Source organism: Citrobacter sp. UYEF32, from assembly GCF_040546205.1.
GTDB lineage: Bacteria > Pseudomonadota > Gammaproteobacteria > Enterobacterales > Enterobacteriaceae > Phytobacter > Phytobacter diazotrophicus.
Genome location: NZ_JBEPNI010000004.1, coordinates 1 through 230686, shown reverse-complemented (window position 1 = coordinate 230686; position 230686 = coordinate 1). Strand labels below are relative to the sequence as shown.

General features: G+C 52.8%; 195 protein-coding genes, 5 tRNA genes and 4 pseudogenes (1 of these 204 cut by a window edge). 115 read left to right on the top strand and 89 right to left on the bottom strand.

Annotated elements, in window-relative coordinates; genetic code table 11:
* Together ABIB59_RS12470 and ABIB59_RS12465 are read left to right on the top strand one after the other, a co-directional pair.
* Window positions 1–1182, top strand: the 3' portion of a protein-coding gene (locus ABIB59_RS12470; protein ID WP_039077147.1) for an enolase C-terminal domain-like protein. The gene continues 72 nt to the left of window position 1, outside the view; only the last 1182 of its 1254 coding nucleotides appear in the window; its start codon lies off the left edge, out of view; the stop codon is at window positions 1180–1182.
* Window positions 1183–1622: 440 nt separating this feature from the next.
* Window positions 1623–2048, top strand: coding sequence for a hypothetical protein (locus tag ABIB59_RS12465; RefSeq protein ID WP_079498532.1), 426 nt, complete (start codon window positions 1623–1625; stop codon window positions 2046–2048).
* 12 nt (window positions 2049–2060) lie between these two features.
* On the opposite strand, the gene oxyR is transcribed toward ABIB59_RS12465, so the two are convergent.
* From oxyR to ABIB59_RS12420, 9 genes are all read right to left on the bottom strand, one after another.
* Window positions 2061–2975, bottom strand: coding sequence for a DNA-binding transcriptional regulator OxyR (gene oxyR / locus ABIB59_RS12460; RefSeq protein ID WP_039077145.1), 915 nt, complete (start codon window positions 2973–2975; stop codon window positions 2061–2063).
* Window positions 2976–3285: 310 nt separating this feature from the next.
* On the bottom strand, window positions 3286–4296 hold the full coding sequence (locus ABIB59_RS12455) for a family 8 glycosyl hydrolase (RefSeq protein WP_354035638.1): 1011 nt from the start codon (window positions 4294–4296) through the stop codon (window positions 3286–3288).
* Between the two features lie 71 nt (window positions 4297–4367).
* Window positions 4368–5288: a UTP--glucose-1-phosphate uridylyltransferase GalU gene (galU, locus tag ABIB59_RS12450; RefSeq protein WP_354035908.1), complete on the bottom strand. Its 921-nt coding sequence runs from the start codon at window positions 5286–5288 to the stop codon at window positions 4368–4370.
* Window positions 5289–5329: 41 nt separating this feature from the next.
* Window positions 5330–6289, bottom strand: coding sequence for a GGDEF domain-containing protein (locus tag ABIB59_RS12445; protein WP_317078224.1), 960 nt, complete (start codon window positions 6287–6289; stop codon window positions 5330–5332).
* A 48-nt stretch (window positions 6290–6337) separates the two neighbouring features.
* Window positions 6338–6796 carry a cellulose biosynthesis protein BcsD gene (bcsD, locus tag ABIB59_RS12440; RefSeq protein WP_172399068.1) on the bottom strand — a complete coding sequence of 153 codons (459 nt, stop codon included), beginning with the start codon at window positions 6794–6796 and terminating at the stop codon, window positions 6338–6340.
* Window positions 6797–6811: 15 nt separating this feature from the next.
* Entirely contained in the window at window positions 6812–10525 is a 3714-nt protein-coding gene (locus ABIB59_RS12435; RefSeq protein ID WP_354035636.1) for a cellulose biosynthesis protein BcsC, read from the bottom strand.
* Window positions 10518–12851 (bottom strand): cellulose biosynthesis cyclic di-GMP-binding regulatory protein BcsB, encoded by a 2334-nt coding sequence (locus tag ABIB59_RS12430; RefSeq protein WP_354035634.1) that lies wholly within the window; start codon window positions 12849–12851, stop codon window positions 10518–10520. The genes ABIB59_RS12435 and ABIB59_RS12430 overlap by 8 nt, the downstream gene beginning before the upstream one ends.
* A complete protein-coding gene (gene bcsA, locus ABIB59_RS12425) occupies window positions 12841–14958 on the bottom strand; it encodes a UDP-forming cellulose synthase catalytic subunit (RefSeq protein ID WP_107223939.1) in 2118 nt (705 codons plus the stop codon). Before bcsA ends, ABIB59_RS12430 begins: the two co-directional genes overlap by 11 nt.
* Before the next feature lie 188 nt (window positions 14959–15146).
* Window positions 15147–15524, bottom strand: coding sequence for a hypothetical protein (locus ABIB59_RS12420; RefSeq protein ID WP_071193761.1), 378 nt, complete (start codon window positions 15522–15524; stop codon window positions 15147–15149).
* A 588-nt stretch (window positions 15525–16112) separates the two neighbouring features.
* Here ABIB59_RS12420 and ABIB59_RS12415 point away from each other — a divergent pair.
* A complete protein-coding gene (locus ABIB59_RS12415) occupies window positions 16113–17756 on the top strand; it encodes an EAL domain-containing protein (protein WP_071193762.1) in 1644 nt (547 codons plus the stop codon).
* A 635-nt stretch (window positions 17757–18391) separates the two neighbouring features.
* Here the strand turns inward: ABIB59_RS12415 and ABIB59_RS12410 are convergent.
* On the bottom strand, window positions 18392–19393 hold the full coding sequence (locus tag ABIB59_RS12410; RefSeq protein ID WP_052249186.1) for a sensor domain-containing diguanylate cyclase: 1002 nt from the start codon (window positions 19391–19393) through the stop codon (window positions 18392–18394).
* A 180-nt stretch (window positions 19394–19573) separates the two neighbouring features.
* Between ABIB59_RS12410 and ABIB59_RS12405 the strand changes: the two genes are divergently transcribed.
* The gene (locus ABIB59_RS12405) at window positions 19574–20437 is read left to right on the top strand and encodes an aldo/keto reductase family oxidoreductase (RefSeq protein WP_079498518.1); all 864 of its coding nucleotides are present in this window, start codon (window positions 19574–19576) and stop codon (window positions 20435–20437) included.
* 90 nt (window positions 20438–20527) lie between these two features.
* Here the strand turns inward: ABIB59_RS12405 and ABIB59_RS12400 are convergent, their stop codons facing one another.
* Together ABIB59_RS12400 and ABIB59_RS12395 are read right to left on the bottom strand one after the other, a co-directional pair.
* Complete coding sequence (locus ABIB59_RS12400) at window positions 20528–21670, bottom strand: trans-sulfuration enzyme family protein (RefSeq protein ID WP_125123919.1); 1143 nt, start codon at window positions 21668–21670, stop codon at window positions 20528–20530.
* A 10-nt stretch (window positions 21671–21680) separates the two neighbouring features.
* Window positions 21681–23051 carry a pyridoxal-phosphate dependent enzyme gene (locus ABIB59_RS12395; RefSeq protein WP_354035631.1) on the bottom strand — a complete coding sequence of 457 codons (1371 nt, stop codon included), beginning with the start codon at window positions 23049–23051 and terminating at the stop codon, window positions 21681–21683.
* A gap of 395 nt (window positions 23052–23446) precedes the next feature.
* Between ABIB59_RS12395 and ABIB59_RS12390 the strand changes: the two genes are divergently transcribed.
* The 7 genes from ABIB59_RS12390 (at window position 23447) to ABIB59_RS12360 (ending at window position 30392) form a co-directional block, all read left to right on the top strand.
* The gene (locus tag ABIB59_RS12390; RefSeq protein WP_354035629.1) at window positions 23447–24466 is read left to right on the top strand and encodes a methionine ABC transporter ATP-binding protein; all 1020 of its coding nucleotides are present in this window, start codon (window positions 23447–23449) and stop codon (window positions 24464–24466) included.
* Window positions 24459–25127, top strand: a complete 669-nt coding sequence (locus ABIB59_RS12385) for a methionine ABC transporter permease (protein ID WP_354035627.1) — start codon at window positions 24459–24461, stop codon at window positions 25125–25127. Before ABIB59_RS12390 ends, ABIB59_RS12385 begins: the two co-directional genes overlap by 8 nt.
* Window positions 25128–25147: 20 nt before the next feature.
* Entirely contained in the window at window positions 25148–25960 is an 813-nt protein-coding gene (locus ABIB59_RS12380; RefSeq protein WP_039077131.1) for a MetQ/NlpA family ABC transporter substrate-binding protein, read from the top strand.
* A gap of 160 nt (window positions 25961–26120) precedes the next feature.
* Window positions 26121–27302: an acetyl-CoA C-acetyltransferase gene (locus ABIB59_RS12375; RefSeq protein ID WP_039077130.1), complete on the top strand. Its 1182-nt coding sequence runs from the start codon at window positions 26121–26123 to the stop codon at window positions 27300–27302.
* Between the two features lie 622 nt (window positions 27303–27924).
* Entirely contained in the window at window positions 27925–28761 is an 837-nt protein-coding gene (kduI, locus tag ABIB59_RS12370) for a 5-dehydro-4-deoxy-D-glucuronate isomerase (protein WP_039077129.1), read from the top strand.
* A 62-nt stretch (window positions 28762–28823) separates the two neighbouring features.
* Window positions 28824–29585: a 2-dehydro-3-deoxy-D-gluconate 5-dehydrogenase KduD gene (gene kduD, locus ABIB59_RS12365; protein ID WP_039077128.1), complete on the top strand. Its 762-nt coding sequence runs from the start codon at window positions 28824–28826 to the stop codon at window positions 29583–29585.
* Window positions 29586–29699: 114 nt separating this feature from the next.
* Entirely contained in the window at window positions 29700–30392 is a 693-nt protein-coding gene (locus ABIB59_RS12360; protein WP_354035906.1) for an aspartate/glutamate racemase, read from the top strand.
* Here the strand turns inward: ABIB59_RS12360 and ABIB59_RS12355 are convergent.
* Window positions 30389–31315: a LysR family transcriptional regulator gene (locus tag ABIB59_RS12355; RefSeq protein ID WP_039077124.1), complete on the bottom strand. Its 927-nt coding sequence runs from the start codon at window positions 31313–31315 to the stop codon at window positions 30389–30391. The genes ABIB59_RS12360 and ABIB59_RS12355 overlap by 4 nt on opposite strands.
* 116 nt (window positions 31316–31431) lie before the next feature.
* Between ABIB59_RS12355 and lysA the strand changes: the two genes are divergently transcribed.
* Window positions 31432–32694 carry a diaminopimelate decarboxylase gene (gene lysA / locus ABIB59_RS12350; RefSeq protein WP_354035623.1) on the top strand — a complete coding sequence of 421 codons (1263 nt, stop codon included), beginning with the start codon at window positions 31432–31434 and terminating at the stop codon, window positions 32692–32694.
* 103 nt (window positions 32695–32797) lie between these two features.
* Here lysA and ABIB59_RS12345 read toward each other — a convergent pair whose 3' ends face one another.
* Window positions 32798–33850: a LacI family DNA-binding transcriptional regulator gene (locus ABIB59_RS12345; protein ID WP_108700691.1), complete on the bottom strand. Its 1053-nt coding sequence runs from the start codon at window positions 33848–33850 to the stop codon at window positions 32798–32800.
* Between the two features lie 295 nt (window positions 33851–34145).
* Between ABIB59_RS12345 and ABIB59_RS12340 the strand changes: the two genes are divergently transcribed.
* From ABIB59_RS12340 to ABIB59_RS12320, 5 genes are all read left to right on the top strand, one after another.
* Window positions 34146–35483 carry a PTS sugar transporter subunit IIC gene (locus tag ABIB59_RS12340; RefSeq protein WP_039077121.1) on the top strand — a complete coding sequence of 446 codons (1338 nt, stop codon included), beginning with the start codon at window positions 34146–34148 and terminating at the stop codon, window positions 35481–35483.
* An 11-nt stretch (window positions 35484–35494) separates the two neighbouring features.
* On the top strand, window positions 35495–36922 hold the full coding sequence (locus ABIB59_RS12335) for a glycoside hydrolase family 1 protein (protein WP_071193773.1): 1428 nt from the start codon (window positions 35495–35497) through the stop codon (window positions 36920–36922).
* 9 nt (window positions 36923–36931) lie between these two features.
* A complete protein-coding gene (locus tag ABIB59_RS12330; protein WP_071193774.1) occupies window positions 36932–37249 on the top strand; it encodes a PTS sugar transporter subunit IIB in 318 nt (105 codons plus the stop codon).
* 68 nt (window positions 37250–37317) lie between these two features.
* Window positions 37318–38091 (top strand): GntR family transcriptional regulator, encoded by a 774-nt coding sequence (locus tag ABIB59_RS12325; protein ID WP_039077118.1) that lies wholly within the window; start codon window positions 37318–37320, stop codon window positions 38089–38091.
* Window positions 38088–38537, top strand: a complete 450-nt coding sequence (locus ABIB59_RS12320; protein WP_079498509.1) for a GNAT family N-acetyltransferase — start codon at window positions 38088–38090, stop codon at window positions 38535–38537. The genes ABIB59_RS12325 and ABIB59_RS12320 overlap by 4 nt, the downstream gene beginning before the upstream one ends.
* Here the strand turns inward: ABIB59_RS12320 and galR are convergent.
* Window positions 38534–39541 carry an HTH-type transcriptional regulator GalR gene (gene galR / locus ABIB59_RS12315; RefSeq protein ID WP_039077116.1) on the bottom strand — a complete coding sequence of 336 codons (1008 nt, stop codon included), beginning with the start codon at window positions 39539–39541 and terminating at the stop codon, window positions 38534–38536. The genes ABIB59_RS12320 and galR overlap by 4 nt on opposite strands.
* Window positions 39542–40157: 616 nt before the next feature.
* Between galR and aas the strand changes: the two genes are divergently transcribed.
* Window positions 40158–42317 carry a bifunctional acyl-ACP--phospholipid O-acyltransferase/long-chain-fatty-acid--ACP ligase gene (gene aas, locus ABIB59_RS12310; protein ID WP_039077115.1) on the top strand — a complete coding sequence of 720 codons (2160 nt, stop codon included), beginning with the start codon at window positions 40158–40160 and terminating at the stop codon, window positions 42315–42317.
* The gene (lplT, locus tag ABIB59_RS12305; protein ID WP_039077114.1) at window positions 42310–43503 is read left to right on the top strand and encodes a lysophospholipid transporter LplT; all 1194 of its coding nucleotides are present in this window, start codon (window positions 42310–42312) and stop codon (window positions 43501–43503) included. The genes aas and lplT overlap by 8 nt, the downstream gene beginning before the upstream one ends.
* A 32-nt stretch (window positions 43504–43535) precedes the next feature.
* Here lplT and ABIB59_RS12300 read toward each other — a convergent pair whose 3' ends face one another.
* From ABIB59_RS12300 to ABIB59_RS12280, 5 genes and pseudogenes are all read right to left on the bottom strand, one after another.
* Window positions 43536–44576: an NADP(H)-dependent aldo-keto reductase gene (locus ABIB59_RS12300; protein ID WP_039077113.1), complete on the bottom strand. Its 1041-nt coding sequence runs from the start codon at window positions 44574–44576 to the stop codon at window positions 43536–43538.
* Between the two features lie 133 nt (window positions 44577–44709).
* Complete coding sequence (gene ygdR, locus ABIB59_RS12295; RefSeq protein WP_039077112.1) at window positions 44710–44928, bottom strand: lipoprotein YgdR; 219 nt, start codon at window positions 44926–44928, stop codon at window positions 44710–44712.
* A 142-nt stretch (window positions 44929–45070) separates the two neighbouring features.
* Window positions 45071–45784: a TerC family protein gene (locus tag ABIB59_RS12290; RefSeq protein WP_039077111.1), complete on the bottom strand. Its 714-nt coding sequence runs from the start codon at window positions 45782–45784 to the stop codon at window positions 45071–45073.
* Window positions 45785–45845: 61 nt separating this feature from the next.
* A complete protein-coding gene (gene mutH, locus ABIB59_RS12285; protein ID WP_107223957.1) occupies window positions 45846–46541 on the bottom strand; it encodes a DNA mismatch repair endonuclease MutH in 696 nt (231 codons plus the stop codon).
* Between the two features lie 151 nt (window positions 46542–46692).
* Window positions 46693–46767 (bottom strand): annotated as a pseudogene (locus ABIB59_RS12280) (hypothetical protein); the annotation flags it as partial.
* Window positions 46768–47219: 452 nt separating this feature from the next.
* On the opposite strand from ABIB59_RS12280, the gene rppH reads away from it, so the two are divergent.
* The 12 genes from rppH (at window position 47220) to recD (ending at window position 65623) form a co-directional block, all read left to right on the top strand.
* Window positions 47220–47750 (top strand): RNA pyrophosphohydrolase, encoded by a 531-nt coding sequence (gene rppH / locus ABIB59_RS12275; protein WP_039077110.1) that lies wholly within the window; start codon window positions 47220–47222, stop codon window positions 47748–47750.
* A 12-nt stretch (window positions 47751–47762) separates the two neighbouring features.
* Window positions 47763–50009, top strand: coding sequence for a phosphoenolpyruvate--protein phosphotransferase (gene ptsP, locus ABIB59_RS12270; RefSeq protein WP_039077109.1), 2247 nt, complete (start codon window positions 47763–47765; stop codon window positions 50007–50009).
* Window positions 50010–50234: 225 nt separating this feature from the next.
* On the top strand, window positions 50235–51110 hold the full coding sequence (gene lgt, locus ABIB59_RS12265; RefSeq protein WP_039077108.1) for a prolipoprotein diacylglyceryl transferase: 876 nt from the start codon (window positions 50235–50237) through the stop codon (window positions 51108–51110).
* Between the two features lie 6 nt (window positions 51111–51116).
* The gene (gene thyA, locus ABIB59_RS12260) at window positions 51117–51911 is read left to right on the top strand and encodes a thymidylate synthase (protein WP_071193780.1); all 795 of its coding nucleotides are present in this window, start codon (window positions 51117–51119) and stop codon (window positions 51909–51911) included.
* Between the two features lie 184 nt (window positions 51912–52095).
* Window positions 52096–52560, top strand: coding sequence for a prepilin peptidase-dependent protein (locus ABIB59_RS12255; RefSeq protein ID WP_071193791.1), 465 nt, complete (start codon window positions 52096–52098; stop codon window positions 52558–52560).
* Window positions 52554–53117 (top strand): prepilin peptidase-dependent protein, encoded by a 564-nt coding sequence (locus tag ABIB59_RS12250; protein ID WP_071193781.1) that lies wholly within the window; start codon window positions 52554–52556, stop codon window positions 53115–53117. The genes ABIB59_RS12255 and ABIB59_RS12250 overlap by 7 nt, the downstream gene beginning before the upstream one ends.
* A complete protein-coding gene (locus tag ABIB59_RS12245; RefSeq protein ID WP_071193782.1) occupies window positions 53114–53521 on the top strand; it encodes a DUF2509 family protein in 408 nt (135 codons plus the stop codon). Before ABIB59_RS12250 ends, ABIB59_RS12245 begins: the two co-directional genes overlap by 4 nt.
* Window positions 53506–53826 (top strand): prepilin-type N-terminal cleavage/methylation domain-containing protein, encoded by a 321-nt coding sequence (locus ABIB59_RS12240; RefSeq protein WP_039077104.1) that lies wholly within the window; start codon window positions 53506–53508, stop codon window positions 53824–53826. Before ABIB59_RS12245 ends, ABIB59_RS12240 begins: the two co-directional genes overlap by 16 nt.
* Before the next feature lie 12 nt (window positions 53827–53838).
* Entirely contained in the window at window positions 53839–57210 is a 3372-nt protein-coding gene (recC, locus tag ABIB59_RS12235; protein ID WP_354035616.1) for an exodeoxyribonuclease V subunit gamma, read from the top strand.
* 157 nt (window positions 57211–57367) lie between these two features.
* Entirely contained in the window at window positions 57368–60256 is a 2889-nt protein-coding gene (ptrA, locus tag ABIB59_RS12230) for a pitrilysin (RefSeq protein ID WP_354035614.1), read from the top strand.
* Window positions 60249–63794 (top strand): exodeoxyribonuclease V subunit beta, encoded by a 3546-nt coding sequence (gene recB, locus ABIB59_RS12225; RefSeq protein ID WP_354035612.1) that lies wholly within the window; start codon window positions 60249–60251, stop codon window positions 63792–63794. Before ptrA ends, recB begins: the two co-directional genes overlap by 8 nt.
* The gene (gene recD, locus ABIB59_RS12220) at window positions 63791–65623 is read left to right on the top strand and encodes an exodeoxyribonuclease V subunit alpha (RefSeq protein ID WP_107223953.1); all 1833 of its coding nucleotides are present in this window, start codon (window positions 63791–63793) and stop codon (window positions 65621–65623) included. The genes recB and recD overlap by 4 nt, the downstream gene beginning before the upstream one ends.
* Before the next feature lie 39 nt (window positions 65624–65662).
* Here recD and argA read toward each other — a convergent pair whose 3' ends face one another.
* Window positions 65663–66994, bottom strand: a complete 1332-nt coding sequence (gene argA / locus ABIB59_RS12215) for an amino-acid N-acetyltransferase (protein WP_039077099.1) — start codon at window positions 66992–66994, stop codon at window positions 65663–65665.
* 226 nt (window positions 66995–67220) lie between these two features.
* Here argA and amiC point away from each other — a divergent pair, with 226 nt between their 5' ends.
* Window positions 67221–68474 (top strand): N-acetylmuramoyl-L-alanine amidase AmiC, encoded by a 1254-nt coding sequence (gene amiC, locus ABIB59_RS12210; RefSeq protein WP_072039691.1) that lies wholly within the window; start codon window positions 67221–67223, stop codon window positions 68472–68474.
* Between the two features lie 284 nt (window positions 68475–68758).
* Here amiC and ABIB59_RS12205 read toward each other — a convergent pair.
* The 3 genes from ABIB59_RS12205 to ABIB59_RS12195 form a co-directional block, all read right to left on the bottom strand.
* Window positions 68759–68835 (bottom strand) — tRNA-Met (locus tag ABIB59_RS12205).
* A 44-nt stretch (window positions 68836–68879) separates the two neighbouring features.
* A tRNA-Met gene (locus tag ABIB59_RS12200) sits at window positions 68880–68956 on the bottom strand.
* Window positions 68957–69001: 45 nt separating this feature from the next.
* Window positions 69002–69078 (bottom strand) — tRNA-Met (locus ABIB59_RS12195).
* Between the two features lie 204 nt (window positions 69079–69282).
* On the opposite strand from ABIB59_RS12195, the gene mltA reads away from it, so the two are divergent.
* Window positions 69283–70380: a murein transglycosylase A gene (mltA, locus tag ABIB59_RS12190; RefSeq protein WP_271851734.1), complete on the top strand. Its 1098-nt coding sequence runs from the start codon at window positions 69283–69285 to the stop codon at window positions 70378–70380.
* 211 nt (window positions 70381–70591) lie between these two features.
* Complete coding sequence (gene tcdA, locus ABIB59_RS12185) at window positions 70592–71404, top strand: tRNA cyclic N6-threonylcarbamoyladenosine(37) synthase TcdA (RefSeq protein WP_354035609.1); 813 nt, start codon at window positions 70592–70594, stop codon at window positions 71402–71404.
* On the opposite strand, the gene csdE is transcribed toward tcdA, so the two are convergent.
* Window positions 71389–71838, bottom strand: coding sequence for a cysteine desulfurase sulfur acceptor subunit CsdE (gene csdE, locus ABIB59_RS12180; protein WP_039077094.1), 450 nt, complete (start codon window positions 71836–71838; stop codon window positions 71389–71391). The genes tcdA and csdE overlap by 16 nt on opposite strands.
* A complete protein-coding gene (csdA, locus tag ABIB59_RS12175; protein WP_354035904.1) occupies window positions 71838–73043 on the bottom strand; it encodes a cysteine desulfurase CsdA in 1206 nt (401 codons plus the stop codon). Before csdA ends, csdE begins: the two co-directional genes overlap by 1 nt.
* Before the next feature lie 193 nt (window positions 73044–73236).
* Between csdA and ABIB59_RS12170 the strand changes: the two genes are divergently transcribed.
* From ABIB59_RS12170 to rlmM, 4 genes are all read left to right on the top strand, one after another.
* On the top strand, window positions 73237–73467 hold the full coding sequence (locus ABIB59_RS12170; RefSeq protein ID WP_039077092.1) for a YgdI/YgdR family lipoprotein: 231 nt from the start codon (window positions 73237–73239) through the stop codon (window positions 73465–73467).
* Window positions 73468–73817: 350 nt separating this feature from the next.
* Window positions 73818–74732, top strand: coding sequence for a glycine cleavage system transcriptional regulator GcvA (gene gcvA, locus ABIB59_RS12165; RefSeq protein WP_039077091.1), 915 nt, complete (start codon window positions 73818–73820; stop codon window positions 74730–74732).
* Window positions 74733–74770: 38 nt separating this feature from the next.
* A complete protein-coding gene (locus ABIB59_RS12160; protein WP_039077090.1) occupies window positions 74771–75166 on the top strand; it encodes a DUF423 domain-containing protein in 396 nt (131 codons plus the stop codon).
* On the top strand, window positions 75159–76259 hold the full coding sequence (gene rlmM / locus ABIB59_RS12155; protein ID WP_079498499.1) for a 23S rRNA (cytidine(2498)-2'-O)-methyltransferase RlmM: 1101 nt from the start codon (window positions 75159–75161) through the stop codon (window positions 76257–76259). The genes ABIB59_RS12160 and rlmM overlap by 8 nt, the downstream gene beginning before the upstream one ends.
* A 76-nt stretch (window positions 76260–76335) precedes the next feature.
* On the opposite strand, the gene xni is transcribed toward rlmM, so the two are convergent.
* The 5 genes from xni to queF form a co-directional block, all read right to left on the bottom strand.
* Window positions 76336–77091 (bottom strand): flap endonuclease Xni, encoded by a 756-nt coding sequence (xni, locus tag ABIB59_RS12150; protein ID WP_354035606.1) that lies wholly within the window; start codon window positions 77089–77091, stop codon window positions 76336–76338.
* Window positions 77092–77201: 110 nt separating this feature from the next.
* The gene (locus ABIB59_RS12145) at window positions 77202–78569 is read right to left on the bottom strand and encodes an L-serine ammonia-lyase (protein ID WP_354035604.1); all 1368 of its coding nucleotides are present in this window, start codon (window positions 78567–78569) and stop codon (window positions 77202–77204) included.
* 63 nt (window positions 78570–78632) lie between these two features.
* A complete protein-coding gene (locus ABIB59_RS12140; RefSeq protein WP_354035602.1) occupies window positions 78633–79922 on the bottom strand; it encodes an HAAAP family serine/threonine permease in 1290 nt (429 codons plus the stop codon).
* 447 nt (window positions 79923–80369) lie between these two features.
* Complete coding sequence (gene ppnN / locus ABIB59_RS12135) at window positions 80370–81734, bottom strand: nucleotide 5'-monophosphate nucleosidase PpnN (protein WP_039077085.1); 1365 nt, start codon at window positions 81732–81734, stop codon at window positions 80370–80372.
* A gap of 118 nt (window positions 81735–81852) precedes the next feature.
* Window positions 81853–82698, bottom strand: coding sequence for an NADPH-dependent 7-cyano-7-deazaguanine reductase QueF (gene queF / locus ABIB59_RS12130; RefSeq protein ID WP_039077084.1), 846 nt, complete (start codon window positions 82696–82698; stop codon window positions 81853–81855).
* A gap of 70 nt (window positions 82699–82768) precedes the next feature.
* Here queF and syd point away from each other — a divergent pair, with 70 nt between their 5' ends.
* The 8 genes from syd (at window position 82769) to ABIB59_RS12090 (ending at window position 91307) form a co-directional block, all read left to right on the top strand.
* Complete coding sequence (syd, locus tag ABIB59_RS12125; RefSeq protein WP_039077083.1) at window positions 82769–83314, top strand: SecY-interacting protein; 546 nt, start codon at window positions 82769–82771, stop codon at window positions 83312–83314.
* Window positions 83315–83954: 640 nt separating this feature from the next.
* Entirely contained in the window at window positions 83955–84284 is a 330-nt protein-coding gene (locus ABIB59_RS12120; protein ID WP_354035599.1) for a YqcC family protein, read from the top strand.
* Window positions 84284–85066 (top strand): tRNA pseudouridine(65) synthase TruC, encoded by a 783-nt coding sequence (truC, locus tag ABIB59_RS12115; RefSeq protein WP_039077082.1) that lies wholly within the window; start codon window positions 84284–84286, stop codon window positions 85064–85066. The genes ABIB59_RS12120 and truC overlap by 1 nt, the downstream gene beginning before the upstream one ends.
* Before the next feature lie 17 nt (window positions 85067–85083).
* Window positions 85084–85533: a flavodoxin gene (locus ABIB59_RS12110; protein ID WP_039077081.1), complete on the top strand. Its 450-nt coding sequence runs from the start codon at window positions 85084–85086 to the stop codon at window positions 85531–85533.
* A gap of 491 nt (window positions 85534–86024) precedes the next feature.
* Window positions 86025–87377 (top strand): MFS transporter, encoded by a 1353-nt coding sequence (locus ABIB59_RS12105; RefSeq protein ID WP_039077080.1) that lies wholly within the window; start codon window positions 86025–86027, stop codon window positions 87375–87377.
* A gap of 2 nt (window positions 87378–87379) precedes the next feature.
* Entirely contained in the window at window positions 87380–88720 is a 1341-nt protein-coding gene (locus tag ABIB59_RS12100; RefSeq protein ID WP_354035596.1) for an enolase C-terminal domain-like protein, read from the top strand.
* A 19-nt stretch (window positions 88721–88739) separates the two neighbouring features.
* Window positions 88740–90080: a glucarate dehydratase gene (gene gudD / locus ABIB59_RS12095; protein ID WP_354035594.1), complete on the top strand. Its 1341-nt coding sequence runs from the start codon at window positions 88740–88742 to the stop codon at window positions 90078–90080.
* An 87-nt stretch (window positions 90081–90167) separates the two neighbouring features.
* Window positions 90168–91307 carry a glycerate kinase gene (locus ABIB59_RS12090; RefSeq protein ID WP_039077706.1) on the top strand — a complete coding sequence of 380 codons (1140 nt, stop codon included), beginning with the start codon at window positions 90168–90170 and terminating at the stop codon, window positions 91305–91307.
* Between the two features lie 49 nt (window positions 91308–91356).
* Here the strand turns inward: ABIB59_RS12090 and barA are convergent, their stop codons facing one another.
* A complete protein-coding gene (barA, locus tag ABIB59_RS12085; RefSeq protein WP_039077705.1) occupies window positions 91357–94107 on the bottom strand; it encodes a two-component sensor histidine kinase BarA in 2751 nt (916 codons plus the stop codon).
* A 56-nt stretch (window positions 94108–94163) separates the two neighbouring features.
* Between barA and rlmD the strand changes: the two genes are divergently transcribed.
* From rlmD to eno, 5 genes are all read left to right on the top strand, one after another.
* Window positions 94164–95462 carry a 23S rRNA (uracil(1939)-C(5))-methyltransferase RlmD gene (gene rlmD, locus ABIB59_RS12080; RefSeq protein ID WP_071193824.1) on the top strand — a complete coding sequence of 433 codons (1299 nt, stop codon included), beginning with the start codon at window positions 94164–94166 and terminating at the stop codon, window positions 95460–95462.
* Window positions 95463–95514: 52 nt separating this feature from the next.
* Window positions 95515–97755 (top strand): GTP diphosphokinase, encoded by a 2241-nt coding sequence (gene relA / locus ABIB59_RS12075; protein ID WP_039077703.1) that lies wholly within the window; start codon window positions 95515–95517, stop codon window positions 97753–97755.
* A gap of 68 nt (window positions 97756–97823) precedes the next feature.
* On the top strand, window positions 97824–98615 hold the full coding sequence (mazG, locus tag ABIB59_RS12070) for a nucleoside triphosphate pyrophosphohydrolase (RefSeq protein WP_108700705.1): 792 nt from the start codon (window positions 97824–97826) through the stop codon (window positions 98613–98615).
* 223 nt (window positions 98616–98838) lie between these two features.
* Window positions 98839–100476, top strand: a complete 1638-nt coding sequence (gene pyrG / locus ABIB59_RS12065; RefSeq protein ID WP_039077701.1) for a glutamine hydrolyzing CTP synthase — start codon at window positions 98839–98841, stop codon at window positions 100474–100476.
* A 78-nt stretch (window positions 100477–100554) separates the two neighbouring features.
* Window positions 100555–101853, top strand: coding sequence for a phosphopyruvate hydratase (eno, locus tag ABIB59_RS12060; RefSeq protein ID WP_039077700.1), 1299 nt, complete (start codon window positions 100555–100557; stop codon window positions 101851–101853).
* Window positions 101854–101920: 67 nt separating this feature from the next.
* Here the strand turns inward: eno and ABIB59_RS12055 are convergent, their stop codons facing one another.
* Complete coding sequence (locus ABIB59_RS12055; RefSeq protein ID WP_335257854.1) at window positions 101921–103030, bottom strand: SDR family oxidoreductase; 1110 nt, start codon at window positions 103028–103030, stop codon at window positions 101921–101923.
* 417 nt (window positions 103031–103447) lie between these two features.
* On the opposite strand from ABIB59_RS12055, the gene queE reads away from it, so the two are divergent.
* On the top strand, window positions 103448–104119 hold the full coding sequence (queE, locus tag ABIB59_RS12050) for a 7-carboxy-7-deazaguanine synthase QueE (RefSeq protein WP_039077698.1): 672 nt from the start codon (window positions 103448–103450) through the stop codon (window positions 104117–104119).
* A 564-nt stretch (window positions 104120–104683) separates the two neighbouring features.
* Here queE and queD read toward each other — a convergent pair.
* Window positions 104684–105046: a 6-carboxytetrahydropterin synthase QueD gene (gene queD, locus ABIB59_RS12045; protein ID WP_079497739.1), complete on the bottom strand. Its 363-nt coding sequence runs from the start codon at window positions 105044–105046 to the stop codon at window positions 104684–104686.
* Between the two features lie 320 nt (window positions 105047–105366).
* Between queD and cysJ the strand changes: the two genes are divergently transcribed.
* The 4 genes from cysJ (at window position 105367) to ABIB59_RS12025 (ending at window position 110479) form a co-directional block, all read left to right on the top strand.
* Window positions 105367–107175 (top strand): NADPH-dependent assimilatory sulfite reductase flavoprotein subunit, encoded by a 1809-nt coding sequence (gene cysJ / locus ABIB59_RS12040; RefSeq protein ID WP_079497740.1) that lies wholly within the window; start codon window positions 105367–105369, stop codon window positions 107173–107175.
* The gene (gene cysI, locus ABIB59_RS12035) at window positions 107175–108887 is read left to right on the top strand and encodes an assimilatory sulfite reductase (NADPH) hemoprotein subunit (protein ID WP_039077695.1); all 1713 of its coding nucleotides are present in this window, start codon (window positions 107175–107177) and stop codon (window positions 108885–108887) included. The genes cysJ and cysI overlap by 1 nt, the downstream gene beginning before the upstream one ends.
* Before the next feature lie 63 nt (window positions 108888–108950).
* On the top strand, window positions 108951–109685 hold the full coding sequence (gene cysH / locus ABIB59_RS12030) for a phosphoadenosine phosphosulfate reductase (RefSeq protein ID WP_039077694.1): 735 nt from the start codon (window positions 108951–108953) through the stop codon (window positions 109683–109685).
* A 518-nt stretch (window positions 109686–110203) separates the two neighbouring features.
* Window positions 110204–110479 carry a DUF5339 domain-containing protein gene (locus ABIB59_RS12025; protein ID WP_039077693.1) on the top strand — a complete coding sequence of 92 codons (276 nt, stop codon included), beginning with the start codon at window positions 110204–110206 and terminating at the stop codon, window positions 110477–110479.
* A 48-nt stretch (window positions 110480–110527) separates the two neighbouring features.
* Here ABIB59_RS12025 and ABIB59_RS12020 read toward each other — a convergent pair whose 3' ends face one another.
* Window positions 110528–111571: an aminopeptidase gene (locus ABIB59_RS12020; RefSeq protein WP_079497741.1), complete on the bottom strand. Its 1044-nt coding sequence runs from the start codon at window positions 111569–111571 to the stop codon at window positions 110528–110530.
* A 235-nt stretch (window positions 111572–111806) separates the two neighbouring features.
* Here ABIB59_RS12020 and cysG point away from each other — a divergent pair, with 235 nt between their 5' ends.
* The 13 genes from cysG to rpoS all read left to right on the top strand — a co-directional run bounded on the left by cysG (window position 111807) and on the right by rpoS (window position 123041).
* Window positions 111807–113222, top strand: coding sequence for a siroheme synthase CysG (cysG, locus tag ABIB59_RS12015; protein ID WP_354035587.1), 1416 nt, complete (start codon window positions 111807–111809; stop codon window positions 113220–113222).
* Window positions 113223–113231: 9 nt separating this feature from the next.
* Window positions 113232–114140 (top strand): sulfate adenylyltransferase subunit CysD, encoded by a 909-nt coding sequence (gene cysD / locus ABIB59_RS12010; protein ID WP_039077690.1) that lies wholly within the window; start codon window positions 113232–113234, stop codon window positions 114138–114140.
* A gap of 9 nt (window positions 114141–114149) precedes the next feature.
* Window positions 114150–115577, top strand: coding sequence for a sulfate adenylyltransferase subunit CysN (cysN, locus tag ABIB59_RS12005; protein ID WP_039077689.1), 1428 nt, complete (start codon window positions 114150–114152; stop codon window positions 115575–115577).
* A complete protein-coding gene (gene cysC, locus ABIB59_RS12000) occupies window positions 115577–116182 on the top strand; it encodes an adenylyl-sulfate kinase (protein WP_039077688.1) in 606 nt (201 codons plus the stop codon). Before cysN ends, cysC begins: the two co-directional genes overlap by 1 nt.
* Window positions 116183–116253: 71 nt before the next feature.
* The gene (locus ABIB59_RS11995; RefSeq protein WP_039077687.1) at window positions 116254–116577 is read left to right on the top strand and encodes a DUF3561 family protein; all 324 of its coding nucleotides are present in this window, start codon (window positions 116254–116256) and stop codon (window positions 116575–116577) included.
* A gap of 174 nt (window positions 116578–116751) precedes the next feature.
* Window positions 116752–117072 (top strand): cell division protein FtsB, encoded by a 321-nt coding sequence (gene ftsB, locus ABIB59_RS11990; protein ID WP_039077686.1) that lies wholly within the window; start codon window positions 116752–116754, stop codon window positions 117070–117072.
* A 19-nt stretch (window positions 117073–117091) separates the two neighbouring features.
* On the top strand, window positions 117092–117784 hold the full coding sequence (gene ispD, locus ABIB59_RS11985; RefSeq protein ID WP_039077685.1) for a 2-C-methyl-D-erythritol 4-phosphate cytidylyltransferase: 693 nt from the start codon (window positions 117092–117094) through the stop codon (window positions 117782–117784).
* A gap of 17 nt (window positions 117785–117801) precedes the next feature.
* Window positions 117802–118281: a 2-C-methyl-D-erythritol 2,4-cyclodiphosphate synthase gene (gene ispF, locus ABIB59_RS11980; protein WP_039077684.1), complete on the top strand. Its 480-nt coding sequence runs from the start codon at window positions 117802–117804 to the stop codon at window positions 118279–118281.
* Window positions 118278–119327, top strand: a complete 1050-nt coding sequence (gene truD, locus ABIB59_RS11975) for a tRNA pseudouridine(13) synthase TruD (protein WP_039077683.1) — start codon at window positions 118278–118280, stop codon at window positions 119325–119327. The genes ispF and truD overlap by 4 nt, the downstream gene beginning before the upstream one ends.
* Window positions 119308–120069, top strand: coding sequence for a 5'/3'-nucleotidase SurE (gene surE / locus ABIB59_RS11970; RefSeq protein ID WP_039077682.1), 762 nt, complete (start codon window positions 119308–119310; stop codon window positions 120067–120069). Before truD ends, surE begins: the two co-directional genes overlap by 20 nt.
* A complete protein-coding gene (locus ABIB59_RS11965) occupies window positions 120063–120689 on the top strand; it encodes a protein-L-isoaspartate(D-aspartate) O-methyltransferase (RefSeq protein ID WP_039077681.1) in 627 nt (208 codons plus the stop codon). Before surE ends, ABIB59_RS11965 begins: the two co-directional genes overlap by 7 nt.
* A gap of 175 nt (window positions 120690–120864) precedes the next feature.
* On the top strand, window positions 120865–121923 hold the full coding sequence (gene nlpD / locus ABIB59_RS11960) for a murein hydrolase activator NlpD (protein ID WP_223878793.1): 1059 nt from the start codon (window positions 120865–120867) through the stop codon (window positions 121921–121923).
* Between the two features lie 125 nt (window positions 121924–122048).
* On the top strand, window positions 122049–123041 hold the full coding sequence (gene rpoS / locus ABIB59_RS11955) for an RNA polymerase sigma factor RpoS (protein WP_039077679.1): 993 nt from the start codon (window positions 122049–122051) through the stop codon (window positions 123039–123041).
* A gap of 58 nt (window positions 123042–123099) precedes the next feature.
* Here the strand turns inward: rpoS and ABIB59_RS11950 are convergent, their stop codons facing one another.
* From ABIB59_RS11950 to ABIB59_RS11940, 3 genes are read right to left on the bottom strand one after another with little or no spacing between them, the layout of a single operon-like run.
* The gene (locus ABIB59_RS11950; RefSeq protein ID WP_039077678.1) at window positions 123100–123336 is read right to left on the bottom strand and encodes a non-oxidative hydroxyarylic acid decarboxylases subunit D; all 237 of its coding nucleotides are present in this window, start codon (window positions 123334–123336) and stop codon (window positions 123100–123102) included.
* Window positions 123337–123346: 10 nt separating this feature from the next.
* Entirely contained in the window at window positions 123347–124774 is a 1428-nt protein-coding gene (locus ABIB59_RS11945; protein WP_354035582.1) for a non-oxidative hydroxyarylic acid decarboxylases subunit C, read from the bottom strand.
* Window positions 124764–125366: a non-oxidative hydroxyarylic acid decarboxylases subunit B gene (locus tag ABIB59_RS11940; RefSeq protein ID WP_354035580.1), complete on the bottom strand. Its 603-nt coding sequence runs from the start codon at window positions 125364–125366 to the stop codon at window positions 124764–124766. The genes ABIB59_RS11945 and ABIB59_RS11940 overlap by 11 nt, the downstream gene beginning before the upstream one ends.
* Before the next feature lie 171 nt (window positions 125367–125537).
* On the opposite strand from ABIB59_RS11940, the gene ABIB59_RS11935 reads away from it, so the two are divergent.
* Entirely contained in the window at window positions 125538–125942 is a 405-nt protein-coding gene (locus ABIB59_RS11935; protein WP_039077675.1) for a MarR family winged helix-turn-helix transcriptional regulator, read from the top strand.
* Between the two features lie 59 nt (window positions 125943–126001).
* Here the strand turns inward: ABIB59_RS11935 and ABIB59_RS11930 are convergent, their stop codons facing one another.
* Both ABIB59_RS11930 and mutS read right to left on the bottom strand, forming a co-directional pair.
* Window positions 126002–126430: an OsmC family protein gene (locus ABIB59_RS11930; RefSeq protein WP_039077674.1), complete on the bottom strand. Its 429-nt coding sequence runs from the start codon at window positions 126428–126430 to the stop codon at window positions 126002–126004.
* 137 nt (window positions 126431–126567) lie between these two features.
* Window positions 126568–129129, bottom strand: a complete 2562-nt coding sequence (gene mutS / locus ABIB59_RS11925; RefSeq protein WP_354035577.1) for a DNA mismatch repair protein MutS — start codon at window positions 129127–129129, stop codon at window positions 126568–126570.
* Between the two features lie 216 nt (window positions 129130–129345).
* On the opposite strand from mutS, the gene ABIB59_RS11920 reads away from it, so the two are divergent.
* Window positions 129346–130620 (top strand): tyrosine-type recombinase/integrase, encoded by a 1275-nt coding sequence (locus tag ABIB59_RS11920; protein ID WP_354035575.1) that lies wholly within the window; start codon window positions 129346–129348, stop codon window positions 130618–130620.
* 71 nt (window positions 130621–130691) lie between these two features.
* On the opposite strand, the gene ABIB59_RS11915 is transcribed toward ABIB59_RS11920, so the two are convergent.
* From ABIB59_RS11915 to ABIB59_RS11895, 5 genes are read right to left on the bottom strand one after another with little or no spacing between them, the layout of a single operon-like run.
* On the bottom strand, window positions 130692–131549 hold the full coding sequence (locus tag ABIB59_RS11915; RefSeq protein ID WP_354035573.1) for a phospholipase D-like domain-containing protein: 858 nt from the start codon (window positions 131547–131549) through the stop codon (window positions 130692–130694).
* The gene (locus ABIB59_RS11910; RefSeq protein WP_354035571.1) at window positions 131530–133755 is read right to left on the bottom strand and encodes a DUF8724 domain-containing protein; all 2226 of its coding nucleotides are present in this window, start codon (window positions 133753–133755) and stop codon (window positions 131530–131532) included. Before ABIB59_RS11910 ends, ABIB59_RS11915 begins: the two co-directional genes overlap by 20 nt.
* A gap of 1 nt (window position 133756) precedes the next feature.
* Window positions 133757–137968: a DEAD/DEAH box helicase family protein gene (locus ABIB59_RS11905; protein WP_354035569.1), complete on the bottom strand. Its 4212-nt coding sequence runs from the start codon at window positions 137966–137968 to the stop codon at window positions 133757–133759.
* Entirely contained in the window at window positions 137968–140763 is a 2796-nt protein-coding gene (locus ABIB59_RS11900; protein WP_354035567.1) for a hypothetical protein, read from the bottom strand. Before ABIB59_RS11900 ends, ABIB59_RS11905 begins: the two co-directional genes overlap by 1 nt.
* A 40-nt stretch (window positions 140764–140803) precedes the next feature.
* Window positions 140804–142540 carry an HsdM family class I SAM-dependent methyltransferase gene (locus ABIB59_RS11895; RefSeq protein WP_354035565.1) on the bottom strand — a complete coding sequence of 579 codons (1737 nt, stop codon included), beginning with the start codon at window positions 142538–142540 and terminating at the stop codon, window positions 140804–140806.
* A 317-nt stretch (window positions 142541–142857) separates the two neighbouring features.
* Here ABIB59_RS11895 and ABIB59_RS11890 point away from each other — a divergent pair.
* A pseudogene (locus tag ABIB59_RS11890) lies at window positions 142858–143848 on the top strand (integrase core domain-containing protein).
* A gap of 190 nt (window positions 143849–144038) precedes the next feature.
* On the opposite strand, the gene ABIB59_RS11885 reads toward ABIB59_RS11890, so the two are convergent.
* Genes ABIB59_RS11885 through ABIB59_RS11875 form a run of 3 tightly spaced genes read right to left on the bottom strand, consistent with a single transcriptional unit; the run spans window position 144039 to window position 145310 of the window.
* Complete coding sequence (locus tag ABIB59_RS11885; RefSeq protein ID WP_354035563.1) at window positions 144039–144374, bottom strand: hypothetical protein; 336 nt, start codon at window positions 144372–144374, stop codon at window positions 144039–144041.
* Window positions 144375–144408: 34 nt separating this feature from the next.
* Entirely contained in the window at window positions 144409–144768 is a 360-nt protein-coding gene (locus ABIB59_RS11880) for an acyl-CoA dehydrogenase (protein WP_354035902.1), read from the bottom strand.
* A gap of 14 nt (window positions 144769–144782) precedes the next feature.
* A complete protein-coding gene (locus ABIB59_RS11875; RefSeq protein WP_354035561.1) occupies window positions 144783–145310 on the bottom strand; it encodes a hypothetical protein in 528 nt (175 codons plus the stop codon).
* A gap of 180 nt (window positions 145311–145490) precedes the next feature.
* Between ABIB59_RS11875 and ABIB59_RS11870 the strand changes: the two genes are divergently transcribed.
* From ABIB59_RS11870 to ABIB59_RS11850, 5 genes are all read left to right on the top strand, one after another.
* A complete protein-coding gene (locus ABIB59_RS11870; RefSeq protein WP_354035900.1) occupies window positions 145491–145865 on the top strand; it encodes a helix-turn-helix domain-containing protein in 375 nt (124 codons plus the stop codon).
* Window positions 145866–146103: 238 nt separating this feature from the next.
* Complete coding sequence (locus ABIB59_RS11865) at window positions 146104–146523, top strand: DUF2787 family protein (protein ID WP_223807084.1); 420 nt, start codon at window positions 146104–146106, stop codon at window positions 146521–146523.
* 165 nt (window positions 146524–146688) lie between these two features.
* Entirely contained in the window at window positions 146689–147105 is a 417-nt protein-coding gene (locus ABIB59_RS11860; protein WP_354035559.1) for a hypothetical protein, read from the top strand.
* A 2-nt stretch (window positions 147106–147107) separates the two neighbouring features.
* Complete coding sequence (gene radC / locus ABIB59_RS11855) at window positions 147108–147560, top strand: RadC family protein (protein ID WP_048993054.1); 453 nt, start codon at window positions 147108–147110, stop codon at window positions 147558–147560.
* Between the two features lie 46 nt (window positions 147561–147606).
* Window positions 147607–148536, top strand: a complete 930-nt coding sequence (locus ABIB59_RS11850) for a tyrosine-type recombinase/integrase (protein ID WP_085045297.1) — start codon at window positions 147607–147609, stop codon at window positions 148534–148536.
* A gap of 8 nt (window positions 148537–148544) precedes the next feature.
* On the opposite strand, the gene ABIB59_RS11845 is transcribed toward ABIB59_RS11850, so the two are convergent.
* Window positions 148545–149273 carry a hypothetical protein gene (locus tag ABIB59_RS11845; RefSeq protein ID WP_085045296.1) on the bottom strand — a complete coding sequence of 243 codons (729 nt, stop codon included), beginning with the start codon at window positions 149271–149273 and terminating at the stop codon, window positions 148545–148547.
* 17 nt (window positions 149274–149290) lie between these two features.
* On the bottom strand, window positions 149291–149839 hold the full coding sequence (locus ABIB59_RS11840; RefSeq protein WP_335255473.1) for a hypothetical protein: 549 nt from the start codon (window positions 149837–149839) through the stop codon (window positions 149291–149293).
* 184 nt (window positions 149840–150023) lie between these two features.
* Between ABIB59_RS11840 and ABIB59_RS11835 the strand changes: the two genes are divergently transcribed.
* The 7 genes from ABIB59_RS11835 (at window position 150024) to ABIB59_RS11805 (ending at window position 155900) form a co-directional block, all read left to right on the top strand.
* Window positions 150024–150209 carry a helix-turn-helix transcriptional regulator gene (locus tag ABIB59_RS11835; RefSeq protein ID WP_085045320.1) on the top strand — a complete coding sequence of 62 codons (186 nt, stop codon included), beginning with the start codon at window positions 150024–150026 and terminating at the stop codon, window positions 150207–150209.
* 178 nt (window positions 150210–150387) lie between these two features.
* On the top strand, window positions 150388–151602 hold the full coding sequence (locus ABIB59_RS11830) for a hypothetical protein (RefSeq protein ID WP_288448109.1): 1215 nt from the start codon (window positions 150388–150390) through the stop codon (window positions 151600–151602).
* A 301-nt stretch (window positions 151603–151903) separates the two neighbouring features.
* Window positions 151904–152167, top strand: coding sequence for a hypothetical protein (locus tag ABIB59_RS11825; RefSeq protein ID WP_143340529.1), 264 nt, complete (start codon window positions 151904–151906; stop codon window positions 152165–152167).
* Between the two features lie 409 nt (window positions 152168–152576).
* Window positions 152577–152747 (top strand): hypothetical protein, encoded by a 171-nt coding sequence (locus ABIB59_RS11820; RefSeq protein WP_165157997.1) that lies wholly within the window; start codon window positions 152577–152579, stop codon window positions 152745–152747.
* Between the two features lie 11 nt (window positions 152748–152758).
* Window positions 152759–153964: a leucine-rich repeat domain-containing protein gene (locus ABIB59_RS11815; RefSeq protein ID WP_165157998.1), complete on the top strand. Its 1206-nt coding sequence runs from the start codon at window positions 152759–152761 to the stop codon at window positions 153962–153964.
* Window positions 153964–154869: a JmjC domain-containing protein gene (locus tag ABIB59_RS11810; protein WP_165157999.1), complete on the top strand. Its 906-nt coding sequence runs from the start codon at window positions 153964–153966 to the stop codon at window positions 154867–154869. The genes ABIB59_RS11815 and ABIB59_RS11810 overlap by 1 nt, the downstream gene beginning before the upstream one ends.
* A complete protein-coding gene (locus ABIB59_RS11805; protein ID WP_085045291.1) occupies window positions 154866–155900 on the top strand; it encodes a radical SAM/SPASM domain-containing protein in 1035 nt (344 codons plus the stop codon). The genes ABIB59_RS11810 and ABIB59_RS11805 overlap by 4 nt, the downstream gene beginning before the upstream one ends.
* Window positions 155901–155969: 69 nt before the next feature.
* On the opposite strand, the gene ABIB59_RS11800 is transcribed toward ABIB59_RS11805, so the two are convergent.
* The 8 genes and pseudogenes from ABIB59_RS11800 to pdxR form a co-directional block, all read right to left on the bottom strand.
* Window positions 155970–156557 carry a 4Fe-4S single cluster domain-containing protein gene (locus ABIB59_RS11800; protein ID WP_354035554.1) on the bottom strand — a complete coding sequence of 196 codons (588 nt, stop codon included), beginning with the start codon at window positions 156555–156557 and terminating at the stop codon, window positions 155970–155972.
* Between the two features lies 1 nt (window position 156558).
* Window positions 156559–158421 carry an AAA family ATPase gene (locus ABIB59_RS11795; protein WP_279869871.1) on the bottom strand — a complete coding sequence of 621 codons (1863 nt, stop codon included), beginning with the start codon at window positions 158419–158421 and terminating at the stop codon, window positions 156559–156561.
* Window positions 158418–159563: a coiled-coil domain-containing protein gene (locus ABIB59_RS11790; protein WP_085045251.1), complete on the bottom strand. Its 1146-nt coding sequence runs from the start codon at window positions 159561–159563 to the stop codon at window positions 158418–158420. Before ABIB59_RS11790 ends, ABIB59_RS11795 begins: the two co-directional genes overlap by 4 nt.
* Before the next feature lie 3 nt (window positions 159564–159566).
* The gene (locus ABIB59_RS11785) at window positions 159567–161966 is read right to left on the bottom strand and encodes a PIN domain-containing protein (RefSeq protein ID WP_085045252.1); all 2400 of its coding nucleotides are present in this window, start codon (window positions 161964–161966) and stop codon (window positions 159567–159569) included.
* Window positions 161963–165919 carry a DEAD/DEAH box helicase gene (locus ABIB59_RS11780; RefSeq protein ID WP_288448130.1) on the bottom strand — a complete coding sequence of 1319 codons (3957 nt, stop codon included), beginning with the start codon at window positions 165917–165919 and terminating at the stop codon, window positions 161963–161965. Before ABIB59_RS11780 ends, ABIB59_RS11785 begins: the two co-directional genes overlap by 4 nt.
* 187 nt (window positions 165920–166106) lie before the next feature.
* Window positions 166107–167242 (bottom strand): annotated as a pseudogene (locus ABIB59_RS11775) (IS3 family transposase).
* A 1704-nt stretch (window positions 167243–168946) separates the two neighbouring features.
* On the bottom strand, window positions 168947–169873 hold the full coding sequence (locus ABIB59_RS11770) for an AEC family transporter (RefSeq protein WP_110296193.1): 927 nt from the start codon (window positions 169871–169873) through the stop codon (window positions 168947–168949).
* Window positions 169874–170730: 857 nt separating this feature from the next.
* A complete protein-coding gene (gene pdxR / locus ABIB59_RS11760) occupies window positions 170731–172170 on the bottom strand; it encodes a MocR-like pyridoxine biosynthesis transcription factor PdxR (protein WP_354035535.1) in 1440 nt (479 codons plus the stop codon).
* Window positions 172171–172241: 71 nt separating this feature from the next.
* On the opposite strand from pdxR, the gene ABIB59_RS11755 reads away from it, so the two are divergent.
* The 4 genes from ABIB59_RS11755 (at window position 172242) to ABIB59_RS11740 (ending at window position 174401) form a co-directional block, all read left to right on the top strand.
* Window positions 172242–172676: a GNAT family N-acetyltransferase gene (locus tag ABIB59_RS11755; RefSeq protein ID WP_125123946.1), complete on the top strand. Its 435-nt coding sequence runs from the start codon at window positions 172242–172244 to the stop codon at window positions 172674–172676.
* Between the two features lie 28 nt (window positions 172677–172704).
* On the top strand, window positions 172705–173139 hold the full coding sequence (locus ABIB59_RS11750) for a carboxymuconolactone decarboxylase family protein (protein WP_039077671.1): 435 nt from the start codon (window positions 172705–172707) through the stop codon (window positions 173137–173139).
* Window positions 173140–173401: 262 nt separating this feature from the next.
* Window positions 173402–174073 carry a glutathione S-transferase family protein gene (locus ABIB59_RS11745; RefSeq protein WP_354035532.1) on the top strand — a complete coding sequence of 224 codons (672 nt, stop codon included), beginning with the start codon at window positions 173402–173404 and terminating at the stop codon, window positions 174071–174073.
* Window positions 174074–174077: 4 nt separating this feature from the next.
* Window positions 174078–174401, top strand: a complete 324-nt coding sequence (locus tag ABIB59_RS11740; protein ID WP_108700734.1) for a DMT family transporter — start codon at window positions 174078–174080, stop codon at window positions 174399–174401.
* 130 nt (window positions 174402–174531) lie between these two features.
* On the opposite strand, the gene ABIB59_RS11735 is transcribed toward ABIB59_RS11740, so the two are convergent.
* From ABIB59_RS11735 to ABIB59_RS11725, 3 genes are all read right to left on the bottom strand, one after another.
* Window positions 174532–175020 carry a PaaI family thioesterase gene (locus tag ABIB59_RS11735; RefSeq protein WP_232034379.1) on the bottom strand — a complete coding sequence of 163 codons (489 nt, stop codon included), beginning with the start codon at window positions 175018–175020 and terminating at the stop codon, window positions 174532–174534.
* 230 nt (window positions 175021–175250) lie between these two features.
* Window positions 175251–175679: a RidA family protein gene (locus tag ABIB59_RS11730; RefSeq protein ID WP_132438716.1), complete on the bottom strand. Its 429-nt coding sequence runs from the start codon at window positions 175677–175679 to the stop codon at window positions 175251–175253.
* A gap of 315 nt (window positions 175680–175994) precedes the next feature.
* The gene (locus tag ABIB59_RS11725; RefSeq protein ID WP_125123948.1) at window positions 175995–176447 is read right to left on the bottom strand and encodes a MarR family winged helix-turn-helix transcriptional regulator; all 453 of its coding nucleotides are present in this window, start codon (window positions 176445–176447) and stop codon (window positions 175995–175997) included.
* 97 nt (window positions 176448–176544) lie between these two features.
* Here ABIB59_RS11725 and ABIB59_RS11720 point away from each other — a divergent pair.
* From ABIB59_RS11720 to ABIB59_RS11710, 3 genes and pseudogenes are all read left to right on the top strand, one after another.
* A pseudogene (locus ABIB59_RS11720) lies at window positions 176545–176799 on the top strand (hypothetical protein); the annotation flags it as partial.
* Between the two features lie 236 nt (window positions 176800–177035).
* A complete protein-coding gene (locus tag ABIB59_RS11715) occupies window positions 177036–177599 on the top strand; it encodes a helix-turn-helix domain-containing protein (RefSeq protein WP_354035529.1) in 564 nt (187 codons plus the stop codon).
* Window positions 177596–178123, top strand: coding sequence for a GNAT family N-acetyltransferase (locus tag ABIB59_RS11710; RefSeq protein ID WP_354035527.1), 528 nt, complete (start codon window positions 177596–177598; stop codon window positions 178121–178123). The genes ABIB59_RS11715 and ABIB59_RS11710 overlap by 4 nt, the downstream gene beginning before the upstream one ends.
* 43 nt (window positions 178124–178166) lie before the next feature.
* Here ABIB59_RS11710 and ABIB59_RS11705 read toward each other — a convergent pair whose 3' ends face one another.
* The gene (locus ABIB59_RS11705; RefSeq protein ID WP_354035898.1) at window positions 178167–179177 is read right to left on the bottom strand and encodes a helix-turn-helix domain-containing protein; all 1011 of its coding nucleotides are present in this window, start codon (window positions 179175–179177) and stop codon (window positions 178167–178169) included.
* 117 nt (window positions 179178–179294) lie between these two features.
* Between ABIB59_RS11705 and ABIB59_RS11700 the strand changes: the two genes are divergently transcribed.
* Window positions 179295–180773: an MFS transporter gene (locus tag ABIB59_RS11700; protein ID WP_079497788.1), complete on the top strand. Its 1479-nt coding sequence runs from the start codon at window positions 179295–179297 to the stop codon at window positions 180771–180773.
* 100 nt (window positions 180774–180873) lie between these two features.
* Here the strand turns inward: ABIB59_RS11700 and ABIB59_RS11695 are convergent, their stop codons facing one another.
* The gene (locus tag ABIB59_RS11695) at window positions 180874–181356 is read right to left on the bottom strand and encodes a hypothetical protein (RefSeq protein WP_354035525.1); all 483 of its coding nucleotides are present in this window, start codon (window positions 181354–181356) and stop codon (window positions 180874–180876) included.
* Window positions 181357–182028: 672 nt separating this feature from the next.
* On the opposite strand from ABIB59_RS11695, the gene ABIB59_RS11690 reads away from it, so the two are divergent.
* On the top strand, window positions 182029–183468 hold the full coding sequence (locus ABIB59_RS11690) for an MFS transporter (protein WP_162303324.1): 1440 nt from the start codon (window positions 182029–182031) through the stop codon (window positions 183466–183468).
* A gap of 57 nt (window positions 183469–183525) precedes the next feature.
* Window positions 183526–185205 (top strand): glycoside hydrolase family 43 protein, encoded by a 1680-nt coding sequence (locus ABIB59_RS11685; protein WP_354035523.1) that lies wholly within the window; start codon window positions 183526–183528, stop codon window positions 185203–185205.
* Between the two features lie 134 nt (window positions 185206–185339).
* On the opposite strand, the gene ABIB59_RS11680 is transcribed toward ABIB59_RS11685, so the two are convergent.
* A complete protein-coding gene (locus ABIB59_RS11680) occupies window positions 185340–186272 on the bottom strand; it encodes a nucleoside recognition domain-containing protein (RefSeq protein ID WP_039077663.1) in 933 nt (310 codons plus the stop codon).
* Between the two features lie 272 nt (window positions 186273–186544).
* Between ABIB59_RS11680 and ABIB59_RS11675 the strand changes: the two genes are divergently transcribed.
* Both ABIB59_RS11675 and ABIB59_RS11670 read left to right on the top strand, forming a co-directional pair.
* A complete protein-coding gene (locus ABIB59_RS11675; RefSeq protein ID WP_039077662.1) occupies window positions 186545–187336 on the top strand; it encodes an OBAP family protein in 792 nt (263 codons plus the stop codon).
* 18 nt (window positions 187337–187354) lie between these two features.
* Entirely contained in the window at window positions 187355–188188 is an 834-nt protein-coding gene (locus ABIB59_RS11670) for an MBL fold metallo-hydrolase (protein WP_354035520.1), read from the top strand.
* A gap of 56 nt (window positions 188189–188244) precedes the next feature.
* Here the strand turns inward: ABIB59_RS11670 and ABIB59_RS11665 are convergent, their stop codons facing one another.
* The 8 genes from ABIB59_RS11665 to ABIB59_RS11630 form a co-directional block, all read right to left on the bottom strand.
* On the bottom strand, window positions 188245–189162 hold the full coding sequence (locus tag ABIB59_RS11665; RefSeq protein WP_039077660.1) for a bestrophin family protein: 918 nt from the start codon (window positions 189160–189162) through the stop codon (window positions 188245–188247).
* Between the two features lie 179 nt (window positions 189163–189341).
* A complete protein-coding gene (locus ABIB59_RS11660; RefSeq protein WP_039077659.1) occupies window positions 189342–190037 on the bottom strand; it encodes a response regulator in 696 nt (231 codons plus the stop codon).
* Window positions 190038–190122: 85 nt separating this feature from the next.
* Complete coding sequence (locus ABIB59_RS11655; protein ID WP_039077658.1) at window positions 190123–190821, bottom strand: GNAT family N-acetyltransferase; 699 nt, start codon at window positions 190819–190821, stop codon at window positions 190123–190125.
* Window positions 190822–191182: 361 nt separating this feature from the next.
* Entirely contained in the window at window positions 191183–191602 is a 420-nt protein-coding gene (locus ABIB59_RS11650) for a hypothetical protein (protein WP_079497793.1), read from the bottom strand.
* A gap of 36 nt (window positions 191603–191638) precedes the next feature.
* Window positions 191639–192370, bottom strand: coding sequence for a proteasome-type protease (locus ABIB59_RS11645; protein ID WP_071194752.1), 732 nt, complete (start codon window positions 192368–192370; stop codon window positions 191639–191641).
* An 18-nt stretch (window positions 192371–192388) separates the two neighbouring features.
* Window positions 192389–193207, bottom strand: coding sequence for a transglutaminase family protein (locus ABIB59_RS11640; protein ID WP_039077655.1), 819 nt, complete (start codon window positions 193205–193207; stop codon window positions 192389–192391).
* The gene (locus ABIB59_RS11635; RefSeq protein ID WP_039077654.1) at window positions 193204–194133 is read right to left on the bottom strand and encodes an alpha-E domain-containing protein; all 930 of its coding nucleotides are present in this window, start codon (window positions 194131–194133) and stop codon (window positions 193204–193206) included. Before ABIB59_RS11635 ends, ABIB59_RS11640 begins: the two co-directional genes overlap by 4 nt.
* Entirely contained in the window at window positions 194133–195566 is a 1434-nt protein-coding gene (locus ABIB59_RS11630; protein WP_039077653.1) for a circularly permuted type 2 ATP-grasp protein, read from the bottom strand. Before ABIB59_RS11630 ends, ABIB59_RS11635 begins: the two co-directional genes overlap by 1 nt.
* A 277-nt stretch (window positions 195567–195843) precedes the next feature.
* On the opposite strand from ABIB59_RS11630, the gene ABIB59_RS11625 reads away from it, so the two are divergent.
* Window positions 195844–196188 carry a nitrous oxide-stimulated promoter family protein gene (locus tag ABIB59_RS11625; protein WP_039077651.1) on the top strand — a complete coding sequence of 115 codons (345 nt, stop codon included), beginning with the start codon at window positions 195844–195846 and terminating at the stop codon, window positions 196186–196188.
* A 29-nt stretch (window positions 196189–196217) separates the two neighbouring features.
* Here ABIB59_RS11625 and ABIB59_RS11620 read toward each other — a convergent pair whose 3' ends face one another.
* The 6 genes from ABIB59_RS11620 to hypA all read right to left on the bottom strand — a co-directional run bounded on the left by ABIB59_RS11620 (window position 196218) and on the right by hypA (window position 200393).
* On the bottom strand, window positions 196218–196646 hold the full coding sequence (locus ABIB59_RS11620) for a TOBE domain-containing protein (RefSeq protein ID WP_354035516.1): 429 nt from the start codon (window positions 196644–196646) through the stop codon (window positions 196218–196220).
* A 132-nt stretch (window positions 196647–196778) separates the two neighbouring features.
* Window positions 196779–197789, bottom strand: a complete 1011-nt coding sequence (gene hypE / locus ABIB59_RS11615) for a hydrogenase expression/formation protein HypE (RefSeq protein ID WP_039077649.1) — start codon at window positions 197787–197789, stop codon at window positions 196779–196781.
* Window positions 197786–198907: a hydrogenase formation protein HypD gene (hypD, locus tag ABIB59_RS11610; protein WP_039077648.1), complete on the bottom strand. Its 1122-nt coding sequence runs from the start codon at window positions 198905–198907 to the stop codon at window positions 197786–197788. The genes hypE and hypD overlap by 4 nt, the downstream gene beginning before the upstream one ends.
* Window positions 198907–199179 carry a HypC/HybG/HupF family hydrogenase formation chaperone gene (locus tag ABIB59_RS11605; RefSeq protein WP_039077647.1) on the bottom strand — a complete coding sequence of 91 codons (273 nt, stop codon included), beginning with the start codon at window positions 199177–199179 and terminating at the stop codon, window positions 198907–198909. Before ABIB59_RS11605 ends, hypD begins: the two co-directional genes overlap by 1 nt.
* Entirely contained in the window at window positions 199170–200042 is an 873-nt protein-coding gene (gene hypB / locus ABIB59_RS11600) for a hydrogenase nickel incorporation protein HypB (RefSeq protein ID WP_039077646.1), read from the bottom strand. Before hypB ends, ABIB59_RS11605 begins: the two co-directional genes overlap by 10 nt.
* A gap of 3 nt (window positions 200043–200045) precedes the next feature.
* On the bottom strand, window positions 200046–200393 hold the full coding sequence (gene hypA / locus ABIB59_RS11595; RefSeq protein ID WP_071194748.1) for a hydrogenase maturation nickel metallochaperone HypA: 348 nt from the start codon (window positions 200391–200393) through the stop codon (window positions 200046–200048).
* A gap of 236 nt (window positions 200394–200629) precedes the next feature.
* On the opposite strand from hypA, the gene hycI reads away from it, so the two are divergent.
* Both hycI and ABIB59_RS11585 read left to right on the top strand, forming a co-directional pair.
* Complete coding sequence (gene hycI, locus ABIB59_RS11590; protein ID WP_107223860.1) at window positions 200630–201103, top strand: hydrogenase maturation peptidase HycI; 474 nt, start codon at window positions 200630–200632, stop codon at window positions 201101–201103.
* A gap of 93 nt (window positions 201104–201196) precedes the next feature.
* Complete coding sequence (locus ABIB59_RS11585; RefSeq protein ID WP_354035896.1) at window positions 201197–201934, top strand: hypothetical protein; 738 nt, start codon at window positions 201197–201199, stop codon at window positions 201932–201934.
* A 101-nt stretch (window positions 201935–202035) separates the two neighbouring features.
* Here the strand turns inward: ABIB59_RS11585 and ABIB59_RS11580 are convergent, their stop codons facing one another.
* Both ABIB59_RS11580 and ascF read right to left on the bottom strand, forming a co-directional pair.
* Window positions 202036–203460 (bottom strand): 6-phospho-beta-glucosidase, encoded by a 1425-nt coding sequence (locus ABIB59_RS11580; protein WP_039077643.1) that lies wholly within the window; start codon window positions 203458–203460, stop codon window positions 202036–202038.
* A 12-nt stretch (window positions 203461–203472) separates the two neighbouring features.
* Window positions 203473–204921 carry a PTS cellobiose/arbutin/salicin transporter subunit IIBC gene (gene ascF / locus ABIB59_RS11575; protein ID WP_354035512.1) on the bottom strand — a complete coding sequence of 483 codons (1449 nt, stop codon included), beginning with the start codon at window positions 204919–204921 and terminating at the stop codon, window positions 203473–203475.
* Window positions 204922–205174: 253 nt separating this feature from the next.
* Here ascF and ABIB59_RS11570 point away from each other — a divergent pair, with 253 nt between their 5' ends.
* The 4 genes from ABIB59_RS11570 (at window position 205175) to hypF (ending at window position 211290) form a co-directional block, all read left to right on the top strand.
* Window positions 205175–206188, top strand: coding sequence for a LacI family DNA-binding transcriptional regulator (locus ABIB59_RS11570; RefSeq protein WP_354035510.1), 1014 nt, complete (start codon window positions 205175–205177; stop codon window positions 206186–206188).
* Between the two features lie 133 nt (window positions 206189–206321).
* Window positions 206322–206867: an electron transport protein HydN gene (gene hydN, locus ABIB59_RS11565; RefSeq protein WP_039077640.1), complete on the top strand. Its 546-nt coding sequence runs from the start codon at window positions 206322–206324 to the stop codon at window positions 206865–206867.
* Between the two features lie 34 nt (window positions 206868–206901).
* Window positions 206902–209052 (top strand): formate dehydrogenase subunit alpha, encoded by a 2151-nt coding sequence (gene fdhF / locus ABIB59_RS11560; protein WP_071194743.1) that lies wholly within the window; start codon window positions 206902–206904, stop codon window positions 209050–209052.
* A 6-nt stretch (window positions 209053–209058) separates the two neighbouring features.
* Window positions 209059–211290 carry a carbamoyltransferase HypF gene (gene hypF / locus ABIB59_RS11555; RefSeq protein ID WP_354035507.1) on the top strand — a complete coding sequence of 744 codons (2232 nt, stop codon included), beginning with the start codon at window positions 209059–209061 and terminating at the stop codon, window positions 211288–211290.
* 90 nt (window positions 211291–211380) lie between these two features.
* Here the strand turns inward: hypF and norW are convergent, their stop codons facing one another.
* Both norW and norV read right to left on the bottom strand, forming a co-directional pair.
* Window positions 211381–212514, bottom strand: a complete 1134-nt coding sequence (gene norW, locus ABIB59_RS11550) for an NADH:flavorubredoxin reductase NorW (RefSeq protein WP_354035505.1) — start codon at window positions 212512–212514, stop codon at window positions 211381–211383.
* Window positions 212511–213959, bottom strand: coding sequence for an anaerobic nitric oxide reductase flavorubredoxin (norV, locus tag ABIB59_RS11545; RefSeq protein WP_354035503.1), 1449 nt, complete (start codon window positions 213957–213959; stop codon window positions 212511–212513). Before norV ends, norW begins: the two co-directional genes overlap by 4 nt.
* Before the next feature lie 179 nt (window positions 213960–214138).
* Between norV and norR the strand changes: the two genes are divergently transcribed.
* Window positions 214139–215656, top strand: a complete 1518-nt coding sequence (norR, locus tag ABIB59_RS11540; RefSeq protein ID WP_354035502.1) for a nitric oxide reductase transcriptional regulator NorR — start codon at window positions 214139–214141, stop codon at window positions 215654–215656.
* On the opposite strand, the gene gutQ is transcribed toward norR, so the two are convergent.
* From gutQ to srlA, 7 genes are all read right to left on the bottom strand, one after another.
* Window positions 215653–216615, bottom strand: coding sequence for an arabinose-5-phosphate isomerase GutQ (gene gutQ, locus ABIB59_RS11535; RefSeq protein WP_354035501.1), 963 nt, complete (start codon window positions 216613–216615; stop codon window positions 215653–215655). The genes norR and gutQ overlap by 4 nt on opposite strands.
* Entirely contained in the window at window positions 216608–217381 is a 774-nt protein-coding gene (gene srlR / locus ABIB59_RS11530; RefSeq protein WP_354035499.1) for a glucitol operon DNA-binding transcriptional repressor SrlR, read from the bottom strand. The genes gutQ and srlR overlap by 8 nt, the downstream gene beginning before the upstream one ends.
* A gap of 67 nt (window positions 217382–217448) precedes the next feature.
* Window positions 217449–217808, bottom strand: coding sequence for a transcriptional regulator GutM (gene gutM / locus ABIB59_RS11525; protein WP_039077632.1), 360 nt, complete (start codon window positions 217806–217808; stop codon window positions 217449–217451).
* Between the two features lie 125 nt (window positions 217809–217933).
* The gene (srlD, locus tag ABIB59_RS11520) at window positions 217934–218713 is read right to left on the bottom strand and encodes a sorbitol-6-phosphate dehydrogenase (protein WP_039077631.1); all 780 of its coding nucleotides are present in this window, start codon (window positions 218711–218713) and stop codon (window positions 217934–217936) included.
* Window positions 218714–218730: 17 nt separating this feature from the next.
* Window positions 218731–219093 (bottom strand): PTS glucitol/sorbitol transporter subunit IIA, encoded by a 363-nt coding sequence (gene srlB, locus ABIB59_RS11515; protein ID WP_039077630.1) that lies wholly within the window; start codon window positions 219091–219093, stop codon window positions 218731–218733.
* 10 nt (window positions 219094–219103) lie between these two features.
* The gene (gene srlE / locus ABIB59_RS11510) at window positions 219104–220075 is read right to left on the bottom strand and encodes a PTS glucitol/sorbitol transporter subunit IIB (RefSeq protein ID WP_039077629.1); all 972 of its coding nucleotides are present in this window, start codon (window positions 220073–220075) and stop codon (window positions 219104–219106) included.
* Window positions 220072–220635 carry a PTS glucitol/sorbitol transporter subunit IIC gene (srlA, locus tag ABIB59_RS11505; protein WP_039077628.1) on the bottom strand — a complete coding sequence of 188 codons (564 nt, stop codon included), beginning with the start codon at window positions 220633–220635 and terminating at the stop codon, window positions 220072–220074. The genes srlE and srlA overlap by 4 nt, the downstream gene beginning before the upstream one ends.
* 268 nt (window positions 220636–220903) lie before the next feature.
* Here srlA and mltB point away from each other — a divergent pair, with 268 nt between their 5' ends.
* The 11 genes from mltB to ABIB59_RS11450 all read left to right on the top strand — a co-directional run bounded on the left by mltB (window position 220904) and on the right by ABIB59_RS11450 (window position 230669).
* Window positions 220904–222001, top strand: coding sequence for a lytic murein transglycosylase B (gene mltB, locus ABIB59_RS11500; protein ID WP_071194737.1), 1098 nt, complete (start codon window positions 220904–220906; stop codon window positions 221999–222001).
* Between the two features lie 226 nt (window positions 222002–222227).
* Entirely contained in the window at window positions 222228–222905 is a 678-nt protein-coding gene (locus ABIB59_RS11495) for a metal ABC transporter ATP-binding protein (RefSeq protein WP_354035496.1), read from the top strand.
* A complete protein-coding gene (locus tag ABIB59_RS11490) occupies window positions 222902–223765 on the top strand; it encodes a metal ABC transporter permease (protein WP_071194736.1) in 864 nt (287 codons plus the stop codon). The genes ABIB59_RS11495 and ABIB59_RS11490 overlap by 4 nt, the downstream gene beginning before the upstream one ends.
* On the top strand, window positions 223765–224643 hold the full coding sequence (locus ABIB59_RS11485) for a metal ABC transporter substrate-binding protein (RefSeq protein ID WP_071194735.1): 879 nt from the start codon (window positions 223765–223767) through the stop codon (window positions 224641–224643). Before ABIB59_RS11490 ends, ABIB59_RS11485 begins: the two co-directional genes overlap by 1 nt.
* Before the next feature lie 124 nt (window positions 224644–224767).
* On the top strand, window positions 224768–225265 hold the full coding sequence (gene pncC, locus ABIB59_RS11480) for a nicotinamide-nucleotide amidase (RefSeq protein WP_039077623.1): 498 nt from the start codon (window positions 224768–224770) through the stop codon (window positions 225263–225265).
* A gap of 89 nt (window positions 225266–225354) precedes the next feature.
* Window positions 225355–226419, top strand: a complete 1065-nt coding sequence (recA, locus tag ABIB59_RS11475; protein WP_039077622.1) for a recombinase RecA — start codon at window positions 225355–225357, stop codon at window positions 226417–226419.
* Between the two features lie 69 nt (window positions 226420–226488).
* Window positions 226489–226989 carry a recombination regulator RecX gene (gene recX, locus ABIB59_RS11470; protein ID WP_071194734.1) on the top strand — a complete coding sequence of 167 codons (501 nt, stop codon included), beginning with the start codon at window positions 226489–226491 and terminating at the stop codon, window positions 226987–226989.
* A 129-nt stretch (window positions 226990–227118) separates the two neighbouring features.
* Entirely contained in the window at window positions 227119–229746 is a 2628-nt protein-coding gene (gene alaS, locus ABIB59_RS11465; protein ID WP_039077620.1) for an alanine--tRNA ligase, read from the top strand.
* A 243-nt stretch (window positions 229747–229989) separates the two neighbouring features.
* Window positions 229990–230175: a carbon storage regulator CsrA gene (gene csrA / locus ABIB59_RS11460; RefSeq protein ID WP_000906486.1), complete on the top strand. Its 186-nt coding sequence runs from the start codon at window positions 229990–229992 to the stop codon at window positions 230173–230175.
* Window positions 230176–230496: 321 nt separating this feature from the next.
* Window positions 230497–230589 (top strand) — tRNA-Ser (locus tag ABIB59_RS11455).
* A 3-nt stretch (window positions 230590–230592) separates the two neighbouring features.
* Window positions 230593–230669, top strand: a tRNA-Arg gene (locus ABIB59_RS11450).
* The last annotated feature ends 17 nt before the right edge of the window (window positions 230670–230686 follow it).

Below are 230686 nucleotides of genomic sequence, written 5' to 3'. Positions count from 1 at the left end.
AAGGTTGAGACCAACGAGCCGGGGCTATATGGGTTGGGATGTGCAACATTTACCCAACGTATCTTCGCGGTAAAAAGCGCGATCGATGAGTACATGGCGCCATTCCTGATTGGCAAAGATCCAACGCGTATTGAGGATATCTGGCAATCGGGCGCGGTGAGCGGCTACTGGCGTAATGGCCCTGTCATGAACAATGCGTTGTCCGGTGTGGACATGGCGTTGTGGGATATCAAAGGTAAGCTGGCTGGGATGCCGGTTTATGATCTGCTGGGCGGAAAATGCCGTGATGGGATCCCACTGTATTGTCACACCGACGGTGGCGATGAAGTGGAAGTGGAGGATAACATCCGCGCCAGAATGGAAGAGGGCTATCAGTATGTTCGCTGCCAGATGGGGATGTATGGCGGCGCGGGGACCGATGACCTCAAACTGATCGCCACGCAATTGGCTCGCGCGAAGAACATTCAGCCGAAGCGTTCTCCGCGCAGCAAAACGCCCGGTATCTATTTTGATCCGGATGCCTACGCGAAAAGCGTTCCACGTCTGTTCGACCACCTGCGTAACAAGCTCGGTTTTGGTATCGAATTTATTCATGACGTGCATGAGCGCGTGACCCCGGTGACCGCCATTAATCTGGCCAAAACGCTCGAACAGTATCAGCTCTTTTATCTTGAAGATCCGGTGGCGCCGGAAAACATTGACTGGCTGAAAATGCTGCGTCAGCAGTCTTCTACCCCCATTTCCATGGGTGAGTTGTTTGTGAATGTGAATGAGTGGAAGCCGCTTATCGATAACAAACTGATCGATTACATTCGCTGCCACGTGAGCACCATCGGCGGCATTACGCCAGCGAAGAAGCTCGCCGTCTACAGTGAACTGAACGGTGTGCGTACCGCATGGCATGGGCCGGGCGACATTTCTCCGGTCGGGGTTTGCGCCAACATGCACCTTGATTTGAGCTCGCCGAACTTTGGTATTCAGGAATACACCCCCATGAACGACGCGTTGCGTGATGTCTTCCCGGGATGTCCGGAGATCGATCACGGCTATGCCTACCTGAACGACAAGCCGGGTCTGGGTATCGACATTGACGAAGCCAAAGCGGCGAAATATCCATGCGAGGGGGGAATACCTTCCTGGACGATGGCGCGTACCCCTGACGGTACGTCCTCAAGACCGTAAATGACAGCCGCCCGGCACACACTGTCGGGCTTAATACCCTCTCCTGGCTGCTGTCCCTGTCCATCAGTTCTATAAACTGTGCTTGAGGTCCGGCACTTTCTCCATCACATTTCCTTTATCATTATTCCCGACATGGGAATTTTCTTACGCCACCTTTTTAAAATAAGTCCTTCAATCTCCCTTGTTTGCCTATTAAAAACGGAATAATCGCCACTTTAATAAACGCCGTATATAAATAGAAGAAACTTAGATCGATTTTATCAATAATTGATCAGTATTTAAGCTTTTGCTTTTATTGGTTTTTATTCGTGTTTTAGGAAAATGAGCATGGATCATTACGCAATTATTATCTATTTTATATAAAACACTAAAGAAATTCCCGGGCAGGTCGATGAATATAAGAATGACCACGGATAATTACACCCGGTATCGAGGAAACGATGAAAGCTGAACCGCAAAGTCAAGGCCACCCTTTACATCTGGATCCGCTATCCGATGAAAATGTCCTGGTTCCGCCATTTGTAAAAACTATTGCGGTGCGGCTGTCCTGGGTAGCCGCTGGCGATGAGAGCGAGCTCTATCAACTTTTATCACGGCCTTATTATCAGGATGAGGTCAGCACTGAACATTTTGCCCGGCTTAGCGCACGTCTGCCGTTTATCGCTTCGCAGCAGGCACCCTTAGCGGTTGCGGATTACACCATTCTGTTGGTGACGGTCTGGTTAAATATTGAAGAGTTGTACCATCGCGGAGTGGTATTGCCGGAGCAGATTATGCAGGGGCTAATGGAAAAAGCGACAACCATGCGGGCGCATGATTGTCGCGAAGAGAATCGGGAACACGGCGATATGTGTCAGCATCCATAATGCTGAGTTCTGCTACGCCATCACATTGAAATCGATAAAGTAGCGTTCCATATATCGTGCAATTGCGTTGCGCAGTATTTCGTATTTCTTACGCATCGGATCGCTGCGATGAAAAATCAGCACCACTTTGCGTTTTGGTTCCGGCGCGATACAGCGCAGATATTTAATGTTCTCATTATTACCATGCTGGGTGGACAGCAGCGGGAAGAAGGAGACGCCGCGGTTGAATGCCACACCGCGACGTAATGTCTCCAGGTGCATTGCCACGAAGCGCGTATCGGGTTCCAGCTCAAACTGATAGCAATAACGCAGCACCTGGCTGTGCAGGCAGTTGCCATCATCGATCATCAGAATTTTACTGTTTTTCAGATGCCCCATATTAATATCATTAAGACGCGCCCAGGGGTGTTGGTGGCTGACGCCGAGCATTAAAGGCTCATCAAATAAAGGCAGTTCCACGTATTTGCTGGTGTCTTTATTGGACGTCATGATGGCGCATTTTATGGCGTCTGACTCCAGCATATTCAGCAATTGGTTGGTTTGCGCCTCATGAATTTCCAGTTCGATCTCCGGGAAATTCTCGTGGCACACGGCGTTCATGTGGGAAAACATGTAAGGCGCCAGGGTTGGAATAATGCCGATATCCAGCGTTTGCGACAGACTCTGGTGATAGCTGCTGCTGGCCATATTTTTCAGCGCTTCAATTTCCCGGAGTACGACCTGGGTCTGTTCGACCAGGCGCAATCCCGTCTGCGTGAAGCGGATTTTTCGGGTGGTGCGCTCCAGCAGTTGCAGGCCCAGTTCGTTTTCAAGCTTACGCAATTGGGCACTTAACGTCGGCTGGCTGACATTACATGCTTCCGCTGCGCGCTGAAAATGGCGGTATTTTGCCAGTGCGACAAGATATTCAAGGTTACGGATGTTCATTGATTTCCCCGGCCCGCAGATTCCCACTCTGTTGTGGACGTACAAACACCCCTGTGATTTGCATATGACATCTTATTATTTTCAACTTTGCCATTAAGTCTCTCCCTCATGCCTGCACATGAGATGTGATTGTTTTTTATTATTCGTTAGCGGTTGGCCTTTGTCTTGCCACCCGGATCGCCACACAACGCATCGACCAGCACAGGCGCTTTCCTGGTCGATAAGTGTTTATTCTTTGAGGCGTCCTGCCAGAATCTAATGCTGCCCTCGTGCCTGTCGCGAGGGAGTGCGGCAAATTGCCAAAACAGGTTTAATACCCTTTTAATGACGCGGCGAATAACGAAAGCATATGCAGAGCGGATAAATAATAACCTTCTCCCGGATGCAGGGATTTATCCATTCGTTGATAATCGCCCATCGTTAAATCACGCACCGCCAGAATACCACCGGACATGTCATAATTCGCCTGCATGTCGCCGGAAACATCCACCCAGGCGGGGGTAGCGTTGCGGCTGTAATTCGCCCAGAAATGCCGAAAGTTGTCCATTGAGTGCGGCTGTGTCTCGCTCAAACTTAAATAAAGCGGGATACGGATGGCATCATAACTGAATCGGGCGGGCCAGTTATCGGCAGGCTCGACTTCACCACCATTTTTGACAAAAATCCAGTCGCTGGGTAACTGAGTTTTTCCAAAGCGGGCTTTGTCGAGTAATGCAACGCTCGATTTACTGAGTTTTAACCAAATATCATTGTGTCGTTGCTGCCAGAAACTTTCCCACGCCGGAAAGATAAAATATGAAGGATTAATCACGTAACCCTCATCGCGGGTGAACCCTGATAAGCCAGGCAAAAGTAATGTCTGGTTGTCCTGCTCAATAATCAGGCAGTTGATCAGTGCGTCCTGAATATTCTCCGATGCGGTGAGATAACTTTGGTCATGCCATTTTTTCCCGGCCAGTAATAATGCCCATGCGATTAATGTATCGCCATCGCTGGCGTTATTTTCATCGGTCACTCGCTTTTCGATGGGGTCATAGCGCCAGGCGAAAAGCCAAAGCGACGGTCGAAGCAGCGTGTTGCGCGTCCAGCGCCACACTTGTTCGAACGTCGCCGGGTCGTTATTCATTACCGCCAGTAACATGCCATAACCCTGCCCCTCAGAGTGGCTGATATCCCCATTCTCATGATCAACAATGCGGCCATCTTCGTTGAGATAATTATGCTTAAACAGCGTCCAGTTATTATCCTGCGCCTGTGTTGAGAATGACATAATGGCTAATGAAAGGGATAAACAGGTCATTAACCAGGCAGTTCTTAACATGAGATTTCCTGTTATTGAATGAGGCTACCCGTGAAAGAAAAGATCTACGGCGTTACCGGTTGTGGAACGAATTACAGTGCGGCTTCGGCCTCAGCGCGGGCCAGCACAAGCTCATCACGCAGCCAGTGGCGGAAAGTTTCGCCGGTCGCGCCATGTCGCAAACCGTACTCAACAAAGGCTTTCATGTAGCCAATTTTATCGCCACAGTCATGGGATTTACCGGTCAGGCAGTAAGCTTCAACCGGGGATTGCTCAAGCAGCATGGCAATAGCATCGGTTAACTGAATTTCACCGCCTGCCCCGACAGGAGTTTTGTGCAACAGCGGCCAGATAGCCTTCGACAACACATAGCGCCCCACAACGGCCATATCCGACGGCGCATCCGCCACTTTAGGTTTCTCCACCATGCCACGCACAAGGCCAAAGCCACCTTCTGGCAGGTTGTAACCGCCACAGTCGACCACGCCATAACGCGAGACATCTTCATGTGCCACGCGCTCAATCATTAGCTGGCTCGCGCCGGTGCTGGTGAAGCGGTTGATCATCGCGGCAAGATTGTCCTGTGCGATGTTGCACCGGCTGTCGTCAATGAGCACATCCGGCAGGACCACGATAAAATCGTTGTCGCCTACCAGCGATTCAGCACACAGCACGGCGTGACCCAGACCTTTCGAATGCCCCTGACGGACATGCATAATCTTCATACCTGCCGGGCAAATGGTTCTTACTTCTTCCAGCAGTTGGTTTTTCACACGTGATTCCAGAAGAGACTCCAGCTCAAAGGAGGTATCAAAATGGTTTTCGATAGCATTCTTTGAGGAGTGGGTCACCAGCACGATTTCCCGGACACCGCTGGCATAACACTCCTGCACGATATACTGGATCAGTGGCTTATCCACCACGGGTAACATCTCTTTGGGGATAGCTTTGGTGGCGGGCAGCATACGCGTACCGAGGCCTGCGACCGGGATGACAGCCTTTAACATTCTTATTTCCTCTGGAGACAAACTCTGTTTTTGTGTGAACTTAAATATCAGCACTCGAGGGTACTGATAATTCCGCCAGGCTCGGTTACTCCGGTCACCTGATAATTAATAAAATCGTCTCCGCCTTGTGCTTTAACTTTATAAAGCGCGGTGTCGGCGGCTTTTAATACCGATGAAAAATTTGGCCCATGTTCGGGATATCTGGCTACGCCAATACTGACCGATAACCCGACCGGCTGAGCCTGAGAGGTTATGGTCATGGGCTGGCGAGTTTCCTCGACAATGTGCTGTAATAATTGTCGTCCGTCGGGCTCATCAATACCTTCGATAAAGGTCAGGGCAAATTCATCCCCCCCAAGACGACCTAACAGGGTATCTTGCGAAATACAGTTTTTCACCCGGCTAATAAAACAGCGCAGCACCTCATCGCCGGCAGCATGTCCCAGATCGTCATTGATATTTTTGAAGTTATCCAGATCAAGAATCGCCACGAATGTGTGGGCGCCATGCGCTCTGGCAGCACGGATTTTTTTGCGGCTACGGATAAAATAGCCTTGTCGATTCAACGTCCTGGTCAGGGCGTCATTGTGCGCGCGATAGTGTAACTTCTCGCGTATGGTCATATGCCGCGTAATATCAAAGCCCAGCATCACGAAGGCGAACACTTCGCCCTGTTCATCTTTGCGCGGCGTTAATCGGGCATCAATCCACAGTTGTTCGCCATTCTTTGTTGGCTGATAAATTTCACCGTGCCAGGTTTCACCAGTAAGCAGGATAATATTTATCGCCGTGAGTACTGACGAGGATGATGCTTCATCCGTGGCCTGGAATAATACTTTGCCCTTAATTTCATCGCTGCTAAAACCGCTTAACTGGCAGAAATAGCGATTGGCAAAAATAATACGCCCGGCGGTATCAAAGACCAGTGAAACAAAGGCATTTTCCTCCATAAAGTGAACATCTTCGAGCTCGAGTTTTTTTCCAGCAACAATAATTTCATTCAACATAATGGTCACCTGACTGTCTCTGTTCAGGATGGAAATGCCTTTGCGGCGTTATTCGCTGATGGCGTAACGGAAAATCAATACATCTTCGGTGGCGTTATCTTTCCAGCGAACCGGAACATGGTTACCCGCCCCCTGAGAAACCAGCCACTGCGAATAGGCCCCTTCCAGTACGGTAGCACTGGCGCGGCGCCAGCCCGCTTCATCGCGATGCTCCGGCGCGTGCGGCCAGGCGCAATGCATCAGAATAAGTTCACGCTGTGCCGGGGCCATCTTGACGAATCCCCAGTTAAACAGCTCCAGTACGCGGTTGATGCTGCTCTCCAGTTCGCTCACCGTAGTGGCACGATCGATGGGATACCACTGGGCCATCATCTGTCCAATACGTCTCAGTGCTTCCGGGTCTTTGTCCGACTGCCCGTCTGAAAACTCATTGAAAAACAGATACACCAGGTCATGCCAGCCTGCCTGATAGTTGCGTTGCAAATAGGTGTCTTGGTTACTAAACATCATTCATCCCACGGGTTATTTGTTTTGGTCGACAAAATATTTAAAATAAAACAACGCCTTACCTTCGTTATAACTGCCGAAAGTGTCATATCCCAGGTTGGCGCCGAGCGCCACGTTGTCGCTCAGGCGATAGCGTGCGTCGACGCCCAACGTATAGCCCACACCGTTTTTCGCGGAGGCTTTGTACACCGAATCCACGTTGTCGACGGTACTGGCCAGGCTATTCAGTTGTGACTGCAAACTGCTGTGGCCGGGGAAGTAGTCACTCTGATCCTGTCGCCAGGATTGATACCCCACCGCGCCATTCAGCGTCAGGTCCCATTTATCTATCTTGCGTGTCAGGGTGACGGGCAGCGAGACCGCCATATAGTTTTGCGGACTGAAATAGCCGCCCTGACCGAGGCTGTAGTTACTCAGGTTGCGGTCAAAGTCCATGTAATTGACGTTGACGCCCATCTTGAGTTCGCTTTCTGTGGTGCGGAACAGGCGTAAATAGCTGCCTGCCAGCGCGTTGACCGAGTGGTTGGTTGGCACGTTTTCGCCAATCCAGGTATCAAAGCCCAGACGGGCATATAAACCCACAAGATCGTTATCCCACGCGTACTGGGCCGAGACGCCGTTACGGGTGACCGCCCCCCAGCTTTCGCCGGTGGTTTTATCTTTCGCACCGACATACGAGAGCAGGCTATCGGTGACCGCACGGCGCTCAGCTTTCAAATCGAGTGAGCTATTGCGCGACAGTTTCGGCATCCACTCGACACCGCCGACCAGGCGGGTGAACTCACCGCCGGTTGGCGTATTGCCGATATCCAGTTTGTAGCTGTCGCCGGTCAGGCTCAGGTTGGTCTCCATGCCGTTTGCCTGTTGGCCGCTCTGGGCGTCCGCATCGGTTGATGTGGTGGTCGTGGTTGTACTTGCGGCGGCAGCCAGTTTGGTGGCATGCGTGATCTGACCCGAACCAAAGCGGTTTGCCGAGTTGCCGGACATCTCTCCGGCATTCAATGAGACCGGCGAGACGTTCAGGCTCAGACGGGCGCTATCGGTTATCGTGCCGGAAATCGTTAGCGGCGCTTTCACCTCGTCCAGTGCGCCAAGGCCAGACTCACCGCTACGGGTGCGCAGTGACACACCGCCACCTGTCCAGGTCGCGGTCTTGTCCTGCAGATCCTGCATCATGTTATTAATGCTGGTCATTGCGGTCTGTTGTGCCTGCTGCGTGGGGGAGGGGAGGGAGACCACGTCGCTTATCACGTCGCTTTCATCTTCCTCTGTACCCTGTTGCAGACGCCACTGTGCGGTACGCAACAGCGACATTGCCCGTTGATTTTCACCGTTTGCGGCCGCCACTCTCGCGGCCAGCATCATGTAATCCGCATCCTGCGATGGTTCCAGCGCGCTAAACGCACGGCGGGCGGCATCATGGTCATTACGTGCCAGCGCCAGGTTGACGATCCCGGTTAACGCCTGCTTGTCGCGTGGCGATTTGCGCAGCACGAACGTGTAAATCTCATCGGCTTTATCGTCCATATGATCGGACTGATATACCCGCGCCATCGCCAGTAACAAATCGGTATTAGCCGGGTTGGCGCGCAGGGCGGGCATCACCAGGTTCCAGGCGGCATCGGGTTTGCCTTTTTCGCGTAACCGATCGGCGCGGGCAATGACGCTGGCGATACGAATATTGTCGATCTCTTGCTGGCTGGCGCTGTTTTGCAGCACCGGCGAGTTAAGCACGCTTTCTGCTTCCGCAAAGCGTCCGGCCTGGTTCAGCACGCGGATTTGCCCGGCATAGTCGGCCAGGGTTCCATGCAGCCCCTGAGCCTGGTTTTCACGAACCAGTTGCAGGGCAAGCGGCGTATCCCCGGCCTGCATCATCAACTGAGCGTAACGGCCAAGATCGACAGGCGTTTGCGGCGGCGTACGTTCCAGCGATCGCAGGGAGTTGCGGGCGGCCTGTGTATTACCCTGACGCAGATAGTTCTGGGCGATATCCATTTGCAGGTTGCTCTGGACGCGGCTGTTGAGCGCCGTCATGTCAGCGCTGAATGTCGCACGTGGGACCTGCGAAAGCAGGCTCTGGCTTTTCGACCAGTCGTTATCCTCGGCGGCATATACCGCGGCGGCATACAGCGCTTCATTACGCTTGTCGGCACGTTGCGCCACGCTTGCCATCAGCGTGGCGGCCTGCTGTTTCTGCCCGGCTTTACGCAACTGACGGGCATAATCGAGTTGCAGCCAGAGGTTTTGCGGGTATTTGCCGCAGGCAGCCTGCAGGATCTGCATGGCTTTCGACCCATTGCCCGACTGCAATGCAGCCTGCGCGGCTTTACGCTCGTCATCACCGTTATCGCCAAAGGTGGCGTAGCGGGTTCGCAGACTGGCGGGCAGTGTGCGTAGGATCTGCTCGGCTTCGGTCTGTTTGTTTTGCTGACGCAGTACCCACATCAGGCCGGTGCGGACATCGGTATTTTGCGGGTTATCCGCCAGCAACTGGCGATAGACCTGCTCCGATTCCGCCGGTTTACCCTGACGGCGCAAGATGTCGGCGCGTAGCATATCTGCTGCCTGACGCTGGCTGGAGTCGCTGCCGGCGCTGGTGTCCAGGCTGGCGAGTGCGTCGGCATAGCGTCCTTTCTGATTCAGGCTGCGGGCCTCGTTTAGCGAGGCGTAGAACCGCGCATTGTCGGCATCCTTCGCCCACTGCAGGCTGTTCTCGTTGTTGCTATTTTCCTGTGATGCGCGGCGCAGATACTTTTGGGCATCCGCAAAGCGGCTCTGGCGCAGCGCCACATAGCCCATTCCGGCGAGCGCGTTGCCATTGCTGGCCTGCCCCTGCAAAACCTGGGCGAATTTGTCCTTCGCTGAATCGAGATCGCCGCTGTTCAACGCATCAAAACCGGATTTGGTCGCATCCCCTTCCACGCTCTTGCGGTAGTGGTCCATCGGCGCGTTATCTTCCGGGTGTCGCTGAGCATAACTGGTATAAACGGGCAGATCCGATGCTTTAGGTTCCAGCCACAGCAGCGCCTGTTGCAGCGCTTTATCGGCGCTTTTGTCATCTGCGGCGATGGCCGACAGTTGTGCTATCCCTTCGCGACGGGTCTCTTGCTGCCAGGTCAGCGCCATTGCCAGCGCCTGCTTGCTGGCGTTGTCATCCGGCATCATTTTCACGCGCTGACGCAGGGCGGCCACCCCTTCTGGCCAGGTGGCGCTGTCGCCCGCCATCGTCTGGTAATACTCCAGCGCGAGTTCATCCGGCGGGTTGCCTTTAAACAGCGCGCGATAGGCTGCAACCGCCTCTTTGGTTTGCCCGTGCTGTGCCAGGTTACGCGCCGCATTGAGCTGAGAGGGTGAAATGGACTGCATCGAGTTGGCACTGTTCAGCGCCGACAGGCGCGGGTCCTGCGGGGCTATCTCAGCCATTTTTTTGCGCCAGATGTCTGCCTGCTGGGTGTTACCCCGCTGGAGCTGATAAAGCGCCGTCAGGTACATCGCGTCGACGTTGTGCTCATCCACTGCCAGCACTTTTTGCAGCGCTTCGAGCGCCATATCATCATGTGCTTTACTGTGCCAGTAGCTTGCCTGGGTTAGCAGTTTTTTGACCGCCGCATCATTGGCGCTCTGGCTGGCATCCGTTGTGTCGGCGGCAGATGCCGGGTGGCTCGTGCCAATCAGACACAGCAGGTAAAAGGCGTGCGTCAGTGGTTTGCCAATAATACGCTTATTCATGTTCGGTCTTATCCTGCAGGCGTTGCTGAGCGTGTCGCTTCAACGTGCGGTACAACATGGGGCTGGCAATCGCGGCAATCAGGCACGCGAGAAGCGACAGCCAGAAAATGTGTTGGCTGGCGAACCACAAAATCATCAGATAACCCGGCAGGTCGCCGCGGGTAAATTGCTCGCCAACGCGCCAGCTACGCACATCGCCAGCATCTCCGGTCGCCACAAAATCGCCGTTCGCATTGCTTTTAAACGTCGGTTTCGTCATATCATCCGGCAGTTGCTGCAACTGATGATCGTCAGTGCCGGTGGCAATCACCACCACACGCCCGGTGTTCCAGGGCGAACGAACGCTTACCAGGCCACGCCACTGGCTGGTGTCGTTGAGGTAACTTGCGGCATCGATATCTGTCCGTGCCTGCTCGCCGCTGAACAGTGATGTCAGGCGGCTTAAGACGCTGGCGGTACTCACTTCTAGCGTGTTTTCATTAAGTGAGAAGGCGCTGCCCTGTAACAGTGGTTTGAGCAGTTCACCATTACGCAGGCTGCCAATGGCGAGCACGTCGCTACTGGCTAACTGTTGCTGCCCGCTCTCCTGTTGCGGCATTCCGGTGAACAAATGCAGGTAGCTGGCGCTAACACCCGTATCACGACCGGATTTCGCCATCAGGTTCAGCAGCACAGAGGTCTCTTCCAGGTTCGGGTGCGCAGACATCAGAACACTGGTGTTCGCCAGGTCAGCGTTGCGGGTGAATGGGAACATGGCATTGCTGAACCAGTTCAGATTTGGCAACTGCCCAAAGTGCCACGAATGGGAGAAATCCAGCGTTGAGTTGCCATCAATGCGGCTCTGAACGTTGTCATCGCCCAGCGCATTACAGGGGGCATTTTTCTGCGGTTTGATACCAAACCAGAAACCCAGTTGGTTACTACCGAGAATGGCGCGTGGGTCAATATTCACCACCGCGCTTTGCTGGCGCTGGGTCAGACCGAGCATATTCATTACCGGTGCGAAAATGCCGTCTTTGCTCACCGGCAGGCGCTTAAGGAACTCACCGTTCAGGCTGACATTGAGGAACGAGTTACTGTCATCGATCCAGACTTTTTGCGCAAAACTGTAAGTGAGACGCAGCGGTACGGCGCTGCCATCCCACATAAACAGATCCGGCGCTGTGACGAAGGGGAGCTGGTTTTCCCCATGCCAGACACCGTGCGCCACCAGACTGCCGTCATCAGCCTGTAAGCTGCGAAGCGCAACCGGATGGCTGGTGTTGACCCAGCGTGGAGCGTCGTATTCGCCACGTTGCGTCATTTTTACCGCCGTCACTTGCAGAGTGTCGCTGTCTGGCAGAGCCGGTTGGGTAAGACGCCAGGCAGCCTGGCGCAGTTCTGTCTCGTTGTGGCCGCTTATCACCAGCAGCTTGTAAGCCGGGTTCAGCGGGTTATCGATCACCTGCAACGCCGCCCCTGGGTTTTCGCCGAGGGTCACCTCACCGATATGATCGCCAGGTTTGCCCAGTAAAATACCGTTACCCGCAGGCAGCGTGTTGTACTGCACATCGAAACGGCTGGGCTTACCGGCACTCATCACGCCAAAGTGTGAGGCGACAATGGCGGCTGCGGTAAGGACATCCGCGTCGGGGCTGGTGGAAAAGGCGATACTCAGCGCCTGATCTTTAGTCTGCTTCGTATCAAAGAACGGGCGAGGGAAGGTGCTGAGCGTTTTGCGCACGTTCAGCCACAGCCCCTGATAATTGAGCGTCGATGTAGGTGTTAACGTCACGCGGTAATCTTCCGGCAGCGTGCGCTGACAGCTCCAGCCATTATTGATAATGTCGTCGCTGGTTTTTAACTGGAAACTCAGGTTATTACCCGAGGCAATCATTGATGCCGGAACATCCAGATTCCAGAAGCCTTTCTCCTGCTGGACCTGATCGAGCGGAATGGCACCCAGCGGTTGCCCGTTAAGCATCAGTTGCAGGTTTTCGCCTGGCACATCCGTGCGGTTCACCTCCACATTCAGACTGATATGTGCATCGGTAATCACCAGATCGCCCGGCAGCGTAAAACTCACGCCATTCTGCAACTGTTGGCCGGAAAGCGTCAGGCCGCCTGCGGCCCCCATATCGCCAAAGCTCAACGAACTGGAGATGTTCTGATTGCTGGCATTTGGCGCGGCGGCGACAACCGCAGCGGGGGTTGCCTGAGTGCTTTTTACCCCTTGCAGCGGTGGCAGCTCCGGCAGAGCTTCATTGTTGGTCGACAGTGCCGCCCAGGCGATACCGCTGGTGCCACACAGCAAGACCGTGGCTAACAGCAGAGGATTACAGCGCATGTTTAACCTCTTCCTGGTTTTTCGCCACGGTGGCCATTTTGCATTTCACCGTTGCACTGCTTTTTTTACGGCCAAAGAACAGTTCCCATACACACTGCAAAATGCCTGCGAAAGAGGCCAGCGGGCGGTCCGGGGCATGGGGCGGTTTGTACCAGGCATCGGCGCGAGAGAGCACTACGCGTACCAGTTTGCGGCGTTCGTTGAGGGGCAGGTTGTCGAACTCTACGCGAATATCGTTGTTTCCCACGCCAGCGGCACGCAGCGGTACATGGGCAATTTCATTCCCCAGCCCCAGTTCAATCTGTACAGGGACTTTGTAGCGCAGGTCTTCCCCTTTCTGTAGCGCCACGCGCGCACCGCCCATGGAGATATCAAAGGTGCGGGTGAGCATGTGTGAGCCGTCAGAGAAAAGTACTTTTGTCGGCAGACTGGCGTAGATGCGGATCGTTTTGCGGATCTGCTTACTCTCTTTCGCCACGGCGATTGAGGCCAATAAAATGATGGTGCTAAAGCAGCCCCAGGCAATGTTAAAAAGGATGACGCGGGGGTCGATGCCAGCGTAGTCATTCATGTAATAACGCACGCCGACCCAGATCATACTGCCGACCATCAGCAGCACAGTGATAATCAGCGGGCGCACGGTATAGGCATCAAAGTAATCGCGATCGGTCAGATCGCCTTTATCCGTCACGTTAAATTTCCCAAGGCGCGGTGAGATAAGGCTGAGCAGCGTCGGGAGAATCAGATGGAAGGCCATCACCGTCTCATAGATTTCCCCCCAGAACGCGTAGCGATACCTGCCTGTGATGCGCGAGTTCACGAGGGTGGAAAGCACCAGGTGCGGCAACACATAGGAGAAAATCAGCGTCGCGGATGAAGAGATAATGTTCAGGTTAAATAGCATAAAGACCAGCGGTGAGGTAAGGAACACCACTCGCGGCAACCCATACTGAAAGTGCAGCATCGCATTGAGGTAGCACAAACGCTGGGTCAGCTTGAGGCCGCGCCCGAGCAGCGGATTATCGATACGGAAAATCTGCGTCATGCCGCGCGCCCAGCGAATACGCTGGTTCACATGCAGCGCCAGACGTTCGGTCGCCAGGCCTGCCGCCAGAGGGATATCAAGGAACGCCGTATTCCAGCCGCGACGCTGTAGTTTCAGCGCGGTATGAGCATCTTCGGTGACCGTTTCGACCGCAAAACCGCCCACTTCCTCCAGCGCGGAGCGCCGGATAACTGCACAGGAGCCGCAGAAGAAGGTCGCATTCCAGTTGTCGTTCCCCTGCTGAACCGGGCCGTAGAAGAGTGCGCCTTCATGGGGCACTTTCTTTGCTGCCGTCAGGTTACGTTCAAACGGATCCGGGGAATAAAAGTGGTGTGGTGTCTGAATTAGCGCCAGTTTGTCATCACGGAAGAACTCACCGACGGTCGCCTGCAGGAACACGCGGGTCGCCACGTGGTCGCAGTCGAATACGCAGATAAGCTCACCTTCGGTGAGGGTCATCGCGTGGTTGAGGTTACCGGCCTTCGCATGGCTGTTATCCGGACGAGTCAGATAGCCTACACCTGCTTGCGCAGCGAAATCCCGGAACTCATCCCGCTTGCCGTCGTCCAGAATATAGACCTTCACTTTATCCTGTGGATATTCGATGCACTGCGCCGCCAGCACCGTATCGCGAACCACGTCGAGGCTTTCATTATATGAAGGCACATAGATATCGACGGTCGGCCAGGTATTGTGATCTTTCGGCATCGGGGCAATGGGGCGCTCCAGCGGCCAGGCCATTTGTACATAGCCGAGCACCAGAATAGTCCAGGAATAGATTTCAGCCGCAAAAAGCAGACCGCCGAGTACCATCTCCAGCGTGGAGTCGAAATGCAGCGTCGTCGTTGCGCGCCACCAGATATAACGTGTGGACATCAGCAGCGAAAATACCAGCATAGCCAGGACCGATTTTTTGCTTTTAAATCGACCAAGAATAAAAACGGCCACAATCACTGACAGGCCGAAAAGGTATTGTTTATCGCTGCTCATTGGGGTGACTACCACCAACAACGATAATAAAAGCAGCGTCAGCGTGAGAATAATTCCGATGATTTTTTGCATGTTTAATAATCTGTACGGAAAACAGTAAGGCCGACCGGTCTGTTTCCGTTCCGGTAACCCTGTTAAAAATCATGACTTGTCAGACTGAATAGCCCCTGTCGAAAAGCACAACGAGCGGCTAATTTCCTCACCTGAGTCAGGACACGCTTATGAGAAAAACTGGGCGCCAACCCGGTAATTGGGCGGGGTTATCTGCCAATGACGGTAAATAATACGTCCAGACGTACCGGGTTGCGTTCGCGAATTTCCGGTTCGGACGTCTGGCGGGACAGGGCCGCAACACTTTCCAGAATGCCACCGGTCGGAGAGGAAAACGCGTTTTGTACCAGCGCAGGTTTTGCTTTCGGCCAGGAGAGGGTATTGACGTTGGGTGCTGGTTGAGAGCTTTCCAGGTGAATATCCGCAGGCACGGTTTCAACAATGGTTTCTTTAACATCACCATTAACATCGGGCGTTGTGACTGTTACTGCTGTTTGCATCGTTGCACCATCTTCGTCGTTTATTTTCTGGAAAGAGACACCGGACATCTTCAGTTTTGCAGTCAAAGAACTTAAATCGTCATACATAGTATTTGCCTGTCCTCGATGTGTTAAACACGCACTAAATTTAAGCAATGTTATCTGCCTCTTTCTCTATTACCGCTGGCTCCTTATTGCTGCGGAACGTATTACCATCAATCATTGAATACGTTAAGTGGATCATCATTTATTGTTGATGTCCGCTTTAATTGAGAATTTCCTTATATACTGAGGTGGGCAAAGTGGCAGGTCAAGTGACGCTATCAATAAATAGAAATTCACTTATTTAAGATGTCTATTAATCTATCTGTTGTTCATTGCGTTGTATGGCGGGAGACCGCGCGGCGTCAGGCTTGCGTGGTAGCGAGATGAAAAGATGATGTATTTAGCGTAGACGATAGTTTTCAATAATAATTGTAGTAAACCTCAATCTCCTCAATTTCTTCATATTTGATTCATGTTTTTATTATTTACCCTATCGGCATCTTTTGCTAAAACTTTATCAATAAATAATTATCCATTTATTTAATTTCTCTATAAATGCAGTTTCCTGCAAATATCGCTATTGGCTGATATTGAACCGATGGCTGCTTTCTATTAGTATTGCCCCGACCTCCCTGGTATAGAAAAACTATCATGCCTTTTGACAATGATATTTTCGGCTCGCAGTCAATGCTTGCCGCGCTGGAATATGTTCATGATGCTGTTGTTCTTATCGACGGCGCGGAAAATGTTTTTTTCTTTAATAAAGCGGCCGAGACGCTATGGCGTTATTCGCGAAGCCAGGTGCTGGGCAGAAAAGCAGCGGATATTCCCCTGTTCACCTCCCCGGAGGCGCCCGGCGAGGAAACGTCGCTTACGATTGTGTCGGCAACCGGGGAAGAAACCACGCTTTCTGCCACAGTGCGCTATGACGGGGCGGCGCGTGCGGGCGCACCCTGCATGGTGGTCGTGCATATCGATCAGCAAAAGATTACGCAACTGTCGACCTTTAATCTGCTGACCGGTCTGCCAAAGCGTAGCGCGCTGCATCGTCATATTGATGCGCTTTTTCAGCAGGGCGCCTGTGCGTGTGCCGCGCTCTTTTTCCTTGACCTCGACCATTTTAAAGATGTTAACGATGCTCTGGGCTATGCCGCCGGGGACAGCGTACTGGCCGCCATTGCCCAGCGGCTGACGGCGGAATTTTCCCGCCAGGCGTTTGTCAGCCATCCTGACAGCGACACCTTTGTTCTGGTCTTCCCGGATTGCGATGCCGCGAAGGCAACCACAATTGCGCAGCGTATTCAGGCGTTATTCCGTCTGCCGTTTAATGTGGCTGATCTTGCACTGAACGTGACGGTAAGTACCGGCATCAGCCTCTATCCCGATCACGGGATATCCCGCGATCTATTGCTTAAGCAGGCTAATCACGCCTCGCATCTGGCAAAAGGGGCGGCGTCGGGCGGCTATCTTTTTTTCAGTAGTGAAATGAACCAGGTGGATCAGGAGCGGTTAAAGCTGGCGGCGGCACTGAAACTCGCTATTGCCAGCAACCATTTACATCTGCACTACCAGCCGCAGATTTGGCTCAAAAATGGCGAGCTTTATGGGGTTGAGGCGCTGGCGCGCTGGTCCGACCCGGTATTGGGCGATATTCCCCCAGGTAAATTTATCGCACTTGCTGAGGAGACCGGTGAAATCGAAGGCATTGGTCGCTGGACGCTCCATGAAGCTTGCCGCCAGATGGCGGAATGGCGTAGTAATGACATTCATGTGCCCGTGGTGTCGGTAAATCTTTCGCCGATTAACTTTTATAACAGCAGCTTGCCGCAGTATATCTCTTATCTGCTACGCCAATACCGCATCCCCGCACACTGCCTGACCATTGAGATTACCGAAGGCGTCATGATGGATAAGCGACCGGAAACCATGGAAGTCATTTGTGCGGTACGTGAGTTGGGGGTGGGGCTGTCGATGGATGATTTTGGTACCGGGTTTTCCTGCTTGTCCCGGCTGGCGCATTTGCCAATGACCGAGCTGAAAATCGATCAAAGCTTTATGCGCGACCTGCGGGAAGGTAGCAAGATGAAAGCCATTGCCACAACGGTGGTGAGGATTGGACAGAGCCTGCATCAAACTGTTGTGGCTGAAGGCGTCGAAACGGAACAGCAGCGTAATGAACTGCGGGAATTGCAGTGTGATATTGCTCAGGGGTATCTCTATTCACGGGCGTTAAATGCCTCGGCACTAGCAGGATGGGTGAAAAATCGTCTGCGTAGCGAAATTGTGCTTGAGTAATAGCTTGCGTTTACGCTCAGTCTGTTTCGTCTGTGAATAAACACCATCAGGATATATCACCTGGTGGTGTTTATTTTTATGCCGGTATTAAAAGCAAGATCAACTGATGTATTTCAGTATCAGTAATAGCAAACAAAATCCCAGCACACCCCAGGACATATGACGACCAGAACGATATACAGGATTCGTGCTGGTGGTTTTACTTTGACTATTCTCGATACCCATTAGAATTTACTTTCAGATTAGCGTTAATAAATCGTAACCACCGCAAGGGTTTGCGGTGAGCAAAAAGAACGGATAGGAATATAAATCCGTTGTGGATGCCGGGTGGGTTAATCAACAAAACGTCTTTCTCAGAATGTTCGACGGTCTAAATACAGAATGTTGACTAAACCTAAACTGGATAATAACCGTTGAAATCGAAAAACCCATGAGAAAAAAGAATGTGCTTTAAATTTATTTATGTAAATAGATGCTATCTATCATAAATAAAGAGGTGGGTAGGTTTGTATAAATAAATTGATGGCTGAATAAGAGAGGCCATAAAATAATAGTTGAATTGGTGGTGGTATTCATTCAAAAAAAGAGGGTAAATTTTCATTTACCCTCGTGATAAGAGCTTATACTCCGGCGAGCTATGAGTTTTCGCTGGATTTATGCGCCTGCGTCGGGTTTAGCGGCGGTTTTTTTCTTTCCAGATACATCACGTGCTCGCTGTTGTTCATCATCTCCAGCAGGTTGCCGTGTCTGTCCGGATCGTACTCCACGATGCCGTAAGAATAGTGTAGCCGGAACTTTTTCATTGATTTTTCATTGAGATCATCAATTTTTGACTGCAAGCTGAACAGGAAGGTGTCCACATCCCGATCATCGTCATGGCCCAGCAGGATGACAAATTTGCCTCCTTCCAGACGTGCGGCAACGTCATTCTTTTTCAGGCAGCGCAGAAGCACCGAGGCAAATTTTTTGAGCGTATTGTCGCCTTCGTTATGTCCGAAGAATTCATTAATAGCGGTGATGTTTTCAACATCTAAGTAAATGAGGCTAAACGATCGTTTATTATCAGTTAACCATGAGAAGCGTTTATCACCCAGTTTGTAAAAACCACGCTTATTGGGTAATTCGGTCAATGTGTCCGTCATCGCCATGCTGATGATATGAAATTCGTCCTCGACAATGGCACCCAGATCGAGCAACGCGTTGATATTTTCCGGGGTAAAGTCGCGCGGTTTGTCATCAATAATACATATTGTTCCGGCGATCGAGCCATCTGGCAGGCGGACCGGGCAGCCCGCGTAAAAACGTATATGCGGCTCACCAATAACAAATGGGTTATCGTGAAAACGCTCATCCACGCTGGTATCTTTCACAATAAAAATCCCCTGTGCCAGGATCGCATGTGCACAGAAGGATATATTGCGAGATGTCTCACGGACTTTCACTTCGCCGCTGCAGGAAACCAGCCATTGCCGATCGCGATCTAACAAGCTGATTATGCCTATTGGAACGTCAAATGCCGTTTTTGCCAGACGAGTCAGGCGATCTAAGCGCTCGTCATCCTTTTTATCGAGCAGGTCCATCATATAAAGAGATTTAAGACGCTCGGTTTCGTTTTCTGGTATTTCAGGAAATTTCATAGTGAGGCCTCATTAGCTATAGATTTACTATATCAGAGGTTTCTTATTTAGGTAGCGCCTCAAGACTCACCTTTACGTTGTATGAGAAATATTCTCCTCGTGTAGCATGGCACAGATTACGCTGTTGCCTCTGTCGGCGCCGTCCTACAATGTGTTCACTTATCACCCAGGAGGTATTCCATGTCTCAACCCACGCTTACTTATCGTCTTGGCGACCGCGAAGTTGGTCGTCTTGGCTATGGCGCAATGCAACTGGCCGGCCCCGGCGTGTTCGGGCCGCCGGCTGACGAAGCGAAGGCGATTCAGGTGCTTCGTGACGCCGTGTCGGCTGGTGTTAATCATATCGACACCAGCGACTTCTATGGTCCGCATATCACTAACCAGATAATCAAAAAAGCGCTGCACCCGTATCCGGCCGATCTGTGCATCGTGACTAAAGTTGGGGCGCGTCGGGATGACAAAGCCAACTGGCTGCCTGCGTTTAGCGCCGAAGAACTGACGCGCGCGGTAGAAGATAACCTGCGTAATCTTGGCCTCGACGCTATAGAAGTGGTCAACTTGCGCAGTATGCATGGTGTGCACGGGCCTGCGGAAGGTTCGCTGGAAGCTGAACTGGAAACACTGATTACCCTTAAAGAGCGCGGACTGATCCGGCATATCGGGCTGAGTAATGTGACGGCGAAGCAGGTCGCCGATGCGCAGGCGATGACGCCGATTGTCTGCGTTCAGAATATGTATAACGTGGCAAACCGTGAAGATGATGCGCTGATTGATGTGCTGAACGCACAGGGCATTGCCTATGTGCCGTTCTTCCCGCTGGGTGGCTTTACGCCGCTGCAATCCGGGGAACTGAACGCGGTGGCGCAACGTTTAAATGCCACACCGATGCAGGTTGCGCTGGCATGGCTGCTGCAACGTTCGCCCAATATCCTGCTGATTCCGGGCACCTCGTCGCCTGCGCATCTGCAGGAAAACCTGGCCAGCGCGCAACTGACACTGCCAGATGATGTGCTGGATATCCTCAACGGTATCGATAAGCGCTAAGTCGTATTGCCTCTCACCCTGAGCCTCTCCCTCAAGGGAGAGGCGTTGTAGCCCCGGTTAGCGCAGCGCCACCGGGGAAGGTCAATGCCGTTACGCCAGCGCCTGCTGCCAGTCGGCAATCAAATCATCCGCCCCTTCGATGCCCACTGATAACCGAATCAACTGCGGCGTAATGCCATTCGCCAGCCGCTGCTCAAGCGGAATAGAGGCGTGCGTCATACTGTAGGGCTGGCTCACAAGACTCTCCACACCGCCCAGACTCTCGGCGAGCGTAAACAGTTTTAGCTTACTGATAATCTCAGTGGCGTACTGGTCATTGCCTTTCACTACCACCGAAATCATCCCGCCGGGCAGCGCCATCTGCTTACGCGCCAGCGCATGATGCGGATGCGACGGCAACCACGGGAACCACACTTTTTCCACCTGCGGCTGCTGCTCCAGCCACTGGGCGAGGGCCAGCGCGTTACTGCTGTGGCGCTCAATACGTAGCGACAGCGTGCGGATCCCGCGTAGCGTCAGGAAACTGCTGAACGGGTCAAGTACGCCGCCTACGGCATTTTGCAAATAGCCCAGTTTTTCTGCCAGCGCCGGGTTATCACCCACCACCGCCAGCCCGGCCACCACGTCAGAGTGTCCGTTCAGGTATTTGGTGGCGGAGTGCACCACAATATCGAAACCCAGTTCAATCGGGCGATGAATCACCGGCGAGGCAAAGGTGTTATCCGCCACGCTCAGGATCTTATGCCGTTGCGCGATGGTCGCAATCGCTTCCAGATCTGCCAGCTTAAGCAATGGGTTTGTCGGTGTTTCAACCCAAATCATCCGCGTGTCCGGGCGGATGGCGGCTTCCAGCCCTGCCAGATCGTCGGGCTTCACCCAGCTCACCCGCAGGCCGGTGCTTCGCTTACGCACATTTTCGATAAGCCGGTAAGTGCCGCCGTATACATCATCAACCGCGACAATATGGCTATCCTTATCCAGCAATTCCAGCACCGTGGAAATCGCCGCCAGCCCGGAGGCAAAGGCATAACCACGTGTGCCGCCTTCGAGTTCGGCAATCGCGGTTTCCAGCGCGTGACGAGTCGGGTTACCGCTACGGGAATATTCATAACCGGTATGCTGACCGGGCGCAGGCTGTGCAAAGGTGGACGTGGCATAAATCGGCGGCATCACCGCGCCGTGCTGGTCGGTAAAGGTGCCACTGTGCACGCTCAACGTATTCAACGTTTTCATCTGTACTCCTTTATTGTTCCAGGCGGTTACGCCAGGTGGTCAGAACATCGCTGCGGGTAATCAGGCCAAGAAAGCGGTCATTGTCGGCAATCACAGCCACCAGGCCCCGGTCAAAAATGGCTTTCAGCGCGCTTTCCGGCGCGTGCTTGTCGAGGGTTTCCACGTTGCGGGTCATCGCCTCTTTCACCGGTGATGAAAAACGCGCGCTATCACCCTGTACGTGGCTTATCAGATCCCACTCATCGACAATGCCGACGACCCGGCCGTTTTCCAGCACGGGAAGCTGCGAGAAATCATACAGACGCATGCGTGCCAGCACGGCGGCCAGGGTGTCATCCGGCGCGGCGGTGACGGTGGCCCCTTCGTCGTGGCGCAGGGCAATGAAATCGGTCAGGTCGCCGCGCGTCGGGCGGCTTAACAAGCCTTGCTGGCGCATCCAGTCATCATTAAACATTTTGGAGAGGTACTTATTGCCGCTGTCGCAGGCGAGCGTTACCACTCGTTTGGTGGTCGTCTGCGCCTGGCAATAACGCAGCGCGGCGCTGAGCAGCGTACCGGTTGAAGAACCGGCCAGCACGCCTTCGGTTTGTAGCAGAGCTCGCGCGGCGGCAAACGCTTCAGCATCGGTAACCCGGTAGGCCTTATGTACGCCGTCGATATGCGCCAGCGGTGGGATAAAATCCTCACCGATGCCTTCGACCAGCCAGGAGCCGGGCTCACCGTATTGCCCGGTTTCAACCTGATCGGCCAGAATGGAACCTGCCGGGTCGGCGAGGATAAATTCGGTTTTTGGCGAGTGTTCGGCAAACCATGCCTGCAACCCCCCCAGCGTGCCGCCGGAACCGACGCCAACGACAATCGCGTCGATATCACCGTCAAGCTGGGCGTAAATTTCCGGCGCGGTGGTATTAAAGTGCGCCAGCGGATTGGCTTCGTTATTAAACTGGTCAATGTAAAACGCACCCGGCGTCTCTTGCGCCAGGCGGCGGGCATAATCCTGATAATAGGCCGGGTGCCCTTTGTTGACATCAGAGCGCGTTAAAACCACTTTCGCCCCCAACGCCCGCAGGTGGAAGATCTTCTCCCGGCTCATTTTGTCCGGCACCACCAGAATCAATGAATAGCCTTTTTGCGCGGCAATCAGCGCCAGACCAAGGCCAGTATTGCCCGCCGTCGCCTCTATGATCGTTCCGCCTGGCTGTAAATGGCCCAGCCGTTCGGCTTCGTTAATCATCGACAGCGCAACGCGGTCTTTGATAGAACCGCCAGGGTTCTGGTTTTCCAGCTTCAGAAACAGGCTGCAGGGGCCCGTCTCCAGTTTATGCAACTGGAGGAGCGGAGTCTGGCCGATAAGTTCACTAATCGAATGCAATACTGACATGGTTAATCACCCACAGATAAACGTGATGAGCGGATGATAGGTCTGTCAATTTGCCTGTTTAAAGAACGTTTATCCGGCGATTAGAACAAAAAGAAATATGAAGTGCTATTTAGACATCAGGAGGGAAAGGCGGTTAGCCGTCCGGATGTGTCGATTGCCAGAATTTGGCATTTTTGCTGTGTTTTTAGCCACTTTGCCAGCAATCTTCCTGCGTATTATGCGTTTAGCAGATAACCATTGCTGAATTTAGTCATTAGACAGAATAGCGAGAATCGCCGCCTCTTAGCGCCGAAAGTTATATCTAATGTCTATTTAGTTATTTGAATTATATTCATGACTGATTACTATCGTTTGGACTTCCATACTGCTAAACCGCCAAACGGAAAAGTAATGCAATGATCGTTCTCAGGAATATTTCTAAGATTTTCGACCAGGGAAAGGCGTCGATTACCGCCGTAGACAGCGTCAATCTGTCGGTTGAGCAGGGGCAAATTTACGGGATTATCGGCTACAGCGGCGCCGGAAAAAGTACGCTGATTCGTCTGTTGAACGGTCTGGAAAAGCCGACCTCCGGCAGCGTAGTGATAAACGGTCAGGACATCTCTGCGGCAAAGGGCGAGCAATTGCGCCAGGCCCGGCTGAAAATCAGCATGGTCTTCCAGCACTTCAACCTGTTGTGGTCACGCACGGTGGCAGAAAACATCGCCTTTTCCATGCAGATTGCCGGTGCGCCAAAAGCGAAAATCAATGCCCGCGTGGCGGAGTTGATTGAGCTGGTGGGGCTGAAAGGCCGTGAAAATGCTTACCCGTCGCAATTGAGCGGTGGACAAAAGCAGCGCGTGGGGATTGCCCGTGCGCTGGCAAACAACCCGGATGTGCTGCTGTGTGATGAGGCGACATCGGCGCTGGATCCGCAAACCACCGATCAGATCCTCGAACTGTTGCTGGACATTAACCGTCGTTTCCAACTGACGATTGTGCTCATCACCCATGAAATGCATGTGGTGCGCAAAATCTGTGACCGCGTGGCGGTGATGGAAAACGGCAGCGTGGTGGAAGAGGGGGATGTGATCAGCGTCTTTACGCATCCTCAGCAGCCGATCACCCGCCAGTTTGTGCGCCAGATTAGTCAGTATGAAGAAGCAGAGTTTAACCCTGAGCTGAATGCGGGTCTTGACGGTACGGTTATCAAGCTGACCTTTACCGGGCATAACACGCATCAGCCTGTCGTCGGTGAACTGACGCTGCGCTATGGCCTGCCTTTCAACATTTTGCATGGAAAAATGACCCAAACCGCTCATGGCGTGTTTGGTCAACTGTGGGTGCATGTCGTCGCCACAGAGGAACAGGTAAACAATATCCTCGCGGATTTACGCCATAGCGATATTGAAGGCGAGGTGATTAAACATGCTTGAGACACTATTTCCGCACCTGAAACTGGCCCAACTGTGGGCGGCCATGCAGGAGACGCTCTACATGACGGCACTCTCTGGCGCGGCGACTTTTGTGCTGGGGATCATTCTTGGACTGGCGCTGTTTTTGACTGCCCGCGGCGGATTATTTCAAAACCGCGTGCTCTATAGCCTGATTTCGATTGTGGTGAACGTGTTCCGCTCGATCCCGTTCATCATTCTGATTGTTCTGCTGATTCCGTTTACCAAAACGATTGTCGGCACCATCCTCGGGGCGAACGCCGCGCTGCCCGCGCTGATTGTCGGAGCCGCGCCGTTTTATGCCCGCCTGGTGGAGATCGCCCTGCGTGAGGTGGACAAAGGGGTTATCGAGGCGACCCGTTCGATGGGGGCACGCCTTAGCACACTGATTTTTCGGGTTTTACTGCCTGAATCATCGCCTGCACTGGTTTCCGGTATCACGGTGACGCTGATTGCTCTGGTGAGCTACAGCGCTATGGCCGGGGTTATCGGTGCGGGTGGCTTAGGAAATCTGGCTTATCTGGAAGGATTCCAGCGCAACCATGGCGACGTCACGCTGGTGGCGACAGTGACCATTTTGATTATTGTCTTCATCATCCAGTTCTGCGGCGACGCACTGACTTCTCTGTTAGATAAACGCTAATAAAATTAGGGAAACACATCATGAAAAAAACACTGACACTGATTGCCGCCATGACTTTGGGTGCAATGAGCTTCTCCTCCTGGGCCGACAAACTGACCGTGGGCGCTTCTAACGTGCCGCACGCTGAAATTCTGGAGCAGGCGAAACCGATTCTCGCAAAACAAGGTATCGATCTGGAGATCAAACCGTTCCAGGATTACATTCTGCCGAACACCGCGCTGGCTGGCCGTGAAATCGACGCCAACTACTTCCAGCACATTCCGTACCTGAACAGCGTACTGAAAGATCACGCGGGCGATAAAACCTATGATTTCGTCAGCGCGGGCGCAATCCACATTGAGCCGATTGGTATCTACTCCAAAAAATACAAGTCGCTGAAAGACCTGCCGCAGGGTGGCAAAATCATCATGCGTGATGCGGTATCCGAAGAAGGTCGTATCCTCTCTATCTTTGAAAAAGAGGGCGTGATCAAGCTGAAACCGGGCGTGGATAAAGTCTCTGCGCGTATCAGCGATATCGTTGAAAACCCGAAAAAACTGCAGTTCCAGCCGAACGTAGAAGCGGCGCTGCTGCCGCAGATGTATAACAACGACGAAGGTGACGCGGTGGTGATCAACGCCAACTACGCCATTGACGCAGGCCTGGACCCGGTACACGATCCGATCGCGGTTGAAAGTGGCGAAAACAACCCGTACGCCAACATCATTACCGTACACCGTGGCGATGAGAAGAAAAAAGACATCGTAGCGCTGGTAAACGTGCTGCACTCTAAAGAGATTCAGGACTGGATCCGCACCAAATACAAAGGTGCGGTAATCCCGGTAAACAACTGATTACTGCTGTTTCTGTGCGACGGGCTTGGCCCGTCGCACCTCCTTTCCCGAACCTGTTCCTGCCCGCCTGTGTGATGAATCTCACCGATTTTAAACAATTGCGATAATACTTGATAACAACGTACTACTATTGCCTGGGTCAATTTGCGCTGAGGTAGAAATGAAAGATGTCGTTATCGTGGCTGCGGTTCGCACGCCTATCGGCTGTTTTCAGGGGGCGCTATCGCACCATTCTGCCGTTGAGCTGGGAAGTTATGTCGTTCAGGCGCTTCTTGATCGCAGCGGGATTCACCCCCAGACCGTTGATGAAGTCATTTTAGGCCAGGTGCTTACCGCAGGCGCCGGGCAAAACCCTGCCCGCCAGTCGGCGATTAAAGGCGGGCTGCCCATGACGGTTTCGGCTATCACTATTAATGATGTGTGCGGGTCAGGGCTGAAAGCGCTGCATCTGGCGTCGCAGGCGATTCAGTGCGGTGAAGCCGATGTGGTCATTGCGGGCGGCCAGGAGAATATGAGCCGTGCCCCCCATGTGCTGACCGACAGCCGTACCGGGGCGCGACTGGGTAATAGCCAACTTATCGACAGCCTGGTTCATGACGGATTATGGGATGCCTTCAACGATTACCATATGGGCGTAACCGCAGAAAACCTCGCGCGGGAGTACGGCATCAGCCGTGCCAACCAGGATGACTGGGCGCTCCGTTCGCAGCAAAAAGCGCGCGCCGCTATTGATTCCGGACGTTTTCGCGATGAAATCGTGCCGGTGAAAGCGCTGTCCACCGACGGGCGACCATTACTGGTTGATACCGATGAGCAACCGCGCACCGACGCCAGCGCAGAAGGGCTTGCGAAACTCTCCCCGGCATTTGAACTGACGGGGTCGGTCACCGCGGGTAACGCCTCGTCCATTAATGACGGCGCAGCAGCAGTGATGATGATGAGTGAAGCCAAAGCGCAGGAGCTGAATTTACCGGTGATGGCCCGTATTCGGGCTTTTGCCAGCGTAGGCGTCGATCCTGCCCTGATGGGCATTGCACCGGTTTATGCCACCCGTCGCTGCCTTGAGCGCGTGGGCTGGCACCTGGATGACGTCGATCTGATTGAGGCCAATGAAGCCTATGCCGCCCAGGCGCTGTCTGTCGGTAAAGTGCTGGAGTGGGATGAAAAGCGGGTGAATGTGAACGGCGGCGCCATTGCGCTTGGCCATCCTATCGGTGCATCCGGCTGCCGTATTCTGGTCTCGCTGGTGCATGAAATGAAAAAACGTAATGCCCGTAAAGGGCTGGCGACCTTATGTATCGGTGGCGGGCAGGGTGTGGCGCTGGCAATAGAGCGCGACTGAGTCCTTCTTGCAGATAGCGTCCTTTCCCCCTAAAAAAAAGCCCTCCGTTAAGGAGGGCAAGGCCAGTTACAGAAACACTAACTCAAACGTCCCCGGGCAACGCGCCGCGCTACCCTGTTGTTTCTTTGTCGATACTTCCCTGGTGTATACGCATTCATTTTTGTGCCGCTATACACGCCATCAACATTTCAAAAATTCGGTGTTAATTTATCAAAACATCGTTTTACTTTGTGTGACGACCTGCGCAGTTTAAAAGAAAACGTAGCGCTTCGCATCATGAAAAACGCGATAACGTTGCGATATCAAAAAGGATCTTAGATTTCGCGCAGTAAAAATGCCTGCAGACTGTTAAAACTTCAAGATGTTATTAACTATTTGTTTGTTATCATTAAATTCTGTTCTCATGCCCAATGAACCGCACCTCTTCTTCGTGTAAATGCCAGACGTTCGTGATCGCAACTACAGTTTTAGAAATATATTACGAAAAAAATGAAACGTTGTTTTATATAACATTGAAAACGTGTTTTAGCCGGGATAAGATGTGCCCATACTGCAAAACGGAACGTTTTTTATTCGCTCCGTTACGTGCGATTCGAATGAAACATTGACTGCGGAGGTAAATGTGGACGTAAGACAAAGCATCCACAGTGCGCATGCGAAAACGCTGGATACCCAGGGACTGCGCAATGAATTTTTGGTTGAAGAGGTATTCGTGGATGACGAATACACAATGGTCTATAGCCACATCGACCGTATTATCGTCGGTGGCATTAAGCCGGTCGCCAAAACCGTCTCTGTTGGCGGCGAAGTGGGCAAACAACTGGGCGTAAGCTACTTCCTGGAACGCCGTGAATTGGGCGTTATCAATATCGGCGGCCCGGGCACCATTACCGTTGATGGTCAGTGCTATGAAATCGGCCATCGCGACGCGTTATATGTCGGCAAAGGGGCGAAAGAAGTGGTGTTCGCCAGCGTCGATACCGCGACACCCGCGAAGTTCTACTACAACTGCGCACCGGCACATACTACTTACCCGACCAAAAAAGTGACGCCTGCGGATGTTTCTCCGGTCACGCTGGGTGACAACCTCACCAGCAACCGTCGCACCATCAATAAATACTTCGTGCCGGACGTGCTGGAAACCTGCCAGTTGAGCATGGGGCTGACCGAACTCGCACCGGGTAACCTGTGGAACACTATGCCGTGCCATACCCATGAGCGCCGCATGGAAGTCTACTTCTACTTCAATATGGATGAGGACGCATGCGTGTTCCACATGATGGGGCAGCCGCAGGAGACCCGCCATATTGTGATGCATAACGAACAAGCGGTGATTTCGCCGAGCTGGTCTATTCACTCAGGTGTGGGGACGAAGGCGTATACCTTTATCTGGGGTATGGTCGGTGAAAACCAGGTCTTTGATGATATGGATCACGTCGCGGTTAAAGATCTGCGCTAAGCACCACAGGCATAACGAAAATATGCCTGCGGGTGCAGGCGTTGAAAGATTAAGGAACCAACATGATTCTGGATGCATTCTCTCTTCAAGGTAAAGTGGCTGTAGTTTCCGGGTGTGATACAGGTCTGGGCCAGGGCATGGCGCTGGGTCTGGCGGAAGCGGGTTGCGATATCGTAGGTATCAACATTGTTGAACCGACCGAAACCATCGAGCGCGTTACGGCGCTGGGCCGTCGTTTCCTGAGCCTGACGGCTGACCTGCGTAAAATCGACGGTATCCCGGCACTGCTGGATCGTGCGGTGGCCGAGTTCGGCAAAATCGACATTCTTGTCAATAACGCTGGCCTGATCCGTCGCGAAGACGCGATCAATTTCAGCGAGCAGGACTGGGATGACGTGATGAACCTGAATATTAAAAGCGTCTTTTTTATGTCCCAGGCAGCGGCGAAACACTTCATCGCTCAGGGCAATGGCGGCAAGATTATTAATATCGCCTCCATGCTCTCGTTCCAGGGCGGTATCCGCGTGCCGTCTTATACCGCTTCTAAAAGCGGCGTGATGGGCGTGACCCGTCTGCTGGCGAACGAATGGGCGAAACACAACATCAACGTCAACGCCATCGCGCCGGGCTATATGGCGACCAATAACACCCAGCAATTACGTGCTGACGAAGAGCGTAGCGCGGCTATTCTCGACCGTATTCCGGCGGGGCGCTGGGGTTTACCGAGTGACCTGATGGGGCCGATTGTTTTCCTCTCCTCCAGTGCATCTGATTACATTAACGGCTATACCATCGCGGTCGACGGCGGTTGGCTGGCGCGTTAATTCGCCTGATTTACCAAAAACCTGCTTTCGGGCAGGTTTTTTTATGCCTGTAGGGTGGTTGAAACTCCCCCCTGAGTTTGCTTGACTGTGTGCTTACTCAGAGGGAGATGAATGATGAAAACGATTGGACTGTTGGGTGGCATGAGCTGGGAATCTACCATTCCGTATTACCGCCTGATTAATGAAGGGGTGAAGGCGCAATTGGGTGGTCTGCACTCTGCCAGCCTGCTGCTGCACAGCGTAGATTTTCATGAGATTGAAGAGTGCCAGCGCAGCGGCGAATGGGAAAAGGCCGGGGATATCCTGGCCGATGCGGCCGTCGGGCTACAAAACGCCGGTGCGCAGGGTATCGTGCTGTGTACGAACACGATGCACAAAATCGCCGGGCAGATTGAAGCACGCTGCGATGTGCCTTTCTTACATATTGCCGATGCCACCGGGCGGGCGATAGTGGCGCAGAAGCAATCCAAAGTGGCGCTGCTTGGCACCCGCTACACCATGGAGCAGGATTTTTATCGTGGTCGTCTGAGTGACGCGTTTGGTATTGAGACGCTGATTCCGGGGGAGTCAGACCGCGTGCGGGTCAATCAGGTTATTTTTGAAGAACTTTGCCTCGGTACGTTTAGCGATGTTTCGCGTGCCTATTATGTCAGTCTGATTGCGCAACTGGCGGAGCAGGGGGCGCAGGGGGTGATTTTCGGTTGCACTGAAATTGGCCTGCTGGTTTCACAAGATCAGTCGCCGATCCCGGTATTTGATACGGCTGCCCTGCATGCCGCCGATGCCGTAACGTTTATGCTCTCTTAAACGGCGTTCAGCACTGCGTTCAGTGGACCGGTAATCAACGGCATCGCCTCTTGTAAATGGCGACTGAATGCCTCGACCAGCGCCGAAGAGGGGCGATGCAACGGGCGGATCAGGCTCACCGTGAAGGGAACATCAATACTAAAACGGCGCACTACCACCCCGCTGGCGGCGTAATCGAGCGCGGTCAGCGGGTTGACCACCGAAATTCCCACCCCGGCGCGGACCATCGCGCAGACTGACGCCGCGCTGTGCGTTTCCAGCACCATACGGCGTTTCACCTGATGTTCATTGAACAAAGCATCGAGCAGTTGCCGGTAGCTGTCGGTGCGCGACAGGCTAATGTAATTCTCGCCATGAAAATCTCCTGGCGTAAGCTGTGCTTTATGCGCCAGTCGGTGGTTTTCCGGCAGGACACACACTTCGTTAAAAGTCAGTAGCGGCGTGCGCTCCGTCCCCGCAGGCGTGCTGATTGTTTCCGTCAGCCCCAGGTCATGACGCTGGGCGGAGAGCCACTCTTCCAGCAGCGGCGACTCTTGCGGAACAATATTCAGGCTAACGTCCGGGTAGCGGGCCAGAAAAGGCTGCAACAGTAGCGGTAAAAATGACTGGGAAAAGACTGGCAGGCAGGCAATCGACAGCTCACCCTGGCGGAATTCACGCAGGCTTTCGGCGGCGCTGACAATGCGATCCAGCCCGTACCAGGAGCGCTGTACTTCCTCAAAAAGACGTAACCCTTGCACCGTAGGATGCAGACGCCCACGCGTGCGTTCAAATAACTTCAACCCCAGCACTTTTTCAAAGCGCGCCAGCTCCCGGCTGACGGTAGGCTGCGAGGTATGCAGCAACTGAGCGGCTTCCGTCAAATTCCCGGTGGTCATCACGGCATGAAAAATTTCAATGTGGCGTAAGTTTACGGCGGGCATGGCGGCATCCTGGTAAGAGAATCCATATCATTTTTGCATAGACTCACGATAAAACGATATTTTTTATTCCTCCTGCCCTGTGGCGTAATCATAAAAAAACGTTTTCGGAGTCTGTTATGCCACGCCCACTGACACAAACCACAACCGACCTTAATGCCGCTAATCTTCTTCGGTTGCCTGCTGAATTTGGCTGCCCGGTCTGGGTTTATGACGCGCAAATTATTCGCGACCAGATTGCCCGCCTGACGCAGTTTGATGTGATCCGTTTCGCGCAAAAAGCCTGCTCGAACATTCATATCCTGCGCCTGATGCGTGAGCAGGGTGTGAAGGTGGATTCCGTGTCGTTAGGGGAAATTGAGCGTGCGCTGGCCGCAGGTTACGACCCGAAAACGCATCCGGAGGATATTGTTTTCACGGCGGACGTGATTGATGACGCGACGCTGGTCCGCGTGAGCGAGCTGCGCATTCCGGTTAATGCCGGGTCAGTGGATATGCTGGCACAACTGGGGCAGGTTTCGCCCGGTCACCCGGTCTGGCTGCGCGTTAACCCCGGCTTCGGTCATGGCCATAGCCAGAAAACCAATACCGGTGGCGAAAACAGCAAGCACGGCATCTGGTATAGTGACCTGCCTGCCGCGCTGGAAGTGATGCAGCGTTTTAACCTCAAACTGATCGGCATTCATATGCATATTGGTTCCGGGGTGGATTACGGCCACCTTGAACAGGTGTGCGGTGCGATGGTGCGCCAGGTGGTGGAATTTGGCCAGGATCTGCAGGCTATTTCGGCAGGCGGCGGTCTCTCCATTCCTTATCATGAAGGGGAGGAAGGGGTGGATACGCACCACTATTACAGCCTGTGGAATGCCGCACGTGAACAGGTGGCGAAACATCTGGGTCATCCGGTAAAACTGGAGATCGAACCGGGACGCTTCCTGGTGGCGGAGTCCGGGGTGCTGGTGGCACAGGTGCGCAGCGTGAAAGAGATGGGCAGCCGCCACTTTGTACTGATTGACGCTGGTTTTAACGATCTGATGCGCCCGTCCATGTACGGCAGCTATCACCACATTACCGCACTGGCGGCGGACGGGCGTGATTTAACCACCGTGCCGCGTATCGATACCGTGGTGGCCGGGCCGCTGTGCGAGTCTGGCGATGTGTTTACCCAGCAGGAGGGCGGTAAAGTCGAAACCCGCGCACTGCCTGCCGTGACGCCAGGGGATTACCTTGTGCTGCATGATACCGGGGCTTATGGTGCCTCGATGTCGTCGAACTATAATAGTCGTCCGCTGCTGCCGGAGGTGCTGTTTGATAAGGGCGTTGCACGGCTGATTCGTCGCCGTCAGACCATTGAAGAACTGCTGGCGCTGGAGCAGGTATAAGTCCTGCCTCGCCCCGAGGGGCGAGGGTATCAACGGTTTTCAAAACGTAACCCGAATAAGGCGCATCCGGGAATAACCCCGGTGGCGCTGACGCTTACCGGGGCTACGGTTGGTGCGATCGGTCGCCCGGATCAGGCGCCGCCGCATCCGGGAAAAATGGCCCGGGGGCGACTGAATCACGCAGCACCAGGGTGCCGGTAAACGGTGGGATCGCTTCGATCGATTCTTTGTTCGCCAGCCGCATAGCCTGATCGATGGCGGTGGTGATCATGGTGTCAATCGGTAGATAGACTGTCGACAGCCCCGGCTCCAGCCAACGGGCACTGGGGGCATCATCGAAGCCAAACAGTGAAATATCCTGCGGAATACGTAACCCCGCCTGATGCAGCGCCTTAGACGCGCCCAGCGCCATATCGTCATTACAGGCAAACAGCGCGCTGACTTTAATGCCCTCTTGTAAGATCTCCTGGCACAGTTCATAGCCGCGCGACATGGTTGAATCGCCGTATTTCACTTTGTCCGGATCCCAGCGAATACCGTGTTTTTCCAGCGCCTTGCGATATCCCATCAGGCGGGCTTTGCCGGTTGGCGTGTGGATAGGGGCGGTGATACAGGCAATATCGTGATGACCCTGATTTATCAGATAATCCACCGCCTGAAACGCCGCATCCTGCTGTTCAAAAAAAACGCATTTATCGTGGGCCTGAAACACTTCGCGGTTAATGACGATAAGCGGCATCGGGGTGGTATCGATCAGGCGGATAATCGCTTTCTCGCTCATAAAGCGGGTGTAAAGAATAATGGCGTCGCAGCGTCTGTCGGCCAGCATTTGCACCGCTAATTCTTCGCGTTCCGGGGCATCGTGCCCGTCGGTCACAATGAGCTGTTTGCCATAGGCTTCCGCCTGGCGCGATGCCTGCTGTAACAGGCGGCCAAAATAGAAACCGTTAAAACTGGAAACCACCAGGCCAATGTTATTACTGGTGCGGGTTGCCAGCGACTGGGCAAGAAAATTAGGCCGATAGCCCAGCTCTTCCATCGCCTGAAAAACCCGTTTACGGGTGCTCTCTTTTACCTGACCTGTGTCGTTCAACACGCGCGATACCGTAGCCTTGGAGACACCCGCGCGCAGTGAGACATCCAGCATTGTCGCCATGACCTGATCCTGTATCACATGAAGGCCGCTATTTTATCACATTCATCAAAGCGCAGCGGGGCAAGGGAGAGACAATAACCGGGCCGATCACGCTTTTGATGCAACGGGAAGAAAACCCTGGTTTATTTAGGGTGGTATGCCAAATTTGCTAAATATGGCAAATCTGGAATACCAGATGCCGCGTTGCGACCTTAATCACAGAACTATTTTCCAGCGGTAGCTATTTTTGGTATGCCAAAAGGTATTGAGCTGTATACCTGACACGATAAAAAGCCCTTTTACTGAGGTACCTCTAATGGCTCTACAGGAAAAGTTAATCGATTCTCTGGGTAGCTTCGCGACCAAATTCAACAGCTATCGCTACATTATGGCGATCAAGGCTTCGTTTATTACCCTGATGCCGGTCATCATCGTCGGCGCCTTCTCCGTGCTTATCTCCAATATGGTGCTGGATCCGAAAAACGGCCTCGCCAGCTTTGACGCGCTATCGTTCCTGGCCGCGCTCAAGCCAATTACCAGCGCTATCAACTACGCCACGCTCAACTTTTTGAATATCGGCGCGGTATTCCTGATTGGTATTGAGCTTGGTCGTATTAACGGCATCAAAACCCTGTTCCCCGGTTTGCTGGCGGTCATCTGCTTTATTTGCGTGACGCCAACCACGGTGGAAATGCTGGTCGATGGCCAAATGCACGTGGTAAAAGATGTGCTGCTGCGCCAGTTCTCGGATACCCGTAGCCTGTTCCTCGGCATGTTTATCGCGATTCTCTCCGTTGAGATTTACTGCTGGCTGGAGAACCGTGAAGGGCTGAAAATCAAAATGCCGGATACAGTGCCGCCTAACGTCTCGGCCTCGTTCTCTGCATTGATCCCCGCCATTATCACCACCACGGTTATCGCGACTTTTGGTTTTGTCTTCCATCAGATCACCGGCATGTACCTCTATGATGCTGTTTATCAGGTGGTGCAACAGCCGTTAGAGCGCGTGGTGCAAAGCCTGCCGGGTATTCTGCTGTTGATGTTTGTCGCTCAGTTGTTTTGGGTTATCGGCATTCATGGCAACCAGATGATCAAGCCGATCCGCGAACCCCTGCTGCTCGGTGCGATCACGGTCAACATGAGCGCATTTGAGCAGGGTAAAGAGGTACCGAATATCATCACCATGCCGTTCTGGGATGTGTATATGAGTATCGGCGGCTCCGGTCTGACCATTGGCCTGCTGATCGCCGTGATGATTGCCACCAAACGCAAAGAGATGAAAGAGATCGCCAAGCTCTCCATCGGCCCTGGCATCTTCAATATCAATGAACCGGTGATATTCGGCATGCCGATCATGCTCAATCCGATCCTCGCGATCCCCTTTATCATCACCCCGCTGGTGACCGGCTCAATCGGTTACTTTGCTACGGTTACCGGCTTTGCGGGCAAGGCCGTGGTGATGGTGCCCTGGACCACGCCGCCGCTCATTAACGCCTGGCTTTCCACCGCCGGTTCGATGGGGGCGGTAGTGACACAACTGGTGTGTATCCTGGCCTCGATCCTTATTTACCTGCCTTTTGTGAAGATTGCATCCCGCCGTGCGGAGCAGGCGCAACTGCAGGCTGAATCCACTGACATGGCGAAAAATGCCTAAAGGAGCCTGACGTGAGCACGAAAACACTCACCATCCCGCCGTCGTTTATGCTTGGTGCGGCGGCGTCAGCCTGGCAGACCGAGGGCTGGAGCGGCAAAAAAGAGGGGCAGGATTCATGGCCCGATCTTTGGTACAAAAACGACAGGCAGGTCTGGCATGAGGGCTATGGCCCGGCGGTGGCGACTGACTTTTATCACCGTTTTCGCGAAGACGTACAGTTGATGAAGCAGGCTGGCCTGACCCACTACCGCACCTCCATTAACTGGTCGCGCTTTCTGACCGACTATGAAAATGGCGTCGTGGATGAAGAGTATGCGGCCTATTACGACCAGCTCTTTGACGAGATGGCGCGTAACCGCATTGTGCCGATGATCTGCCTTGAACATTACGAATTGCCCGGTTACCTGCTGGAAACCTACGGTGGCTGGGCATCGAAAAAAGTGGTCGAACTCTATCTGCTTTACGTCGAAAAGGTCTTTGAACGGTTTCACCAAAAAGTGACGCGCTGGTTCACTTTTAACGAGCCCATCGTGGTGCAAACCAGAGTCTATCTGGATGCGCTGCGCTGGCCGTATGAGCAGAACACCAGCACCTGGATGCAGTGGAATCACCATAAGAATCTTGCCACGGCGAAAGTGGTGAAACTGTTTCGCGAGAAAGGGTACGCGGGAACGGTGGGGTGCATTCTGAACCCGGAAGTGACCTATCCGCGCTCCCGTGCGCCGCACGATGTCCATGCGGCAGCCATGTATGATCTCTTTTATAACCGCGTCTTCCTCGACCCAATGGTAAAAGGGGCATACCCGCCGGAGCTGTTTACCCTGCTTGAGAAGCATCAGGTGAGCTGGGACTACACCGACGACGAACTGGCGATCATTCGTGAAAATACCGTGGATGAATTGGGCATTAACCTCTATTACCCGCATCGGGTAAAAGCTCCTTCCCGCGCCTGGCACCCCGACACGCCGTTCCACCCGGCTTATTACTACGAACCCTTTGAGCTACCGGGGCGGCGCATGAATAAGTCGCGCGGCTGGGAAATTGGGCCGTTTATCATTTATGACATGGCGATGCGGATTAAAAACGAGTACGGCAACATCCCGTGGTTTGTGGCGGAAAGCGGGATGGGGGTTGAGAACGAAGGGCAGTTCCGCAATGCCGATGGGGTGATTGAAGACGATTACCGCATTGCATTTATTGGTGAGCATCTGTACCAGACGTTGCGCGCGCGGGAGGATGGCGCCAACTGTCACGGTTATATGCTCTGGGCGTTTACGGACAACGTATCGCCAATGAATGCCTTTAAAAATCGCTACGGGCTGGTGGAGATCGATTTGGACCACAACCGTGACCGGCGGGCGAAAAAGTCGCTCTCCTGGTATCGCCGGTTAAGCGACGAACGCCAGCTTACGATCTCTTTTGATGATGAATGGAAATAAGGAGCTGTGATGAAACGTATTGTCCTGTGTTGTTCTGCCGGGATGTCTACATCACTGGTGGTCACAAAGATGGAAAAAAACGCCGCCGAGCGCGGTCTTGAACTGAAAATCTATGCCATCGCTGAGCAGGCGCTACGCGATGAATTAGACAACCACAGCGGCGAGATTATCGCTGTACTGTTGGGGCCGCAGGTTCGCTTTAAGCTCGCGGAAAATAAGAAACTTACCGACCAATACGCTATCCCTATTGATGTGATCGATCCGGTGGCATATGGCACCTTAAATGGCGCGAAAGTTCTCGATCAGGCACTAAATTTGGTAAGATAGCGCGCCCAAAGGCCGGGGTTCTCCGGCCTGAGCTTCAACTACAGGTCTGTACAGGTGATGGTGATATTGTGGAAAAAGCTGTAATCCCGCCGGAAAAAAAACAGTACCAGGAGATTGGCGAAGATTTACGCGCGCAAATAATCCAGGGGCATTACCCTGTGGGATCCCGCCTTCCGCCTGAGCGCAATATTGCCGAAAAGTATGGCGTCAGCCGTACTATTGTCCGTGAAGCTCTCTTAATGCTTGAACTCCAGGGCACTGTCGACATTCGCCAGGGCTCCGGCGTCTATGTGATGCGTATTCCTCAGGAGCATGAAAACGAAGAAGAGCGCTTTCTCAGCAGTGATGTCGGCCCGTTTGAAATATTGCAGGCTCGTCAGTTGCTGGAGAGCAACATCGCCGCTTTTGCCGCCAAAATGGCGACGCGGGCGGATATCGATAACCTGCGCCGCATCCTCGAACAGGAACAACGCGCGATCGCCCTGAACGACACCAGCCAGGACAACAGCAAAATGTTTCATCTGGTGCTGGCGGGCGCTTCGCAAAACCAGATGCTACTGGCAACAGTAGAAAGCGTCTGGCACCACATGGACAGCAGCCCGCTGTGGCAGCAGTTCAACGTGCACATTACCAGCCGTCCTTATCGGCTGAAATGGCTTGGCGACAGGCAGACACTACTCGCTGCCCTGCGTCGTCGCGATGTGATGGGCGCCTGGCAGGCCATGTGGCAGCATCTTGAAAACGTAAAAAAGAGTTTGCTGGAGCTCTCGGACGAGGATGCCCCGGATTTTGACGGCTATCTGTTTGAATCCGTACCGATTTTTCAGGGGAAATTAATGTGAAAGTGGTTCCGTTATACGACGCGCCACAGCATGCTGAACAGGTGACCGAGTGGCTCTGGCGCGAGTTTGGTGACTCGCTGCCGCGCGCGTTCTTCGAAAGCATTATTGACCACAGCCAGACGCCGGGCAATCTGCCGCTAACCTTTGTGCTGGTGGATGACGATACGCTGCTTGGCACCGTAGGGTTGTGGCGTTGCGATTTGATAAGCCGCCAGGATCTGTTCCCCTGGCTGGCGGCGCTCTATGTTGATGAGTCCGCACGCGGGCAGGGGCTGGCGCGTACTTTACAGCAGCATGTGATTGAGTCTGCGCGGGAAATGGGGTTTAGCGAGCTTCATCTTTACTCCGCCTGCCGTGATTTTTATGAGCGCTTTGGCTGGCACTATATCGGCGACGGCCTCGATTACCCGGACACGACCGTCCACCTCTATCGCTTTACCCTCTAGTTGTCCTGCGGCGTCACGACCGAGTGGCGTCTTACCAGCGTCGGGTTAAACACATGCGTGACATCCGGGAGCGGACGGTTTTCTGCCAACGCCAGTGCCAGTTCCGCTGCCTGTGTCGCCATCGTCACGATGGGATAGCGCACCGTGGTCAGCCGCGGGCGGACATAGCGTGATATCAGCACATCGTCAAAGCCAATCAGCGAGATCTCATCTGGCACAGCAATGCCATTATCGTTAAGCACTCCCATTGCGCCCGCTGCCATCGAGTCGTTATAGCAGGCGATCGCCGTAAAATTCTTGCCGCGCCCGAGCAGTTCGGTCATTGCCTGTTCACCGCCGCTCTCGTCCGGTTCGCCGAAGGTGACCAGACGCTCATTACACGGCAGACCGTTTTCTTTGAGGGCGTCGTAATAACCCTGCAGGCGGTCTTCGGCATCGGAAATCGCGTGGTTGGAACACAAATAGCCTATCCGGGTATGGCCCTGTTGTATGAGGTGGCGCGTTGCCAGCCAGGCACCGTAGCGGTCATCCAGCGACACGCAGCGCTGTTCGAAACCGGGCAGAATGCGGTTAATCAGTACCATGCCGGGGATCTGTTTCATCAACGCAATGAGCTCAGCATCCGGCACCATTTTGGCGTGGACAACCAGTGCCGCACAGCGGTGGCGAATCAATTGTTCAATCGCATTACGTTCTTTTTGCTCATTGTGATAACCGTTGCCAATGAGCAGGAAGTTGCCAGTGCTGGAGGCGACCTGTTCAACCGCTTTTACCATGGCGCCAAAAAAAGGGTCAGAGACATCTCCGACCACCAGACCAACCGTTTCCGTCGACTGCTGCGCCAGCGCTCGGGCATTGGCGTTGGGGTGATAGCTCAGACTCTCCATGGCGGTCTGGACCGCCAGCCGTGAGGCTTCGCTGGCTTTTGGGGAGTCGTTAATTACGCGAGAGACTGTAGCGACAGAGACACCTGCAAGCCGGGCTACATCTTTTATTGTCGCCATTGAGCACCTTCATTTAGGGGTAAGCGTTTACACACCCACTTATGTTACGGGAATGCGCTGGCTAATCAAGGTTGTCGCCAGGGCACTTTCCGCAAACGTGAACTGACGCGGCGAAATGACGTGAAAACGTTACATGGAAAATATATCCGGAAATATACAGTTCGAACCTTTAGTTACACTTTGCGATAGGCTGTTTCTATTGTCTGCTGGAGGAGCATTTGGCCGGATTGCTACAGTAGCAATCCCAGAGGTATTGATAGGTGAAGTCAACCTGAGGGTTGAACACTTGAATTACACCAACCTGCGCAGATGTGCAGGTTTTTTTTTGCCATTAAGTCAATGTGTAACAAGCTGGATGATTAGAAACACCTCGTTGCACTTAGGCTCATTCGCTTGCTTTTTACTGCTGGCGAGCTAACGCGCCGCCAGCCACAATCAAGATCCCAGAGGTATTGATTGGTGATTATTTCGGTACGCATTTCGTACTTAATTTCTTGCACCAACCTGCGCGGATGCGCAGGTTTTTTTTCGCCCGCATTTCGCCGCCCCCCACTTCTCGTGTAATCTGCCACAATTTATTCATAACCTGTCGAATTGACTAACAAAAGGAGTTGAAATGTTATTTGGCTTTTTTCGTGGCCTCTTTCGCGTCCTGTTCCGTGTGCGACTCACGGGCAATACACAGGCGTTGCACGGCGAGCGCGTGCTGATTGTCCCCAACCATGTCTCCTTTATCGATGGGATTTTGCTGGCGCTCTTTCTTCCTGTTCGCCCGGTCTTTGCGGTTTATACCTCCATCAGCCAGCAGTGGTACATGCGCTGGCTTAAACCGATCATCGATTTTGTGCCGCTGGATCCGACGAAGCCGATGTCCGTCAAACACCTTGTCCGCCTGATTGGCGAAGGGCGTCCGGTAGTGATTTTCCCGGAAGGGCGCATTTCGGTGTCCGGCTCGCTGATGAAAATCTACGATGGTGCGGGGTTTGTGGCGGCGAAGTCGGCGGCAACCGTCGTACCGCTGCGTATAGAGGGGGCGGAGCTGACCTTTTTCAGCCGTCTGAAAGGGCTGGTTAAACAGCGGTTATTCCCACAGATTCATCTGCATGTTCTGCCGCCAACGCAACTGCCAATGCCGGAAGCGCCGCGCGCCCGCGACCGCCGTAAAATTGCCGGAGAGATGCTGCATCAGATTATGATGGAAGCCCGCATGGCGGTGCGTCCGCGCGAAACCTTATTCGACGCCTTCCTTGCCGCACAATATCGTTACGGCGCAGGCAAGCACTGCGTAGAAGACATTAATTTCACCCCGGACACTTACCGTAAGCTGCTGACCAAGACACTGTTTGTCGCCCGTATTCTCGACAAATACACGGTGCAGGGTGAGAAAATCGGCCTGATGTTGCCGAACGCCGGTATCAGCGCCGCGGTGATTTTTGGCGCCATCGCCCGCGGGCGCGTTCCGGCGATGATGAACTACACCGCTGGTGTTAAAGGGCTGACCAGCGCCATTACCGCGGCGGAAATCAAAACGGTATTTACCTCGCGTACCTTTATGGACAAAGGGAAGCTCTGGCATCTGCCGGAACAGCTAACCCAGGTGCGCTGGGTCTATCTGGAAGATTTAAAAGGCAGCGTCACGCTGGAAGATAAGCTGTGGATCTTTAGCCGCGTGCTGATGCCACGTCTGGCGCAGGTGCCGCAAAAACCCGAAGATGCGGCGATCATACTTTTTACCTCCGGCTCTGAGGGCAATCCGAAAGGGGTTGTCCACAGTCATAAAAGTATTCTGGCGAACGTCGAGCAAATCCGCACCATTGCCGATTTCACCGCCAATGATCGCTTTATGTCGGCGCTGCCGCTGTTCCACTCTTTTGGTCTGACGGTGGGGCTGTTTACGCCGCTGTTGACCGGGGCAGAAGTGTTCCTCTACCCAAGCCCGCTGCACTATCGCATTGTGCCGGAACTGGTGTACGACCGGAACTGTACCGTGCTGTTCGGCACATCGACATTCCTGGGGAATTACGCCCGCTTCGCCAATCCGTATGACTTTTTCCGCCTGCGTTATGTGGTAGCAGGGGCTGAAAAGCTCCAGGACAGCACCCGTCAGCTTTGGCAGGACAAATTTGGTCTGCGCATTCTGGAGGGCTACGGGGTAACAGAGTGTGCGCCAGTGGTGTCAATCAACGTGCCGATGGCGGCGAAGCCCGGTACCGTTGGGCGTATTCTGCCCGGTATGGACGCGCGCCTGCTTGAAGTGCCGGGTATTGATGACGGTGGCCGGCTGCAACTGAAAGGACCGAACATCATGAACGGTTATCTGCGCGTGGAGAACCCCGGCGTGCTGGAAGCGCCTGCGGCAGAAAATGCCCAGGGTGAGCTGGAAAGCGGCTGGTATGACACGGGCGATATTGTGCGCTTTGATGAGCAAGGCTTCGTGCAGATTCAGGGCCGTGCCAAACGCTTTGCCAAAATTGCCGGTGAGATGATTTCGCTGGAGATGGTGGAGCAACTGGCGCTGGCGGTATCGCCTGAGAAGATGCATGCCACGGCGATCAAATCCGACGCCAGCAAAGGCGAGGCGCTGGTCCTGTTCACCACCGATGAACAACTGACGCGCGAGAAACTCCAGCAGCAGGCGCGTGCGCAAGGCGTGCCGGAACTGGCGGTTCCGCGCGATATACGCTTCCTCAAACAGTTGCCGTTACTGGGCAGCGGGAAGCCTGACTTTGTGACGTTAAAAGGCATGGTTGAAGAGGCGGAAACCCAAAATGCATGAGTCAGTACCCACTAACACTTCACTGTGGTCGAAGGGGATGAAAGCGGTCATTGTCGCCCAGTTCCTGTCGGCCTTTGGTGATAATGCGCTGCTGTTTGCCACCCTGGCGCTGTTGAAAGCGGAGTTCTACCCCGACTGGAGTCAACCGATCCTGCAGATGGTGTTTGTGGGCGCTTACATCCTTTTTGCCCCCTTTGTCGGGCAGATCGCCGACAGCTTCCCCAAAGGGCGCGTGATGATGGTCGCCAACGGCCTCAAGTTGTTGGGGGCGGCCAGCATTTGCATCGGCATCAACCCTTTCATCGGCTATACCCTGGTGGGCGTGGGAGCGGCGGCCTATTCCCCGGCGAAATACGGTATCCTGGGTGAACTGACAACCGGCGATAAACTGGTTAAAGCGAACGGACTGATGGAGTCCTCAACGATTGCCGCGATCCTGTTGGGTTCCATGGCGGGCGGTATTCTGGCTGACTGGCACGTGCTGGCTTCGCTGGGCGTCTGTGCGCTGGTCTACGCAGGCGCGGTGGCGGCAAACCTGATGATTCCACGCCTGGCGGCTGCGCGTCCGGGGCAGTCCTGGCGTTTCACCCCGATGACGCGCAGTTTTTTCTCTGCCTGTTCATTGTTGTGGCGTAATGGCGAGACGCGTTTTTCACTGGTTGGTACCAGCCTGTTCTGGGGCGCGGGGGTAACGCTGCGTTTTCTGCTGGTACTGTGGGTGCCCGTTGCGCTGGGCATTACGGATAACGCCACGCCGACTTATCTCAATGCCATGGTGGCGGTGGGCATTGTGGTGGGGGCCGGGCTTGCCGCTAAACTGGTTACGCTTGAGACGGTGGCGCGTTGTATGCCTGCCGGGATTTTGATTGGCGTGGCAGTAACCTTCTTTTCGTTACAACATGCAGTACTTCCGGCTTATGGAATCTTAATGCTTATCGGCATGCTGGGTGGTTTTTTCGTAGTGCCACTTAATGCGCTGTTGCAGGAGCGGGGTAAGCGTTCTGTTGGCGCAGGAAACGCTATTGCGGTACAGAATCTCGGCGAGAACACCGCCATGCTGTTGATGCTGGGACTCTACTCCCTGGCGGTCAAAGTGGGTGTGCCGGTGGTTGGTGTCGGTGTCGGGTTCGGCGTACTGTTTGCGCTGGCAATTGCGGCACTGTGGATTTGGCAACGCCGCCGCTAAGAGACAGGCCGGGTTACCCGGCCTGATTCATATTAGGGTGCCGGGTAGGTATAGACCTGATGCACCGCTTCAATTTCGGCGAGCACCTCTTCGCTGAGCGTAAGATGCAGACTTTCCACATTCGTTTTTAGCTGTTCCATTGTTGTTGCGCCCAGAAGGGTGCTGGCAACGAACGGCTGACGACGCACAAATGCCAGCGCCATCTGCGCCGGATCCAGATTGTGGCGTTTGGCGATATCCACGTAGGCAGCAACCGCTTTTTGCGCCTGCTCGCCACTGTAACGAGTAAAGCGGCTGAACAGGGTGTTGCGGGCACCTGCGGGTTTCGCACCGTTCAGGTATTTCCCGGTGAGGGTGCCGAACGCCAGGCAGGAGTAAGCCAGCAGCTCAACCCCTTCATATTGCGTCACCTCAGCCAGACCTACTTCATAGCTACGGTTAAGCAGGCTGTAGGGATTCTGAATGGTGACGATGCGCGGTAGTTCATGTTTTTCTGCCAGTTGCAGATAGCGCATCACGCCAAAGGCCGTTTCATTCGACACGCCGATATAGCGAATTTTGCCCGCGCGCTGGAACTCGGTCAGCGCCTCCAGCGTTTCCAGCAGAGTGACGACAGGGGCGGATTCCGTCCACTTATAGCCCAGTGTGCCAAAACAGTTGGTAGGGCGCTGCGGCCAGTGCACCTGATAGAGATCGAGATGATCGGTTTGCAGGCGTTTCAGGCTCGCTTCAAGCGCGAGGCGGATATTTTTACGATCCAGCGCCTGGTTTGGTCGAATGCTATTGTCATTATTGCGCGAAGGGCCGCTAACCTTCGAGGCGAGGACCACTTTCTCACGATTGCCGCGCTTCGCCAGCCAGTTACCGACATAGGTCTCCGTCAGCCCTTGTGTTTCCGGGCGCGGCGGGACGGGATACATCTCTGCGACATCAATCAGGTTGATCCCCTGGCTGATGGCGTAATCAAGCTGTGCGTGGGCGTCGGCTTCGCTGTTCTGTTCACCAAACGTCATTGTGCCCAGCCCCAGGGTACTTATCTCAAGTGAACTGTGGGGGATACGGTGATAGTGCATAGCCGGCTTCCTTTAACTTACTTTACTGCGTCAGTTGTCCTGACAAAGGAATATAAACATGGCAGAGGGCAGAACAAAGGGAAAGAGGGGAGACCAAAAAAGGTCAGCAGGTGACTGACCTTTTTAAAGATTTTTAGCGCTCGAGGATCTGAGAAACATCATCACGGTTGATCTGCATCTTATTGCCTTGCTGGTCATGGTAACTAACCAGGCCGGTTTCATCGTCAATTTCTGGCTTACCGTCAGTCAGGATCATCCTGCCATCTTTGGTTGCCATAACGTAATCACTACTACAACCTGAAACTGCAAATGCCAATCCAACTGCAGAGATAATCACTGCCCATTTTTTCATCGTTCTGTCCTCATTTGGCTCGTGTCTCACATCATTCTAGTAATAACCTGATGTATCAGTGCAAAAAAGGGGGAAAATCTTAAAGTGTGGGCAGGGACAAAAAGACGGGGAAAATAGCTTCCCCTTGCGGGGAAGCCTTGTATTACGACGGGTTTTTCTTACCGCGCATCAAGTTGAGCGTCTCAACTGTGATAGAGAAGAACATCGCGAAGTAGATATACCCTTTCGGTACATGAATCGAGACGCTTTCCAGAATCAGGGTAAAGCCCACCAGAATCAGGAAGGATAACGCCAGCATTTTCACCGAAGGATGGCGATTCACAAACTCGCCGATAGGGCGTGCGGCAAACATCATCACGCCAACCGAAATCACCACTGCCGCCATCATAATAAACAGATGGTCGGACAGGCCAACCGCAGTAATGACGGAATCGAGACTGAAAATAATGTCCAGCAGCATAATCTGTACGATTGCCCCGAGGAACGAGTGGACATTGGTTTTCAGATCCTCTTCATCACCTTCGATCGTTTCGTGGATCTCTTTACTGGCTTTCCAGATTAGGAACACACCGCCACAAAACAGGATCAGATCGCGCGCTGATACCGCATGATCCAATACGCTAAACAGCGGGGTGGTCAGTTTTGTCAGCCAGGCGATTGAAGCCAGCAGCAGCAATCGCATGACCATCGCGGCAGCCAGACCGAGCCTTCGGGCGTGGTTACGCTGCGCGGTGGGCAGCTTCGCCACAACCAGTGAGAGGAAAATAATATTGTCGATCCCAAGCACAATCTCCAACAGCGTTAGCGTGCCAAGGGCAAGCCAGGCATTGGGATCGGTAATCCATGCAAATAACATCTATAAAGTCCTGCCAAAAAAGAAAGGCTGATTATAAGCGCCAGCCGCGCGGAGGTAAAAGTTAATCCCCTGGCACCAGGAAATGTCGGGCGAGCAGCGCGCCGGTGAAATTCTTTTTCAGATAGAAACCACGCGGCAGCGTCAGGATAGGTTCTCCATGTGCGCCGACGGCTTCGGTCAGCGCTTTGCTGTTTGCCGCTTTCGGGCGCAACTGCAACACCTCCCCGTGACGCGCTGTAATACGCTCAACCTGGCCAAGCACAATCAAGTCCATCAACTCTTCCCAGTCCATGCGCAACTGGGTTTCTTCCTCTTCACTGGGACTCCAGAGCAGCGGCGCGCCTACGCGGCGCTCGGCAAGGGGAATGTCGCGCGAACCTTCGATGGGGATCCATAACACGCGGCGCAATTTATGACGTACATGACTGGTTTCCCACACCACCCCTGTATTGCCTGTTAGCGGGGCGACGCAGACAAACGTCGTCTCCAGCGGCCGGCCCGCGCTATCGATGGGGATCGTTTTCAGCTCTACGCCCAGCGCTGCGAAATCCTGCTCCGGTTTACTGCCTGCACTGGCGCCGAGCCACTGCTCCAGCAGGATACCCGTCCAGCCTTTATCGCGTTTCAGATCGCGAGGAATGGGCAATCCGGCAAGCCGGGCAAGTTCGCCCAGGGTGTAGCCTGCGAGATGTTGCGCCTGGGTAAGCAACTGAATTTCAGACTCAGGAGACGATAGTAAAGGTTGTATGGCGGACATGCTAAAACCTTGGTTAAAAAATGAACTGCAATTATGCACACCGTCGCTGGCTGCGATCTTTTTCCACCCGTCCTGATAAAAGGACTGATTCATAAGATAATTTTCCGTGAAAAAGGTGGTGTTGCGCAACTCGCTACGCGGTTGTTCAAATCTGGTCACTGACAATGAACAGGATCTTACACCATGTTATCCACAGAAAAATGGGATAACTGGGTAAAAGTGTCACTACTGTTTCGATTTACAGCCTTGACGTGCGACGAAAATCGAATTTCTGCACAAAATGTGCCTAAGTTATTGGCATAATCTGTGGATAAAAACGACGTTGTTCGATCTTTCATCACTACAAGGATCACTATAGTGACGATCATCACATTATGTGATGCAAATACAGAAATAAACCTATTAACTCAATGAATTTAAGGTAATTATTCACTGGGTCGATTATTTGCATATTCAGACTACTCCGGGTTTTCCAATGTTAAATCTCCGGTTCTTCACAAGTCTATCCACAGAAAAGGTGAATAAAACCGGGCAGGCGAGGGGACGTCTGTTTATAACTTTGCCGATAATTGTGAGTTATTCAAATGTTATCCGTTTGTTCCGTCGTAATTGAGTGGTTTACCGTTTTCCACGAGTGTGAAACAATCGATTAATTCAGGTTTATTTTGAGGTAGTCCGGTGATTGATGACGATGGCTACCGCCCAAATGTGGGTATCGTAATCTGTAATCGACAGGGCCAGGTCATGTGGGCCAGACGCTTCGGGCAGCACTCCTGGCAGTTTCCCCAGGGGGGAATCAACCCAGGCGAGTCTCCGGAGCAGGCGATGTTCAGGGAGCTGTTCGAGGAAGTAGGCTTAAATCGTAAAGATGTTCGAATCCTTGCTTCTACCCGTAACTGGTTGCGTTACAAGTTACCGAAACGTTTGGTGCGTTGGGATACAAAGCCGGTCTGTATCGGCCAGAAACAAAAATGGTTTCTTCTGCAATTGGTCAGCAGTGATGCTGATGTCAATATGCAAACCAGTAGTACCCCTGAGTTTGATGGCTGGCGCTGGGTGAGCTACTGGTATCCTGTTCGTCAGGTAGTGTCGTTCAAACGCGATGTCTACCGACGGGTGATGAAAGAGTTTGCAGGGGCCGTGATGGCGCTTCAGGAGATTCCGCCTAAGCCACAAAGTGCACCTGCCTGGCGACGTAAAAGAGGTTAAGCCACGCACATTATGCTCACCCGCTTGCGAGAAATCGTTGAAAAAGTTGCCAGCGCGCCGCGACTGAACGAAGCGCTGGAAATACTGGTCACAGATATTTGCGAGGCGATGGAGACGGAAGTTTGCTCCGTCTACCTCGCAGACCATGACCGGCGTTGTTATTACCTAATGGCGACTCGCGGTTTAAAAAAGCCGCGCGGGCGTACGGTCACTCTCGCATTTGATCAAGGTATCGTCGGCCTGGTAGGCAGGCTGGCGGAACCTATTAACCTTGCTGATGCGCAAAAACACCCCAGTTTTAAATACATCCCTGCCGTAAAAGAAGAGCGTTTTCGCGCTTTTCTCGGCGTGCCGATTATTCAGCGTCGTCAGCTTCTCGGTGTTCTGGTTGTTCAGCAACGTGAACTGCGCCAGTACGATGAAAGCGAAGAATCCTTCCTGGTGACGCTGGCTACCCAAATGGCGGCCATTCTCTCTCAGTCGCAGCTAACCGCGCTGTTTGGTCAGTATCGCCAGACGCGTATTCGCGCGCTTCCTGCGTCATCCGGCGTGGCCATTGCCGAAGGCTGGATGGATGAAACGCTGCCGTTGATGGAACAGGTTTATGAAGCCTCGACCCTCAACACAACGCTTGAACGGGAAAGGCTGACCAGCGCGCTGGAAGAGGCGGCGGGTGAGTTTCGTCGTTATAGCAAGCGCTTTTCTGCGGGTGCGCAAAAAGAGACGGCGGCGATTTTCGATCTTTACTCGCATCTGCTTTCCGATGCGCGTCTGCGCCGTGAGCTGTTTGCCGAGGTAGATAAAGGTCTGGTCGCTGAATGGGCGGTCAAAACGGTTATTGAACGATTCGCCGAGCAGTTTGCGGCATTGAGTGACGGTTATCTGAAAGAACGCTCTGGCGATTTACGCACGCTCGGCCAGCGCTTGCTGTTCCATCTCGATGATAATATTCAGGGCCCCAATACCTGGCCGGAACGTTTTATTCTTGTTGCCGATGAATTATCTGCGACAACGCTGGCGGAGCTTCCGCATGACAGGCTCGCGGGTGTTGTAGTACGCGATGGCGCATCCAACTCCCATGCGGCAATCATGGTTCGTGCGCTCGGGATCCCGACGGTTATGGGGGCGGATATTCAGCCTTCTGTGCTGCATCGTCGCACGCTGGTGGTGGACGGCTATCGCGGTGAGCTGCTGGTGGATCCAGAGCCTGTTCTGTTGCAGGAATACCAGCGACTTATCACCGAAGAGAATGAATTAACCCGGCTTGCCGAAGATGATGTGAACCTCGCCGCGCAGCTTAAAAGCGGTGAGCGCATCAGGGTGATGCTCAACGCGGGGCTCAGTCCGGAGCATGAAGAGAAGCTCGGTAGTCGTATTGACGGCATCGGGCTTTATCGCACCGAAATTCCCTTTATGTTGCAAAGTGGTTTCCCGTCGGAGGAAGAGCAGGTCGCACAGTACCAAGGCATGCTGCAGATGTTTAACGATAAGCCGGTGACCCTGCGTACGCTGGATATCGGCGCGGATAAACAGTTGCCGTATATGCCGATAAGCGAAGAGAACCCGTGCCTGGGTTGGCGTGGCATCCGGATTACGCTCGATCAGCCGGAAATCTTTCTTGTGCAGGTGCGCGCAATGCTGCGTGCGAACGCGGCTACCGGAAATCTCAGCATCCTGCTGCCGATGATCACCAGTATTGATGAGGTAGATGAAGCAAAACGGCTGATTGAACGTGCCGGGCGTGAAGTCGAAGAGATGATTGGTTACGCCATTCCGAAACCGCGTATTGGCGTGATGATTGAAGTGCCATCAATGGTGTTTATGCTCTCGCACCTGGCGAATCGGGTCGACTTTATCTCTATCGGCACTAATGATCTTACTCAGTATATTCTGGCGGTTGATCGTAACAATACGCGTGTGGCCAGTATGTATGACAGCCTGCATCCTGCCGTGTTGCGCGCGCTGGCGATGATTGCCAGAGAAGCCGAACAGGCGGGCGTCGATCTGCGTCTGTGCGGTGAAATGGCGGGAGATCCCATGTGTGTGGCGGTGCTGATTGGGCTTGGTTTTAGCCATCTGTCGATGAACGGTAAGTCGGTAGCGCGTATTAAATATCTGCTACGGCGTATTGATTTTGCTGAGGCGCAAACGCTGGCCAACCGTACGCTTGAGGCGCAACTGGCGACCGAAGTACGACATCAGGTCGCGGCATTTATGGAGCGACGCGGTCTGGGTGGTCTTATTCGCGGTGGGTTGTAGAGGCAAGTTCCCTGGATCATAGACAACTCTGTGACCGGGGCGCGCTGGGGAAGCCAACGTGTCTGCGGCGTAAAGGATGGCGGGTATACATATCTTTTACAACTTCGCCGCATCCAGCCTGACCTCCTTATGCTATCATTCGCGCCTTTGGAGCGCCCGCCAGAACGGGCGCGCATCTATACCGCTGTCCACTTTCGGCGGAATAACAACATGTTGTGGTGACAGATGAATAGTGGCTATCTGCGTTTTCCTGAATTTGATCCAGTAATTTTTTCCATTGGGCCGGTTTCTCTTCACTGGTACGGGTTGATGTACCTTGTTGGCTTTGTCTTTGCCATGTGGCTCGCAACCCGTCGTGCTGGCCGTCCTGGCAGTGGCTGGACGAAAAATGAAGTTGAAAATCTGCTCTACGCAGGCTTTCTTGGGGTGTTCCTGGGCGGGCGTATTGGCTACGTTCTGTTCTATAACTTCCCGATCTTCCTCAACGATCCGCTGTATTTATTCCGCGTCTGGGACGGCGGCATGTCTTTCCACGGCGGCTTGATCGGCGTTATCGTCGTGATGATCGTCTTTGCCAAACGCACCAAACGTAACTTTTTCCAGGTTGCAGATTTTATTGCCCCGCTGATTCCTTTTGGTCTGGGTGCCGGACGTCTGGGTAACTTTATCAACGGCGAACTGTGGGGCCGTGTCGATCCGAGCTTCCCGCTGGCAATGCTCTTCCCGGGGTCGCGCGCAGAAGATGCCGCATTACTGCCGTCTCATCCGCAGTGGCAATCCATTTTTGACACTTACGGCGTTCTGCCTCGTCATCCTTCCCAGTTGTATGAGCTGGTGCTGGAAGGCATCGTGTTATTCATTATCCTGAATCTCTATATCCGCAAACCTCGCCCGATGGGGGCTGTGTCTGGCCTGTTCCTGATTGGCTATGGCGCGTTTCGTATCATCGTTGAGTTCTTCCGCCAGCCGGATGCACAATTTACGGGGACGTGGGTGCAATACATCAGCATGGGGCAGATCCTCTCCATCCCGATGATTGTTGCGGGTATTATCATGATGGTTTGGGCGTATCGTCGTCGTGCGCCGCAACACGTTTCCTGAGGAACCATGAAACAGTATTTAGAACTGATGCAAAAGGTGCTCAATGAGGGCACCCCGAAAAACGACCGTACAGGGACGGGCACGCTCTCTATTTTTGGCCATCAGATGCGCTTTAATCTGCAGGACGGTTTTCCGCTGGTGACCACCAAGCGTTGCCATTTGCGCTCCATTATTCATGAGCTGCTGTGGTTCCTGCAGGGCGATACCAACATCGCTTACCTGAAAGAGAACAAGGTCTCTATCTGGGATGAATGGGCTGATGAGCAGGGTAACCTCGGGCCAGTTTATGGCAAACAGTGGCGCGCCTGGCCAACGCCGGATGGTCGTCATATTGACCAGATCTCGACCGTACTGAACCAGTTGAAAAACGATCCGGATTCACGCCGTATCATCGTGTCAGCCTGGAACGTGGGCGAACTGGATAAAATGGCTCTTGCGCCGTGCCACGCGTTTTTCCAGTTCTATGTCGCGGACGGCAAGCTCTCCTGCCAGCTCTACCAGCGCTCTTGCGATATCTTCCTTGGTCTGCCTTTTAATATCGCCAGCTACGCATTACTGGTGCATATGATGGCGCAACAGTGTGACCTGGAACCTGGAGATTTTGTCTGGACCGGTGGCGATACTCACCTGTACAGCAACCACCTGGAACAAACGCGCCTGCAACTGAGCCGCGAACCGCGTGCGCTGCCCACGCTCAAAATCAAGCGTAAACCCGCATCGCTGTTTGATTACTGCTTCGATGATTTTGAAATCGAAGGCTACGATCCGCACCCGGCGATTAAAGCCCCGGTCGCTATCTGACCGAACGCAGCATCGCATAACCGGCGCCACAGAGCGCCGGTTTTTTTATCCTCATTACGTATTCTTCGGCATATCTTCCAGACCGTTTGTAACCCGCTGCAAACCCGCCAGTTTGTTTCGTGACGTCTCGTAAAACGGGCGCTGGCCGCTCGCCATTATGACGATGCTGCGCCAGACTGCCGCCATGAAAAACGAACACGGATTTACTCTGATTGAGACGATGGTTGCGGTGGTGCTGATCGTTATTCTGAGCGGCATCGGGATTACCGGCTGGCGTACCTGGCAGGCCCAGCAGCGCTTATGGCAAACCGCGTTACAGGTACGGCATTTCCTGGAGATGCTGCGCGATGATGCCAACTGGCATAACCAGGAGCGGCTTATTCTGGCATCTCGTTCTGAGGATGTCTGGTGCCTGCATACCCAGGAGCTGCAAACAGGCTGCTCGATCGATTCCCCGTATCTTATTCGCCCTGTGTGGCCTGAGGTTAACCTCGTGGAAATTACACCTTCATTAGGTTTCTATGGCCTGCGTAATACGGCATGGGGAGGGCATATTCGGGTCGCAAGTGATGCGGGTGAGTGGCGGATCGTGGTGTCGGGCTGGGGGAGGATACGGATGTGTCAACGTGCGGCGGACGAATCATGTTAGACCGGCAACAGGGGTTTTCCTTGCTGGAGACCTTACTGGCGATGGCGATAGGGAGCGTTATTCTGCTGGCGGCGGCGCGCTTTCTTCCCGCGTTACAGTTTGCTGTGCTGCAACAGACTCGTCATCAGATGCTTGAAGATGAACTCTGGCAGCGCCTGTATACCGTTGCCAGGCACATTCAGCGTGCCGGATATTGCAACGGTGAATGTGTGGGGCAAGCGTTGACTATCGGGCGTAATGGGAGTTGCGTGGTGGTGCAATGGGATGCTAACAGCAACGGACGATGGGAAACATCGCCGGCCAGCGATGCCGACCAGACGGGGTTTCGTCTGCAAAACGGCGTGCTGGAAACCTTGCGCGGCGCAACATCCTGCGAGGGAAAGGGCTGGGATAAAATGACGGATCCCAATACGGTAGATATCACCCTGTTTACGGTAACCCGGCAGCAAATCACTGGCTTTGCGCCTGTCTTTACCATCAGTCTTGCAGGCCAAATCAAAGAGCAGAACACGCAACATATTTCGGCTGCCTTTAGCGTGAGTGGTTTTAACTTGTGAACCGTGAGCGCGGGATGTCTTCACTGGCACTGGTGCTGCTTATGCTCATACTCGGTAGCCTGATGCTTAATGGGTTAAACCAGCAATTGAAGACCCATATACGCCGGGTGAGCACGGAGAGCGAGCACCTTCGCCAGTATGCGCAGGTGCAGTCGGCGATGATGTGGGCGCAAAGGCACCCGTGGCTCAGGGAGCCCGCGTTGCAATGTCTGCAACACCCAACTGAACCCTGGCAGGCATGCCTGCGTGTGCTCACAGACCAGGCCGTGTTATTAACCGTGGGAAGTGGCAAACAGCGTTTATGGCGAGGCGGGCATGTTGAGCGTAACAATGTGGTGTTTTCCGCACACGGCTGGAGTGATTTTTGCCCAAGTAAGGAAACGGCGCTATGTCAGATTCCATAAGACAGCGCGGATTTAGCCTGCCCGAAGTGCTGCTGGCTATGGTTTTGCTGGTGATGGTGGTTACCGCGCTGGGAGGCTATCATCGGGCGCTTGCCTCCGGTTTTCACGCATGGAGCCAGTACCGACTTTTGTGGCGCCACGCCTGGCAGCAGGCGCAAATGTATCCGCCGCCGCTACCCGCAGGGTGGCAGGTACAGAAGGAGCAGACAAGCGACCAGGGATGTGTCAGCATCAGGGTTATTATCATTTCGCCAGTGGGCAGAAAAGGGCAAATGACGCGAACATTTTGCCCAAACAGCCAGTAGTCAGGAGCACGTATGCTAAGGGTTTATCACTCCAATCATTTGGATGTGCTGGAAGCATTGATGGAGTTTATCGTTGAACGCGACCACCTCAGCGATCCTTTTGAACCCGAAGTGGTGCTGGTTCAGAGCACGGGTATGGCGCAATGGCTGCAAATGACGCTGGCGCAGAAGTTTGGCATTGCCGCCAATATCGACTTTCCGCTCCCTGCCAGTTTTATCTGGGATATGTTTGTGCGTGTCCTGCCGGACATCCCAAAAGAGAGCACATTTAATAAACAGAGTATGAGCTGGAAACTGATGTCGCTGCTACCAGAGATGCTGGAGCAGGACGAATTTGTTATGTTGCGCCACTATCTGAGCGATGACGACGACAAGCGCAAGCTGTTTCAGCTTTCCTCCCGTATTGCGGATCTTTTCGATCAATACCTTGTCTATCGTTGGGAGTGGCTCACCCTCTGGGAAGCCGGGAAAAAAGTGGATGGCCTTGATGAGGCGCAAATCTGGCAGGCGCCGCTATGGCGTCGTCTGGTGGAGCATACAGCCGAGCTTGGACAGCCGCACTGGCACCGCGCCAATCTTTATCAGCGCTTTATCAATGTGCTTGAATCGGCTGAGCAGTGCCCGCCTGGGTTACCGTCGCGCGTATTTATATGTGGCATTTCAGCGCTGCCGCCAGTCTACCTACAGGCGTTACAGGCGCTGGGTAAGCATATTGATGTACACCTGCTCTTTACCAACCCTTGCCGCTACTACTGGGGTGATATTAAAGACCCGGCATTTTTAGCCAAACTGCTGACCCGCCAGCGCCGACATCATCGCGACGAGCGAACGCTGCCTCTTTTTCGTGATGCGAGCGCTGTACAAGGCTTGTTTAACAGCGATGGTGAGCAAAATTTACCGAACCCACTGCTTGCCTCGTGGGGCAAACTGGGGCGCGATTATGTGCACCTGCTTGCCGGGCTGGAGAATTACCAGGACCTGGATGCGTTTGTCGATGTTACGCCTGGGCACATTCTACAGAACCTGCAATACGACATGTTGGAACTGCAAAATAGCGCCGTCGCAGGAGTGAATGCCGAAGAGTATGAGCGCAGCGATAAAAAGCGCCTGCTTGAGCCCGACGACCGTAGTGTGACGGTGCATATCTGTCATAGCCCACAGCGGGAAGTGGAAGTATTACATGACAATCTGCTGGCGATGCTGGAGGCCGATCCGTCGCTAACGCCAAGAGACATTGTGGTGATGGTGGCTGATATCGACAGCTACAGTCCGTATATCCAGTCTGTTTTTGGTAGCGCTGTGGGTGAGCGTTACATTCCTTACGCCATTTCTGATCGCCGTGCACGTCAGGCGCATCCGGCGCTACAGGCATTTATTAGTTTGCTGTCATTACCCGATAGCCGCTTTGTTTCGGAAGACGTACTGGCGCTGCTGGATGTCCCCGTGCTGGCGGCGCGTTTCAATATTGATGAAGAGGGATTGCGTTACCTGCGCCAGTGGGTCAATGAGTCGGGCATTCGCTGGGGAATGGATGACGATAATGTCCGTGAACTGGAACTCCCGGCGACCGGACAACATACCTGGCAATTTGGTTTAACCCGCATGCTGCTGGGATACGCGATGGAAAGTCGTCAGGGGGAATGGCAATCCATTCTGCCTTATGATGAATCCAGCGGGCTGATTGCTGAGCTGGTCGGTCATCTCGCTTCCTTGCTCATGCAGCTTAATACCTGGCGGCAGGGACTGGCGCAGGCGCGTCCGCTTGAAGAGTGGCTGCCGGTCTGTCGGGAGATGCTCAATGACTTTTTCCTGCCCGATCAGGACACAGAAGCCGCGCTGGCGCTCATCGAACAGCAGTGGCAGGCGATAATTGCACAGGGTATTGATGCAGCGTACGGCGAAGATATCCCACTTTCCGTCTTACGCGACGAACTGGCGCAGCGTCTCGATCAGGAGCGCATCAGCCAGCGCTTTCTGGCCGGGCCGGTGAACATCTGTACCCTGATGCCAATGCGTTCTATCCCTTTTAAAGTGGTATGCCTGTTGGGTATGAATGACGGCGTCTATCCGCGAACCCTTGCACCGCTGGGGTTCGATCTGATGAGCCATCAATCCCAGCGCGGTGACCGTAGCCGTCGTGATGATGACCGCTACCTGTTCCTTGAGGCATTGATTTCCGCGCAGGAAAAACTCTACATCAGCTATATCGGTCGCTCGATTCAGGATAACAGCGAACGTTTTCCGTCTGTGCTCGTGCAGGAGTTACTTGATTATATTGGGCAAAGCCACTGCCTGCCGGGTGATGAAGCGCTAAATTGCGATGAGAGTGAAAAGCGCGTTAAAGAACATATTTGCTATCTGCATCCTCGTATGCCGTTTGATGCTGCCAATTTCCGCCCTGGCGAATGGCAAAGTTTTGCCAGCGACTGGTTGCCCGCGGCAAGCCAGCAGGGCGCGGCGCACCCTGAATTTATTCAGCAACTTTCCCCGCTTGCGCTGGAATCGCTCACGCTTGAGCAACTGTTGCGTTTCTGGGCACACCCGGTACGCGCCTTCTTCCAGATGCGACTGCGCGTCAATTTCCGTCCGGAAGAGAGCGATATCCCCGATGCCGAACCTTTTATTCTGGAAGGGTTAAGTCGCTACCAGCTCAACCAGGAACTGCTCAATGCGCTGGTGGACCAACAGGACGTTGAAAAGCTTTTTCGTCACTATCGTGCGGCAGGAGCATTGCCCTATGGCGCGTTTGGCGAGATTATCTGGGAAGCCCAGCAGCTTGAAATGCAGGAGCTGGCAGACCGGGTGATCGCGCAGCGCCAGCCCGGTCAAAGCATGGAGGTCGATCTGGAATGCGCAGGCGTGCATCTGAGCGGATGGCTGGCGCATGTACAGCCCGATGGCCTGTTACGCTGGCGACCATCGAAACTCAGCGTTACCCAAGGCTTGCAACTTTGGCTTGAGCATCTTGTCTACTGTGCTAGCGGCGGGGTTGGGGAGAGTCGTTTATTTGTCCGCAGTGGTGGCGAATGGCGTTTCCCTGCGATGAAGCCGGACGACGCATTGCAACATTTGGCGCTCATGATTGAAGGCTATCGCGAAGGGATGGCAAAACCATTGCTGCTGCTACCAGAAAGCGGTGGCGCATGGATAAAAGCCTGTTACGACGCAGCAATTGATGCCATGTTATCGGATGAGACAACGCTGCAAAAAGCGCAGAGTAAATTCTTGCAAGCGTATGAAGGCGGTTTGTTTTCAACCGGCGAAGGTGAAGATATCTGGTATCAGAGGCTGTGGAGAACCCTCACCCCTGAGCATTACCTGCAGATAACGACACTTTCGCAGCGTTACCTGTTACCGCTGTATCGATTTAATCAGTCCAAATGACTGTATAAAAATTGCGCAAATAAGAGCCATCCTTTATTATGCGCGACGGGTCACGGACTGATATACCAAGAGTTCGGCATGCTGCCGACGCACGTTTTGCCCCGAACGTTTCAGCAAGGCTGGAAAGCGAGGGGATTGTTAATGATGAGGTTCGTGAATGCCCCGCAGCACCTGGTTAAAAGCTTTCGTTGTGTTCTTTGCCCTCTGGGCGTCGTACAGTCAGGCAGATAATGGTTGGCAGCCGATACAGGAAACTATCCGTAAGAGCGATAAAGATACCCGCCAGTATCAGGCGATTCGTCTCGACAACGGCATGGTAGTACTGCTGGTTTCCGATTCCCAGGCGGTAAAATCCCTTTCTGCACTTGTCGTCCCGGTAGGTTCCCTTGAAGACCCTGCCGCGCATCCCGGCCTTGCCCATTATCTTGAGCATATGTCTCTGATGGGCTCGAAAAAATACCCGCAGCCGGATAGCCTCTCCGAATTTCTGAAAATGCACGGTGGTAGCCATAACGCCAGCACCGCGCCCTATCGCACCGCGTTTTATCTGGAAGTGGAAAACAACGCGCTGGAAGGGGCCGTTGACCGACTGGCTGATGCGATTGCCGCGCCGTTGCTTGAGAAAAAATATGCCGATCGCGAGCGTAACGCTGTCAATGCAGAGTTGACCATGGCGCGTACCCGTGACGGGATGCGTATGGCGCAGGTGAGCGCGGAGACCATCAACCCGGCGCACCCTGGCGCGCGCTTCTCTGGTGGTAACCTCGAAACGCTGAGTGATAAGCCCGGTAGTCCGGTGCACGAAGCGCTGCTCGCGTTTCACGAAAAATACTATTCTGCCAATCTGATGAAAGCGGTGATTTACAGTAATCGCCCTTTGCCTGAGCTGGCGAAAATTGCGGTTGATACCTTTGGCCGGGTGCCGAATAAAAACATTGAACGTCCAGCTATCGATGTTCCGGTAGTTACCGATGCGCAAAAAGGCATCATTATTCACTATGTTCCGGCGGTGCCGCGCAAGGTGCTGCGCGTTGAATTTCGCATTGATAACAACACCGCGCAATTTCGTAGCAAAACGGATGAGCTGATCACCTATCTTATCGGTAACCGTAGCCCGGGAACGCTTTCTGACTGGCTGCAAAAACAGGGGCTGGCAGAAGGTATCCGGGCAGATTCTGACCCGGTCGTGAACGGAAATAGCGGTGTGCTGGCTATCTCTGCGACCCTGACGGATAAAGGCCAGGCCAACCGTGATAAGGTGGTGGCGGCTATTTTTAGCTATCTCACTATGCTGCGCGAGAAGGGCGTGGATAAACGCTATTTTGACGAACTGGCGCACATTCTGGATCTCGATTTTCGCTACCCGTCGATTACGCGTGATATGGGATACGTGGAATGGCTGGCGGACACTATGATCCGCGTGCCGGTGGCGCATACGCTGGATTCGGTAAATATTGCCGACCAGTACGACGCCAAAGCCGTGCAGGCACGTCTGGATGAAATGACGCCGCAAAATGCCCGTATCTGGTATATCAGCCCTACTGAGCCACATGACAAAACAGCATATTTTGTCGATGCGCCGTATCAGGTGAATAAAATCACCCCACAACTGTTTGCACAGTGGCAGCAGCAGTCGGCCGAAATTACGCTGAAAACTCCCGAACTTAATCCGTATATTCCGGATGACTTTACGCTGATCAAACCGGCGAAAGAGTACACTAATCCGGAGCTGATCGTTGACGAGCCAAACCTGCGGGTGGTCTACATGCCGAGCCGCTATTTCGCGAACGAACCGAAAGCGGATGTGAGCGTGGTGCTGCGTAATCCAAAAGCGATGGATAGCGCGAAAAACCAGGTAATGTTCGCCCTGAACGACTATCTGGCGGGGATCGCGCTGGACCAGTTAAGTAATCAGGCGGCGGCAGGCGGCATCAGTTTCTCGACCAATGCCAATAATGGTCTGATGCTCAACGCCAACGGGTATACCCAGCGTTTGCCACAGTTGTTCCAGGCGTTGCTGGCGGGATATTTCAGCTATACGCCGACCGCAGAGCAACTTGAACAGGCGAAATCCTGGTATGCGCAAATGATGGACTCCGCGGATAAAGGCAAAGCATTTGATCAGGCTATCATGCCCGTCCAGATGCTCTCTCAGGTGCCATACTTCCAGCGAGAAGACCGTCGTGCGCTGCTGCCGTCAATCACACTGGATGACATTCTTGCTTATCGTGATGCACTGAAAACCAATGCGCGTCCTGAATTTCTGGTGGTGGGGAACCTTACCGACCAGCAGGCTAAAGACCTGGCGCACGGCGTTCAGGAGCAATTGAGCGCGAAAGGCAGCGAATGGTGTCGCAACAAAGAGGTACTGATCGACAAACCGCAGTCAGTGATATTCGAAAAAGCAGGCAACAGCACCGATTCCGCGTTGGCCGCCGTGTTTGTTCCGTCAGGGTTCGATGAGTACACCAGCTCGGCTTATAGCGCAATGCTCGGGCAGATCATCCAGCCGTGGTTTTATAACCAGTTGCGTACCGAAGAGCAGCTTGGTTATGCGGTGTTCGCCTTCCCAATGAGCATTGGCCGTCAGTGGGGAATGGGTTTCTTATTACAGAGTAACAGCAAGCAGCCTGCCTGGTTGTGGGAGCGTTATAAGGCCTTCTTCCCCACTGCGGAAGCGAAGCTGCGTGCCATGAAGCCGGAAGAATTTGCGCAAATCCAACAAGGGGTTATCGCGCAAATCCAGCAGGCGCCGCAGACTCTGGGCGAAGAAGCCTCAAAACTCAGTAAAGATTTTGATCGGGGCAATATGCGCTTCGATTCACGTGATAAAGTAGTGGCTCAGATAAAACTGCTGACGCCGCAGAAACTTGCCGATTTCTTCCATCAGGCGGTGGTTGAGCCGCAGGGCATGGCGGTATTGTCACAGATTTCCGGAAGCCAAAGTGGGAAAGCGGAGTACGCGCAGCCCGAAGGGTGGAAAGTCTGGGACAGCGTCAGCGCGTTGCAGCAATCTTTACCCCTGATGAGCGAGAAAAATGAGTGAAACCGCTGAGACCCTTGATCCACTCCGCTTGCCGCTAACCGGCGAGCGCCTGATTGAAGCCTCTGCGGGCACCGGTAAGACTTTCACCATCGCCGCACTTTACCTGCGGCTGCTACTTGGTTTAGGCGGCAATGCCGCCTTTCCACGCCCTTTAAACGTCGAAGAGCTGTTGGTGGTGACCTTTACCGAGGCCGCCACCGAAGAACTTCGCGGTCGCATTCGCAGCAATATCCATGAACTTCGCATCGCCTGTTTGCGCGAAACAACGGACAACCCGTTATATGCCAGCCTGTTGCGCGAGATCACCGATAAACAACAGGCCGCGCAGTGGCTGATGCTCGCTGAACGGCAGATGGATGAAGCAGCCGTCTTTACTATCCACGGCTTTTGCCAGCGCATGCTTAGTCTCAATGCCTTTGAATCCGGCATGCTGTTTGAACAGCAACTGATCGAAGACGAGTCACTGCTGCGCTACCAGGCCTGCGCAGACTTCTGGCGCCGCCACTGTTACCCCTTGCCGCGTGACCTGGCACAGGTGGTTCACGAGTCGTGGAAAGGCCCGCATGATTTGCTCAAAGCCATCGACCGCTATTTGCAGGGTGAAGCGCCGCAAATCAAAGCCGCACCGCCAGCGGATGAAACGCTGGAGAGTCGCCATCAGAAAATCATTGAGCAGATCGATGGCGTTAAGCGGCAGTGGGTTGCCTCCGTGGACGAACTGGGGCCGCTAATTGAAAGCTCCGGGATCATGCGGCAAAAATTCAATCGTACCAACCAGGCCCGCTGGATCGAGAAGATCAGCGCCTGGGCCAATGAGACGACCTGTAGTTATCAGTTACCGGAAGCGCTGGAAAAGTTTGCGCAATCGTTCCTGCGTGAGCGGACCAAAGAGGGCGGTGTGGTACCGGAACATGCGGTTTTCGAGGCGATTGAAACCTTACTGAATGCACCGCTGACGCTCAACGATTTGATGCTAACCAGCGCGATGCGCGAAATCCGTGAAGCGGTGGCCAGAGAAAAGCGTCGCCGTGGCGAACTCGGTTTTGACGACATGTTGAGTCGGCTGGACAGCGCCTTGCAAAGCGCGAGTGGCGAGGCGCTGGCAACGGCGATCCGTACCCGTTTCCCGGTCGCCATGATTGATGAATTTCAGGATACCGACCCCCAGCAGTATCGTATTTTCCGTCGTATCTGGCACCACCAGCCGGAAAGCGGGCTACTTCTGATAGGCGATCCGAAACAGGCTATTTACGCGTTTCGCGGGGCCGATATTTTTACCTACATGAAAGCGCGCGATGAAGTAAACGCCCGCTATACGCTTGATACCAACTGGCGTTCCGCGCCGGGAATGGTGGAGAGTGTTAATCAGCTTTTCAGCCAGACCGACAACGCCTTTATGTTTCGGCAAATTCCTTTCCAGCCAGTGAAATCAGCGGCGAAGAACCACTCGCTGCGGTTTACGATAAAAGGAGAAAAACAGCCAGCAATGGCGATGTGGCTGATGGAAAGCGAGGGTGTCGGCGTCGGGGATTATCAAACCTTTATGGCTGAACTCTGCGCGACGCAAATCCGCGACTGGCTGATAGCCGGGCAGAAGGGGGAGGCGTTGCTGCATGAGGGAAAAACGACTCGTCCTGTAAAAGCTTCTGATATTACCGTGCTGATTCGTAGCCGCCATGAGGCGTCACTGATTCGCGATGCGTTGGGTCTTCTTAATATTCCCTCGGTTTATCTTTCTAACCGTGACAGCGTGTTTGATACCCCGGAGGCGCAGGAGCTGCTCTGGCTATTACAGGCGGTGCTGGCGCCGGAACGTGAAAACACGTTACGTAGCGCGCTGGCGACCTCCATGCTCGGTTTGAGTGCGCTGGATATCGAAACGCTTAACCAGGACGAAGCCGCCTGGGATGCGATAGTAGAAGAGTTTGCTGGCTGGCGGGACATGTGGCTTAAGCGCGGCGTTATGCCAATGCTGCGTGCATTGATGAGTGCGCGCCATGTGGCGGAAAACCTGCTGGCGACGCCGGGTGGCGAACGCCGTCTGACGGACATTTTGCACCTGAGTGAATTACTGCAGGAAGCAGGCACACAGGTAGAGAGCGAACATGCGCTGGTGCGTTGGCTGGCACAGCATATCGCCGAACCGGATGCGAATTCGTCGAGTGAACAGTTGCGTCTGGAAAGCGACAAACATCTGGTGAAAATCGTCACCATCCATAAATCGAAAGGGCTGGAATACCCGCTGGTCTGGCTGCCTTTTATCGCCAATTTCCGCGTTCAGGATCAGGCGTTTTACCATGACCGCACGTCGTTTGCGCCAGTGCTGGACCTCAGCAAAGCCGAGGAGAGCATAGAACTGGCGGAGACGGAACGCCTGGCGGAAGATCTGCGTCTGCTGTATGTGGCGCTGACGCGCTCGGTCTGGCATTGCAGTCTGGGAATTGCCCCTATTTCTCGTCGTCGCGGCGAGAAAACGGGTGACAGCGATTTCCATCTCAACGCATTGGGGCGGCTTATTCAGCAGGGACAACCTCGCGATGCGCAGGGGCTTCGGGCCTGCGTCGAGGCGCTGTGTAACGATAATATCGCCCTTTGTATGCCCGATGTACCGGACAACGTTCGCTGGCAGGCGCCGCAAGACGTGGTGCAGGCGTTAACAGCCCGCCAGATGACGCGAACCATACGTGATGACTGGCGCGTGACCAGTTATTCCGGGCTGCAACAGCGTGCGCATGGCATTGCGCAGGATTTATTGCCGCGTCTGGACCTTGATGCCGCCGGGGAGCGAGATCTGCTGGCTGAGCCAATGCTGACGCCGCATCAGTTCCCACGTGGCGCCTCGCCGGGGACGTTCTTACACAGCCTGTTTGAAGATCTGGATTTCACCCAGCCGATTGCCCCAGCCTGGGTGGCAGAGAAACTCCAGCGCGGCGGTTTTGAAGAGCACTGGCAGCCGGTTATTAGCGAATGGATCGACACGATCCTTCACGTTCCTCTGGCCGATACGGGGGCGTCGTTGCATCAGTTAACGGCAAAGGAAAAGCAGGTAGAGATGGAGTTCTATATCCCGATTGCCCAAAATCTGCGCGCCGGGACGCTCGATGCGCTGATACGCCAGTACGATCCGTTGTCTGCCGGCTGTCCGCCGCTGGATTTTCGCGAGGTGCGCGGCATGCTAAAAGGGTTTATTGACCTGGTATTCCGCCACGAAGGGCGTTACTACCTGTTGGATTATAAATCGAACTGGCTGGGAGAATCCGCCGAGGCCTATACCCGTGAGGCAATGGCTGCCGCCATGCAATCTCACCGTTACGATTTGCAGTATCAGCTTTATACACTTGCCCTTCATCGTTACCTGCGCCACCGCATCGCCGGGTACGATTATGAGCGCCACTTTGGTGGCGTTATTTACCTCTTCCTGCGTGGCGTCGAGGCCGATAATTCGCAGCAGGGGATCTTTACCACCCGGCCTGACGCGGCACTGATAAGCCAGATGGATGCCCTGTTTGCCGGGGAAACTCTGGAGGTGGCGCAATGAGACTGCGTACGTTACTGCAACACGCTGTAGAGCTAAAAATCTTGCGTCCGCTGGATGTGCAATTTGCCCTGGCCGTGGCCAGCGATGATGAACCGGCGGTAATGCTGGCAGCGGCAATGCTGAGCTTTGATGCCGGAGAAGGGCATGTCTGCTTGCCCCTTTCCCGTTTAGCGCCGGAAAACCTGCCCGCCAGAGCGCATCCGCTGCTGGCCTCTCTTTATGAAGAAGCCGGTTATCCGGCGGACTGGCGAAAAACGTTACTGGCCTCGCCTGCGGTGAGTGAGGGTGAGGTGGCAACGCCGATGATCCTCGTTGGTGAGCGACTGTATCTGAACCGTATGTGGTGCAACGAATGCAGTATTGCCGACTTTTTTGCCAGGGTTAATCAACCGTTGGAGGTAGATGAAAACCGTCTGCGGCAGGCGCTGGACGACCTGTTTCAGCCTTCGGATGACATTAACTGGCAGAAGGTGGCAGCGGCGGTTGCGCTTACCCGCCGCGTATCGGTGATCTCGGGCGGCCCTGGCACCGGGAAAACCACGACGGTGGCGAAACTGCTTGCCGCGCTGGTGCAAATGGCTGATGGCGCACGCTGTCGCATTTGTCTTGCCGCACCAACCGGAAAAGCAGCCGCTCGCCTGACGGAATCTTTGGGAGCGGCGCTTCGCCAGTTGCCGTTGACTGACAAACAAAAGGCGACGCTGCCTGATGAAGCCAGTACCCTGCATCGTCTTCTGGGTGCGCTGCCCGGTAGCCAACGGCTGCGTTATCACGCTGGCAATCCACTACATCTGGATGTGCTGGTGGTGGATGAAGCTTCGATGATTGACCTGCCGATGATGTCGCGGCTGATTGATGCACTGCCGCAACATGCTCGGGTGATATTCCTCGGAGACCGAGACCAGTTGGCGTCCGTAGAGGCCGGTGCGGTACTCGGAGACATTTGCGCCTGGGTCAATAAAGGGTTTACGCCAGAGCGTGCCGCGCAGCTCTCGCGGATAACAGGAACAACCGTACCCGCAGGAGAAGGCACTTCGGCCAGTGCGCTACGTGACAGCCTGTGCCTGCTGCAAAAAAGTTACCGCTTCGGCAGCGATTCGGGTATCGGGCAACTGGCGGCGGCGGTTAACCGTGGTGATAAAACGGCGGCAAGCGCAGTGCTGAGCCAGGGCTTTAGCGATATCGAAAACAAGCACCTGCAAAGCGCAGAAGACTATCAGAGCATGATTGATGATGCGCTGGCAGGCTATGGTCATTTTCTTGGGCTGGTACGCGATGGCGCGCAGCCGCAAGAGGTCCTCGCCGCTTTTGGCGAATATCAACTGCTGTGCGCATTGCGTGAAGGGCCATTTGGCGTGAGTGGGCTGAACGATCGTATTGAGCAGGCGCTGGTCCGGCAGCGACGGATTACCCGCCCGGCGCATGCGCGCTGGTATCACGGCAGGCCGGTCATGATCACGCGTAATGACGCCTCGCTGGGGTTGTTTAACGGCGATATTGGGATTGCGCTCGATCAGGGGCAGGGCATTCGTGTCTGGTTCCCGTTACCTGACGGTAGTCTGAAATCGGTGCAGCCCAGTCGTTTACCGGAACATGATACCGCCTGGGCGATGACGGTGCATAAATCGCAGGGCTCGGAGTTTGATCATGCGGCACTGATTTTGCCAGGCCAGATTGTGCCGGTGGTAACAAGAGAGTTGGTTTATACCGCGATTACCCGTGCGAAAAAACGCCTGTCGCTGTATGCCGATGAACGCATACTGGCGCAGGCCATTGCCACGCGTACCGAACGGCGAAGCGGGCTGAACGCCATTTTTGAAACGCTGTAGAACATCGCCCTCACCCGGCGGTGAGGGCGATGGTGCAACTTAGCCCAAATCTGCCATCAGCACTTTTGAACGCCGCTGATAGTTGTACATCTCTTTTTTACTTTCCGGCAGGGAATCGATGTCCACCGGGGTAAAGCCACGTTCCTGGAACCAGTGGATGCTGCGGGTGGTGAGGACAAAGAGTTTGCTCAGACCCATCTGTCTTGCCTGGGCCGCAATGCGCTCAAGCAACACCTCGCCGCGCGATGAACTGCGATAGTCCGGATGTACCGCTACGCAGGCCATTTCGCCGATTTTTTCTTCCTGGAACGGATAGAGCGCCGCACAGGCGATGGTCAGATTATCGCGCTGAATGATGGTGAATTTATCGATCTCCATCTCCAGTTGTTCGCGCGAACGACGCACCAGAATACCTTGCTGCTCCAGTGGACGAATCAGCTCAAGAATGCCGCCGATATCGTTAATGGTGGCACGACGGATCTGTTCCGCGCTCTCCATCACAATCTGCGTACCGATACCGTCGCGAGAGAATAGCTCCTGCAATAAGGCGCCATCTTCCTGATAACTGATCAGGTGGCTGCGGCGAACGCCACTGCGACAGGCTTTCATCGCGCCACGCAGGAAACGTACTGTTCCGGAGTGGTAATCGCCTTGCTCTTCCAGCGATTCGACCCGCGACTGGGCTTCGTTCGGGAACATCTCGGAGACAATCTGCCCATCTTCGTTGTAGACGCCCTGCGATGAACAAAAGCCAATCATCTTTTCTGCTTTCAGTTTGATGGCCAGTTGTGTCGCAATCTCTTCCGAGGTGAGGTTAAAGCTTTCGCCAGTGACGGACACCGCAACAGGGCCGAGCAGCACGATAGCGCCGCTGTCTAACTGACGGTGGATGGCTTCTTCATCGATACGACGGATACGTCCGCTATGGCAATAGTCAACGCCATCGTCCACGCCCAGCGGTTGGGCGATGATGAAGTTGCCGCTCACCACGTTAATGTGCGCGCCCTGCAATGGCGTATTGTTCAGACTCATGGAGAGGCGAGCGGTAATATCCAGTTGCAGCAGACCGGCGGCCTGTTTCACCAGTTCAAGCGTTTTGGCGTCTGTCACACGGGTATGTTTGTGATACACCGGTTCGTGATTATGCGCAGCAAGATTGGCATCAATCTGCGGACGTGCGCCATACACCACCACCAGGCGAATGCCGAGGCTGTGGAGTAAGCCTATGTCGCTGACAATGCTGGAAAAGTTTTCATGTTCAATGGCTTCGCCACCCAACATGATGACAAACGTTTTTCCCCGATGGGTATTAATATAGGGAACAGAATGGCGAAATCCCTGTACCAGTTCGGTTCTGCGTTCCTTTACCACGGCCAACCCTCACTGCATGATTATTCGTAAATTGTGTATTTTTATTCTTTTATGGCGCTGGGTGCAAGCCATAAATTCGCCTTAGACAAAGAATAATTCCTGCGTGCCATTGCATGGATTGTGTATGTTTACCCTTTTATAGATGACAGTTTATGCGTCATTCGTTAAAGTTTTCGGTCAAATCTGACGTTTACTTAGTATTTCATCTTTTTTGCTCGGGAGAAGCATGTCGGGAAGTCAATCAAGGCTGAGCCGCCGCCGATTGTTACAAGGGGCGGGCGCTATGTGGTTATTGAGCGTGAGTCAGGTCGGTCTTGCCGCCGTCAGTCAGGTGGTGGCGGTGCGCGTCTGGCCTGCGTCAACCTATACTCGCGTGACCGTTGAGTCTAACCGTGTGCTGAAATATCGCCAGTTTGCGCTCAGCAATCCGGATCGGCTGGTTGTTGATATTGAAGACGTTAACCTGAACTCCGTTTTGAAAGGGATGGGGAGTCAAATTCGCGGCGATGATCCTTTTATCAAATCTGCGCGCGTTGGGCAGTTTGATCCAAAAACGGTGCGTATGGTGTTTGAGCTTAAGCAGGATATTAAACCGCAGCTCTTCGCCCTTGCGCCGGTGGCAGGGTTTAAAGAACGTCTGGTAATGGATCTTTATCCGGCGAATGCGAAAGATGTTCAGGATCCGCTGCTCGCGCTTCTGGAAGAGTACAACCAGGGCGACCTGGAAAAACAGGTGCCGCCTGCGCAAAGCGGGCCACAACCGGGCAAAGCGGGGCGGGATCGGCCGATCGTTATTATGCTGGATCCTGGCCATGGCGGTGAGGATCCGGGCGCTATCGGGAAATACCGGACCCGCGAAAAAGATGTGGTGCTGCAAATTGCCCGTCGCCTGCGCGCGCTGATTGAGCAGGAAGGCAATATGAAAGCCTACATGACACGCAATGAAGATGTGTTTATCCCCTTGAAAGTGCGTGTTGCCAAAGCGCAAAAGCAGCGCGCCGACCTGTTTGTTTCCATTCATGCGGACGCCTTTAGCAGCCGCCAGCCTAGCGGTTCGTCGGTCTTTGCCCTCTCAACCAAAGGGGCGACCAGTACGGCGGCGAAATACCTTGCGGAAACGCAGAATGCCTCCGACTTAATCGGTGGGGTTAGCAAGAGCGGCGATCGTTATCTCGACCATACGATGTTCGATATGGTGCAGTCATTAACCATTAATGACAGCCTGAAATTTGGCAAAGCGGTGCTCAACAAGCTGGGTAATGTTAACAACCTGCATAAAAACAGTGTCGAGCAGGCCGGGTTCGCGGTACTGAAAGCACCGGATATTCCGTCGATTCTGGTCGAAACGGCGTTTATCAGTAACGTGGAAGAAGAGCGTAAGCTTAAGACGGCGAAATTCCAGCAAGAGGTGGCGGAGTCGATTCTTGCAGGGATTAAGGCGTATTTTGCCGATGGCGCAACGCTGGCAAGAAGAGGTTAGTGTTTTAGTCAGGATTTTATTCGAGGCGGCAACGGAATGAATCCCCGGGAGCGTACAAAGGTACGTGACTGGGGTGAATGAGGGCAGCCAACAATGGCACAGCGTGAAGGGTGAAATCAGGATTTTTATTCGAAACATTCAGGTTGTGCCGAGGCGGCAACGGAATGAATCCCCGGGAGCGTACAAAGGTACGTGACTGGGGTGAATGAGGGCAGCCAACATTGGCACAGCGTGAAGGGTGAAGAATAAAAACAAAAAAACACCCTTGAGGGTGCTTATGAAATTGGTTGCGGGGGCCGGATTTGAACCGACGACCTTCGGGTTATGAGCCCGACGAGCTACCAGGCTGCTCCACCCCGCGTCCGTCTTTACTCTTCATTGAGTAAACTTGCATCAGATTGTAATTGGTTGCGGGGGCCGGATTTGAACCGACGACCTTCGGGTTATGAGCCCGACGAGCTACCAGGCTGCTCCACCCCGCGTCCGCGTTTACTCTTCCATCGAGTAAATTTACTTCTGATTTTAATTGGTTGCGGGGGCCGGATTTGAACCGACGACCTTCGGGTTATGAGCCCGACGAGCTACCAGGCTGCTCCACCCCGCGTCCGTGGATGCGCACTATACTCCGCTAACATTTTGATGCAACCCTTTTTTAACGGAATAGCTTATTAGCGCGACATTTGTATAAAAACAGTACGATAAGGGTGTTTTTTGTACTGCATTTGCGGCAGGTTGCGCAATCGCATTTCATTCGCAGGGGCGGTTTGTTATCTTCATCACGCTCCGGATTAACCAGAAGATGAGAGAAATGAAAGGACGTTGGGCAAAATATCTACTCGCAGGCGCAATGGCAGCACTTCTCGCCGCCTGTACTTCAAAGCCGACCGATCGCGGTCAACAATATAAGGACGGGAAATTCTCCCAGCCTTTCTCTCTGGTAAACCAGCCTGATGCGACTGGCGCGCCGATTAACGCGGGCGACTTTGCCGAGCAGGTAAATCAAATCCGCAGCGCTTCTCCGCGCCTCTATTCAGGACAGAGCAACGTTTATAACGCGGTACAGCAGTGGCTGCGTGCCGGAGGCGATACGCGCATGATGCGTCAGTACGGTATTGATGCCTGGCAGATGGAAGGGGCGGATAATTACGGTAACGTCCAGTTCACCGGTTATTACACGCCGGTTGTGCAGGCGCGCCATACCCGCCAGGGCGAGTTCCAGTATCCAATTTATCGCATGCCGTCCAAACGCGGTCGTCTGCCTTCCCGCGCAGAGATTTACGCGGGCGCATTGAGCGACAGCTACGTGCTGGCCTATAGCAACTCGCTGATGGATAACTTCATTATGGACGTTCAGGGGAGCGGCTATATTGATTTTGGCGACGGTAGCCCGCTGAACTTCTTTAGTTATGCTGGCAAAAATGGTCATCCCTACCGCAGTATCGGTAAGGTGCTGATCGACCGGGGCGAGTATAAAAAAGAAGACATGTCGATGCAGGCAATCCGCCACTGGGGGGAAACCCACAGTGAAGCGGAAGTGCGTGCCTTACTGGAAGAAAACCCGTCATTTGTCTTCTTTAAACCGCAATCCTACGCACCGGTGAAAGGGGCGAGTGCGGTACCGCTGATTGGCCGCGCATCCGTTGCGTCTGACCGCAGTATTATCCCGGCGGGCACCACGCTGTTGGCAGAAGTGCCGCTGCTTGATGCGAATGGCAAATTTACCGGTCAGTATGAGTTACGGCTGATGGTGGCGCTGGATGTTGGCGGCGCCATTAAAGGCCAGCACTTCGATATCTATCAGGGGATTGGCCCGGATGCCGGTCACCGTGCCGGATGGTACAACCATTATGGTCGCGTGTGGGTGCTGAAAACCGCGCCGGGGACGGGTAACGTCTTTAGCGGCTGAGTGTGATACGCTAAAATTGGTTTTTAAAAAATAATGGATTTATGGAGTGGCGTCGCCCCGAATGGCGGCGCAAGTGCCTGACCCGGTCTACGGTCTTGTAGCCCCGGTAAGCGAAACGCCACCGGGGAGTTCCCCTAACTTCATCGCTCCAGGGTTGTCAGCAATATCATGGGTGAGGGATAAACCTCACCCTTTTTACATCTGAGGTCTTATGTCTGTGGTAATCAGCGATGCCTGGCGTCAGCGTTTTGGCGGCACGGCGCGTTTATACGGTGAAAAAGCGCTACAACTGTTTGCCGATTCGCATATCTGCGTCGTTGGCATCGGCGGAGTCGGTTCATGGGTTGCCGAAGCGCTGGCGCGCACAGGAATTGGCGCTATTACATTGATCGATATGGATGATGTCTGCGTGACCAATACCAACCGGCAGATTCACGCCCTGCGTGACAACGTTGGTCTGGCAAAAGCGGAAGTGATGGCGCAGCGTATTTCGCTGATTAACCCGGAGTGTCGCGTCACAGTGATTGACGATTTCGTGACGGCCGATAACGTCGCCCAGTACATGGCGGCCGATTACAGCTACGTGATTGACGCCATCGACAGCGTGCGCCCGAAAGCGGCGCTGATCGCCTGGTGCCGCCGCAATAAAATCCCGTTGGTGACCACAGGCGGTGCAGGCGGACAGATCGATCCGACGCAAATCCAGGTGGCCGATCTGGCAAAAACCATTCAGGATCCGCTGGCGGCAAAACTGCGTGAGCGCCTCAAAAGCGATTTTGGCGTGGTCAAAAACAGCAAAGGCAAACTGGGCGTGGATTGTGTTTTTTCCACCGAAGCGCTGGTTTACCCGCAGGCAGATGGCTCAGTGTGCGCGATGAAAAGCACGGCAGAAGGGCCAAAACGGATGGATTGTGCGTCAGGTTTTGGCGCCGCGACCATGGTGACCGCCACCTTTGGTTTTGTGGCGGTGTCCCATGCACTGAAAAAAATGATGGCAAAAGCGGATCGTCAGGCAAGCGCCTGACGTGCGGCATCCTGCACGGCGGCCGCCAGGGCCGCCAGCCCCTGATTACGTGAAGCACTTAGCTCCGCGCGCAATCCCAGTTCGTCAAAGAGTGCCAGCGGATCGCCTGCCAGCAAGACCTGTGGCAATTTGCCTTCGATGGCCGTCAGCAGCACGGCCAGCATACCGCGAACGATTCGCCCCTCGCTGTCGCCAAAAAAGTGCAGCGCGCCGTTTTCTGCGGCTGTACACCCCAGCCAGACACGGTTTTCACAGCCTGCGATTTCTCGCGCCTGCGCTTTCAGTTCGTCGGAAAGCGAGGGTAACTGTTTGCCCAGCAAAATTAGCTGACGGTATTTATCTTCCCACTGTTTAAGAGGAAGAAAGGTCTGGCGTAGCGTCTCTTCGGTAATGGAATGGCCAAAGGGATGCCCGGCAAATGCGGCATTAATCATCAATCCACCAGTAAATCTAAGGCGCGGTCAACGGCGTCAACCAGCGCGTCCACATCATGTTGGGTATTATAGGGTGCAAAAGAGGCGCGAAGCGTCCCTTTTACCCCAAGCGCCGCCAGCAGCGGTTGTGCGCAATGTTGCCCGGCCCGCAGGGCAATGCCATAACCCGCCAACAGAGTGACCATATCGCTGTGGTGTACACCTTCAAAATCGAAGGCCAGCAGGCTGGAATCCTGGCAGCGGAAAGAGCGAAAGCCCGCCCGTTTTGCGAGCGCGTCTTCGGCAAGCGTCGCCAGGCCACGGCTGTAGCTTTCCGCCTGGGCGATATCAACACCGTTAAGCCACTCCAGCGCCGCGCCGAGGCCAATCACCCCGGCCACGTTTGGCGTACCGGCCTCAAGTTTGTACGGCACAGGCTGCGTCTGAAAACCGTCAAATGTCACTTCGGTAATCATTTTGCCGCCGCCTAACCACGGTGACATGGCATCCAGCAGATGCGATTTACCGTACAGCGCGCCGATGCCCGTTGGGCCATACAGCTTATGGCCGGAAAAGGCATAAAAGTCGATGTCCAGACGCTGAACGTCAGCCGGGAAATGCACGACCCCCTGTGCGCCATCCACCACCACGACCATGCCAGCCTCATGCGCAATAGCGATAGCCTGCTCCAGGTTCGGACACCCGCCGGTGACGTTCGACATCTGCCCCAGAGCGAGAATGCGGCTTCGTGGAGTAATGAGCTGTGGTAATTGACTGATATCCGGCAGGTTATCCACTCCCAGCGGCAGCTTAATCACGCGTGCGCCGGTCTGTTCTGCGACCATTAGCCACGGTACCAGGTTGGCATGGTGCTCGGCTTCGCTGACGATGATTTCATCCCCGGCATTCAGGCGAGGGCGTGCGTAGCTTTGCGCCACCATATTGATGGCTTCGGTGGTGCCACGCGTCCAGACGATGTTCTTACCCGACGGAGCATTAAGCAGCGTCGCCACCTGATCGCGGGCAGACTCGTAACGCGCTGTCAGTTTTTGCGCTTCGGCAAACTGGCTGCGGTGAACGTTACCGGCGCTCAGGCTATAAAATTGCTGCGTTGCATCGATGACCGCCTGCGGTTTTAACGCTGTGGCGGCGCTGTCCAGATAAATACCGGCATCGGCGAGCGCGGGAAACTGGGCGCGAAACTGCGCCGGGTTGAAAGCGTTCATGGTATTCCTCGTATCAATCTGTTGATCGTCGCGCAAATTCATCCCCGGAGCAAGGAGGTTGATAACCATCGGAATTGTCTGTTTGTCCAGGCAACCTTCTGTAAGCAGGTTATGCTAATTACTGTTAGATGGATGTTTAAGCCTGTCAGTTATTGAGGTTTATTTAGCATTAATTGCTATGAGGAGAAAGAAGATGAAAAAGACTGCTGCAATTATTTCTGCCTGTTTGTTTACTTTTGCACTGAGCGCCTGTTCCGGTCCTAACTACGCCTTACATACCAATGACGGGCGTACGATTGTCTCCGACGGGAAACCGAAAACTGACGATCAAACCGGTATGATTTCGTATAAAGATGCCAACGGCAATGAACAGCAAATCAACCGTAGCGATGTGAAAGAGATGGTTGCGCTGGAGAAGAAATAACGCCGTTTTTCGGGCAAAAAAAAGCACCGCAATCTTGCGGTGCTACATTAATCACTATGGACAGACAGGGTAAATGTACAGGAAGTGAAAAAGGGTAGTCTCGCTACCGTGGCCTGAATTTCAGACCAATTGCAAACACAACAACACAACATCACAACCGTAAGCCAAAAGCCCTTCAGAACACGCATTCCAAAAAAAGCTTCTCGTTCCGGCTCAGGAAGTGCCGCCACTATAGGTATTTGCTGGTAGAAGCTCAACGGACAAATTATAATGGCTCAGATAAAAAAAACTAATAGGTTACGCATTGTTTCCTGTTTGTTAAAACGCCTTAACATCTAAGCCTGATAACCATGTCCAAGCGATTACCACCCCTTAATGCATTACGTGTTTTTGATGCTGCGGCGCGCCATTTAAGTTTCACGCGCGCGGCAGATGAGTTATTTGTGACGCAGGCCGCAGTAAGCCACCAAATCAAGTCTCTCGAGGATTTTCTGGGGCTCAAATTGTTTCGTCGGCGTAATCGTTCTCTGCTATTAACCGAGGAAGGGCAGAGTTATTTTCAGGATATTAAAGAGATATTTTCCCAACTGACCGAAGCGACGCGTAAACTCCAGGCCCGCAGTGCTAAAGGGGCGTTGACGGTCAGTTTGCTGCCCAGTTTTGCCATTCAATGGATGGTACCCCGCCTCTCTAGCTTTAACTCAGCTTATCCGGGAATCGACGTTCGAATCCAGGCTGTAGATCGCCAGGAAGACAAACTGGCGGATGACGTCGACGTGGCTATTTTTTATGGTCGCGGCAACTGGCCGGGATTGCGTGTTGAAAAATTGTACGCGGAATATCTGTTGCCGGTCTGTTCACCGTTATTATTAACCGGTGATAAGCCCTTGAAAACGCCAGCGGATTTGGCTCAGCACACCCTGTTGCACGATGCGTCTCGCCGGGACTGGCAAACTTATACGCGGCAATTGGGTCTTAACCTTAACGTTCAGCAGGGACCTATTTTTAGCCATAGCGCGATGGTGCTACAGGCGGCAATCCATGGACAGGGGATCGCACTGGCCAACAATGTGATGGCACAGTCCGAAATTGAAGCAGGCCGTCTGGTCTGCCCTTTTAATGATGTTCTGGTCAGTAAGAACGCGTTTTATCTGGTTTGTCATGACAGCCAGGCAGAACTGGGTAAAATAGCCGCCTTTCGACAGTGGATCCTGGCAAAAGCGGCAAGCGAGCAGGAAAAATTTCGTTTCCGCTACGAACAATAATTGTACGCGCGGTAAGCGCATGACTTTAGGGTACGCACATGACCAGCCGTTTCATGTTGATTTTCGCCGCAGTGAGCGGTTTTGTTTATGTTGCGCTGGGAGCATTCGGCGCACATGTTTTAAGTAAATCGATGGGCGTTGTTGAGATGGGCTGGATCCAAACCGGCCTCAACTATCAGGCATTCCATACGCTGGCGGTTCTGGGGCTGGCGGTGGCGATGCAGCGTCGTATCAGCATCTGGTTTTACTGGAGTAGTGTATTTCTGGCCCTGGGCACGGTGTTATTTAGCGGCAGTCTGTATTGCCTGGCGCTTTCGCATCTGCGCCTGTGGGCGTTTGTCACCCCTGTTGGCGGCGTCTGCTTCCTGGCAGGATGGGTGTTAATGTTTATTGGTGCAATCCGTCTGAAACGTAAGGGCGTTGTTCATGAATAAAGTTGTTTTACTGTGCCGCCCTGGTTTCGAGAAAGAGTGTGCCGCAGAAATTACCGACAAAGCCGGGCGCCGCGAGGTGTTTGGCTTTGCCCGCGTCAAAGAGAACGCGGGCTATGTCATTTTCGAATGTTATCAGCCTGAAGACGCAGACAAGCTGGCGCGTGAACTGCCGTTCAGCTCGCTCATCTTCGCCCGTCAGATGTTTGTGGTCGGCGAGTTATTACAGAATCTGCCGCCAGAAGATCGCATTACTCCGATCGTGGGGATGTTGCAGGGTGTCGTGGAGAAAGGCGGTGACTTACGCGTTGAAGTGGCTGACACCAACGAAAGCAAAGAGCTGATGAAGTTCTGCCGCAAATTCACCGTGCCGCTGCGTGCGGCGCTGCGTGAGGCGGGCATTCTGGTGAACTACGAGACGCCGAAGCGCCCGGTGGTGCATGTGTTCTTTATCGCGCCGGGCTGTTGCTATACCGGGTACTCTTACACAACCAATAATTCACCGTTTTATATGGGCATCCCGCGTCTCAAGTTCCCTTCTGATGCGCCGAGCCGCTCAACGCTGAAACTGGAAGAAGCTTTCCATGTGTTTATCCCGGCCGATGAGTGGGACGAGCGCCTGGCGAACGGTATGCACGCGGTGGATCTGGGGGCTTGCCCTGGCGGCTGGACCTATCAACTGGTCAAACGCAATATGTGGGTTGTCTCCGTGGATAATGGTCCGATGGCGCAAAGCCTGATGGATACCGGCCAGGTGACCTGGCTGCCGGAAGATGGCTTCCGCTACCGTCCAAACCGCAACAACATTTCGTGGATGGTCTGCGACATGGTGGAAAAACCAGCTAAAGTGGCCGCGCTGATGGCGCAATGGCTGGTTAACGGCTGGTGCCGTGAAACCATTTTTAATCTCAAGTTGCCAATGAAAAAGCGCTACGAAGAGGTGCAGCAGAACCTGGCGTATATTCAGGAACAGCTTCAGGCGCACGGCATCAATGCCGAGATCCAGGCGCGCCAGCTTTACCATGACCGCGAAGAGGTGACGGTTCACGTCCGTCGCTGGTGGGCTGCGGTGGGTGGGCGTCGCGACGAGCGCTAAGCGTTTCCCATATAACTGACCTGCCTGGCAGGTCAGTTTACTTTCCCGCTTTTACAGACTAAACGCCGGTTGATGGTTACCGGGAAAGACGCAACTGCTGTAAGTTGCCATCAATATGAATATCCGTTTGCAGGCGCGAGATATCGCGGCAGACAAAGGCCATCTCTTTATGCTCTTCGAGCTTCCTGCGCCACTTCTCCGGCACCTCATCCAGACGGGCATACAGACCCTCCAGATCCTGAAAGTCGGTCAGCAACTGGGCCGCGCTTTTCGGGCCAATCCCCGCGACCCCCGGTATTTTTGAACTGCTGATACCCGCAAGCCCCCAGTAGTCGGGGAGCTGTTGAGGTGAAACGCCGAACTCGCTGGCGATAAAGGGGGCATCCAGCCAGCGCTTTTGAAAATAGTCACGAATGCGGATGCCCGGCTCCAGAAGCTGGCAGTAGCCTTTATCCGTGGAGACAATGGTGGCCTGATGTCCTGCATTTGCTACTTTGCAGGCGAGCGTAGCGGCCAGATCGTCAGCTTCGTTACCCGGCGACACCCAACTTTGTACGCCGCGCTGGGCAAAAGCGGCACGCAGGTCCGGCATCTCATCATGCAGGGTTTCCGGCATTGGCGGCCTTCCGGCTTTGTAATCGGGCAGCATCTGGTGCCGCCAGCTTTGGTTGCGGGCCTCATCGTCAAACACGGCGACCGCGTGGGTAGGCTGGCTGTGGAGTATCAGCTGATCCAGCGCGTGCTGGCAGGTGTTGACGCAGGGCGAACCCTGAACCGCGTGAATACGTCGAATAAGGTTGAGTGCGTCAACAATAAGCAGATGGATAGCCACCGTTCCCTCCAGGCCATGATACAGGCGTTCAGGGTAACATTGACGGGGCTGGGAGACTATCCGCAGCACGGGATTCGGGAAGACGCCTCGCAAAACGAGGCGCCGGATGATTAATCGCAGGCGACGATTTTCATCGCCAGACCACCACGCGAGGTTTCGCGATATTTGGCATTCATATCCTTGCCCGTTTCGTACATTGTCTCGATAACTTTATCCAGGCAAACACGCGGCTCGCTGGTTCGGCGCAGCGCCATCCGCGCGGCGTTGACCGCTTTTACCGAGGCGATGGCGTTACGCTCGATGCAGGGCACCTGCACTTGTCCGGCCACAGGATCGCAGGTCAGGCCAAGGTTATGCTCCATGCCGATTTCTGCGGCGATACATACCTGGGCAGGGCTTCCACCGAGCAGTTCAGCCAGCCCGGCGGCGGCCATGGAGCAGGCGACGCCAACTTCGCCCTGGCAACCCACTTCCGCGCCGGAAATTGAGGCGTTCATTTTATAGAGCGAGCCAATGGCACTGGCGGTCAGCAGATAGCGCGCCAGCGAATTGGCGTTGACCTCACGGATAAACTTGTCGTAGTAGACCAGTACCGCCGGGACAATGCCGCAGGCACCGTTGGTTGGGGCCGTCACCACGCGCCCGCCTGCCGCGTTTTCTTCATTAACAGCCAGCGCGAACATGTTAATCCAGTCGACCACCGCCATCGGGTCGCTGGTGGTTTTATCGCTGCTTACCAGCAGACGGCGCAATGCCGCCGCCCGGCGCGGAACACGCAGTTTGCCTGGCAGCACACCTTCGGTGGTGATGCCGCGTTCAATTCCACCGCGCATGACGTCCCAGACGGCGGAAAGATGCGCCTCCAGCTCTGCCTTGCTGTGCAGCGCCAGCTCGTTTTGCATCATCAGGCCGGAAAGAGAGAGTCCGCTTTCGCGGCAGTGTTGTTGGAGGTCCGCAGCCGATTTGTACGGGTAAGGTACGGCGACAGGGGCGTCATTGCTCTGACCAAAGTGAGCTTCATCAACAATAAAGCCGCCGCCGATAGAGTAATAAGTCTGGCTGTACAGCACGTTTTCACCGTTCAGGGCGGTGATGCGCATCCCGTTTTCATGCAACGATAAATTATCTGCATGGAAATTCATGCACTTATCAACCGGGAACTCCACTTCATGGGCGCCGTTTGCCAGTAGCAGCCGTCCGTGGGTATTAACGTCCTGAATAAACTCAGGAATGGCGTCGATATCCACCGTGTCCGGCAGATTTCCCGCCAGCCCCATAATGATGGCGATATCCGTATGGTGACCTTTCCCGGTCAGTGAGAGGGAACCGTAAACGTCCACCACAACGCGGGTAACGTTTTGCAGCATGTCGCGTGCGATCAGGTCGTCCGTGAACTGCTTACCGGCTTTCATTGGCCCAACGGTGTGGGAGCTGGAAGGGCCAATACCGATTTTAAAAATATCGAATACGCTGATCATGATGCAGTATCCATGGCTAAAAAGATCAGGGAAAAGCGCCGCCGTGCTGACGGCGCTAAGGGATTAGCTGAACAGAGAGAAGAAGATGGCGGAGATAGCGATAAGACCCATTACAACAACAAAGATGTTGCTGATATGGCCGCTGTATTTACGCATAGCCGGTACTTTATGAATAGCGTACATCGGCATCAGGAACAGAATCATCGCGATAATCGGGCCGCCCATGGTTTCGATCATGCCGAGAATGCTCGGGTTCAGCGTCGCAACGGCCCAGGTGGTTACCAGCATAAACAGCGCGGTAATTTTGTTCAGTTTGTTGATTTCGATGGATTTACCTTTACCGCGCAGGGATTTAATCACCATCCCGTTAAAGCCTTCACGCGCACCCAGATAGTGGCCGAGGAAGGATTTGGTAATGGCGATAATCGCGATAATCGGTGCCATCCAGGCGATGATCGGTGCGTTAAAGTGGTTTGCCAGGTATGACAGAATGGAGATGTTCTGTGCTTTTGCCGCCGCCAGGTCTGCCGGGGAGAGGCTCAGCACACAACTGAACACGAAGAACATCACGGTCAGTACCATCATGATGTGCGCGTAAGAGAGAATGCGCGAACATTTACGTTCAGCTTCCACGCCATACTCTTCACGTTTTGCGACTGCGAAAGAGGAGATAATCGGCGAATGGTTAAAGGAGAAGACCATTACCGGAATCGCCAGCCACAGCGTCATCCACAGCCCGTTGCCTGACGCACTTGCGCTGCTCAAAGAGAGAGTATCCAGCGCGCTGGTGCTCCACTGTGGAATCAGGTACAGCGCCAGCATCATCAGTGCCACCACGAACGGGAACACCAGAATACTCATCGCTTTGACAATCATTTGCTCACCGAAACGTACGATGGTCATCATGCCGACGATCAGAATCAGCGACAGGATTGCGCGCGGCGGCGGGGTTAAGGCCAACTGGTGGGTCATAAAGCTTTCCACCGTATTGGTAATCGCCACGCTGTAGACCAACAGGATTGGGTAGATAGCAAAGAAATAGAGCAGGGTAATCAGCTTACCGGCGCCTTTGCCGAAATGTTCTTCTACAACTTCGGTGATGTCTTCCCCTGGGTTTTTACCTGAGAGGACGAAACGGGTCAGGCCGCGGTGGGCGAAGAAGGTCATTGGGAAGGCGAGAATCGCCATAATAATCAGCGGGATCATCCCACCTACGCCCGCGTTAATGGGCAGGAACAGAACCCCTGCGCCAATGGCGGTGCCATACAGTCCGAGCATCCACATGGTGTCCGTTTTACGCCATGCGCTTCGGGTCTCGATTGAAGCAACGGTGCCGGTTTGAGTCGTTTCCATCTAATATCTCCAGGGAAAGTAAATGCCGCTTTTTGGTCAAATCCAATGCCAAAGAACGCGGCGGTAATACGAAATTCTGCGCTTTTACGGTTTTTTTTATAATTTCATCTCGTAACTATTGGCGGGCGGCACGATACATTTATGTTATGGATGGATCAGTGATCCCGATCGCAAATGCAATAATCCACTTTTTATACGGTTATTGTTGGGGTAAAGCTCTGCGAACAGATCGCCGCATGAAATTTATGGGCGCGAAGGCTATCATTGGCGGGATTCACAAGCAAAGTATGTAAGTTAAAACGCGATAAAAGGCCTGCCTGATTTGCGTGTTTTAGCGTTTTATCAGCATTAATATAGGTTTTATGAATATTTATATATGGCGTCAGAGCGACGCAAACGATTGGCTGGCCAGGAAAAAGAGAGGGCGACATAGGCCGCCCTTATGGTTCAGGTGCAGATTTCGTAGCAAGGAATGTAGGCCGAGCCCGGCAGCTTCATACGGTGCTGAGCGACGAAGCCTTGCAGTAAATCATCCATACGACGCATCATGTCGCGGTCGCCATGGATTTTGTACGGGCCGTATTTTTCAATGGCCTGGATACCCATTTCCTTCACGTTACCGGTGACGATGCCCGAGAAGGCCCTGCGCAAATCGGCTGCCAGAACTTCCACGGGTTGGTCAGGATACAGTTTCAGGTTCGCCATGTTTTCGTGCGTCGGTTCGAACGGTACCTGCAGATCCGGCGCTATGCGAATTGACCAGTTGAAGCTGTAAGCATCGCCGGTTTCGCGACGATTCTCTTTCACCTGCGGCATGGCTTTTTTCATCAGGCGGGCCACTTCGGCAGCGTCGTTAATGACGATACGATAGTGGCGACGTGCGCTTTCCCCCAGCGTATTGACGATAAACTCATCCAGCACGCGGAAATAGTCGGCGCTCTCTTTCGGCCCGGTAAGGATCAGCGGCAACACCTGATCTTTGTTGGCCGGGTTCATCAAAATACCCAGCAGATAAAGCAGCTCTTCTGCTGTACCCACCCCACCCGGGAAGATAATGATGCCGTGGGCGATGCGGACAAAGGCTTCCAGACGTTTTTCAATGTCCGGCATGATGATCAGTTCGTTGACCAGCGGGTTAGGCGGCTCAGCAGCAATGATCGAGGGTTCGGTCATCCCGATAAAACGCCCGTCTTTATAGCGTTGCTGCGCGTGTCCCACCGCCGCGCCTTTCATCGGCGCTTCCATCGCACCTGGACCGCAACCGGTGCAGATGTTCAGTTCGCGCAAACCCAACTGGGTGCCGACGCGGCGCGCATACAGGTATTCCGTTTCGTTGATGGAGTGACCGCCCCAGCACACGACCATGTTCGGCGCTTCGCCAACGTGCAGCGCGCGGGCATTGCGCAAAATGGAGAAGACCAGGTTGGTGATATGAATTGAATCTTCAAGATTCAGATGCTGGAGTCGCCCGGCGCTGTGAATTTGTCCATTCACAAACAAAATATCGCGCAGGACGGCGAAGAGGTTTGCCTGCAACGCGCGAATAATACGCCCGTCGACAAACGCATCTTCTGGCGGGTTAATAAGCTCCAGTTTTACGCCGCGTTCACGGCGTAAAACGTTGATATCAAAACTTTCATAACGAGAGAGCAGCTCTTTGCTGTTATCAGTCAGACTTCCGGAGTTAAGTACTGCGAGTGAACAGTTACGAAACAGTTGATACAGGTCGCTACTGGCCGTGCGTTTCAGCATGTCGACTTCCAGTTGCGACAACATATCCATCGAGCCAAGCGGGCTAATATGTGTAATCAAGTGAACTCCTTACGGGATGAAAATTGTATCTTCCCTGATGATTACAATAGCCTCGGGTTATGACGTTTAACAACCTGCCGCGATGAATCTCCCTCGCAGATAGCAAAAAATTGTGTGTTTACTGGCGAACCAGACGCCCGGTTGCGGGAATAAACCGGGTATTTGTGCGCCACGGGTTGATATCCAGCCCACCACGTCGGGTGTAACGGGCGTAAACGCTTAAGCTTTCTGGCTGACAAAAACGCTGAATGTCGGTAAAGATGCGCTCGACGCACTGCTCATGGAATTCATTATGATGACGGAAGGAGACCAGATAACGCAGCAGCTTTTCCCGGTCGATTTTCGGACCACGATACTGGATTTGCACGGAGCCCCAGTCGGGTTGGTGGGTGATCAGACAGTTCGATTTGAGCAGATGGCTAACCAGCGTCTCTTCCACCACTTTGCCGCTCGCCGCGTTAGTCAACAGTGCCGCGTCGAAGTCGTAGTTATCAATCACGATATCCTGGTCATCGATGCAGGTGCCGTGGAAGTGGGCAATAGGCTGGCCTTCAATTTCATCGAGCCGGTATAGCGCGACGGAAACCTCGCCTTGTGCGCAGGCGCTAAGATCGCGCTCAAGCGTCTCACGTACCTCGTCCCAGCTCGCGAAACGGGTCTGGTTAAAACTGTTAAGGTAAAGTTTAAAACTTTTTGACTCCACCAGATTGATGCTGGCGTAGTTTAACTCCACATGGCCGACCGCCACCTGCGGCAGACCGTTGGCGTTAAGCCAGGAGAGTTCATAGAGCGTCCAGATATCTTCGCCCTGGAAGGGGAGAGTCTCTGCTTTTAATCCCAGCGGATCGCGGTTCAGGCTGCGGGGAACACCTTGCAGCAGGCTGGCGTCGTAGCGATCGCGGTAGTCGGTGGTTTTGCCAAGCGTCAGGCCAGACAGCGCCTGGTGGTTATCATAGGAAGACATGTTTCATCGCCATATTTACGGGTACACTAATAGGCAAAGTGTATCCTGGCTTAGATAAAGAGAGAAAGCGGTGGAAAAAGAGATAGCCCTTGCCCTGAAAGCGTTTACTACGCGCTATTGCGATGCATGGCAGCAGTCGTACGGTACCTGGCCGCAAAGTGAAGAGCTGTATGGCGTGCCTTCACCGTGCATTATCTCCTCGACCGATACCCTCGTCACGTGGCAGCCGCAGCCGTTTTTACCGGAGCAAAATGTAAACGCGATTGAACGCGCGCTGGATATTATGGTACAACCTGCGCTTCGCGTGTTTTACACCACACAATTTGCCGGGGATATGCAAGCGACCTTCCGTGGGGAAACGCTTACACTACTGCAAACCTGGAGCGCTGACGATTTCCAGCGAGTTCAGGAGAACCTGATTGGCCACCTGGTCACCCAGAAAAGACTTAAGCTTTCGCCTACACTTTTTATTGCTACTCTGGACAGCGACATTGATGTGATTTCGCTGTGTAACTTGAGCGGTGAAGTCATTAAAGAAACATTGGGCACCCGCCAGCGTACGGTTCTTTCCTCAGATCTTGCGGACTTCCTCAATCAACTTGAGCCTGTTCTGTAATCTTTATTGCTATTCCTCTTGTGAGAGATCTCTTACAAAGCTTGTGAGAGATCGCCTGCTTGCTTTCCTATGGTCTACGTCTCTTTATTAGTTTTTTATAATAAAATCAATAAATTGAAAATAATAACCTTAGTTAAATTATAGTTAGCAGGGGAAATATTTGCCTTAGGCGCACTTGTAAGACGAAGAGGAATGGGTAATTCTATCTGCGTCGACAAGGAGTCGCACACTGAAACGAACATCAGGATGATGTTGTTTCGAGACGGGATACACCAGGATGGTGCTTCACGGACAGGCTTCTGGATGAAGTAAAAGGGAAAATGCAGGAACGCATTAAAGGACACCTCCAGGAGGGAGAACGAGAGCCGGTCAGGATGTTCGGTGGATCAGGAAGATCAAGGACACGCTTTACGGATGAGGCTAATCCACATCGGGGTGGTGTGGGCAGGATGCGCTAGTTTAAGGATGAACAAGGGTCAGGAGACCCGCAGGAAAAGTTGTCAAGGATGAGCAGGGAGCACGAAAAGTAGCTGGATTGCTGCGAAACGAACCGGGAGCACTGTTTTTACAGTGCTCCCTTTTTTTATTTCTCGCTACAGATGCTATCCTGCGCGCCAGTTCGTTTGTTATCGAGGTTTTCATGACGCTTCCTTCCCGCGTGCGCCAGCAATTACAGCTTATCGAGGCGCTGTTACGTGAGCATAACCAATGGCAGTCCGTTGCGCCGGATGCCAGAGTGTTCAACAGTACTCAACCTTTCTGTATGGATACCCTCGAACCGTACGAGTGGCTGCAATGGGTGTTGATTCCCCGCATGCACGCCTTGCTGGACGGTGAGCATCCGCTGCCTGAATCCTTCGCCATTGCGCCTTACTATGAAATTGCGCTCGAGGCGACGCATCCCGCGCGTGATGTCATTCTTGTGCAATTGCAAGAGCTCGACGCGCTCTTCTCAAATGATGATGCCTGATGCTTGAGATTATCTATCAGGACGAATGGCTGGTTGCGGTGAATAAACCCTCAGGCTGGTTGGTACATCGAAGCTGGCTTGATCGGGATGAAAAAGTGGTGGTGATGCAAACCGTCCGCGACCAGATAGGCCAGCATGTCTTTACTGCGCATCGTCTCGACAGACCAACCTCCGGTGTATTGCTGATGGGGCTGTCGAGCGAGGCGGGGCGTCTTCTGGCGCAGCAATTTGAGCAGCACCAAATTCAGAAGCGCTACCATGCGATCGTGCGCGGCTGGCTGATGGACGAGGCGGTGCTGGATTATCCGCTGGTTGAAGAGCTGGATAAAATCGCGGACAAATTTGCCCGGGAAGATAAAGGCCCACAGCCAGCGGTGACGCATTATCGCGGGATGGCGGCGACCGAAATGCCGGTGGCGACCAGTAAATTTCCGACCACACGTTACGGCCTGGTGGAACTGCTCCCACAAACCGGGCGTAAGCATCAGCTCCGTCGCCATCTCGCCCATTTACGCCACCCGATTATCGGCGACAGCAAACACGGTGATTTGCGTCAGAACCGCAGTGCGGCAGAACATTTTGGCTGTAACCGACTGATGCTCCATGCAAGTCAGTTAACGCTCACTCACCCCTTTACCGGCGAACCGCTGACGCTGCATGCCGGGCTGGATGATGTCTGGATGCGGGCGTTGTCGCAGTTTGGCTGGCAGGGGCTTCTCCCTGACAATGAAAGGGTTGAGTTTGTCTCGCCGTGCGGTCAGGATGGCGGGATTCACATTTAACGCAAGGAGTGAGCACCATGGCGGAAGTCGGAATTTTCGTTGGCACCATGTACGGCAATGCGCTGCTGGTGGCCGAAGAGGCACAAACGATTCTGGGCGAACAGGGGCACAGCGCTACGGTATTTGAAGATCCGGAACCTGCGGACTGGGATGCTTATAAAGATAAGTATGCGCTGGTGGTGACATCAACGACCGGGCAGGGTGATTTGCCGGACAGTATTGTGCCGTTGTTTCAGTACATTCGTGACAAAATCGGCTATCAGCCAGCGCTGCGTTATTGTGTGATTGCCCTGGGCGACAGCACCTATACAAATTTCTGCGGTGGCGGAAAACAGTTTGACGCGTTATTGCAGGAACAAAGTGCGCAGCGCGTGGGAGACGTTTTGCTGATCGATGCCAGCGAGGATCCCGAGCCTGAGTCGGTTTCTAACCCGTGGGTGGAACACTGGGCGACATTGTTAAAATGAGGTTTTGCCCTCCCCCTACAGGAGGGCAACCCACTTATCTGGCGGTAAGCGGTAAAATAGCGACGCGGCACATTATGCGGCAACTGAATCGAGTAAGCATTGGGCGTTTGCCAGTAAAAACCCTCTTCTCCTGAGGGGTTAAAAGTGCATTTACACTGCGTCAAGCGATGCGTTTCACATTATTCAAAACAGGCTGACTTTTAACCAAATGTTAGCGCCTCAACTTTTCATTTCCGTGAGTTAGTCCCCATCCCCCTGGGCTTTTGCAAGAAACCTTCATGCCGTGACCACACAATGTTGTGTTGTTGCACGGTGAGTGTTCAGGTACCCCTTTTTATACTTTTCCCGCAAGTTAAAAAAACGCAGTACGCAGGGAATAGCGACCCGGCAGTAAAACTGCAAAAAACACAAATACATCATTCGGTTCACCCCTACAGGTTGTCCTGTTCCGGATGAATGTACATGAACATTTATGCTTCGGGAGTACAACAATGAGTACATTAAGCCAAGCAGCGAGCAGCGCTGAAAAGCGTACCAATGCTCGCTACTGGATAGTGGTGATGTTGTTTATCGTCACATCCTTCAACTACGGTGACCGCGCCACGCTGTCAATCGCCGGGTCAGAAATGGCCAAAGATATCGGCCTTGATCCAATCGGTATGGGTTATGTTTTCTCCGCGTTTTCCTGGGCCTATGTTATAGGGCAGATTCCGGGTGGGTGGCTGCTTGACCGCTTCGGTTCCAAACGTGTTTATTTCTGGTCCATTTTCATTTGGTCCCTGTTTACCCTGCTGCAAGGGTTTGTCGATGTATTCAGTGGCTTCGGTATCATCGTTGCGCTGTTCACCCTGCGCTTCCTGGTAGGGCTGGCCGAATCGCCATCCTTCCCTGGTAACAGTCGCATCGTCGCGGCCTGGTTCCCGGCACAGGAAAGGGGGACGGCAGTCGCGATTTTCAACTCCGCACAGTACTTCGCAACGGTAATTTTCGCCCCGATTATGGGTTGGTTAACCCATGAGGTGGGTTGGTCGCACGTGTTCTTCTTTATGGGTGGTCTGGGTATCGTTATCAGCTTCATTTGGCTGAAAGTGATTTACGAACCGAACCAGCATCCGAAGGTGAACAAGAAAGAGCTCGAATACATCGCAGAAGGCGGCGCACTGATCAACATGGATCAGAAAAGCGGGAAAGCGAAAGTCCCGTTCAGCGAAAAATGGGGTCAGATCAAGCAACTGCTTGGCTCCCGTATGATGATTGGTGTTTACCTGGGTCAGTATTGCATCAACGCCCTGACATACTTCTTTATCACCTGGTTCCCGGTTTACCTGGTTCAGGCTCGCGGTATGTCTATTTTGAAAGCGGGCTTTATCGCGTCCATCCCGGCAATTTGCGGCTTTGCGGGTGGGGTGCTCGGCGGGATTATCTCTGACTGGTTAATGCGTCGCACGGGTTCTCTGAATATTGCACGTAAAACACCCATCGTACTTGGCATGTTGCTCTCCATGGTGATGGTGTTCTGTAACTACACCGACGTTGAATGGATGATTATCGGTTTCATGTCCATGGCGTTCTTCGGTAAAGGCATCGGTGCGTTGGGCTGGGCTGTTATGGCCGACACGGCGCCGAAGGAAATCAGCGGTCTGAGCGGTGGTCTGTTCAATATGTTCGGTAACATCTCCGGTATCGTTACCCCGATTGCTATCGGTTACATCGTTGGGACTACAGGCTCGTTTAACGGCGCGCTGATCTACGTTGGTATCCATGCCCTGGTGGCAGTACTGAGCTACCTGGTATTGGTGGGAGATATCAAACGTATCGAATTGAAACCTGTCACAGGACGATAATTATGAGTACGCAAGCAAGCCCCGTCATTACAGATATGAAAGTCATTCCGGTTGCCGGTCATGACAGCATGTTAATGAACATTGGCGGTGCGCATAACGCTTATTTCACACGTAACATCGTGGTACTGACAGACAACGCCGGTAACACCGGCGTTGGCGAAGCACCGGGTGGGGAAGTGATTTACCAGACGCTGGTGGATGCTATTCCGATGGTGCTGGGGCAGGAGGTGGCGCGGCTGAACAAAGTAGTTCAGCGCGTTCATAAGGGTAATCAGGCGAGCGATTTCGATAATTTTGGCAAAGGCGCATGGACGTTTGAACTGCGCGTTAATGCCGTAGCCGCACTTGAAGCCGCACTGCTCGACCTGTTAGGTAAAGCGCTGAACGTGCCGGTCTGCGAGCTGCTGGGGCCGGGCAAACAGCGTGATGCCGTAACCGTCCTGGGGTATCTGTTCTATATCGGCGACCGCACCAAAACCGACCTGCCATACCTTGATAAAACCGACGGCAATCACGACTGGTACCGTCTGCGTCATCAGGAAGCGATGAACAGCGACGCGGTTGTGCGTCTGGCCGAGGCGTCTCAGGACCGTTACGGTTTTAAAGACTTCAAACTGAAAGGCGGCGTGCTGCCGGGCGAGCAGGAAATTGACGCGGTCCGCGCCCTGAAAAAACGCTTCCCGGATGCGCGTATCACCGTGGACCCGAATGGCGCCTGGCTACTTGATGAAGCCATTGAACTGTGCAAAGACCTCCAGGATGTATTGACCTACGCGGAAGATCCGTGTGGCGCAGAGCAGGGCTTCTCCGGGCGTGAAGTGATGGCGGAATTCCGTCGCGCCACCGGTCTGCCCGTTGCCACCAACATGATCGCCACTAACTGGCGTGAAATGGGCCACTCTGTAATGCTGAATGCGGTAGACATCCCTCTTGCGGACCCGCACTTCTGGACGCTCTCCGGGGCGGTACGTGTGGCGCAACTGTGTGATGACTGGGGTCTGACCTGGGGTTGCCACTCCAATAACCACTTCGATATTTCACTGGCGATGTTCACCCACGTTGGCGCGGCGGCGCCGGGTAATCCGACGGCCATCGATACCCACTGGATCTGGCAGGAAGGCGAGGCGCGCCTGACGAAACAGCCGCTGGAAATCAAAGGCGGGCAGATTGCGGTACCGGATGCGCCGGGGCTCGGCGTGGAGATTGACTGGGCGCAGATTGAAAAAGCCCATGCCATCTACAAAAGCCTGCCAGGCGGTGCGCGTAACGACGCTGGTCCGATGCAATACCTGATCCCCGGCTGGAAATTTGACAGAAAACGCCCGGTATTTGGACGTCAGTGACAGAGTAAAAGGATAAAATATGAGCGCTCAAAGTTCGACTCCTGTTGTTACGTCAGTGAAGGTCATCCCGGTCGCCGGGCATGACAGCATGCTGATGAACCTGAGCGGTGCGCATGCGCCGTTCTTCACCCGTAACATCGTTATCATCACCGACAACGCCGGCAACACCGGCGTCGGCGAAGTCCCCGGCGGCGAAAAAATCCGCCAGACTCTGGAAGACGCGACGCCGCTGATTATCGGCAAAACCCTCGGCGCCTACAAAAATGTCCTCAATGAGGTGCGCAGCGCCTTTGCTGACCGCGACGCCGCGGGCCGCGGCCTGCAGACTTTTGACCTGCGCACCACCATCCACGTGGTCACCGCCATTGAATCCGCGATGCTCGACCTGCTGGGCAAACACCTGGGCGTCAACGTCGCCTCCCTGCTCGGTGACGGCCAGCAGCGCAGCGAAGTGGAAATGCTCGGCTACCTTTTCTTCGTCGGCAACCGTAAGGCGACGCCGCTGCCCTATCAGAGCCAGCCGGATGACAAATGCGACTGGTACCGCCTGCGTCATGACGAGGCGATGACCCCGGATGCCGTGGTGCGTCTGGCGGAAGCCGCGTATGAAAAATACGGCTTCAATGACTTCAAACTGAAAGGCGGCGTGCTGGCCGGTGAAGAAGAAGCGGAATCCATTGTCGCCCTGGCGAAGCGCTTCCCGCAGGCCCGCGTCACCCTCGACCCGAACGGCGCCTGGTCCCTGAACGAAGCCATCAAAATCGGTAAGTACCTGAAAGGCTCGCTGGCCTATGCGGAAGACCCGTGTGGCGCGGAGCAGGGCTTCTCCGGGCGTGAAGTGATGGCGGAGTTCCGCCGTGCCACCGGCCTGCCGACCGCCACCAACATGATTGCCACCGACTGGCGTCAGATGGGGCACACGCTCTCCCTGCAGTCGGTGGATATCCCGCTGGCGGACCCGCACTTCTGGACCATGCAGGGCTCCGTGCGTGTGGCGCAGATGTGCCACGAGTTTGGCCTGACCTGGGGCTCCCACTCGAACAACCACTTCGACATCTCGCTGGCGATGTTCACCCACGTGGCGGCCGCGGCGCCGGGTAAAATCACCGCCATCGACACCCACTGGATCTGGCAGGAGGGCAACCAGCGTCTGACCCGAGAGCCGTTTGAGATTAAAGGCGGGATGGTGCAGGTGCCGACAACGCCGGGTCTGGGCGTGGAGCTGGATATGGATCAGGTGATGAAGGCGCACGAGCTGTATCAGAAACACGGTCTGGGCGCGCGCGACGATGCAATGGGGATGCAGTACCTTATCCCCGGCTGGACGTTCGACAACAAACGTCCTTGCATGGTGCGTTAATGGAATTGCCAGCCCATGCCCGGGCTGGCATTTTCCAGAAGCTTCCGGGTATATGCTTGCGGCAGTGAATATGCGTAAGGATGGCTTATGAAAATAGTTATCGCACCTGACTCTTATAAAGAAAGTTTGAGTGCTCTGGATGTGGCGACCGCGATTGAAAGCGGGTTTCGCGAAATTTTCCCGACGGCTGAATATGTAAAATTGCCGGTTGCGGATGGCGGAGAAGGGACGGTTGAAGCCATGGTTGCCGCGACCTGCGGGCGCATCGTTTCGGTTACAGTCAAAGGCCCGCTTGGCGAACACGTCGACGGATTTTATGGCCTGTCAGGCGACGAAAAATGTGCGTTTATCGAGATGGCGGCGGCCAGCGGCCTTGAACTGGTGCCACCCGCGCAACGCGATCCGCTTGTCACCACCTCATGGGGAACCGGCGAGCTGATTCGCCATGCGCTGGACGCAGGCGTAAAGCATATCATCATCGGGATTGGCGGCAGCGCCACCAACGACGGTGGAGCGGGGATGGTGCAGGCGCTGGGGGCGAAATTGCTGGATAACGAAGACCAGCAGATTGGCCCGGGCGGTGCGGCACTGGAAACGCTCGCCAGGATCGATATTCGTGAGCTGGACAAACGTCTTGCGCAGTGCCGCATTGAAGTGGCCTGCGATGTGACTAACCCGCTGACGGGTAAAGAGGGAGCTTCGGCAATCTTCGGTCCGCAAAAAGGCGCGACACCGAAAATGATCGCCCGGCTGGATCAGGCGCTGGGGCACTATGCGAAGATCATTGCCCGCGATCTGGATCAGGATGTGCTGAACCTTGCAGGAGGTGGCGCGGCAGGGGGAATGGGTGCTGCGCTGTACGCATTCTGCGGCGCGGAACTGCGTCAGGGCATTGAAATCGTGACCGATGCGTTAGCGCTGGATAAACATGTTGCTGATGCCGACCTGGTGATCACTGGCGAAGGTCGTATTGATAGCCAGACGGTGCACGGCAAAGTGCCGGTCGGCGTTGCGAAAGTGGCGAAACGCTATAACGTGCCGGTTATTGGCATTGCGGGTAGTTTGACGGCGGATGTGGGTGTTGTGCACGATCACGGTATTGATGCGGTTTTCAGCGTGATTTATAAGATTTGTACGCTGGAAGATGCGCTGACCAACGCCGGTGAAAACGTGCGTATGACCGCGCGTAACGTGGCGGCTGTACTGAAAATTGGGCAGGGCAGATAAAACGCTTTGTCCTGGTTATTACCCTCTCTTGTGGGAGAGGGTATCAGGATTATCCCATCATTTTACGGGCATCGCGGGTGACGTTGTCCATCTCATCAAGCAGTTCCAGAAACTCCGGTTCCAGTTCCTCAGCAGGCACACCGCTGCGTAACTGATGCTCAATAAGCTGACAGAGGTTTTTCAGCCGCGGTACGCCGCTGTAACCACAGCTTCCGTGTAGCTTGTGAATCAGATCCAGCAACCCTTCTGGCGCCTCGCCAACCAGTTGTTCTTCCACTTTGTTGCGAATCTCAGGCAGGAAAGCCACCAGCATTTGCAGCATCTCGCGCGCCAGATCCGGTTTTCCCGCCGCCTGACGCAGCGCCAGTTGCCAGTCCAGCGTCACGTCCGCCGGCACGTCGGGTTCGACAGGCTCCGGCGCTGCAACAACATTACTGGCCAGCGCGCCGGGCTTGTAGCGCAGCAGCAAATTGTAAAGCTTGTCTTCTTCAATCGGCTTTGCCAGATAGTCATTCATGCCTGCGCTCAGCAGCTTCTCTTTCTGCCCCGCCATAGCATGGGCAGTCACCGCAATCACCGGCGTTTGCTGTTGATGCGGAAGCTGGTGAATCAACTCACAGGCGCGGATACCGTCCATGCCTGGCATCTGAATATCCATCAAAATGAGATCGAACTGCATCTGCCTGGCCCTTTCCACCGCCTGAGGTCCGCTGTCGCACAATTCAACCTGTTGCACCTGATCTTCCAGCAGCGCGCCGATCAATTTCAGGTTGGCAGGGTTGTCATCCACCGCCATCACCGTCATCGGCAGCTTGCTCATATCTACCGAGTCCATCTGACGGGTTGAACAGCAATACTCTGTCAGGGCGGGCAGCAGTCGCGTTGAGGTTAACGGTTTGAGCAGACAAGCCGCCGCGCCATCTTGTTTCAGCGCTTCGGCGTTAATCTGGGCGTGGCAGGGCAGCGCCAGCAGCAGATGATCGGTCATCGCCGCGGCGGCAGCGAGTTTCTCATGCTGCATGGTCAGCGGTTCATGGAAGGTGACCGGAACAGACAACAGCAGAATGTCATAGTGATCCGGCGGCAGCGCTGAGAACGACGGACTGTAAATTACCTCAAGTGGTGTGGTGCTCAGTACATCCAGCGTGCTTTGTGCCGCGGCGGCGTTCGGTTCGATATAGGCAAGGCGTTTACCCGCCAGACAACCGGTAACAGGGCCTTCGGAAACCGCGTTCGGGTTCAGGTCCAGGTTGATATGGAACCAGAAGGTAGAACCGCGATTAGGCTGGCTGTGGAAGGAGATGTCGCCGCCCATTTCGTTGACCAGCCGCTGGGTGATAACCAGCCCCAGGCCGGTACCACCGTGGCGACGTGAAATACTGGCATCGGCCTGGCGGAATGCCTGGAACAGGCGCGACTGATCCCGCTCCGGAATACCAATCCCGGTATCGCGGATTTGCACCTCAATTTGCACTTTATTGTTACTTATCGAGCGCCGTTCAACGTGGATATCGATATTACCGTTTTCGGTGAATTTGATGGCATTGCCCACCAGATTGGTGATCACCTGTTGCAGGCGCAGCGGGTCGCCAATGACGTTATCCGGCACATCATTTTTGATATTTAGCGTCAGCTCCAGTCCCTTATCGTGAGCGGAGTGCGCCAGCAACGTCACCACATCATCCAGCGCGCTGCGTAACGGGAATGGGATACTCTCCAGAATCAGTTTCCCGGCTTCAAGTTTCGAAAAATCGAGCACATCGTTGATGATAGCCAGCAGGTTGTTGGCCGAACGTTCGATGGTCAGCATATGGTCGCGCTGTGTGGGATTCAGCTCCGATTTCAGCGTCAGGCGGGTAAAACCGATAACCCCGTTAAGCGGCGTACGCAGCTCGTGCGACATATTAGCCAGAAACTCAGATTTAATACGCGCCGCTTCCTGGGCGCGCTTTTTCGCCAGGTCCAGTTCAACGTTCTGGATCTCCATCTGCTCCAGGGTTTCGCGCAGATCCGAGGTGGACTGATCGATATTGTGCTGCATCTCTTCGTGATAGGCCGCCAGCGACATTGCCATCGAGTTAATGCCGTTCTTAAGCATGTCCAGCTCGCCGAGCATAAACCCCTCCACCCGGCTGTCCAGTTGGCCGCGGCGGATACGGTCAACCGTGTTAACCATATTGCGAATCGGCCCGGTGACATCGCGCATGAGTCGCCAGCCGAAAATGAGCGCAATACCGATACAGAACAAAATCATCAGGCTTGAGATGAAAATTTCTTTGTACTGTTGCAGACGAACGGATTTGAGATCCAGTTCCAGCGCCACATACCCCAGCATATTACCGGCGGGCTTGGCGTCGGATATGGCGGACTCATCCGGCGAGTAACCCTCCGAGATGATTGGCGTGCGCAGGATCATCAGGTCTCCCTTACGCGTTACGCTTAATCGCCGGGGGAGTGCAGACCCGTCTGCGAGGCGTAACTCACCCGGATCGAGCTGAAAATTTGAGGTGACGAACAGATGATTTTGCTCATCGTAAATGGAAATGCCGCGCACGATTTCGGAATGGCGACGGTGCAATACGCTAATCAGTTGCCCAATAGCCTCACGGTCCTGCAACGTCATGCTGTATTCGCTGGAGACGGCGAGCGGTTCAATGATACTGGCACCTGCGTCTTCCAGTTGACGCTGTAAGTCGTTATAGCGGTGAACGACGAAGAAGATACTCAACAGCACACCGATCAATACGGTCGGGGCGAGGATCAGGATCATCATGCGCGCACGCAGGCTGTAGTTGGTCATGGGGTTCCGTTATGGGAGAATGTGGTCATTATCTGTAATTGAGAAAATTCTCGGCAATGGCGCAATTCTACTCTGCAAAACGGCGCGTGACGACGCGTCAGATCATAACTGTCACAGTAAACGACCTCGATCCCTTTGGGCAGGGGGTTGCGCGACATAATGGTAAGGCGTTGTTTATCCCCGGATTGTTGCCGCAAGAAACGGCGGAAATTACCCTGATTGAAGACAAGCGACAGTTTGCACGCGGTGAAGTAAAACGCCGTCTGAACGACAGTCCTGACCGTGTTGCGCCGGTATGTCCTCATTTCGGGGTCTGCGGCGGCTGCCAGCAGCAGCATGCGAGCGTGGCCCTGCAACAGCGCAGTAAAAGCGCCGCCCTTGCCCGTTTAATGAAGCACGATGTCGAAGAGGTTATCTGCGCGTCGCCCTGGGCCTATCGGCGTCGGGCGCGCCTGAGTCTAAGCTGGCAGCCTAAAACTCAGCGTCTGGAGATGGGGTTTCGTAAGGCAAATGCCAGCGACATCATTAACGTCTCACGTTGCCCGGTCCTGGTGCCCCGTCTTGAGGCATTACTTGCGCCCTTGCACACCTGTCTGGCGAGCCTAAAAGCGGTGCGCCATTTGGGGCATGTTGAACTGGTGTTGGCGGATAATGGTCCGCTGATGGTTTTGCGCCATACCGCGCCGCTGAGTGCTGCTGACCGGGAAAAACTGGAACGCTTTTCGCATTCCGAGGGACTGGCGCTTTTTCTGGCGCCCGAAAGCGAGATACTTGAACAGGTTACAGGAGAATCTCCCTGGTATAACTCTGACGGGCTACGCTTAACGTTCAGCCCGCGGGATTTTATTCAGGTCAATGACGGCGTAAATCAGCAAATGGTTGCCCGTGCGCTGGCATGGCTGGATGTGCAGCCGGACGAGCGCGTACTGGATCTTTTCTGTGGAATGGGCAATTTTACCTTGCCGCTGGCAAAAAGGGCGGCAAGCGTGGTGGGTGTTGAAGGGGTTGGCGAACTGGTCGCGAAAGGGCGTGAAAATGCCCGACAAAATGGTTTGCAGAACGTGACCTTTTTTCACGAAAATCTGGAAGAAGATGTCACAAAGCAGCCGTGGGCGCGTCAGGGTTTTGATAAAATACTTCTTGATCCCGCGCGTGCGGGTGCCGCTGGTGTTATGCAATACATTGTAAAATTAGCGCCCGGCAAAGTAGTGTATGTTTCCTGTAATCCGGCGACGCTCGCGCGTGACAGCGAAGCGTTAGTCAATGCGGGTTACCAGATTAAGCGGCTGGCGATGCTGGATATGTTCCCGCACACTGGGCATCTGGAATCCATGGTGTTATTCGAGCACAAGTGATTAATTTCGGCTTGTCGAGTTCGACAGGCTCGGTCCCTTAAAGGAGAGGACAATGGTTGCGGTAAGAAGTGCGCATTTGAACAAAGCGGGTGAATTCGATCCTAAGAAGTGGATCGCCAGTCTGGGTATCTCCAGCCAGCCGTCGTGTGAACGCTTAGCCGAAACCTGGGAATATTGTCTGCGACAAACACAGGGACATCCTCACGCCGATCTGCTGTTATGGCGCGGTGTTGAGATGGTGGAAATCCTCTCCATGCTCAGTATGGATCTCGATACGCTGCGAGCGGCGCTGCTGTTCCCGCTGGCAGATGCCGATGTCGTCAGTGAAGATACCCTGCGTGAAAGCGTGGGCAAATCGATTGTCGAGCTTATCCATGGCGTCCGGGATATGGCGGCTATTCGGCAGTTGAAAGCCACCCATACCGATTCCGTCTCCTCTGAGCAGGTGGATAACGTGCGGCGTATGCTGCTGGCGATGGTGGACGATTTCCGCTGTGTCGTCATCAAGATTGCCGAACGTATTGCCCATCTGCGTGAAGTGAAAGAAGCGCCGGAAGACGAACGCGTGCTGGCGGCGAAAGAGTGTACAAACATCTACGCGCCGCTGGCCAACCGCTTAGGGATCGGCCAGCTCAAATGGGAACTGGAAGATTACTGCTTCCGCTATCTGCATCCGGCGGAATACAAACGCATCGCCAAATTGCTGCATGAGCGCCGTATCGACCGCGAACACTACATCGAAGAGTTTGTTGGGCACCTGCGTTCAGAAATGAAAGAAGAGGGCGTAAAAGCCGAGGTTTATGGCCGTCCCAAGCATATCTACAGCATCTGGCGCAAAATGCAGAAGAAGCATCTCGCCTTCGATGAACTGTTTGATGTCCGGGCGGTGCGCATCGTTGCCGAGCGTCTGCAGGATTGCTATGCCGCGCTCGGTATCGTCCACACCCATTATCGCCACCTGCCGGATGAGTTCGATGATTATGTCGCGAATCCGAAACCGAACGGCTACCAGTCTATCCATACGGTAGTTTTAGGGCCGGGGGGCAAAACCGTAGAAATCCAGATTCGTACCCGGCAGATGCATGAAGACGCCGAGCTGGGCGTGGCCGCGCACTGGAAGTACAAAGAGGGCGCAACGACAGGCACCAACAGCGGCGGGCGTGGTTATGAAGACCGCATCGCGTGGCTGCGTAAACTGATTGCCTGGCAAGAAGAGATGGCCGATTCGGGCGAAATGCTCGACGAGGTACGCAGCCAGGTGTTCGACGATCGGGTCTATGTGTTTACGCCGAAAGGCGATGTGGTGGACTTGCCTGCCGGCTCCACGCCGCTCGACTTCGCTTACCATATCCACAGCGATGTGGGGCACCGTTGCATTGGGGCGAAAATCAGCGGACGTATCGTACCGTTCACCTATCAGTTGCAGATGGGCGATCAGATAGAAATCATCACCCAGAAGCAGCCGAACCCGAGTCGTGACTGGCTGAACCCGAACCTGGGGTACGTTACTACCAGCCGTGGCCGTTCCAAAATCCACGCCTGGTTCCGTAAGCAGGATCGGGATAAAAACGTCCTGGCAGGGCGTCAGATTCTTGATGACGAGCTGGCACATCTCGGTATCAGCCTGAAAGAGGCGGAAAAACAGCTACTGCCGCGTTACAACTTTAACGATCTGGAAGAACTGCTGGCGGCGATTGGCGGCGGCGATATACGCCTCAACCAGATGGTCAACTTCCTGCAGTCGCAGTTCAACAAGCCGAGCGCGGAAGAGCAGGATGCCGCGGCACTGAAACAGTTGCAGCAGAAAACCTACGCGCCGCAAAACCGTAGCAAAGATAATGGCCGGGTAGTGGTGGAAGGGGTGGGTAACCTGATGCATCACATTGCACGCTGCTGCCAGCCGATCCCCGGTGATGACATTGTTGGTTTTATCACCCAGGGCCGTGGGATTTCTATTCACCGGGCGGACTGCGACCAACTCGAAGAGCTGCGCACCCACGCGCCTGAGCGCATCGTCGATGCAGTGTGGGGGGAAAGCTACTCGGCAGGTTACTCGCTGGTGGTGCGTGTGACCGCCAACGATCGCAGCGGATTGCTGCGCGATATCACGACCATTCTCGCTAACGAGAAAGTTAACGTTCTGGGCGTCGCCAGCCGCAGTGATACCAAAGAGCAACTGGCCACTATCGATATGAATATTGAAATCTACAACCTGCAGGTGCTGGGCCGTGTGCTTGGTAAACTGAACCAGGTGCCGGACGTTATCGACGCGCGTCGATTGCACGGCGGTTAAATCCACTCTTCTGTAGGCCGGGTAAGGCGACGCCGCCACCCGGCATTTTTTTTCATCAGGACAGAACTATGACTCAAATCACCCGCCTGCTGGGCATCATGCAACGTCTGCGCGACCCGGAAAATGGCTGTCCGTGGGATAAAGAACAGACCTTTGCCACCATCGCACCCTATACCCTGGAAGAGACGTATGAAGTGCTGGATGCTATTTCCCGTGAGGATTTCGACGATTTACGCGGCGAATTAGGCGATTTACTGTTCCAGGTGGTGTTTTATGCACAAATGGCCCAGGAGCAAAATCTGTTCAACTTCGACGATGTGTGTGCGGCCATCAGTGACAAGCTGGAGCGCCGTCATCCGCATATTTTTGGTGACGCGCAGGCGGAAAACAGCAGTGAAGTGCTGGCCCGCTGGGAGCAGATTAAAAGCGCTGAACGCGCCGAAAAGTCACAGCATTCCGCGCTCGATGACATTCCTCATAGCCTCCCGGCATTGATGCGTGCCCACAAAATCCAGAAGCGCTGCGCAACCGTGGGCTTTGACTGGACCTCTCTGGGGCCGGTGCTGGACAAAGTCTACGAAGAAATCGACGAAGTGATGGATGAGGCAAAACAGGCTGTCGTGGATGAGGCGAAACTGGAAGAAGAGATGGGTGATTTGTTGTTCGCAACGGTCAATCTTTCGCGTCATTTGGGGGTAAAAGCGGAAGTCGCCTTGCAAAAAGCGAACCTGAAATTTGAACGTCGTTTCCGCGAAGTTGAGCGGATCGTTGCCGCTCGCGGCCTGGAAATGAGCGGAATCGACCTGGAAGCGATGGAAGAGGTATGGCAGCAGGTAAAACGCCAGGAAACTGATATCTAAAGATATTGTGCTTTCAAGTGCGATTTGTATGATTTTTTAAATAACAAGCGCTTGATTTACGTCAAAATCATTTTGCTGAAAGTGGCTATTTTCTCACTCCTTATTACAGGTGAGGTTAGGGATAAGGGGTGAGAATGAAAGTTTGTGAGGCACGCCCTGTTCAGGTATACTACTTTCCCGTCCTGGTTATTCCATCGTTTCACCCTAACTTCTCAGGTTCAGCATGACAACGAACTATATTTTTGTGACCGGCGGGGTCGTATCCTCTCTGGGTAAAGGCATTGCCGCAGCCTCCCTCGCAGCCATTCTTGAAGCCCGTGGCCTCAATGTGACCATGATGAAACTGGATCCGTATATTAACGTCGATCCGGGTACCATGAGCCCAATCCAACACGGGGAAGTGTTCGTTACCGAAGACGGCGCTGAAACCGATCTGGACCTGGGTCACTATGAGCGTTTCATCCGCACCAAGATGACCCGTCGTAACAACTTCACGACTGGCCGTATCTATTCCGAAGTGCTGCGCAAAGAGCGCCGTGGCGACTACCTGGGCGCGACCGTTCAGGTTATTCCGCACATCACCAATGCTATCAAAGAGCGCATCATCGAAGGCGGTGAAGGCCATGACGTGGTGCTGGTGGAAATCGGCGGTACCGTAGGCGATATCGAATCGCTGCCGTTCCTCGAAGCGATTCGCCAGATGGCCGTTGAAGTGGGTCGCGAACGCACACTGTATATGCACCTGACGCTGGTGCCTTACATGGCCGCTTCGGGTGAAGTCAAAACCAAGCCGACTCAGCACTCAGTAAAAGAGCTGCTTTCTATCGGTATTCAGCCTGACATTCTGATTTGTCGTTCCGATCGTGCTGTGCCGGCAAACGAGCGTGCAAAGATTGCTTTGTTCTGTAATGTTCCGGAAAAGGCGGTTATCTCCCTTAAAGACGTCGATTCCATTTATAAAATTCCGGGCCTGTTGAAATCGCAGGGGCTGGACGATTATATTTGTAAACGATTCAGCTTGAACTGCCCGGAAGCAAATCTGGCCGAATGGGAACAGGTTATTTACCAGCAGGCGAACCCGGTAGACGAAGTCACCATCGGTATGGTCGGTAAGTACATTGAACTGCCGGATGCCTATAAGTCAGTTATCGAAGCGCTGAAACACGGTGGCCTGAAAAATCGTGTTACCGTCAACATCAAACTGATCGATTCGCAAGATGTTGAAACACGTGGTGTCGAAATTCTGAAAGGTCTGGATGCTATCCTGATCCCTGGCGGTTTCGGTTATCGCGGTGTGGAAGGTAAGATCGCCACTGCACGCTACGCGCGTGAAAACAATATTCCTTATCTGGGCATCTGCCTGGGGATGCAGGTTGCGCTGATCGAGTTTGCTCGCAACGTTGCAGGTATGGAGAACGCCAACTCGACGGAATTTGTGCCAGACTGTAAGTACCCGGTTGTGGCGCTCATTACCGAATGGCGTGATGAAGAAGGCAAGATTGAAGTACGTTCGGAAAAGAGCGATCTCGGTGGCACCATGCGCCTCGGCGCACAGCAGTGCCAGCTTGGCGACGACAGCCTGGTCCGTCAACTGTATGGCGAGCCGACCATTGTCGAACGCCATCGCCATCGCTATGAAGTGAACAATCTGCTGTTGAAACAAATTGAAGCTGCGGGTCTGCGTGTTGCAGGCCGTTCCGGCGATGATCAGTTGGTCGAGATCATCGAGGTGCCAAATCATCCGTGGTTTGTCGCTTGTCAGTTCCACCCGGAATTTACTTCTACGCCGCGTGACGGGCACCCACTGTTTGCAGGCTTCGTGAAAGCCGCCAGTGAGTACCAGAAGCGTCAGGCGAAGTAAGAGTTAGAACGGCAGTGCACCCAAATGGGTGCACTGTTTGTCTGGAGTTTTAGTTTAACTTGTACTGAGGAAATCCTAATGTCCAAAATCGTTAAAGTCATCGGTCGTGAAATCATCGACTCCCGTGGTAACCCGACTGTTGAAGCCGAAGTACACCTGGAAGGTGGTTTCGTTGGTCTGGCAGCTGCTCCGTCAGGTGCTTCTACCGGTTCCCGCGAAGCGCTGGAACTGCGTGATGGCGACAAATCCCGCTTCATGGGTAAAGGCGTACTGAAAGCGGTTGGCGCGGTTAACGGCCCGATCGCTCAGGCAATCCTGGGCAAAGATGCCAAAGATCAGGCTGGCATTGACAAGATCATGATCGACCTGGACGGTACTGAAAACAAATCTAACTTCGGTGCTAACGCAATCCTGGCTGTTTCTCTGGCGACTGCTAAAGCTGCTGCTGCCTCTAAAGGCCTGCCGCTGTACGCACACATCGCTGAACTGAACGGCACCCCGGGCAAATACTCCATGCCGGTTCCGATGATGAACATCATCAACGGTGGTGAGCACGCTGACAACAACGTAGACATTCAGGAATTCATGATTCAGCCGGTTGGCGCGAAATCCCTGAAAGAAGCGGTACGTATGGGTTCAGAAGTGTTCCATAACCTGGCTAAAGTTCTGAAATCCAAAGGTATGAACACGGCTGTTGGTGACGAAGGCGGCTATGCGCCGAACTTGGGTTCTAACGCTGAAGCGCTGGCTGTTATCGCAGAAGCTGTTAAAGCTGCGGGTTACGAGCTGGGCAAAGACATCACTCTGGCGATGGACTGCGCGGCTTCTGAATTCTACAAAGACGGTAAATACGTTCTGGCTGGCGAAGGCAACAAAGCATTCACCTCCGAAGAATTCACTCACTTCCTGGAAGACCTGACCAAACAGTACCCGATCGTGTCCATCGAAGATGGTCTGGACGAGTCTGACTGGGCTGGCTTTGCTTATCAGACCAAAGTTCTGGGCGACAAAATCCAGTTGGTTGGTGACGACCTGTTCGTAACTAACACCAAAATCCTGAAAGAAGGCATCGAAAAAGGCATCGTTAACTCCATCCTGATCAAATTCAACCAGATCGGTTCTCTGACCGAAACTCTGGCTGCGATCAAAATGGCGAAAGACGCTGGCTACACTGCTGTCATCTCTCACCGTTCTGGCGAAACTGAAGACGCTACCATCGCTGACCTGGCTGTTGGTACCGCTGCTGGCCAGATCAAAACTGGCTCTATGAGCCGTTCTGACCGCGTTGCTAAATACAACCAGTTGATTCGTATCGAAGAAGCTCTGGGTGAACAAGCGCCGTACAACGGTCGTAAAGAGATCAAAGGTCAGGCATAAGCCTTTCTTTCTCTGAAATGAAAATGCCAGCCCTCGGGCTGGCATTTTTTTTTACCTGCAATAGCCGTTATTTAAAATCGACAGCCATTTGCTGCGGAATGGAAAGTCCGCGGGTGGTCTGTACGCACTGAGCGATATAATCGGTAAAGCGTGGCGGCTTCGGCATGCCCAGCTCTATGAGCTTGTCATTGCTAAAGCGGACATTCAGCATGGCGAACGCACCGTACAAACGCATGGCTTTAAGCATCAGGCGCTCGTTGCAGGGGCCGAAGATGTTTTTCAATTCACGGCGCATCTTCACCAGCGTCTCGTAGCTAACCTGCGTGTAGACATCTTTAACCGGCACCGTTTCCAGCGCGGACGCCATCGCGGCATCAATATCAGAAAACTTCACGCTGTTCTCTTCGCCTGCGGAAATATGGATGACCTCACCCGCCGGGATGTCGCTTTTCAGCATCATGATCAACGCGTCGGCGCAATAGTCCACCGGCACCACATCAATACGGTCTTCCAGTGAGCACATGAATTTTTGCAGCATCAGCGCCATGCTGAATACCCAGAAGATACTGCTGGAGGGCTGGCAGCCGTAATGCGTATGCCCCACCACGATAGACGGACGTGCGATAACCAGCGGCAGAGCCGGATAGGTTTTGCGCATCAGGTGTTCGATGGTGGACTTGGAGTGGGTGTACTCCACCAGATGCTCGGCGTTTTCTTTGAATTCCTGGCTCTCATAGACCAGCGAATCGGCTTCTGGCGCACACGACATAGCGGTGCCGACATGCAGGAAACGCTTTAGCCCCTGTACTTTCGCCATACGTCCGGCAAAGGCCAGAGTGCCTTCCACGTTCACTTTCCAGATGAGCGGGTTGTTGCCAAAAGAGGCGACGGCTGCGCAGTTCAGCACGTGGGTGACACTGTCCAGACGCGGGTCGTCCAGAAATTGCTCCGGCGTACCCAGATCACCGATGATGATATGTTCGCAGGTCAGACGGGAGAGGATAGATTCGCTGATGTTGAATTTGCGCATGTTTTCTTTTACGCGCTCAACGCCAGCCTGGCTATCCGTTGCCCTGACTAAAAGTAAATAGTTGATTTGACTATCATCATTAAGTATTTTCTCAAACACTGCACCACCGAGGAATCCGGTGACGCCGGTGATCAGTAGAGTTTTCATGATCGCATGCTCATTGTTGTTAATTCGCGGATTGTATTCAGCGAAAATTAAACAATGCTTAAATAAGAGAGGCGGAAATAAATCGATTTCTTAAGGTGATTTTAAGCTTTAAATGCGGAACAAGTTTAATTGGACAGGCAAACGCAGAAATAAATTCATTAAAAATAAAAATATTTATAACTATTTGAAATAGAAACATTTTTATTCTTTGCTTTAGCGTTTTATTTTAATGGTTTTCTTATATAAATGAGCGTTGCTGAAATAATTAATTACAAATAAAATGATGCTAAGCCTGCTATCCATTGTCCATTTTTTTGCTTTATTTCGATGACAATCACGCAACATTTACCCCTGCCTCAACTCGCCCTCAAGAGCGAAATCTGTAATAATTAATGTTTTCCCCGATCAGAGTTGATTATGCAGTACCCGATTAATGAGATGTTCCAGACCTTGCAAGGCGAGGGCTATTTTACCGGCGTTCCCGCCATTTTTATTCGTTTACAGGGATGCCCGGTTGGCTGCGCCTGGTGCGACACCAAACACACCTGGGATAAGCTTGAAGATCGGGAAGTCTCCCTCTACAGCATTCTGGCCAAGACCAAAGAGAGCGATAAATGGGGCGCGGCGAGCAGTGAAGATCTGCTGGCAATTATTGAGCGTCAGGGCTGGACTGCGCGCCATGTGGTGATCACCGGCGGCGAACCTTGTATCCACGATCTGATTCCGTTGACTCATCTTCTGGAAAAACAGGGGTTCAGTTGCCAGATTGAGACCAGCGGTACCCATGAAGTGCGCACGTCTCATGCGACCTGGGTCACCGTGTCACCGAAGGTAAATATGCGCGGAGGCTATGACATCCTCCAGCAGGCGCTGGAACGCGCCGATGAGATCAAACACCCGGTTGGACGTACCCGAGACATTGAGGCGCTTGATGAGCTTCTGACGCAACTGACCGATGACAAACACCGGGTCATTGCACTGCAGCCTATCAGCCAAAAAGACGACGCCACCCGCTTGTGCATTGAAACCTGTATCGCCCGCAACTGGCGGCTGTCAATGCAAACGCATAAGTATCTGAATATTGCCTGATTCGGTTTCTGCTGGTGTTATTGCACCGACAAGACAGGTATTACCTGAGCGCCCGGCCTTATGGCCGGGCGTTTTCGTTTACCTGCCGGCGGGCAGGATATAGATTTGTGAAATAACGCTGTTCGGTGAAATCAGATTTTACCTGCGGTGTGTTTTTATTTTGATTAATAATCAACGGGTTAATGATTCAGCTTGCGTCGATAAAATCGGTGGAATTTGAGCTGTGATAAATGATTCTATAATTCAATGGGTTATATTTAGAGTGTTCCCCGCGCGAGCGGGGATAAACCGCTCCTTGAGCGGGAGTTCACCTCTGAGAACGGCGTGTTCCCCGCGCGAGCGGGGATAAACCGGAGGCGGAGGACGATAATGACGAACCGCCAGCGTGTTCCCCGCGCGAGCGGGGATGGCGGAAACCACTCGTACGTGTTCCCCGCGCGAGCGGGGATAAACCGCAGCTTAACTACGTGCGGGATGAACTGACATCGTGTTCCCCGCGCGAGCGGGGATAAACCGTGCCATAAAATCAGCGCACTCAGGTGCGCTGACGACACAGAAGCAAAATTACTCGCCGCGGTAGATACACCCTGCGGTGCAGGTCTCTTTGATCATCACGGCGCTCAGCAGCGGAACGATGGGTTTCAACTGATCCCAAATCCATTTTGCCAGTACTTCGCTGGTCGGGTTCTCAAGGCCCGGAATATCGTTAAGATAGTAGTGATCCAGACGATCATAGGTCGGTTTGAACGCCGCCTTAAGCTCTGCAAAATCCATGATCCAGCCCGTATGCGGATCCACCTCGCCGGTGATCTCCAGACGCACCATAAATGAGTGACCATGAAGACGACCGCATTTATGCCCGGCTGGAACATGTGGCAAACGGTGAGCGGCTTCAAACATGAAATCTTTAAATAACGTGGTGGACATTCTGAACTCTCTGACTGGCTAGAAAAACCGCGGCATGGTAGCCGAAATGACCTTTTTTATCATTAACTAAAATCGGCAAAAGCGATTAACCGTTACGCTTTGCCTGATGACCTGTATTTTTCCATTATAAATCAATATATTAATTAATCTGTTTTACTGTTATAAACTATGAATAAAACAGGTTAGTTCTTTTGGTTATTTATTATTTCCAACCTTTCTTTAATTGTTATTATCCCCGCCGTTAACCTTACTTTCTCTTCTGCTTTTATGGCGCTGACAGGGCGTATAAGCAGCTTTTGCTTACTGGAACATAACGACGCATGACGACTCAGGTCCCACCTTCCGCTTTGCTTCCGCTGAACCCGGAGCAACTGGCACGCCTTCAGGCGGTCACAACCGATTTAACTCCCACCCAGCTTGCCTGGGTTTCCGGCTATTTTTGGGGCGTGCTGAACCAGCAACCCGGTGCGGCAGTTGCAACGGCAGCACCTGCGGCGACCGAGACCCCGACCATTACGCTACTTTCCGCCTCGCAAACCGGTAATGCCCGTCGCGTTGCGGAAGCACTGCGTGACGATCTGCTGGCGGCGAAACTCAACGTCAAACTGGTGAGCGCGGGCGACTATAAATTCAAACAAATCGCTAACGAAAAACTGCTGGTTGTTGTTGCTTCCACACAAGGGGAAGGTGAGCCACCGGAAGAGGCCGTTGCGTTACATAAGTTCCTGTTCTCGAAAAAAGCGCCGAAGCTTGATGGCACTGCTTTCGCCGTGCTGGGGCTTGGCGACACGTCTTATGAATTTTTCTGCCAGGCAGGCAAAGATTTTGACAGCAAACTGGCTGAACTGGGTGCCGAGCGCCTGCTGGATCGCGTCGACGCAGACGTTGAGTTCCAGGCTGCCGCCGCTGAATGGCGCGCGCGTGTAGTTGAAGTACTGAAAGCACGAGTCCCGAAAGAGACGCCGGCCCAGGCCGCTGTGACGGCAACGGGTGCGGTGAATGAGGTTTTCTCCAGCCCTTATACGAAAGAAGAACCGCTGACCGCGACGCTCTCAGTGAATCAAAAAATCACGGGCCGTGACTCAGAAAAAGACGTGCGTCATATCGAAATCGATCTGGGCGATTCCGGCCTGCGCTATCAGCCGGGCGACGCGCTGGGCGTCTGGTATCAGAACGATCCGGCACTGGTGAAAGAGCTGGTTGAGCTGCTGTGGCTTAAAGGCGATGAACCGGTCAGCGTCGACGGCAAAACCCTGCCGCTGTCCGAAGCGCTGCAGTGGCATTTCGAATTGACGGTCAACACCGGCAATATCGTGGAAAACTATGCCACTCTGACCCGCAGCGAATCATTGTTGCCGCTGGTGGGCGATAAGGCCAAATTACAGCACTATGCGGCGACCACGCCGATTGTGGATATGGTGCGTTTCTCCCCGGCACAACTGGATGCCACTGCGCTGATTGGCCTGCTGCGTCCGCTGACACCGCGTCTTTACTCCATCGCCTCTTCGCAGGCGGAAGTGGAAACCGAAGTGCACGTCACTGTCGGTGTGGTGCGCTATGACATTGAAGGCCGCGCGCGTGCGGGTGGGGCGTCGAGCTTCCTCGCCGATCGCGTGGAAGAAGAGGGCGAAGTGCGTGTGTTCATCGAACATAACGATAATTTCCGTCTGCCTGCCAACCCGGAAACGCCGGTCATCATGATTGGGCCGGGTACCGGTATCGCGCCGTTCCGCGCCTTTATGCAGCAGCGAGCGGCAGACGGGGCAGAAGGCAAAAACTGGTTGTTCTTCGGCAACCCGCACTTTACGGAAGATTTCCTCTACCAGGTTGAGTGGCAGCGTTACGTCAAAGAAGGCGTGCTGAACCGTATCGATCTGGCCTGGTCGCGTGACCAAAAAGAAAAAGTATACGTACAAGACAAACTGCGTCAGCAAGGCGCGGAACTGTGGCGCTGGATTAATGACGGTGCGCACATTTATGTCTGCGGCGACGCGAATCGCATGGCGAAGGACGTTGAGCAGGCTTTACTGGACGTGATTGCCGAATTTGGCGCGATGGACGCCGAAGCGGCGGACGAATATTTAAGTGAGCTGCGCGTAGAGCGCCGTTACCAGCGAGATGTCTACTAATGAGTGAAAAACATCCAGGCCCACTGGTGGTCGAAGGTAAACTGACAGACGCCGAGCGCATGAAGCTGGAAAGCAACTATCTGCGCGGGACCATTGCGGAAGATCTTAACGACGGGCTGACCGGCGGCTTTAAAGGCGACAACTTTCTGCTGATCCGTTTCCACGGCATGTACCAGCAGGATGATCGTGATATTCGCGCTGAGCGTGCTGCACAGAAGCTGGAGCCGCGTCATGCGATGCTGCTGCGCTGCCGCCTGCCGGGAGGCGTGATCACCACCAAACAGTGGCAGGCGATTGATAAGTTCGCCGCTGAGAACACCATTTACGGCAGTATCCGCCTGACCAACCGTCAGACGTTCCAGTTCCACGGCATTCTGAAAAAGAACGTGAAACCGGTACACCAGATGCTGCACTCCGTTGGTCTGGACGCCCTGGCGACCGCTAACGACATGAACCGTAACGTGTTGTGTACCTCCAACCCGTACGAGTCAGAATTGCACGCCGAAGCCTATGAGTGGGCGAAGAAGATCTCTGAACATCTGCTGCCGCGTACCCGCGCTTACGCAGAGATCTGGCTCGATCAGGAAAAAGTAGCGACCACCGATGAAGAGCCGATCCTCGGTCAGACCTATCTGCCGCGTAAATTTAAAACTACGGTCGTGATCCCGCCGCAGAACGATATCGATCTGCACGCCAACGACATGAACTTTGTCGCGGTCGCGGAAAACGGCAAGCTGGTGGGCTTTAACCTGCTGGTGGGCGGCGGTCTGTCCATCGAGCACGGTAATAAGAAAACCTATGCCCGCACGGCGAGCGAGTTTGGGTATCTGCCGGTTGAGCATACGCTGGCGGTTGCCGAAGCCGTTGTCACCACTCAGCGTGACTGGGGTAACCGTACCGACCGTAAAAACGCGAAAACCAAATATACGCTGGAGCGTGTGGGTGTTGAGACCTTCAAAGCGGAAGTTGAGCGTCGTGCAGGTATCAAGTTCGAACCGATTCGTCCGTATGAATTTACCGGGCGCGGCGATCGCATTGGCTGGGTGAAAGGGATCGATAATAAATGGCATCTGACGCTGTTTATCGAAAACGGTCGTATTCTCGATTATCCGGGGCGTCCGCTGAAAACGGGTCTGCTGGAGATCGCGAAGATCCATAAAGGCGAGTTCCGTATTACGGCAAACCAGAACCTGATCATTGCCGGTGTGCCGGATAGCCAGAAGGCGAAAATCGAAAAAATCGCGCGCCAGAGCGGCCTGATGGATGCCGTAACGCCACAGCGTGAAAATTCGATGGCCTGTGTGTCATTCCCGACCTGTCCGCTGGCGATGGCCGAAGCAGAGCGCTTCCTGCCGTCGTTTATCGATAAAGTGGAAGAGGTGATGGCGAAGCATGGTTTGAGTGATGAGCATATCGTGACGCGCGTGACGGGTTGCCCGAACGGCTGTGGCCGCGCGATGCTGGCGGAAGTGGGCCTGGTGGGGAAAGCGCCTGGTCGCTATAACCTGCATCTGGGCGGTAACCGCATCGGTACGCGCATCCCGCGCATGTTCAAAGAGAACATTACCGAGCCGGAAATCATTGCCTCGCTCGATGAACTGGTAGGGCGCTGGGCGAAAGAACGCGAAGCGGGTGAAGGGTTCGGTGATTTCACCATCCGTGCGGGCATTATCCGCCCGGTGCTCGACCCGGCGCGCGATCTCTGGGATTAAGCTTCCTTGCCTTCCCCCTCTCCTTAGGGAGGGGTGAAGGAAGTAAACATACGAGAGGTAATTATGTCCGTACTCGATCTATCTGCCCTGAATGCTCTGTCGAAAGACGACCGCACGCTGGCGCTGGCGGAGGCTAACGCCCAACTGGAAGCGCAAACCGCAGAGGAACGCGTGGCCTGGGCGCTGGAAAATCTGCCGGGTGAGTATGTGCTGTCGTCCAGTTTTGGTATCCAGGCGGCGGTGAGCCTGCATCTGGTGAATCAGGTGCGCCCGAACATTCCGGTTATCCTGACGGACACTGGTTATCTGTTCCCGGAAACCTATCAGTTTATTGATGAGCTGACCGAGAAGCTCGGCCTGAATCTGCAGATTTACCGTGCGCCGCAAAGCCCAGCCTGGCAGGAAGCACGCTACGGCAAGCTGTGGGAGCAGGGCGTTGAGGGTATTGAAAAATACAACGACATCAACAAAGTTGAGCCGATGAACCGGGCGCTGAAAGAACTGAACGCCCGGACATGGTTTGCAGGCCTGCGTCGTGAGCAGTCCAGTAGTCGTGCCAACCTGCCTGTGCTGGATATTCAGCGCGGTGTTTTCAAAGTGCTGCCGATTATCGACTGGGATAACCGTACGGTGTATCAGTATCTGCAAAAACACGGCCTGAAATATCATCCGCTGTGGGATGAAGGCTACCTGTCTGTGGGCGATACGCACACCACCCGTAAATGGGAGCCAGGCATGGCAGAAGAGGACACCCGCTTCTTCGGCCTGAAACGCGAGTGCGGCCTGCACGAAGGCTGATTTTTGGCTTTTCAATAAATAGATAAGATAAGCGCCCGGCTAACCACCGGGCGTTTTTTATGGGTTATACGTTGGTGAAATGAGAGTTTGTACATGGTGTGGTTTTCTTTAATAAGTAAAATCAAACAATTACCGATCTTAAAAAAGACGGAAATGTTGGTAGAATTTTGGGAGTGGTAATTGCTGTTTAAATTTAATGAGTTACGTTTAGAGTGTTCCCTGCGCGAGCGGGGATAAACCGTTCGCCGTCGCGCTTCGCGTCGGCTTCCGTGAGTGTTCCCCGCGCGAGCAGGGATAAACCGCCCAGGCGGTAGCGAATATCAACGGCAACCTGGTGTTCCCCGCGCCAGCGGGGATAAACCGTTCACTCCCCCGCGTCTAAAGTGATGCCAGCGGTGTTCCCTGCGCCCCAAACCCCATCTCCATGTCCGATTCCGGACATATTCCCACGCACGGATTCTGCTATTGTATTGGCGCCATTTGGGATGGCGTTAATTTAATCACTCAGGGATATGACAATGAAAAAGATCGCGCTGGCGGCGCTGCTGATGGGGATGTGCACTGCGTCTTATGCGGAAACCGAAACCTGCAAACAATACTTCGCTGAAATGGACAGCTTCATTAAAGAAGCGTCAAAACATGAAGAAGCGAAAGCGCAGGTGGACATGCTGAAAACCCAGCTCGCGGAAGGCAGAAAACAGCTTGAGACTTACAGCGTAGAGCAGCAGGATGCAGGCTGTAAGCAGGGACTGGCGGCAGTAAAACAACTTAATGCCTCACTAGGCATCAAATAACAAAAAGGGAGCCGATGCTCCCTTTTTTCGTTTTTACGAACGGCAGATTTACTTTGTCCCCGCCTTTGCCAGTTCTTTGATCAACGGCAGCATAATACGCACTACATCGCGGCTGCGTCGGTCGATACGCCCCGGCAGGGCCTGATCGATATGCTGGACGTTATCGAGCTTAATGTTATGCCAGCTCACGCCATCCGGGAAGGATTTCGATTTCGCGCGCTGCTGATAGCCATCCTTTTTCCCCAAATTCCAGTTGGTGGCCTCAACGGATAGCACCGGAATACCGGCATTATCAAAGACTTCTGCATCATTGCAGCAGCTTGTTCCCTGAGGATAGTCAGGATTAAGGCCCGGATTGGAGGTCGCGCTAATCCCCAGAGAGCGTGCGATAGCCAGCGCCCTGTCACGGGTGAGCTTACGCACCGATGCGGGGGTTTTCTTACCGCTGTTGAAATAGAGATTATCGCCGACAATAAGGTTATCGAGATTAATCACCAGCAGCGTTTGCTTCTTCTCGTGCTCACTCATGCGTTTGAGGAAATTCTCAGCCCCGAGGTTGCCTTGCTCTTCACCGCTGGTCGCCACAAAGCGAATAGTGTATTCCGTTGGCACCGATTTCAGTTGTTCCGCCAGCTCCAGCATCGCCCCCACTCCTGAGGCGTTATCATCGAGCCCCTGTAGCGTCAGACCCCCCAGATTATTGTCGGTATCCGCATCGCTGCGCGGCGCGTAGGTATCCAGATGCGCCACAATAATGATCTGCTGTGGGTGCTTGCCTTCATGCGCGGCAATAACGGTGCTGCCGGTGACGTTCTGCCAGTTGTGCTGATTACTACGAGAAGCCCAACTGTAGCGGCTGTTGAATTTGCGGATGTCACTCTGATAGCCCATCTGCGCAAACTGCTGGCGTATATAATCCGCTGCGAGCATTTCAGCCGGCGAGCCGGTCATGCGGCCGGGAAAATAGGTGGCAATATGGCGCGCCTGATTACTTGCAAATTCACCGGGATGAGGTGCTCGTGCCTGAGCAGAAAAAATAAAGCATACGCCGAGCGCCAGGGCAGCGGTACGGTGGCGCAATGCGGAGAGCATAGAGAGTCCTTTTACGACAAAAATTTTATCGCGCTTAGTATGAAACTGTGACCCGGTTTACACAATTTCATTTGTTCTTAACTCTGCAAAAATGTGGTGGTTAAGCACTTTTTGGCATTTGCTTTTTTATCTCGTTATTCCTTTGCGGAACTACTCATTCCAATTCGTAATTTCATTCACTCTACTCTCCCCCCTATAGTCCCACTATTACTGGTTGCGAGTGAGTTGTTGCCCTGTGGATTACCTTCCTTTATTTGCTGACGTCAAAGACCGCCACGTGTTGGTTGTCGGTGGTGGCGACGTTGCCGCTCGTAAGATTGCTTTTTTACGCCGCGCGGGGGCACGCGTGCTGGTGGTGACAAAACATCTCGAACCCTCACTACAACAGTTAGTGGATGAGCAAGAGATCCACCTGCTGGCGGATACGTTCGATGAAGCGCAACTCGACAACGTCTTTCTGGTGATTGCGGCAACGGATGACGGGGACGTCAATCGTCGTGTCTTTGACGCCGCAAATGCCCGCCATCGTCTTGTCAACGTGGTAGATGACCAGCCGCTGTGCTCATTTATCTTCCCGTCGATTGTTGACCGCTCGCCGCTGCTGGTGGCGATCTCTTCCGGCGGCAACGCACCGGTACTGGCGCGATTGCTGCGTGAAAAAATTGAAGCGTTGTTGCCCGCGAACTTAGGCCGTATGGCTGAGGTGGCCGGGCGCTGGCGCACGCGCATTAAAGCATTTCGTAAAACCACCGATGAACGTCGTCGTTTCTGGGAGAGCGCCTTTCGTGGCCGCTTTGCCAGCCTGATGGCGGCGGGCAAAGAACAGGCCGCGGAACAGGTGCTGGCTGATGAACTCGCGAAACCGGGCAGTAGCACCGGCGAAATCATTCTGGTTGGTGCCGGACCGGGTGATGCCGGGCTGCTAACGTTGCGTGGTTTGCAGGTTATCCAGCAGGCTGACGTGGTGTTTTACGATCATCTGGTAACCGATGGCGTGCTGGAACTCGTACGCCGCGATGCGGAACTGATCAGCGTGGGTAAACGCGCTGGCTCGCACCTGGTTGCGCAGCATGACACCAATCGCATGCTGGTTGAGGCCGCGCAGGCGGGCAAAACTGTGGTGCGGTTGAAAGGCGGCGACCCGTTTATCTTTGGTCGCGGTGGCGAAGAGTTACAGGCGGCTGCGGCAGCAGGTATCCCCTTCCAGGTGGTGCCCGGCGTGACGGCGGCATCCGGCGCGACGGCTTACGCAGGCATTCCGCTGACACACCGCGACTACGCACAAAGTGCCACCTTTGTTACCGGACATTACAAAGCCGACAGCGCACCGTTTGACTGGTCGCAACTGGCGCAAAGTCGCCAGACGCTGGCTATCTATATGGGTACGATGAAAGCGGCAGAAATTGGCGAACAACTCATCGCTCACGGGCGAGAGGCACAGACACCGGTCGCGGTGATTTCGCGCGGCACACGGGCTGACCAGCAGGTCAGAACCGGCACATTACAACAACTTGAGGAACTGGCGAAAGATGCGCCAATGCCCGCCCTGCTGGTCGTGGGCGAGGTGGTACAACTGCATCATGAACTCGCCTGGTTTCAACACACGACAGGCCCGGAAGCGTTTGACGCCTCCGTGGTGAATCTGGCTTAAGGAACGGTTATGGATCAAAAACGACTCACTCACCTGCGACAACTGGAAGCCGAAAGCATCCATATCATTCGCGAGGTGGCCGCCGAATTCTCCAATCCGGTGATGATGTATTCCATCGGTAAAGACTCCAGCGTGATGCTGCATCTGGCGCGTAAAGCCTTCTATCCTGGCACGCTGCCATTCCCGCTGTTGCATGTGGACACCGGCTGGAAATTCCGTGAGATGTATGAGTTCCGTGACCGCACAGCGAAAGCGTATGGCTGTGAGCTGCTGGTGCACAAAAACCCGGAAGGGGTGGCGATGGGCATTAACCCATTCGTCCACGGCAGCGCCAAGCACACCGATATCATGAAAACCGAAGGGCTTAAGCAGGCGCTGAACAAATACGGTTTTGATGCGGCCTTCGGCGGCGCACGCCGTGACGAAGAGAAGTCCCGCGCCAAAGAGCGAATCTACTCTTTCCGCGATCGCTTCCACCGCTGGGACCCGAAAAATCAGCGTCCTGAACTGTGGCACAACTACAACGGCCAGATTAACAAAGGCGAGAGCATCCGCGTGTTCCCGCTCTCAAACTGGACCGAGCTGGATATCTGGCAGTATATCTACCTGGAAAATATCGAAATTGTTCCGCTGTATCTGGCCGCAGAGCGCCCGGTGCTGGAGCGCGACGGCATGCTGATGATGATCGACGACGATCGTATCGACCTGCAACCTGGCGAAGTGATCGAACAGCGGATGGTGCGTTTCCGTACGCTTGGCTGCTGGCCGCTGACCGGCGCTGTGGAGTCCGAAGCGCAGACGCTGCCGGAAATTATCGAAGAGATGCTGGTTTCCACCACCAGTGAACGTCAGGGCCGCGTGATTGACCGCGACCAGGCAGGCTCCATGGAGCTGAAAAAACGTCAGGGATACTTCTAAGGAGCCGCCATGAATACCACTATTGCCCAACAAATTGCCAACGAAGGCGGCGTCGAAGCGTACCTGCACGCACAGCAGCACAAAAGCCTGCTGCGTTTTCTGACCTGCGGCAGCGTCGATGACGGGAAAAGCACCCTGATTGGCCGCCTGCTGCATGACACGCGCCAGATTTATGAAGATCAGCTCTCTACGCTGCACAATGACAGCAAACGTCACGGCACTCAGGGGGAAAAACTCGACCTGGCCCTGTTGGTCGACGGCCTGCAGGCGGAACGTGAGCAGGGTATCACCATCGACGTGGCGTACCGTTACTTCTCAACCGAGAAGCGTAAATTTATCATTGCCGACACCCCCGGGCACGAACAGTACACCCGTAATATGGCTACCGGTGCGTCAACCTGTGATCTCGCGATCCTGTTGATTGACGCCCGTAAAGGCGTGCTGGATCAGACCCGTCGCCACAGCTTTATCTCCACCCTGCTGGGCATTAAACACCTGGTAGTTGCGGTCAATAAAATGGATCTGGTCGGCTTTAGCGAAGAGACCTTTGAGAACATTCGTCAAGAGTACCTGACCTTTGCTGAACAGCTACCGGGAAATCTGGACATTCGCTTTGTACCGCTGTCGGCGCTGGAAGGGGATAACGTCGCCAGCCAGAGCGCCAACATTCCGTGGTACAGCGGCCCGACGCTGCTGGAAGTCCTCGAAACCGTCGAAATTCAGCGCGTTGTGGATACCCAGCCGATGCGTTTCCCGGTGCAGTACGTTAACCGCCCGAACCTCGATTTCCGTGGCTTCTCCGGTACGCTGGCCTCGGGCAGCGTGAAAGTTGGCCAGCGCATCAAAGCACTTCCGTCTGGGGTGGAATCCACCGTTGCGCGCATCGTGACCTTTGATGGCGACCTACAGGAAGCCCATGCGGGTGAAGCGATTACCCTGGTACTTAAGGACGAGATCGACATCAGCCGTGGCGATCTGATCCTGGATGCCCAGGAGAGCGTGCCTGCGGTGCAGAGCGCGTCCCTCGACGTAGTATGGATGGCTGAGCAGCCGCTGGCGCCAGGACAGAGCTTTGACATCAAAGTGGCCGGTAAAAAGACCCGCGCCCGCGTCGATGCCATTCAATATCAGGTAGATATTAACAATCTCACCCAGCGTCAGGTGGATACGCTGCCGTTAAACGGTATCGGTCTGGTCGATTTGACCTTTGATGAGCCGCTGACCCTGGATGCGTATCAACAAAACCCGGTGACTGGCGGTGTTATCTTTATCGACCGCCTGAGCAACGTGACCGTAGGCGCCGGCATGGTGCGTGAAGTGCATCAGCAGGAGACGACTGTACCGTCGCAGTTCAGCGCCTTTGAGCTGGAGTTGAATCAGCTTATCCGTAAACATTTCCCACACTGGGGCGCGCGTGATTTGCTGGGAGGTAAGTAATGGCCGCTCATGATGAGAACGTCGTCTGGCATCCTCATCCGGTGACCGTTGCGCAGCGTGAGCAACTCCACGGCCACCGTGGGGTTGTGCTGTGGTTTACCGGGCTGTCTGGTTCCGGTAAATCGACGGTAGCGGGGGCGCTGGAAGAGGCATTACATCAGCAGGGTGTCAGTACTTACCTGCTCGATGGTGATAATGTGCGTCACGGCCTGTGTAGCGATCTGGGCTTTAGCGATGAAGACCGCAAAGAGAACATTCGCCGGGTCGGGGAAGTCGCCAGCCTGATGGCTGATGCCGGGCTGGTGGTGCTGACCGCGTTTATCTCCCCGCACCGTGCTGAGCGGCAGATGGTGCGTGAGCGCGTGGGGGAAGGGCGTTTTATTGAAGTTTTCGTGGATACGCCGCTGGCGATTTGCGAAGCACGCGACCCGAAGGGACTTTATAAAAAAGCGCGCGCGGGGGAGTTACGCAACTTCACCGGCATCGACGCCGTTTACGAAGCGCCTGAAACACCCGAAGTTCACCTGCAAGGTGAACAATTGGTAACAAATTTGGTGAGCCAATTATTAGACCTCATGAGACGGGACGATATGATCAGATCCTGAGACAGTGCCGGGGATACGCAGAACGTGGGGCGTATCCTGTTTCGTCGGCCAGTCAGTTAATGGGATCAGATATGCGTAATAGTCAGAACATCACCATCTCAAGGTCGGATACCATCACGACCAGCGAAGAGACCACCTGGTCCCTGCCTGGGGCCGCAGTGGGCTTTGTCGCGTGGCTGTTGGCGCTGGCTATCCCTTTTCTGATTTACGGTCCTAACACGCTGTTCTTCCTCCTCTACACCTGGCCTTTCTTCCTTGCGCTGATGCCCGTTTCGGTTGTGGTGGGCATCGCCCTGCATTCCATCGTCAATGGCAAGCTGCTCTACAGCATTGTCCTCACCGCGCTCACGGTTGTGGCCATGTTTGGCGCGTTGTTTATGTGGCTGATGGGCTAAAGCCATCCATACTTCAAACCGTAACTCACATTAAGACGATGTGTCCTGGGGACAACCCTACGGAAAGGTGCGTAAATATGTTACATTCTGTCGCGGTGACTCGTTATCACCCGGCCCCGGTGTGGAGTCTGAGAAAAAGTTATGGGATGATGATGCCGTTTTTCAGGGGGCAGGATGGGTAAACTAACGCTGCTATTGCTGGCTTTGCTGGTCTGGCTACAGTATTCACTGTGGTTTGGCAAAAATGGTCTTCACGACTATAGCCGTGTCAGCGAAGATGTGGGTGCACAGCAGGCGACAAACGCCAAATTAAAAGCGCGAAACGATCAACTCTTTGCTGAAATTGACGATCTCAATGGCGGCCAGGAAGCGATTGAGGAACGCGCTCGCAACGAATTAACGATGACCAAACCGGGCGAAACCTTTTATCGTCTGGTGCCGGACGCGTCCAAACGCAACCAGGGGTCAGTACAGAACACACAAAATAATCGATAAACAATCCCGGGTTTACGACATGTCTGTAATTATTCCGGACGTTTGTGCGGTGGTGCCGGCTGCCGGTTTTGGCCGCCGCATGCAAACGGAATGTCCCAAGCAATATCTTTCCATTGGCGATAAAACGATCCTCGAACACGCGGTGGCGGCCTTGCTGGTCAACCCAAACGTGGGGCGTGTCATTATCGCCGTCAGCCCCGGTGATGAGCGTTTTGCCCGCTTGCCGCTGGCGCAACATCCCGCCATTACCGTTGTGGCTGGTGGCGCTGAACGTGCGGACTCCGTACTGGCGGGGCTGAAAGCCGCGCAAGGGGCTCAGTGGGTACTGGTGCATGACGCCGCCCGTCCTTGCCTGCATCAGGATGATTTAAATCGCCTGCTACAACTGCGTGAAACCAGCCGGGTCGGTGGTATTCTTGCCGCGCCGGTTCGCGACACCATGAAGCGTGCTGAACCTGGTAAAACGGCTATTGCCCACACCGTTGAGCGTAACGATTTATGGCATGCGCTCACGCCGCAATTTTTCCCTCTGGAACTCCTCCACGACTGCCTGACGCGCGCGCTCAACGAAGGCGCGACCATCACCGATGAAGCCTCGGCACTCGAATATTGTGGATTCCACCCGGAACTGGTCGCCGGACGCGCGGATAATATTAAGGTGACGCGTCCTGAGGATCTGAAACTTGCAGAATTTTATCTCACCCATTCTTAACACCAGGAGAAGGCATAATGCGCATTGGACACGGTTTTGACGTACACGCATTTGGCGGCGATGGCCCCATTATTATCGGTGGCGTTCGCATTCCCTGGGAGAAAGGCCTGCTGGCGCACTCCGATGGCGACGTCGCGTTACATGCGCTGACCGATGCCCTGTTAGGCGCGGCGGCGTTGGGGGATATTGGTAAGCTGTTCCCGGATACCGATCCGTCGTTCAAAGGGGCAGACAGCCGTGCGCTGCTGCGCGAGGCATGGCGTCGCATCCAGGCCAAAGGCTACGTGATTGGCAATGTGGACGTTACTATCATCGCGCAGGCACCGAAAATGTTGCCGCATATCCCGCAGATGCGCGTGTTTATCGCCGAAGATTTGGGCTGCCACATGGACGACGTGAACGTGAAAGCAACCACAACCGAGAAACTCGGTTTTACCGGACGTGGCGAAGGTATTGCCTGTGAGGCGGTGGCGCTCCTGCTTAAGGCGGCGAAATGACCGGCTTCGACCAGCTAACCTATTTGCACGGTAAACCTGCGGCTAGCGGTTTACTGAAAGCCAATCCGGAAGATTTCGTGGTTATCGAGGACTTAGGCTTCGAACCCGACGGTGAAGGTGAACATATTCTGGTGCGAATTCTGAAAAACGGCTGCAATACGCGCTTTGTTGCCGACGCGCTGGCGAAGTTCCTTAAAATACACGCCCGTGAAGTCAGCTTTGCCGGGCAGAAAGATAAACACGCGGTGACCGAGCAATGGCTGTGCGCGCGCGTGCCGGGTAAAGAGATGCCGGACCTGAGCGCGTTTCAGCCGGAAGGCTGTAAAGTGCTGGAATATGCCCGCCATAAGCGCAAACTGCGTTTAGGCGCGCTTAAAGGCAACAGTTTCACCCTTGTGCTGCGCGAAATCAGCAACCGGGACGACGTGGAATCCCGCCTACAGGCAATCCGCGAGGGCGGCGTACCGAACTATTTTGGTGCGCAACGTTTTGGCATCGGCGGCAGCAATCTTCAGGGGGCGCTACGTTGGGCACAGAGCGATGCCCCGGTGCGCGATCGTAATAAGCGCAGTTTTTGGTTGTCGGCGGCACGCAGTGCATTGTTTAATCAGATTGTTAGCGAGCGCCTGAAAAAAACAGACTTTAATCAAGTTGTTGACGGCGATGCGCTACAATTATCGGGGCGCGGAAGTTGGTTTGTGGCGACCGCAGAAGAGCGTGCTGAGCTGCAGACGCGCGTTGATGATAAAGCGCTGATGATTACCGCCTCAATGCCGGGAAGCGGCGAATGGGGAACGCAGGGCGAAGCGCTGTCATTTGAGCAGGCCGCCGTTGCCGATGCGCCGGAACTGCAGGCGTTGCTGGTGCGTGAAAAGGTTGAGGCGTCGCGCCGCGCAATGTTGCTCTTTCCGCAACAATTAAGCTGGAACTGGTGGGATGACGTGACCGTCGAGTTACGCTTCTGGCTGCCGGCAGGTAGCTTCGCCACCAGTGTGGTAAGGGAAATTATCAATACTTTGGGTGATTATGCGAATATTGCTGAGTAACGATGACGGGATTCATGCGCCAGGTATTCAGACGCTGGCAAAGGCCCTGCGGGAGTTTGCCGACGTACAGGTCGTGGCTCCCGATCGTAACCGTAGCGGCGCATCCAACTCGTTAACGCTGGAATCCTCCCTCCGAACTTTCACCTTCGAAAACGGCGACATTGCGGTGCAGATGGGCACCCCGACCGACTGTGTCTATCTGGGCGTCAACGCGCTGATGCGCCCGCGCCCGGACGTTGTCGTCTCTGGCATTAACGCCGGGCCGAACCTCGGGGATGATGTTATCTATTCTGGTACTGTCGCGGCAGCGATGGAAGGACGCCATCTGGGCTTTCCGGCCCTGGCGGTGTCATTAAACGGCCAGACGCATTACGAGACAGCCGCGGCTGTCACCTGCTCCATTCTGCGCGCGCTGTCGCGCGAGCCGTTACGTACCGGGCGTATTCTGAATATTAATGTCCCGGACTTGCCGCTCAGTGAAATCAAGGGTATTCGTGTTACCCGCTGCGGTAGTCGTCATCCTGCGGATAAGGTCATTCCGCAGCAGGATCCACGAGGCAACACGCTTTACTGGATTGGACCTCCGGGCGAGAAATACGACGCCGGGCCGGATACCGATTTTGCCGCCATCGATGAGGGTTTTGTTTCTGTCACCCCGCTACACGTGGATTTAACCGCGCATAGCGCGCATGATGTGGTTTCGGGCTGGCTGGATCGCGCCGGAGTGACTGAACGATGGTGAACAGACGCGTACAAACACTGCTTGATCAATTACGCGCGCAGGGCATTACCGATGAGCATGTGCTGGAAGCCATCTCTCTGGTACCGCGCGAGAAATTTATCGATGAGGCGTTTGAACATAAGGCTTGGGATAACGTGGCGCTGCCTATCGGCCAGGGCCAGACTATCTCTCAGCCTTATATGGTGGCGCGGATGACGGCTTTACTCGAGCTGACACCGCAATCCAGGGTGCTGGAAATTGGCACGGGGTCTGGTTATCAGACTGCGATACTGGCGCATCTGGTGCATCACGTTTGTACGGTTGAACGCATTAAAAGTCTGCAATGGCACGCACGACGTCGCCTTAAACAACTTGATTTACATAATGTTTCAACTCGACATGGCGATGGCTGGCAGGGTTGGCAGGCACGGGGTCCATTTGATGCCATTATTGTCACCGCCGCACCGCCAGAAATTCCGGCGGCGTTGATGTCGCAACTGGATGAAGGCGGGATTCTCGTTTTACCTGTGGGCGACGAGCAGCAACTTCTTAAACGTGTTCGTCGGCGGGGAGGCGAATTTGTAATCGATACCGTGGAAGCCGTGCGCTTTGTGCCGCTGGTTAAAGGCGAACTGGCCTGATAAACAGATTTTTCCTGATGTTTTCATGCCGCATCAGCGTATGGTGGGCAAATTTGCCGAAACCGTTCACGGTTAATTTTAAGTCATTGGTAGCTAACACATTCCTGGGGGATAAATGAGCACGGGAAGCCCTAAATTCACCGTAAGCCGTGTTGCGGCACTATCACTGGTTTCTATCTGGCTGGCAGGCTGTACAAGCTCCAGCAACGCACCCGCTCCGGTCAGTTCGGTGGGTGGCAACACCAGCTCCAGCAGCAATTCCGGAATGTTAATCACTCCGCCACCAAAAATCGGTACCGCGTCACAGCCGCAAATTCAGCCCGTACAGCCCGTTCAGCGCCCGGTACAGACCGCGCCTGTTCAGTCTGTTCCGGAACAGCCTGTTCAGACTGTTAATGGCAAAATCATCTATAACCGTCAGTATGGGAACATTCCGAAAGGGAGCTATACCGGCGGCAGTACCTATACCGTAAAACGCGGTGATACTTTATTTTATATTGCGTGGATAACCGGGAACGATTTCCGCGATCTTGCCCAGCGCAACCATGTTGCTGCACCCTATGGCTTGACAGTGGGTCAAACCTTGCAAGTGGGTAATGCATCAGGTACGCCAATAACGGGCGGAAACGCGATAACTCAGGCAGATGCGAGCGCACAAGGAATTGTCTCAAAACCTGCACAAAATTCCACCGTAGCTGTTGCTTCAAAACCAACAATTACGTATTCTGAGGATTCAGGTGAACAAAGTGCTAACAAAATGTTGCCGAACAACAAGCCTGCGACCCCTGTCACAGCGCCTGTTACGGCTCCAACTGTCAGCACGACCGAACCGACCATCAGCAGCACGTCAACCAGTACGCCGATTGCTTCCTGGCGCTGGCCGACAGATGGCAAAGTTATCGACAACTTCTCTGCTACCGAAGGTGGCAACAAAGGTGTTGATATCGCAGGTAGCAAAGGACAGGCAATCGTCGCGACCGCAGATGGGCGCGTCGTCTATGCCGGTAACGCGCTTCGCGGTTACGGTAATCTTATTATCATCAAACATAACGATGATTACCTGAGTGCCTACGCCCATAACGATACGATGCTGGTCCGGGAACAACAAGAAGTTAAGGCGGGGCAAAAAATCGCTACCATGGGTAGCTCCGGAACCAGTTCTACACGCTTGCATTTTGAAATTCGTTACAAGGGGAAATCCGTAAACCCGCTGCGCTATTTGCCGCAGCGATAAATCGGCAAAGTGGTTGAACCGTTCCTCATTGTTGTCGTTGCAGCGCGCGCAGATGCCGCTGCAATGGTCAGTAATGAAGTGCTTTTCAGGTGCTTTGTCCAGGGATCACGGGTAGGAGCCACCTTATGAGTCAGAATACGCTGAAAGTTCATGATTTAAATGAAGATGCGGAATTTGATGAGAACGGAGTAGAGGCTTTTGATGAGAAAGCCTTAGTTGAAGAGGAACCCAGTGATAACGACCTGGCCGAAGAGGAATTGTTATCGCAGGGCGCTACCCAGCGTGTGCTGGATGCGACTCAGCTTTATCTTGGGGAAATTGGTTATTCCCCACTGCTAACGGCCGAAGAAGAAGTTTATTTTGCACGTCGCGCTTTGCGTGGTGACGTTGCTTCTCGCCGCCGCATGATCGAAAGTAACCTGCGTCTGGTAGTGAAAATTGCCCGTCGTTATAGCAATCGTGGCCTGGCGTTGCTGGACCTGATTGAAGAGGGGAACCTGGGCCTGATCCGTGCGGTTGAAAAATTCGACCCGGAACGTGGTTTCCGTTTCTCCACCTATGCGACCTGGTGGATTCGTCAGACTATTGAACGGGCGATTATGAATCAAACCCGTACTATCCGTCTGCCAATCCATATTGTTAAAGAGCTGAACGTCTATCTGCGTACCGCGCGTGAGTTGTCCCATAAACTGGACCACGAACCGAGTGCGGAAGAGATTGCCGAACAACTCGACAAGCCGGTCGATGATGTGAGTCGCATGCTGCGCCTCAACGAGCGTATCACCTCGGTGGATACACCGCTGGGCGGTGATTCCGAGAAAGCGCTGCTGGATATCCTGGCCGATGAAAAAGAAAACGGCCCGGAAGACACAACGCAAGATGACGATATGAAACAGAGCATCGTCAAATGGCTGTTCGAACTGAACGCCAAACAGCGTGAAGTGCTGGCACGTCGTTTCGGTCTGCTGGGATATGAAGCAGCAACGCTGGAAGATGTGGGTCGTGAAATCGGTCTGACACGCGAGCGCGTACGTCAGATTCAGGTTGAAGGTCTGCGCCGTCTGCGTGAAATCCTGCAGGCGCAAGGGCTGAATATCGAAGCGCTTTTCCGCGAATAAGTATTGAACATCAAAAGGCCGGTCAAATGACCGGCCTTTTTCTTGCGCGCTTTCCGGCTTAACGCTTATCTGCCGCCAGCAGCGGTGGGATCGTTGGCACCTGCGGCGCGTCATCAATATCTTTTTGCGTCATACGAAACGCCTCCGGATAGTGTTCGCGGCTGGTGCGGCGTAGTGGCTCGGTATCGCGCCAGGTATACAGACAATGCTGGCACTGATAAACGGTCCAGATACCTTTCACCGGTGAGGTTGCCATCACCTCAATGTGTTCATCGGCACAACGTGGACAAATCATTCTCTTCTCCTTATTTACGTGCGGCCAGCATGGCGGTCAGTTTTTCAACCCACTCTTTGGTTTCAGGGAGATCCTGTACCGGTTGGCTGTAGTGACCGCGCGTATCCGGTGCGACCGGCGTCGTCGCGTCGATAATCAGTTTGTCGGTAATGCCTGCCGGGCTTGAGCCTGGGTCCAGCTCCAGTACCGACATATTCGGTAACTGCACAAGATCGCCTGCCGGGTTCACTTTTGACGACAGCGCCCACATCACCTGCGGCAGGTTGAACGGATCAACGTCTTCATCGACCATAATGACCATTTTTACATAGCCCAGGCCATGCGGCGTGGTCATGGCGCGCAGGCCCACCGCGCGGGCAAAACCGCCGTAGCGTTTTTTGGTGGAGATGATGGCCAGCAGGCCGTGGGTGTACATGGCATTCACAGCCTGCACTTCCGGGAACTCCGCTTTTAACTGTTGATACAGGGGGACGCAGGTCGCCGGGCCAATCAGGTAGTCGATTTCAGTCCACGGCATACCCAGGTAAAGCGATTCAAAAATCGGTTTTGTGCGATAAGAGACTTTATCGATACGCACGACCGTCATATTGCGTCCACCGGAATAGTGACCGGTAAATTCGCCGAAGGGGCCTTCGATTTCGCGTTTACGCCCCTCGATAACCCCTTCGAGGATCACTTCCGAGCCCCACGGTACATCAAAACCGGTGAGCGGCGCGGTGGCGATGGGGTAAGGACTTTCGCGCAGCGCCCCGGCCATTTCGTATTCAGACTGATCGTATTTCAGCGGCGTGGCACCCATCAGGGTGATGATTGGATCGTTCCCGAGCGTGATCGCAACCGGTAAGTCTTCGCCACGCTCCTCCGCTTTATGCAGATGTAGCGCAATGTCGTGCATCGGCACCGGCTGCAGGCCCAGTTTGCGTTTGCCTTTCACTTCCATACGGTAGATGCCGACGTTTTGCTTACCAAAATGGTCAGGATCGACCGGATCGCGGGAGACAACGCACGCTTTATCAAGATAGAAACCGCCATCACCATCGTTCAGACGAAACAGCGGCAGGATGTCGAACAGGTTAATCTCTTCACCATCGACAGTATTTTCCGCCCAAAGCGGATTTGCACGGCGCTCCGGTGCGACAGGGAAGGTATCCCAGCGGCGGATAAACTCGTCAATCTGCTTTTTAACTGGCGTGTTCGATGGCAACCCCATAGAGATCGCATGATTCTGCCAGGAACCAATGGTGTTCATTGCCACGCGCGCATCGGTAAAGCCGCGAATATTATCGAACCACAGTGCAGGCGCGCCGTCGCCGATACGCCCGGTGGCATTGGCCGCCGCCGCAATATCTGGCTCGGCGTTAACCTCTTCACTGATTTTCAGCAGTTGCCCCTGATCATCAAGGGTCTGCAAGAAGCTTCGTAAATCATCAAAAGCCATATTCTTTCTCCTGTGAAAAATGCTGTGCCGCCTGCAGGCCCTCCCAACGGCGTGCTCTGCTGTGCTCCAGACCAAACTGATCGAGCACGCGGGCCACGATATGCTGGGTAATGTCATCAACAGTCTGCGGATGGTTGTAATACGCGGGCATGGGAGGGACCATCGCCACCCCCATGCGGGAAAGCGCTAACATATTTTCTAAATGAATGGTGCTAAGCGGCATTTCACGCGGGACGAGCACCAGTTTGCGGCCCTCTTTGAGCACCACATCGGCGGCGCGACCGACCAGCCCTTCGGCGTAGCCCGCACGGATACCTGCCAGCGTTTTCATGCTGCAGGGAATAATTATCATGCCGTCGGTGCGAAACGAGCCTGAGGAGATAGTGGCTGCCTGATCGGCCGGGTTATGAGTGACATCAGCCAGTGCCGCCACTTCGCGGGCAGTCCAGGGCGTTTCCAGTTCAATAGTGGTTTTCGCCCACTTCGACATCACCAGATGAGTTTCAACCTCTGGCATCTCCTGTAGCGCCTGCAATAACGCCACGCCTAATGGTGCGCCGGTTGCCCCCGTCATCCCGATTATCAGTTTCATTCACCACCTCAATCATTGTTCGTATGCGAACGTTTTGAAATAACCTACTCCTGAGGATCGTCACAGACAAGATTGTTCGTATACATGCGCATTTTTTGCTAAAAAAAGTCGCGTTAAAATTCGGCAAGTTAATGGCTATCATAGGGAGGAGAAACCCATAACGGAGCATTCATGGAGTTAAGAAAAGAGGCCTTTCACCTGCTACGTCAGCTATTTCAGCAGCACACGGCGCGCTGGCAACAGGTACTGCCGGAACTGACCAAACCACAATATGCGGTGATGCGTTCTATTGCCGAAAATCCCGGTATTGAACAGGTCGCCCTGACGGAGGTGGCGGTCAGCACGAAAGCGACCCTCGCGGAAATGCTCAGCCGTATGGAGACGCGTGGTCTGGTCCGCCGTGAGCACGATCCGGACGATAAACGACGCCGTTTTTTATTTTTGACCGAGGAAGGTGAAGCGGTGCTGAAAGCGAGCATCCCGGTGGGTAATGGCGTGGACGCAGAGTTTCTTGGCAAGTTAAGCGAGGAAGAACGTGAGCAATTCACGCAGCTTGTTCGTCGGATGATGCGCTGAGTCAGTAGGGAAGGGCAGGAAACAAACCGGACGGAGTGTTTCCTGCAAAATACGACGTATTAGTTCAGCGTGTATTCCAGCGAGATTTCCGCATTTAATACTTTCGATACCGGACAACCGGCTTTGGCTTTCTGAATGGCTTCATCAAATTTAGCAGGGTCGGCACCCGGTACTTTTACCGCACTTTTCAGGGCGACTTTGGTAATCGCGAACCCGCCGTCAACCTGGTCCAGCGTGACGGTTGCCGTTGTGTCGATACTATCTGCCGTGTAGCCTACTTCGCCCAGAATGAGCGAAAGCGCCATTGAGAAACAGGCCGCATGTGCCGCGCCGATCAGCTCTTCCGGGTTAGTCCCCTGAACGCCTTCGAAACGGGTGTTGAAGCCATAAGGAAGTTCTTTAAGGGCACCGCTTTCTGTTGAAACAGTCCCTTTCCCACGTTTCAGATCACCTTCCCAGTGAGCCTGCCCTTTCTTGTGAATTGCCATAGCATGGTTCCTTTTCATTATTGAGAGAAATCAGTCGAGACAAATAAAAAGTATAGAAGCCGATATCGGGCTTGCCTGGCATTCGGGGAAATTATTCGATAAAGCATGGCCCGCAAGGTCATTGCGGGCCGGGGGAGTTAGACGAGGCTTTTCAGGCGGTAAATCCACTCAAGCGCCTGACGCGGCGTGAGGGAATCGGGGTCCAGATTTTCCAGCGCTTCCATTGCCGGGCTGGTCTCTTCCGGTATGGCTAACAGTGACATCTGCGTACCATCAATCTGCGTGGCGCCGGCACTCGGCGACAGGCTTTCCAGCTCGCGCAATTTTCCACGCGCGCGCTTGATCACCTCTTTAGGAACACCTGCCAGTGCGGCAACCGCCAGACCATAGCTTTTGCTCGCCGCACCATCCTGCACGCTGTGCATAAAGGCGATGGTGTCGCCATGTTCCAGTGCGTCAAGATGGACATTGGCCACGCCTTCCATTTTTTCTGGCAACTGGGTCAGTTCGAAATAGTGGGTGGCGAACAACGTCAATGCTTTGATTTTATTGGCCAGATTCTCTGCACAGGCCCAGGCCAGCGACAGACCGTCGTAGGTAGAGGTGCCGCGACCAATTTCATCCATCAGCACCAGGCTGTTTTCCGTAGCGTTATGCAGGATATTGGCCGTTTCGGTCATCTCCACCATAAAGGTCGACCGCCCGCTTGCCAGATCATCTGCCGCGCCCACACGCGTAAAGATGCGATCAATAGGGCCAATTTCCACCTTCTGCGCCGGAACGTAGCTGCCAATATAGGCCAGCAACGCGATCAGCGCCGTCTGGCGCATGTAGGTACTTTTACCACCCATATTCGGCCCGGTAATGATTAGCATCCTGCGCTGGGGCGAAAGGTTCAAGGGGTTGGCGATAAACGGCTCATTGAGCACACGCTCCACGACCGGGTGACGGCCTTCAACAATACGGATACCCGGTTTATCGCTGAATGTCGGACAGCAGTAGTTCAGCGTGTCCGCACGCTCTGCCAGGTTGACCAGCACGTCCAGCTCTGCCAGCGCCGTGGCGCTCTGCTGCAAATCGCCAAGGTGTGGAAGCAATTTGTCGAACAGTTCATCATAAAGCTGTTTTTCCAGCGCCAGCGCTTTGCCTTTTGAGGTCAGAACCTTGTCTTCATACTCTTTCAGTTCAGGAATAATGTAGCGCTCAGCATTTTTAAGCGTCTGACGGCGAACATAGTGAATGGGGGCAAGATGGCTCTGCCCGCGGCTAATCTGAATGTAATAGCCGTGTACGGCGTTATAGCCGACTTTAAGGGTATCGAGACCGAGCTTTTCGCGCTCGCGAATTTCCAGCCTGTCGAGGTAGTCCGTTGCGCCGTCTGCCAGCGCTCGCCACTCATCGAGCTCGGCGTTGTACCCCGGCGCGATAACGCCGCCATCGCGCACCAGCACCGGCGGGGCATCAATGATGGCGCGTTCCAGCAGTTCACGTAGCTCCGTAAACTCACCCATTTTTTCCCGCAGGTTTTGCACCGGTTCGCTCTTTACCTGCGCCAGTTGGGCGCGCAGCTCCGGCAGTTGCTGGAACGCATGGCGCATGCGCGCGAGGTCGCGGGGTCTGGCGGTTCGCAGTGCCAGACGGGCAAGAATACGTTCCAGATCGCCAACCTGACGCAGTACTGGCTGCAATTCGCCGGTGTTTTCCTGCAATGCGCCAATGGTCTGCTGACGTTCCAGAAGGGTTTTGGTATCGCGTACCGGCATATGCAGCCAGCGTTTGAGCATACGGCTGCCCATCGGCGTGACCGTGCAGTCGAGCACGGATGCGAGGGTGTTTTCGATACCGCCTGCCAGGTTCTGGGTAATTTCCAGATTGCGGCGCGTGGCGGCATCCATAATGATGCTGTCCTGCTGGCGCTCCATGGTGATGGAACGAATGTGGGGCAGGGCGGTGCGCTGGGTATCTTTGACATACTGCAACAGACAACCCGCAGCGCAGAGGCCGCGCGGGGCATTTTCCACACCAAAGCCAACCAGATCGCGGGTACCAAATTGCAGATTGAGCTGCTGGCGTGCGGTGTCGATTTCAAATTCCCATAGTGGGCGACGACGCAGGCCACGACGACCTTCAATCAGCGATGTTTCGGCGAAGTCTTCGGCATAGAGCAGCTCAGCGGGGTTAGTGCGCTGCAGTTCTGCCGCCATGGTTTCACGGTCGGCGGGTTCACTGACGCGAAAACGCCCGGAGCTAATATCCAGCGTGGCATAGCCAAACCCTTTGCTGTCCTGCCAGATGGCCGCCAGCAAGTTATCCTGACGCTCCTGCAATAACGCTTCGTCGCTGATGGTGCCGGGGGTGACGATACGCACCACTTTGCGCTCAACTGGTCCTTTGCTAGTGGCCGGATCGCCGATTTGCTCGCAAATGGCGACCGATTCACCCAGGCTGACCAGTTTTGCCAGATAGTTCTCTACCGCGTGATGCGGCACCCCGGCCATCGGGATGGGTTCACCTGCGGAAGCGCCGCGTTTCGTCAACGAGATGTCCATCAACTGAGATGCGCGTTTCGCATCGTCATAAAACAGCTCGTAAAAGTCGCCCATGCGATAGAAGAGCAGGATATCCGGATGCTGCGCTTTCAGTTTCAGATACTGCTGCATCATTGGCGTATGTGCGTCGAAATTCTCTAGTGTACTCATCAGTTTAGGATGTCCATTTTCTTAAATTTTAATGAGTTAGTGATATTTGTTGTTCTCATTGAGTTTCACTTTGTCTCATTGGATCTCATGAAATCCTACATTTAAATGTAGGTTAAAGTGTAGCTTGCCAACCTATAGCCTGGTAAAATGTGGCTACTTACAGCACAACCTACATTTTTTTCATAAATGCGTAGGGAGCATGATAACGGAGTCTTTATGGCAGGAAAACAAGAGGCAAAGCCACTGTCGTTTAAAGCGATAGAAATGATGAAACCAGGTGACAAAGATAAAGCTGATATTGGCGAAAATCGTGGTTTACGTGTCTCCTGTGGTGCTACTGGTGTTAAGTCTTTTTTCTACCGTTACACGAGCCCTGTGACAGGAAAACTTGCTCAGGTCAAAATTGGCAACTTCCCGCAGACTTCTCTCGCCGCTGCACGTCTTAAACTCAACGAATTAAAGCTCCTCCGTCAGGAAGGTCGGTGTCCTGCATCAGAACTTAAACAGGAAAAGCAACTCCGTGCAATCGAAGCTGAACAGGCCAAAGTACCTGAATTAACTGTGCAGGGATTAGTTGAGCTCTACCTGACTGAGCGCATTGAGGATCGCAAAACTAAGGATGGCAAAATCATTCCGGGGGCCCGGAAGAAGAAAGGCCAGTATGAAGTGCGCAGAACACTGTATGCCGATGCGGTAGATAAGCTGGGCGATCGTAATGCCGCTGAAATCACACGCAATGACGTGATTACGCTAATCAATGGCATTGTCGCCAGAGGAGCAAAAGTGCAAGCCGGTAACGTTCTACGGGAGCTCTCATTGGCCTACGAGTTCGCTATTGGTCTGGGGCGTTTTGATGCCAGTTTTGCTAATCCCGCGCTGTTGGCAAAGTCCAGCCTCCGTCAGACTCGAATCAAGCTTACCAATAATCGTGGTACGCGTGTGCTGAGTGAAGCTGAGCTTAAAAAGTTTCTCCAGTGGCTTCCGGGTTCTGCCTTTTCACCGACAATCAAAAACGTGCTTCGTCTGACCTTGTGGACAGGTTGCCGCACCGGTGAGGTCTGTAACATGGCGTGGAAGGATGTTGATCTGGAGAAGGGTACGATACACCTGAGAGAGACTAAAACAGGCGTGGAACGTTACGTTCAGCTATCTACACAGGCTATAGATTTTCTAAAAGTGCTCCGCCTCAACTCGGACACCTACCTTTTTCCGTCTACACGAACAAGACGACCAATCCAGCAAAAGTATCTGACAGAGAATGCCTGGCGCTTACGTGAATCCGGTCAAATGTTAGATATACCGAGCTGGACACCGCATGATTTACGGCGGACTGTACGTACCGGGCTATCGCGGCTTCAATGTCCTAACGAAGTGGCTGAGGCTATTCTGGGGCATACAAAAGGCGGTGTGGAAGGGATTTATAACCTCTACAAGTATGATGCAGAGTGTAAAAAATGGCTGCAGATTTGGGCTGATTATCTTGAAAGCTGAATCGCCGCAGGTTTAACAGACACCTCAGAGTCAACGGCTCAGAAGTGTCTAGATTATCCGTGGCGATTTAATTATATCATTGGGAGCGACACTTCTCTGACGGCCTGTATCACTGTTGCAATTTTAGCGGCAGCCTCTCCTCGCACATGTAAACCAAGTTCAAGTGAGTATGCGAATGACCATTGATTCATATTGGACGACCCCACATAGGCCGCCGAGTCATCTGCTAAAATAACCTTGGCATGGAATGTCTCGTTTCCTATTGCATCAGAGCGATCTAAGTGGAAATTAACCACCGATACTCCGAGCCTAGATAGCTCCTCTCCGACAGTTGCTAAAGCAGATGGGGGTTCACCGTACCTATTAGTTCGCAATATCAAATACTTATCAGGGGCTTGTGTAAGTTTGAATAGGTTTAAAACTATTTGTGCTCCAACGTTATCAATAAATGGAGTCATCACCCCAAAAGATTTACGTGCCGACTCAGCAATTACTGGTAATAGTTGCTTGGTATCTCTAAAGCTCCGATAATTTTGAAACATATTTTCGAGTTGTTCCGAAATATGGCTTGGTGATGGAGGCCTGGTCAACACGACATCAACGATGTTTGCATCTTGATGAACGCGAGAACAATACAGCTTCGTTCCCATAAGTAAAGGTGCTACTTCTTGTGCAAGAGCTCGTTTTTTTACTCTCCAAGTGAGAAAAGTCGCTTTTTCGAAAAGCCCACAGCTTTGTCCTGCAATTAAAGCGCGCTCAAGGTCGGCAGAACGCGCCAGTGGTAAATCAAGCAGCGTACATAAAGCATGCAGCTCTATTGGATTATCTAGCGCGCCTAGACCTGCCTCTTCACATAGTCTTGCGCTCACTTCGCAGTAAGGAGCCAGCATGTCGAACACGTTCAACAGTTCAACCTGCATTGTTTTCATTTACTACCTCAAGAAAACCGGGAATTCTCCTGCCCTTATGTGTTGCATCCTCACGCGGCGGCGGTCCCCCTCTCAGGACTGCGCGAGACAACAATTGATTCTGTGCTAGGCAAGATGTCTCAGGGATCATGATACAATCAGGGCAAGCCCCACCAGCTGTATCACACAGTCGCCCTGAATTGCAGCGATGGGATGAAGCCTCAAGTAAGCGCGATAGAAACCTGTTATTTTCATTACGCCAGAGCGAAGAAAGGTTACCCAAATCCATTGTCGTACCATTGCGATATACAACAAATGCCAAATCAAGAGGAAAAATATACTCACCCATAGAGCCAAGATCTATACCAGAGAGTTCAGCAACATTCTTCATGAACATATGGGCGTAACTATGTAGTAAGGTATATACATAGCGGTATGTAGTTGCATCTCCTGATTTTAAAAGGGAGAAATAACGCCCGAAAGGTTGTGCAACTTCCAATATTTTTCCACCAAGTTTGACTTTTTCTCTTTCGTCCCATTCAGGCAAGTCCACAACCCCGACAGCACTTAACCATTTATATACTGCACTTTGGTCTAAACGTACATACAACGCCTCGTTGGCCTGCGTTACGACGTAAATGGGCCGCTTGCCGTTACGTAGCGGCTCAAATAATCTCAAGCGAACTGGCATGAGTTGGTTACGTTTCTCCATTGTCGGGGTTGCACTTACTCTTGTATAGCCATGGGTGAATCGACACAGGTCGAATTCACGAATCAACCCAAGATCGATAATGCCAAGCTTGGACATTAAATTTTGAGTTTCAGCCTCTTGAGTTGCCTTATGATTAATGTCTTTTGGTGCCAAATCATTGTCTAAATGATTAAAGCGTACAAATTTCGCTCGCCCACCATGTGATGGGGCTGAGAGCTTACTCCGATTTAGAGCTTCATGCTCTATCGTTAGTACGAAAGGATCGAAGCGACTGGTATACTCGTCGCGCATGGCAAGTTGTGAAATAACCATAGGTGGCAAGTCAACATGCGGCCGTATGAGTGGTGGAGTGCTGGATAACCACCGGTCAACGAGCTTCTTAAGTTCTTTTTCTGCTATATCCTGTAAACCCTTGTCACTCAAGCTTTGAGCTTGGTCACGCAGTCTCGAAAAAGTTTCATATGATTCCCATTCGCCAACTTTTCCTGCCGCCAGTAAAGATGCCTTCATTTCCGCAGGAGACAGTTCCTCTCCTTCAAACCGAAAATGCTTGCCGATAAAAGCAGATAGTTCAGAGTGTCGTTGTGGTTCTAACATCTCGATTAGTTGGTGCTCCGACTCGGGAAAAAGAACGAATTGTTCTGATTGTGCATAGAAAGTCGAAGAAGCTCGGTATGAAATAGGTTCCATACGACGCTCACTCATTCGATTTCCGGCTGAGTCTCTGAACACCTCTGTGGTGAATCTATCATTCTGCCGCCATTCATCAGATCCCTTATGACCACATTTCGGGTTAGCGCAATAGAAATGCCATTGCCCGATTCTAGGAGAGTCAGTATTAAGCTTGAAATCTCCCTTGCCACATAGGCTGCATTGCTCGCCGGAGAGCCTCAATTCTTTCTTGTTATCATCCCATTCCCATCGACCAGGGGTGGCAGGCATCCATTCACCCGACCAGTGTACGAAGACAACGTCAAGCTGCCTCCACTGGCACGGCCTTTTGTCATCAGCTGCGGTGCAAATGCAATTATGCAGACGGCCAATGTTCTGTGATAAGTCGTGCACTGATTCGAAGCGCCTAAAAAGGTGACATTTATTACAAACAAAGGTCAATGGTGCTGGAGCGTAACCCATACGAAGCGGGCTAAGAAATGCCAATCGGTCTACGCCTAGAGGAGCTATGGTAGCACCTCTGAGTAGAGCTTCATCGATGCATTGGCGAGGTTCGATTTGTCTATCATTTGTACCCACCTCGTAGGCCCGCGCGAACCAACTTTGCCAAACCTCCTGAAGTCTCAGAAGGATTTGTGACTTAGTAACTGTATGAATAGGTGCGTCATCGACTGTCGCCGAAAAGTCAGGCAATGAAATGCACGCACCTAGCCCACCTTCGAATGTAAAAAAAGAACCTGGCGCATATGCGGAACCGAGTTGTCCTCGGGAGCGTGTCATCATCGGTGCGCTGAGTGTTTTTTCTTCATCTTCATTGCTCAAGAAATTTCTTCGAATTGCCATATCAATTCCCCACCTGAGCGTTATTTGAACCTTCATTTTTGGCCACACCGTGACGGATAAGATCCATTATCTGCTGAACTTCAGAAGAAGTTTGGGTTTTCCCGCCTTCGTCACGAATGGAAGCCTGGATGACCCCTCCCTGATCAACATCACGCAGTGATGTCATAGGTTTGAGCATCAGATCCGTCTGAGCGTTAAAGTAACCTTCCATATAACCGTTTCCCCAAACCGGACTACTCCACGTATTAGCAATAAGTTCATGGACTTTGTGATCAATTCGGGCACGATAATACTCCTCTCCCTCGGGCGAAAATGTGCCCTGCAATCCGATGGCTAACTCAATAAACTGATCTATTTCCGCGATGAACGCATCACCTCTAGCCATATATTCCTTACGTACATTAGGTATGTAACTAAAGTCAGGTGTATGGTCTTTCTTATCTTCAGGTAGCTGAATCAGCTTGCAACTAGGTACTACACCTAACAAGTAGGCCTGCAGAAGGCTAGGGAAAACCCGTTCGACAGCTCGCTCTGCCCATCGATCGATAGCTGCTGGTTGTACCATTCGTTCTAGGAATCGGTGGAATATATCGAATATTTGCACTATGTGGCGGTCGCGACGACGTTGGGGGGTTGGTACCAAAACCACAAAACCGATATGTGTACGGCCAACGCGTGATGAGGCTTGGATATACTCCGCAATATCAGAAGGCATACCTGCAAAAAACATGGAGTTAAACTCATCGACATCAACACCATGGGAAATGGCTGATGTAGCTATTACTGAGCGCAGTTGCTCTCGAATCGGTGGAAACGGTTGGCCGGGAGCCACGCGGTGTTGCGCTGTATCTACGACAGCTTGGATCTCCCCCTGCTCCACTGACCCAGTGATAAGACGGGTATCGAGCCCTCTCAGTTCAATACTCTCGTTGAGATGGCGCTTGCGGGTCTCTTCGGCTTCAGCTGCCATAATTTGATCTCCGCCCTTTTTATTAGTGACGTAGGTAAGAGCGATTCTATGCAGGTCAATTAATGTGGCTAGCTGGGAAGCATTTGCTGCCAATAAAGCTTGTTTGTGAAGTTGCTCAAGCGGCCCTTTCGAAATATGGTCTATCAAGCTCTGTTGAGCTGACTGGAATTGGGTAGGGCTACCATTCACCAAGCTATCAAAAAGCCTAGTGATTGTAAGATGAAACCCAGACAGCACTGCTACACTGGTGGAAGTATGCGGCTTCCCGTTGGTCATAAAGGCGGTATATACCCGTGCTTGTTGGCTCGCCACTTCGATATCTGGATGATTTTTGCGTTGCTCTTCGTTTGATCGTGCAGGTTTTGCATAGAAGGACTCGTACAAGGACGGCCCCGGCTCTGGGAATTGAGTGGCTGGAATCGAACGTTGGTAAAGATGTTCAAGTTGCCTTTCGGGGGCAGATACAGTTGCTGATGCTGCAATGATCTTAGCTCGGCGTCTTTGGCCTCGCTTATCTACCGACACCTGATCTTTAAGTGGTTTGGCTAAATATTTGAAGACTGTGTCTAACGTGGACTCGAACAAACCCGCAAACGTCCCGAGTGATTCGTCTAGTAGGTGAGCTTCATCCTGAATAATGAGACTCGGGAATGGGTCTTGAAAGATTTGCTTACCTGTCTCGTATGCAGGGTACACACCTTCCATGTTTTTAGCAGCAGGTCCAGCCACGAGTTCACGGTTATCCTTTGGTATATATAACCGTCCGTTGATGGGGTTTACCCATGGAGCAGCCCCAAACATGCCATAGATCCTACGAATTGTATGATTTGAATGCCCGATTAGTGCTAGTTTATCGACTGTGCCGAGTAACACTGAGGGGGACAAGTCATAGATGTCCTCATCAACGATGTAAAAAGGCAGCGGTTTCCACTGTCCAGCGTTGGAATCGCACTGAATATTTGTACAGACATGTCCTAGAGTCTGGTCTCGGTATTCCAAAAATAAACGAAGAGCAGTTTCCCCTCCACAGAATGGGCATCTAGGTAATTTGCGCCAAGCACGCATGGATGCCATATATTTGCTATCGTTCTCGCGTAGCAATAACTCATCCTGAATAGAGGGAGATACCTCTGATACCGAAGGAATACTTTTCACCCCTTTAGCATTATGTCTGTTAGGCGAGCCTCCGCTACCAACCCAAAAACCGATTGAAAATTTGTCTCCGCCATAAGAATAGCGATTGCGCATACGCTCACTATGTGCCAGCACTCGAGCACAGCGTTGTGCTTGTTGAATCGTCAACAGCCTCAATGGATAACGAATAAGAGCTGTTACGCCTCTGAGCTTACCGCGCAGACGATCGAGCATCAGATTGAAGACCAGAAGCCCAAAAAACGCCTCAGATTTGCCACCACCAGTTGCAAAATATAATAACGTAACTGCATCATCACGACGCTCGTCATAGAAGTGAGAGAACTCTTGTATACGTGAAGCAATTGCTGGAACGTTGGCAATGATGAAGGCTATTTGGAAAAGACGCCATTCATTATCATCCTTTTGAAAGCGATCCATCATAAAGTTTGCCATCGCTTCATTCATGGCTAACCAAGCCTCGTATACTATTGCTCTCCGATCTTCCTGACTGCCACGTTTTCGCCATGTGTCACGTGACTCGCGAAGACACTGTAAGCCAACTTCGATAGCCTTCATCTCAGATGTCCACTTTTGATGGTCTTTCTGGAAGGCATTCTTTTCGCGAACGATACTCGCTGTATCGGATGAATCTAGCCCTTCATCTAGAGTGACTTGAGAGGGGATTTTCTCCAGCCACTCTTGCATAGCGAGGACAAGATGTGACAAACCATCTAGCCCGTCAGGTTGAGCAAGCGAGCGCATTTTTCTCTGAACGTCACTAATACTTGTAGGTATAATTCTCGGCTGTGTATAGCGAGGCGTCCAGGTTGTCTCGAATAATCGCTGCGAAGAATCAGACTGTCTTTCAATAACACCACAGTTATGGCCCATTGCAGGATAGGTTAAATACTTATTATACCGATATGACGGATCAATGCGCTCGAGCTTGAGTGGATGATGAAGTGATTTTGGTAATTGCACTTGAAGTGACACAAGAAATATTGATTCTTCAGTCTCTTCGCCAAAATGCTGCGGCATTTTGCTGATATTTTCTAGCGCTATGAAAAAGCTGCGTTTCGAAGGTTCTAACCAGTCAGGTAATAATTCAAGATTCCACATTAGCTCTATTTGTGGCATCGCAATATGTGAATTAGAATTACGAGCCAAATCGAGGAAAGATGCCCAGTTGTGATATTGACTTGCCGGAACCATCAGATTATGGCGATAGCCCCATGCTTTCCCCCCCATATTAGGTTCGCCACTTTGAGCCCATTCTTGAAGCCTTTTGGCTACAGCTTCGTTCATTTGTGCAGCATGGTCATTGAGATCATGCTGGAGTTCATCGCGGCTCTTGGCGGTATCAAGAGATAGCATAGGGAGTTGCATCTCAAGCCTCATCCATTTATGTGGAATGGAGAGTGGTTGAAAGTGCTCGTCTTTAATAGGAAGCTCACCGCTTGCTTGGACGAGGATCCCTTCCATCACGCTCTCGCCTGCAATGTCAGCATCTTCGTTTATGGCATCCCCAATATCAGTACCTTTTTGTGTACCGTCTGTAGTCAGAAGATTCCGGGGGATCCCTTTAGCTACATATACATCATCAATGACTTTGGCTCTAATACTTGTCCAATCAGGGTGCTTCCATTTCGAGGTACATGTTCCTTTAACTTTTTCCCATTCATCATCAAGCCGCTGATTACGTTCCTTCTTGATTTCTTCGACTATTGACCGACGCAACAAGAAAACTGGTCTACAATTCGGACGTTTAAGGTCTTCGGTATTGGGCAGTACGCGCACATAGAGGCTTAGCTGGGGTTGAATCTTAATTACCGTTGAGGTTACGGTATTAAGTTGCATTTGTAATCCATGTGACGAAATCCAAATAGGCGAAGTTACTTCATCATCGCCAGTTATATTACGTTGTGGTAACAAAAAACCGGAGTTAAGCAGTGCCCTCGGTCGAGCTCCAAAAAGATACTTTCCTGTAGGCCCCTGACCGCTAAGCTGCGCATAAGTTTGATTTAGCAAGCTGTCAACTACGGCCTCTTTTAGCGTAGAGGAGATTTCGTCGGGATTTGCTGGGTCGGTACGCAAGACGGACATGCTCATCAGCTTAACTCCTTTATTGGACTAATATGCTCTATAGTGGCCACGCTCTCACGTGCCATTGCGAACAACTTATTAATGGTATGCCGTTTGATACCCGAATGAACCATCGCTGACTCAGGTTGTAAGAGCATATAGGCATAGATATCGGAGACATGTCGCCCATCCAGTCGGCGAGAAGTTCGCACAGCAGTGATTACTCGCTGCCATTGATACGCAGCTTCCAATTCAGAAAAGCCAAGTACCTGAGCGAATGCTCTGAAGACTGCTTCTTCTCTTGGTGCTTGCGGCCTCAGCTTCTCAAATGGTGTCTCTGGGGAATGCCCGAGATCAATCCAATGACGCATAGACTGCTCATCGGGTAATCGACCTTCCAAGCCCCCATCAAATATCAGCATTTCCTCGCGAATAGCACGAACTTTATCAGCTACAGTAAGTTGTGCGAATCGCTGCTCAAGGCATCTTTGTACCCGTTCATGGTAGCTGCGGAGAGCTGATTCGAACGTCTTGTCAGATTGAATAGCTATCCCGGCATCTTGTAGGGTCTGTTCAACAACCTCTCGTAACTCTGCTGACATGACGAAGACTTTATCACCGATATTCAGAAAACGAACTGGACTAGATCTAAATCCTGCATCTGTAGCATATTGCGAAGCCGGATCGTAGACATATACTTCAGATGTATCACGGCGGTAATGCGTCACCTCGTTATCGAAACGGATGATCCACGAATGGGGTGATATCGAATGCTCGTTCGATGAGAGCTCAGACGATAACTCAATTCGAAAGGTGGGCAGCATGTAGTTGCCAGTAGAAAGAATAGAGGCATCTTCAGGCAAATCATTTAGTTGTGATAATATGGATTTAATACGTGGGCTGTAGCCTTGGAATTCTAACATCTCTTCAACAATTGGCTTGAGTGTTGCACGAAGATATTGACCTGCCCGAAGTGTCAAAAGGAGTAAAAGGCGCTCGGGAATTCGATTATCAGTCAGCAGTAAGCGAAGAGAATCCTCGTTGAGTCCAGCAAAAACAATCGTGGAGCTTTGCAGATTTTCTAGTTGTTCTTCTAGCTTAGTTGCAGGTATTAAACATATACGTTTGCGCAACTGCTCATAAGTGACGCCAGATGGAAATTGGTCATAATCTACAAAGAAACGCTCAGCCAAGCGCAAATAAAGTGCATTGGTGAATACTATCGCTATGTTTTGATTGTTAGTAGTTACATTCGCAATAATTGCAGCTAGCTTATGAGCAAAAGGAGTTGCGTTGTAATAATTTCCAAAGAGCTTAGTACCGTGGTTAAGATTTTCCATTAAAACATGGTGATTACCTACAACACCGAAACTACGATCGAATTCTTGAACAGCAGCCATATGCATCGGCCAGTCGAAGGCTTTCCGAGTACGTTCCGAAATATCTTGGCCAGCAAGATACTCGGACATGTGCCTAACACCGCAAGGTAATGCGGCAAGACGTGAGATAAAGGAGGCTGCTTCAAAAAGTGGCTTAGCCTCATTCCTTCCGACAGACAATTTACTAGCGATACGAAAAAGCTTGTTAGCTACCTTAGCTGCATCTGCATCCACAATGCAGATATCAAATTCACGGAAGGTAGGATAAACGCTCTCGGAGCATCCTGGTGGAAGGAGCCCGTCAGCGCCAACAGCGCTAGGAATACCGATGACCTTGAATTCGAATGGAGTATGCCACCGGTATTTCGGGGCACTTTTTTTGTTCCTTTCCCATAGTTCGTTCTTTAAACGATATGCAGCATGCGGTTCGTCTGTAACGACGACAATTCCCGGACAAGGTTCTAAAACCTCTTCGAGCATAAGGCAAAAGCGGGCTAAGCGAGCCTTCCAATTTGATGCTTCGTTACGTACATTTCGCGTGGCTTGAACCATAACCACTTCCGGCTTACCCAACTTAGCAAGCTGTTGACAGGCCTTACGGAGCTCTTTCTCCGACATCCTCCCATCCAAGGAGAAAAGCGCGTCAGGTGCAGTGCCCGGATCACCGATAACCGAACAATTCATTTTTAATGCATTAGCGTGTGATCGTCTAGTAAGCTTCGCTCGTATAAAAGCAAGAAGTCGTGAGTCGCAGGCTTCCCAGCGGGTACTCATGGGAGTGGCCATAAACAATGGTAGTAATTCACCAATAGCTGGATTGAAAGGCTTTGGCGATTCCTGTTGAAAACATCGGTCATTTAATGAAAATAGAAACGCATCCTTGTCTGGCATTGAATGCGTGACTTTCGGATTGTCTTTGTTCTCAGCCAAATTTCTGGCAATATTTAACAGGGATAATCGGTCGAAGTGGAGATGGTTGAGTCGATGGAATACATTATTTTTTATAGGGAATAGAAGACCCCGAACTCCTTGTTTATCTCCCTCATGCCAGCGAGCGAGGGTGGCTAGGGCATGAATAAGAGTCAGGTTATTGAACGATGCAGGCCATACCATTGCTATGTGGCGTGAGCGGTATTGTGCAGCATGTAGATATAAATCTGAGAGAGCAATCAAAGCAGACGAAATATCACTCTCCTGTATATCACCGTCTTGATATATAGGAATTAGTGCAGCACGTGAGCGCTGCTCGATGGTTGTCGGCTCTAAAGCTTGTAGATAAGAAACAGACTCTGGCTGTGGTAGAAGAGTCTCAGGCTTGTTAGTAGTTTTTGAACATGTAACCCTTTTTCGATTATCAAATCCCGCAAGTTTTTCTCGCCTGGTTCTTTGTTTTTCCAGGAGCTCGCTGAGTCGTCTTCTAGTTTCCTTGAATCTTGGCTTCAAAACTACTCCCCCTGAGTTATTTCAGAAGAAAACAGATAATTTATTTATCTTGAAGAGCTTTATGCACAGCGCTTTGCATATCAAGCCCTTGCCCAAGGAAGCTTTTGAGCCGTTTGGGGTCGGGTAGCAGAAGTTGGCTAAGTTCAAAAATGGAAACATTATTCGCTCCGGAAATACAGCGAAAATAGCGATCCACTGCGGGCGTAGTGAGTAATTGAACCAATAGCTCTGGCGTCAATACCGGATCAGGAGTTACCTGCTCAAGAATGACAGTGTGATTCTCGCCGACAAACCCACCATATGTATCAAATAGTAACTTAGGCACTGCTGCGGCAATTAGTCGTCGATGTTGGTCGTTGGACGTCACACGCTGTAGCAAAACACTAGGTCTCCGTATGATCGAACGATGATTTTTTACTCCCATATTTACAAAACAGTGTTCTTGGTTAGCTTTAGTAGAACCAGTAAAACGCAGTTGGCCATTTGGGGCAATGTCGCTCGACCAGAGCAGGGGCACAACAGTACCTTCGTTTGCTTGGTCTATTTTACTTGCTGATGGATAAGTAATGCGCGTATCTCTATTCCATACGAATGCACCGATACGAGCCACGTATCCGTAATCAGTAAGAGTAGCACTTGATACTGCTGCGTTTTTGAGCAAGGCTACATCACTTTCCATACGCGGAATTGGCCATGTAAATCCAGAGTGAGGGAGAGAGCAGCAACCAATATCAAGATAATAGCCACTACGATCGACGACCGAAACCCTTGTTTGATTTGTGTGAATACCGTTGGCATTTTCACGGCGTACTATAGTTAATGCTGTCTCCTGTTCGACATCGATAAACACACCGGAACGTTCAGAGACCATACCGATGCTAAGAACAGTGGTTTGCTTCGTAAGGAACGAGCGAAGTTTCGAGAAGTTCCGTCCAGAGAGGAAGCTGGTTGGTGTCACTAGTGCACAGATACCATCATATGCCATCAGCTTGACGCACAGTGCGATAAACAAGGCATACAAATTCGGTTGCGCTTCAATAATATCGACGAAACTGTCGCCGTAGTGCGCTATTTCTGTTAATGGAACCTTTCTAAATGGTGGGTTACACACAATAATATCAAGTGTTCCAAATAGGTGTTTAGCCTTCAATAATGAATCACCTTGATAAATCTGGAAACTAGGTTTTTTCCCCGTTGTGACAACTTCATCATGGAGAGTCATTAACAGAAAATGTTTCGAAAGCTCACAAAGGACTCTATCTTTATCAAATCCAAGCAAGTTTTCCTGCACATGCTCGATAATTTGTTCAGGTTTCACTTCTTGCTCGCGCAGAGAATCGCGCATGCGTATTGCAATTGGCACTAAGAATGCTGCTCCACCGCAAGCCGGGTCACAAAACTTTCGAACGGAGAAATCCACTCCGCTTTCTGATATGTCATCCAATAGACGCATAGTTAGAGATGGTGGTGTGAAAAACATCGCCAACTGTTTGCGGCGCTCTTTACTGGAAAGTTGGGCGTAGGCCGAAGAAAGCCAATAAGTTGCCTCCAGAAAGTTTTGAACTTTAATAAACTCGACGAATTTTTTCACTGATGGATGAGACTGTAACTGAGAGTTTACTTTGAGGCCACAGCCCGGCACTCCACTGAATGACTCTTTACACCAATAATCCAAAATACTGCCAATAAGTTCGTCAGACTCAACTTCCGAGTCTTGCATGGCGAGACGAAGAGTGTGCATAAGGCGAAGAAAATAGGTTTTGGTGACCGTTATCATCTGCTTTTAGTTGTTGGTTATGATCATTGTAATGACCCACAGCTATCACGATAAGATAAAAGGTAAAGCTAGGATCGTTTTATGACAAATTTTTTCTGCGGCGATCAAAAATTGCTTATATAGCATTGGCAGCAAATTGATAAAACGCTAGTGAGATATTGAAGCCAACGCTTGTAGAAAGGCTACCATACATATTTTTTTGGTGATAGATAAGATTTAATTTGACCAACTCCCTCGTGGTTAACACAGCGCGAAGTTAGTGATGTCTTCATCAGCAATGTAAAGACATCCACATGAAGGCACCTTTTTTCTAAGAACTGATTATCAGCATTCTTCGCGAAGCCGAAGTGCTTCCCTGGAGATATACCGCAAGCATGCTATCTCCGATATCACAGTCTAGACATGATGTAAAAAGTTAGGGGTATTGACATGTCGGCAGTAAAGCGTCTAAAGACTTTTGAAGCCGAGAACTCCAGCCTGAAAAAGCAATGGGCAAAAGATGTGCTTACAAAGAAGCGTTGGAGGCAGTGCTGAGCCGAAAATATTGACGACAGACCAGAAGCGAGAAACCGCGGCATTTATGTGTGCTGGCAAAAAGTCTAGCCTGCAGAATGACAGGTTTGTTCCTGTCGACCAGCATCACCGATCTACCACTGAAAAACCGACACTTTGGTAAGCGGCGCATCTTGCTGCTTCTGTGGCGTGAAGGTCTTTGCATTAATCACAAGTGATTTACCCCATTTATCATCTTAAGGGACTGGCAATTGAAAAGCTTCCCTTCCAACACTAACTATGACATGGTCGATGGATTTTGTCATGGATGCGCTCGCTATTAGGTGCCGGATTAAGTGCCTCACCTGTACGGATTATTTTACGAAGGAGTTCCTGAAGTTCACTGCCGCATAGGGATTTCGGACCTTCAGATATAGTGGATATTTGACAGTATTGCCTTGCCTCGTGGCTATCCGGGACCGATAATAATCGGCTAGGTTCGTGAATTTACCTGCTGTGCTCTTCAGCCATGGACTTTTGAACATGGCGTGGAGCTGCGACTAATCTGTCGCATAAGCCGACACGTAAGAACGTGTTTAAAGAAATTTTTAACGGTCATCTTCATGATGAATGCTTGAATGAACAATAGTTCAGGCATTCATCATATCTGAAAATTATTAATGACTGACAATAAGACTATAACGAGTGCAGACCTCATTCTGCACTCAATTATCAGCTATATCAGAACTTGCAGCACGATGGCTAAACGGTGAAACTATAAACAAACCGACATTACTGGCTGATCGTTGTATCTAATACTGGGGGCAGGTCAAATAATAACGCATGGGATAGTGCTCGGAAGCCAAAAATTGGGCACTGTCACTGTTGTTACTTATATGAAACATGGCCATTTGGGCTGTTCTGCGCATCTCAAATAATCTTGTTTACCGATCCAGCTCTCTAAAGAACCTCTCCATATCACCTTATATTCTCTATAGTTTAAATATTATAAGCCATACACATTTATATAAAATTGTCCCTTGCCATCCTCTGTTTTCTGCACCCGATACGTAATAGGCAACGAGTCCTTCATGTTTGGTTTGGCGAAAGTTAGATCAGCAGCACACTGATAAACGTCAAGACCTGACTCATGGCTTACCGTCCGGACATTTTCTACAGAAATACGTACATCCTTATCCAGCGTCATTCCTTTCTCTATCGTTTTCCGTGCTATATCAACGACCAGATTCTTGGCGTCATCGCTATTGCATTTTGGTGTCCTATCGCCGCAGCCTACTATTAAACCCGCTGCAATCAGTACCAGAAGTATATTTATTTTCATTTGTTATTTTCCTTCAAATCAAAGTGCCGTTTTATTATTTTTTGCTGTATTGACCATCCATTGCGCCTGCTGCCGAAGCCTCGCAGTATCCTCCGCAACCACGAGTCATTACGCTGGTTTTTCCATTATTCATTTCACTGAGCACAGCAACACACTGGCTGGAACTGTCATTCCAGATCCAACGGCGTTTCTGATTCTCACCAGCAGCTATTTGTTGTGCTGTACCTTCCATGTTGCAGATCCCTGAGCCATCTTTGGTTGATGCGTTGATGCTGAACTCTGCATTACCGTTCATTGGCTTTAGCGTTAAAACTGCACCGGGCTTAGCGTATTGAGCTGCGATTGTCGGGAAGGCTAAGGCTGTCAGTACTAATGCAGTAACAATTCTCTTCATCATTAAATATCCTGTTAGCTAATACGAATGTTTTTGGTGATTTTACCCAGTGCCAGCGGCCTGCGTTTTTCCACAAAGAAATACACAACGTTGAAAGCTGATTTACGGTGATTCCCCCGACCCAGGGAGGGCCAGTTACGGAAAGATTCGATCTGTTCTTCTGAATAGGGCGTGTCAGAGAAGTCAAACAGTACAAGCAGGGCTTTACCGTCGTGCTTCATTAACTTCTTCACTTCCGTGCTGTTTACGGTTGCTGAGAGATTGGAACGAGCTGCTGTTGGCTTACGGACTGCAAACTCAACGGCCACATCGTCAATCACAAAGTCAATGAAACCATGCCCGGATACCGTTCCAGGTAGCCTGCTTTTAACTTCTGGCGAGACGTTATCCGCAAACCAACCCAGTAAATAGCAACGTACTAATGGCAGTAATTCCCGCTCGCTACATTCATTCAGACGTAGTGTTTTGACAAATTCACGCCGATAAAGGGAGCTGAAAAAGTACTCAAAGCAATCCGTTATCTCAGTAATGGTGGTTGCCACAATGTTCCCCTTTCTGTCCACCTTTGTTCTAAGGCTCACCTGCTGGTCACTCAGCTCGTCAGTCCTAGTCTTGTTTGTTCTATAAGTGAGTATTTATTGGATTTTAAGGTCATTAGTGATGTTCATGCAAGAGTAAAAAAGACCCAAACTTCCGCTTATGGACGGACGGGAGAATAAATGATGGTTAAACTGGTGGCAGATTCAGCTGATAAGCTGGTAGGACAGCGTATTCAGAGCAGACGTAAAGAAGCCGGGTTAACCGCAGCTGAACTTGCAGAAATTATCGATATATCTCAGCAACAACTTTCCCGCTATGAACGAGGAACGAATAAGATAAATATTGCGCATTTAGTTAAAATTGCAGTGTCTCTAAAGACACCAATAAGTTGGTTCTTTATTGATTGCATGGATGATCTGAATGTTTCTAATATCCCGTCTGACTATCTATCTGGGCTTGATAAAGAATTAAAACAACGCCTCGATCAAATCTGGAACAAATTGGATTACGGCAAAAGGAAAAACCTTCTCCTTTTTTTAGATGAATTCATAAAATAAATTTAAAATTAGTTTCTTTGTGAAATTATTTGCTTTGAAAGTATATTCCTGGTAAAATATCATTACTGGATAGTGTCATATTATTCAGTGGCTGATACATAAACTAATAGCCAACTTAGCGTTTCATTTTATATCCCTTCTGGCGGGAGGACGTCCATCGTCTGAAAATTCAGTATGGGTTAGGTTTAATTAGTATTTGTGTCATCAACCCAAACGCATATTTACCGGAATAAATACAATGAATATTATCCGTCAGGAAGGGCTGTCCATGCCCGTAAGTCAGGAACTCATTAATATTATACTGGCTGAGCTCAGTAAAAAGCCGCCTGTGAAGCCTAATATCCGTGCTGTTACATTGCTGTTCAAAGATATCAATTACAGCGCTGAAAATGGTGGGTTTCATCCGGTGGAAATAAGGCTTATTTCCCGCAACGATGAATGGTATTTCGATTACATCACTGACTTCAAATATATGGGGACAGACCCGGAGCTCGAAAAGGAAATCGATATCAGCTGGAGCCAGCGCTATGTCTTCCTGTCTTATGCCGGTGATTTACCCCCAGAGGAAGGGCGTGACATTTTTGCACTCTGGCAGAGAAACTTCGTTCATTACCACTTCCTGAATATCTACACCCTCACCGTTATGTGGGAAAGCTAATCCCGCCACACTGACAGCTAATTATTGATGGAGACATTAACTGTGACTGCTAACAGAGGGATACACGCGTCTGTACAGGGAGAACTTGACTGTCTTTGCGGCGCGTACTGTGTGGTGAATATGCTGAGCTGGCTGTATGACGGTCGGGTGAAGCGAAAACCACTCATGAACCGACTTCTTCAGGCCTATCAGCAACGCTGGCCTTTGCATGAATGGCTGACCGAAGGGATAGATGAAAACCGGCTCGACTGGCTGATTACTCAGGTACTCCGGAAAGGTCACTACCACCGCCAGTTTCCGGTCCAAATCAGCAAACCTTTCGACGGAATTCGCGGTCTTGTGGAAGGGCGGGTTTTCAGTGAAATGAGGCGGTTTCTGGCGGTCACAGACCACTCCCGCCTGATTATGCTCAGCGACCAGTTTCACTGGTCCCTTATCACCAGAATGGACGAAGAAACGCTCTGGTTTTTCGACAGCAACGGGCGAACCTCCATGCCCCGTAAGGCCTTCTCCTTACGTGCTGGCGCGACCCGGCGCCAGTTGTTTCCCGAAGCCATTTACTTCATCGAACGGGAGTTCTGAACATGACGACGTTTACCCTGCGTGAAACCCGCATCCTCGACCAGGCCCGCGATATTATCAGCCGGTGCTACCAGCGTGGCGTTCAGCTTTGCTCTCCTGATGATGTACGACGGTGCGTAATGTATGAAATGGCCCTGCTGGAGCATGAGGAGTTTGGCATTATCCTGCTCGATAACCAGCACCAGTTTCTGCATCGGGAAATGCTGTTCCGGGGCTCGTTAAATACGGTCAGCGTTCATCCCCGGGAGGTAATCAAGCGGGTACTCAGGCATAACGCCGCCGCAGTCATCCTTGTGCATAACCACCCCAGCGGCGAGGCTGAACCCAGCAAGTGCGATATCCAGATAACTAAGCGGCTGCAGGAGCTACTGCAAATGCTGGATGTGCGGTTGCTGGACCACTTTATTGTGGCCGGGGCTGAGACGGTGTCACTGGCTGAACGAGGGCTGGTGTGATGCAGACAGTTACCTGGTTTAATACATGTTATAGCAGGTTAAACGCATGAGCAGGGCTGCGCTGCGTCAGGTCGCGCCGGTGGTGGAAACCACCGTGCTGGACGCCTATATCAGCGGTCTTGCCCCGTCGGGACGGAGGGGTATCACCAGCCTGTTAAACCGCAGTGCCAGCATACTTAAACGCGGTGCGGATGCAGCCAGCTACCCCTGGGAGCAACTTAGCTTCGCCGCTGTCGCTAAAGTACGTGCGGCACTGCTGGATGACGGTTACGCCGTGTCGTCGGTTAACATGGCGTTGTCAGCACTCCGGGGCATAGCGCAGACGGCCTTTAACCTCAATTGCCTGGAGGCGGACACCCTTGCCCGTATACGGGCAGTCAGGCGTGTCAGTGGCGATAACCAGCGTAAGGGGAGGGCACTCAGCCGGGAGGAGGTTCGAGCACTCGTTCAGGCCGCTAAACGGCATCCGCAACGTATCCGCTGCTGTCGTGATGTCGCCATTGTTATGGCCCTTTGCGGTGCAGGTTTGCGGGCCGGGGAACTGGTCAGCCTTGAGCACCGGGACTATAACAATGGCATTCTTACAGTGAGGCAAGGGAAGGGGCGTAAATACCGGGAGATACACGTGGCGGCAGCGGTAGATAAAGCCATCCGCGCATGGATTAAAGCCAGTGGAGTGAAAGAGGCCGGGGATGCATTGTTTAACCGTGTTCAGCGCAACGGCAGGGTTGTCAGCCAGCCGATGACAACGACCGGTTTAACCGGCATCCTGGCGCAGTTACAGCATGATGCAGGCATAGCGCGTTTTACTCCTCACGATATGCGCAGGACCTTCATTACGCGCTTGTTAGAGCAGGGCGTGGATATTAACACTGTGCGCCAGCTAGCAGGCCATAGCGACATATCCACAACTACCCGTTATGACTGCCGTGGTGAGAGCATAAAGGTTAACGCAAGCAGACGTATATTCGACTAATTCTGTCGTCAAATATTGCGTTGGCGAAAGAAACGTGGTGGTTTATTCCGGTATTGGTTATGTTTAACTTCTTCTAAAAACTTGGCACCAATAATCGCTGGTACTGCAATAATGAACAATGAATACAAGCCAAGCCCCCAATCACTGGGAATGTTCAGATTAAAGTGTGAATTCAGAAAATTTGGCACACCAAAATTAAGTACACCACCCACTATTGCCCCAAATAATCCGCCAACTTTCCTGGCTTCCAAAACTTCATACTTCGTGGCCTGATAAGCTACTTCAGCCTGGCAACCCGTACATACCATCTGCCCTTCGGCAACAAAGGTATTGCAATGACCACGTGGCCACCCCCTAAGATTAATATCCTGAACAGGTAAATTTCCGCCCTCAAGTTCATGCCTTATTCTGCACTCTGTTTCACTTTTCCAACTACGAATGGCATGTTCTGTGTAGGTCAGCTCATCACTGTCAATGAGTTTTGCGCAATTCTGGCAGAGCCAGATTCCATTTGAAATGTGTTTTCTTTCTTCGTTTGAAAGAGATGGGTTAAATCTGGGGCCATTCGGAGCAGCGGCAGTTATATGCGCTGCAACGCCTATGCGAGTTGCTTTTTCAGCATCGTAATTAGGCCCGGATGTCAGACAATTACATCCGGGGTTGGAGCAACGATTAGCAACCCTTTCCTGTAAAATCTTTTTCGTTTTTTCGGGGAACTCATCACGTGTGTAAGTCACGGCGCACCATTTTTTAGTTAGTTTTTGTTGAGGCTTTCCAGTGTGTTGATCACCCAGCGATGATCATCCAGCTTGTCAATTTCTGATGATTTCCATTTACTCTCGCTAAGTGTGAGTGCCCCCTTTTCTAACTGCGTTGGGCTTGGGTATTCTGAGGAGAGTGTTTTAATTCGATCTTTCTTTTTTATAGCATCAATTACCCGTAATTTATAATTTTCCTGGTATAAATTATAAAGTGTTTTGGCTGATTTTGTTTTGGCTTCAAAGATATTATCAATGTAAAAAATGTTAATAAGATCGTTTACCGCTTTCCTGTAAATATAGCCAAGCCCACGTTTTTTCTCAGCATAATCTTCTCCCTCTAAAACCTCTGCGATTCCGCGTAGTCGCTCACGTGCGTCTTCATGTACGTTCATTTCCATACTAGGGCCAAAAGCTTCGGCAAATTTTGCCCGACTTTTCATTTTAATGGCGCTTTGATCAGGTTCATTTTTTGAAGGGGACTGTGCTTTCGTGTTGTGGCGGTTCGGCATCTTTTTTCTCTTAGTCAATGGTGTGTAATTCATAATATGACTGTCATAATTATGACTGTCAAGATTTGAACATCGAAACACCCTCAAAAGTGTTCCTGTGTGACGGTCATCTTAGCTATGAGGGTTTTATGACTGTCATAGGTGGCGGGATTTCTTCAAATTCATGGTTGTAAAAGCCTGTTCGCATCAGCCGATGCGTAACTTAAGCAGGTGAGTTATGACCACAATTCGTATCATCAAAGTCCCGGAAGTACTTGAACGTTGTGCCATTAGCCGGGCGTCGCTCTACAGAATGCTCCAGCGTAACGAATTTCCACGGCAGGTTCGTATTGGTATCCGCTCGATAGGTTTCTATGAGCACGAAGTTAACCAGTGGCTGACTGAGCGTCAGCGTGTTCAGTAAATATATGTGCGTCTAACAGCACGTTATAAGCGCACTTAAAAGCATGAACAGAGAACATATCAGCCAACACTGACGCTGGGTTAATTAAACCAACAGTAAAGAACAGTTATCAACAATAACTGTACGGGAAGCTATTGCTCTCTGTTCCCCACCAGGTTAATGCCTGAGAGGAACAACAATGACTAAAAATAATAGCTGGCTTAACAGAAAGAATGTTGAGCTCAACGTATCAACTGAAATCTGCAGTAGTAGCTATGGGCACCGAATGACAATGCGAGCTGATGGTATTACGTCAGTTTCTCGCTTCCATAGTGAGGAAGAGAAAGAGGAGTTCTTGCAGAAGCTTGAGAGCATTCTAGGGAAGAAATGGAAGCAGTATCGTGTTGAACGCAAATCAACGCAGAATAAAGCAGGTAAGCCTCATCCCTATAAATATGGGCTGTCAGTATATCGGAAGGATGATGACTCACCCATGCTTCTGCACATAAACTGGGGACCTCGCCGCGCCAATACAGGTGGGATACGCTTCGAGTTCCGGCCGCAGCATATGGATGCAAAAGCGATGGATCACATGCTGGGATGGCTGAGCGACCGATTCGGTGCCATTTTCTACCGTCTGTTAGCGAGGTCTTGGGTAACCCGCATTGATGTCGCTCTGGATGTATATGGTTGCAAACTCAATGACTATGTCTGGGATTTAAAGGGAATATCTGCCTTCAAGGACCACATTAATTTTAAGGGGTTACCTGGTCTGAACTTAGGCGGGAAGCGGTCTGAGCTACGGTTTAACCTTTATGAGAAGGTATATGCAGGTGTGCTGAATTCGATGGGGTTTAACCAGCGTAGTGAGGTTGTATTAAAGGACGGCAAGGCCAGGCAGGAACAGTTTATTGAGATCAACCAGGAGGAGTTTGAAAGTTTTCTGCGCATAGAAGCGCGTATCATGCCAGGTCGGCGTGCTGGTTCATGGTCGGTCATGCTGGCGAAGCTCGCTGAACTGAAAAACCCGTTCGGGCGCATTGTGGTTTATAAAGGAAGGCTTAAATCGGTTCTGGTTAATGACTTCATTGAGTCATCGCGGCCAAAGAGTAACAGCGCCAAAGCCTGGGCTAAGCACGCCATGGGTGATGTAAACAGCCGTATGTCACGCCGGTTGAAAAGGGCACTAGTGACGAATGAAACGGAGCTATTCAACAAGGGTGAAGTCTGGGCGTATTGGTCCTCTTGTGTGGCTGCACTGGGTGAGATAATCGCAAAGTTGAAGCCAGAGAAAGCAACGAAGAAGGAGATGGCTGTAAGCCAGTTCGTTGAGTCGAAGCCGAGTAGAAAGCGTAATTCCCGGCGATTAACAAGGCGCGAACAGGCACGTCCGAAGCGTAAACGTCGGGGTTGAACTGGTGTGATGGCGGTCTTATGGCTGCCATCAGATAATGGATTACCGGAATGTAGTGGTCGATAAAATTTGGCCACGCTATGAGAGCTTTTAGAACCACTAAATGTCTGCTTCTGGCCCAGAGCCGCCATCTGATACACCACAGGCAGCTATGAGCGAGTTGCGGAAGTGTGCACTTATTCTGCATGCTGAAGGCGTTTGTACTAGCAACTTCGATGGTTATTTAGCATGCAAAAAACAGAGAAGTTTCCAGCAGTACGGACGATAATCAATAGCAATCTTGCTTTTACTACTTAAACAAATGGCACTAGAAACGATTTACCGGCATTTTCACAAAGTTTGGAAGGATACGCCGCATGGACCTCTGAGTGATGCTCAACTTGCCGGGATCGCCCTAAATTGTGGTCGTGATGAAATTGCCGCAATTCACTTCGGTTTGAAACTATTCAAGTCAGAGCTTATTGGTTGCCCTGATTGGGATTTCGATATGAAATATCAGTTGTGGAGGGCTATCGATACTTTTAAGCGCCTGCTGACGCAAATAGAACAGTTGCGCAAACGATAATCACGGGTCATTTGACCTGCTCCACGTAGACTGACATACGATGATGTAATCAACGCCCGTTCCTGGCACACAGCGGTCATGGCTGACTGAGCTGAAGGTCCACTCAGAGCGAGGAACGGACATTGCTAACAGCATTCTGTGCGAATCAACAGGGAGCAGGTCAAGGCTCCCCTCAACATAGCCCCTCTCGAAGGGGCTTGAGACTGTTGACATTTTCTAAAATTACAAAATTACAACCTAGAGTTCATTCGAGTAGACGTAGACAGAGCAAAGAGCACCGCAACCTCCACCACCCAATCAACAAATACGATAATTTGGCAAATAACAGGTAGTTTACTAAGCTAAAATAGGTTAATTTATATTAGGACTGTACTTACAGAAAATTAAGATAGCATAAAGGAGAAGAGCTATGCACAGTGATTTAAATAACGCAACTACACCAAAGACTGATTCTGCAGGAGAGGTTTTAACTCGTGAGGTGTTGAAGTTGAGCGAGCTAGACTCTGAATTATTGTCCGATGTATCAAATATGTTCGGTAAGTGGTTTGAAGCTGATCATTGCGATAAAGACATCAGCTAATTTTTTATCGAATGCTTCAATCCCTGCATGTTATATCAGGCTTGGTTCGAAGAAGCTCTGGTGAGACAATCTTTATCGATGCCCTTAAAGCTCTGGGCATCGATTTAAGTTTTAATAGTCTGTACGATAAAAACCTATTAACGAATACCTTAGAACATCTTGTCGTTGTGGTTATTTTGCCTATTTTGGGTGATAACGACCTAACGGATGAAGTGCGTAATGGCATTGCAAAGATCACTTCTCTTGATAGTTATCGGAAGTGCAGCATTGTAGTTGTCGCTCAAGGCGATCGCCATGAATCCGATGAGTTCGTTACGCGTGATACTCCATTCAGCATCAAAGTTCGTCACTTGTTTAGTTGTTTCGGAAACTTCGAGTTGTTGGAAAAAAAACTGGATCAATTTACTGCAACTGCCCTTGCTAGCGAAATTTATGATTATGGCAATGCAACGAACATTCGCGATGTATTTGAACTAAACAGACTTACTCAAATTTTATCTAGGGCACCGAAATGGTTAGTGCGCAAGCGCCTGCTTGATTTTTACGATCCATACTCTGGTGTTAGTCTGTTGAAACATATTGATCGAGCCGAACTCAACTGCATCGCAGCGCATATTCAAACAATCAGCCCACAGATTTTGAAGATAACTCATGCTGCTTTAAATGATAGTGCGTTAGATGAGCTGGGTGATGCACTCAATGCTAATGTGCTTGATCTTGGGAGTAACAATTTTTCATGGGATAGGCTTCTTCCGCAACTGAGCCAATGTCGCTGGCTTAACTTGGCAGCGAACAGCCTTACTCAAATTCAGCTACCGCTTCTTTCACAAAATATTGAGCAACTCTATTTGCACAAAAATGATATTTGTGAATTTACCGCAACGCTCGGTCATGTAGAAAGGCTAAAGTCACTGAGTATATATCGAAATCAAGTAGAGATTTTCGATTGGCCAGCAGGGCAAACGATGCTTGAGAACCTAAATCTTGGAGCAAACCCTATCACATCTCTACCCGATACACTAAGTGACTGTGTCACCTTGAGACGTTTGGGGTTGGCCAGAACTCGGCTTTCAACTTTGCCTGAATGGCTCTTTTCTATGCCAAACTTACATGAAATAGATATTAGTTATATAGAAAATCAGATACCGGCAACACAGCTCTCTCACTTACGCGCTCAGCGCGTTTCGTTAATTACTCGACCTGGTTTAATTTTGTAATGAGTGAAAACAACAATTCTCTTTTGCAGTTCCTGTTAGGTGATATACCTTCACAGTATTTTTTCAGTGAAATTTATAATAAGCGCCCGCTTCACGTTTCAGGGGCGTCGAGTAAGTTTTCTCATCTTTTTTCACTGGATGTCCTAAATGCAATTCTGAACTTTTCATCGTTGCAATATCCCCGTATTCGCGTTACGGATCATTTTAATACAATTCATAAATACGACCTGATAGATGACAAGGATCGCTACAGCAACAACCTTAACAATGAATTGAATCGTAAAAAGATTCTGTTCGCTATTGCGCGTGGTGGGACCCTTGTATATGACCGTATCCAAGAATTCCACTTGCCACTTGAGAGATTTATCGATCAACTCAGCGAGGAAATTAACACTCGCATGAGTATCAACGGTTACTATACTGCGCGGCAAACAAAAGGTGTCAATGTTCACTTCGACCGACACGATGTATTTGCCATCCAAATCCATGGAAGTAAACGTTGGTTCTATCGAGAAGACTCTCATGTATTATCAAGAGCGATGCGCCACCAAGCTGTTCCACCTGTGGATGAAAGTTTTACTGGGTGGCAGTCAGTACTATTGAAGCAGGGTGACGTATTTTATTGCCCACGCGGGCTCTGGCATTTTACCCATACAGAAGACGAACATTCCGCTCATTTGGCAGTCGGTTTGTATCCGTTGACACTCGGGGATTGGCTGAAGAAATTAGAGTCGCACCCTGAAATTGGCGAACTACTGGAGGAGTACGTGCATCAACCCGGCATGAAAACAACTACCGTTCAAAACACCCACGCACTCGACAAATTTATTGATGTCTTGCTTACTGAAGCAAAGCGCCCAATCTCCCCGCTAACTCAGCCACGACCGTATATAGAGCTTGAATGATGGAACAGTTTTATTTCATTATCACCGAACGCTGCAATCTAACGTGTTCACATTGCATCCGAGACTCTTCACCTAAGCGCAATGAAACTGCGGAAGCTAGCATGATCAAAGAGGCTCTAACACAGATAGCCCGTAGTCATCCAGACAGTTTAGTCTTGTTGAGTGGTGGAGAGCCCACGCTACATCGTCATTTCCGAGAGTTACTCGATTTTGGCCTTCATCTTGGGCTAACCATGACGATAAATACAAATGGTGTAACTTCGTTCTTTAAAGATTCAACGTTGAAGGAACTGTCTCAGCATTCTCGTCTATCTGTTCAGGTGTCTCTAGATGGCGATGAAGCGATGCATGATGCAATTCGAGGCCCTAATTCCTATCGTAAAGCGTTGAGAACTTTGAGGCGGCTTGTGGAGAATGGAGTTCGCTGCAGTGTCTCAACGACGGTCGTAGATGTCGACTTCATGACTCGTGCCGATACTTTTATTGCATCTCTGGATACTATTGGGCTGGCGCACATTGCCATCAAACGAGCTACATATGCAGGCAGAGCAGCGAGCGGCATCGATGTAAATGGTAAAAAATGGAACGAACACGTTTATCGCTTGCGAGCACTGCCGACAAAAACTCTTCTAAAAATAGCACCGATGTATGATTTTAATCGACTCGATGCACTTTCTGATGATGCACTGAATTCACTTGAATTACCTCCGTCGGCCACAAATTGTGGAGCAGGTACAGCCAAGGTATATGTATATACCAACGGGGACGTATGCCCATGCACCTGCTTCAAAGATCAGCCTATGGGAAATTTGCATCTATCAGACCTCGATACGATTCTCACAAAGCCGCCAAGTTTTCAAGTCAAACATCCAGTTTGTAACGCATGTCGCTATTTTAAACTATGCCGTGGAGGCTGCTTGGGGAGCGGTTATCAAACAACCGGAACAATAGGAATGCCCGACCCGCGATGCCCCAAAGTAGCCATTGTGGATAGAGAACTCGAAACAATTGCATATTTTCAGCGTTTTTAACACAAAGGAGATATCGTAAGTTCTCATTTTTTTAACTTCGGTTAAGCGCTGAACGCTTATGTAACAGCGCTACCTAAGGATTTTTTCTGGCCACCCATTTATAAACAGAGAGCCATCTGCCCTCAGGCGAACTTCAAGATTACGTTCAACCTTTCCACTACTCTCAATACTCATATCGTAACGCCCTGTCAGGTAATTAAATTTCTGGTTCAAGGAGCCTGCCCATCGGCGACTATTGTCTGGCAAATCTGAGTCATAAGGCCCATCGACCAAAACATCCGTATATTTAAGTAGTCGATCCGTCCCTGGTAAACACAACTCATCAAGTTCTTTTAGTGTATATCCACTAAATACCATCACCGAAAGTCCCAGCGACTGGGCTCCTTGTGCAACGAAAGCTAAACCTTGAGCTTGCAACATGGGCTCGCCACCGAGAAAGGTCACCCCTTCAAGATCAAATGCTTGGTGTGCATTCTCCAACCATTCGAGAACGGATTCAGCCGAAACAAGATCACGTTCAACTAGCTGCAAATATCCTGGGTTGCAGCAGCCATGGCAACGCTTGTTGCAACCTTGCACCCACAATGCAGCCCTCCGCCCTGGCCCTTCGGCTTCTGTGAAAGGAAGGCGAGAGGCTAAATTCAACCAATGCATCATGTCACTCCAACTCGAATATCAAATTACCACCAGCAATATGAACTTCAATTACCTTGCCCCGAATATGACCAGGAGTGGCCATTTGTTCAAATAGAAAATCAGCCAATGGGTCAATCAGTTTATTGGTAAAAGCGTTGGGGACACCGCGCCCGCCTGTTCCGCGGTCTACATCCTTGATCAGCAATTCCAGCACTTCAGTTTCCTTAATCAGCTTCAAATCGGAAACACCCCATTTATCCTTCAGTCCTTTTCGTAACGGCTCCAGTTTGGCGCGAGCGATGTCAATTAAGAAGCTATCGTCACGCATAAAGTTGAAAGGAATGATGTTGGCCTCACCAATTCGCCCCAACAACTCTGGGCGCTTTAGCTCGTGCACGAAGTGCTGCCGTACCTTTTGGATGAATTCATTTCGCACATCCTGGCTTTCATAGCTAACCTCGGCAGCGCCAATATTTGAAGTGAATACGATGACAGTATCTGAAAACATCACTGTTTCACCCTTGCCGTCCGTTAAGCGCCCATCTTCAAGAATCTGTAAAAACTTGTCGAGAATGCGCGGGTGCGCCTTCTCGATTTCGTCAAACAGCAACAAGGAAAATGGCCTTTGTTTGACCGCATTAGTCAACTGTCCGCCAGCTTCGTAACCCACATATCCTGGAGGTGCACCCACCAACCTCTGATCGGCATGTTCGTGATTAAACTCTGACATGTCGAAGCGAAGACATGCTTCTTCGTCGCCAAAGAGGAATTCGGCAATGGACTTTGCCAGTTCGGTTTTACCGACACCAGTTGGGCCAACAAAAAACAACACGCCCTTGGGAGTGCGTTGCCTGTAGGAGTGTTGAAGCCCCGACAGCCCCGTGAAGGCACGCACGAGGATGCGCCGTACCGATTCAATCGCTTCCCCTTGACCTTTAACCCGACGCCCCAGGGTTTCGACAATGGTCTGAAGTTTTTTGTGATCCAGTTGTTCCCAAGGACTGTGTCTGCGTCCGTGGCGATAAAGATTGAGTAATGACAAGGCACTCGAGACTTCAGTTTCCTGTCGCGAAAGTCGTGCGAGATTGTGAATATCTCGGATACTCTGGCCTTCCAAACCGTCCACAAAATCAGCCAATTCACGCCTTCCTTGCTGCAAAGTAGGCTGCAACCGAAACACTTCTTTCAAACTCAATACAGCAGACTCTCGAATCTGCCTTGTCGGCAGCGGAATTGCTATTTCCTTAAATAGTGGATTGTTAAGATAGAGCGATGGTGGCAATACGTTCAAGCCCCCGCACAGAAGCACCAGCAGTGATTGAGGTTGGTTAATGCTTTGAGTATTAAGAACTACAGCTGCATCTCGGGTAGCTTGCCCTAAGCGCAGAAGCCATCCACGCTCGCTTTCACTCAATGAATTGACGCTACCAAACAAATATTGCGTCCAGTCCAGAACAAAAGCTACAGGTTGTCCCCCGCGCGGTTGCCGAAGCAATTGCTCAGCGACAACCAGAAAGTCGTCCGGGCTTGCCGAAATGCAACTGGATGTATAACTCGTTACGGATGTAGGCGGCAATTCACCCATGTCATAGGCGCTCACCTCGGAGCTGCTGTCTTTCACGGCATGCGTTGTAACGGAGCTTTGCAATTCCGCCCAAGTCCTCGCATCAACGCCGCTAACACCGTTTACCCGGTTCCAAAAAACTACATGCTGATAGCCTCGCTGACGTAGCAGGTTCATTAATGCTGGAGGCAAAGCAATCCATTGCCCTGGCGCTTCGGGATCGGAGGTCAAATCACCCGTATTACCGTGTAATATCAATCCGCGTCGTATTCCGCATTCGCGGCGAAAGTCTTCCTGCCAAGGTAACAAAGCTGACTTCATTTTCTTCTCTCCTGTGTTGCATCAGGGTAAGGCCGAGCATCCTGATCTTGGTCGTCAGGATTGACCCAAATCACGCGCTTGTCACTTAGACTAATACCGTAAGCATCTTGCAGCGTTGCCATAACGGGGGCGACATCTTTCTCGCACGTTTTGCCTTTGTATTGATGAAATTTGTAGCTGAGGTGCCCGCTCAGGTTGACGCGAAAATCTGCCTGCGCGCCAGCTGGACGACGAGCGCGAATCAGCACTTCATCTTGCCCTTGTGATGTGAAATGCTCGGGACCATCCACGACAAAGCCAGCTTGTTGTAGTGACAGATAAACCGCTCGCACAACTTCACGACGCTGGCTTTCGTCTACAGCAGCTTCATCCTGCTCTTGTACAAGTTGGCTCAAAGCTTCAATCTGCTCTTCAGGAGCAAGTCCTGTCGCATGAGCCAACGCGTCGCGCAACTTGGCGGCGCGCTCACCGACGTTCTTATTCGCTTCCTGCTCCAACTGCTCTCTTTGCAGCGTAAGAACATCGGTAACAGCTTCACGCTGGGCACGATTTTTCATTTCCTGCAACTGACGTTCAGCATCCCCTTCATACCGCAGCCGAACTTCGCGTAAAGCGGCTGAAATTTGCGCCGAGGTCGTGTTGCTGGCGACATCACCAAGTAGTCGCGCCCGTAATTGCTGCAACTCAGTAATTGCGGCGTTGAGTGCGACAGGAGTATTCCAGCCACTCAAGCCCTCGCGCCATGCTTCCTCAAGTTCAGTCCTCATTTGCAACTGTTGTTCAGCCTCAGCTTGCTGCGCTTTGCGGAATGCTTCGGCGGCCGCTAGCTCGGCATCTTGACGGGAACGGCGCTGCTCACGCGCAAATCTTGGTAATCCGTGAAATCGCCCCCCCAGAGAACGGCTCATATCTCTGGCAGTAAACGGGTCTGAGTCCAACAAAGTCTCCATTCGGTCAAGTGCGAAGCTCAACTCACGAAACTCTTCCGGAACTACGGCATCTAGTCCTTGACCGATGACATCATTCAATACGCTGCGGTAGCGCTCAAGGAACGGGCGCGTTGTTTCGCGCACACGCTGTCGATCAAGTTCTTGCTTACGTTGCCGTTGAATTTGGTAGCGATATTCGTCTGCCCGACTCATAGTTTATTTCCTTCTTTTTCTGTTATTTTGCTTGCGTGGATGCATTTTTGGAGAGTTAGTGGGCACAAGCCTCGAAGGTGCATATATATTGGAGTCCTGCGTTTTCAATCCAAGCGAATTCGCTTTGTTGCGTAAGTTGATGTCATTACTTACAAACAAAACGTCATTCAGCCGGAAGAACAACGCAGTTGAAAGAATGGCATGGTCGGGCTGTTTGACATCCCACTCTACAGGCAGTAAGGCTGCGTATTCCGTTTCATGGCGGATGCGGGATGAGTTTGCATCCAACTGGCGAATAGCTTCTCGGGCTTTAGCTGCCCGATCTCCATCTTCGCTGCTCTTTAAGCCATCCAACTCGCTCAGAACCCGATGGGAAACAACCGGAATATCATCTGAACGAAGATCTTGGAAAAGTTCAGGGCTTTCCATCAGAGCGCTGGTATCGAACACTACAATTCGGCGCCCATTCTCAACCGGAGCTAGCTTGTCCTGCGCCAGAAGATTCCAACTTTCCACTGTTTTACTCAACGCATCCCAGAGGGAGGATGGTGTATTTAATGCGTGGAAATGCTCAGCTGCTTTACGCCAAGCGCGCACGGCATTTAATGCACCTGGGGTCAGGGTGCGCACATCCATTTGGCCATTACCCGCCGCCTTCAACGCCTGATCGCCAATACTCCGGTAAATATCCTGGATTGCTTTCTCAATAACTTGCATTGGTTGCTGCATGGCGTGTGGGCCATACAGCTTTAACTCTTTGCGCTGCAATGCGTTCTCCAGCCACACTTGACGCAATTCGCTGGAAAGCAATTCTTCAGGAATCTCTGTGGTGGAAGGCAAAGCCGATCGCAACTTTGCCATTGATTCCATGGTGCGAATGGGAGCTGCATGGCGTAGCAGCGCACCTTGTAGAGGCGCAGCCTTATCAGAAGACAACACCTGATAAATCTGAGCTAAAAGAGAGACGACCTCTTCTGGTTCCAGTTGATTGGGCGTATGCCTCAAGGACTCATCAATTACTTTTGCCAGACACTCTTCCCAAGCAGATTTCCAGTCTTTCCTATCAGGCCGCCACAATCCAATTGCTTGTGTAGCTGGCTCGACCAGCGCCATCAGATCATCCAATGGCCTCTCAGCACGCATAGCAAGCCAAGGCCAAACTATTTCACCGAGTTCATCTGAACTCCGCCATGCAACGGGCATCAATGCAATTCGCGGATCATCGGATGACTCACAAGAAATCTCTAATTCTTGGCGTAGCGTTGCCCAAAGCGCGGTTGCAGCTTGGTCGTTCAAAGTTACCGCCAGGCCGCACGATCGCGGTTGTCCATCCCAATAGAGGCGGAAGCTACCTGTTACTTCTACTCGAATGCTCGCTCCGTTGTTCTGGGGCAGAGACAAGCTACGAAATCCTGTCATAATTCCTGCTGGTGCGGGCACGAGCAGTGTGAATGCGGTCAGTTGTTTGCCATTGGCAACCAGTTCTGGTGCGTCCACTTCTGACGATAAAACGATACTAGGTGTTGTTGCATCCGGTGCTGTAACCCCTTGCGCAACGATGCAGAACCGCGCCCTAACTGTCGTACCTTTAGTTGCGGCAATAGGGTGGGCAGTGCGGGCATCTCGTAAAACAGCAGAGTCAACGCTGGGCAGCAAGGAATCCGGCTCGCTTGTCAGAGCATCAGCAAGCAAAATTTCCCATACTAGTTCGGGTTGCGCTTGCTCCAGCCAACACTGCAATGCTGCATCACGCGGAGCGCTCGCAGACAGTGCACCGTCCTCGCTGCACGATAACTCGAATCGGCGCTCTCCCGATCCTACTGGCTGCACCATGGGCACAATGAGGTCTATAACTGTCGCAGGGTTTTTCCAGACATACGTTTCCTGCGCTATGGCACGCTCAACCTGCGGCATTGGATTTTGCGGCCTCAAAGCCTGATCTGCGAGACGGACGCGACTGAAATCACTTTGGCTGAGACGCGCTCCATCATTTTGTGAGGGTTTAATTTTGTCGCTGATGGGATCATAGTGGTGCCAGACCTTAACCGTTCGCGAGCGCACCGGCAGGCTGTCGCTACGCAAAAATTGCAAGCCTTCGGGAGTCAATTTAAGCTCAGTTAAAGGCATCTCAAGCCTATCCTGAGCGTAACTTTTGGGCAGAGCTCCTAAAGCGGAAAGTTCAGATACGCAGCCTTCCAGCAGTTCACGCACATCACCTGCACCCAGTTGATCGCGGAAAACACCCAGCAAAGACAAATTCTGTTTGTCTGGCAAATGAAATCCAGGATCACACAGCCGCAACACCATCCGTTCAAATACTGTGGGCTTTCGCTCGGTGTGATAGGTCACATCGGATTCAATGCGATACAAGGGTAAGGGAACGGAAATTTCTGCTAGCTTCATGATCGGCCTCCCCGGCTACCATACTTGTCGTTTTTGGGCGCAGCCGTCCGATGAGTCGGTGCACTAGATCTGCCGCGCTGTTGTTGCTGTTGGGGTAGCATGTCAGGCGACATCAATTGCCTTGCCTGAACCAGCCGTGCATCGCGCTCCAATTGATCCAGGATGTCTTTGTAAACAGTTCGCTTCACGCTGCCTGCGCTGTCCATGCGCGGCAAGTTCACCTCGTAAGAGGCATACATACTTTTTGCACCAAAGACGATTAGTAGCTCCTGCGCGCGCGAAAATGCCACATTAATAAATTCAAACCGCGCAACATTGGCCTTGCTGGAACGACGTCGGGGCTGAGTGCCTGATCGCAAGGGGTCATATCCATCATGGCGCACCATGCTAACCAGCACGATGGACTTTTCTTTACCCTGATAGCGAATCACGGTATTGACTTCGACATCTAGGCAATCAAACCGCCCGTTTGACTCTTTTGGCCTGCGGCGGCGTATGGCGGTACGAATTTCTCGGCATTGGTTGGAATAAAAAGACACCACGCCGACTTTGCGTTTGTTTGTTCGTGAGTAGCCTTGCGCAGCGGATTGCTGTTCGATTTGTTCTAGCGTTTCGGCAATCAACTCAGCTTCCAGCTTATTGGTGCGCCGTGGCTGGTTGCCGTCCATATCTTCACGGTGAATCTGATTGTTTAAGTTGTAGGTTGTGTCCACCCACAACGCGTGGTCACCTGGAGAGAGTAAAGGTGAACCACCGTCAACATTCTTCAATGTCAGTCCGTGAACACGGCGAAGCTTAGGGTCTGGGTCATCATCAGGCCGAAGGAGGCCACATTCCAACTGCCCTTCGTAAAAATGGTTTACCATCGCCATGATTTGCGGATGCATACGGAACTGCACATTGAGGCGTGCACGGTTAGAATCGTCCGCCATCTCGAAATGTGACTTGAACAACGAGGCTGTGACCATCTTTTCGAAGCGGTGCAAGTTATCGCGGGTCAGCAAAGATTGCACCTCTGCAATATTGGCTGATCCATTCTCTTCAGTGTTGGCTTCGTTTTCCTCTACTTCATCCATGAAGCTTCGAGCTTCGTCGCCTTCCTGAAACAGTGGAGGCAACTGCCGGTGGTCGCCGACCAGCACAGCGCGACGTGCACGCATCAAGGGCATCAGCAATTCCAGAGGAGTAGCTTTGCTCACCTCATCAATGATTGCGACATCAAAACTCGTCTGCCCGGCTTCGTCGAGTGTGCGCTCGTTTTCATTGCAAGTAATGGCCACTACATTGCAACTTGCCAGAAAATCCGCGCCTTGGTTCTCCCAGTCTTCCTGCCCAGCATTGCTACGGCTCAAATCGTGCATCCAATCTTCCAGTAACCGTCCCCATGTCTGGCGTTCATATTGTTGGTTAGCCTGACGTTGTTCCAATGCCTTAATTACTTGGTCAACGCTTCCGATGCGCTGTGACAAAGTTGCGGCAGGTTCAGTAGGCAAGCGGTTGCCTTGCGTGATGGCATCATCCTGCAACAGGGATTTAACCTTCTGCTCATGCTGCACACGCTGCTCTTCCCAGTTGTCCAGCTTGCTTTGGGCGCTGCGTTCTTGGCTCCTCGCTGTTTGCACAATGCCATTGTTCGGAGCTTCAGGCACTGGCTGGGCCAGCTGTGTCAGCAAGGATTGGCTTAAGCTTTCCGTGGCCTGTTCGATGACCGGTAGCACACTCTCCAGCGCACGCAGGCTCGCATCTATGTCGTTAGCTAGTTGAGTAGCGTTTTTAATCGGGGCGCACCATTCAGCAGCTTGGCGAAACAGGCCGTCATAACGGGTGCGATCCAAGCCAACGCCAACCTGCTCCAACTCTTTAAGCTCATTGCGCTTAGCTCTCCAAGCGCGTAGGTAAGCGTCGTCCTTCTCCATCTTTTCCATCAAGGCGTTAACCTCATTTCGGAGCGATTCAATGCGTAGCCGGGTCTTTGCATCCTGAATGGGGCCATCTGCTGATTCACGTAGGCGCCGGATATCCGCAGCAATCGCATCTCGCACATTCGTGAAACGCCGCCACACGTCCAGCATGTGCGCTAGCATAGCCCCCCGACTTCCTGGGAGAGCAAGCCAATCATCCATAGAAAATTTCAAGAGCAGCCCTGCCGCCTCGCAAGCGACAAGGCTTTGCGCCAACTTTTTGGCTTGCATCTCTACATCCCGAAGATCGCCGTGCAGAGCATCAGCTTCACCGCGCAAGAAGAGCTGAACACTTTGCAGGCGAGAACGTTTAGCCTTGTCTTCGTCCAGCATCGTGCATTCAGCGTCATACGCCTGCAGTGCTTGCGTTGCCTGACTGCGAGCTGATGCCAAATCCATTTCAAATTGCCCGCGTTTGGCGTTCAACTCGCTCTCATCTTGCAACACAAAGGCCGCACGCTCACGCCACGTCTGTAATATTCGTAAGTCCTCATCAACACGCTTCCACACTGCAAGCCGATCTTTTGTTTGTGTTGCCAACGCCGTGTAGTAACGCTGCAAAGATGCCGGCCCCGCGAAGGCAGCACCATCTTCGGTTACTTTGCGTTCATTCCTTGCCAAACGCACTACGCGCAAGGAACCGTCATGACTCAGCCTGTCCAGTGCGTTGTCTACCGCAGTATGAGCCTGCGATGCCAGCAACACCCGTTGCCCGCGCCGAGCCAGTTGGACGATGGCCTCAGCAATCACAGTGGTCTTGCCTGTACCCGGCGGCCCTTGAACCAAGCACAAATCCGGCGCAGAAAGAATCTTGACCACGGCTTCTTTTTGGGCTTGGTTAAGTTTGTCATTGGACCAATGCGCTACAGGCTCCAGACGCTGAGGAACAGAGACCTGCGCAGCCTCGAACAGATAGTCCGCTAGGTATGGCGCATAACCACCCTGTTCCTGCAGTTGTCGCAGCGCCTGTTGATGCCGTTTGATCAGACTCATATCGCCTGCAGTTGAAATCGACAGAAAGCCGGATTCCGGAATTTGATTGAGAATGCGCTTACGCACTACTTCTGGCTCGTCGGCATTAGCAAGATCGTTCGCGTTGTCTTCAGTCAGCGAGATAATCAGCTCGGCAAACACTGGCGTAGGCCAAGGGCATTCTGGCAAGTTTTCGTCTTTGGGTAATTTGCTATCTTTCGCCAACGGTGCGGGCACCGAGAGTTTGCCCGCCTGACCCAGTCGAGGAAGGCGACGCTCTTCCCTTTCAGGTAATCCGAACACCCAGGGATCTTTGGATTGCCCAACCTGAAACGCCACTAGCTCATCTCGCCCCAAGGCCTTTCGGTCTTTTTGCATGACCTGAGTGTTCTGCGAGATCAAGGAAAACACTAAATGTTCGTCACGCCACTCGCGGCTGATGTAGCGCAAACCCCGCGCCTTGTGGCGAATGAGGCTTTCTTTCCATCGAAGAAATTCGCTCCACTCGGTCAACTGATTTTCGGTTTGCTGTGTGATTGGCGGCAAGTCGGCCAGCAATTGCGGCGTGAGCAGGTTATTGACGCGCTGAATGCGCTGCTGGCCCGGCGCGTATTGCAAGCTGTCATGCACTGCAAATGCGGTGAATTCACGCTCGAAAGAGCGCTCAGGCAGGTCAGCAGTTTCGATAAACCCGTTAATCAAGAAAAGTGGTGAAGATGATTCGGTGGGCCAGCTTCCCGTGGCTATAAAGGAACATCCCTCCCGAAAGGGCCATTCTTTCCCAGCAGCGTTAATTCGAACCGCCATCTGTGCGTACTTTGGATTCGACTTGTCCCGCTGCCGATTGGAAACATAACCCGCAATAGGCATGTTGTTTGGGAAAAGTAATTCATACAACACTTCCACGCCATTACGTCCATCACACAAATTTCTAAATTCTTGGTGCCTCTTTAATATATCAGACAAAGTCCGCTCAATTTTACTAATATTAGAATGGTCGAGGGAAAGATAAAGATTCATTGAACAGATAATCCATTAAAAAATTTGACTAAATCCAATACTGTAGAGTTACCAACGTAATATCGCTACAATTTAAAGCATACAAAAAGTTCATTTTTTATTAGATCTTGATGCTATCAAAATCATGTAGCATTGACCAACATAATGAGTTTTGGACTGACCCCACAACAGTAGACATTTCCTGTCCTCACGACGAGGCCTGTTCAAAGGCCTCCGGACTGACGCCGCCGAGGTGGCTGTGACGCCGGGCCCGGTTGTAGAAGACTTCAATGTAATCGAAGATATCGGCCCGGGCCAGATCCCGGGTTTTATAGATACGTTTTCTGATCCGTTCTTTTTTCAGCGAACTGAAGAACGATTCGGCCACCGCATTATCCCAGCAGTTGCCACGCCGGCTCATGCTCGGTGCCAGGTTATTGGCCCGGCAGAAGCGCTGCCAGTCGTCACTGCCGTACTGGCTGCCCTGATCGCTATGTACGATAACCTCGCCGTCCGGTTTTCGACGCCACACGGCCATCATCAGAGCGTCCAGCGCGAGTTCGCGAGAGAGAGTGGGCTTCATCGACCAGCCAACCACGTTACGGGCGAAGAGATCGATAACCACCGCCAGATACAGCCAGCCCTGCCAGGTGCGGATATAAGTAATATCGGTGACCCAGACCTGATTGGCCCGGACAGCGGTAAACTGCCGCTGCACACGATTAGGCGCAACCACTGAAGGTCGGCCAGCGATACGACGCGGAGCTTTATAGCCGCGCACGGCTTTAATCCGGTTCAGTTGCATAATACGGCCCACCCGGTTTTTGCCGCAGGTTTCACCGATCTCATTCAGATCGCCATGAACCCGACGATAGCCATAGACGCCACCGCTCAGGGAATATTAATCACGGATGAGCGTCAGCAGACGCTGGTTATCTTTATCCCGCGCAGAGACCGGATTATGCAGCCACGCATAAAACCCGGCCCGGGCAACGCACAACACCCGACACATCGTCATGACACCCCATACAGTGCTGTGCTCATTGATAAAGCGGTACTTCAGTCGGGCTCCCTTGCAAAGTACCGCGCGGCCTTTTTCAGAATATCCCGTTCTTCCTCAGTGCGCTTCAGCTGTGCCCTGAGCTTCAGGATCTCGCTTTTAGCTTCCAGTAAATCCCGGGCATGCTGTTCGCTGTTATCAGGCTTGATAGCCCGTAGCCACTTGTAGAGGCTGTGCGCAGAAACGCCCAGACGGTCGGATACTTCAGCAACAGAATAACCGCGCTCCGTTATCTGACGGACGGCTTCTTCCTTAAATTCAGGTGTAAATCGTGGTGTGCCCATACGCTCCTCCTATACTCAAACTATAGGGCAGGATCGTCTACCGGGGTGGGGTCAGTCCAACTATAGGGCAGGATCGTCTACCGGGGTGGGGTCAGTCCAACTATAGGGCAGGATCGTCTACCGGGGTGGGGTCAGTCCACACTGCTGAATTGTGATGTGCTAAAGCAGGAACCCCCTCTTTGCCAGCAACTCTTGCTCGCCTTATGTCTTTTCGCTGCGAAAAACGGTGACCATGAACTGGTCTCTCAATGTGAGCATGAGTTGGAGCTGATCAGGGAGTTCGCACTAACAAAGTAATGCCGTTGATAGATAAACAGAGGTAACGTTTCAATTAAGTTGTCACTACCATTTAGGGAAAGCTCCATATCAAGGAGCTTTCTTGTACCAGAATTAAGCTTAATTCAGCATTTTATCCAGTAGCTATATGTCAAAAATTCTTTTATTTCGGTTGATTACGATAATGAAATCATAAATAAATCCGGCCCTGGCATACCATGTATGAACCGATAAAATATATTTTATATAGCGTCTATATATTCACAACTATTGATAATCCGGTGAAGTAAAAAAGGAAACAAGAAGATTTTCAGCTATTTTCCATAAGGCCTGTAGATACGGAGGTTCGAATCAAAATGATGTTGGAAAAGTATTATGTTACATGTTTTATCAGTAAGGTTAATTGCAGCACAATTGCTTTTAAAAACCACAGATGGAACAATTTTACAAGTGAACGTATACGTTCACTGCCTGTGTCTTTGTGCTTCTTAAATTTTAATGTGAGAATTTTATTCTGCATTTGTGTCTTAATATAGCGTGTAGTTATTAATTATTTTTTTTTATTGGTTTTTTTTCTTGATTATCATAAGTTAATATGGCTAACATTAAAAGGTAATGTTCTCGAATATAGGCTTGATAAATAGGCTGAATATACGAGGTGAATATTCATTTCATCAAAGGAATGGTTCTTGGCAGAAATGCAGTATCCCTTACCTTCATTAGATGATGATGCAATATTTAGTTAATGGTTTCATATATGTATCGCTGATAAGGATTATTCAAGAAACTTAAGAAATATAAGTATTTATTTGTCAATATCTCCAACTTCCGCTCCTGGCACTCAGCAGACATTCATAGCATTTACATGCTATACACAGAAAGATTTTTGAAGGACATGAAGTAAGAAGTGGGCCTGCAAGATCTGCTACGAGTGATCAAAAAACCGAAAACTATGGGCATCTGGTATTCACTATTTGCATATACTATAGGTTGAATTGTAGGTTTGAATTAAAAATCAATAAATATCTATATTAATCAAATATAAAACACCAATGCATCATTGGGGTATGGGCGTCGAAATTCTCTAGTGTACTCATCAGTTTATGATGTCCATTTTCTTAAATTTTAATGAGTTAGTGATGTTTGTTGTTCTCATTGAGTTTCACGTCTCATTGATTTTTATGAATGCCGGGGCATTTCATAAATGCGCAGATTGCATGATAACGGAGTCTGTGAGGGAGGAAAACCAGAGGGAAGGCCGCTGTTGTTTAAAACGAGAGAAATGATGAGGTCTGGTGACAAAGCTAAGGCTATCTGTTCTTTGCTATAACGGGTCTTTTTCATGGCGAGATGCCTCTCTGTAAGATGGAAGAGAGGGTGGCGATTTCAGTTTAGACTGGCACTGTTTCCATGGAGAAGCGCATTCCCTCAGTTCGGTGATAGCCGGGTCAGCATCAGAATAAAGGGAATGGTCACCGCTGCCAGCACCGTTTGCACGGAAATAATCCCAGCGGAAAGCCGATGATCACCACCGAGAAGTTTAGTCATAATATAGGCAGAAGGCGTACAAGGCAGGGCATTAAATAAGACGACGGTGGCCAGTACCGGCCCTGAAATGCCCAATTCAACGCCAATAAAGAGTGTGATAACCGGCACCAGTAATAGTTTCACAAATGACGACTGTAATACTGGCCCGTGCGCCGAGCGTGCGGCTTGCAGATCGAGCCCCGCGCCTACCGCCAGTAAGCCCAGAGGCAGCGACGCGCCGCCGAGAATATGCAGAATATTGCCGATCACATCAGGAAGTTTGAGCGTACTGACATTAAACGCCAGCCCTGCAACCACTGAGATAATCACCGGATTACGTACCAATGCTCTGACAATCTGCCCTACGCCTGGCCTTTTCCCCTGCCCATAATGCATCAAGATAATGATAGAAGCGACATTCAGCAGGGGAATAGCCACGGCGATACTGATAGATGTGACCGTCAACCCGGTACTGCCGTAAGTGGACGCAGCCGCTGCAACACCAATATAGGTGTTAGGGCGTAGCGCACCCTGAATGACGGAAGAAAAGACGGTTCCCGACTGGCTTCGCCATATCCGCCACAACCAGAGTGAAATTGCGGCAATCACCACTGCGCCCAGAATCGACCACGCTATTGGCCTGACCGGAAAATCATTCAGGCTCGCCGTCGCCACCTGAGAAAACATCAGCGCCGGAAACAGCCAGAAATAATTAAGCTTTTCGCAAGGCAACCAGAACTGATGATCAAGCAGGTTTTTGGCCCGCAGTACAAATCCCATGACGATCAGGAACATCACCGGAGCAAGCGAATACAACGTTGTCATCATTTCTCAAATGTATCCTTCCGTTAGTACCGCCAGACCGTAAACGGCGCTAACAAGTAAAACTGCCATGTTCATACTCCCTGTAAATGGATATGTGTTTTATGACAGTTTTTTGACACTCTTTTAAATGATAATTTTTACTTTTATATATCATTTAATTATTTATAAGAGTTTATATTATATTGTTTCTTGCCCGCACCTTCATGACTGCTTTTCCTGACGCCAATAATTAGAATTCAGAAATAAAGCTAATTTGGAGCGTGGTAAATAACCATTTTGTCCAAGGCTGATATGAAGGTAATTTATTGGGAAGTTTTTTATTTCTGATTCTGGTCAAGAGAACATGAGAGTCAAAACCCTATTTTATGGCCAGGTTAATTATTGCCTCATTTGAATTTATGAGCTTGTCAGTGATTAAAATGCGTTTCTTCTCTTTGATAAAATGACCAGATTTTCTTGAATATTGCCCCAGTTTGCTATCTGTTGGGTGATAAGAACAGTATCGGCTTCATCTGTAACTTTCCCTGCAAAAGGAGTTATTTTCTTTTAGAAATCTTCCGACATAGTGGTTATTTCCTCGGAGGAGATAGCCATGCGTAAAGCCCGATTTACCGAACATGAGATCATTGCCGTTCTGAGGTGCGTCGAGGTCAGCTATTACAACTGGAAAGTAAAGTACGGCGCTATGCAAGCCACTGATATCAAATAGATAAAAGATCGGAAGGATGAAAACCGTCGCCTCAAAACTAACATTGCTGTGTATTAATTAACGGGGCGGATCAACGCGAATACCAAACGCGCTTTGCCCGCACCCGCCCGCTGGGTAACGATGGTGATTTTCACCCTGCCAGGAGTCGACATCAGGGCGATAACAGCGCTGACAGCCGTTTCACCGCCGCATGTGCTTCTTGCGCACTGGTAAAATTGGTAAATCCCATCAATAGCCCGTTTTGCGGCGGGGTGCCTGCATCCCATTCACTGAGCGCCTTGACGCCCAGCCCTGCCGCCAGCGCCGCCGTTGCCAGTGCTTTATCGGATTGATGTTCATTCAGGTAAGCCAGAACCTGTATTCCCCCGGCCTGTGGCTGGATATGCAGAGATGAGCCGAAAACACGTTCAAGTGCCTCTACAAGATAACCGCGCCTGATGGCGTACAACTGACGCATTTTGCGCAAATGGCGGGCAAAATGCCCCTGTTGCATAAACGCTGCCACCATCGCTTGCGGCAGAATCGATCCCGGCCCTGGCCAGTGATTAACGGCCTCGTCAAAGGTCAATTGCAAAGAGGGGGGCACCACCACGTAGGCCAGACGTAAGCCGGGAAAAAGAACCTTACTAAAGGTGCCGGTATAAAGCACACGTTGCTCATGGTCGAGGCTTTTCAGGGCCGGGAGTGGGTGGCCGTGGTAGCGGAACTCACTGTCGTAGTCATCCTCTATGATCCAGGCGTCTTTTTGGTTCGCCCACGCCAGCAATGCCAGGCGTCGGGGTAAGGACAGCGCGACGCCTGTGGGGCTTTGGTGAGAAGGGGTAACGACAGCAAAACGGGCGTTCGGTGCCAGTTGCTCCCCGGTGGCAACCTGTATCCCCTCTTTATCTACCGGAACGGGTGTCAGTGTCATGCCCATTTGCTGCAAAAAATATCTGCCGGGAAAATAGCCGGGGTTTTCATACCAGCCTTCGTCACCGCTCCGTAAAACGGTGCGACACAGCAGTTCAAGCGCCCCCTGATAGCCGATGGTAATAAAGACCTGCTCCGGCGTGCAGGCGATACCGCGAGAGATGCCCAGGTAGGTGGCGATGGCTTCCCGAAGCGGCGCGTATCCGGCCGGATCGGGCTGAGTCATCACCGTTGACTCAATCAGGCGCAGTGTTTGTGCTGACAGGCGAGACCATATTTTCCGTGGGAACGCGTCCAGCGCCGGAACACCTGGCTGAAACGGTAAAATATTCCCCGTCAGGCGCGTCTGATACGCCTGTGCCTCAGAGGTTTTGCGTCCCCGCGGCGGACTTCCGGCGTTCGGCAGCCTCGCCAGTTGGGGGGAAACCTGGGTACCTGCCGCTCCCTTCGTCACAAGATAGCCTTCGCTCACCAGCATCTGATAAGCCATTTCCACCGTTCCCCGCGCCACGTGAAGCTCGCTGGCGAGATTACGTATTGATGGCACACGTTCCCCTGGACGTAACCGACCGGCAGTGATGGCGTCGCGATATCGCTGATAAAGCTGCAAATAGAGCGGTGTGTCCGGCTGCCAGGTGGCTTCAGGCATCAGTGCTTTCACGGTCTTTGTCCTGGTCATTTAGATAATTCTTGTCACTGTAGCATAGGTCATTGCGGCGATATATTGCAGCCATCAGACAGGAGAAACGTATGGCGACATTTGAAGTACATAAGGTGGAAAGTGAACGGGCGCTCCATGCCGCGTACCTGGTGATGCGGGAGTTGCGACCACACCTGACCGATGCAGAGAACTTTATCACTCGCGTTCATCGCCAGGCTGAGAAGGGGTATTGCCTGCTGGGCGTCTGGCAGGAGCAAGAGCTACTGGCTCTGGCGGGCTACCGGATCTCTGAAAATTTGCTGTACGGGCGTTTTCTGTATGTGGATGACCTTGTGACAGCGCCCCATGCCCGCAGCCTCGGTCTGGGCGCGATATTAATCGATGCTCTGCGTGAAGAGGCGCGCGCTCAGACTTGTACTCACCTGGTGCTGGATACCGGTTTAGGTAATGCGCTGGGCCAACGTTTCTACTATCGACAAGGCTTGCTGGCGGTAGGTATGCACTTTCGCCAGTCCTTAATATGACGTTTTTTTAATAACCGGAGATAACCTGATGAGCACCCCACAACGTTTACCCTATTACACCCTTTCCGCGGAAGCGTATAACGGCTTTACTGCGACCAAAAAGGCGCTCAGTAAGAGCAGCCTCGGGAAAGCGCTGATTGAGTTAGTCTGGCTGCGCATCTCGCAGATTAACGGCTGCGCATTTTGTCTTGAGATGCACGCCAAAGCCCTGCGTGCCGACGGTGAAAGCGCTGCGCGACTGGACAGCCTGGCAGGCTGGCGGGTCAGCGAATTATTTAGTGAACGTGAACGTGCTGCCCTCGCATGGACGGAGTCGCTGACGCATGTCGATAAAACGCATGCTCCTGACGAAGACTATACCCCTCTGGCGGCCCATTTCAGCGAAGCTGAAATTTCCGATCTGACCTTTGCGATTGCACTGATGAGCGCATTTAACCGCCTGGCGATCGGCATGCGTCAGTAATTCGTATGTCCGGCTCAGGGACGTGCCGGAATGCGTACTCTGCATCTCAAATACAGCCCCCGACTCCCTGAGTCCGCTATTTTCGCCTGGCCAATCTCCCGGATACCTGTTGTTCTCCTTTGAAAATCATATCTGCGATATGAAGCGGTTCCAGCCGCAAGCATGATCGCGTTGAGATGCTTGTTGCACGGCCATGTTGAGTGGCTTATGATTGCAATTGCAACGATTGTATTTGCAATACAATCACACAATAAGGATAAACATGACACAGGTAACCCGCGACCTCGCTTTTTATACGGCGGATACGCCAAACGGGCAAAAAGTCAGCATTTTTCTGAAAGAAGCCGGCCTGGCGTATGAGCAGTTCGATCTTGATCTTGGCAAGGGGGATCAGCATCAACCCGATTTCCTTAAGATCAACCCGAATGGCAAGATCCCCGCGATTGTTGATCGGCAAACCGGCCTGCGCATTTTTGAGTCGGGTGCCATCCTTTCCTGGCTCTCATCGAAAACGGGGTGTTTGCTGCCCGCGACAGAAGCGGAAAACATTGCCGTGCAGCAGTGGCTATTTTTCCAGGTCGGCAGTATCGGCCCAATGCTGGGGCAGTTGTGGTGGTTTTTGCATGGCGCCAAAACGGTCAATGACGAGGCAATAGCGCGATACCAGGCGCAATCACTGCGCCTGTACCAGGTTGTGGATACGCGGCTCAGTGAGTCTGCTTTCCTCGCTGGTGAAAACTACAGCATTGCTGATATTGCCGCATTCACCTGGCTGCGAACCTGGGACGAGCTGAGGCTGAACATTACGCCTTACCCGCACCTCAAGCGGTGGCTTCATGTGATCGCCGCGCGACCGGCAGTACAAGCGGGACTTCATGCGAGTAAGCCGACTTCCAGAGCAACGAGGCAACGATCAACCTCCAGTGAGGAGTAAGTCTATGGCGTGGACCTATTTGTTTCTTGCCGCAGCCCTTGAGATCGTGATGGGCGTTTCCCTCAAATTAAACGCGGGGTGGACCCGGCTCGGGGCAAGTATCATCGCCGTTATGGCTGGGCTGGGCAGTATTTACTTGCTTGCATTGGCGCTGCGTTCCCTGCCTGTTGGAATGGCTTATGCCATGTGGACCGGCACAGGAACGATTGGGCTGGTGCTGGCGGGTATGCTGATTTTTCAGGATGAGATGAGCTGGCCCCGGATGTGTTTTATGGGGCTGGCTTTTATTGGCATTATCGGATTACGTTTCTGCGAAACAACGGGGTAAGCACATCATTGGCCCGGCTGGCGGTAGTGCCTCTACGTTAATGACACAGTGGCTTAACAGGCCGCTGTGCTAAAACAGAGAATAGAGGCAGGAGCATTTACCCCTTATTTTATCGGTAATAACGCAGATCTTATCTTCCCCTGGCTTTTTCACCGGTCAGCGTTAACACCGTACTTGTGATAATGGCGACGACTTTACCGTCCTCGCGCGCTATTTCGCACCGGTAGTGGCTGATCATTTTACCGCGATGTTCCACCCTGGCGGTAGCCAACAAACGTGAACGCCATACGGGGCGCAGGAACGTGGTTTTAATGTCGATGCTGGTAAAACTTTCATCCTTTTTCATTAAGGTAGAATGCGCCGTTCCAATCGCCGCGTCCGCCAGTTCGCATAATAGCCCGCCGTGGACGGTACCTTGCTGATTTCCGTGAAGTGCCGGATCGGCATCAAGCGCAAGGGTCGCTGTCGCTTCCCCGACATCCACAATACTGAAACCAAGTAGTCGTGAGATGGCAGTGGGATAATTCATATGTGTTGTCATTGTCTCGTCCAGTGTTCCTTGCAACTGGCGCTGCAAAAACTCCAGAACGGGGATATAAACAGGCTTTTCTTTCATCATAACCCTCTGTACGGATAAAGACCGCCGCTATGGAAATAACGCAGGACATTTGTCATTTCCCGGAATAACCAGAAACGCCCGATGGGTATTATGTTGATGGAAATTTTCGGGAATAAATTAATATTCTCTCTCAACACTATGCCCGTTATCTGCAAACCGATTTGCCTCCGTATCCCTGGAGGCTTATAAAAACTATTGCAACAGCCCAGGCTTTCTACCGGGAATGATTTCTACTTTCGCACCGCGACTATCATTTCCAGCTCAACAGGCGCGCCCCGAGGGAGTTCAGCGACACCTACCGAGGTTCGGGTATGGGAGCCCCTTGCCCCAAGCCTTGCGACGAGTTGATCGGAAGCTCCGTTCATCACCTGGCTTTGCTGGGTAAAACCAGGCGCAGAAGCAATATACCCAACCACTTTAAGCACCTGGATAATATTCTCCTCACCGCCTGCGGCCTCACTCACTGCCGCAATACAGAGGTCTGCACAAAAAGCAGCAGCCTGTTGGGCATCAGGGAGATCAATGTCCATTCCCACTTTTCCTGAATAAAGTAGAGTTTCACCTTTACGCGGAAGCTGCCCGCTCACATAAGCCAGCCCGTCATGGATAATAACGGGTACATAATTCCCACCCGGCTTATTCGTTATATGTTCAGTCATCATCTCACCTGTATTTACCGTTGCTGCATCCAAAAAAACGTATTCACGCACGGGTCAGAATACACGCTGACAACCCTGTTTGAGCGGGAATTATTTTCATATTCCAGGCTTGATGATTTGCCCTGGGAAATCCTCACTCAGGTATCACAAGGGGACCACAATGGCTGTCGGTAATGAATGCGGCCAGCAATTCGGCGGGTTCACTCTTACAGACGTTTTCGGCAAAAAGGTGTAACGCGCCTGGCGGTTCGAACCATGTCTGAGCGGGTGAACGCCTTCATGCCAAAGGCATACGGGCGTTATTCTGTGGCGCTGTTAACGCAGCGCCTTTTGTGCGCGGGCCGCAGCAGCGACCTGGTCCAGCGCGGCAGAAAAGGTGCTCTGCTCATCGGTACTGAACTGGTTCAGAAAAAGTTCTGCCACCGCACTTTCATAGACTTTCCACATCTTCTTGCGTAGCGCACGCCCTTCCTTAGTGATGGTGGCATACGCCGCACGACCGTCATCGGGCGAACGGGTGCGCTCGACCAGCCCTTCCTGTTCCAGGCGGTCTACCAGACGCGTGAGATTGTAGCGCTCTATCGCCAGCGCATCGGCCAGTTCATGCATCCGACGGGTGCCGCCTTGCCCACTTTCCAGCCCCCAAAGTACGTCGTACCAGGCATAGGCGGGCAGTTTCGCGGCTGCCAGACGGCTCTCCACTTCACGAATCATCAAGCGATGAGCGCGTACAAACGAAAACCAGAGATCCGTTTGATTCTTCTCCATGGCGGGCTCCTTTCATTTTTTTTAGTTGCAATTGCAATTATACCTGACTTAGCATTGCGAACGCGAGGATTGCATTTGCAATTCATAATTCGGGCGAGATGGCCTCTCTTCCTACCCACACCCCCGTTTGATGCCCGACTTCTGGCAATTCCCGACGGTATCGATGGGGCCTGGCCCGTTGACTGCGGTCTATCAGGCCCGGTTTATGCGCTATCTCGAGTATCGTGGAATGCTGGAACATCAGGGGCGCAAAGTGTGGGCGTTTCTGGGCGATGGCGAAATGGATCAGCCTGAATCGCTGGCAGCTATCTCGGTTGCAGGGCGAGAAAGGCTTGACAACGTCATCTTATTGACCATGGCGACCCGCTAACGCTACTGGCTGATTGCAGGCTCGATGCATCGGGTATCGCTACAGCGATTCGAACGCGTTTTCAGCTCCCCTTACCTGAAACACAATGAAGCCCTTAACCACCCCAGCGCCCGCAGTCCGGGGAGGGTTAAACGCTAAGCGGTGCAATAGCGCTTGACAGTATTTCAGTAATCGGTAATCTCATTTATGGGAATAAATTCTCACATAAGAGATGTGTCATGAACAATGAAGATTACAGAGCACGATTAGCCGCACGCCTGGCGGCGCTGCGCTTACAACATAACTGGTCGCTTGAGGAGCTTTCCGCTGCGTCAGGCATCAGCAGGGCATCTTTGTCACGCATTGAACGCAGTGAAGTCAGCCCGACAGCAGAGGTCCTCAACCAACTCTGTATTGTATACGGAATGACGATGTCCCGGCTTATTAGCGAGGTTGAACAGGCTGCGGATAATCTGTTCCGGGTTGACCAACAAACCCTGTGGCAGGATGAGCTTAATGGGTTTGAGCGACGCATGTTAATACCTCCTTCGAATCAATTCAGATGCGAGGTGATTGAAGGAAAATTACGTCCTGGTGCTTTCATTGAATATTCCAACCCTCCCGTTCAGGGGCTTGAACAATATATATGGTTATCTTCCGGTGAATTAACCATTGCGATGAACAGTGAACACTGGACCTTGAAAGAAGGTGACAGTTTACGTTTTCATTTATCAGGCTCTTCATCTTTTAGCGCGCATGAAAGCCTCGGTGCCCATTACATTTTGGTGGTATGTAAATCATGATTGAATATGAAATTCTCAGTGCTACACAGGCGCATCAATGCTTACCGGAATTAGGTGACGTATTACAGGCTTGTGTAAAGGATGGGGCAAGCGTAGGTTTTACCGATCCCAATGATCGTCGGGCAATTGATAGCTTCTGGAAAGATAAAATTTATAGTCTTGCCAGTCTCGACTGTGAGTTATTTATCGCCCGCGATAACGGGTTTTTAGCCGCAACCGTTTTCATTAATTATTGCCGAACGCCTAATGGGCGTCATCGTGCTGAAATATCCAAACTGCTCGTTCACCCGCAGGCGCGTCGTCAGGGGATTGCCAGAGAGTTAATGAATAGGGCAGAGGCTATGGCCTGGGAAAAAGAGATTTCATTGCTTGTTCTTGATACACGCAGTGGCGATGTCGCCAGCGATTTATATCTTTCCCTGGGCTGGCAGATTGCCGGGACAATCCCCTGTTACGCAAGGTCTATCGATAATACGCTTCAGACGACAACGTTTATGTACAAAATTAATAATCCAACGCACTGATTACCGCTAAAAATAAAAGCCGTGGGCAATGATACTGTCTGTATCAGCAGGCGGGCATCATTGCTCGCTCGCGGAATGCCTTGCGCCATTGCGTTGGCGTCGTTTTAAATCGCCGTCTGAAATGATGGCGCAGCGTTTCAGGTGAGCCGAACCCGGCCTGCTCTGCAACATGATCGATGCTTAACCTTTCGCTTTCCAGAAGAGTACAGGCTTTTTCAAGGCGAACGTTGAGCATCCACTCTCCCGGTGAGGTACCGGTGGCGTCATAAAATCGACGTATAAAGGTTCGACGGCTCATCCCCACTTTGCGAGCCAGTTGTTCAATTACCATGGGCGTATTGAGGTGATTGCGCAAATCGTCCAACAATGGCGCGAGGCTTTTGGCCTGACGTTGCGGGACGGGTTGTTGGATTAACTGCGCCTGGCTGCCTTCCCGCAGGGGCGGGGTAATCATTCGGCGCGCACAGCGATTGGCGACTTCAATACCGTAATCGCGCCGGATAAGGTGCAGGCATAAATCGACACCCGCAGCGCCGCCCGCCGAGGTGACGATATTGCCTTCATCAACGTAGATCATGCTATGTTCCACCTGCACCTCAGGAAACCTCTGTGCAAGAATTTCTGTGCTGTTCCAGTGGGCAGTCGCGCGTTTGCCGTTCAGTAATCCCGTCTCTGCGAGTATAAAACTCCCGGCACAAATCGCGACAAGCCGTGTGCCTTTCTGGTAGGCCTTTTGTAATGCCGCGATAAGCTTTTCCGGGGCCGATTCATAGACGTTGCGCCAGCCGGGAATGACAATGGTTCCGGCATCTTCCAGTAGTTCCAGTCCGCCATCAACCACCATTAGAACACCCCCCTGTGCGCCAAAAGCACCGTCTTCTAACGACGCCACGCGCAGATCATAAAGCGGTTGACCCAGCACCTCATCAACGCGTCCAAACGCTTCGGCGGCAATACCAAATTCAAACGTGCAGAGGCATTCATATGCCAGCAGCACCATGCGCCGGTTTTTAAGCGTAAAAGAAGGGCGGTGAAGGGGGGAGGCGATCTGCATAGAAACCTTGTTGTTGAAAATGGCACGATCTTGACGATAACTGACACGGACATGGATTTCTACTGCCACGTAAATCTTTCATGCTGGCGCCCTGTTAACGTTTCACAGGAACTGAGTATGAAGAACATATTAGCGCTGATGGCGGTGTGTCTGGCCGCATTAATGTCGGGACTGGAAATATCCAGTGTTCCGGTTATTTTGCCGGTGCTGGAAAAGCAGATGCAGGCCAATTTTCGCGAGCTGCAGTGGATCATGAATGCCTATACCCTCTCATGCACGGCGGTATTAATGGCGACCGGCACATTAGCGGATAGATATGGGCGTAAACGCATTTTTATTATCAGCATCATTGGCTTTGGCCTGACCTCGGTAATATGCGGCATGGCTGAAAGCGCATTCTGGCTTATCGTTGGGCGTTTCTTGCAAGGATTAAGCGGCGGCGCGATGTTAACCAGCCTGATCGCCATACTGTCGTTCCAGTTTCCACAAGGAAAAGCACGTAGCCGGGCGTTTGCCGCTTGGGGGATCACCTTTGGATTTGGGCTTGGATTCGGCCCCATTATTGGCGGGATGTTAGTGGCGTGGTTTAGCTGGCAATGGGTATTTTTGGTGCATGGCGTTATTGCTTTACTCACCCTGGTTCTGGCGCTGAACAACGTCGTGGAATCACGTGATAACACGACAAAAAAACTCGATGTTGCTGGTTTAATGACCCTGACGATGAGCGTTGTTGGCGTCACCTGGCTTATTACTCAGGGCGGGAGTATCGGCTGGAGTAGCCTGGAAGTGCGATTAATTTTTCTTGCCACCTTAATCAGTTCTGCACTCTTTGTCATTATTGAGACACGGCATTCACACCCCATGTTTGATTTCTCTGTGTTTCGCATAAGGCCTTTTTCCGGTGCGCTTATGGGGGCGATTGGCATGAATTTCAGCTTCTGGCCGCTGATGATTTATCTGCCGGTTTATTATCAAAGTGGGCTTGGGTACAGCAGTATGGCGACCGGTATGGCGCTTCTGGCCTACACGCTGCCGACATTATTAATGCCGCCATTGGGGGAAAAATTAGCGCTGCGATTCAACGCTTCGCGCGTCATTCCGCTGGGGCTATTTTGTATAGGCCTGGGTTTTGCGCTGATGGCGCTGGCAGTCACATATCAGCTCAGTTTGCTGCCTGGAGCGCTGCTCTCAGGGATCGCTTTGGGATTGACCAATACGCCTGTCACTAACGCTACCACGGGATCCGTCGAGCCTGACCGCGTTGGAATGGCATCCGGGATTGATATCAGCGCGCGCTTCATCACGCTTTCCATCAATATTGCCCTCATGGGGAGTCTACTGGTCTCGGGGATAGCCGAAAGTTTGCAAAACCATATGAACACCGTGAGCGACAAGTCTGTACTGGCAGAACGCATAGCCGGTGGGGCTGAGGTTTCGCTGAGCCGCGATATCATTACAGCAGTGCTTACCGAAGGCTTTTCCGGTGTGCTGATATACGGGGCCGTGGGGGTAGGTTGCCTGTCTCTGGCAAGCTATTTACTGTTTAACCTGAAAACGAAGGCGGCGTGCGGACGAGTAACCTCATGCCCTGATTAAGCAAGTGTAGCCCCGGATAAGGTGCCTGCACCGCCATCCGGGAAAACCATGATGGCAATACCGTAACAGGCGAAACTGACACTGCCCGCTTATTCCTCCTTTAGCGACTACCGTCTATCCGCGCGGGTGGAGGGTTGGCAGTAATTTTAATGTAATGTTTCACGGCCACAGAACGCGAAACACCACGTGGATCGCCGGTAAAAGGCACTTTCACAAAGGGTGACGGTGGGATTTCAATCCGCCATGTTGTCTCACCGATAAAGCTAAACTCAACGGCATTCGGCGCTATATGCAGGTCTGTAAACGATCCTGTCAGGTACGCGCCACCCAGCGTCAGTATCTCTTTCACCCCATCATCCAGATCAATCAGCGCAATATTAAGCATTTCCTCGAAGGGCGTATCATCAGTAAGGAATAACAACAGCCGTTTGTCATCCACCTGAACAGCAGCCTCCAGTATCTGAACCGGAACGGTAATACCTGTCCTGTTTTCAGCAATCAGCACCTCGTATTTACCCATCGCTGTCGTGGTGGGTTCTTCTCTGATTTGAAGCGTAACGTTATCGAGCTGCCTGAACATCATTAATCCTGGTATCCGCTTATTTCCCGTGCTGCTATTGTGCTGCCAGCATATACGCCTGTCACATCACTATACAAACCCGAAGCCGCATTGACATTACTGTGCGTCTGGAGATTCTCAACGCGTGGCAACGACACGACAGCTTAGAAATAAATACGACAGCGTCTCACCAGCTCCATTAACCAGGCTAAGTATTAATGTGTTGAACAATGAAGCACGATGGCAATATATCGCGAACGTTTCTGTGCATGAACGAAACCATGAATAAACGATGGCTGCGTACATCCTCTGTTCTCCTGGCCGGTCATTCAATTACGTTATTTCACTCGATGGCTAAGAGAATGCTTAATTGTGAGCAGTGTCGCAAAAAAATGTGGCAAGGTATTCAAATCCCCAGGAATCATCTGGCGTTCTCGCTTTTAGAGGTGAAAAGCGCTGAAATAAAATGTCGGTTTTGCCAGGTGCGTTCATCTGCCGCAGGTATTACTGGCGAATTACCAGTCAACATCGGGGTTGTGCGGCTTGTATAAGTCCTTTGTTCTAATGATCACACTAGTAAAAAAACATAATTACTTAATCCAAAAACGTAATGGATTTTGCGGGCTTACCTGTGTCAGAAAGTATTCCTCATTTATAAAATAAACCGGAGATGTGATTAAAATGAGTGAAAACTTAATACACAATCGACATGATGAGTATCATAAGTTAACTCGTGTGGAACGCATTGGTTATGGGATGGGCGACTTTGCCCAAAACCTTGTTTTTGGTACGATAGGTGGTTTCCTTGCTCTTCACATGCTCACTGTGAATACGATCAGTACAGCAACCGCAGGGTTTATATTTCTTTTTGTCCGTATCATCAATGTCATTTGGGACCCGATGGTAGGAACCTATGTTGACAAAAGAAGTTCAAAAGCTGGTAAATATCGCCCCTGGCTTTTAAGAGCAGGCATTCCTCTCGTTATTCTTTCTGCTTTACTCTTTGCCCCCATTCCTGGGGTGAGAGGTTCAGTTCCCTTTGCTTTTATTATTTACCTTGCTCTGGATTTAGTCTATTCCGTTGTAAATATCCCTTATGGTTCTCTTAATGCTTCATTAACAAGGGATCCTGAATCAATTGATAAGCTTACAAGTACACGAATGATGCTGGCCAACAGTGCTAATTTGCTTGTCTACACGCTGTTCCCCATGTTTGTGCAAATGGCTGCGCCAAAAGACAGAAGCCTCAAGGATACGGGTTTTTTTGGTCTGCATCTCAATCTGGGGAATTATACCGATCCTTCTGCTAACTACGCCTGGTTTGGTGTTTACTCTATTTATATGGTTATTGGGGCCGTTGCTCTTTTCCTCTGTTATAAATTAACCAAAGAACGCGTCGTCGCTACCGAAGAACAAACAGCTAACGTAAAAACGACAGACCTCTTCCTTGAACTCAAAAATAACCGACCGCTTGTTATTCTCGGATTGTTTTTCATGCTGGCCTTTACCTTCATGTTTGTCATGAACACGGCTAATGGCTTTTTCAATCAGTTTGTTGTCGGCCACTCAGAATGGATGGGGGCTGTGGGTCTGGTAGCTTCAATTCCAGGTATCTTATTCCCGGTTTTTTGGCCAAAACTTAAGAAGATTTTCGGTAAAAAAGGTTTTTTCCATCTTTTCCTTGGCATGTTTATTGTCGGTGAATTTCTCACTTACATTTGGTCACTCGACGGAATGCATGATGCCCTCTGGCTTGCGTACATCGCCACCTTTATTAAACAGTGGGGCTTAACATCGGCTACTGGCTTTATGTGGGCGCTTGTTCCGGAAGTGATTGCCTATGGCGAATTGAAATCAGGCAAGCGAAATGCCGCAATCATTAACGCGATTATGGGTATTTTCTTCAAGATAGGTTTTACGATTGGCGGTGCGCTTCCTCTGTGGTTACTGGCCGGTTATGGCTTTAACGAAACCAGTGTATATCAGCATGCCAATGCTATCGCCGGAATAAATATGACGGCTATCTGGATCCCGGTGGTGTTAGCCATTATGTCGATGGTTGCCATTCACTTCTATCCAATTTCAGATGACAATGTCAATGATATCAACCGTCAACTTGATGAGATTCGTGTATAGTTCAAAAATTAAAAATGATAATAAATACAAAATGGATAATTTAAAAAGGTAAACGATATGTCAGTTATTCAAAACCCTATATTACCTGGATTTAACCCAGACCCAAGTATTATCCGTGTAGATGACACGTACTATATTGCGAATTCCACATTTGAATGGTTCCCTGGCGTTCGTTTACATGAGTCAAAAGACCTGGAACACTGGAATCTTCTGCCGTCGCCATTATCAACAACCGCGCTGTTAGATATGAAAGGCAATCCTTCCTCTGGTGGGATTTGGGCTCCGGATCTCTCTTATGCTGACGGCAAATTCTGGTTAGTGTATACGGATGTCAAAGTCACAGAAGGTGCCTTTAAAGACATGACAAACTACCTGACCACCGCAACCGACATTCGCGGGCCCTGGACAGATCCCATTAAGCTTAATGGCGTGGGTTTTGACGCGTCACTTTTCCATGACGACGATGGCCGTAAATATTTAGTGCAACAAACCTGGGACCATAGGGAATACCATCACCCCTTTGACGGTATCACGTTGACTGAGTTTGATACCCGCACCCTAAAATTGAAACCAGAAACCGCGCGTACCCTTTATCGGGGCACTGCCGTTGCACTTGTTGAGGGGCCGCATCTCTACAAAATAAACGGATATTATTATCTCTTTGCCGCTCAGGGAGGCACCGTTTTCACCCACCAGGAGGTGGTTGCGCGTTCGAAAACCCTGGACGCCAATAGTTTTGAAACAGAGCCCGGAGACGTTTTCTTAACGAACGTCGATACCCCGGACAGCTACATCCAAAAACAGGGGCATGGCGCGTTGGTTTCGACGCCCAAAGGTGAATGGTATTACGCCTCGCTCTGCGCTCGTCCATGGAATCGTGTCGGTGAGTCCGCCTATGATCCTCGCGGTTGGTCAACCCTGGGCCGGGAAACGTCTATCCAGAAAGTATTTTGGGATGAAGAGGGCTGGCCGCGTATCGATGGCGGCCACGGGGGGAAAACCTTTGTTGAAGGCCCCGTCGATGCCATTTACACCGAAAGCGCAAAAGACCATAGCCAGTATGACGAGTTTAAAACCGCAACGCTCGATCCCAACTGGAATACGCTCCGTGTCCCGTTCAGCGAAAAAATGGGCACCACGGGTAATGGGAAATTAACCTTAGTTGGGCAAGGTTCGTTAGCAAATACCCATGACCTCTCGCTTATTGCCCGACGCTGGCAGGCTTTTTATTTTGATGCTCAAGTTAAAGTAAAATTTAACCCGTTTAATTATCAACAAATGGCAGGGTTAACGAATTACTATAATGATCGTCACTGGAGCTTTGTTTTCATCACCTGGAATGAAATTAATGGATCAGTGATCGAAATAGCTGAGAATAATCGCGGGAAATATACCTCGTATCTGAAAGATGAGGCCATCAAGATCCCGGAAGGCGTTGAGTATGTCTGGTTCCGCACCAAAGTTCGTAAGCAAAGTTATACCTATGAATACAGCTTTGATGGGGTGCAATTCACTGAAATCCCGGTCAAACTGGATGCCGCCATTCTCTCTGATGATTATGTTCTGCAAAGTTATGGTGGGTTCTTTACCGGGGCGTTCGTTGGTCTGGCGGTAGTAGATTACTCTGGCTATGGTGCCAGCGCAGAGTTTTACCATTTCGCTTACCAGGAACTGGGTGATTCGTTAGTTGCAAATGACACTTATAGCTGGAAGGGGAGCGAATCACGCTTTAGTTAATGGCTAAACGCAGATTCAGTTAAATCCCGAGAGCATTACTGCAAGGCAAAAAACGTTAGCGATGACCCTAAAAGGATTACTGGCCAGTAGGGGGCCGGTAATCCTTTTTTTGCAGGTAAACGGGTCGCTTATCGCTAATACAACAGGGTGTGGATGATGCTGCGCACCGCGATCCCGACAATCACACCGGGGATGACATAGCGGAAAAGCCTGACAAATCGGCTGGCGATCCCAAGGTAAATCCCGATACCTGGCAGGTCGAAGGTCTGGATCAGAAAGCCCGCCGAGGCGTTCATCTGTTCTGGCGTCACCAGCCCTTTTCGCAGAAGCTCTGACATCACCCCGAAGTAGGCTGTTCCACCCGCCAGACACTTGGTCAGCGTTGGCAGCACATACACCTCGGGAAGGCTGAAATAGGCCATCAGCGGCGAGAGTAGCCGGGTCAGAATGTCTATCGCTCCCGCTTCTTTTAGTATGCCGACGATGGTCAGCGAGAGCAGCAACATGGGGAGCGAGCCCAGCGCCAGGCGTATCGCATCTGCCCCCGCGCCATTAATGATACCGATCAGACTGGACGATGATTTATCGTTAAACGCTTCGGCAGGTGCCGCGTTCTGAACGGTGCTGGAAAGTTTTTTCCCGAACAGATGATAAGTGACCGCAGCGGCGACCAGCCCACCAAAAATCGAAATGATGATGGCGTTTCCCCAGTGCAGCCCGTAAGGGATCAACGGGTAGAAGACATTGCCCTGGCCCATCGCAAATAACATTGCCAGCGCGGCGGCAAGCTGGCGCTCTGAGGTGCCTCTTTTTTCCATAATGGCCAGGGCGGCAATGGGGGCGGCAAAGCTGACGAAATTGAGTTGTATCAGGGCGAAGATGGCGATCCCGGAAATACCAAAGGGCTTGAGCACTGGCGCGGTCAGCCGAACCACGGCATCGACAACGCCTTTTGCTTCCAGGTATTTCATCACGATGAGCATGACAACCATGACGGGAATAAGCGTGTAAAGCGCAACATCAACAGACGCCTTTCCTGCTGACATAATGACATCAATAATATTCATTAAGCTATCCAGTGAAGATCCACGCAAGGCAATCTACACCTCCACGACTGTAAGTAAAATCCATGTCGTGCTTTTATAATTTAGTCGGATGGAAGTGACGCTTTGTTGGCTGACGAACATAAGGATAACGTCTGACGCATTGGGGAATATCATGCCAAATGCGGTAATTCTGTAGCGTATTATTTTTATTATCCCGCTTAGTTTAAGATTTTTATCGTCCAATCTCCTTTAGTGTACTACGTTCAATAATGTCACTGTGGTGAGGAGAGCGGATGAAACCATTATCTCTATTGATGTTAACAAGCCTGGCGTTAGCGGGATGTGGGGCGAATAATTCGCCGCCGAAAACCCCCGTTCCCGGCGAAAAAACCTCTGCCCAAATGCGCACCCTCGAAACCGGTGCGCAAATGATTCAATCCCGCCCGCCAGTCGATGCGATAAGCGCCTACCTCGACGGGTTCCATTTCTATAACGGCGATAAAAATGGCCAGATGGAAGCCCATCACTATGTGACGGTGCTTAATGACGATGTCATGCAGGCCGTGATTTATGACAGCAACACCAAAGATGCACGGCTGATGGGCGTTGAGTACATCATTAGCGAACGTTTATTTAAGACCCTGCCGCCAGAAGAAAAAAAGCTTTGGCATAGCCACCAGTATGAAGTGAAGTCCGGGAGTCTCATTGCCCCTGGTTTACCGGCAGTGGCGGATAAGTCACTGATGAAAAAGATTGTGAATACGTACGGGAAAACCTGGCACACCTGGCATACCGATCGTGACAAGACCCTGCCGTTGGGTATTCCGGCGCTAATGATGGGCTTTACCGGGGAAGGGCAGCTTGATCCCCGGCTACTGGCAGACAGAGACCGTCGGTTTAATGTGCAAACGCAGGCTATCAAGCGTGAGCGTGAAGATCTGGTGGCCCACCCTGTCGTCGACGGCGCTAACGCATGGCAACGCGGCGAGGTAATTCAACTCAAGCGGACAACCGGCGGCGGTGAGCATGCACAGGGCGAAACCGCGCATTTTGGCGCATCCGAGCAAACCCTGCAGGCAAAGTGACTATGATCCGGAGGCCTAATGAAAATTCACCACCTCAACTGTGGTTGCATGTGCCCGTTTGGCGGCGCGTTTTATGATGGGTTCAGTAAAGGGCTTCACGCGCATCTGGTCTGCCACTGTTTGCTGATTGAAACGGACCGGGATGGGCTGATTCTGGTGGATACGGGGTTCGGTCGTGACGATATGCGCCACCCCGGTCAGCGTTTGTCTGGCTTTTTCCGCCTGATGAATAATATCCAACGGCGGCAAGAGCTGACGGCGCTTGCACGTATAGAAGCGCTCGGGTTTAACGCGGCGGATGTGCGGCATATTATTCTGACACATCTTGATTTTGACCATGCGGGTGGGCTTACCGACTTTCCTCACGCCCGGATACATCTGTTGCAACAAGAGATAGATACCGCGCATCAGCGCCACAGTTGGCTGGCGCGAGAACGCTATCGACCCGGACAGTGGGGCGGTACTTCCGGCTGGGTTGGCTATCAGCCAAAAGGGGAGAACTGGTATGGCTTCGAGGCGGTGACCGCGCTTGAAGGATTGCTGCCAGACATCCTGCTGGTCCCGCTGGCGGGTCATACGCTGGGGCATGCGGGGATTGCCATTCGCCAGCCGCAGGGCTGGCTGCTGCACGGTGGCGATGCATGGTTTTATCGTGGCGAAATGCGTCAACCAACGCGCCACTGTACGCCGGGCCTGCGTTTTTATCAGTGGATGATGGCAATGGATAATGATGCCAGACGCCATAACCAGCAGCGGCTTCGGGCGCTTTCCTGCCGCCACGGCGATGAAATTACCTTTTTCTGTAGCCACGATGCGCAAGAGTTGCAGACGTTAGCGGCCCCCGAACACTAAGCACGTCGGTCTAATCGCGACCCGTTTCAGGTCGCGATAACCGCATGAGTGGTCGTTTAAATCAGGTTGAAACGCTTATCCGGTACAGGCAATGGCGGCAGCGGACTTTGCCCGGTGATATCCATCAGATTGCGTTCTATCGTGGTGCAGATGGCGTTCAGCGCCAGGTTATTGGGGTGTGTACCAAACGGATGCTCCATCTCTTCGGCAATCGAATCCCATGACAGGAAAGCGTAAGAGATAAACGCTGAAACAAACGGTGTCATCAGGTGAAGGTCGGACACCAGCGCCAGCGGCAGAAGTGTACAAAACAGATAGACCGTACGCTGCAAAATCAACGCATAAGCAAAGGGAACCGGCGTGTTGGCGATACGCTCGCAGCCCCCCAGGCAACGCGACAGCTCGTTAAGATTCTCATCGATATTCTGCCAGACAAAATCATTGATCTTGCCTTCCCGGCGCAGGCTGGCGTACTCCTTGCCAATGAAAATCAGGATGCGATGACAGGCCGAAGTGCTTTTCATCACCTCGGCCGCCGCGTCCGCAGGCAGCAAACGTTGCATATCCTGGGTGGCATCTTGTTGGCGAAGCTGGTGGTTCAGACACCAACTGAACGCGGTCAGGTAGTGGGAAAGCTTCTGCTGGATTGCCGTATCGTCAGGCAGGGCGCTAACGGTCTGTCGCATCAGGCTGCGGGAGGTGATCGTCACCGAACCCCAGATCATTCTCGCTTCGGTGTAACGGCTGTAGCTGGCGTTGTTACGAAAGCCAAGAAATATGGCAATGGCGATACCCAGCAGGCTAAACGGGGCAACAGTCAGGTGAATGTTCAGATTTTCGTAGTACGGCCAGGCAATGATCGCCACGATAGACATGAACAGGTTCAGTCCCAGCCGGAAGATAATCATCGACAGCACGGAGCCATGCCAGTTAAAGAGCCGCACAAACCAGCTCTGAGGTGGACGTATGATCATACGGATTCCTTTACGGTCTTTTGTTTTATTGTTTGCAGGTGGCCGGTGTGAATCCGGCGCGGGAATTGTAGCCTGATCGGATTTTCCCGCAAGCTGATGCGAAAGGAGGAGGTAGAACGCAGGGCTTAGTAAGGCATCACGCACCCGCAGACCGGGTGCGAAACGATCGCCCGGAGGGGTTATGGCTGTCGGAACCGGTAGCCGATGCCACGCACGTTGAGCAGCACCTCTGTGATTCCGGCGGATTCGAGTTTCTTGCGCAGATTATAAATATGGGTATCCACAACACGCTCAAGAGCATCGCTTTCCGGGAGGCACTGTTCCAGTAATGAGAGGCGCGACCAGGCACGAACGGGTGAGCGCATAAGCAGGGTTAATAATGAAAATTCGGTGGGCGTCAGCTCAAGTAAAACCGGTTTTTGATGGTCGACCGTTACCGTGGCGGTCATTGCTGTGGTGTCGACTTCCAGACCTTGCCAGCGCAGGATCTCTTGCGATTCAGCCTGATGATGACAGCGTCTCAATACAGCCTGGACCCGCACAACCACCTCTTTGGGATCGTAGGGTTTGACGATGTAATCATCCGCACCGTAGCGCAGAGCGCCAATTTTATCGGGAAGATCGCCCATCGCCGAAATCATAATGACAGGCGTAAGCCCGTCGCGACGCACTGCGGCCAGCACCTCGCTGCCGTTCATTGACGGCAGCATGATATCAAGCAGAATAAGGTCCGGTTTCCACTGCCGCGCCATATCAAGCCCGATGCGTCCGTCGCCGCAAATCGCAATGTCGAAATTTTCCCGCTTAAGATAGGCCTCAAGAACGCCCGCCGCATCGGCATCATCTTCAATTATCAGCACCCGACGTTGACTCATCGCCTCTTCCTGTTGCACAGCACCTGTTAAGCATGATGATACCCTGGGCAACGGCTTTGCGATATCAGGGGCCACGGCGGTTTACTTAGCGAAAATCCTTAAGTTTTTTCAATTGCCGCCCCAGACCGTCGAAATTATTCTCTCTCAGCCAGGCTTTGATCGGGATCTCTAAATCGTGCCATTCGCTGGCGATGATTGAGAACAGCGCGAGGTCTTCCGAGTGGCCTTTAGTCACTTTTTTGTCCCGCAATATTCCTTCTTTGCGAAAGCCGAAGCGCTCGGCAGCTTTAATCGCCCCGTCATTGAAAATGTTTGTACGCCATTCACATCTGCGGTAGTGGAGCGCATCAATAAAATAAGCCAATACTAAATAGATCGCTTCGGTGCTGATGCGTGTCTTTTTTAACGCTGGCGTCCAGTTGATATCCGTAAGCTCGAACGTGCCGTGTAGTGGATTAATCCTTGTGATGCAGAAAATGCCCTTCACGGTGTCGTCATTTTTATCAATAACCGACATGTGCATGCCATTTTTTGCGCCGATAAGCTCGCGAAAATAGTTATAACACGCCTCTTTGGTGGCGGGTCGTTTTCCAGGTAAATAGGTCCAGTCACGATCATCATCAATACTTTGCCAGGCATGAAATAAATCTTCTGCATGATCGACAGATAGCGGTGTAACCATGCAATAATTTCCGCTAAGGGAGAATTTTTCAGGGGTGCTTCTGGGCGTCCAGTCTTGCATTTCCTGCCCCAGACACTGGCCGTAGCTGTTTCGGTATTGCATAACATTTCCCCTTAAATGAATGTAATTCTGACTGAATTAAAAACCATTGCATTGTAATGCTAATTATATCAATGGTTGCTTTTCGATAATACGATCGCGATCGTGTTTCCCGGCAATAAAATAATTTCGCGGTGCTATACGTAATTATTAAGAGGATGTTTATTTCGTCCATCTGGTATTTTTTTATTGACCATAAGAAAAATTTCCGTAATAAAAATATGGAAAAGCATACGAGTGAATATTTTCTTTGGAATGGGTTTTATCACTATTATTGTGCCAGTGTAGTGCTTGTTAACAATACCGGAAAGGGGAGGCAGAAGAGTGACCTCAGCGGCTTTCACCGCCGGGATCGAACAATATATTACTGACTGGTTAAATTCTGGCATTCCGCAGCGGCGTACTGTGCGGCGCTGAGCGGCACATTATCCAGTGCCTTTTTAATGGCGGAAGAGGAGGAGAACTGGTTGACCGCGTCCCTTTGCATGATCTCAAAACTTTTTTGAATATTCGTGGTGATGTCGTCGCAATTTGCCCCCTGATTCAGGCCGCCAATCACCACGTTATTGATGCGCTCGGACATTTCGGCCCCCATTTTTTGGCCCATTTTTGCCGGGTCTGCTTTGCCTTCTTCCGGCATGGCGCCGGTAAGTAGCGCAGACTTATACAGCGCCTGGCCCAGGGTGACTTTCGCTGCCGCGACTGTCTCTTCGTTCGATGTTGATGCCAGCGCGGACGTTGACGCTGAAAGCAAAAATAAGGTGCTAATGACTGCCAGTCTCATTGAGAAGCTCTTTGTTTATTACAGGTCTCGCCCAACTTAGCCCTGCGCCGGAAAAGGCGGCAACTGGCGGAAGGTGTTCACCAGGCCTTCCGACCAGGCTTTGCGGATACCGGTAAAATAGGGATCGTTTTCCGTGATGCGTCGCTGTTCGCTGGCATCATAGGTATTCGCGCGATAAATCATGACATCCAGCGGCATACCGACGGACAGGTTACTGCGTAACGTCGAATCGATGGAGATCAAGGCGCAGCACATAGCGTGCTCCAGAGGGGTATCGACCGTCAACACCCTGTCGATAATCGGCTTGCCGTATTTGCTCTCGCCAATCTGAAAGTAGGGGGTATCATTCGTCGCTTCAATGAAATTACCTTCGGGATAGATATGAAACAGGCGCGGAACCTCGTTGCCAATCTGCCCACCGAGCAGCATATTGCAGCCAAAATTGGTACTGCTGTTTTGCTGCGCCGCGCTGTCGCGGTGAATCACTTCGCGCACGGTCTCCCCGACCAGCGTGGCGGCGTCATACATCGTCCCCATCTGCATCAGGTTTGGCGTATGCTGGCCCTGTATCCGTTCGTTAAGCAGGCTGACAATACTCTGTGTTGTGGCCAGGTTCCCCGCCGACTGGATCACCAGCACCCGTTCCCCCTCCTTGCTGAACACATGGAGTTTTTTAAACGTTGCGATGTGGTCGACACCCGCATTGGTGCGGGAATCGGAAGCAAAAACCAGCCCGTCGGAAAGACGCATGGCCACACAGTAAGTCATTAAAATACCTTTATTAATTCATTGTTGCTGCTGCATCTGATGTTGTCGCTCAAACAGACTTACCTCAGCAGCGGAAAACATCTCTTCGCAGCCGCCGCCAAAACGGCTACCCCGCACCGGGCAGGCATCCAGATAATCCATTCCAATCGCCAGGCGAAGATGTTGGTTCAGATCACGCGTGTTATTAGTGATATCAAAACTTTGCCAGCGGCCATCAAGCCAGGCTTCTGCCCAGGCATGCATCGCCACATGCTCGGTATCCCGGCTATAAACATAACCACTGACGTAGCGCGCCGGAATGCGCAGGCTACGACAGCAGGCCAGGAAAACGTGCGTATGATCCTGGCACACCCCTTTTCCTTTGGCAAAAGCGACGGCGGCGGTGTCGTGAACCTGGGTGGCGCCGGGCGTATAAGGCATTTTCAGGCGCAATTCCGCCATCAATTCTCCCAGGCTGCCAACCGCATCCTCTTCGCGGTAATAACGCCGGGCAAATTCGCGGATCGGCGAGTCCGGGTCGGTTAACGGGGTCGTGCGCAGGAACACCAGCGGAGAGAGTGACTCGCTGATCTCTTCCTCTTCTTCTGCATTATCGGCGATCTCAACCACACCTTGAGCATGAATGATTATCTCTTGATGAGGGTGATCGAGGGTTAAGACATGCATCAGATTCCCGTATGCATCGGTCGTCGCTACCGCCGAGGCGGGCAACAGCAGGTTCCATTCCTTAATATACTGGCGACCAGAGGTTTGCGGCGTCAGACGCAGATACTGCGTACTGAACTTCACCTCTTCATCGTAGTGATAATGTGTCAGGTGATTAATGGTCAGTTTCATAACGCCTCCAGATAGGTCTGGCGGATACTGTCGGCCAGCTCATTGATTTTGGTAAGAAAACGGTTTAACCACTCCTGAAGATCGTCGGCCAGGGCATCATCAAGGGAGCCGAAACGCAGCTCCACATGCAACTGATGGGCAAGACGCAGCGGAACGCGCGCCCGCTCGCTGCCAATCATCTCCAGTTGTTGAACCAGGTCGCCGACGCAGGCATGCAGCGAGCGCGGCACGTCATTGCGAAACACCAGTAATTCGGTGACGGTCTCCCGGCTGATTGGCTGGCGATAAATGCTGTGGTAGGCCTCCCGGGCGCTTACCGCACGCAATAACGTATCAAGACGGTAATATTCGCGTACCGGATCCGGGTCATTGCTGAGTTGCTGATCTTTTAGCGCCAGCAACTGGGCGGTGGCGAACGCGCGCTCAATCAGGGTACCGATACGGATAAAACACTGGGCGTCGTTACGCAGCAGGGTGCCGAACATGGCGCCACGGAACAGATGCGCACGTTCTTTCACCCAGTCAAAAAAGGCGTCGATACCAATTTTATCCACCCCGGTCTGGCGCAGATTGCGGATATCGATACGGGTGGTATTGATGCACTCCCACACTTCCGATGAAAGACTGCCGCGCACGGCATGGGCGTTGTTCCAGGCCATTTCTATACAACTGTAGATACTGCTCGGGTTCTGCCCATCAAGGGCAAAGAAATTCAGCAGATTATTCATACTGAACCGGGCATAACGCTCCTGAAACAGCTCATGCCCGAACGTCAGATTGAGCGGCAGGGCTAAATCATGCTGTTGCTGGCTGTGGCGCGGCATCATTGATAATTTGTAGGTCACGTCAAGGACGCGGGCAAAGCTCTCTGCCCGTTCCAGATAACGGGCCATCCAGTACAGTTCGCTGGCGGTGCGGCTTAACATTATTCATCCTCCTCCATCACCCAGGTGTCTTTCGTGCCACCCCCTTGCGAGGAGTTCACCACCAGCGATCCTTCGGTCAGCGCCACGCGGGTCAGCCCGCCAGGCACCAGCCTGATCTCTTCGCCGTACAGCGCAAACGGACGCAGGTCAATGTGGCGTGGGGCCAGCCCTTCCTCGACAAAGGTCGGGCAGGTAGAGAGCGCCAGCGTGTTTTGTGCAATATAGTTGCCGGGGTTTGCCAGCAGCCGCTGACGGAACGCATCGATCTGCGCCCGGGTTGAGCGGGGGCCGACCAGCATGCCGTACCCGCCTGCGCCGTGGACCTCTTTCACCACCATCTCATCCAGATGGGCCAGCACGTAACTCAGGTCTTCGGCTTTACGGCACTGCCAGGTGGGGATATTGCCGAGGATAGGCTCCTCAGAAAGATAAAAGCGGATCATGTCCGGCACGTATGGATAGATAGATTTGTCATCCGCCACGCCGGTGCCAATCGCATTGGCCAGCACCACGCCACCTGAACGATAGACCGACAACAGGCCCGGTACACCCAACATTGAATCTGAGCGAAACGCCAGCGGGTCGAGGAAGGCATCGTCAATACGGCGATAGATAACATCGACCCGGCACGGGCCTTCGGTGGTGCGCATATAAACACCGCCTTCTTTGACGAACAGATCGGCGCTTTCTACCAGTTCTACCCCCATTTGCTGGGCAAGAAAACTGTGTTCAAAGTAGGCACTGTTAAAGCGACCAGGCGTCAGCACCACCACGCAGGGGTCATCAACGTACGTGCTTTCACGCAGGGTTTGTAACAAATAGCTGGGGTAACGTTCGACCGGCGCGATATGCGAACTGGCAAACAGATCCGGATACAGGCGCATCATCATCTTGCGATTTTCCAGCATATAAGAGACGCCGGATGGGGTGCGCAGATTATCCTCCAGCACGTAGTACCCGCCGTCACTGTCGCGGACCATATCAATGCCGGTGATATGGGCATAAATATTGTTGTGCAGATCGACGCCCTGCATACAGGGCTGATATTGCTCGTTAGCAAGCACTTGCTCACGGGGGACAATACCGGCATTGAGAATATGCTGGTGGTGGTAGATATCGTACAAGAAAGCGTTGAGCGCTTTTACCCGCTGGCGTATTCCTGCATCAAGCATCCGCCATTCGTGGGCCGGAATGATACGCGGCACGCTGTCGAACGGAATTAAACGCTCTGTTCCTCCTTCTTCACCGTAAACATTAAACGTAATGCCGACGCGGTGAAACAGCAGCTCTGCCTGCTCTTTCTTCTGGTGAATGGCATGCTGGTCAGTTTGCTGCAACCAGTGCCACCAGGCGTCATAATGCTGGCGCTGCTGACCTTCTGCGGTGAGCATTTCATCGTAGTAAGGCGCGCTCGGAAGCGTCATTTTTATCATTGTCATCCCCTGCATTCCGCTTGATGAAGATAGAGTTAAAATGCAGAAAACATGCCAGCGCACCAAAAGCGCGGCTTATCACGCTATGGCGAGGCGGTGTGCACCGTTATGAGGAGCAAGTGGCGAAAAAGCGCACCACAATGGCGTATAAGCGGCAGAAAAAGGGGAGTGACGGTGCAAATGTAAAGACGGCTGCACCAGCCGGAAAAGCGGTAATAAGTGTTCGCCTGTTCCCTTTAAAGGGGTAAAATAAATGCATCTTTAAAAGGGGGCTACGATGACGGGAAAACGCATTCGCCGCGAAAAACTGACCATTCGCTCTATGATTGCGCTTTACCAGCAGCGCTGTCCGCAGGCGCTGGCGGATGAAGCGCACTATCAGGCGTTGAATGATTACGCGGATAAACGGCTGGATAAATGTGTGTTTGGCGAAGAGAAACCGGCCTGCAAACAATGCCCTGTGCACTGTTACCAGCCAGCTAAACGTGAAGAGATGAAGCAGATTATGCGCTGGGCCGGGCCGAGGATGCTGTGGCGACATCCTGTGTTGACTATCCGTCATCTGATTGATGACAAACGCCCTGTTCCCGAACTGCCGGAAAAATACCGCCCTAAAAAATAACGCCGTGGCGGGCACGGCGTTATCTATTCTCAGGCGCGAGTGGCTATAAGAATGGACGATGCTTTAATCAGGGCAATGACGCGTTTCCCCGGTGTCAGTTGCAACGCCTCGCAGCTTTCGTTGGTCACTACCGCCACTATTTCAAAACCGGCGTCTGTGGCGACATGTACGGTTGCGTTTACCGCCCCTTCGGTCACGGCACTTACCGCTCCGGCAAACTGATTACGGGCGGAGAATTTCAGGCCGCAGTCCTCGGTTGCCAGCGTGATCCACGGCGCTTTAATCAGTGCGATGGCTTCTTTTTCGGGGTTCAAACCCAGCGCTTCCTTACTGCTGGATGTGACGATAGCGACAAGCTTCGCGCCTCCGGCGAGGGTTAATTCCACTTCATCGTTTACGGCACCGTGCGCGGTTGCGCTGACTTTACCGACAAGTTGGTTACGAGCTGAAACGGCCATGTTGCCTCCGGGATAATGAGAAAGAGTCAGTTATCTCAGGTCATTGTCTGTTTATCCATACCCATTTTCTTATCATGGGTATAGCTGTGCAGATCGATGCGGGCAACGTGGCGCTTCCACGCAGAGACAGCATCAGCAAATCCGCGGCAGGGGCTCGGCGTGCGGTAAGTCCAGAATACGCTTCACACCGTATAAGCCTGCCAGCCGCACCCCTTTACGCTCCACCACTTCGCCGATGATCGCGGCATCCTGGCCGAGCGGGTGGGCGCGTAACTGCGCCAGTACCTGCTCCGCCGACTGGCGCTGGACAGCAATCACCAGCTTGCCTTCGTTAGCAAAATTCAGCGCTTCCAGCCCTAATAGCTCGCACACGCCGCGCACCGCAGTTTTCACCGGCAGGTCACGTTCGTTAAGTTCGATACCATAACCGCTGGCGGCGGCAAACTCATGCACCACGGCGTTGACTCCGCCGCGCGTCGCATCGCGCAGCGCTTTCACGCCCGGAATATCGCGCAATTGTTGAATCAACGGGGTTAACACCGCACAGTCGCTGGTCAGTTCGCCGTCCAGCCCCAGTTGTTCGCGCAAATTGAGAATGGTCGCACCGTGATCGCCGAGCGTACCGCTGACCAGCAGCACATCACCGGCCTCAAGGGTGCTGGCGCCCCAGCGAATATTGGCCGGAATAGCGCCAATGCCCGCCGTATTGATAAACAGCTTATCCGCCGCGCCGCGCTGCACCACTTTAGTATCGCCGGTAACAATGGCGATATCCGCGCGGCGGGCGGTTTCCGCCATGCTGTTGACCACGGCTTTTAAGGTCTCCATCGGCAGGCCTTCTTCAAGAATAAACCCGCAGGAGAGATAGCGGGGAACGGCGCCGCTTACCGCCACATCGTTCGCCGTGCCGCAAATGGAGAGCTTACCGATATCGCCGCCGGGGAAGAACAGCGGGTCGATAACGTAGCTGTCGGTGGAAAAGGCCAGTCGGTCGCCGCTGGCGGCGAGAGTCGCAAGATCGAGACGCGCCTGATCTTCCTGTTCACTGAGCCACGGGTTCGCGAACGCGTCGATAAAAAGCTGGCTGATAAGCTGTTGCATCGCCTGTCCGCCGCTGCCGTGCGCCAGTTGGACTTCATTCATACTTCGCACTCCTGAGCACGATATTGATACCAGGCGGCGCAGGCGCCCTCAGATGAGACCATCAGTGCGCCAAACGCGGTTTGTGGGTTACAGGTATTGCCGAAAAGCGGGCACTGATGGGGCTTACATTTGCCGGTCAGTACTTCGCCGCAGCGTGCGCGTGGGTCATCGCAGGCTTGCTGCGGCGCAGGGTTAAAGTGGGCTTCGGCATCAAAGCGCTGATAGGGCGCGGTTAAGCGCACCCCGGAGTCGCCAATCATTCCCAGCCCGCGCCATTCGCTATCGCCCCGGACCTCAAACACCTCGCTAATGGCCTGTTGCGCGAGAGGGTTGCCTTCGTCCGGTACCACGCGACGGTACTGGTTTTCTACCTGATGACGGGCGCTGATTTTCTGTTCGACCAGCATCAATACGCCTTGCAGCAGGTCCAGTGGTTCAAACCCGGCCACCACCAGCGGGCGCTGGAACTCCCCGGCGATAAAACCGTAGGCATCGGTGCCGATCACCATGCTGACGTGGCCCGGCGCAAGAAACGCGTCGATACCGTTATCCGGCTCCTCCAGCAGGCTGCGCAGGGTCGGAATGATGGTGATGTGCTGGCAGAAAAAGAAAAAGTTACTCACATCCTGCAATTTTGCCTGTTGCAGCGTGATGGCGGTGGCGGGCATGGTGGTTTCGAAGCCGAGCCCAAAAAAGACCACCTTGCGCTGTGGGTTCTGCTTTGCCAGGGTCAACGCATCCAGCGGGGAGTAAACGATACGCACATCCGCGCCGCGCGCTTTCGCCTGCAACAGAGAGCCATTTTTCCCCGGTACACGCATCGCGTCGCCGAAGGTACAGAAGATCACTTCCGGATGGCTGGCGATCTCCACGCAGGTATCAATGCGCCCCATCGGCAGGACGCACACCGGGCAGCCTGGCCCGTGGATAAACTCAATGTTATCCGGCAACAACTGATCGAGGCCGAACTTAAAGATCGCATGGGTGTGGCCGCCACAGACTTCCATCACTCGTAGCGGGCGCTTCGCGGTATAGGTGAGCAGCGCGGCCCGCTCACCTAAGTGAGCGATAAGCTGCATGACCTGTTCCGGCGCGCGGTATTCATCCACAAAACGCATTATCTCTCCTCACCAAACAGCAGCGCGCCAACATCCGGCTCGACATCGTACATATTTTGTAGTGCCGCCAGTGTCTCGCGGGCCTCGTCTTCGTTTATCACGCTCATGGCGAAGCCCACATGCACCAGCACCCACTGCCCAAGGCGAGAATGCCCCGCTTCGTCCGTGCTGCCCACCAGCGTTAAGTCGACGTCGCGCTGAATACCGCAGACATCGACTTTCGCCTGATTACCATCAATGGCGCTAATTTGTCCCGGAACGCCTATGCACATCGTTGGGTCTCCAGCCAGTCCAGCCAGCGGTCCATACCTTCACCGCTGGTGGCAGAAACCAGAAAAATTTCGATAGAGGGGTTCACTTCGCGGGCACAGGCGAGGCATTTTTCGACATCAAATTTGAGGTAAGGCAGCAGGTCGATTTTATTGAGCAGCATGATGGAGGCCGCAGCAAACATGTGCGGGTATTTCAGCGGTTTGTCTTCGCCTTCGGTCACCGACAGCACGGCGACTTTGTGACGTTCGCCGAGATCAAAACTGGCCGGGCACACCAGGTTGCCGACGTTTTCGATAAACAGAATGCCATTGTCCGCCAGCGGCAGGCGCGGTGCGGCGTCGGCAATCATTTGCGCATCCAGATGACACCCCTTGCCGGTATTGACCTGAATCGCCGGGGTGCCGGTCTCGCGGATGCGCGCGGCATCGTTAACGGTCTGCTGATCCCCTTCGATTACCGCACAAGGCACACGGGCGTTGAGACGGGTCAGGGTTTCGGTCAGCAGGGTGGTTTTACCGGAACCGGGGCTGGAGACCAGGTTCAGCACTAACTGGTGTCTGGCGGCGAAGCGGGCGCGGTTATGCGCGGCGATGCGATTGTTTTTATCTAACACATCGATTTCCACTTCCAGCATCCGCCGCTGGCTCATCCCTGGCGCATGGGTTCCGGCTGCGCCGTGGCCGTAATGTAAATCACCATTTTCCGCCGCCGTCGGGCTGAAATTGTCGGTCTTGACGCCTGTGATTTTCATTGTCGGACGGGCAGCGGGAGCAAAAGGCGCGCTGCGAAACGCAGAATGGGGATTATGCTCGTCGCCCTCGATATAGAGGTTACCTTCCTGACAACCACATGTCGTACACATTGCTCACTCCTCGATTTCCAGCCGCTGAATCTGCATGCCGTCGTCTGCGACGATGTGCAAATTGTCGCTGTTGCATTGCGGGCAGCGACGCACGTGCTGGCTTAGTAAGGTCACGTATTGCTGGCAGCTTTCGCACCAGCACTCCGCCTGTTGTTCTTCGATGTGCAGTGTACAGCCCTCAGCCAGGGTGCCACGGCAGACCAGATCAAAACAAAACGTCAATGCGGCAGGTTCTACACAAGAAAATGCGCCAACTTTGATCCAGACCTCAGTTACGCGCCTGGCGGCGTGCTGTTTCGCCTGTTGTTCAATAATCTCCAGCGCACGCTGGCATAAGGTAATTTCATGCATACTGCCTCCTCATTAATCAGGCGCGTGTTGCAATTACAGTGCCAGGGTTATTCGCTTTATTGCGGTAAGGATCAAGGCGTTAATACATTGTTTTCCGGCAAAATAGCCGCCGCTGATAGCTTTGGGCATTCCATTGATGACGAAAATGACGATCGCGCATTTCCCGGACGTCAAAAATGACCAGGCGACAATCTATTGATCGGGTAAACACCACCATCAGGTGGCGAGGAGAGAACGTGACGGACGTATTGCTCTGTGTGGGGAACAGCATGATGGGTGACGATGGCGCTGGCCCGCTGCTGGCGGAGATGTGTGCGGCGACTCCACCCGGAAACTGGCAGGTGATTGACGGTGGCAGCGCGCCGGAAAACGACATCGTAGCGATCCGCGAGCTTCGCCCCGACAGGCTGTTGATTGTCGATGCGACAGACATGGGGCTTAACCCTGGCGAGATTCGTATTGTCGATCCAGACGATATTGCCGAGATGTTCCTGATGACCACCCATAATATGCCGCTTAATTACCTGATAGATCAGTTAAAAGAGGATGTGGGCGAGGTGATTTTCCTCGGTATTCAGCCGGATATCGTCGGCTTTTATTACCCGATGACGCCCCCGGTAAAAGAGGCCGTCGAAACTGTCTATGCACGCCTTGCCACCTGGCAGGGTAACGGTGGGTTTGCGCTGCTGGAAGCCGGGGAAGAGGAGTAGTTGGCCGCCCCGGATGGCGGCGCGAGCGCCTGGTCCGGGCTACGACCTTACACGCTGCGCTGCACCTAAAGGAACAGAGAAGTGAAAAGGATAATGTGGGCAGGCTTATCCCTGCTGGGTTATGCCACCTCTACCCTGGCGACCGGGTTTGTTAGCTATCTGCCGATGAGCAATGATGAATATGCTAAAAAACGCGCGCAGCGGCATTTGCTGACTATGCCTGCGCCGGGTGAGATAACCCCCGGCCAACGCTGGCATTTTCGCCAGGTCGGTGTGGCGGGTGCAACGCTAGAGCAGGCACCGGAAGAGGCGGATGAATGGCGCATTACCGGCAACGATCGAGCGGGGAAAACCTGGTCGGTGCCTCTGGAATATTTGCATAACGCGGCGGGCAACGCGCACATTTACCGCGCCGATCTGGATCGCAATGGAATTCAGGATCTGATTGTCTGGAAAGGTAACGCCGGCCTGGGGCTGGGGCCAACGGCAAAATTAATCATCATCACGTTTAAAACCGACGGGCGGCCCTGTGTATGGGAGTCCTGGGGGTTTTACACCGTCAGCGGTGCTGGCGTTGAGGATCTGCTCGACCTGCAAGGCAATGGCCGGGCGCAACTGCTGGACATGCAGTTTAGCGACGGTTACTGGGTAACCGATCTATACCAGGTTAAAGAGGCGCACTGGCAGCGCGTTAACGGCTGGTTCGGGCAGTTGCACTATCCGGCGTTGAGCCGTTTTACCTATCGCCCGAACCGCAAATGGGTGAAAAAACCTGGCGCGGGTCGTAACCCGGAAACGGGGGATCTGGCCGCGGGGCAGCGCTGTTTATAGTATCGGTTTTTGCTTGTAGCCCTGGTAAGCGAAGCGCCACCAGGAATGTCCCGGATGCGGCGCTGACGCACCTTATCGGGCTACAACATAACCGGCAGCGCTTAGTCCAAATCTGCCCCGTTGCTGGCAATCACTTTTTTGTACCACCAGAACGATTTTTTGCGCTTACGCTCCAGCGTACCGTTACCTGCGTCGTCACGGTCGACATAGATAAACCCGTAGCGTTTGCTCATCTCACCGGTGGAGGCCGCCACCAGGTCGATACATCCCCAGGTGGTGTAACCCATCACCGGAATACCGTCTTCAATGGCATCGCCCATGGCACGGATATGCTCGCGCAGATAGCTGATACGGTAATCGTCTTCTATTTCACCCTGGGCATTGAATTCATCTTTTGCACCCAGCCCGTTCTCCACCAGAAACAGCGGTTTCTGGTAACGGTCATACATCATATTCATTGTGATACGCAGGCCTAGCGGGTCAATGCCCCAGCCCCATTCGCTTACCTGAATATGCGGGTTACGCAGCGATTTGACGATATTAGCCGCCGAGGTATTTTGCGCATTCATTTCGGCAGAAGCACAGCGCGAGGCGTAATAGCTGAATGACACAAAATCGACGGTATTTTTCAGGATCTCGTCGTCGCCCGCTTCTTTTACAATGCTGACGCCTTTTTCGCGGAACACACGGGCCGCGTAGGCCGGATAGGCACCGCGCGCCTGCACATCAATAAAGAACAGGTTTTCCCGGTCTTTTTCCAGCGCCGTCCACACATCTTCCGGCTTGCAGGAGTAGGGATAGAAATTGCCGCCTGCCAGCATGCAGCCCACCTGATTTTCCGGGTTCACCTCATGGGCGATTTTGGTCGCCAGTGCGCTGGCAATCAGCTCGTGGTGCGCCGCCTGATATTTTACCTGGTCCTGATTTTCGCCCTCTTCAAACACCAGCCCGGCACCGGAGTAAGGGCTATGCAGCATGATGTTGATTTCATTAAAGGTCAGCCAGTATTTCACCAGACCATCAAAGGCTTCAAAGCAGGTGCGGGCGTAGCGGGTAAAAAACGCCACCATCTTGCGGTTACGCCAGGAACCGTATTCGGTAACCAGATGCATCGGCACATCAAAGTGGCACAGTGTCACCAGCGGTTCGATACCGTACTTTTTGCACTCTGCGAACATGTCGCGGTAAAACGCGATGCCCTCGGCGTTCGGCGTCAGCTCATCACCCTGCGGGTAAAGGCGGCTCCAGGCGATAGAGGTGCGAAAGACGGTGAAGCCCATCTCCGCCATCAGCGCGATATCTTCCTTGTAACGATGGTAGAAATCGATCGCCTGATGACTGGGGTAGTATTCGTCTTCACGCAAAGTGAAGCGTTTTTCCAGACCGAGTTTCACCGGCAGACGGTTCGCGCCATGGGGAATGGTGTCGACGGTGGTTAACCCTTTACCGCCTTCCAGATACGCCCCTTCGGCCTGGTTGGCGGCAATGGCGCCGCCCCATAAAAATCCTTTCGGAAATACAGACATGCGTTACCTCGCTTATTGCGCCCGGGCTTCATGAACAACGGCTGTGTTTGCCGCCTGCGGTTTCTGCGCCTCTGCTTCTACCGGGATATCTTCAAAACCGAGAAGCAACGTCAGAACAAAGGAGAGCACCACCGCCAGCGCCATCACGCCGAATACCCAGACAATGGTCATTGGATTAGCCGGATCGAAAAACTGTACGCTGGTAAACAGACCAGGCGCCGCCATGGAGTGGCTGGCAAGCCCGGCAATCCCCGCGACGGCGCCGCAGATAAAGCCGCTTATCAGGCTCGCAATCAGCGGACGTTTCAGGCGAACGGCCACGCCATACAGCGCCGGTTCAGAGATACCGGCCAGGATAGCCGAAGCCGCTGCCGCAAGGGCAGTCTGGCGCAGTTCCGGGTTTTTGGTTTTCCACGCCACCGCCAGCGACGAGCCGCCGAGCGACAGGTTAGCGCCAATCTCTGACGGCATTACCATGCCTTCTTTGCCTGTTTCGGCAATGGTTTGAATGATAGTGGGAGTAAATACGCGGTGCATCCCGGTCATCACCAGCAGCGGCCACAGGGCGCCCATAATGGCAACGGACAGCCAGCCCAGATAGCCATGAATGGTGTAGACCAGCGCGGAGATGGCGCTACCAATCCAGATCCCCAGCGGGCCAATCAGCACAATAGCCAGCGGTGCGGCAATCAGCACTATCAGCATCGGTTTCAGGAAGTTTTTCGTCACCGCCGGGGTAATTTTGTCGACCCAACGTTCGATATACGACAGACACCAGGTCATCACCAGCGCCGGAATCACGGTGTAGGTGTATTTCACCGCCGTCACCGGCACCAGCGCGAACTCCACATGCTCACCCTGCGCGGCTTTCGCCATCAGCTCGATAAAGCTTGGATGTACCAGCACGCCCGCAATGGCAATCGCCAGCGACATATTGGTTTTAAATTTCACGGCGGCAGACGCGGCCACCATCAGCGGCAGGAAGAAGAAGGCACCGTCGCCAATCACCGTCAGAATAGTCAGCGTTGAAGAACCTTTTGGCAGTAGGCCGGACATTTCCAGCACCATCGCCAGCAGTTTGACCATCGAGCCGCCGATGATCGCCGGGATCAGCGGTGACATGGTGCCGATCAGCGCATCGAGAATACCTGCGCCAATGCGCTTAAGGGTCAGCCTCTGTTTACCGACCGGCTGAGCGGGCTGCATATCGCCAGGCAGCAATGCCACCACTTCACGATAGGCATGCGACACCGTATTGCCGATGATGACCTGGCACTGGCTGTCGTTGCGTACCACGCCCATAACGCCGCTAATGCCTTTGAGCGTCGCGCTGTCAATTTTGGCGTCGTCTTTCACCACGAAGCGCAGACGCGTCATGCAATGGGTGATGGCAGCGATGTTATCAACACCACCTAACGCGTTCACCACCGAGCCGGCAAGCGCCGCATAATTCTTCGACATCGGGTTATATCCTGTTTTATCAATAAGGTACGGCTTCATTGCGCTGTTTTACGCAGGCAATGAAACATCAGATAGGAAACCGGTTCCACAAAATCATGATGAGTTTCATGTATGCAAACAAGATCAAAAATTCATCTTTATCTATTTTTGTGATGGTGATCGCTTAATATTTTTTGACCGCTTTTATCCCGTTGCGACATTCTTTAGTGGGTGAAGTACACTGCATGGCATCGAAATCAAACGGATAAGCAACATGACCACAATGCTTGAGGTGGCAAAGCGGGCAGGGGTGTCGAAGGCGACAGTCTCCCGTGTGCTATCGGGCAACGGCTACGTCAGCCAGGAGACCAAAGACCGGGTGTTTCAGGCGATCGAAGAGAGCGGATATCGCCCGAACCTGCTGGCGCGCAGTCTGGCGACGAACAAAACGCAAACGCTGGGGCTGGTGGTTACCAACACGTTGTATCACGGGGTCTATTTTAGCGAGCTGCTGTTTCATGCCGCGCGGATGACCGAAGATCAGGGCCGGCGTTTAATTCTGGCGGACGGTAAACACAGCGCTGAAGAAGAGCGCGAAGCGATTCAATATCTGCTCGATTTAAAATGCGATGCGATCATTATTTATCCGCGCTTTTTAAGCGTCGATGAAATGGACACTATCGTCAAAAGCCACAGTCAGCCCATTATGGTGCTTAATCGTCGATTACGTAAAAACAGCAGCCACTGTGTCTGGTGCGATCAAAAAGCCTCCAGCTTTAACGCGGTGGCGACATTAATTGCGATGGGGCATCAGGATATTGCATTTATTACCGGCTCGCTGGATTCCCCGACCGGTATTGAGCGGCTTTCTGGCTATAAAGACGCCCTGGCGCAGCACGGCATTGCGTTACGTAATGAGTTGATTGTACAAGGGAAGTGGTCACCGGAAAGCGGGGCGGCAGGCGTGGAAACGCTGCTGGTAAAGGGTGTCAGTTTTAGTGCGCTGGTGGCGAGCAATGATGATATGGCGATTGGCGCCATGAAGAGACTGGATGAGCGGGGAATCACTGTACCCACGCAGGTTTCGGTTATTGGATTTGATGACATTGCCATTGCCCCGTATGTTATTCCCGCACTCTCCAGCGTTAAAATCCCGGCCACGGAGATGATTAAAGAAACCATCGAGCGGTTAATTTTTATGCTTGATGGCGGTGAGTTTAATTACCACCAGCCATTTCTTGGCGAATTAATGTTACGTGATTCACTCATTCCAGGCCCCACACGCTAACCTCGTCAACTGTCATCGTCACTTCTGTCGATGACAGAATGTCATCTTATAAAATCTGATAAATAACAATAACATAATAACTGGCATGAAACGTGTATATCCGGCGTGATGAAACTCATTGCTGGAGAAGACGATGAACCGTTTTATTATGGCGGATGCCAGTAAATGTATTGGCTGTCGCACCTGTGAAGTTGCCTGTGTGGTCTCACATCAGGAACAACAGGACTGCGCGGCCCTTACCCCTGAAACCTTTTTACCCCGCATTCACGTTATCAAAGGCGTCAACGTATCGACGGCAACACTCTGCCGCCAGTGTGAAGACGCACCCTGCGCCAATGTCTGTCCTAATGGCGCCATCAGCCGCGACAAAGGGTTTGTCCATGTCATGCAGGAACGTTGCATTGGTTGCAAAACCTGCGTAGTTGCCTGTCCCTATGGCGCCATGGAGGTCGTGGTCCGCCCGGTCGTTCGCCATAACGGCATCGGCCTGACCATGTCCGGGCAGAAGGCCGAAGCCAACAAATGCGATTTATGCTACCAACACGAAAGTGGCCCGGCCTGTATTTCCGTATGTCCGACCAAGGCGCTGGTCTGCGTTGACCGGGAAATACTGGAACACATGAGCGAAGAGAAACGTCGTCGCACTGCGCTGGAAAGTGCCGTGTCGCTGGGTTTTTAAAAAATAACTTTCACTTTTAACAGGTCTGTTACTGATGAAAAAAATTACGAGCGTATGTCCCTATTGCGGCGCTGGCTGCAAACTGAAACTGGTCGTGGATAATGGCAAAATTATCCGCGCCGAAGCGGCGGACGGGGAAACCAACCAGAACGAACTTTGCCTGAAAGGCTACTACGGCTGGGATTTTCTTAACGATACCAAACTGCTGACGCCTCGCCTGACACAACCGATGATCCGCTATGAGCGCGGCGGTAAACTCACCCCGGTGAGCTGGCAGGAGGCCATTCGCTATACGGCAAAACGGCTCAGTGAAATCAAAGCCAAGTTTGGCCCCCGCGCCATTATGACCACCGGTTCATCTCGCGGCACCGGCAATGAGACCAACTACGTGATGCAGAAATTTGCCCGTGGGGTCTTACATACCAATAACGTCGACTGCTGCGCACGTGTTTGTCACGGTCCTTCCGTTGCCGGGTTACAGCAAACCCTGGGCAACGGCGCAATGAGTAACTCCATCGGCGATATCGAAAACTCCCGTTGCCTGCTTGTCTTTGGCTACAACTGTGCCGATTCGCACCCGATTGTGGCAAGAAGGGTGGTCAAAGCAAAACAGAACGGGGCGAAAATTATCGTCTGCGATCCGCGCCGCATCGAAACCGCACGCATCGCTGACCAACATTTACAGCTCAAAAACGGCTGCAACATGGCGCTGGTGAACGCCTTTGGTTATGTCCTGCTGGAAGAAAAACTCTACGACCAGCGCTACGTCACGAACTTCACCACCGGGCTGGATGCCTATCGGGAAATCGTCAAAGACTATGCGCCGGAAGCGGTTGAACATCTGACGGGGGTTCCGGCACGCCAGGTCCGTGAAGCAATGCGTACTTACGCCGCCGCGCCGACCGCCACCATTATGTGGGGGATGGGCGTTACGCAGTTTGGTCAGGCGGTGGATGTGGTAAAAGGGCTTTCAAGCCTGGCGCTGCTGACCGGTAACCTCGGGCGTGAGAACGTCGGCGTCGGCCCGGTGCGTGGGCAGAACAACGTGCAGGGCGCCTGCGACATGGGCGTGATCCCGAACCAGTTCCCTGGCTACCAGGATGTGGTTGATCCGCATGTCCGCGCCAAATTCGCCAAAGCCTGGGGGATCGATCCGGCGGTAATGGATGACAAAGTCGGCGTGCGTATCACCGAGGTGCCGCATCTGGCGCTGGAAGGCAAAGTTAAAGCCTATTACATCATGGGTGAAGATCCGTTGCAGACCGAAGCCGATCTCAGCCTGGTGCGCAAAGGCTTTGAGGCGCTGGATTTTGTGGTCGTACAGGACATCTTTATGACCAAGACCGCGGAACAGGCGGATGTGCTGCTGCCTGCCACCTCATGGGGCGAGCACGGCGGCGTCTTTACCTGCGCGGATCGCGGGTTCCAGCGTTTCGAAAAAGCCATCGAACCGCAATATGACGTCAAGCGTGACTGGGAAATTATCAGCCTTATCGCTACCGAAATGGGCTACCCGATGCATTACGACAATAACCAGCAAATCTGGGACGAAATGCGCGAACTGTGCCCGCTGTTCTACGGCGTAACTTACGAAAAAATGGGTGATATGGGACACGTTCAGTGGCCGTGCCCGACGCTGGATCATCCGGGAACGCGTTATCTGTATAAAGATAACAAATTCGATACTCCGGACGGGAAAGGCCTGCTGTTCGCCGCGCCATGGCGTGCCCCGGCCGAGGTGCCGGACGCGGACTTCCCGCTGGTGCTCAGCACCGTGCGCGAAGTCGGCCATTACTCCTGTCGCTCAATGACCGGGAACTGTGCGGCGTTGCAAACGCTCGCAGATGAGCCGGGTTTCGTGCAGATAAATCCGCACGATGCCGCACAGCTAGGAATTAAAAACCGGCAACTGGTGTGGGTGGAGTCACGCAGGGGGAAAGTCATCAGCCGTGCCGATGTTAATGAACGTGTTAATACCGGCTGCGTGTACATGACTTATCAATGGTGGATTGGCGCGTGTAATGAACTGACGCAGGATAATCTTGATCCCATCTCTAAAACACCGGAAACCAAATATTGCGCGGTGCGGGTGAGTGCGATCAACGATCAGGCCTGGGCCGAGGAGTACACTCAGTCGACCTATCAGCAGATGAAGACACGCTTGCGGCATGCAGCGTTGCAATAAATAACGATGACCCACAACGGCGTTTGTATTCGCGTCTATGGAAAAGTACAAGGGGTGGGCTTCCGCCCCTTTGTCTGGCAACTGGCGCAACAGCTCAATCTTACCGGTGATGTCTGTAATGACGCCCAGGGCGTCGAAGTACGCTTATGGGGCGATGAACGCCGTTTTCTCCCGTTGTTGTATCAGCAATGCCCGCCGCTGGCGCGCATTGACGATACGCAGGTTACGCCCTATCAGTGGCCACAAGCGCCGCTCAGTTTTACTATCCGCGAGAGCGCGGGCGGCACGATGAATACGCAAATTGTTCCCGATGCCGCCACCTGTCCTGCCTGTCTGGCGGAGATGAATGACCCGACAGAACGTCGCTATCGCTATCCATTTATCAACTGTACCCACTGCGGCCCGCGTTTTACCATTATTCACGCCATGCCTTATGACCGCCCCTACACCGTGATGGCGGCATTTCCCCTGTGCCCTGCCTGCGAGGCGGAGTATCGCCATCCGGCTGACCGCCGTTTTCATGCCCAGCCCGTTGCCTGCCCGGCGTGCGGCCCGCAGCTTGAGTGGCGCAGCGGAAAACAGCAGTTGACCGGCGAGGCGGCGCTACAGGCCGCCATTGCGCTGCTCAACTCCGGCGGTATCGTTGCGGTGAAAGGTATCGGCGGTTTTCATCTGGCATGTGACGCACAGCGGCAGACGGCGGTGGAGCATCTGCGTGCCCGTAAGCATCGCCCGGCGAAACCGCTGGCGGTGATGCTCCCCTCAGCAAGCGGCCTGAGCGAAGCGGCCACCCGTTTGCTGACCACGCCCGCGGCACCCATCGTGCTGGTGGCGAAAACGTTGCTGCCAGAACTGTGCCCGGCTATTGCTCCGGGGCTTGATGAGGTGGGGGTGATGCTGCCCGCCAATCCGTTACAACATCTGTTAGCCCAGGCGTTGCAGCGCCCGCTGGTGATGACGTCCGGCAACCTGAGCGGCAAGCCGCCTGCGCTGACAAATAGCCAGGCGCTTGACGACCTGGCAGAGATAGCGGACGGGTTTCTGCTGCACAACCGCGATATCGTGCAGCGTATGGACGATTCGGTGATACGCGAGAGCGGCGAGATGTTACGCCGCTCGCGTGGTTACGTGCCGGATGCCGTGCAACTGCCGCCCGGATTTCGCCATATCCCGCCCATGTTGTGTCTGGGGGCGGATATGAAAAACACCTTCTGCCTGGTGCGGGATGACAGCGCCGTGTTAAGTCAGCATTTCGGTGATTTAACCGATGAAGGGGTAGAGACACAGTGGCGTAACGCCCTGCGTCTGATGCAGACGATTTATGACTTTACCCCACAGCAGGTGGTCGCCGACGCGCACACGGGCTATCGCGCCACCCACTGGGCACAGGAGACGGGGCTTTCGCAGCACACCGTGTTGCACCACCACGCACATATCGCGGCAACGCTTGCAGAGCATGGCTGGCCACGCGACGGGGGAGATGTGATTGCCCTGGCGCTGGACGGTATCGGCATGGGGGAGAACGGGGCGCTGTGGGGGTGCGAATGTCTGCGCGTGAATTATCGCGAGGTTGAGTATTTGGGCGGGTTGCCCGCCGTGGCGCTCCCCGGCGGCGATCTGGCGGCAACCCAGCCGTGGCGCAATCTGCTGGCACAGATGCTGGCGTTTGTCCCTGACTGGCAGAATTTCCCGGAAACCGCCGTGCTGCAACGACAGAACTGGCCTGTGCTGGCGCGGGCCATAGCGCGCAATATCAACGCGCCGCTGGCGTCATCGACCGGGCGGCTGTTTGATGCCGTCGCCTGTGCGCTGGACTGCGCGCCGCTGCAGTTAAGTTATGAGGGGGAGGCGGCCTGCCGACTGGAAGCGCTGGCGATGGGCGGCGCGGATGTTACGCATCCGGTCACGCTGCCGCTTGATGGCAATCAGCTTGATTTAGCCACCTTCTGGCAGCAATGGCTGGCATGGCAGTCTCCGGCCGCACAGCGCGCCTGGGCGTTTCACGACGCGCTGGCGTGCGGGCTGGCGCAGCTTGCCCGTAAGCAGGCGGATGCGCGGCAGATTGCCACGCTCGCCTTTGGCGGCGGCGTGTTGCATAACCGTCTGCTGAAAGCTCGGTTGTCGCATTATCTTGCGGATTATACGTTGCTCTTCCCACAGCGTTTTCCCGCAGGCGATGGCGCAATCGCGTTGGGGCAGGGGGTTATCGCCGCCGCGCGATGTCTGGCGCAGGGGTGAGGCATCGTCCCCGGTGGCGCTGCGCTAACCGGGGCTACGGGCTTTTGCCTGGTGTGATTGCCTGTTGCAGGCATGGGCGTTGCCCTGTTCTCAAACAGGCAACGTTTTTAACAACGCGAACGCTTCCTTCATCCGATCTTCGCTCACCACAAAAGCGCACAACTGCCCTTCATCGTTCAGGCCGCGGGCGACCATACCCTGGGCTTCGGTGGTGATATGCCAGTTCAAATCGCGGCGTGCCGTCTCGCCTGCCAGATGCAACGGCATCTCCGGCGTTTTGACCTTCACCAGCATGGCAGGCAGCTTAAGCGGCACAGCCACGCCAGACAGATATTTCGCCAGATACATGGCGCTAAGCTGAATCGGCTGCAGGAACGGCAGCAGCTTACCGTCAATCTCCGCACAGTCGCCGAGCGCATAAATATCCGGATTGCTGGTTTGCAGATAACTGTTCACACAAATCCCATGATTAACCGTCAGCCCGGCGCTTCGGGCCAGCCCGGTTTCTGCGCGCAGCCCGGTCGCGGCAATCACCGCATCTACTTCTATACCGCGCTGCCTGTCCAGCGTGGCGCGGATGCCAGTTTCTGTTTTCTCAAGCGCCATAAGCTGTGATTTCAACAGAAGATGCACGCCCATCCCGGTCAGTCGATGCTGCAAACGGCTACTCACTTCTGGCGGCATCAGCGAAGAGAGAATACTGGCTTCGCTATCCACCAGCGTCACCGCTTTCCCCGCGCGGCAAAAATCCATCGCCAGTTCGCTGCCAATCAACCCGCCGCCGATAATCAGCACCCGCTGCGCGTCACGCAGTTGCGCTTCACAGGCCTGGTACTCCTGCTGGCTGTTAAGGGTAAGCATCAGTTCGCTGCCCGCGACGGGCGGAACAAACGCACAGGCCCCGGTTGCCAGCACCAGCTTGTCGTATTGCCACTGTTGATCTGCGCTTTTGATGACTTTCGCCTCTGCATCCAGCGCCGTCACCCGCGTGTGGGGAAACAGGCGCAGGTTGAACTGCTCGGCGAAATCCCCCGCCGACTGGCGGGTGAGATCCCTGGCGCGCTGCCCAAGGCTGATGACATGGCTCAGATCCGGCTTGTTGTACTCATCCATACTGTCACTGGCAATCAGCGTCAGCGGCGTGGTGGTGTCGGTCTTGCGGATGTTTTTTACCAGTTGGCGGGCGGCAAAGCCCGACCCGATAATCACAATACCTGCGCTCATACTGCCTCCGTTGCCAGCACATCGAAGACCTCTTTGCCAAGCGAACATTCTGGGCAAAGAAAATTATCCGGCACATCACACCAGGCGGTTCCTGGCGCGACATCCTGCATGGGTTCGCCTTTTGCCGGATCGTAAACCCACTGGCAGACGCTGCACTGCATAGACGGACCTGAATCAGCGGCGGCTTTCGCGGCACAGGCGCAGGCGGACGCCTCAACCGGTGTAGTGTTAAGCGGTGTTGGCAGCGGAGCGAGCGCCCACTGGTGGGCAATGTCCCGACCGTGCTGACGGCAGAGTTCCAGCGCATCGATATCCGGGCGCCATTTGGCTTTCAGGCTCAGTGACATCTCAAAGCCCGCATCCTGTAATCGGGTAGACAGACGATCCACCGCCCCACCGCTCCAGCCGTGGGAGCCGAAAGCGCTGGCACGTTTGTTACGAAAACGCAGGCCGGTTATCTCTTCGACCAGGCCAGCGATTTTCGGCATCATCACGTTGTTCATGGTGGACGTGCCGACCAGCACACCTTTGGAGCGGAAGACGTTGGTCAGAATATCGTTTTTGTCGCTGCGGGAGACGTTGAAAATTTTCACCGCCACGTTCGGGTCAACTTCATTGATGCCCTGAGCAATCGCGTCCGCCATCATGCGGGTGTTGTTCGACATGGTGTCGTAGAAAATGGTGATACGATCTTCCTGATAATCCGCGGCCCATTTCAGGTACAGCTCAACAATCTGCGTCGGATTTTCGCGCCATACCACACCGTGGGAAGTGGCAATCATCTCCACCGGCAAGTTGAAGCCAAGGATCTCGGTGATTTTTGGCGTCACCAGGCGGCTGAACGGCGTGAGGATGTTGGCGTAGTAACGCTGGCACTGCTCGAACAGTTCGGTCTGGTCCACTTCGTCGTTGAACAGGCGCTCGTCACAGTAGTGCTGACCGAAGGCGTCGTTACTGAACAGCACGGCATCGCCGGTCATATAGGTCATCATGCTATCCGGCCAGTGCAACATCGGCGTTTCGACGAAGATAAGCTGTTTGCCATTGCCGATATCCAGTGCATCGCCGGTTTTCACGGTGTGGAAATTCCACTCCGGGTGGTGGTGGTGACCGTTAATGGAGTCGATGGCATTGGTGGTGCAATAAATCGGGGTGTTCGGAATCCAGGACATCAGCTCGGTGAGTGCGCCCGCGTGGTCTTCTTCCGCGTGGTTGATAATGATGTAGTCAATCGCGTTGAGGTCGATCTCCGCGCGCAGGTTCTGCACAAACTCGCGACCGAATTTATGATCGACGGTATCAATCAGTACGTTTTTGCCTTCACGGATGAGATAGCTGTTGTAGCTGCTGCCGCGCAGCGTTTTGTATTCTGTACCGTGGAAATCACGAACTTCCCAGTCACGTTGCCCAACCCAATGAATGTTATTTTTTACGTGAATAGCCATTTTGCTTACCTGTTCTGTATTAAATAAGATGTGATAGCTATTTCAAGATTCGTGCCAGTTTTTATTTTATTGATTTTTATAAATTTATTTTTATTTAACCCCTGATAAGTAGTCAAAAAGACTATGAAAAAGACTGTCATTATGACAACCTGCATTGTCAAAATGACTGCGAGGCGACGATGAGTTTTTCCGTGAACGTGCTGGCGGGTATCGCCATTGAATTACAGAGCGGCATAGGCCATGCCGACCGTTTTCAGCGCCTGATTACCACCCTGCGTCAGGTGCTGGAGTGTGACGCTTCAGCGCTGCTGCGCTATGAGGCGCGGCAATTTATCCCGCTGGCGATTGATGGCCTGGCCCAGGATGTGCTGGGGCGGCGCTTTACGCTGGAAGGGCACCCGCGGCTGGAGGCGATTGCCCGCGCCGGGGATGTGGTGCGTTTCCCTGCCGACAGCGCATTACCGGACCCCTATGACGGGCTGATCCCCGGCCAGGAGAGTCTGAAAGTCCACGCCTGTGTGGGTCTGCCGCTGTTTGCCGGGCAGAGCCTGATTGGCGCGCTCACTCTGGATGGCATGGCGCCGGATCAGTTCGATAGCTTTAGCGATGAAGAACTGCGTCTGATTGCGGCGCTGGCGGCAGGGGCGCTCAACAATGCTTTGCTGATTGAAAAGCTCGAAAGCCAGAACATGGCGCCCGGCCTGCCGACAACCTTTGAACAAGTCGCACATACCGAAATGATCGGTCTTTCGGAGGGGATGGCGCAGCTTAAAAAAGAGATAGAGATTGTCGCCGGTTCCGATTTGAACGTGCTGATAAGCGGTGAAACCGGCACCGGTAAGGAGCTGGTGGCAAAAGCTATCCACGAAAACTCGCCCCGCGCGGCAGATGCCCTGGTCTATCTGAATTGCGCGGCACTGCCGGAAAGCGTGGCGGAAAGCGAGCTGTTTGGCCATGTGAAAGGGGCGTTTACCGGGGCCATCAGCAACCGTAGCGGCAAGTTTGAAATGGCCGATAAAGGCACGCTGTTTCTGGATGAGATTGGCGAGTTGTCGCTGGCGCTGCAGGCCAAGCTGCTGCGAGTATTGCAATACGGCGATATTCAGCGTGTCGGGGATGATCGCAGCCTGCGGGTGGATGTGCGCGTGCTGGCCGCCACCAACCGCGATCTGCGCGAAGAAGTACTGGCCGGGCGTTTTCGCGCTGACCTGTTTCACCGCCTGAGCGTCTTTCCGCTGGTTGTCCCGCCGCTGCGTGAACGCGGTGAGGATGTGGTGTTACTGGCGGGGTATTTTTGCGAGCAGTGCCGTCTGCGCCTTGGCCTTGGTCGTGTCGTGCTTAGCCCCGGTGCGCGGGCGCATCTGCTGGCGTACCGTTGGCCGGGAAATGTGCGTGAACTGGAACATGCTATTCACCGTGCGATTGTGCTGGCGCGCGGTACGCGAAGCGGGGATGACATCGTACTGGAAACGCGCCATTTTGCGCTGAGCGATGAGCCGGATCAGAGTGTTGTTAGCACGCAGACATTGCCCGTGGAGAGACAAAATTTGCGGGAAGAGACCGATAATTTTCAGCGTACCGCCATTCGCCAGGCGCTGGAACAAAGCCAGTATAACTGGGCAGCCAGTGCGCGGCTGCTGGAGATGGACGTCGCCAACCTGCATCGGCTGGCGAAACGTCTGGGATTGAAGGATTAAATAATTCCGGCCTGATAAAAGGCTTGCAGGTTAATCGCGCCAACCAGTTTACCGCTGTCATCCACCACCGGAGCCGCGGAGATTTTGCGTTTCATTAACACCTCTTTGGCATCGATAGCGCGGCTCCCGGCGTTAAGGGTGATGCCCCCTTTCGTCATTGCGTCACTGATGTTCGCATCCAGCGCGCCGCCTGCAACCAGCCAGCGTCGCAGGTCGCCATCAGAGAAGATACCCAGAATCTCCGCCGCGTCACCGCAGACGGCCACCATCCCCATCCCCGTATGGCTAAGCTCCAGCATCGCGTCCATTACCGTGGCGTCAATGCGCACATGGGGGATATCTTCTTTACGCATCAGGTGATGGACTTTGTTGAGCAGACGCGCACCCAGCGCTCCTGCCGGGTGTGAACGGGCAAAATCTTCCTCGTTAAAGCCGCGCGCCTGCATAACGGCCATCGCCAGCGCGTCACCGAGCATCAATGTATTGACGGTGCTGGAGGTAGGGGCCAGCAACATTGGGCAGGCTTCACGTTCAACGGAAATGTCCAGCACTGCGTCTGCCGCCAGCGCCAGCGGCGACAAAGATTTGCCGGTCATGGCCAGCACGGTCACCGACCGTTCCTTTAGCTGCGGCAGGATCAGATCCAGCTCTTTAGCCGATCCAGAATAGGAGATAAAGAGCAGCACATCGCGGCTTTCAATCATCCCTAAATCGCCGTGCAGGGCTTCTGCCGCATGGACAAAGAAGGCAGGGGTGCCAGTGCTGGCGAGGGTGGCGGCAATCTTTTTGCCAATATGCCCGGATTTACCAATCCCCGAGACAATCACTTTGCCCCGGCAATGAATAATGGCATCAGCGGCGCGTAAAAACGCCGCGCCCAGACGCTCCGGCAGGCGGCTGGCTTCTTGCAACTCTAGCAGCAGCGTCTGACGTGCGGTGTTCAGTAAAAGCTCACTCATTTTTTTCTCCGGCTACGATCACTTCGATCCCTTTCTTTTCCAGTGCGGCGCGAAAATCTGCCGGGATCCCGGCATCGGTAATTAATTTATCGACGCTTTCCAGGCTGCACACAATGTTCGGGCTTTTGCGGCCAAATTTGGACGAATCCGCCATCAGGATCACTTCCCGTGCCGCGTTGCACATGGCTTTACTGACGGTGAAAACTTCATTGAAGGTGGTGACCCCTGCATTCAAATCGATGCCGTCGGTACCCATAAACAGTTTGTCGAAGCTGAAATGTTCGAAGGCGTTTTCCGCCAGTTGCCCATGAAAGGAGGCGGATTTTTTGCGAAAGGTGCCGCCCGGCATCAGGATGGTTTGCTCGTTATCGAGTTCGGATAGCGCATTGACGATATGCAGGCTGTTGGTCATCACGGTGATGTTATTGAAATGGCTCAGTAAAGGAACCATTTGCAGCACGGTGCTGCCCGCGTCAAGAATAATGGAATCGCCATCCTGAATAAAGCCCACGGCGGTTTCGGCAATCAGCCCTTTTTGCAGGGTGTTGATGAGGGTCTTATGGTCGATCGGTGGATCGGCTTCGTCTTTATTGAGCACGACGCCGCCATAGGTGCGGATGACCGCGCCGGAGTGTTCCAGCACCACTAAATCTTTCCGTATGGTGGTGCCCGTGGTGTCGAAGTGTGCTGCCAGCTCTTCAACAGAACATTTTCCCTGCTTTTGCAGATGCTCAAGAATGGCTGCCTGCCGCTGACGTGGTTTCATGGGCGCTTTTATCCTGCGTTAAGTTGCAAAATGATAATTTCGCAAGCTCATTGCGTTCACAACGAAATTATCCATGTTTCAATTTAAGCGCCAATAATAGAGCATTCTGACAGCCCGGATCATGGGGAAAGATCACATCAGGCTCTAATTCCTCACGTTTCATGCCGAGCAGGGCGTCGATTTTTGCGGGTCTGGCAAAAACGGTGAGTCCGCGCATGAGCAACGTATCGGTGACGCGGTCTTGTTTATCGAAGGCAACCGCAAGGATAACGCGCGGTTTGAAACGCCCGCCAGAGCGCCCAACGCCAACGCGCCCTTGCTGGCAGAGCGCATCAAAGGCGCGGTTAAACTGGCGAATCTGCCAGCCGCCCAGTGCCAGTTGGCTGAGCCAGGCGATGACAGCTACGGTGATGAGTGCAGAAACCATCATGTCTCCTTTTCCCGGATGGCGGCGCGAGCGCCTTATCCGGGTTACGGTTTGGTAGCCCCGGTAAGCGTAGCGCTACCGGGGGATACCCTCAGGAACGGGCGGAAGGCATCAGGCCACCCGGTTCAGAACATCACCTGCCCGCCGGTAATATTGATTGATTGCCCGGTACAGTAAGAGGCCTTCGTGCTTGCGTAAAACAGCAGCACATCCAGCACATCCTGATAATCGCAGCCGCGTTTAAGCGGAACCTTATCAATGTAATGCTGCTCAACCTGATCGGCGGCAATCCCCAGTTTGCTGGCATATTGCGGGATCAGGGACTGGAACATCGGTGATTTCAGCAGGTTGCCCAGCATCAACGAATGAACCGTAATCCCATATTCCGCGAGATCCAGCGCCAGGGATTGTGTCAGGCCCACGCCGCCAAACTTCGCCGCGCTATAGCCCGAGTTGTGCTTACTGCCCACCTTGCCAGACTTCGAATTGATCTGAATAATGCGCCCCTTAATCCCGTCGCGAATCATCAGCCGGGAAAACTCACGGGCACACAGGAAATAACCCACCAGATTGACCTGCAATGAGCGGTCAAAATCCCCGAGCTGCACATCGCTGATAAACGCCGCTTTGGCAATTCCCGCGCTATAGACCAGCAAATCCGTGCGGCCAAAAATCTCATCAACACCACGGGCAAGCGCCAGTACGCTTTGCTCGCTGGTGGCATCAGCGCCAAAACCGTAGGCCATGCCTTCACCGAACTCCGCGTTAATTTCGTGTGCCACGGTTGCGGCTTTATCACTTTGAATATCCACTACCGCCACGCGATAGCCCTCTGCGGCCAGCCCACGGCTGAGGAACGCCCCGAGTGTTTGTCCCCCACCAATGACAACGGCAACCTGTTTCATACTTTTCTCCTTACGACTTAAGCGACAAATTTCAGTGTGCAACCAGGATTGATGCTTTCCGGCACGTCACCTGCGACGTGTACCGTGCCGGGATATTCCGCCTGCGTCTGTCCATCGAAGCGCAGGGTAATATGGCCAAGCTCGCGCAGATTCAGCTCTGCCACCTCACCGACGGCGGTAACCGGATACTGCTTACCGCCCAGCTCGAAGCGGGCGCCAGGCGTAAGGTGTCCGCAAAAGTCGCCATGACAGTGGATAAAACAAAACTCAGCCACATCGGCGGGGGCCCCTTCCCGGAAGGTAATCAGCATCCGGTCGCCAAGCGCGTCGCGTGCGCAGTCGCCAATCTGAGTAATGGTGGTTTGATAAATCACGCTCATGAGCAACCTCTTATTGATAAATAAAGCCGGAAACAAACCAGGCGATAAGCACCGTTGGCGCACCCGTTAAGAAGCGGCTAACCAGTACAGACGGCACGCCGACGCGAACGGTGTCCTGGCGCGCTTCTGCCAGGGAAAGCCCAACGGGGATAAAGTCACATGCGGCCTGGGCGTTAATAGCGAACAGGGCTGGCAGGGCAAGGTGCGGTGGGATATTTCCCTGACCGATTTGCACACCAATCAACACGCCAATAACCTGAGCAATGACCGCCCCTGGGCCGAGGAACGGTGACAGCAACGGGAAGGAACAAATCAGCGCCAGCGTCACCAGCCCTAACGGATGACTGGCAAGGGGGGCCAGGCCGTGGGCTATCCAGTCACCCAAACCGGAGGCCATAATGATCCCGATAAGTGCCGAGACGAATGCCATAAACGGCAGGATGGTTTTCAGCACCGTATCGATGGTGTCGCGCCCGGCCTGAAACAGTACAGCGACGGCTGAGCCCATACCCATGCCGACTTTCGCCAGCAGACCATCGCTCTGCTCGGTGATTTTTTTGCTGGTGTCATAATCACGGGCAGTGGCTTCGCGTTGTGCCGGTGTATGGGGCAACTCACCGTCCTGCCAGTAGATATTTTCCTCTCTTACGCCAGAGACATAGATATCTTCCAGGATGTACTGCGCCAGCGGGCCTGACTTGCCGGTGGCATGGATATTGATGGTGGGAATGCGCCGTTTCGGGTAAATGCCGCAGCGTAACGTACCGCCGCAGTCGATGACTGCAACGCCGATTTCCGCTTCTGCCGGTTCTCCCTCTTTAAAGCCATCCACCGCTTCCCAGCCGGTCATTTGTGCCAGCTTGTCGACGATCGCCGGTCGCGTTCCGGCCGTGATATAGACGATCTTCTTGTTCGCGGTGGGATCGAGTGCCAGTGGGCCGCCCCAGCCGCCGGTACCTTTTTCAATCACAATGCGGCTCATGATGTTGCTCCTGCCAGTTGTACTTTCTGCTCAAGCTGAATGCCCATTTTTTTCTCGAAAATCGCGGTCGTCAGATCGGTAATCCAGCCACGGAAGAAGTTAGTGACCAGACCAACCAGCAGGTAGCTCACGGCAAGTGGCCCCAGCGGCAGACCGAGGGTAGTCAGGCCGTTGGCGATGCCTAAATAGACGAACAATTCACCGGGATTGATATGGGGGAACAGGCCATTCATTGAGTGGCAACTGTAAGAAGCGGCGGCGTAATAGCTGGGCTTGTAACGTTCCGGCATAAAGCGTCCGAGACTGAGCGTCATCGGGTTGCAGAAAACAAAGGTGCCCACGCACGGCAGCAGCAGATAACGGGTCACCGGATTGCCAGCGCAGCGCTGCGCCAGCCGCTCAATACGGTGCTGACCAATGAAATTGATCAGTGCGTTCATGATAACCAGCAGACTTATCAGCAGCGGCAGAATACCGGTCACCATCCCGGTAAACACAACCCCGCCTTTCTGAAACAGCCCGATGAACCATTCGGCACCATGAGTAATGGTTTCGATCATTGTTCTCTCCTGTAGGGTTTTCTCGTTGTTGCAAAACTGGGACTTATAATAATCATTATGAAAGGTTAAAAAGTGTTATTTAGATCTCAATATGAAAGATAAAATGATCATTGTGAAAGTTTTTGGTAAGTGGAAGGTGTGAAGTGAAGACAAACGCGGCATTTCAGATAAGAGGAGAGAGAAGAAACATGGAAGCCGCTTCCTTGTGGAAGCCCGCATGCTTTACCATAATTCCTCCTGGTTGAATGAATTGTTAAATGGATGTCCCATGTTTAAGCGTCGTTACGCAGCGCTCCTCCCTGCGCTCGTTTTACTTGCCGCCTGCAGCAGCAAACCTCATCAAACCGCAGCATCTACCGACGGTGTGATAACCGGTCAACCTGCGGAACCCTCTGGCGGTTTCCTGCTCAAGCCGCAGCATAATGTGATGGCAATGGGCGGCGACTTCGCCAATAACCCGGCGGCGGAGCAGTTCATCAATGAGATGGTGAGCAAACACGGCTTTGACCGTCAGCAGTTACACGAAATTCTCTCTCAGGCGAAGCGACTCGATTACGTGCTGCGCCTGATGGACCGCCAGGCACCAACCGGCCCGGCACCGGTAGGGCCGAATGGCGCATGGCTGCGCTATCGCAGCCAGTTCATCACTGCGGATAACGTGCAAAACGGCGTGGCGTTCTGGAATCAATATGAAGACGCGCTGAATCGCGCATGGATGGTCTACGGCGTACCGCCGGAAATTATCGTTGGCATTATCGGCGTGGAAACCCGCTGGGGCCGCGTGATGGGCAAAACGCGTATCCTTGATGCGCTGGCGACGCTCTCCTTCGACTATCCACGCCGCGCCGCATATTTCTCCAGCGAACTGGAAACGTTCCTGCTAATGGCGCGAGATGAAAGTGATGATCCGCTCGATTTGAAAGGTTCGTTCGCCGGTGCGATGGGCTACGGTCAGTTTATGCCGTCGTCTTACAAACAGTATGCCGTTGATTTTAATGGCGACGGGCATATCAACCTGTGGGATCCGGTCGATGCCATCGGCAGCGTGGCAAACTACTTTAAAGAACATGGTTGGGTGAAAGGCGATCTGGTGGCGGTGCCTGCTAATGGCCAGGCGCCGGGGCTGGCGAATGGCTTTAAAACCAACTACAGCGTGGCGCAACTGGCGTCAGCGGGCTTAACGCCGCAGCAACCGTTGGGGAACCACCAACAGGCCAGCCTGTTGCGCCTGGATGTTGGCACCAATTATGAGTACTGGTACGGCTTACCCAACTTCTACACCATCACCCGTTACAACAGCAGCACGCACTACGCGATGGCGGTCTGGCAGCTTGGTCAGGCGGTTGCGCTGGCGCGCGTTCGCTAATTGTCAGCCCCTCCTGCGGGAGGGGTTGAAACATTTCGACGCATTCACCCGATAAATTCCCGTTTACTTCATCACGGCTTCTGATTATTGTTATGTTATAACATTATGAAGGTTCAGTGATGATGGATGTAACCCTTTTCTCCTGCGCCAGCGCGGTCCGGCTTGGACTGGCTGCGGCGTTGTTAGTTGTGCTGTGGCTGCTTACGGCATGGTCGGTGGCGCTGGCATGATTGAGCTTGATCATCTGGTAGCGGGCTACGGCTCGCGCGCCATTACCCCCTCCCTGTACGGTGTCATTGAAGCCGGCAGCATGACCGCAATTGTCGGGGCCAATGGCTGCGGCAAATCGACGTTACTCAAAACGCTGGCAGGCATACTGCCGCCGGTCAGTGGCACGCTGCGCTGGACGCCTTCACGCCCGGTTATCGGCTGGCTGGCACAGCGGCAGACGCTGGACCCGCATTTTCCCATTACGGTGCAGGATGTGGTCAGCATGGGTGCCTGGCCGCGTATCTCGCTGTTTCGCGGTCTTAATCGCCAGGCCAGAGCGCATGTTGCTGAGGCGCTGGAGCGGGTGGGGCTGCTGACGATGGCGCGCACCACCGTTGAAGCCCTCTCCGGTGGTCAGTTTCAGCGCATGCTTTTTGCCCGCATGTGGTTACAGCATGCGCCGCTCGTCATGCTCGATGAACCCTTTACCGGCATTGATGAGGCCACAAGCCAGGTGCTGATGGAGCAGATTGTCGATATGCATCAGCAGGGGCAAACCATCCTCGCCGTGTTGCACGATAGCGAACGTGTCAAACGCTACTTCCCCCAGACGCTGCGTCTGGATACAGAAAGCGCCCATTGGGGGGCGACTGACGTGACCCTGACGCAGAACAGCGGAGCGTGCCTGGCATGATATGGCATCTCTTTTTCCAGCCGTTTATTGAGTTCGGCTTTATGCGCCGCGCGCTGGTGGTGTGTCTGGCTCTATCCGTCAGCACCACGGCGCTGGGTGTCTTTTTGCAACTGCGGCGTATGAGCCTGATGGGCGATGCGCTCTCGCACGCGATTTTACCGGGCGTGGCGGCAGGCTACTTACTCAACGGCATGTCATTACTGGCGATGAGTCTGGGCGGTTTTTTTGCCGGAATTATCGTGGCGCTGGTGGCCGGGATCATCAGCCGACGCACGCCGCTCAAAGAGGACGCCAGCTTTGCCGGTTTGTATCTCGCGTCACTGGCGCTGGGCGTGACGCTGGTCTCGCTGCGTGGCTCAAGCGTTGACCTGCTGCATTTACTGTTTGGCTCGGTCCTGGCGGTCGATCAGGACGCGGCGTTGTTTGTCGCGGGCGTCGCCAGCCTGACGCTCCTGTGTCTGGCGCTGTTTTATCGCGGACTGGTGAGTGAAGCTTTCGACAGCAGTTTTTTGCAGATTAACGCGCCGCGACTGCCCGCTCTGCTCCACAGCCTGTTTCTGGCACTGCTGGTGTTAAACCTCGTGGCCGGATTTCAGGTGCTGGGCACATTAATGGCGGTGGGGGTGATGATTTTACCGGCGGTAGCCGCACGCTGCTGGGCGCGAACACTCCCTGGCCTGCTTTTATTTGCAGGCGTTAGCGGCGCGCTGTGCGCATGGTTTGGTCTGAGTCTTTCGTGGATGGCAGGGCTACCGGCGGGGCCATCTATCGTCCTGAGCGCGAGCGTCGTGTTTATTTTTTCCATCTTATTCGGCGTGCGCAGCACCTTACGCGCACAAAAAACAGGCAAGGAGACATAATGAAAAAGGCAGGTGTGGTTCTGGCATTAGCGCTTGGGCTGATGACGCAAAGTGTCATGGCGAAAACATTAAACGTGGTCGCCAGTTTCTCGGTACTGGGGGATATCGCCGCCAAAACCGGTGGCGATCATGTGAAAGTCACTACGCTTGTCGGGCCGGATGGCGACCCGCACACCTTCGAGCCGAGCGCCAAAGATAGCGCGTTGCTCAATAAGGCCGATGTGGTGGTGGTCAATGGTCTGGGGCTGGAAGGCTGGCTGGACCGGCTGGTGAAAGCGTCTGGCTTTAAAGGGGTTGTGGTTGTCGCTTCTGAGGGCGTTTCGACCCATACGCTGGAAGAAGACGGCAAAACTGTGACCGACCCGCACGCCTGGAACAGTGCGGCTAACGGTGCGCTCTATGCGAAGAATATTCTTGCGGCGTACGTCAAAGCCGATCCGCAGGATGAAGTAGCGCTGAAGGCGACCGGCCAGCGTTATATTGAGCAGGTTCAGCAGCTCGATAGCTGGGCGAAAACCCAGTTTGACGCGGTACCGCAAGAGAAACGCAAAGTGCTGACCAGCCACGACGCGTTTGGCTACTTTGGCCGGGCGTACGGCGTAACGTTCCTTGCCCCGCAGGGTATCTCCTCTGAAAGTGAAGCCAGCGCGCAGCAGGTGGCTGAGCTGATTAAGCAGATTAAAGCCGACGGCGTGCATACCTGGTTTATGGAAAACCAGCTTGATCCGCGCCTGGTCAAACAGATTGCCAGCGCGACCGGCGCACAGCCTGGTGGAGAGCTCTATCCTGAGGCGCTGAGTAAAAAAGGGGGCGTGGCGGACTCATACGTCAAAGCGTTTCGCCACAATGTTGAAACCATCGCCAACAGCATGAAATAACCTCTCTAAGCCAGCGAAAGCTGGCTTTTTTCTGAAGCCTCCTCGTAAATTCGTCACCGCATCCCCACCTTTATCCTGAAAGTGGTATCTTTTGCGCCACGGTTTTTGCACGACAGGGGGCACTATGACTGACAGCGAATTAATGCAACTAAGTGAGCGTGTGGGGCTGGCGCTCAAGGCGCGCGGGGCGACCGTCACCACGGCGGAATCCTGTACGGGGGGCTGGGTGGCAAAAGCCATTACCGATATCGCCGGGAGTTCCGCCTGGTTTGAGCGTGGCTTTGTCACCTACAGTAATGAGGCCAAGTCGCAGATGATTGGCGTCAAGGCAGAGACGCTCGCGGCACATGGCGCAGTGAGTGAACCCGTAGTGGTGGAGATGGCGATTGGCGCGCTAAAAGCCGCGCGGGCGGATTACGCTATCTCAATAAGCGGCATTGCCGGGCCGGACGGTGGCAGCGACAGCAAGCCTGTCGGCACCGTGTGGTTTGGGTTTGCCAGCGTTAGCGGGCAGGGCATTACCCGCCGCGAGTGCTTCGATGGAGACCGCGAAGCGGTGCGTCGTCAGGCGACGGTGTATGCGTTGCAAACACTGTGGCAACATTTTCTACAAAATACTTGATACTGTATGACCATACAGTATAATTGCGACAACAGAACAGAAATTCACGGCGGAGCATAGTCGCTTCACCTTGCATGACAGGAGTAATAATGGCTATCGACGAAAACAAACAAAAGGCGCTTGCGGCCGCACTGGGTCAGATCGAAAAGCAATTCGGTAAAGGCTCCATCATGCGTCTGGGTGAAGACCGTTCTATGGATGTCGAAACGATCTCCACTGGTTCACTTTCGCTGGATATCGCACTGGGTGCGGGCGGTCTGCCAATGGGCCGTATTGTTGAAATTTACGGGCCAGAATCGTCCGGTAAAACGACGTTGACCCTCCAGGTTATCGCCGCGGCACAGCGTGAAGGCAAAACCTGTGCGTTTATCGACGCCGAACACGCGCTGGACCCTGTATACGCACGTAAGCTGGGCGTTGATATCGACAATCTGCTGTGTTCTCAGCCGGATACCGGTGAGCAGGCGCTGGAAATCTGTGATGCGCTGGCACGCTCTGGTGCCGTTGACGTTATCGTTGTCGACTCCGTTGCGGCGCTGACGCCGAAAGCAGAAATCGAAGGCGAAATCGGTGACTCTCACATGGGCCTCGCGGCACGTATGATGAGCCAGGCGATGCGTAAACTGGCGGGTAACCTTAAGCAGTCCAACACGCTGCTGATCTTTATCAACCAGATCCGTATGAAAATTGGCGTCATGTTCGGTAACCCGGAAACCACCACCGGTGGTAACGCCCTGAAATTCTACGCCTCTGTTCGTCTGGATATTCGTCGCGTTGGCGCGGTGAAAGAGGGCGACAATGTGGTGGGTAGCGAAACCCGCGTGAAAGTGGTGAAAAACAAAATCGCTGCACCGTTCAAACAGGCTGAGTTCCAGATCCTCTACGGCGAAGGTATTAACTTCTACGGCGAACTGGTTGACCTGGGCGTGAAAGAGAAGCTGATTGAAAAAGCGGGCGCCTGGTACAGCTACAACGGCGAGAAAATCGGTCAGGGTAAAGCGAATGCGACAAACTGGCTGAAAGAAAACCCGGCAACGGCGAAAGAAATCGAGAAGAAAGTGCGTGAGATCCTGCTCAGCAATCCTTCCTCCGGTGCTGATTTCTCGGTGGACGACAGCGGTGAAGGTGTCGAAGAAACCAACGAAGATTTCTGATAATCTGAATGACAATCAAGGGCTGCAGATGCAGCCCTTTTGTTTTTCAGAGTCTGCCAGGATTTAACCATGTCTGACAACACGCCCCGACGCTCCGCCTACGCCCGCCTGCTTGACCGCGCCTTACGCATTTTGGCCATGCGTGACCATGCGGAACAGGAACTTCGCAGAAAACTTACCGCGCCGGTTATGGGGAAAAATGGTCTGGAAAAAACGGATGCCACGCCGGAAGATGTCGATAAAGTCATCGCCTGGTGCATGGAAAATAACTACCTCGACGATGCGCGCTTTGCCCGTCAGTTCATTGCCAGCCGCAGTCGCAAAGGATACGGCCCAGCGCGTATCCGTCAGGAAATGGGCCAGAAGGGGCTGGCGAGGGATATCTGCGAAAGCGCGATGCGAGAATGTGATATCGACTGGTGCGAACTTGCCCGGGAACAGGCGCAACGCAAATTCGGTGAACCACTACCCGTAGCTTTTGCGGAGAAAGTAAAAGTGCAACGCTTTTTACTCTATCGCGGTTATTTACTGGAAGATATTCAGGAAATCTGGCGAAATTTTGCCGGTTGACCGCATACGGGATTTTACTTCGTAGTAAAGAAAACTTATCTTATTCCCACTTTTTCCAGTAGCGGGTTGCTGTCTGTCAAAGGGCAGTAATCCGTTACGACATTTCGTTAGCTTGATTTCAGGATAATTATGAGCAAGAGCACCGCTGAGATCCGTCAGGCGTTTCTCGATTTTTTCCATAGCAAGGGCCATCAGGTAGTTGCGAGCAGCTCCCTTGTGCCGAATAACGACCCGACTCTGCTGTTTACCAACGCCGGGATGAACCAGTTCAAGGACGTATTCCTTGGGCTCGACAAGCGTAATTATTCCCGTGCTACTACCGCGCAGCGCTGCGTGCGTGCGGGTGGTAAACACAACGACCTGGAAAACGTCGGTTACACCGCGCGCCATCATACCTTCTTCGAAATGCTGGGTAACTTCAGCTTCGGCGACTACTTCAAACACGATGCTATCCAGTACGCATGGGAACTGCTGACCGGTGATAACTGGTTCAAACTGCCAAAAGAGCGTCTGTGGGTAACGGTGTACGAGACCGACGACGAAGCCTACGAAATCTGGGAAAAAGAAGTCGGAATTCCGCGCGAGCGCATTATCCGTATCGGAGACAATAAAGGCGCGCCTTATGCTTCCGATAACTTCTGGCAGATGGGCGATACCGGTCCGTGCGGCCCTTGCACCGAGATTTTCTACGACCATGGCGACCATATCTGGGGTGGCCCTCCGGGAAGCCCAGAAGAAGACGGCGACCGCTACATTGAGATCTGGAACATCGTCTTTATGCAGTTCAACCGTCAGGCTGACGGTACCATGGAACCGCTGCCGAAACCGTCCGTTGATACAGGTATGGGGCTCGAACGTATCACTGCGGTGCTGCAACATGTGAATTCCAACTACGAAATCGACCTGTTCAGCAAACTTATCAAAGCGGTCGCTGATGTGACCGGCGCGACCGATTTGAGTAACAAATCCCTGCGCGTGATCGCGGACCATATTCGTTCCTGTGCCTTCCTGATCGCTGACGGCGTGATCCCGTCGAATGAAAACCGTGGCTATGTGCTGCGTCGTATCATTCGCCGTGCAATCCGTCACGGCAACATGCTGGGCGCGAAAGATACGTTCTTCTACAAACTGGTTGGGCCGCTGCTCGACGTTATGGGATCTGCCGGTGAAGAACTGAAACGCCAGCAAGCGCAGGTTGAGCAAGTTCTGAAAACCGAAGAAGAACAGTTTGCCCGTACGCTGGAGCGTGGCCTGGCGCTGCTGGACGAAGAGCTGGCGAAACTCAAAGGCGACACGCTGGATGGCGAAACCGCTTTCCGCCTGTACGACACTTATGGCTTCCCGGTGGATCTGACGGCTGACGTATGCCGCGAGCGTAATCTGAAAGTCGACGAAAAAGGCTTTGAAGCCGCAATGGAAGAGCAGCGTCGTCGTGCGCGTGAATCCAGCGGTTTTGGCGCCGACTATAATGCGATGATCCGTGTCGATGGCAGCTCAGAATTTAAAGGTTATGACCATCTGGAACTGACCGGCAAAGTGACCGCGCTGTTTGTTGATGGTAAAGCTGTGAATGCGGTGAACGCTGGGCAGGACGCTGTTGTGATTCTGGACCAGACCCCGTTCTATGCCGAATCCGGTGGTCAGGTGGGTGACAAAGGGGAACTTAAAGGCAACGGCTTTACGTTCACCGTCAATGATACGCAGAAATACGGCCAGGCGATCGGTCATCTGGGGCGCGTTGCCACAGGTTCACTGAAAGTGGGAGACGGCGTGAAAGCCGAAGTCGACGAAGCTCGTCGTCTGCGTATTCGTCTGAACCACTCTGCAACGCACCTGATGCATGCCGCACTACGCGATGTGCTGGGGACGCATGTGGCGCAGAAAGGCTCACTGGTTAACGATAAGGCGCTGCGTTTCGACTTCTCACATTTCGAAGCGATGAAACCGTCTGAAATCCGTGCGGTAGAAGATCTGGTGAACGCGCAAATTCGCCGCAACCTGCCTATCGAAACCAACATCATGGATATCGACGCGGCAAAAGCCTCTGGCGCAATGGCGCTGTTTGGTGAGAAATATGATGACCGCGTGCGTGTTCTTCGCATGGGCGATTTCTCCACTGAACTGTGTGGTGGTACTCACGCATCGCGTACAGGCGATATCGGCCTGTTCCGCATTGTATCTGAGTCCGGCACTGCGGCGGGCGTCCGTCGTATTGAAGCGGTCACTGGCGAAGGCGCTATTGCGGCCCTGCATGCGCAAAGCGACCAGTTGCAGGATATTGCACAATTGCTGAAAGGCGATAGTGCCAATCTCGGTGACAAAGTTCGTTCCACGCTGGAGCGTACCCGTCAGCTTGAGAAAGAGCTGCAACAACTTAAAGAACAACAGGCCGCTCAGGAAAGCGCAAGCTTGACCGGGAAGGCTGAGGATATCAACGGCGTTAAACTCCTTGTCAGCGTGCTGGAGGGTGTTGAACCGAAGATGCTGCGTACCATGGTCGACGATCTCAAGAACCAATTAGGTTCTGCCGTTATCGTTCTGGCCACAGTGGCAGAAGGTAAGGTTTCTCTGATTGCGGGTGTGTCTAAGGATGTGACCGACCGCGTTAAAGCAGGGGAACTGGTAGGGATGGTTGCCCAGCAAGTGGGCGGTAAAGGTGGCGGGCGTCCGGATATGGCGCAAGCCGGTGGCACGGATGTGGCAGCACTTCCGGCAGCAATGGCCAGCGTAAAAGGCTGGGTCGGCGCGAAACTGTAAAAATTACAAAGCGAATAGCAGTCGCCATGGCCTTGTCGCCATGGCGTTCTTGCCACTACGCTATTGAAAACGATAAAGTCAGGTTGAAGTTGTGTATATCGGCTAAACTTACGTCTAACAGAATGTGATGCCGTGACTGCTTACACTTAACGTGTTTGTCATCGCTTACTTTTTGGCGTTATATGATGGAGAATGCCGGGATACAGAGAGACCCGACTCTTTTAATCTTTCAAGGAGCAAAGAATGCTGATTCTGACTCGTCGAGTTGGTGAGACCCTCATGATTGGGGATGAGGTCACTGTGACTGTTTTAGGGGTTAAAGGTAACCAAGTGCGTATTGGCGTTAACGCTCCTAAAGAAGTATCTGTTCATCGTGAAGAAATCTACCAGCGTATCCAGGCTGAAAAATCACAGCAGTCCAGTTATTGATATTACCGCGTCTCGCCATCCCGGCGAGACGCAACATTTTTCCCCGATTCTCTCCTCATCACGTTACCTTTTTATTTCACACTCTCTATTCTCACTTCTTTTTCTCAGCCTTTTGTCCGTACTGGCGTATAGGGCGCATCGGTAATTTCTGCTGATAAAACATCCTTTTTGCACTTTTAACCGGCTAATTGTCTGCGAAGTGTGCAAACGATTCAGGGGCTGGAAAAATTGTTTGACTTATAAGTCCCAGAAAGTAATATGTGCGCCACGCAGCGACGATGAGCAGAAACAAGTTCTTCGAAGCACTCGTAAGAGGCGTGTGGTGAGGTGGCCGAGAGGCTGAAGGCGCTCCCCTGCTAAGGGAGTATGCGGTCAAAAGCTGCATCCGGGGTTCGAATCCCCGCCTCACCGCCATTTGCATCCATAGCTCAGCTGGATAGAGTACTCGGCTACGAACCGAGCGGTCGGAGGTTCGAATCCTCCTGGATGCACCATCTTTCTCAGTGTTGCG

Excerpts from the sequence above, each read along its gene's own strand:
- ABIB59_RS12465 (WP_079498532.1), top strand. The coding sequence starts at position 1,623 with ATGAAAGCTGAACCGCAAAGTCAAGGCCACCCTTTACATCTGGATCCG.
- oxyR (WP_039077145.1), bottom strand. The coding sequence starts at position 2,975 with ATGAACATCCGTAACCTTGAATATCTTGTCGCACTGGCAAAATACCGC.
- ABIB59_RS12455 (WP_354035638.1), bottom strand. The coding sequence starts at position 4,296 with ATGTTAAGAACTGCCTGGTTAATGACCTGTTTATCCCTTTCATTAGCC.
- ABIB59_RS12445 (WP_317078224.1), bottom strand. The coding sequence starts at position 6,289 with ATGTTGAATGAAATTATTGTTGCTGGAAAAAAACTCGAGCTCGAAGAT.
- bcsD (WP_172399068.1), bottom strand. The coding sequence starts at position 6,796 with ATGTTTAGTAACCAAGACACCTATTTGCAACGCAACTATCAGGCAGGC.
- ABIB59_RS12435 (WP_354035636.1), bottom strand. The coding sequence starts at position 10,525 with ATGAATAAGCGTATTATTGGCAAACCACTGACGCACGCCTTTTACCTG.
- ABIB59_RS12430 (WP_354035634.1), bottom strand. The coding sequence starts at position 12,851 with ATGCGCTGTAATCCTCTGCTGTTAGCCACGGTCTTGCTGTGTGGCACC.
- bcsA (WP_107223939.1), bottom strand. The coding sequence starts at position 14,958 with ATGCAAAAAATCATCGGAATTATTCTCACGCTGACGCTGCTTTTATTA.
- ABIB59_RS12420 (WP_071193761.1), bottom strand. The coding sequence starts at position 15,524 with ATGTATGACGATTTAAGTTCTTTGACTGCAAAACTGAAGATGTCCGGT.
- ABIB59_RS12415 (WP_071193762.1), top strand. The coding sequence starts at position 16,113 with ATGCCTTTTGACAATGATATTTTCGGCTCGCAGTCAATGCTTGCCGCG.
- ABIB59_RS12410 (WP_052249186.1), bottom strand. The coding sequence starts at position 19,393 with ATGAAATTTCCTGAAATACCAGAAAACGAAACCGAGCGTCTTAAATCT.
- ABIB59_RS12405 (WP_079498518.1), top strand. The coding sequence starts at position 19,574 with ATGTCTCAACCCACGCTTACTTATCGTCTTGGCGACCGCGAAGTTGGT.
- ABIB59_RS12400 (WP_125123919.1), bottom strand. The coding sequence starts at position 21,670 with ATGAAAACGTTGAATACGTTGAGCGTGCACAGTGGCACCTTTACCGAC.
- ABIB59_RS12395 (WP_354035631.1), bottom strand. The coding sequence starts at position 23,051 with ATGTCAGTATTGCATTCGATTAGTGAACTTATCGGCCAGACTCCGCTC.
- ABIB59_RS12390 (WP_354035629.1), top strand. The coding sequence starts at position 23,447 with ATGATCGTTCTCAGGAATATTTCTAAGATTTTCGACCAGGGAAAGGCG.
- ABIB59_RS12385 (WP_354035627.1), top strand. The coding sequence starts at position 24,459 with ATGCTTGAGACACTATTTCCGCACCTGAAACTGGCCCAACTGTGGGCG.
- ABIB59_RS12380 (WP_039077131.1), top strand. The coding sequence starts at position 25,148 with ATGAAAAAAACACTGACACTGATTGCCGCCATGACTTTGGGTGCAATG.
- ABIB59_RS12375 (WP_039077130.1), top strand. The coding sequence starts at position 26,121 with ATGAAAGATGTCGTTATCGTGGCTGCGGTTCGCACGCCTATCGGCTGT.
- kduD (WP_039077128.1), top strand. The coding sequence starts at position 28,824 with ATGATTCTGGATGCATTCTCTCTTCAAGGTAAAGTGGCTGTAGTTTCC.
- ABIB59_RS12360 (WP_354035906.1), top strand. The coding sequence starts at position 29,700 with ATGAAAACGATTGGACTGTTGGGTGGCATGAGCTGGGAATCTACCATT.
- ABIB59_RS12355 (WP_039077124.1), bottom strand. The coding sequence starts at position 31,315 with ATGCCCGCCGTAAACTTACGCCACATTGAAATTTTTCATGCCGTGATG.
- lysA (WP_354035623.1), top strand. The coding sequence starts at position 31,432 with ATGCCACGCCCACTGACACAAACCACAACCGACCTTAATGCCGCTAAT.
- ABIB59_RS12345 (WP_108700691.1), bottom strand. The coding sequence starts at position 33,850 with ATGGCGACAATGCTGGATGTCTCACTGCGCGCGGGTGTCTCCAAGGCT.
- ABIB59_RS12340 (WP_039077121.1), top strand. The coding sequence starts at position 34,146 with ATGGCTCTACAGGAAAAGTTAATCGATTCTCTGGGTAGCTTCGCGACC.
- ABIB59_RS12330 (WP_071193774.1), top strand. The coding sequence starts at position 36,932 with ATGAAACGTATTGTCCTGTGTTGTTCTGCCGGGATGTCTACATCACTG.
- galR (WP_039077116.1), bottom strand. The coding sequence starts at position 39,541 with ATGGCGACAATAAAAGATGTAGCCCGGCTTGCAGGTGTCTCTGTCGCT.
- aas (WP_039077115.1), top strand. The coding sequence starts at position 40,158 with ATGTTATTTGGCTTTTTTCGTGGCCTCTTTCGCGTCCTGTTCCGTGTG.
- lplT (WP_039077114.1), top strand. The coding sequence starts at position 42,310 with ATGCATGAGTCAGTACCCACTAACACTTCACTGTGGTCGAAGGGGATG.
- ABIB59_RS12300 (WP_039077113.1), bottom strand. The coding sequence starts at position 44,576 with ATGCACTATCACCGTATCCCCCACAGTTCACTTGAGATAAGTACCCTG.
- ygdR (WP_039077112.1), bottom strand. The coding sequence starts at position 44,928 with ATGAAAAAATGGGCAGTGATTATCTCTGCAGTTGGATTGGCATTTGCA.
- ABIB59_RS12290 (WP_039077111.1), bottom strand. The coding sequence starts at position 45,784 with ATGTTATTTGCATGGATTACCGATCCCAATGCCTGGCTTGCCCTTGGC.
- mutH (WP_107223957.1), bottom strand. The coding sequence starts at position 46,541 with ATGTCCGCCATACAACCTTTACTATCGTCTCCTGAGTCTGAAATTCAG.
- ptsP (WP_039077109.1), top strand. The coding sequence starts at position 47,763 with ATGCTCACCCGCTTGCGAGAAATCGTTGAAAAAGTTGCCAGCGCGCCG.
- lgt (WP_039077108.1), top strand. The coding sequence starts at position 50,235 with ATGAATAGTGGCTATCTGCGTTTTCCTGAATTTGATCCAGTAATTTTT.
- thyA (WP_071193780.1), top strand. The coding sequence starts at position 51,117 with ATGAAACAGTATTTAGAACTGATGCAAAAGGTGCTCAATGAGGGCACC.
- ABIB59_RS12255 (WP_071193791.1), top strand. The coding sequence starts at position 52,096 with ATGAAAAACGAACACGGATTTACTCTGATTGAGACGATGGTTGCGGTG.
- ABIB59_RS12250 (WP_071193781.1), top strand. The coding sequence starts at position 52,554 with ATGTTAGACCGGCAACAGGGGTTTTCCTTGCTGGAGACCTTACTGGCG.
- ABIB59_RS12240 (WP_039077104.1), top strand. The coding sequence starts at position 53,506 with ATGTCAGATTCCATAAGACAGCGCGGATTTAGCCTGCCCGAAGTGCTG.
- recC (WP_354035616.1), top strand. The coding sequence starts at position 53,839 with ATGCTAAGGGTTTATCACTCCAATCATTTGGATGTGCTGGAAGCATTG.
- ptrA (WP_354035614.1), top strand. The coding sequence starts at position 57,368 with ATGCCCCGCAGCACCTGGTTAAAAGCTTTCGTTGTGTTCTTTGCCCTC.
- recB (WP_354035612.1), top strand. The coding sequence starts at position 60,249 with ATGAGTGAAACCGCTGAGACCCTTGATCCACTCCGCTTGCCGCTAACC.
- recD (WP_107223953.1), top strand. The coding sequence starts at position 63,791 with ATGAGACTGCGTACGTTACTGCAACACGCTGTAGAGCTAAAAATCTTG.
- amiC (WP_072039691.1), top strand. The coding sequence starts at position 67,221 with ATGTCGGGAAGTCAATCAAGGCTGAGCCGCCGCCGATTGTTACAAGGG.
- mltA (WP_271851734.1), top strand. The coding sequence starts at position 69,283 with ATGAAAGGACGTTGGGCAAAATATCTACTCGCAGGCGCAATGGCAGCA.
- tcdA (WP_354035609.1), top strand. The coding sequence starts at position 70,592 with ATGTCTGTGGTAATCAGCGATGCCTGGCGTCAGCGTTTTGGCGGCACG.
- csdE (WP_039077094.1), bottom strand. The coding sequence starts at position 71,838 with ATGATTAATGCCGCATTTGCCGGGCATCCCTTTGGCCATTCCATTACC.
- csdA (WP_354035904.1), bottom strand. The coding sequence starts at position 73,043 with ATGAACGCTTTCAACCCGGCGCAGTTTCGCGCCCAGTTTCCCGCGCTC.
- ABIB59_RS12170 (WP_039077092.1), top strand. The coding sequence starts at position 73,237 with ATGAAAAAGACTGCTGCAATTATTTCTGCCTGTTTGTTTACTTTTGCA.
- gcvA (WP_039077091.1), top strand. The coding sequence starts at position 73,818 with ATGTCCAAGCGATTACCACCCCTTAATGCATTACGTGTTTTTGATGCT.
- ABIB59_RS12160 (WP_039077090.1), top strand. The coding sequence starts at position 74,771 with ATGACCAGCCGTTTCATGTTGATTTTCGCCGCAGTGAGCGGTTTTGTT.
- rlmM (WP_079498499.1), top strand. The coding sequence starts at position 75,159 with ATGAATAAAGTTGTTTTACTGTGCCGCCCTGGTTTCGAGAAAGAGTGT.
- ABIB59_RS12145 (WP_354035604.1), bottom strand. The coding sequence starts at position 78,569 with ATGATCAGCGTATTCGATATTTTTAAAATCGGTATTGGCCCTTCCAGC.
- ABIB59_RS12140 (WP_354035602.1), bottom strand. The coding sequence starts at position 79,922 with ATGGAAACGACTCAAACCGGCACCGTTGCTTCAATCGAGACCCGAAGC.
- queF (WP_039077084.1), bottom strand. The coding sequence starts at position 82,698 with ATGTCTTCCTATGATAACCACCAGGCGCTGTCTGGCCTGACGCTTGGC.
- ABIB59_RS12120 (WP_354035599.1), top strand. The coding sequence starts at position 83,955 with ATGACGCTTCCTTCCCGCGTGCGCCAGCAATTACAGCTTATCGAGGCG.
- truC (WP_039077082.1), top strand. The coding sequence starts at position 84,284 with ATGCTTGAGATTATCTATCAGGACGAATGGCTGGTTGCGGTGAATAAA.
- ABIB59_RS12110 (WP_039077081.1), top strand. The coding sequence starts at position 85,084 with ATGGCGGAAGTCGGAATTTTCGTTGGCACCATGTACGGCAATGCGCTG.
- ABIB59_RS12105 (WP_039077080.1), top strand. The coding sequence starts at position 86,025 with ATGAGTACATTAAGCCAAGCAGCGAGCAGCGCTGAAAAGCGTACCAAT.
- ABIB59_RS12100 (WP_354035596.1), top strand. The coding sequence starts at position 87,380 with ATGAGTACGCAAGCAAGCCCCGTCATTACAGATATGAAAGTCATTCCG.
- gudD (WP_354035594.1), top strand. The coding sequence starts at position 88,740 with ATGAGCGCTCAAAGTTCGACTCCTGTTGTTACGTCAGTGAAGGTCATC.
- ABIB59_RS12090 (WP_039077706.1), top strand. The coding sequence starts at position 90,168 with ATGAAAATAGTTATCGCACCTGACTCTTATAAAGAAAGTTTGAGTGCT.
- barA (WP_039077705.1), bottom strand. The coding sequence starts at position 94,107 with ATGACCAACTACAGCCTGCGTGCGCGCATGATGATCCTGATCCTCGCC.
- rlmD (WP_071193824.1), top strand. The coding sequence starts at position 94,164 with ATGGCGCAATTCTACTCTGCAAAACGGCGCGTGACGACGCGTCAGATC.
- relA (WP_039077703.1), top strand. The coding sequence starts at position 95,515 with ATGGTTGCGGTAAGAAGTGCGCATTTGAACAAAGCGGGTGAATTCGAT.
- mazG (WP_108700705.1), top strand. The coding sequence starts at position 97,824 with ATGACTCAAATCACCCGCCTGCTGGGCATCATGCAACGTCTGCGCGAC.
- pyrG (WP_039077701.1), top strand. The coding sequence starts at position 98,839 with ATGACAACGAACTATATTTTTGTGACCGGCGGGGTCGTATCCTCTCTG.
- eno (WP_039077700.1), top strand. The coding sequence starts at position 100,555 with ATGTCCAAAATCGTTAAAGTCATCGGTCGTGAAATCATCGACTCCCGT.
- ABIB59_RS12055 (WP_335257854.1), bottom strand. The coding sequence starts at position 103,030 with ATGAAAACTCTACTGATCACCGGCGTCACCGGATTCCTCGGTGGTGCA.
- queE (WP_039077698.1), top strand. The coding sequence starts at position 103,448 with ATGCAGTACCCGATTAATGAGATGTTCCAGACCTTGCAAGGCGAGGGC.
- queD (WP_079497739.1), bottom strand. The coding sequence starts at position 105,046 with ATGTCCACCACGTTATTTAAAGATTTCATGTTTGAAGCCGCTCACCGT.
- cysJ (WP_079497740.1), top strand. The coding sequence starts at position 105,367 with ATGACGACTCAGGTCCCACCTTCCGCTTTGCTTCCGCTGAACCCGGAG.
- cysI (WP_039077695.1), top strand. The coding sequence starts at position 107,175 with ATGAGTGAAAAACATCCAGGCCCACTGGTGGTCGAAGGTAAACTGACA.
- cysH (WP_039077694.1), top strand. The coding sequence starts at position 108,951 with ATGTCCGTACTCGATCTATCTGCCCTGAATGCTCTGTCGAAAGACGAC.
- ABIB59_RS12025 (WP_039077693.1), top strand. The coding sequence starts at position 110,204 with ATGAAAAAGATCGCGCTGGCGGCGCTGCTGATGGGGATGTGCACTGCG.
- ABIB59_RS12020 (WP_079497741.1), bottom strand. The coding sequence starts at position 111,571 with ATGCTCTCCGCATTGCGCCACCGTACCGCTGCCCTGGCGCTCGGCGTA.
- cysD (WP_039077690.1), top strand. The coding sequence starts at position 113,232 with ATGGATCAAAAACGACTCACTCACCTGCGACAACTGGAAGCCGAAAGC.
- cysN (WP_039077689.1), top strand. The coding sequence starts at position 114,150 with ATGAATACCACTATTGCCCAACAAATTGCCAACGAAGGCGGCGTCGAA.
- cysC (WP_039077688.1), top strand. The coding sequence starts at position 115,577 with ATGGCCGCTCATGATGAGAACGTCGTCTGGCATCCTCATCCGGTGACC.
- ABIB59_RS11995 (WP_039077687.1), top strand. The coding sequence starts at position 116,254 with ATGCGTAATAGTCAGAACATCACCATCTCAAGGTCGGATACCATCACG.
- ftsB (WP_039077686.1), top strand. The coding sequence starts at position 116,752 with ATGGGTAAACTAACGCTGCTATTGCTGGCTTTGCTGGTCTGGCTACAG.
- ispD (WP_039077685.1), top strand. The coding sequence starts at position 117,092 with ATGTCTGTAATTATTCCGGACGTTTGTGCGGTGGTGCCGGCTGCCGGT.
- ispF (WP_039077684.1), top strand. The coding sequence starts at position 117,802 with ATGCGCATTGGACACGGTTTTGACGTACACGCATTTGGCGGCGATGGC.
- truD (WP_039077683.1), top strand. The coding sequence starts at position 118,278 with ATGACCGGCTTCGACCAGCTAACCTATTTGCACGGTAAACCTGCGGCT.
- surE (WP_039077682.1), top strand. The coding sequence starts at position 119,308 with ATGCGAATATTGCTGAGTAACGATGACGGGATTCATGCGCCAGGTATT.
- ABIB59_RS11965 (WP_039077681.1), top strand. The coding sequence starts at position 120,063 with ATGGTGAACAGACGCGTACAAACACTGCTTGATCAATTACGCGCGCAG.
- rpoS (WP_039077679.1), top strand. The coding sequence starts at position 122,049 with ATGAGTCAGAATACGCTGAAAGTTCATGATTTAAATGAAGATGCGGAA.
- ABIB59_RS11950 (WP_039077678.1), bottom strand. The coding sequence starts at position 123,336 with ATGATTTGTCCACGTTGTGCCGATGAACACATTGAGGTGATGGCAACC.
- ABIB59_RS11945 (WP_354035582.1), bottom strand. The coding sequence starts at position 124,774 with ATGGCTTTTGATGATTTACGAAGCTTCTTGCAGACCCTTGATGATCAG.
- ABIB59_RS11940 (WP_354035580.1), bottom strand. The coding sequence starts at position 125,366 with ATGAAACTGATAATCGGGATGACGGGGGCAACCGGCGCACCATTAGGC.
- ABIB59_RS11935 (WP_039077675.1), top strand. The coding sequence starts at position 125,538 with ATGGAGTTAAGAAAAGAGGCCTTTCACCTGCTACGTCAGCTATTTCAG.
- ABIB59_RS11930 (WP_039077674.1), bottom strand. The coding sequence starts at position 126,430 with ATGGCAATTCACAAGAAAGGGCAGGCTCACTGGGAAGGTGATCTGAAA.
- mutS (WP_354035577.1), bottom strand. The coding sequence starts at position 129,129 with ATGAGTACACTAGAGAATTTCGACGCACATACGCCAATGATGCAGCAG.
- ABIB59_RS11920 (WP_354035575.1), top strand. The coding sequence starts at position 129,346 with ATGGCAGGAAAACAAGAGGCAAAGCCACTGTCGTTTAAAGCGATAGAA.
- ABIB59_RS11915 (WP_354035573.1), bottom strand. The coding sequence starts at position 131,549 with ATGAAAACAATGCAGGTTGAACTGTTGAACGTGTTCGACATGCTGGCT.
- ABIB59_RS11910 (WP_354035571.1), bottom strand. The coding sequence starts at position 133,755 with ATGGCAATTCGAAGAAATTTCTTGAGCAATGAAGATGAAGAAAAAACA.
- ABIB59_RS11905 (WP_354035569.1), bottom strand. The coding sequence starts at position 137,968 with ATGAGCATGTCCGTCTTGCGTACCGACCCAGCAAATCCCGACGAAATC.
- ABIB59_RS11895 (WP_354035565.1), bottom strand. The coding sequence starts at position 142,540 with ATGATAACGGTCACCAAAACCTATTTTCTTCGCCTTATGCACACTCTT.
- ABIB59_RS11885 (WP_354035563.1), bottom strand. The coding sequence starts at position 144,374 with ATGAAAATAAATATACTTCTGGTACTGATTGCAGCGGGTTTAATAGTA.
- ABIB59_RS11880 (WP_354035902.1), bottom strand. The coding sequence starts at position 144,768 with ATGAAGAGAATTGTTACTGCATTAGTACTGACAGCCTTAGCCTTCCCG.
- ABIB59_RS11870 (WP_354035900.1), top strand. The coding sequence starts at position 145,491 with ATGGTTAAACTGGTGGCAGATTCAGCTGATAAGCTGGTAGGACAGCGT.
- ABIB59_RS11865 (WP_223807084.1), top strand. The coding sequence starts at position 146,104 with ATGAATATTATCCGTCAGGAAGGGCTGTCCATGCCCGTAAGTCAGGAA.
- ABIB59_RS11860 (WP_354035559.1), top strand. The coding sequence starts at position 146,689 with ATGAACCGACTTCTTCAGGCCTATCAGCAACGCTGGCCTTTGCATGAA.
- radC (WP_048993054.1), top strand. The coding sequence starts at position 147,108 with ATGACGACGTTTACCCTGCGTGAAACCCGCATCCTCGACCAGGCCCGC.
- ABIB59_RS11850 (WP_085045297.1), top strand. The coding sequence starts at position 147,607 with ATGAGCAGGGCTGCGCTGCGTCAGGTCGCGCCGGTGGTGGAAACCACC.
- ABIB59_RS11840 (WP_335255473.1), bottom strand. The coding sequence starts at position 149,839 with ATGAATTACACACCATTGACTAAGAGAAAAAAGATGCCGAACCGCCAC.
- ABIB59_RS11835 (WP_085045320.1), top strand. The coding sequence starts at position 150,024 with ATGACCACAATTCGTATCATCAAAGTCCCGGAAGTACTTGAACGTTGT.
- ABIB59_RS11830 (WP_288448109.1), top strand. The coding sequence starts at position 150,388 with ATGACTAAAAATAATAGCTGGCTTAACAGAAAGAATGTTGAGCTCAAC.
- ABIB59_RS11825 (WP_143340529.1), top strand. The coding sequence starts at position 151,904 with ATGGCACTAGAAACGATTTACCGGCATTTTCACAAAGTTTGGAAGGAT.
- ABIB59_RS11820 (WP_165157997.1), top strand. The coding sequence starts at position 152,577 with ATGCACAGTGATTTAAATAACGCAACTACACCAAAGACTGATTCTGCA.
- ABIB59_RS11815 (WP_165157998.1), top strand. The coding sequence starts at position 152,759 with ATGCTTCAATCCCTGCATGTTATATCAGGCTTGGTTCGAAGAAGCTCT.
- ABIB59_RS11810 (WP_165157999.1), top strand. The coding sequence starts at position 153,964 with ATGAGTGAAAACAACAATTCTCTTTTGCAGTTCCTGTTAGGTGATATA.
- ABIB59_RS11805 (WP_085045291.1), top strand. The coding sequence starts at position 154,866 with ATGATGGAACAGTTTTATTTCATTATCACCGAACGCTGCAATCTAACG.
- ABIB59_RS11800 (WP_354035554.1), bottom strand. The coding sequence starts at position 156,557 with ATGATGCATTGGTTGAATTTAGCCTCTCGCCTTCCTTTCACAGAAGCC.
- ABIB59_RS11795 (WP_279869871.1), bottom strand. The coding sequence starts at position 158,421 with ATGAAGTCAGCTTTGTTACCTTGGCAGGAAGACTTTCGCCGCGAATGC.
- ABIB59_RS11790 (WP_085045251.1), bottom strand. The coding sequence starts at position 159,563 with ATGAGTCGGGCAGACGAATATCGCTACCAAATTCAACGGCAACGTAAG.
- ABIB59_RS11785 (WP_085045252.1), bottom strand. The coding sequence starts at position 161,966 with ATGAAGCTAGCAGAAATTTCCGTTCCCTTACCCTTGTATCGCATTGAA.
- ABIB59_RS11780 (WP_288448130.1), bottom strand. The coding sequence starts at position 165,919 with ATGAATCTTTATCTTTCCCTCGACCATTCTAATATTAGTAAAATTGAG.
- ABIB59_RS11770 (WP_110296193.1), bottom strand. The coding sequence starts at position 169,873 with ATGATGACAACGTTGTATTCGCTTGCTCCGGTGATGTTCCTGATCGTC.
- pdxR (WP_354035535.1), bottom strand. The coding sequence starts at position 172,170 with ATGACCAGGACAAAGACCGTGAAAGCACTGATGCCTGAAGCCACCTGG.
- ABIB59_RS11755 (WP_125123946.1), top strand. The coding sequence starts at position 172,242 with ATGGCGACATTTGAAGTACATAAGGTGGAAAGTGAACGGGCGCTCCAT.
- ABIB59_RS11750 (WP_039077671.1), top strand. The coding sequence starts at position 172,705 with ATGAGCACCCCACAACGTTTACCCTATTACACCCTTTCCGCGGAAGCG.
- ABIB59_RS11745 (WP_354035532.1), top strand. The coding sequence starts at position 173,402 with ATGACACAGGTAACCCGCGACCTCGCTTTTTATACGGCGGATACGCCA.
- ABIB59_RS11740 (WP_108700734.1), top strand. The coding sequence starts at position 174,078 with ATGGCGTGGACCTATTTGTTTCTTGCCGCAGCCCTTGAGATCGTGATG.
- ABIB59_RS11735 (WP_232034379.1), bottom strand. The coding sequence starts at position 175,020 with ATGATGAAAGAAAAGCCTGTTTATATCCCCGTTCTGGAGTTTTTGCAG.
- ABIB59_RS11730 (WP_132438716.1), bottom strand. The coding sequence starts at position 175,679 with ATGACTGAACATATAACGAATAAGCCGGGTGGGAATTATGTACCCGTT.
- ABIB59_RS11725 (WP_125123948.1), bottom strand. The coding sequence starts at position 176,447 with ATGGAGAAGAATCAAACGGATCTCTGGTTTTCGTTTGTACGCGCTCAT.
- ABIB59_RS11715 (WP_354035529.1), top strand. The coding sequence starts at position 177,036 with ATGAACAATGAAGATTACAGAGCACGATTAGCCGCACGCCTGGCGGCG.
- ABIB59_RS11710 (WP_354035527.1), top strand. The coding sequence starts at position 177,596 with ATGATTGAATATGAAATTCTCAGTGCTACACAGGCGCATCAATGCTTA.
- ABIB59_RS11705 (WP_354035898.1), bottom strand. The coding sequence starts at position 179,177 with ATGCAGATCGCCTCCCCCCTTCACCGCCCTTCTTTTACGCTTAAAAAC.
- ABIB59_RS11700 (WP_079497788.1), top strand. The coding sequence starts at position 179,295 with ATGAAGAACATATTAGCGCTGATGGCGGTGTGTCTGGCCGCATTAATG.
- ABIB59_RS11695 (WP_354035525.1), bottom strand. The coding sequence starts at position 181,356 with ATGATGTTCAGGCAGCTCGATAACGTTACGCTTCAAATCAGAGAAGAA.
- ABIB59_RS11685 (WP_354035523.1), top strand. The coding sequence starts at position 183,526 with ATGTCAGTTATTCAAAACCCTATATTACCTGGATTTAACCCAGACCCA.
- ABIB59_RS11680 (WP_039077663.1), bottom strand. The coding sequence starts at position 186,272 with ATGAATATTATTGATGTCATTATGTCAGCAGGAAAGGCGTCTGTTGAT.
- ABIB59_RS11675 (WP_039077662.1), top strand. The coding sequence starts at position 186,545 with ATGAAACCATTATCTCTATTGATGTTAACAAGCCTGGCGTTAGCGGGA.
- ABIB59_RS11670 (WP_354035520.1), top strand. The coding sequence starts at position 187,355 with ATGAAAATTCACCACCTCAACTGTGGTTGCATGTGCCCGTTTGGCGGC.
- ABIB59_RS11665 (WP_039077660.1), bottom strand. The coding sequence starts at position 189,162 with ATGATCATACGTCCACCTCAGAGCTGGTTTGTGCGGCTCTTTAACTGG.
- ABIB59_RS11660 (WP_039077659.1), bottom strand. The coding sequence starts at position 190,037 with ATGAGTCAACGTCGGGTGCTGATAATTGAAGATGATGCCGATGCGGCG.
- ABIB59_RS11655 (WP_039077658.1), bottom strand. The coding sequence starts at position 190,821 with ATGCAATACCGAAACAGCTACGGCCAGTGTCTGGGGCAGGAAATGCAA.
- ABIB59_RS11650 (WP_079497793.1), bottom strand. The coding sequence starts at position 191,602 with ATGAGACTGGCAGTCATTAGCACCTTATTTTTGCTTTCAGCGTCAACG.
- ABIB59_RS11645 (WP_071194752.1), bottom strand. The coding sequence starts at position 192,370 with ATGACTTACTGTGTGGCCATGCGTCTTTCCGACGGGCTGGTTTTTGCT.
- ABIB59_RS11640 (WP_039077655.1), bottom strand. The coding sequence starts at position 193,207 with ATGAAACTGACCATTAATCACCTGACACATTATCACTACGATGAAGAG.
- ABIB59_RS11635 (WP_039077654.1), bottom strand. The coding sequence starts at position 194,133 with ATGTTAAGCCGCACCGCCAGCGAACTGTACTGGATGGCCCGTTATCTG.
- ABIB59_RS11630 (WP_039077653.1), bottom strand. The coding sequence starts at position 195,566 with ATGATAAAAATGACGCTTCCGAGCGCGCCTTACTACGATGAAATGCTC.
- ABIB59_RS11625 (WP_039077651.1), top strand. The coding sequence starts at position 195,844 with ATGACGGGAAAACGCATTCGCCGCGAAAAACTGACCATTCGCTCTATG.
- ABIB59_RS11620 (WP_354035516.1), bottom strand. The coding sequence starts at position 196,646 with ATGGCCGTTTCAGCTCGTAACCAACTTGTCGGTAAAGTCAGCGCAACC.
- hypE (WP_039077649.1), bottom strand. The coding sequence starts at position 197,789 with ATGAATGAAGTCCAACTGGCGCACGGCAGCGGCGGACAGGCGATGCAA.
- hypD (WP_039077648.1), bottom strand. The coding sequence starts at position 198,907 with ATGCGTTTTGTGGATGAATACCGCGCGCCGGAACAGGTCATGCAGCTT.
- ABIB59_RS11605 (WP_039077647.1), bottom strand. The coding sequence starts at position 199,179 with ATGTGCATAGGCGTTCCGGGACAAATTAGCGCCATTGATGGTAATCAG.
- hypB (WP_039077646.1), bottom strand. The coding sequence starts at position 200,042 with ATGTGTACGACATGTGGTTGTCAGGAAGGTAACCTCTATATCGAGGGC.
- hypA (WP_071194748.1), bottom strand. The coding sequence starts at position 200,393 with ATGCATGAAATTACCTTATGCCAGCGTGCGCTGGAGATTATTGAACAA.
- ABIB59_RS11585 (WP_354035896.1), top strand. The coding sequence starts at position 201,197 with ATGTGGGCAGGCTTATCCCTGCTGGGTTATGCCACCTCTACCCTGGCG.
- ABIB59_RS11580 (WP_039077643.1), bottom strand. The coding sequence starts at position 203,460 with ATGTCTGTATTTCCGAAAGGATTTTTATGGGGCGGCGCCATTGCCGCC.
- ascF (WP_354035512.1), bottom strand. The coding sequence starts at position 204,921 with ATGTCGAAGAATTATGCGGCGCTTGCCGGCTCGGTGGTGAACGCGTTA.
- ABIB59_RS11570 (WP_354035510.1), top strand. The coding sequence starts at position 205,175 with ATGACCACAATGCTTGAGGTGGCAAAGCGGGCAGGGGTGTCGAAGGCG.
- hydN (WP_039077640.1), top strand. The coding sequence starts at position 206,322 with ATGAACCGTTTTATTATGGCGGATGCCAGTAAATGTATTGGCTGTCGC.
- fdhF (WP_071194743.1), top strand. The coding sequence starts at position 206,902 with ATGAAAAAAATTACGAGCGTATGTCCCTATTGCGGCGCTGGCTGCAAA.
- hypF (WP_354035507.1), top strand. The coding sequence starts at position 209,059 with ATGACCCACAACGGCGTTTGTATTCGCGTCTATGGAAAAGTACAAGGG.
- norW (WP_354035505.1), bottom strand. The coding sequence starts at position 212,514 with ATGAGCGCAGGTATTGTGATTATCGGGTCGGGCTTTGCCGCCCGCCAA.
- norV (WP_354035503.1), bottom strand. The coding sequence starts at position 213,959 with ATGGCTATTCACGTAAAAAATAACATTCATTGGGTTGGGCAACGTGAC.
- norR (WP_354035502.1), top strand. The coding sequence starts at position 214,139 with ATGAGTTTTTCCGTGAACGTGCTGGCGGGTATCGCCATTGAATTACAG.
- gutQ (WP_354035501.1), bottom strand. The coding sequence starts at position 216,615 with ATGAGTGAGCTTTTACTGAACACCGCACGTCAGACGCTGCTGCTAGAG.
- srlR (WP_354035499.1), bottom strand. The coding sequence starts at position 217,381 with ATGAAACCACGTCAGCGGCAGGCAGCCATTCTTGAGCATCTGCAAAAG.
- gutM (WP_039077632.1), bottom strand. The coding sequence starts at position 217,808 with ATGGTTTCTGCACTCATCACCGTAGCTGTCATCGCCTGGCTCAGCCAA.
- srlD (WP_039077631.1), bottom strand. The coding sequence starts at position 218,713 with ATGAAACAGGTTGCCGTTGTCATTGGTGGGGGACAAACACTCGGGGCG.
- srlB (WP_039077630.1), bottom strand. The coding sequence starts at position 219,093 with ATGAGCGTGATTTATCAAACCACCATTACTCAGATTGGCGACTGCGCA.
- srlE (WP_039077629.1), bottom strand. The coding sequence starts at position 220,075 with ATGAGCCGCATTGTGATTGAAAAAGGTACCGGCGGCTGGGGCGGCCCA.
- srlA (WP_039077628.1), bottom strand. The coding sequence starts at position 220,635 with ATGATCGAAACCATTACTCATGGTGCCGAATGGTTCATCGGGCTGTTT.
- mltB (WP_071194737.1), top strand. The coding sequence starts at position 220,904 with ATGTTTAAGCGTCGTTACGCAGCGCTCCTCCCTGCGCTCGTTTTACTT.
- ABIB59_RS11495 (WP_354035496.1), top strand. The coding sequence starts at position 222,228 with ATGATTGAGCTTGATCATCTGGTAGCGGGCTACGGCTCGCGCGCCATT.
- ABIB59_RS11490 (WP_071194736.1), top strand. The coding sequence starts at position 222,902 with ATGATATGGCATCTCTTTTTCCAGCCGTTTATTGAGTTCGGCTTTATG.
- ABIB59_RS11485 (WP_071194735.1), top strand. The coding sequence starts at position 223,765 with ATGAAAAAGGCAGGTGTGGTTCTGGCATTAGCGCTTGGGCTGATGACG.
- pncC (WP_039077623.1), top strand. The coding sequence starts at position 224,768 with ATGACTGACAGCGAATTAATGCAACTAAGTGAGCGTGTGGGGCTGGCG.
- recA (WP_039077622.1), top strand. The coding sequence starts at position 225,355 with ATGGCTATCGACGAAAACAAACAAAAGGCGCTTGCGGCCGCACTGGGT.
- recX (WP_071194734.1), top strand. The coding sequence starts at position 226,489 with ATGTCTGACAACACGCCCCGACGCTCCGCCTACGCCCGCCTGCTTGAC.
- alaS (WP_039077620.1), top strand. The coding sequence starts at position 227,119 with ATGAGCAAGAGCACCGCTGAGATCCGTCAGGCGTTTCTCGATTTTTTC.
- csrA (WP_000906486.1), top strand. The coding sequence starts at position 229,990 with ATGCTGATTCTGACTCGTCGAGTTGGTGAGACCCTCATGATTGGGGAT.